The following is a 228,803-nucleotide window of genomic DNA, read 5'->3' as shown; positions in this document are numbered from 1 at the left end:
CGCCAAATGCTGTGCGCAATTGCCGGGAGCGCCGCACAGATGTGTTTCAACACCTAGAAGCCTGAGGGGACAAAAGTCACTCTGACCCCTTTTGGGGCCTTTTGAGACGGATAAAGAAAAACCGCCACTGGGGCGGTTGGTCTTTACGACGAGGAGTCGAGAAAAGTCACTCTGACCCCCTTTTAAGGGGATCAGCCTTCGACGGCGATGCGGCGGGCGCTGACCAGGCGGGCGCCCCAGTAGCCTTCGAGATTGGAGATGGTGACGTCGCGGCCGGTGCGGGGGGCGTGCAGGAACTTGCCTTCACCGACGTAGATGCCGACGTGGTCGATGACGCGACCCTTGGAGAAGAACACCAGATCGCCTTTGATCAGTTCGGAGCGGCTCACCGCTTTGCCTTCGTGGGCGATGTCGCGCGAGACGCGCGGCAGGTTGATGCCGAGTGCGTTGCGGAACACGTAACCGACGAGGCCGCTGCAATCGAAACCGTTGGTGGAGGTGCCGCCCCAGCGATAGGGGGTGCCGATCAGCGACATGGCGCCGGCGAGCAGTTTTTGGATGCGGCTGGAATCTTGTGTCTTGCCTGCAACCATGGCGTTTTGGCCGTTGGTCAGGTCGAGCAGTGCTTGGGCGTCCGAAAGCGCGGTGGCGCTGAATTCATCGGTGACGCTGGTACGTTGGTCCGGATTGGCATTGCTGTTTGCGATGGTTTCACGAGCGAAACCGGGAGCGGCAAACATCAGGCTGAAAAGGATTACGGAGGTCGTAGCGGCCTGCTTGGGCAGACGGCGGAGGCGGCTTTGGGTCGTCTCAGTCATCGTCACGATTTCTTCATTCGGCTAAACGTGAAGTGAGTTTGCCGGAGAAAGGGGTCAAAAGCGTTTAGATAACGTTAAAAAGACATTAAAAGTGTGACCTGAATGCACAAAACGAAGCATTGCCCTCACAGGGTCATCACACGTGTTTCACGGATGCATCACGTTGAAATGATGCGGCGGGCGCCAGTGTAGCGGCCGGTCCAATAGCTTTGGTCTATCTTTTCCAGCCGAACCACCGTCCCGGTGCGCGGGGCGTGGATGAAGCGGCGCTCGCCGATATAGATGCCGACATGGCTGACCACCCCATTGGCACCGAAGAACACCAGATCACCCGGTTTCAGATCGTCGAAGTCGATCCGCGGGCCTTGGGCGGCCGCCAATTCCCTGGAGGTCCGCGGCAGCTTCACATCCAGCATGTCTTTGAAGACGAAGTTGACGAGGCCGCTGCAGTCGAAACCGCTGCCCGGGGTAGATCCGCCCCATTGATAGGGTGTGCCGACCAAGCTGATGGCGCGAATCAAGACCGCGTTGACGGCATCACTGCCGCGAATGGTGGTGACATTCCAGCCGGTGGCGGGAGGCGCCGGTTCGGGCGATCCGTCGGGTGCGGGCGCCGCAAAGGCACTGCACGAGAGGCCCAAGCTCATTAAAATCAAGGTTTTCAGGCATGATTTCCGAATGTGCACTGGTTTCATCGCTTCGCTCCCCGGATAATGCAACTACGAAGTGGAACAACTTTGTAGATATCGGGTGAAGTCTGCACCCACCCGCAACCAAAAATCAACACCTTAGAAGAAGAATTTAATGAAAATTGCGAAAGACAGCGTTGTGCGCTTCCATTATTCGGTCGGTGAAGCGGGTCAGCCGGCCTCGGAAACCTCCAAGGACAGCCAGCCGCTGGCCATTCTGCACGGCCACGGCAACATCATTCCGGGCTTGGAAAAAGCCATGGAAGGTCGCGAAGCCGGCGACACCTTCACGGTGGACGTACCTTCGGCCGAAGCCTACGGCGAGCGCCGCGAAGGCTTGAACCAACGCATCCCCAAGAAGCATTTCGGCGACGCCAAGCTTGAGCCGGGCATGCAAGTGGTGATGCAAACGAACTTTGGTCCGCGCGCGGTCACCATTGAGAAGGTCGGTCTCACCACGGTCGACGTGGACTTGAACCACCCGATGGCCGGTAAAGATCTGCACTTCGACATCGAAGTGGTCGAAGTGCGTGACGCCACGCCGGAAGAGTTGGAGCACGGTCACGTCCACGGTGACGGCGGCCACCAGCACTAAGCCTTCGCCTCACCCGGACTCAAGAAAACGGTCGCCCTGTGCGGCCGTTTTTTTTGGTGCTATACAAACGGTTCTGCGAAAGGGGAGTCGTATGTCTGATTCGACGTTGACAGGGCCGGCGATGGGTCCGGTGGAGGGCCGTGAGCGCATCCACGTGATGGATGTATTGCGCGGTTTTGCCTTGCTCGGCATCTGTCTGATGAACATCGAGTTCTTCAACAGTCCGACCTATGAGTTCCAGCGTGGACTGCCGCCGGACCTGACCGGTATCGATCGCCTCGCCGGTTGGGCGGTGATGGTGTTTGTCACCGGCAAATTCTGGCTGCTGTTTTCGTTGCTGTTCGGTATGGGCTTCGCGCTCATGCTGAGTCGTGCGCGTGAACGCGGCGCGCCGTTTGTGAAAACCTATCTGCGTCGCACCTTTGCGCTGATGCTGATCGGCCTCGCGCACGCCATCCTTCTATGGAATGGCGACATTCTGTTCGGCTATTCGCTCACGGCGCTGATGTTGCTGCTGGCGCTGTTTGGCAAGCCTTGGCATTGGTTGGTGACGGCGCTGGTCGTCGCCGCGCTGTGCTTGGCCACCGGCAATATGGATTGGTCGGCGGCGGCGGTGCCGTTGATCATGGCGGCTCTGCTCGCGCCGTATTTGCGCGCGCCGGGCAAACCTTGGCGTTTGTGGCGCGCGGGGGCGGTGATCTATGCCTTGTTTGTGCTCATGCAACTCGCCGGCGGCATTGCGATGTCGCTGAATCCGGAAGCGCGCGCCAAGCAAACGGTGACACAGCAGGCCGAGGCGCAAAAACATTTGCAGAAGATCGAGCAATTTGAACGTGACGAATCGGCTGCCTTTCAATCGCCGTCTTTTCAAGTCGGCCTGGCGCAACGCGCGAAATCCTTCACCCAACACCACATGCCGAACTACACCGTGTTTTCGGTGATCGCGATCTCGATGTTCTTGATAGGCGCGTGGTTTGTTCAATCTGGCCGAATTGCGAACGCCGCTCAGTACACAAAGTTTTGGCGGGCTTGGCTCTGGGTGTTTCCATTGGCGCTCGCCATCACCGCAGCATCGATGTGGATCGGCGATTGGATGCCGCGCGGCATCGACGTACAGCCAGGGCGCGCGATGATCGGCGCGGCCCTGCGCATGGGTGCGGCGCCGCTCATGACCCTGGGTTACATCGCCATGATTGTCTTGTTGTTTCAACAGGCATCGGCGCGCAAGTATTTGGCGTGGATGGCGCCCGCCGGCCGCATGGCCCTCACCAATTACTTGATGCAGTCCTTGGTCTGCGCGTTCGTCTTCTACGGCTGGGGGCTGCAGCAATGGGGCATGCCGCGCCATCAACAAATCCTGTTTGTGGCCGTGTTGTGGCTGGCGCAGTTGGCCTTGAGCGCGCTCTGGCTGCAGCGATTCAAATACGGACCGATGGAATGGCTTTGGCGTTGGATGACCTACGGACAGGCACCCGCCATGCGCCAAGTGGCGTTGACCCCGTCGCACTGAGCGCACCCATTTAGAATGACGGGATGCCGACTGAGAAAACGGATGTCCTGATTGTGGGGGGCGGGGTGATTGGCCTCGCCACCGCTGTGGCTTTGCTGGAAGCGGGTCGAAGCGTTCGCGTGATCGAAGCCACGCACGTGGGTGCCGGTGCCTCCCATGGCAATTGCGGCACGCTCACGCCCAGCCACGCACCGCCGTTGGCAGCGCCCGGTGTGGTGATGGAAGCTTTGCGTTCGCTGCTGACGCCGGATGCGCCTTTGTATGTGTCACCGAAGTGGGACCCGCAACGCTGGCGCTGGTTGCTGGGTTTTGCGTTGCGCGCCAATGTGCGCGACTGGGAAAGCAGCGCGCGCGGCAAATACGCCCTATTGAACGACTCCCGACATCGCATTGAAGACTGGGTCGGCAAATACGCGATGGACTGCCAGTTCGTGAGCAGCGGCGAAGACTATGTGTTTCGCAGTGAGGCCGCGATGCAGCACGAGCTGAAAGAAATTCCTTTGCTGCAATCGTTGGGCGTGGTCCCGGAAATCATGGACGGCCGAAGCTACGAAGCCATTGAGCCCGCCTTGCGACCCGGCGTGGTGGGCGCGATTCGCTTCAACGGCGATGCCATGTTGCGACCCGACCAATGGCTGACGTGTTTGGCAGCACAAGTCCGGCGCTTAGGCGGCGAAATCCTAGAGCAGACGCCATTGCAATCGCTCACGCGCTCGGGAGCGCACTGGCTGGGGCATTCGACGCAGCGGCAATTCCTGGCCAAGGATGTCGTCATCGCGACCGGCGCGTGGTCGCCTTTGCTGGCGAAGACTTTGGGCGCGCCCTGGTTGCGCCGTGTCATTCAACCCGGCAAGGGCTATTCCATTACCTACGATCCGCCGGCGCTGGTGCCGAAGCGGCCCTTGGTCCTGCGTGATCGCTCGGTCTGCGTCACCGCGTGGGATGGCGGTTTTCGCTTGGGCAGCACCATGGAATTCAGCGGCTACGACACGCGCTTGAACGAAAAACGCCTCAATGCCTTGGTGCGCGGCGCACGTGAATTCCTGCATGTACCGGAAGGACCGCGCATTCAAGAAAAGTGGTTCGGTTGGCGGCCGATGTCGGTGGATGATATGCCGTTGCTGGGGCCCGTGCCGGGCCAATCGCAGCTGTGGCTCGCCACCGGTCACGGCATGATGGGGGTCAGCATGAGTGCGGGCACGGGGCAGTTGATGGCCGATTTGATGACCGGCACGACACCGGCCATTGATCCGGCGCCGTATTCGCCTGCGCGATTCGTTTAGATCTGAAGCATTAGACTGGCGCCATGGACATCTTCACCCTGCACCAAGGCACGCGACCGCTGCTGGTCAGCGTGCCCCACAACGGTACTTACGTGCCGTCCGATATTGCGCAACGACTCACGCCGGAAGCACGCGAAGTCCCCGATACCGATTGGGACATGGCGCGCATGTACGCATGGGTGATCGAAGCCGGCGGGTCGCTGATTGTGCCGACCCATTCGCGTTACGTCGTCGACCTCAATCGCAGTGAAGACGACGTTTCCCTGTATCCCGGGCAAAACACCACCGGCCTGTGTCCGATCGTGCGATTTTCCGGGGATCCGGTCTATGTAGAGGGTGGCGAGCCTGATGAAACCGAAGTGCGTGCGCGCGTCGAACGTTATTGGCGGCCATATCACGAGGCCTTGAAAAACGAATTGGCGCGCCTGCGCGACCTGCATGGTCGCGTGGTGCTATGGGAAGGCCATTCCATCAAAGCCGAGCTGCCGTTTTTGTTTGAAGGCCGATTGCCGGATTTGAATCTCGGTACGGCCAGCGGCAATAGCTGTGCGGAGCTGACGCAGGTGCGCGTCGAAGCCGTGCTCGCGGCGCAGGATCATTTCGATTTCGTGGTGAACGGTCGCTTCAAGGGCGGCTACATCACGCGCCATTATGGTGATCCGGACCGGGGCATTGATGCCCTGCAGCTGGAAATGAGCCAGCACACCTACATGGATGAAGCGCAGCGCGAATGGCATCCGGCGAAAGCCGCGCGCGTGCAAACGCAGATTCAAGCGATGGTGGAAGCCGCGCTCGCATAAAAAAGCCCTTCCGGAGACCGGAAGGGCTTTCGTTTTGCGGCATAGAAACGCCTTAAGGGGCGTCGTTGCGTTTGAGGAAATCCTCAACTTTCAAGTAAAGCGCTTCGCGATTCTTGGGATCGAAGAAGCCGTGACCTTCACCGGCTGCCACCATGGTTTCAACCTTGACGCCGTTCGCGCTCATGGCGTTCTTCATCGCGTTGAATTGATCCATCGGCACGCGGTTGTCGACGGCACCTTGTGCAAGGAAAACCGGCACTTTGATCTTGTCGACGTTGCGGGCGGGCGAGTTGGCGATCCAGACCGCTTTCTCGTCGCCGAGCACGCGCTTCAAATAACGGCGACCCGATTCGGTATCCGGGATATCGCCGGCTTTGTTCATCACGGTCAGGTCATACACGCCGACATAGCCGATGGCGCAGCGGTACAACTCCGGGAAGCGGATCGGCTGCATCAACGCCGCATAGCCGCCGTAGCTGGCGCCGAATGTGCAGACGCGCTTGGCATCCGCCCATTTATTGTCCACGGCAAACTTCACGGCATCCGCAAGATCGTCCTGCATCTTGCCGCCCCATTCGCGATAGCCCGATTCTTCGAACTTCTTGCCTTGACCACCCGAGCCGCGATAGTTGACTTGGATGACGGTGTAACCGCGCGTCGCAAAGAATTGTGCGTCCGGATCAAAACCCCAACGGTCGTACGGGCCATGCGGGCCACCGTGCGGCAACACGATCATCGGTTGTGCGCCACCGCCTTGGCGGGTCACGAACGCTTGCAGCGTCTCACCGTGACGCGACTTGAATTCCACCGGCATCATCGGCGCCAGTTGCTGCGGTTTGATCCACGGCATTGCTTCGGCCACGAGTTGCAGGCTGTTGTCGTCGCGGTTGACCACATACCAGGCGCCCGGATTGCGATCGGAATGGGTGTAGATCAACACTTTCTTGTTGTCACGCGTGAAGCTCAAAATTTCCACCAGCTGGCCCGGGAAGGCTTTCAGCATCCCGGCGTGCAACTTGGCGTATTCCGAGGTGGGGTCGAAGTATTTGATCGTCGGCTTGCCAGCGTCGGTCATCGAGCCGAACGGTTCACCGCCACGACCGGCACGCAAGATGCCCGACACGTCAAACCCTGCACGGCTCGGCAATTCTTCGCGTGTTTCGTTCGCCATGTCGATCTTGTAGAACGAGGTGGCTTCACCGCCGTTGGTCAAAACGGCATACATGGTTTTGCCGTCCTTCGAGAAAAACGCGCGTTCGATTTCACGGCCGGCGAGGGCGCGCGGCATTTCCGTCCACGGACCGTCAACGGTCTTACGCCATTCGATCTTGATCGGTTCGCTGTCGATGTTGTACAGCACGCGCGCACGCGACTTGCCGTCTTGGTCGAAGAAGATGGACGCAGTGCCTTTCACGCGTTCGACTTCATCACGATGACCGGTGCGCGTATCGACTTTGTACACCACGGTATCCGGCGTTTCGCCGCAATCCCAACAGGTGAATTGCACCAAGGCCATGCCCGGTTCTTTGTCGATCACTTGCGCAACCGAGGCGAAACCTTGGTCCTTGCGGCGACCGGTGGTTGAGCCGCTGTCACGGAAGTAGCCGAACAGGGTTTCCTGATCGCTGCCATCGAGATTGGTTGAAAACAATTGGCCGAGGCTGACCGGCAACGGGCGCAGCGGACGCGTGCGTGCGCGCGCCACGGTGATGCGGTCGTCTGCCGTCCACACAATGTCGCTCACGTGTTCCAGTCGACCGAAACGCAAGGTTTGCGTCTTGCCGCTGCCGTCTAGCGAAACGATTTGCAATTGGGTTTCTTTTTCGTCGGCGGTCGGTACGGTCATGGCAACGTACTTGCCATCCGGTGAGAGCGCGACTTGATTGATTTCGGCGTGGCGGGAGAGATCCATCGCCGACGGCGCTTGTGCAAATGCCGAGCTACAGGCAAGCACGCCCGCAGCCACGAGAGTACGTTTCAACATGTTTTCCCCAAAGGTGTCAGAAATGCAACCCGTCTACGCTATCGCGCATGCCGACGCGCGTCCAGTGTGTCGCGTTTCGCATCTTCGAAACAGTATAGGCGTAAGCTCTAGGTCTCTTCCTGCTCGGATCCCGTCACGATGAACACCCTACTTCAGCGCACTTTGGCCGTTGCAATCGTCGCCGTCGGTCTCGCTGCCGTTCCGGCAAACGCCGAATTGAAGGCCGGTGCCAGCGCACCGACTTTTAAAGCGCAAGCCTATTTGGGTGGCAAGGCGTTTACGTTCAATCTTGCCGACGCCCTTAAGCGCGGCCCGGTGGTTGTCTACTTTTTTCCTGCAGCCTACACCTCGGGCTGCAATGTGGAAGCGCACATGTTTTCCGAGGCGATTGATCAGTTCAAAACCTATAAGGCCACGGTCATCGGCGTGACGGCCGGCAATCTGGATCAGTTGGCCAAGTTTTCCGCCGACACGAAACTCTGCAGCGGCAAGTTTCCGGTGGCGGCCGATCCCGGCGCGAAAATCGCCAAGACCTACGACGCGTTGTTGGCCTTGAAGCCGGGCTGGTCCAGCCGAACCTCGTATGTCATTTCACCGAGCGGAAAAATTGTGCACGTGCATTCGGAAATGAGCCCGAACGGCCACGTCAAATCCACGCTGGATGCGCTCAAAGCCATGTGAGCTTTGCCGTCGATGACGGCGAGTGCATCAAGGTTTGACGGCTTCGAGTTCCCAGCGCAGCCAATGCTGGTCGACGAAAGATTCTTCGGGTTTGCCGCGCATGCGTCGCGACCAATGACGCCAGCTTTGCGCCAAACGCTTCGCGGGTGTGTCGTAACGCTTCACCTTTAAAGCGTTGGCATCGTTGTCGGCATCGGCATGTCGGGATTGTTCCGGATTGACCCAATCCTGCCGCAATTTTTTGAAGGTGCCTTGGAAGCCGTACATGCGGCCTAGCGGATTGTCGCCGACGAAATAGGCGAGGGTGTCTTCGGTGATGATGTTGACATGGGTCGGATCTGAAAACGCCTGAATGTTTGGCCAGGCCGGCGTGATCGCATAAAAACGTCCGCCCGGCTCGAGCACGCGCCACACCTCGTTCATCAACTCAATGAAGGGCGCGCGTGTTGAACGGCCGTCTGCGCTCGGAAGCATGCGCGGCACATGTTCAATGAAGTCGAATGCCGACACCGAGGCGAAATGCCCATCGTCAAACGGTATCGGTTCCAAGGTCAGATTGGCGGGACGATAGTCCACGCCCTCAATGGTCAAGGGCCGGATGTCGACGCCGCACAACGCGCTGCGATCATAGGGATTTCGCGGGAACTTACCGCAGCCAAGATCGAGATGGCGGTCGCCGGATGCCTGCACTCAAACCTCCAAAGTGGCCAAATCGCCTTTCTGCTCAAGCCAGGACTTGCGGTCGGCGGCGCGCTTTTTCGCCAACAACATGTCCATCAGGCTGCGTGTTTTCTCGTCATCGTCCACTGTCAATTGCACCAATCGACGGGTGTCAGGATGGATCGTAGATTCGCGCAATTGCGTCGGATTCATTTCGCCCAAACCTTTGAAGCGTGTGACGCTGACGGCGCCTTTCATTTTTTCAGTCTCGACGCGTTCCAACAGGATGCGTTTCTCTTCTTCGTCCAGCGCATAAAACATTTGCTTGCCGACATCCACGCGGAACAGCGGCGGCATCGCCACAAATACATGCCCGGCTTTGACCAAAGCGGGGAAGTGGCGGACGAACAACGCCGCGAGCAGCGTTGCGATGTGCAGGCCGTCGGAGTCGGCATCGGCGAGGATCACCACCTTCCCATAGCGCAGGCCGGAAATATCGTCTTTGCCGGGATCGCAGCCGATGGCGATAGCGAGGTTGTGCACTTCATCTGAGGCCAGCACTTGGCCCGAAGCGACTTCCCAAGTATTCAAGATCTTGCCGCGCAACGGCAGGATGGCCTGGAAGTCTTTGTCGCGTGCTTGACGTGCGCTACCGCCTGCTGAATCACCTTCCACCAGGAACAACTCGGTACGCGCCAAGTCCTGCGAAATGCAGTCGGCAAGTTTGCCGGGCAGGGCAGGACCTTGGGTGACTTTCTTGCGAACGATTTGCTTTTCGGTTTTCAAACGCGCCGAGGCACGCTCGATGGCCAGTTGTGCAATGCGCGTGGCCAGTTCGGTATGGGTGTTGAGCCACAGCGAGAACGCATCATGCGCAGCGCCTTCGATGAATCCGGCGGCTTGGCGGGAGCTCAAACGTTCTTTGGTTTGCCCGGAGAATTGCGGCTCCTGCATCTTCAACGACAGCACGAACGTGACCCGGTCCCAGACGTCTTCCGGTGCCAATTTCACGCCGCGCGGCAGCAGATTCTGAAATTCGCAGAACTCGCGCAAGGCCATGGTGAGGCCGGTGCGCAATCCGTTGACATGCGTGCCGTGCTGCGCAGTCGGAATCAAGTTGACATAGCTTTCCTGCACCAATTCGCCTTCGGGCAGCCAAGCCACGGCCCAGTCGACCACCTCGGTGTCTTTCTTCAGCTGACCGACGAACATTTCCGGCGGCAAGCGTTCGTTGTCACCGAGTTCGCCGTTCAAGTAATCGCGCAAACCGTCTTCGTAATACCAACGGTCTTTCTCGCCACTGGCCTCGTCGAACAGCGTGACGGTCAGGCCCGGACAGAGTACGGCTTTGGCGCGCAGCAAGTGTTTCAGCGCGCGCACGTAAAACTTCGGCGTGTCGAAATACTTCGCATCCGGCCAGAAGTGCACGCGGGTGCCGGTATTTTTCTTGCCGACTGCGCCAATCACTTCGAGTGGCGACGTCCGGTCGCCATCGGCAAAGGACATCTTGTATTCGTTGCCGTCGCGCTTGATAAACACATCCACGCGCGTCGACAAGGCATTGACCACCGAGACGCCGACGCCATGCAGGCCGCCGCTGAAGGTGTAGTTGCGATTGCTGAACTTTCCGCCTGCGTGCAAACGGGTGAGGATGAGTTCCACCCCGGGAATGCCTTCTTCGGGATGGATGTCGACGGGCATGCCGCGGCCGTCATCCGAGACTTCGCAACTGCCGTCGGCATGCAGGACGACGTCGATGCGCGAGGCATGACCGGCCAAGGCTTCGTCCACCGCGTTGTCGATGACTTCCTGCGCCAGATGGTTGGGACGCGTCGTGTCGGTATACATCCCGGGGCGGCGTTTGACCGGGTCCAGGCCGGAAAGGACTTCGATATCTGAGGCGTTGTAACGAGTATTCATGGAAAACCAGACAAGACGATAGGAACAGTGTACGGGCAGGTGCCGTTCAGCTGAAACCGGAGAAAATAATCCCGTTCCTGATGGAACAAAAGGAGTTCGAGATGAAAATGAAGTCACTTGTCCTGCTGTCGGGTCTCGCCGCGCTGGTTTTTGCCGGCGGCGCTTGGGCGCAGGCGAAGACGACCACGGCCAGCGCCGAGGCAGATGCCGCCAAGGCGCACGCCGATCACGCCAAGGCAGAGGCTGACAAAGCCAAGGCGGCCGCCGATCAAGCCAAGGCCAAGGCCGCCGCCAAGAAGGCTGAGAAAGCCTCCAAGACCGGCGATGCCGAGGAAGAAGAGGAAGAGCGTCGACGCTGAGCCCGTGATTCCGAATGGAAAGGCCGGCGAAATGCCGGCCTTTTTCTTGCGCGTTCAAAAATGCGAGCAGGTCGGGGCGCGAATCGGTAAAATACGGGTTTCCAGCGAGCCGACGCCCTTATGACATCCCCCGCTGCCGCCAAAACCCCGCTGATTTTCGTCACCGGTGGTGTGGTTTCCTCTCTTGGCAAAGGCATTACTGCCGCCTCTCTTGCCGCCATTCTGGAAGCGCGCGGTCTGCGCGTCACCATGATGAAGTTGGATCCGTATATCAACGTCGATCCCGGCACCATGAGCCCCTTCCAGCATGGTGAGGTCTATGTCACCGACGACGGTGCCGAGACCGATCTCGACCTCGGCCACTACGAACGTTTCGTGTCCACCCGCTTGTCGGGCAAGAACTCGATCACCACCGGCAAGATTTACGACGCCGTCATCCGCAAAGAGCGTAAGGGCGAATACCTCGGTGGCACGGTGCAGGTCATTCCGCACATCACCGATGAAATCAAGCAGCGCATCGATGCGGCCACGCAAGGTTTCGATGTGGCCTTGGTCGAAATCGGCGGCACGGTGGGCGATATTGAATCGCTGCCTTTCCTGGAAGCCATTCGCCAAATCCGTACCGAACGCGGCGCCGCCCATGCCATGTTCATGCACCTCACCCTGGTGCCCTATATCGCTGCGGCCGGTGAGCTGAAAACCAAACCCACGCAGCACTCGGTGAAAGAACTGCGCTCCATCGGCATCCAGCCGGACGTGTTGATCTGCCGCGCAGAACAACCCTTGCCCGAAGGTGAGAAGCGCAAAATCGCGCTGTTTACCAACGTGCCGGAGCGCGCGGTCATCACCGCCATCGACCTCGACAACATTTACAAGATTCCGGCCTGGTTGCACGAGCAAGGCCTGGATCAATTGGTGGTGGAGCAATTGCGTTTGGAAGGCGCGGCAAGTGCCGACGCTGATTTGTCCGAGTGGGCAGCAGTGGTCGATGCCTCGCAAAACCCGATCGACGAAGTCACCATCGCCATGGTCGGCAAATATGTCGATCACAAAGATGCTTATAAGTCGGTGGCCGAGGCCTTGAAGCACGGCGGCATTCGCCAGCGCACCCGCGTCAATATCAAATGGCTCGAATCGGAAGATGTGGAACGCCTCGGCGCCGAAGCGATGTTGTCCGATGTCCATGGCGTACTGGTGCCGGGCGGCTTCGGTGATCGCGGATTTGCGGGCAAGGTCTCCACGGCCGAATATGCGCGCAAGCACAATCTGCCGTATTTCGGCATTTGCTACGGCATGCAAGCGGCCATTGTGGACGCCGCGCGGAACTTGGCCGGTTTGGAAGGGGCCAACAGCACCGAGAACGACAAGCAAACGCCGTATCCGGTCATCGGTTTGATCACCGAATGGCGCACCTCTTCGGGTGACGTGGAGCGCCGTGACGACGCCAGCGATTTGGGTGGCACCATGCGTCTTGGCTTGCAGGATCAACGCATCAAAGCCGGGACCTTGGCGCATCGTCTTTACGGTGCGGACGTGGTGGGCGAGCGTCATCGCCACCGTTACGAGTTCAACAACCATTACCGCGCGCCGTTGGAAGCCACCGGTTTGGTGTTTTCCGCCAAATCGATGGACGATACCCTCGTCGAAATGATCGAGTGGCCGCAGCATCCGTGGTTTGTCGCCTGCCAAGCACATCCGGAATTTCTCTCCACGCCGCGCAAGGGCCATCCCTTGTTCGTCGGATTCATCCGCGCCGCGCGTGAAAACAAAGCGGGTGGACAATTGCTCAACGAAGCGGCGGCTTGAACGCCCATGCCAGCGAAAAGGACATTCGAATGAAATTGTGTGGATTTGAAGTCGGGCTGGACAAGCCGTTCTTCCTGATTGCCGGGCCCTGCGTCGTTGAGTCCGAGCAATTGCAAGTGGACACGGCGGGTACGCTGAAAGAGATCACCGACAGTCTCGGCATTCCTTTCATTTTCAAATCCAGCTTCGACAAAGCGAACCGGACGTCGGTCAACAGCTTCCGCGGGCCTGGCATGGAAGAAGGTCTGCGCGTGCTCGCTGAAGTCAAACGTCAGCTGGGTGTGCCGCTGTTGACCGACGTGCATGAATACACGCCGATGGATGAAGTGGCCTCGGTCGTCGACGTCCTTCAGACGCCGGCATTCCTGGTGCGCCAAACCGACTTCATCACCAAAGTGTGCGCCGCCGGCAAGCCGGTCAACATCAAGAAAGGGCAGTTCCTTTCGCCTTGGGACATGAAGCCGGTGGTAGAAAAAGCCAAGTCCACCGGCAACCAAGACATCATGGTCTGCGAACGCGGTGCGAGTTTCGGCTACAACAACCTGGTGAGCGACATGCGCTCCTTGGCCGTGATGCGCGACACCGGTTGTCCGGTCGTGTTCGACGCCACCCACTCGGTGCAACTGCCGGGCGGGCAGGGCAACAGCAGCGGCGGGCAGCGCGAGTTCGTGCCCGTGCTCTCACGCGCCGCCATGGCCGTCGGCATCGCCGGCATCTTCATGGAAACCCATCCGGATCCGTCCAAGGCCTTGTCTGACGGTCCCAATGCCTGGCCGCTGGGCGAGATGAAACGCTTGCTCGAAACCCTGATGGCGATTGATGAAGTCGTCAAGCGCGACGGTCGCGCACAATAATTCCGCAATCTTTGTTCAAGAATTGATATCACCCTCTGGAGTGCCCCAAGTGCAAATCGAAAAAATCCACGCCCGCGAAATTCTCGACTCTCGTGGCAACCCCACGCTGGAAGCGGAAGTGACCTTGGCCGATGGCAGCTTCGGCCGCGCAGCGGTGCCCTCCGGTGCCTCTACCGGCGCCAAAGAAGCCGTGGAATTGCGCGATGGCGACAAGACGCGTTACCTCGGCAAAGGCGTGCGCAAGGCGGTTGAAAACGTCAATGCCACGATTGCCAACGCCGTCAACGGCATGGACGCTTTCGATCAAAAAGGCGTGGACGCACGATTGATCGACTTGGACGGCACCGAGAACAAGGGTCGCTTGGGCGCGAATGCCTTGCTCGGCGTTTCCATGGCCGTGGCCCATGCGGCCGCCGCCTCACGCAAATTGCCGTTGTGGCAATACCTAGCCGATGGTCGCGCGCCGGTGTTGCCGGTGCCGATGATGAACATCATCAACGGTGGTGCGCACGCCGACAACAACGTGGACTTGCAAGAGTTCATGATCCTGCCGGTCGGCTTCGATAAGTTCTCCGACGCGCTGTGCGCCGGCACCGAAGTGTTCCATGAATTGAAATCGGTGTTGAAAGCACGCGGCCTCTCCACTGCCGTGGGTGACGAAGGCGGTTTCGCGCCGGATCTGCGCAGCAACGCCGAAGCGCTCGACACGATTCTTGAAGCCATCGGCAAAGCGGGTTACACCGCGGGCGAAGACATTCTTCTCGGCCTTGACGTCGCCTCCAGCGAATTCTTCGAAAGCGGCAAGTACAACCTGAGCGGCGAAGGCAAGCGCCTCACCAGCGAACAGTTCACCGAATTCTTGGCCGATTGGTGTGCGCAGTACCCGATCATCACCATCGAAGACGGCATGGCCGAAGACGATTGGGCCGGTTGGAAAATGTTGACCGAACGTCTCGGCAACAAGATCCAGTTGGTCGGCGACGATTTGTTCGTGACCAACCCGACCATCTTCAAGGAAGGCATTGACCAACACGTGGCCAACGCCATCCTGATCAAGGTCAACCAAATCGGCACCTTGTCGGAAACCTTGGAAGCCATCGCCATGGCCGACGCGGCGAACTATGCGGCCGTCGTCTCGCACCGTTCCGGTGAAACCGAAGACACCACGATTTCGGACATTGCCGTGGCGACCTCGGCAACCCAAATCAAGACCGGCTCGTTGTGCCGTAGCGATCGCGTTGCCAAGTACAACCAATTGCTGCGCATCGAAGAGCAACTGGGTGCGGCCGCGAAATATGCGGGTCGTGCCGCGTTTGTGTCGCTGAAGCGCTGATCCACCTGCATGAAGCCTGTTCGCATTGCATGCTTGCTGCTGGTATTGCTGTTTATCTTGCTGCAATACCGGTGGTGGATGGGCACGGGTGGGCGACGTGATGTGGCCGACTTGAAAGCAAAAGTCGAGGCACAGCAAAAAGACAACGAAGCACGTAAACAACGCAACGACGCCCTGGCCGCCGAAGTGAAGGATCTGACTGATCCCGCTTCCGGCGGTGCGGCCGTCGAAGAACGCGCACGTGACGAACTCGGCATGATCAAACCGGGTGAAACCTTCTATCGCGTGATCAACGACAAACCGTCCCCCAGCGCCGACGCGGACAAGTCTGCACAAGCCGGGACGGCGGACAGCGCGCCTTGATACCGCGGGCTTGGTGCGTGGTGCCGGCGGCGGGTAGCGGCCAGCGCTTCGGCGGCCCTGTTGCCAAACAGTTTGTTGAGGTCGAGGGCAAATCGGTGCTGTTGCACAGTCTCGAAGCCCTTGCCCGTCACGCATCAGTCGAAGGCTTGGTGGTGGCACTACCGCCCTCCGCCGACGTGGAATTGCCAACGCAAGTGTTGGGAAAGCCCGTGCTGCGTTGCGAGGGTGGGGCTTCACGTGCTGATTCCGTGCTGGCCGGTCTGCGCCGCATTCCTGCCAACGCCGGCACCGACATTTTGGTTATGGTGCACGATGCCGCACGCCCGAATGTGCAGTTGGATGATCTGACGGCGCTGTTGGCCGCTGCCGGTGCATCGCCTTCGGGCGCCTTGCTGGCGTTGCCGATGAACGACACCTTGAAACAGTCGAATGACGCTGCCGAAGTGGCCTGCACCGTGCCGCGCGGGCGTTATTGGCGCGCCATGACGCCGCAATGTTTTGCCAAAGACCGATTGATTCAGGCGCTTGAAGCAGCGCGCAACGCTGGCATTGAAGTCACTGATGAGTCAATGGCGATGGAACACGCGGGTGTGCATCCGAAACTGGTGGCGGGTCGTGCCGACAATCTGAAAATCACCACCCAACCGGATCTGGATTGGTTTCGCATCCAAGTCGCGATGAGGGCATCACAGTCATGAGTAACGACATTCGCATTGGCAGCGGTTTTGATGTGCACGCCTTCTGTGAGGGCGACCACGTGATGTTGGGCGGGGTGCGCATTGCGCACAGCGCAGGCGTCGATGCGCATAGTGACGGCGACGTGGTGTTGCACGCACTTTGCGATGCCTTGTTCGGTGCATTGGCACTGGGTGACATCGGTGTGCACTTTCCGCCGTCGGATATGCGCTGGAAAGATGCCGACAGCATGGATTTTTTGCGCCATGCACACCAGATGATCCAAGACCGCGGCTGGCGCTTGGGTAATTGCGACATCACCATCATTTGCGAACAGCCGAAGATTTCACCGCATCTTTCTGACATCCGTGCATCGATTGCAGCCGGCCTGCATACCGAGGTCGACAACGTCAGCGTCAAGGCGACGACCACCGAGAAACTCGGCTTTACCGGGCGCAAAGAAGGAATCGCGGCACAAGCGGTTTGCCTGTTGGTGCGTCGTGGCTGAAGACTTGCCCCGCGATGGCGCGGCCGTCATCGAACATGCAAGGCTTCGATCCAAGCCGGAGGATTTCCAAGTCGACGAACTGCCGGCGTTCGAAGCCAGCGGCGCCGGCGAACACCTGTTGCTGTCGCTGAAAAAACGCGGTCTCACCACCCATGAGTTGATCACGCAGGTAGCGACATGGGCGGGCGTGCCGACGTCTGCGATCGGTTACGCCGGCTTGAAGGACAAGCATGCTGTCACCACGCAGCGCCTCACGGTCTGGCTGCCCAAGCGCGTTTCACCGGATCCGGCAACATTGAATGGTGACGCCATTGCGCTCATTGACGCGCATTGGCATAACCGGAAACTACCGAGCGGTGCGTTGAAGGGCAATCGCTTTCGATTGGTGTTGCGTGAGCTGAAAGGCGATGTCGAACGAATCCGGCAACGCCTCGATGACATCGCCACGCACGGGGTGCCGAATTATTTTGGTGCGCAACGTTTTGGTCGTGCTGGTGACAATGTGGCGCAAGCCCGTCAGATGTTTGCCGGCACGCGGGTCGGGCGTGAAACGCGCAGTTTGTTGCTCTCGGCGGTGCGCTCCGAGATGTTCAACCAAGTGCTGGCTCGACGTGTTGTCGAGGGCAATTGGCGCACCGCGATCGCCGGGGATGTGTTCATGCGCGACGGAAGCCAGAGCATCTTCGGCCCCGTCGATGCCGATGCGGACATCCACGCACGTCTCGCTGCCGGTGCCATCCATCCCACCGGTCCGATGTGGGGCAGGGGTGAGCTGCGCACGCGCGATGCGGCGCAGGCGTTGGAAACGGCGGTGCTAATGAACGTTGCCAATACCGATCTGCGCGCCGGCTTGGAACAAGCGGGTTTGAAGCAGGAACGCCGTAGTCTGCGATTGGCGGTGCGCGAATTGCGTGCCGAGTTCGACGCAGACACGCTCACCCTGCAATTTGACTTGGATCCGGGAAGTTACGCGACGACGGTGATGCATGCGCTCGGCGCGGTGGTCGACGCATCGCGCGCCGCATAAGGCCCTAACGCCGCTTCAGTAGCACCACGACCGCACCGGTACCGCCTTGGTTCAAGGGCGCCGAGTGGAAGGCCAGCACGTCGCGTCGATGTCGTAGGTGTTGGTCCACGAAATTCTTGATCACCGGCACGCCGTCCGAGTTGCGGCCCTTGCCATGGATGATCCGCACGCAGCCGAGACCCTCTGCGGACACTTGGCGCAAGAACTCGCGCAGCAAGGCCTGCGCCGCTTCGAGCCGCAGTCCGTGCAGATCGAGCTCGTCCTGAACCGCGAACTCGCCGCGTTTCAATCGGGAGAACACGCGTGTGCTCACCTCATCGCGGCGGAACGACGACACGTCACCCGGATCCAAGATCGTTTGCGACATCACTTGCTTGAATTCGCTTAACGCCGCTTGCTCGTCGCGCTCACGCATGCCGGCGCCGGCGCGCGGTTTCGGCTTGGGCGGGGCCTCGGCAGGGGCATCCAGACGACGGACGTCGCCGATGGCCTGCAAAAAGAGCGCGTGTTCGTCTTCGTCGGACATTTCAGAAGATTAAAGGATGAGCCGGTCAAACGCTTTCGGTATCATGAGGGTTTAGGCGGAAATACGCAGCGAATGAAGATTTTGGTCAGCAACGACGATGGCGTGGATGCGCCGGGCATCAAGGTTTTGGCGAACGCACTGCGCGAAGCCGGCCATGATGTCTTTGTCGTCGCACCGGATCGTGATCGCAGCGGCGCCAGCAATTCTTTGACGCTCGATTTGCCCATCCGCGTGGTGCAAATGGATGAACGGCATTGGCGTGTGCACGGCACCCCCACCGATTGCGTGCATTTGGCACTCACCGGCATGTTCGCCGGCGACGCAGAGCCCGATATCGTGGTGTCCGGCATCAACAACGCCGCCAATCTGGGCGACGATGTCATCTATTCGGGTACGGTTTCGGCAGCGATGGAAGGCCGCTTTTTGGGCTTGCCCGCGGTGGCGGTGTCTTGCGTCAATCGCAACCATGCGCCGCAACACTTCGAAACGGCGGCGCGTGCGGCGGTAGAGATCGTCGCGCAGCTGGTGGCTGACCCCTTGCCGGCCGACACCATTCTCAATGTGAATGTGCCGGATCTGCCCTGGGACGAGATCACCGGATTTGAAGCGACACGCCTCGGCAATCGCCATCGCGCCGAAGGTTGTATTGCCGCGCCGGATCCGCGGGGTCGCCAGTTCTACTGGATCGGCCCGGCCGGTGCCGCGCAGGACTCAGGCCCGGGCACCGATTTTGATTGCGTCAATCGCGGCGCGGTATCCGTTAGTCCGATTCAAGTCGATCTCACCCGTTTTCATGCGCTTGAGCAGGTGGCCAACTGGGTGGTCGGTTTGGATCCCAAACGCAAGGCGCAGGCGTGATTGGTCGGCCATTGCAATCCAGTGGTGTGGGCTTCACCTCGCAGCGCGTCCGCGATCGACTCGTCGAACGATTGAAAGCGCAAGGCATTCGCAATCCGAATGTGTTGCGCGCGATCGGCAGCGTGCCACGACATTTGTTTGTGGATGAAGTGCTGGCCTCGCGCGCCTATGAAGATTCGGCCTTGCCCATCGGCTTCGGTCAAACCATCTCGCAACCGTGGGTGGTGGCACGCATGACCGAACTCATTTTGGATGCAGATGTTGCGCCCAAGCGCGTGCTGGAAATCGGCACCGGCTCCGGTTATCAAGCCGCGATTCTTGCTGCGCTCGGTATCGAAGTGCACACGGTGGAACGCATCGGCGATTTGTTGCGCACTGCGCGCAAGCGATTCCGTTCGTTGGGTATTGCCTTGCGCAGCAAGCACGATGACGGCCATATCGGCTGGGCGGAAGAGGGCCCCTTTGATGCCATCATGGTGACCGCAGGTGCGGAAGCCATCGTTGAAGGGCTGATTGATCAGCTCGCACCCGGCGGCACCTTGGTCGCGCCGGTCGGCGGTGGGGCAACGCAAGCGTTGGTGCGAATTCGCAAACAGATGGATGGTAGTTTGGATATCAAGGAAATGGAGCCGGTGCTGTTCGTGCCGTTGCTGCCGGGCGTAGTGGACCGATGAAAATATTCAAACCGATCTATGAAAAAGCCCTGCGTTGGGCACAGCACAAGAACGCCACCTGGATTCTGGCGGGACTGAGTTTCATTGAAGCCATCTTCTTCCCGGTGATGCCGGAAGTGATGCTCGCGCCGATGGCGTTGGCGCGCCCCAAACGCGCGTTCTTCTACGCATTTGTCAGCTTGGCCGGTTCGATGCTCGGTGCGGTCGTCGGTTATTGGCTCGGCCAACATGCTTGGGAATTGGTGAAGCCGCTGTTTGCCGCCATGCACATGCTCGACAAAATTGAAGGTGGCATTCAGACCATCCAAGCCAAAATGGTTGAGTCGCCTTGGGCGGTGTTCTGGTTCTTGGTGGCCGGCGGTTTCATGCCGATTCCCATGAAAGTGTTTACCTGGGCTTCCGGCATTGTCGGTGTGCCTTGGCTGCAATACCTTGCGGCCATGGCCGTGGGCCGCGCCAAACGCGTGTTGTTGCTGGCCTTGGCGATTCGATTGGGCGGTGAGCGCGCCGAGCGTTTGCTGCACAAATGGATCGAACCCGTCGGTTGGTTCGTGGTTGTTCTGGTCTTGATCGTGATCGGCTATCTGTTTTTGAGGAATTGATTCGAATGAAACTTGCCAGCTCCGTGTCTTCGAATATTTCGATGGTGGCCGTCGCGTCAATCGGCTTGTTGATCGGCGCCTGCACCAGCACTGAAGTCGTCCAACGCAGTGGCGGTGGTGCACCGGTCTCGTCGAATACGCCGAGCCGAACAAGTAACAGCGGCTACGTCCCCATGTCGGAACGCGTATCGCAGCCGAAGTACGGTGCGACGGTCATTGTCGAAAAAGGCAACACCGTCTATCACCTCTCAACGACCAACGGCATCACCCCGCTCGATCTGGCGCTGTGGAACAACATTCCGCCGCCGTACACGATTTATCCGGGCCAGCGGCTGAAGCTCTATCCGAGCACCGGCAAGGCCGCGCCCGCGCCGGCGGTGGCAACCACCAACGTGGTCTCACCGCCGGTAGTGACCTCGCCGACACGACCGGGCGGCACGACGACGCGCCCGACCACGACGGCAGCGCCGACAGCGTCCGTGGCCACTGTACCGACCGCGGGCAACGTCTCCTGGCGCTGGCCGACCGACGGCAATTTGCTGAGCACCTACAAAGCGGGCGAGCCGACACGCCAAGGTATTGATATCGCGGGCACCTCGGGTCAGCCGGTGCGTGCCGCATCGGACGGCACCGTGGTCTATTCAGGTGCGGGTCTCGTGGGCTATGGCGAACTGATCATCATCAAACACAACGGCGAATGGCTTTCCGCCTACGGCCACAATCGCAAGCGCTTGGTGTCGGAAGGTCAGAAGGTCAGTGCCGGCCAACAGATCGCCGAACTTGGCCGCACCGCAGCGTCGCGCGACATGTTGCACTTCGAAATTCGCTACGACGGCAAGCCGGTCGATCCCCAGCAATACCTGCCTAAACGCTGATCAGCGCGAAAGGATAAAGGCCGCAATGGCATTGCGGCCTTCGCTGGCGAGGACGTTGAACGTCCTGGCCGCCGCATCATTCACCATCGATTCCAAGCCTATTCCGCGGCTCAGGCAGGCAGCCATGATGCTGGGGTGCGGAAACGCTTGTGTATCGCCGCAGCCGAGAATGATGACTTCGGGCGCAAGCGCGATGAGCGGCGCAATGGCCGCCGCATCCAGTTCAGTCAAAGCATGAACGTCCCAGTCCTTGATCAGCTGGTCCGGCGTGACGATAAAGCTCTGGCGCAGGATTTCTTCATTCACCCGCGCTTCGCGACCATTCGCGCCGCGCATGACGAAACGGAAGTCGGGGGCTTCCTCGCGGATCAGGTCCATCAGGCGCGCGGCAGAACGATGTGACGTTTTTCCTTGGCTTCGCGGTAGAGCACGGCGGTGTGGCCGATGCGTTGCACCAAGGTGGCACGCAAGTCACGGGCCATGGCGTCAATGGTGGCATCACGGGCTTCCCGATCGTCGCCGGCCACTTTCACTTTGACCAATTCATGGTGTTCGAGCGCGGCGTCCAATTCGGCGGAGAATGCCGGGGTGAGCCCCTTGTTGCCGATTTGCATCAACGGTTTCAGATCGTGGGCCATACCGCGCAGGAAGCGGATTTGAGCGTTTGAGAGTGGGGTGGCCATGGTCATCACAAGCTTTGTTCAATGACGGCAAGGTATCATGAAGCCTGTCATTTGGCCGGAAAAATCCCGTGGCCTCGCGCAGCAAAAGCAGTCACCGTTGGCTTCAGGAACACTTTTCCGATCCTTTCGTGAAGAAGGCGAAGGCCGAGGGCCTGCGTTCCCGTGCCGCCTACAAACTCGAAGAATTGGTGGCGCGCGACAAGCTCCTGCGCCCCGGCATGGTGGTCGTCGATCTCGGCGCGGCACCGGGTGGCTGGTCACAGTGGGTGCGTCAGGCCATGGGGGACAGCGGACGCGTCATCGCCTCTGACATCCTAGAAATGCCGACCTTGGCCGGAGTCGAGTTCCTGCACGGCGATTTCCGTGAAGACGATGTCGCAGCCGCGCTTGAACAGATGCTGGGCAATGATCGGGTGGACCTTGTGCTTTCGGATATGGCCCCCAATATGAGTGGTGTGGATGCCGTAGACCAAGCCCGAGCCATGCACCTGTCCGAATTGGCCATGGAATTCGCCGACCAACATTTGAAGACGGGCGGTGACTTCCTGATCAAGCTCTTTCAAGGGGTTGGCTTCGATGCATACGTCAAAGAGTTACGCGGCCGATATAACAAAGTGTCGATTCGTAAACCCGAGGCATCACGCAAACGCTCGAATGAGGTGTATGCGTTGGCGCAAGGGAAAAAGGCAGTAAAGTGAATCAGCGCGCATTGGCGCGGAGAATGGAATGAACGATTTGGTCAAGAATTTGCTGATTTGGGTGGGCGTGGCGATCGTGCTGATGCTCGTGTTCCAAGGCCTTGGGCCGAAGACCGCGGGTGGTACCGGCAATGTGAGCTATGACCAATTCGTGCAGCAAGTGCAAGCCGACAAGGTCAGCAAGGTGGTGATCAGCGATGATCGCGGCACCATCACCGCGACCTTGAAAGACGGCTCCAAAACGGTCACCCAAAATCCGGGCGACAAAGATCTCATCAACGACCTGCTGAACCACAAAGTGGCGATCGAGCAACAAGCCGCATCGTCCGGTCGCAGCATTTTGTTGAGCCTGTTGTTCAATTTGCTGCCGATGGTGCTGTTTATCGGCATCTGGTTCTACCTGATGCGACAAATGCAGTCCGGTGGGACGAAGGGCGCGATGAGTTTCGGCCGTTCGAAGGCCAAGCTGTTGAGCGAAGACCAAACCAAGGTCACCTTTGCCGACGTCGCCGGTTGCGACGAAGCCAAGGAAGAAGTCGCGGAACTCGTTGAGTTCCTGCGCGATCCCTCACGCTTCCAAAAACTCGGCGGCAAGATTCCGCGCGGTGTGTTGATGGTCGGCCCGCCCGGTACCGGTAAAACCTTGCTGGCGAAAGCGATTGCCGGCGAAGCCAAGGTGCCGTTCTTCAGCATCTCGGGTTCCGACTTCGTTGAAATGTTCGTCGGCGTGGGCGCATCGCGCGTGCGCGACATGTTTGAACAAGCGAAGAAAAATTCGCCCTGCATCATCTTCATTGACGAAATCGATGCCGTCGGTCGTCATCGCGGTGCCGGCATGGGCGGCGGTAATGACGAGCGCGAACAAACCTTGAACCAAATGCTGGTCGAGATGGATGGTTTCGAAGGCGGCGAAGGCGTGATTGTCATCGCGGCCACCAACCGTCCCGACGTCTTGGACCGCGCCCTGCTGCGTCCGGGCCGCTTCGACCGTCAAGTCATGGTCGGGCTGCCCGATATCAAGGGGCGCGAACAAATCCTGCGCGTGCACATGCGCAAAGTTCCGCTGTCGGACGACGTGCGTCCGGATGTGTTGGCGCGGGGTACCCCTGGCTTCTCCGGTGCCGACCTTGCCAATCTGGTGAACGAAGCCGCCTTGTTTGCCGCGCGCCGCAACAAGAACAGTGTGGACATGCTGGATTTCGAAGACGCCAAGGACAAGATTTTCATGGGTCCCGAGCGTCGCAGCATGGTCATGCGCGAAGAGGAACGCCGCAACACGGCCTACCACGAGTCCGGCCATGCTGTTGTGGCGATGTCCTTGCCGAAGGCCGACCCGGTGCACAAGGTGACAATCATGCCGCGCGGTTGGGCCTTGGGTCTGACCTGGCAGTTGCCCGAGTTCGATCGGATCAGCGCCTACAAAGACAAGATGCTGGAAGAAATCGCCATCTTGTTCGGCGGCCGCATTGCCGAAGACTTGTTCATGGGTGAAATCTCCACCGGTGCATCGAACGACTTCGAACGCGCCACCGCCTTGGCACGCGACATGGTCGTGAAATACGGCATGTCCGAAGAAATGGGCATCATGGTCTACGCCGATTCGCAAGACGGCACATGGGGCATGTCGAGCAAGACGATCTCCGAAGCCACCCAGCAAAAAGTGGACGCGGAAATCCGTCGCATTCTCGATGCGCAATATGCGCGCGCGCAAAAGATCATGGAAGACAAGCGCGACATCGTCGAAGCCATGGCCAAAGCGCTGCTCGAATGGGAAACCATCGACGCCGAGCAGGTGAAGGACATCATGGCCGGTCGCACGCCGAAGCCGCCGGTGGGCTGGGTGAAGAAGGACGCGCCGCCGCCCTCCGAGCCGCCTCCGAGTGAAGGGCTGACCATCGGTGGCCCGCAAACGAGCATCGACAGCATCAACTGATCGGCACGCGCACGTGTTCGACACCGCACCGCGATTGAATTGCGGCGATCTCAGCGTCAAGCTGGATCGCACGCAAGTCATGGGCATCGTCAATGTGACACCGGATTCCTTCTCGGATGGCGGCCTTCACGACACCACCGATGCAGCAGTTAAGCACGCGTTGCAACTGGTGGACCAAGGCGCGGCGATCTTGGATATCGGCGGTGAGTCGACGCGGCCTGGCGCGGATCCTGTCGGGATCGACGAAGAGCTGGCGCGTGTGATTCCCGTGATCGACGCTTTGCGCGGCCGCATTGCGGTGCCAATCAGCATCGACACCTTCAAGCCGGAAGTGATGCGCGCCGCCGTGGCGGCAGGGGCATCACTCATAAACGACATCTATGCACTCCGGCAACCCGGCGCTTTGGATGCGGCGGTCGAATTGAATGTACCGGTCGTGATCATGCACATGATCGGCGAACCGCAAACCATGCAAGACGATCCGGTGTACGACGATGTCGTCGCCGAGGTGCATCGTTTTCTCGCCGAGCGAATCTTCGCGTGCGAAATGGCCGGCGTGGACAAGAAGAACATCGTGGTGGATCCGGGTTTTGGCTTTGGCAAAACGGCGCAGCACAACCTGCAATTGTTGGCGGGCCTGCGTAAATTCACCGAGCTCGGTGTGCCGGTGCTTGCGGGTCTGTCGCGCAAACGCACCATTGGCGACCTCACCGGCCGCGAGCGGCCTGCCGTTCGCGTACATGGCTCGGTGGCAGCGCACTTGATTGCCGCCAGCCATGGCGCGCGCATCGTACGTGTGCACGATGTGGCGGCAACCGTCGATGCATTGAAGGTGCTTGAGGCCGTGCAAGCGGTGCCGGTGCCACGCGATGGCAGGCGTCCTGCCGTCGAGATTGACTGGCCGCAAGACTAGCGCGTCAAGGCTTGCGCCGCGTACTCTCTTGGCTGGACGCCACGGAGCACCCGCATGACCGCCAACACCCCATTGCTCATCACCTTCAGCCTGTATCTGTTGGCGATGGTGCTCATCGGCTTCGTGGCATGGCGCCGTACGCGGAATTTCGATGACTACATTTTGGGTGGTCGTTCATTGGGCGGGTTTGTCACGGCGTTGTCGGCTGGCGCCTCCGATATGAGCGGCTGGTTGCTCATGGGTCTGCCGGGTGCACTGTTTCTCACCGGATTGTCGGAAAGTTGGATTGCGATCGGCCTGGTGATCGGTGCCTGGATCAACTGGCGATTTGTGGCCGCGCCGCTGCGGCTCTACACCGAGCGCACCCAAGACGCATTGACCTTGCCTGACTACTTCACCACCCGATTCGGCGAAGGCGGAAAATTGCTGCGCGTGCTCGCGGCGTTGGTGATTCTGGTGTTCTTCGCGATTTATGCCGCCAGCGGCATCGTCGCCGGTGCCCGTTTGTTCGAAAGCGTGTTTCATGTGCCTTATGCGCAGGCCTTGTGGCTCGGTGCGGCCGCAACCGTGTTGTACACCTTGGTGGGCGGATTTCTGGCGGTGAGCTGGACCGACACGGTGCAGGCCAGCTTGATGATTCTCGCCTTGGTGCTCACGCCGGTGATTGTGATCGTTAGCGTTGGCGGACCGTCGGCAAGTATCGAATTGATCAGCCAAGTCGCGCCGCAAAAGCTCGACTGGATCGGTGCGGGCGGCATGATCGCGGTGGTGTCATCACTTGCCTGGGGCTTGGGCTATTTTGGCCAGCCGCACATCCTGGCGCGCTTCATGGCCGCCGAAAGCGTCCACACCATTCCGAAGGCGCGCAGAATCGGCATGACCTGGATGATCCTGTGTCTGCTCGGCGCGGTGTTGGTCGGTTTCATCGCCAACGCCTACTTCGCCCAGCATCCGGATCAGGCAGGGCAGGTGACGGAAAATCACGAGCGTGTGTTCATCGCCCTAAGCCAGTTGTTATTCAATCCATGGATTGCCGGTGTGCTGTTGTCCGCCATCCTCGCGGCGATCATGAGTACCTTGTCCTGCCAATTGCTGGTGTGCTCGAGTGCACTGACCGAAGATTTTTACCGCGGATTCGTGCGCCCCAATGCCGGTCAGAAAGAGCTGGTGTGGTTTGGTCGGATGGCGGTGCTGGCGATTTCATTGCTGGCGATTTACTTGGCCCGCGATCCCGACCGCAAAGTGCTCGGGTTGGTGAGCTACGCCTGGGCCGGTTTCGGCGCGGCCTTCGGGCCCGTCGTGTTGTTGTCTCTCTACTGGCGCCGCATGACCTGGGTGGGCGCATTGGCCGGCATGTTGGTGGGTGCTGCCACCGTCATTGTGTGGAAAGAATTCTCCGGCAGCGCGCTGTATGAAATGGTGCCGGGTGTCATCGCAGCAACGCTTGCGGTTGTTGCCGGAAGTTTGCTGTCCGCGCCACCGTCGGCTTCGGTCGTGAAGACCCATGACGAAGTCAGCGCAGAACTTGCGCAAGTGAAGTAAGCCTGCATGCAAGCACCACGCGCCGTATTGGTGACAGGGCCGACTGCCGCAGGCAAGACAGCCATTGCATTGGCCTTGGCCGAAGCCTTTGATGGCGAAATCATCAGCGTCGATTCCGCGCTGGTCTATCGCGGTCTGGATATCGGTGCGGCCAAGCCGGATGCGCAAGAACAGGCACGCGTGCCGCATCACTTGATCGACATTCGTGATCCTTGGGAACGTTACTCGGCCGCCGAGTTCGTGCGTGATGCCTTGCAGGCGATGGACGACATTCGCGGCCGGGGCAGGTTGCCGATTTTGGCCGGCGGCACCACCTTGTACGCGCGTGCTTTGATCGAAGGTTTGGCGCCGATGCCGAGTGCAGATCCCGAGCTGCGCGCGCACATCGAGGCCGAGGCCGAACGCATCGGCTGGCCGGCTATGCATGCGCGATTGGCCATGGTCGATCCGGAAGCGGCCGCACGGATTCACGCCACCGATCCGCAACGCATTTCCCGCGCATTGGAAGTGCATGCACTCACCGGTCAGCCCATCAGCGCCTTGCAAAAAGCCACGGTCGCGCCGGCCGCGAATACCCGATTCCTGAAACTCGCTTCGATGCCGGCAAGCAAGGACGTGCTACGCGAACGCATCAGCCTGCGATTTGATCAAATTCTCGCGCAAGGGTTTCTGGCTGAAGTCGAGCGCTTACGCGCACTGCCGGAAATCATTGCGCACCCAGACCCTTTGGCGCTGCCCGCACTGCGTGCCGTCGGTTATCGGCAGGCGTGGGCGTATTTGGATGGCGAACTCGGATTCGAAGACTTCCGGATGGCGGCAATCTATGCCACCCGCAGCTTGGCCAAGCGCCAGCTCACCTGGTTGAAGCGCGAGCCTGATCTGCACAGCTTCGATCCGGCCAGCGCGGAAGCTGAGCTGCACGAAACCGTGCGTCACTTCATGGAAGCGGACTAGCGCCGCGAAGGCGCCGGAAAACTGGGCTACACTCTCTTGACCGCCACGTCAGCGGTCAAAAAGCAAGAACAATAACAACGGGGAAACTACATGACGAAGGCAGCACCGGGCGGCAAGCCCCAATCCTTGCAAGATCCTTTTTTGAATGCACTGCGTCGTGAACGCGTGCCGGTGTCGATCTTCTTGGTCAATGGCATCAAGTTGCAAGGCACCATCGAATCCTTTGACCAATTCGTCGTGCTGCTGCGCGGCGTGACCAATCAAATGGTCTACAAGCACGCGATTTCGACGGTGGTGCCGTCGCGCAACGTGCGTCTGTCCGATTTGCCGGCTGAAAACGACGACACGGACGCCGAAGCTGAAGGCGAGGCCGTCGACGCCGGCGTCTGAGCCCGGCGTTTCCGGCAAACGGGCTAAAATAGCCCTATTGAAATGCTGGAGCTGCATCGTTGTTTGAACGCTCGCGCGGTGGTGAACGCGCACTACTGATTCATCCGCAACGCGGTTCGGTATCGGACGATGCCGTCATGTTGGAATTCAACGAACTCGCGCGCTCTGCCGGCGCCACGGTCGTGGCCGAAGGCCGGGCGCGTATTGATCGCCCGAATCCGGCGGTCTTGATCGGCAGCGGCAAATTGGACGAATTCAAGGCCATGGCCGATGCCACGGATGCCGATCTCGTGCTCGTCAACCATGCACTCTCGCCCGTGCAAGAACGTAACCTCGAGCGCGAATTCAAACGCCGCGTCGTTGATCGCACCGGCCTCATTCTCGACATCTTTGCCCAGCGTGCACAGTCCCACGAGGGCAAGTTGCAGGTCGAGCTCGCGCAGCTGAAGCATATGTCTACGCGTCTTGTGCGCGGCTGGACCCACTTGGAGCGCCAACGCGGTGGTTCGATCGGATTGCGCGGGCCGGGTGAAACCCAGCTTGAAACCGATCGACGCTTGCTGCAAACCCGCCTTGAACAACTGCAACGCAAGCTCGACAAAGTCGAAGTCCAGCGCGGCCAATTGCGCCGTGCGCGCGTGCGCAGCGAGATGCCGAGAATCGCGTTGGTCGGCTATACCAACGCCGGCAAGTCCACCTTGTTCAATGCACTGACCGGCGCGCAGGCCTACGCGGCCGACCAATTGTTCGCCACCTTGGACCCCACGGTGCGGCGCGTCACCATTCCTTCGGGGCAGGTCATTCTGGCCGACACGGTCGGATTTGTTCGCGATTTGCCGCACGAGTTGGTGGCGGCATTCCGTTCGACCTTGTCGGAAGCGCGCGAGGCCGATTTGCTCTTGCACGTGATCGATGCGGCGGACGCGGAACGTGCCCTGCGTATCGAGCAAGTGGACGAAGTTTTGAAGGACATCGGCGCGGGCGACATCCCGCAGTTGCTTGTCTACAACAAGATCGATCAGATCGAAGGGGCGGAAGCGGGTGTGCAGATGTCCGATACCTCGCGCTCCAGCGTGTGGTTGTCGGCGCAATCGGGCGAAGGACTTGAGGGGCTGAAACGCGCCATCGGCGAGGTCCTGGGCGCCCGCCGGATCACCGGCGCCGTCACCCTCGCACCCCAAGACGGCAAGTTGTACGCGCGTCTCCACGCGCTGGATGCCATCCGCCACGAAGCCATGGACGAGCACGGCCACCGTGTCATCGACATCGACCTCGATGAGGTGGATGCGCGCAAGCTTGCAGCTGCCGGCGCTGAAATGCTGCGGCCGCTCTTGCCATTGGACGAAGAAGACCCCATTTAGTCGGGACATCCGTAAACTAGACCGGCAACAGGTGTTGCAAGTCTCAAAGAGGAATCGCCTGCATGGCATGGAATCTCCCGGGTAGGGATAGCAACAACGCGCGGCCCAAAGGCAACCGGGGTCCGAATTGGAACCCGCTGTCCGGGTTGCGCGATCGCTTTCAAGGCGGTGATCCGTCGGGCATTGGTCGCTGGATCGGCATTGCCGTGGTGCTCATGCTGCTGATGTCTTCGGTGGTGCTGATCACCGAACAGCAGCGCGGTGTGGTCGTGCGCTTCGGCAAATATGTCCGGACCATGCAGCCCGGCCCGAATCTGAAACTGCCCTGGCCGTTCGAGAAAGTCACCAAGGTCAATGCCACGGCGATCAACACCTATAGCGAATCGGTGCCCGTGCTGACCCGCGACGAAAATATCGTCACCGTTGAAATCAACGTGCAGTACCGCATCTCGAATCCGGAGCGTTATGTCTTCGGTACGCGCGACGCGGTGGACATGCTGAAACAGGCCGCCTTGAGCACCGTGCGTGAACAAGTCGGTCATTCCGACCTCGACACCGTGCTGGGTGCGCGCAATGCCTTGGCAGTGACCGCGCGCGCCAATTTGCAGAAGTCCTTGGACGCCTATCGCACCGGCCTCGTCGTCACCGAATTGAATTTGCCGAACGCGCGACCGCCCGAAGAAGTGAAGCCGGCGTTCGACGACGTCAACAGCGCACAGCAAGACAAAGATCGTCTCATCAGCGAAGCGCGTGCCTATGCCGCCAAGGTGGTGCCGGAAGCGCGCGGTGCGGCCGCACGTACACGCACCATCGCCGAAGGCTACAAGACCACGGAAATTGCGCGTGCCAGCGGTGACGCCGATCGTTTCAATGCCTTGGTTGAGCAATACAAGATCGCCCCCGATGCCACCCGCACGCGGATGTGGTTGGAAACCATGCAAGGCGTCTTGGCCAACAATCGCAAGATTGTCGGCGCCGACAGCAAGCAAATCTTGAACTTCAGTTTGCCGAGCGCGCCTGCGTCCACCGCTGCCGCAACTGCCCAAACCACAGCGCCCGCGTCTGCCGCCGTCGTCACCAATACGGTCGCCAGCGAGGCGGACATTCGACCCGGGCGCCAGGGTCGCACCCTTGACCGAGGAGACACCGGCCGATGAATTCCGTCCTGTCCACCCGCATCGCGGCGGTCGCTGCGTTCCTGTTGTTGCTGTTTTCCAGCGTGTATGTGGTCAACGAAGGTCAAACCGCCATCGTGCTGAACCTCGGCCGTTTGGCCCGTACCGATATCGGCCCGGGCCTGCATTTCAAAGTGCCGTTCGTCGAATCCGCACGCGTGTTCGATCGTCGTTTACATGTGCTCGATGCCGAACCCGAACGTTACCTGACCTCCGAGCGCAAAGACGTCAGCGTCGATTTCTTTGCCGTCGGCATGATTGAAGACGTGCGCGCGTTTTATCGTGCCACCGGTGGTCAGGAAAGCGTGGCCGTCGAACGCCTCGCACCGATCATCAAAGACGCGCTTCGCAATGAAATCAACAGCCGTACTTTGCAAGAAGTGGTGTCCGGTGATCGCACCCAAGTCACCGGCGAGCAGTTGAAGAACATCAACGCCGGTTCGCGCACGATGGGTGTGCGCATCGTCGACATTCGCATCAAGCAAATCGAACTGCCGACCGATAGCAAGGTCATCCAAGACGTCTACAGCCGGATGCGCGCACAGCGTCAGCAAGTAGCCAGCGCCTTGCGTGCGGAAGGTGAGGAGCAAGCGCAGACCATTCGCGCCGGTGCCGATCGCGACCGCGCGGTGATTTTGGCCGAAGCCGAACGGGATGCGCAGAAGATGCGCGGTGAAGGCGATGCCGAAGCCGCACGTCTCTATGGCAGCGCCGCGTCCAAGGACAACAGCTTCTTTGCCTTTGATCGCAGCCTGTCGGCCTACAAGGCGTCTTTTGCCGACGGTACGGCCTTGATTGTGCTCGACAAGGACGATCCGTTCCTCAAATACATGAAGTCTGAAAAGTAACTGGCAGTCACGCCGGAACTTGCGTAAAATGTCGAAAAGCCGGGGCTCACCTCGGCTTTTCTCACGTCTGGAGTTCGAAAATGGGTCAGTCGGTTGTAGTTCTGGGTGCGCAGTGGGGCGATGAAGGCAAGGGCAAGATCGTCGATTTGCTGACGCAGGACATCGGTGCCGTGGTCCGTTTTCAAGGCGGTCACAACGCCGGCCACACCTTGGTGATCGGCGGCAAGAAGACCGTTCTCCACTTGATCCCGTCGGGCGTGTTACGTGATGACGCGCTCTGCCTTATCGGCAACGGCGTGGTGCTCCATCCGGGCGCTTTGCAGAAAGAAATCGCCGAACTCGAAGCCAATGGCGTCGATGTGCGTTCGCGCCTGAAGATCAGCCCGGCCACGCCGCTGATCATGCCGTATCACATCGCCCTCGACCAAGCCCGTGAAAAGGCCGCCGGCGGCAAGGCCATCGGCACCACCGGTCGCGGCATCGGTCCGGCCTATGAAGACAAGGTTGCACGTCGCGGCATTCGCGTTGCCGATCTGCACTATCCGGACGAGTTGGCTGAGAAGCTGCGCGTTGCGCTCGACTATCACAACTTCGTGCTGACCCAATACTTGAAGGTCGACGCCATCGACTTCCAAAAGACGCTCGACGAGGCCCTGGCATTCGGCGAATACGTCGAACCGATGAAGGCCGACGTCGCCGGCATCTTGCATGACTTGCGCAAGCAAGGTCGCAAAGTCTTGTTTGAAGGCGCTCAAGGCTCGCTGCTGGATATCGACCACGGCACCTATCCGTACGTCACCTCGTCGAACACCACCGTCGGCGGTGCCTATGCCGGTACCGGTGTCGGTGCAGGCGACATCGACTACGTGCTCGGCATCGCCAAGGCCTACGCCACGCGCGTGGGTGGCGGCCCGTTCCCGACCGAACTGAACGACGACGTCGGGCAGGGCATCCGCGATCGCGGCCAGGAATATGGCGCCACCACGGGTCGTCCGCGCCGTTGCGGCTGGATGGACATCGTCGCCCTCAAGCGCGCCGTCGCCATCAACGGCATCAGCGGCCTGTGCATCACCAAGCTCGACATCCTCGACGGTATGGACACGCTGAAGATGTGCGTGGCCTACGAATACCGCGGCAAGCGCACCGAGTACGCCCCGTTGGATGCCGCCGGCTGGGAAAACATCACCCCGGTGTATTTGGAATTCCCGGGCTGGCAGGAATCGACCGCCGGCATCACCGAATGGGACAAGCTGCCGCCGGCCGCACGTGCCTATCTGCGTGCTCTGGAAGAACTGGCGGGCTGCCCGTTGGCGATCGTATCGACCGGCCCGGATCGCGATGCGAACATTATTTTGCAGGATCCGTTCGCCTAAGAGCGGCCTCATCCGGCGCTGCGCGCCACCTTCTCCATCAAAGATGGAGAAGGAAAAGCTCTTCCCTCTCCACGCAGTGGAGAGGGTGCCCCGAACGGGGCGGGTGAGGCGCTCTGCGCTTCCCCATGACTTTTGGGAGTAGGTCGATCCCCCCAACGCGCCGCATCATCTTGAACATCTGCCCAAAGGCACATGCTCAGGAGTTCCAATGCGTCTCACTCTCGCCACGGCGATCGCGCTTGCGCTCGTCACCGCCGCACCGCAAGCCCCGGCCCAAACGGCCGCTGCACAAGCGCAAGGTGTCACCACCCAATTGCCGCGCGGTGTCACGCCGACGCATTACGCGGTGGAAATCACCCCGCACGCGAAAGACATGAACTTCGATGGCAAAGTCGCCATCACGGTGGATGTCGCCCAACCGACCAACACCATCACCCTGCAAGCATTGCGACTGAAGATCGCAAAAGCCTCGCTGGTGCCGGCAAAGGGCAAAGCGATGCCCGCCAAGGTGTCGGTCGACGAAGCCAACCAAACCGCCAGCTTCGCTTTCGACAAAGCGCTCGCGCCGGGTAAATACACCCTCAACATCGAATACAGCGGCGTGATCAACACGCAAGCCAACGGCTTGTTCGCCCTCGATTACAGCACCAAGGAAGGCTCCAAGCGCGCCCTCTACACGCAGTTTGAAAACTCCGACGCACGCGCGTTCATCCCCTCGTGGGATGAGCCGAATTTCAAAGCCACCTTCGACCTCACCGCCATTGTTCCTGAAGCGGATTTGGTGGTCGGTAACATGCCAATTGCGAGCTCCAGCAATGTTGGCAACGGCTTGAAGAAGGTTGTCTTCCAACGTTCGCCGAAGATGTCCACCTATCTGTTGTTCTTTGCCGCGGGTGATTTCGAACGCGCCACCAAGATGTCGGGCAAGACCGAAATCGGTGTCGTGACGCAAAAGGGCATGGTGGATCAAGCCAAGTATGCGCTCGACGGTTCGGCTGAAATTGTGAAGCGTTACAACGATTACTTCGGCGTCGACTATCCGTTGCCGAAACTCGACAACGTGGCCGCACCGGGCCAAAGCCAATTCTTCAGCGCGATGGAAAACTGGGGCGGCATCTTCACCTTCGAATATTCGTTGTTGGTGAATCCGCAAGTGTCGACCGACAACGACAAACGTCGTATTTTCTCGACCGCCGCACACGAAATCGCCCACCAATGGTTCGGCAACCTGGTCACCATGCAATGGTGGGACGACCTCTGGTTGAACGAAGGCTTCGCCTCCTGGATGGAAAGCCGCGCCACCCGCGAAATGCATCCGGAATGGAACACCACGTTTGATGCCGTCGGTGCGCGTGAAGGCGCAATGGGTCGTGACTCGCTCTCGACCACCCACCCGGTGGTGCAACACATTGAAACGGTGGAACAAGCCAGCCAAGCGTTTGACGCCATCACCTACTCGAAGGGCGAAGCGGTCATCACCATGTTGGAAGCCTTCAAGGGTGAAAACGAATGGCGTGATGGCGTGCGCCGTTATATGAAGAAACACGCTTACGGCAACACTGCGTCGGCCGACCTTTGGGCGGCGATGGATGCCGATGGCAGCAATCCGATCACCGCGATTGCCCAAGACTTCACCACGCAACCGGGTGTGCCGACCATCACCGTGGCCAATGCCAAGTGTGATGCCGGCAAGACCACCGTGGATTTGATCCAAGGTGAGTACAGCCGCGATATGCCTGATAAAAAGGCGCTGACCTGGCGCGTGCCGGTGATGGCGCAAGTGCCGGGCAATGCCGTTGCACGCACCACCGTCACCGACGGCAAGGGCAGCATCACCGTTGAAGGTTGCGGTCCGGTCGTGGTCAACGCCGGTCAAACCGGCTACTTCCGCACGATGTATGCCCCGGCGCAATTTGCCGTGGTGAACAAGTCGTTCAAGTCGATCAAGCCGGTGGACCAATTCGGCATCCTGGCCGACGCATGGGCCTTCGGCGTCAACGGCAAGCAACCGGTGTCCGATTACCTCGACTTGGCCATGTCGATCGACAACACCGCCGATCCGACCATCCAATCGCAAGTGATCGGCGTGCTCGCCAGCCTCGACAACTACTTCACCGGTGACAAGGCCGCGCAGGCCAAGTACCGTGCGTTCGCCATCAAGCGCATCAAACCCACCTACAACAAGCTGGGCTTTGAAGATCGTGCCGGTGACAGCGATGCTGTGAAGGGTCTGCGTCGTACCGTGGTCGGTGCTTTGGCCGGCTTGGAAGACAAGGACATCATTGCTGAAGCGCGCGCACGTTACGCCGCACAAGACAGCAAGCCGTTGACCCCGGCTTTGCGTCGTACGGTGTACGGCATCGTTGCTTACAACGCCGACGCGGCCACGTGGGACAAGATGCATGCCATGGCCAAGGCCGAAACCAACCCGTTGGTGAAGAGCCAGCTCTACGGCATGCTCTCGGGTGCCAAGGATGAAGCGCTGGCCAAGAAGGCATTGGCCTTGGCACTGACCGACGAGCCGGGTGCGACGCTCAGCGCCGGCATGATTCGCGGCGTGGCCGGTGAACATCCGGACATGACCTTCGATTGGGCGGTGCAAAATCGCGAAGCGGTCACCAAGTTGGTGGACACCACTTCGGCGCCGCGCTACTTCCCGGGCATTGGCAGCGGTTCGAGCAAGCCGGAAATGGTCGCCAAGATCCGTGATTTCGCCAGCAAGTACATTGCGGAAGGTTCGCGTAAAGATGCTGAAAATGCCGTGACCAGCATCGAAACCCGCATCAAGGCGCGTCAACGCATGCGTCCGCAAATCGACAGCTGGTTGTCGAAGCAAAAGTAAGGCGAAGGGCGGGCGCCTCAGGCGCTTGCCCGGCTTTTTCGCAGCGCCCCGGCGGGTTCCTCGCCGGGGCGTTTTTGCGTTTGGCCTTCCTCACCAGAACGGCACTCACTAGGGGTATGCTCAAGGCATCTCAAGCACGGAAGTGTGATGAAACGCTCGGTCGCCAGACTCCTGATTTTGGATGACCAAGAAGATCTGGCGCGTAACTTGCGCTGGATCGCCGAAGACATCGGTTTCGAAGTGCAATGCGTTACCAGCGCCAAAGAATTTTTTGAGGTCGTTGAAGGCTTCGCCCCCACGCATGTGGCGCTCGATTTGGTCGTTCCGGATATGGATGGCGTGGAAATCATGCGCCGCCTTTCCATCACCGATTTCAATGCCGCGCTGATCCTGACCAGCGGCATGGGAAAACGCGTGCTCGAATCCGCCCGCACCACCGGGGCGGAACGGGGCTTGCAGATCTTGGGCATTTTGCCCAAACCCTTCAGTCCGATCGAGCTACGCAAGTTGTTGTCCGCGGCCGCGCCGGATCAGGTGGCGGACGATACACCGACGCGCGCACCGAGTGTCGATGAAGTTGCGCAGGCGATCGATGCCGAGGCCTTCACGATCGTCGCGCAACCCAAAGTCGATCTGCGATCGGGGCGCGTGGTGGGTGCGGAAATTCTGGGTCGGTGGCATTCCGACATGCTCGGATCGGTCTCACCTGAAGTCTTTGTGCGCATTGCTGAGCAGAACGGCATCATGTCGGGTTTGTGTACGTCCACCTTTACCCAAGCCTTGGACTGGTTTTCGCGCAGTCCGTTGAAGGCGGATGGCGGCCATCTCTCTTTGAATCTATCGACCACTTGCCTCTCTGATGTGACCTTGGCAGATCGCATTGAGGCTGCCTGCGTGGCAAGAGACGTGGCGACACAGTCGTTGGTGTTGGAGATCACCGAGTCGGTGGCCATGGACCGAACGGCAGATTCCTTCGATACCCTGACGCGTTTGCGTTTGAAAGGCTTCCGGCTCAGCGTCGACGATTTCGGAACCGGCTATTCATCGCTGATCCAGTTGGCAAGATTGCCGCTGACCGAACTCAAGATCGACCGCTCTTTCGTGATGGCCTTGAGCCACTCCACGGACGCGCACCGTATCGTGGATGCGACCATTCGCTTGGCACAGGGGATGGACTTGGTGAGCGTCGCCGAAGGGGTGGAAGACCCGCAGTCGCTGGCCGATCTCCGTGATATGGGCTGCGATCTCGCTCAAGGCTTTTACTTGGCGAAGCCGATGGTGCCAAGCGCGCTCGATGCGTGGTTCACGCAAAATCAAGGCATCAGCCACGACATTCAGGGCCTGCCAGGCCAAGGCGCGCCGGTTGACCGGACTTCGGGTGCTACCCTAAAATAGTCGGCTCGCCGGAATAGCTCAGTTGGTAGAGCGGCGCATTCGTAATGCGTAGGTCGTAGGTTCGATTCCTATTTCCGGCACCATTCTTCTCGCTCTCAGTCGCTACTGCCGATCTGATTGAGCGGAAACCGCAAGTACCGAACGCCGCTGGCGTCCGGCGGCGGCAATTCCCCTGCACGAATATTCACCTGTAGCGCGGCGTACAAGAGCTTGGGTACGGATAGCGTGGCGTCACGCGCGCTGCGCAGCGCAACATAGTCGTCTTCAACGGTGCCATTGGCGAGATGCACGTTTTGATTGCGCTGTGCGTCGACTGAAGTGATCGCATGCGCAGCGCGTTCCGGCGGCGGGTAGTCGTGACACAGATAGAGTCGCGTCGCGGGTGGGAGTTCGAGCAATCGCTGAATGGACTGATACAAGGTGCGCGCATCACCGCCGGGAAAATCCGCGCGTGCGGTCCCGGTCTCCGGGGCAAACACGGTGTCGCCGACAAACGCGGCGTCTCCGATCAAGTAGGTCAGGCTATCGTCGGTGTGGCCCGGCGTGGCCATCACCCGGACCGACAACGCGCCGATATTGAAGACATCGCCGTCATCGAACAACTGGTCAAACTGACTGCCATCGACCGGGAAATCCGCTTCAAGCCCAAAGACCGCCTTGAAGTGCGCTTGTACGCGACAGATGCCCCGGCCGATGGCTACCTTGGCGCCGGTGGCGGCTTTCAAGTACGCCGCGGCGGTCAGATGATCCGCATGCGCGTGAGTTTCCAAAATCCAGTCCACCGACAGTTGGTGATCACGAACGAAGGCGAGCAATCGATCCGCGCTGGCTGTAGTGGTGCGCGCGGCAACGGCATCGAAGTCAAGCACAGGGTCGATGATGGCGGCATGTCCGCCGTCCTGGTCGTACACGACATACGAAAACGTGAATGTGGCGGGATCGTGGAAACTCTGGACGCAGGGATTCATGGTGTGGGTCCGGATGCTGGTCGGCGGTGGCCGAGAATCAGGTAATCCTGACAGCTTTGGGCAGAGCGCGCGTTCAAAATCCGTGGATAGGCTCGTACGCAGAGGGCCTTCGCCAGCCACGGGAGAGAACGCATGACGCCGAAAATCCAATCGCTTTTCGAGGCCGCAGAGTCCGGGCCGAAAGGGTACAACGCCTATAACCGTGGCACCAAAACCGATGCGCAAGGCGTCCGCAACATCATTCCCGCGACCCGGGACATCGATTTTTCCGCGTTGACGCTGAAAGAGGTGATGGCACTACAAAAATTGCCGAAGTCGAACACGGATTCGGTTTTCGCCGTAGGTCTTTATCAGCTCACGCCGGACACCACGAAACACGCGGTTGAAGCGCTCAAGTTGAAGGACACAGAGAAGTTCACGCCGGAATTGCAAGACCGCATTTTCAGCGACTATCTCCTCCAGCAGAAGCGTCCGGCCATCGCCGCTTATATCCGGAACGAAGGCAAGAACTCGCTCAAGTCTGCGCAGCACGAGCTTTCCAAGGAATGGGCCGGGATGCCGGACCCTTACAAGGACGGCGCCTCACACTATGGCAAAGGCACGTCGAACAAGGCCCACGTCACACTCGACGTTTCCAAAAACTTTCTGGAAGATTTGCGCGCGGATTACGCCCAGCTGCGGAAAGAGGGCTTGAGCAAAACGGCCGCATGGTCAGGGCTGTTTGATGGTCGAACCATTGTGCACACCCCTGATGTCGTGGCCGCACCCACGCCGGAAACCGCGCCAACCAAAAAGCCCAATACGCCTTCGAAAAAACCCACGGAAGACCAGCCGGGTTTGCTGGATGATCTGAAAGACATTCCGCTATTCAAGTCCATGCAGGACGCGTTGGAAAAAATCACGGGCCCGGCGCTCGGTAAACGCTTGGATGAGGTGTTGGAAAACATCGACGAGCGCGCCATTCTCGGTGTGGTCGACAAATCCCTGAAGAACGCCGGTGATGCGGCGAGCGACTCCTTGAAGGCGCTCAACGAGAAGTTCAAACAAACCATGAGCGATCACATTCCCATCCAAATCACACCAAAGGCCATTGCCACGCCGGTCTATCCCGTACCCGTCAAACGCACCGATGTGCCGCTGCCGGCACAAACGCAGGTGCCCAAACAGGATGCAGTCGTCAAAGCAGCCGCAGTCACTGCTGTCGCCGAGCGCCCCGTTTGCGTGCGCCTGGACGACCACAGTCAACGGCTCTTGCATCAAGTGGAGGCGCAACTTGCCGGGGAGGCAGGGCAAAGGCTTGGCGCCATGAGCGAAGCGGACGCCACACGTTTGCTGCATGCCGTGGTTGCCGAAGCACGGGTCAGTGGCTTCAAGCATGTGGTGGAACTGCAGGTGACGAAAGACCGGAATGGCCTGATCGCGTTTGACGGCGCACCGGATTCACCGGCTAGCCGCCGTCTCTATGTCGATCGCGCACAAGCGGCCGCGCAATCGCTCGAGCGCAGCGCCGCCATCATCAATGTCGAAGCCGTGGCCATTGAACAACACTTCACCGACGCGCCCAAGCAAACGGCACAACTGTCACCGCGATGAAGCGCTGTGTTGGGTCAATCGCCCGAGGTCGTCAGTTTGAAGGCCAACGCCATACCGGCTGACGCGGCGAGCACGCCGAGGACGATACTGGACAGGGCATAGGCCAAAGCGGTTTTCCAATCGCCGCTCTGAAAGAGTTGGACGGTTTCCAAACCGAATGCCGAAAAGGTGGTAAAGCCGCCCATGAGTCCGATGATCAGGAAAGCGCGGGGCAGGGCCGGATCGGCAAAGAACTTTGCCACCAATACCACCAACAATCCGGCCACAAAACAACCGAGGACGTTCAGTGCCAAGGTGCCGAGGAAAGCGCGCTGCGGCCCGAGTGATGAGGCCGCAGCAAACGCGAAGCCGTAGCGCGCCAGAGCACCCATTGCGCCGCCGGAAGCGACGCACAGGGCCATTTTCAACGCGGAAGCTTCCATCAGCGACCGATTACTTTTTTGCCTTGACCAAACCGTGACGTTCAAGCAACGGACGGATGTCGGGTTCGCCGCCGTAGAAGTTCTTGAACAAGACCAAGGCATCTTCGCTGCCACCCTTCGAGAGCAGCATGTTGCGGAAGCGATCACCGTTCGCGCGCTTCAAGCCACCGTTCTTATGCATCCATTCCACGGTATCCGCGTCAAACACTTCGGACCAGGTGTACGCGTAGTAGCCCGCTGCGTAGCCTTCCATGATGTGCTTGAAATAGGGCGTGCGATAACGCGGCGGCACCGGCGTGTAGTCCAGGCCGACGTCTTTCAAGGCTTTGGCTTCAAAAGCCATGACCCCGGCGGCGGCCGGCAACTTGTCAGCAGAGACTTGGTGCCAGCGTTGATCGAGCAGCGTTGCGCCCATCACTTCGGTCATGCCGAAACCGGCGTTGAACTTGGAGGCCTTGGCGACTTTGTCCAGCAGTTCGCGCGGCATGACTTCGCCGGTCTTCCAATGCTTGGCGTAGTTCGCGATCACTGTCGGATCTTCCGCCCACATTTCGTTGACCTGCGACGGATATTCGACGAAATCGCGCGGCACGTCGGTGCCCGAGAAGTAGGGGTACTTCACGTCGGAGAAGATGCCGTGCAGCACGTGACCGAATTCGTGGAACGCAGTGGTGACGTCATCCCATGTCATCAGTCCGGGTTCGCCGGCGGCCGGCTTGGTCACGTTCAAGTGCAATGCCGCGACGGTGTGTTGGTTCAACAAATCGTTCTGGTCGACGTAGGTCGACATCCATGCGCCGCCTTGTTTTGACGGGCGTGCAAACGGATCCACGATGACAATGGCGAACTTGCTGCCATCGGCATTGAATGCGTCGTAGGTGCGAACGTCCGGATGATAGACAGGCAAATCCGTCCGGCGCTTCAGCGTGATGCCATACAACTCGTGTGCTGCGAAGAACACACCGTTTTCAAGCACATTGCTCCATTCCAGATAAGGCTTCAGCTGGCCTTCGTCGAATGCGTACTGTTCCTTGCGCAACTTCTCGCTGTAGAACATCCAGTCCCACGGCTCAAGCTTGAAGCTCGGCTGGCCTTTGGCCTTTTGTTCTTTGTCAATCAACGCCTGCAGCAACTTGCCTTCTTCGCGTGCCTTCGCCACGGCAGGGCCGGCGATCTTCTCGAGCATCGCATTCACCGCCGCCGGTGTTTTCGCGGTTTCCTTCGCCATCGAATAGGAAGCGTAGTTCGGATAGCCAAGCAACTTGGCCTTTTCGGCACGCAGTTTCACGAGCTCCGAGAACGGTCCGGTGTTGTCGAACTGGTTGCCGCGGCTGCCGCGCGCCAGCGAGGCTTTGAAAATGCGCTCACGCAAAGCGCGGTCTTCCAGATTCGTAAGGATCGGCTGCTGCGTCGTGTTGAGCAGGGCAATGCGGTATTTGCCTTCCGCGCCATTGGCCTTGGCATTCTCAGCCAACACCTTGATGGCGGCGTCGTCCAGGCCTTTCAGCGAATCGACGGAATCGACAATCACCGCCGAGGCATTCGCTTCAGCCAGCACGTTTTGCGGCAGCTTGGTTTGCAGTGCTGCCACTTGGCCGTTGATGGTCTTGATGCGCTCTTTTTGAGCCGGCGTCAGCTTGGCACCGGCGCGCACGAAGTCAAGGTCGTAACGCTCAATCAGGCGCACGCTTTGCGGATCCAGACCGAGGCTGTTGCGGCGCGTGTACAAGTCGTCAATGCGTTTGAACAGCGTGTCATTCAAGAACTTGCTGTCGTTGTGGGCTTCGAACTTCGGTGCGTATTCCGAATCCAATGCATTGATGGCATCGTTCGAATCCGCGCTGGTGAGGTTGCTGAAAACATAGCGAGCTCGCTTCAGCAGCTGTCCGGATTTTTCCATTTCCAGAATGGTGTTTTCGAAAGTGGGTGCATCCGCGTTGTTGGCGATCTTGTCCCATTCGGCTTTCTGGTCGGCCATGCCGCGATCGAACGCGGGGCCGAAATGTTCGACTTTGATCTTGTCGAACTGCGGGTATTCGTATTCGAGCGTGCTCGCTTCGAAGAACGGGTTGCTGGCGGTGGCTGGCATATCTATCGTCTGCCCTTGTTCGGCGGAAGTGTCTTTGATGACCGAGCTGCTGCTGCAACCCGCAAGTGTGACCCCCATGCCCACCGTGAGCGCCACGGCAAGCGGTGATTTCGCAAGCTTATTGATTCGCATTGTTGAGCCCCATGAACGAATCTTGAAGCCTAACCGATTCAAGGTGGATGCTGCGTCGACATTTCACGCAGGTACTACTGCGGCGGGTTCAGGCTTCGGGGTATCCCCCATCCAGAAGGACTTGAAGCATGAACGTAGAAGACGTGATGACCAAAAACCCGGCCAGCTGCAACGTCAACAGCTCGCTGAAAGATGTCGCGGCCTTGATGCAGCAAAACGACTGCGGTCAGATCCCGGTGGTGGACGATCAAAACAAGCCCGTTGGTGTGATCACCGATCGGGACATTGCCGTGCGCGCTGTCGCCAAGGGTGTGGATGTGTCCAATTCAACGGTCAAAGAATTCATGAGCTCGCCGGTCAACAGCATCTGCTTCAACATGCCGTTGAAAGATGCGGTCTGCCAAATGGAAGCCGAAAGTGTTCGTCGCATCCCGGTGGTCTGCGAACAAGGTACTCTCAAGGGCATGTTGTCGTTGGCGGATCTCGCCAAAGCCGACAAACATGAAGCCACTGCCGAGCTGGTCAAAAAGGTCAGCGAAGCGCCCGCGCAAAAATAACAGGATCGTTTGAATGGGCAGCCTCAAAGATTTTTCCGCCACGGATATTGCCGGCAATACCCAGTCGTTGTCGGCCTACGAAGGCAAGGTCGTATTGGTGGTGAACGTCGCCAGCAAGTGCGGGTTCACCCCGCAATACGAGGGGTTGCAGAAGCTGTGGGAAACCTATCGCGACCGCGGATTCGTGGTGCTGGGTTTCCCCTGCGACCAATTCGGACATCAGGAGCCCGGCACTGAAGCCGACATCGCCGCGTTCTGCAAGCTCGACTACGGTGTCGATTTCCCCATGTTTGCGAAAATCGACGTCAACGGCGCCAATACCCATCCGCTGTGGGCTTGGATGAAAAGCCAACAGAGTGGTTTCTTGGGTATTGCTGCGATCAAGTGGAACTTCAGCAAGTTCCTTATCGGTCGCGATGGGCAGGTGTTGAACCGGTATGCGCCGACGGATAAGCCGGAATCTTTGGCTGGGGATATTGAGAAGGCTTTGGGTTGAGGTTCTCTTAAGAGCGACTCATCCGCCCCCTTTGGGGGCACCCTCTCCATCAAACATGGAGAGGGAAGACCTGGCCCTTCTCCACAAAGTGGAGAAGGTGGCGCGCAGCGCCGGATGAGGCGATTTTCCCTTCTCCACAATGTGGAGAAGGTGGCGCGCAGCGCCGGATGAGGCCGCTCTTACTTCTCCACAAACGCCCGCTCAAACACATACTCCCCCGGCATCCCGATGCGCGGCGCTGCCGAGAACCCGCGAGCATCCAACAGCTCACGGAAATCCTGCAACATCGCCGGACTCCCGCAAATCATCGCGCGGTCGTATTTGGCATCCAGATCATCTAATCCCAGGAAGCGAGTCATGCGGCCATCCGCCAACATGTCTGTGATTCTGCCGTGATGGTCGTTACCCTTGAACTCGAACGCTTCGCGCGACACCGCTGGGAAGTAAAGCAGTTTGTCGCGAACAATGTCGCCGAGAAATTCGTGATTCGGCAAGGTCTGCTCGAAAAACTCGCGGTAGGCCAAATCTTCCGCACCACGCACGCCGTGGCAGACGATGACTTTCTCAAAGCGTTCGTAGGTTTCCGGATCCTGTGCGACCGACAACCACGGTGCCAGCCCCGTGCCCGTGCCGAGCAAGAACAAATTTCGCCCCGGGTGCAGATCGGAAATCAGCAGGGTGCCCGTGGGCTTGCGGCTGACAAGAATCGGATCACCCACCTTCAAATGCTGCAGCTTCGAAGTGAGCGGACCGTCCTGCACCTTGATGCTGAAGAAGTGCAGTCGCTCGTCCCAATTCGCACTGGCCACCGAATAGGCGCGCACGAGCGGTTTGCTGCGTCCGTCCGGCGTCTCAGTCATCAGTCCGATCATCACGAACTGGCCGTTCTCAAAACGCTGTCCCGAATCGCGTGTGGTGGTGAAACTGAAATAGGCATCGGTCCAGTGATGGACTTCGAGAACGGTTTCAGTGAAATACGGCGATTCAGACATTGAAATAGGGCACAGGACTAAACCCGCACATTTTACTTGGCAAGAAGGGGGTCAGAGTGAGTTTTCCCGAAAATGGGGTCAGATGAAATTTTGCCGTCGAGTGTTTTGCTTGCGCTTGGCAAAAGTCCGGCAAAATTTCATCTGACCCCATTTTTAGCTAGCGATAGCCTTGGGCTTGGAGTTCGAACAGCTCGGCATAGCGGCCACCTTGGGCCATCAGCTGCTCATGCGTGCCCGAGGCCTCGACCTTGCCGTGGGCGAGCACCAGAATCCGGTCTGCCATACGCACGCTTGAGAAACGGTGGCTGATCAAGACAGCCGTCTTCTCGTCGCTTAGCTCCTTGAATCGCTCGAAGACTTCAAACTCCGCCCGGGCATCCAATGCGGCGGTCGGCTCGTCGAGAATCATCACTTGGGCATCGCGCATGTAGGCGCGCGCAATGGCGATTTTCTGCCACTGTCCACCGGAGAGGTCCATGCCTTCCTTGAAACGACGGCCGATCACTTGCTCATAGCCTTTGGGCAAACCGGCGATCACCTCATCAGCCATCCCGCGTCGCGCCGCGTCTTCGATGCGTGCGCGATTGTTCATGTCTGAAATCTGGCCCACGCCGATGTTCTCGGCGGCGGTCATGTGATAGCGGACAAAGTCTTGGAAGATCACGCCGATGTTGGCGCGCAGTTCGTCCAAGTCGTAATCGCGCAAGTCGCGACCATCCAGCGTGATCCGTCCTTCATCGGGATCGTACAAACGCGCCAGCAACTTCACCAAGGTGGTTTTGCCTGCGCCGTTTTCGCCCACCAAGGCCAGCACTTCGCCGGCATGTAGTTCAAAGCTGAGGTGGCGCAGCGCCCAGTTCTCCGAGCCCTCATAGCGGAAGCCGACGTTGTCGAAGACGAAGCCGGTGCGAATCGGTTTCGGGACGGCAATCGCATCAGCTTTGGAAATGATTTCCGGTTGGATTTCAAAGAACGAATACAAGTCGTCCAGATACAGGGCCTGACTTGCCACTTGGGAGAAGCCGGTCAACAAGCTTTCAAGCAATTGCCGCAAACGGCGGAAACTGCCAGCAAGGAAGGTGAGGTCACCCACACTGAAATCACCGCGGACGGTGCGCCAGGCGATGTAGCCATACGCCACGTAGTAGCCCATGGTGCCGAGCGCGGAGAGCAAGGTGCCCCAGAACGCGCGCTTGCCGGCGAGTGCGCGATTGGCGTCATAAAACTTGTCTGACAGTTCGCGGAAGCGATCGATGAAAAAGTTGTGCAGGCCGAAGATTTTCACTTCCTTCGCCGTTTCCACGCTGGCGCTGGTCTGGCGCAAATATTCGAGCTGACGTCGCTCCGGCGTCCACTGGAAGTTCAAGGAATAGTTCATGGCGTTGAAGTGGGATTCGCCCACAAACGCCGGAATCAAGGCGATGGCCAGCAGCAGCATCAGCCACGGCGCATAAGCAATGAGGCCGGCCGCGAAACTCACCACCGTGATCATGTCCTGCGCTTGACCGAACAACTGCGACAGCAAGTTCATGCGTCCCATGGTCTGGCGACGTGCACGATCGAGCTTGTCTTGCAGATCCGCGTCCTCGAAATCTTCCAAGTCCAGCGTCGCCGCATGCTCCATCAAGCGGATCGACGTCGCATTGGTGAAGCGTTCGGAGAGCAGCGTGTCCACGTAAGACACCAGGCGCCCGAGCAAGTCGGAGACGATGGCGAGCCCGAACTCCAAACCCAGCAACAGCAACAAATGGTTGAGGTGACCCGCATGCCAAGCATCCATCAGGTCATGCGGCACACCGGCGGCGATGAGTCGAATGGCTTCATCAATGATCAGCTTGCCGATGTACAGCGTTGCAATCGGCAAGAAGGCCCGAATCAGCCGGATGCCGATACTGGCGATGGTGAGCGGTTTGCTGGTCGACCAGATCTCGCGCAAAAACGGCGGGATGTTGCGCATAGCGCCGACGCGTTGGCGGAAGTCGAGATTTTGCGGGGGGAGGGGTGGCGGCATCGGGGCAGTTTGCGCAATGCGGTGTTGAGGGGGTGTGGAGAAAAACGTTCGGAGGGGCTTGGCGCGGGTCTATTTGGACGCGTTGCGGCCAGCGGCTAAAATGGCGGTTTCCGTTCGAACCCACCCCAGACCCATGACCGCCATCCGCCAGGAAGACTTCATCCAATCCGTCGCCGACGCGCTGCAGTACATCTCGTACTACCACCCGGTGGACTACATCAAGAGCCTGGCCGCCGCCTATGAGCGCGAGGAATCGACCGCAGCGAAAGACGCGATGGCGCAGATCCTGATCAACTCGCGCATGTGCGCCGAAGGACATCGTCCGATTTGCCAAGACACCGGCATCGTCACTGTGTTCCTCGAAATCGGCATGAATGTCTCCTGGCCCGATGCCACGATGGGCGTCGAAGACATGGCCAACGAAGGCGTGCGTCGCGCCTACAACAACGAAGACAACAAACTGCGCGCTTCGGTGCTGGCCGATCCGGCGGGCAAGCGCAAGAACACCGGCGACAACACGCCGGCCGTCGTCAATATCAAAGTCGTGCCCGGCGACAAAGTCGACGTGATTGTGGCGGCCAAGGGTGGTGGCTCTGAGGCCAAGTCCAAGTTCGCGATGTTGAATCCTTCCGACTCCATCGTCGACTGGGTACTGAAAACCGTGCCGACCATGGGCGCGGGCTGGTGCCCTCCCGGCATGTTGGGCATCGGCATCGGCGGCACGGCGGAAAAAGCCATGCTGTTGGCCAAAGAGTCGTTGATGGAATCGATCGACATCAACGAACTCAAAGCGCGCGGTGCGTCAAATCGCGCCGAGGAGTTGCGTCTGGAGTTGTTCGACAAGGTCAATGCCCTGGGTATCGGCGCCCAAGGTCTTGGTGGCCTGACCACGGTGCTCGATATCAAGGTCAAGGATTATCCAACCCATGCCGCCAACTTGCCGGTGGCGATGATCCCGAACTGCGCGGCGACACGCCACGCGCATTTCACTTTGGACGGCAGCGGTCCGGTGATGTTGGATCCGCCGTCGTTGGAGGATTGGCCGGAACTCACCTACGACGCGTCCAAGGGCCGTCGCGTGAATTTGGATGAAGTGACCCGCGACGACGTGGCGTCGTGGAAGCCGGGCGAAGTGATTTTGCTTTCGGGCAAGTTGTTGACGGGTCGCGATGCCGCGCACAAGCGCATGACACAAATGCTGGATGCCGGTGAAACCTTGCCGGTCGATTTGAAGGGACGCTTCATCTACTACGTCGGTCCCGTGGATCCGGTGCGTGATGAGGTAGTGGGCCCTGCCGGTCCGACTACCGCGACGCGTATGGACAAGTTCACGCGCCAAATGCTCGAACAAACCGGTTTGCTTGGCATGGTTGGCAAGGCCGAGCGCGGTCCGGCGGCCATTGATGCCATTCGTGATAACAAATCGGTCTACCTAATGGCGGTGGGCGGTGCGGCGTATCTCGTCAGCAAAGCGATCAAGGGCGCGAAAGTGTTGGCGTTCCCGGATTTGGGGATGGAAGCCATCTACGAATTCGAGGTGCAGGATATGCCCGTCACGGTGGCTGTCGATTCGAACGGCACATCGGTGCATCAGACCGGGCCGAAGGAATGGCAGGCGAAGATTGGGAAGATTCCGGTGGTGGAGATTTAAGAGGCGCCCTCATCCGGCGCTGCGCGCCACCTTCTCCATCGAAGATGGAGAAGGGAAGGTAGGTTAGGGGCGGTCGTCTAGGAGATTGCCGCCTTCGGTTTGGTTGGCGTGCGCGACGGCTTCATCCAAGGTGCGGTCGACGGAGACGTCTCCAGCATGTTGGGCCTCGTTGGCGATATGCGTGGATTCTTCTTCGTTTGTAATTCGCGCGAGAACGACTTTTTGGGTTGCATCCGGCGGCGTGATGCCGGCCTCGCGTAGCTTGCGACGTACCAATCGCATCGCCTCACTGCGCGTTTTCGACAGGTCGCTCTTTTTTTGATCGATCCAGCCAAAGAAATGCAGTGTTGCGCCGTTGTCGGCCAGGTTTTGGATCAGCGCACTGGGCGCGGGATCACTCAGCACCCCGGGAATCTTGGCAATCGTTTCAACGCCAATGTTCATCGCCTGACTCCAGGAGGTGCCGACATCGATGTTGGTGCTGAAATCAAAGCGACGACGCGGGTTGCGCGTGTAGTTCAACATTACCGATTTGAAAACCGTCGCATTCGGCAGCAGCAGCTGATTGCCGTCTGGCGTCATCAGCAAGGTCGCGCGTGAAGTCAATGCCACGACGCGGCCTTCATGCGTATCGATGCGTACCGAGTCGCCGGGATAGAACGGTTGGCGGATGCTGAGCAAAATGCCGGACACGTAGTTTTCGGCAATGTCTTTGAAGGCAAAGCCGAGCACGAGTCCGACCACACCGGCCGAGCCCAGCACCGCGCCCACCAACGAGGTCGCGCCGAGCATGTCGAGCGCGATCAAGACACCGCCGAGCACAATCAGGAATTTGACGATATTGCGCAGCAAGCCGTCCATGTACGGGTTGTGGTTGGAAATCCGGCGCAGGATTTTCATGCGACGGCTGACCCAACTTCCGAACCACATGGCGAACGCGACAATCAGGACGGCCACCACCAGTAGCGGCAGATTCGCGATCAATTTGGCGAACTTTTCTTGCACCTCCGCGAACGAATTCTCCACGGACTGCAAAAAGGGCAGATGCTCGCGCACTGCGGGAATGTCCAACGCGATCATTGAATACAACCTCATGCGAACCACGCCAGCGCAAACAAGCCCAACATCAAAAACGCGATGCCGAGTTTCAACACAATGCCGAAGATCGCACCCAAGGTTGCGCCCACACCGATCTTGGTCGCGGCGCCCAGGTCGCCGCCGGCAAGACTGCGCCGATGGATGATTTCACCGATGGCCGCACCAATGAATGGCCCCACAAAGAGTCCGATCGGACCCAGGACAAACGTCGCAAGTGTGCCGATCGCCGCCCCCAACACGGCCAGCCGGCTGGCGCCCGTCCGTTCCGCACCTTTGGCCGACGCCCAGTAATCCACCACCAAGGAGATGACGGTCAGGAATGCCAAAACCACAAGCGTGATCGCGCCGACGCGTTCGAAATGGTTTGCCCAGGCGGCAAGCAAAAGTCCAATAAAAACAAGGGGTAAGCCGGGAATCGCGGGAAGGAGGGTGCCTGCGATACCGATCAGGATCAGTACGGCGGCTCCCGCGAAATACAGGTGTTGCATGTCCAAGTGAGGCTCCTTGGCGGGGTGGGTGACCGATCAGGCCTTGGGGTCAATTCTGAATAGTCTGCCGGTGCGATTGCAATTTCATCGTGAGGGGGTTACCGTGCGAGTGCTGAGTTTCAAGGGTCACAGTGAACCGTGGCCCGCCGGTGCGGCAACCGTTTTAGGTTTGTCACGCTTTTGCCCGCTTCCTCCTTGTAACCAGCACCATCGTTAAATCAAGTTTGTTACAAGGAGCAATACCAAATGTCGAATCGTGAAATCGGAACCGTGAAGTGGTTCAACGACGCGAAGGGCTTCGGCTTCATCAGCCGTGAAAACGGCGAAGACGTGTTCGTGCACTTCCGCGCGATCCAAATGCAAGGCTTCAAGAGCCTGAAAGAAGGCCAACGCGTCTCTTTCACCGTCGTGCAAGGTCAAAAAGGCCTGCAAGCGGATGCCGTTGAAGCTGCATAATTCTTCGCACGCGCTAGCCGCGTGACAACGAATTGGAAAAGGCCCGCTAACGCGGGCCTTTTTTATTTCCCTCTCCATCTCCGATGGAGAGGGTGGCGCGAAGCGCTGGGTGAGGCGCTCTTAGAAGAACTCTAAAGAGCGCCTCATCCGCCCCTGCGGGGCACCTTCTCCACAAAGTGGAGAAGGGGAGCTTTAGGCGATTAACGTGCCCAGGCGCGCCCGTTATAAACACGCACATACGAGCCTTCGCGAATACCGCTGATATCCGATTGCGAAGTCGTCACATAGCGGCCGTCATCCATGCGCACCGTCACGTTGTAGCTGTTCTGCGTGCGGTTTTGAATGGCGTTACCGGCAATCGCGCCGCCGACCGCACCCGCCACGGTTGCCGTGTTCTGGCGGCCCTTGCTGTCGGTTTGGTTCTTGGCGATTTCATGGGCGGCGACCGCGCCCACCACACCGCCGATGATCGCGCCGGTGGCATTGGGTGCTGTCGATTGCGAGGCCGTGTCGATACGCGTCACGGTGCCGCAGTCATAGCATTGACCGGAGACCGGTCCGGGTGCGCCACTGCCATAGCCGTAGCCGTTGGAGGTCGTGGCACAGGCGCCCAAGGTCATGGTGGCGGCCAGGGCGAGGGCAATCTTTGCGTGCTGCTTCATCGGGATGCTCCGTGTGGGGGTACGCCAACGACGCTAGTCCCACCGAACTGAATGCACCGGCAACCCGGCCAAAAAAAAGCGCCGGTGTTCATGCCGGCGCTCGGGAGATGAAGATGTCTTCACTTCCTCATTTGCGGAAATCCTGGTGGCAGGTCTTGCAGCCGTCACCGATTTGCGCCATGACCTTCTTCAAGCTTTCGCAGCTGGTCGGCGGTGCGCCGAGCGCGCCGTCCAAAGTGTTGCGCAAGTTGCTGGCATGTTGGCCGAATTTGGCATCCGACTCGGACAAAGCCTTGAAGCCCGGCTCGAGGTTATCGGCCATACGGCGAAGCGATTGCAGGTGCGGGATGGTGTCGGTGGCGGCGCATCGATTGGCTTCGACGTTTTGCTTCAATTGGTCCATATGCCAAGACATCACCGTCATGACAGCATCCGGAAAGTGGTCTTTACGGGCTTGATAGGCATTGGTGATCATCACCGTGGCGATGGCACCCAATACCAAGCCGAGCAACAACATGAAAAAATAGCGGCCGAAGGCATTGCCGCTTTGCGGCCTCGGGTTTTCTGTTGACATGGGGTCCTCCTCTGGTACAGCAGAAAGTAGCACGAAACAGAGGATTTTCCCCAGACCATGGATGCAACCACGGAACGATTCGGCGGCATAGACCGCCTGTATGGCAGAGGCACCTTATCGGTGCTTGGCGAGGCGCATGTCGCCGTCGTGGGCGTCGGCGGCGTCGGTTCGTGGGCGGTCGAAGCCCTCGCACGCAGCGGCGTCGGCAAGCTCACCTTGATCGATGCCGATGATATTTGTGTGTCGAACACCAATCGCCAGCTGCCGGCGCTGGAGGGCGCCTACGGGCGTCCAAAGATCACAGAGATGGCTGCACGCTGCCGGGCCATCAACCCGTCCATGCAAATCGTGGAAGTCCAATCCTTTCTGACGCAATCCAACATGGCGGAGTTGCTAAAGGACGGTTTTGATGTCGTGCTCGATGCCTGCGACAGCTTTCGGACCAAGGTCGAGTTGGCCGCCTATTGCAAGCGCAACAAACAAAAATTGGTGATGGTCGGATCCGCCGGCGGGCGCACCGATGTCACGCAAATCCGCGTGCGTGATGTCTCACGCACCGAACACGATGCCATGCTGTCCCTGATTCGCAAGAAGCTGCGTGCCGAATTCAATTTCCCGCGCAACAAGGACCGTTACTTCGGCATCTCGGCGGTGTACTCGCTGGAGAATGTGCAATATCCGCAAGCCGATGGCTCCGTCTGCGGGGTGCGGCCCGCATTAGGCAAAGACGAAATCCTCAGAATGGAATGCGGTGCGGGCTTGGGTGCGGCAACGCATGTAACCGGCGCCTTCGCGTTCGCCGCGGTGGGCAGGGTCTTGGAATTGCTTAAGAAGCGCGGCTAATCCCGAAGAGCTTGCAGGCGGTGTCCGTGGTGTAGCGCGCGATGTCTTCGGGGGCTTCGTCGCGAATGCGTGCCACGTGCGCGAGAACCGTGACAAGCCGGGCCGGCTCATTGCGCCGCCCCTGCCACGCCGAGTCCGGTTGATCCGGAGAATCGGTTTCCAGAACAAACCCATCGCGCGGAAGCGTCTTCAACACGCGGTGCATACGTTGCGCGCGCTCATACGTGACAGGCCCGCCGATGCCGAGAACAAACCCCATGTCGATGAGCTGACGGGCTTGCTGTTCACTGCCGGCGAAGCTGTGCACGATGCCGCCGGGCGGTTTGATCCGGCGCAGAGTTTGCAAGACGGCATCCACGGCGCGTCTTGCATGAAGAATCACGGGAAGATGGTGATCCCTTGCGATGCGCAGTTGCGTCTCGAAGTAATGCGTTTGTAGATCCACATCGAGATCGGGCAGAAAAAAGTCGAGTCCGATTTCACCGATGGCGTAGGTCGCGTGTCGTTCGATCCATTCGGGCAAAGCCTGCAAGTCGTCTTCGCGATGCGTCGGCAAATACACCGGATGCAAACCATAGGCGGGCAAGAGCCCTGGATAGGCGTCGCACACGTCGGCCAAGTGCTGCCATCCGGCTCGGTCGATGGCCGGCAGCAATTGCCATTCCACCCCCGCAGATTTCGCCCGCGCAAGCGCGGCGTCGCGATCGTCGTCGAATGCCGCAACGTCGAAATGACTGTGCGTATCGAACAGCAGCACGTCAGACACGCTCACGCATCAGCGTTTGTGGGCTTCACCATCAATGACATTCCCCGTGCTTGGGGCCGACGTCGACCTGCGCTTCAAATTGGCGAGGACCAAGGTGCCGAGACCCAAAAGAATTTCATCAATGAACGGGATCAAATCGGGCACCAGCAGATCGAAGAAAAACAATGCGCCGATGACGGCGAACAAGCGGGGGTGACTCAATCGACCCGCCCACTTCAACAATGGCCCTAGCAGCAGTGCGCGCATGAAAACACCCTCTCGAAATCTGACTAGCACGCTATCACGGTGTGGGTCAGCGCAGGTTTACACAATTGAACCGCTCGGGAACATTCAGCGCGGCGACAGCAAAACAGGCCAAAAAACAGGGGCGGGTTCAGGTGAGAAGGACTCCAATAGGCAGCAGGACATTCAAGGTCCGAAGGAGAACCCGTATGACGAGTGACAACAAGATTCTCGCCGCTTCGATCGCTGCCGCCTTGCTCGTAGGTGGCGGTGCCGTTGCAGCATTCAATGAAATGCGTGCCGCGGGGCATGCGGGCGCGGACGCACCTGTTGCGACGGCCGGTCAATCGTCCGCGACACAAACACTCTTGAACAGTGGCGCGGCGATGCCGGTGCAAACCGCCGCATTCGCCCCTGAAGCCGCGCCTGTCGCGATGGAGACGCGTGCCCCCATTCTTGCCGTCCAGCCGGTCAAGCAGGGCGGGACGGTCTCGGCACGCGTGCTGGATATCGAACCGGTCACCAAGACCATTGCACAAAACACCCCGCGCCAAGTCTGTCGTGATGTCGTGGTGCAAGAACGCTTGCCCGAACGCGACGGGAATATCGGCGGCACCGTGCTCGGCGCTGTGATCGGCGGACTGGCAGGCAACCAGGTGGGTGACGGTCGTGGACGCGACGCCGCGACGGTCGCCGGTGCGGCTGCCGGTGGCTATATCGGTAACCGCATCGACAAGCGTCACGTGGGTGGCCGTGTGGTCAACCGCACCGAGCAGCGTTGCGAGACCGTCACCGATCGCTCGAGCAGCGAAAAGACCATCGCCTACAACGTCACCTATCGCACGCCGGACGGCGACACGGGCATCAAGCGCATGACGCGCAAGCCTGGCACCAATATCCAAGTGGCCGGCGCATCGAGCAGCGCATACGACGTGACCTACCGTTTCGACGGACGTCAGCGCACGGTGCGTTTGGGTGACCGCCCGCGTAGTGACTATTTCCCTGTGGTGGACGGTCGCGTCGTGACGTCGATCTGATATCGAGAAAGCGCAAGCTAGGAAACGGGACCGGCAACGGTCCCGTTTTCCGTGATGGGGGCGGGTAGAATGGGCGTTTCACAACGATTCCGAAACTGCCATGGCTCTGCATCCCTATGATCTGTTCGACGTCCGCTCCCTGTTGACCGAAGAGGAGCGTGCCGTTCAAGACACGGTGGCCCGTTTTACCGACGAGCGCGTGTTGCCGATCATCGGCGAGTGTTTTGACAAGGGCGAGTTTCCCAAAGAATTGATCCCGGAAATGGCCGAGCTCGGCTTGCTGGGTTCGTCACTGCCCGAGGAATACGGCTGTGCCGGGTTGAATGGTGTGAGTTATGGCTTGATTTGCCAGGAATTGGAGCGCGGTGACTCGGGTATCCGCAGCTTCGCCAGCGTGCAAAGTTCCCTGTGCATGTATCCGATTTACGCCTACGGCACGGAAGAACAGAAGCGCCGTTGGTTGCCGGAAATGGCAGCCGGTAGGGCGATCGGCTGTTTTGGTTTGACCGAACCGCATGGCGGCTCCGACCCGGCCAACATGAAGACCCATGCCAAGCGCGATGGTGACGACTGGGTCATCAATGGCTCGAAGATGTGGATCACCAACGGCAACCTCGCCGATATCGCGATCGTATGGGCGCAAACCGAAGACGGTATCCAAGGCTTCTTGCTTGAAAAAGGCATGAAGGGATTCGACGCGCAGGTCATCAAACACAAAATGAGCTTGCGGGCATCGGTCACTTCAGCTTTGTTCTTCGACAACGTTCGCGTGCCCGAAGCCAATCGCTTGCCGAATGTGAAGGGCTTGAAGGGGCCGTTGGGTTGCCTCACGCAAGCGCGTTATGGCATCACCTGGGGTCCGATCGGTGCGGCCATCGCCTGCCTCGACGAAGCGCTCAAGTATTCGAAAGAACGCATCCTGTTCGACCGCCCGGTGGCGGCCACGCAAAGCGCGCAATTGAAGATGGCCGATTGGGCGCGTCGCATCACCGCCGCGCAATTGATCTCGCTGCAATTGGGCCGTTTGAAAGATGCAGGCACCATGCAACCGACCCAAGTGAGCTTGGCAAAGTGGAACAACGTCCGCATGGCCATTGATATCGCCCGCGAGGCACGCGACTTGCTGGGCGGTGCAGGCATCACGACCGAACATTGTCCGATCCGCCATGCATTGAATCTCGAATCCGTGATCACCTACGAAGGCACCGAAACGGTCCATCAGTTGGTGGTGGGTCGTGAGCTGACCGGCATCAACGCGTTCTGATTTCGGACGATGGACGCGGCATCGGCTCACGCCGGTTGGTTTGAAGGCCTGAGCGCCGGCGCACCGGTCATCGAGACGCCGCGTCTGATTCTGCGCGTGCCGGAGAAGGCGGATTTCCCGCGCTTCGCCGAAATGATGGCCGATCCCGCAACCCATTTCATTGGCGGTCCGCTCACGCGCGGGGATGCCTGGCGTCGTTTCCTGATGATGCCGGGTGCGTGGTTGACGCAAGGCTTCGGCATGTTTTCGTTTGTCGAAAAATCTACAGGCCTGTTCATGGGTCAGGCCGGCCCGTGGCAACCCGACGGCTGGCCGGGTACGGAAGTGGGCTATGCCTGCCATCCGGAAGGGCGCGGCCAAGGCTATGTGACCGAAGCATGCACCGCAGCGATCGACTGGGCATTCGATGTCTTGGATTGGCAAGACGTGATTCACAGCGTGGATCCCGACAATGCCGCCTCGGCCAATGTCGCCAAGCGACTCGGCTCGCAATTGTTGCGTACCGGTAAATTTCTTCCTGCGCCCTTGGATGTGAAAGACATCAACATCTGGGGCCAATCCCGTTCCGAGTGGCGCGCACGCCGCGCGCCTTCCACCGTTTGATTGGGTAATTTCATGTTTGCGTCTGTTCCCAACCCCATCCCCGCACGGATGAAAGACCTCAACCGCGCCAAGATTTGCGACGTCAATTTCGTCGAGTTCGTCAAAGCGTGGAACGGTCAAAAAGATGCCAGGCCGGCACCCGATGAACCGGTGCTTGAAGGCAGCGCATTGGATGCGCGCGGCTTCCGCGAGTTGTTCGAATCGCAAATGATTTCCCGCCACCTCGACTTGATGGCGCGAGTCTTGCGTGTGCAAAACAAGGTGTTTTACACCATCGGTTCGTCGGGTCACGAAGGCAATGCCATGGTGGCGCGCGCGACCCGTCATACCGATCCGGCGTTCTTGCATTACCGCAGCGGCGGCTTCATGGCCGAGCGTTTCCGCAAACTGCCTGGCATGGATCCGATCATGGATTCGGCGCTGAGCTTTGCCGCAAGCGCCGAAGACCCGGCCAGTGGCGGGCGGCATAAGGTTTGGGGCAGCAAACCCTTGTGGGTGTTGCCGCAAACGTCGACCATCGCCTCGCATCTGCCAAAAGCCTTGGGCACGGCCATCGCGATTGAAGCCGGCAAGCGTTTGCGCACCGGATTGCCGATTCCCGACGACAGCATTGCGATTTGTTCTTTCGGTGACGCTTCGGCAAATCATGCGACGGCGCAAACCGCGTTCAATGCCGCGTCGTGGACGGCGTATCAAAAATTGCCTGCACCGGTTTTGTTTGTCTGCGAAGACAACGGCATCGGGATTTCCGTGAAGACGCCGAACGACTGGATTTCCGCGTCGTTCCGCAATCGTCCCGACTTGGACTACTTCTACGCCGACGGCTTGGATCTTGCCAGCGGGTATGCGGATGTCGTGAAGGCGGTTGACCATTGCCGCAAGACACGCCGGCCGACTTTCCTGCATTTGCGCACCACCCGCATCATGGGCCACGCCGGCACCGATTTCGAAATCGAATGGCGTTCGTTCGAAGAGCTGTGCGCGGTCGAGGCCAATGATCCGTTGCTGCGCTCTGCCGCGATCGGTCTCGAATCCGGCTTGATGAGCAAGCTGGAAATCCTCGCGCTCTACGAGGAAACGCGGAAGAAATGTTTCGATGCCGCGGAAGATGCGGATCAAAGGCCGCGCATCGAAACGCTGGAACACGTCATGGCGCCGCTCGCCCCCTATACGCCGGACAAGGTCATGGCCGAGGCGAAGCGGGCGGATTATCAAGCCACGCGCGAACAGGTTTTCGGCGGTGAAGAGAAATTGCCGGAAGTACAGGCGCCCAAGCATCTGGCGATCCAGATCAACCAGGCCTTGCACGACTTGATGGCGAAGTATCCGGAAACCTTGTTGTTCGGCGAAGACGTCGCGCAAAAAGGCGGTGTGTATACGGTGACCAAGGGGTTGCACAAAGCCTTTGGCAACCGTCGTGTGTTTAACACCTTGTTGGACGAAACCATGATCCTGGGCATGGCCCAGGGTTTTGCCAACATGGGCATGTTGCCGATCCCTGAAATCCAATACCTCGCGTACCTGCACAACGCCATCGATCAAATTCGCGGTGAAGCGTGCAGCTTGCAGTTCTTCAGCAACAATCAGTTCGCCAATCCGATGCTGGTACGCATCGCGGGCCTCGGCTATCAGCGTGGCTTCGGCGGGCATTTCCACAATGACAATTCGATCACCGCTTTGCGCGACATTCCGGGTTTGGTCGTCGGCTGTCCGTCGCGCGGTGATGACGCGGCGATGATGCTGCGCACGTTGGCGGCACTGTCGAAGGTCGACGGACGCGTCAGCGTCTTCCTCGAGCCCATCGCGTTATACATGACCAAGGACTTGTACGAAACCGGCGATGGCGGGTGGCTGACCCAATACCCGGCGCCGGGCGAAGCACTCGTAATCGGCGAACCAAGGGTGTATGCACCTGAGGCGGAAGATTTGGTCATCTTCACCTACGGCAACGGCGTGCCGATGAGTCTGCGCGCCGCGCGTACGATCGAGCAGCAGAAGCAGTGCAAGGTGCGCGTGGTCGATCTGCGTTGGCTGGTGCCTTTGAATGCCGACGCGATCGTGGCGCAAGCCCGCGCCTGCAAACGCGTGGTGGTGGTGGATGAAGGTCGCCACAGCGCGGGAATCGGCGAGGGTGTGCTGACGGCGCTCAGTGAAGGCGGGCAGGGCGGTAAGCCCACAATTCGCGTGTCCGGTGCCGATACGTACACGCCGCTCGCCGGTGCGGCTTTCCTCGTGATTCCGAAGGACGAGGACATCGTGGCTGCCGCTTTGGGACTTTTCTGACGCGGCAAGCGGTTTTCTCCAATCGTTCATGGGCGCCGTGCGCCCTAGTTTGAATGGATCGCCTTGCGGCGATGCCAAATCACACTAGGATCCCGGGGAGGGAACATGGGCAGCACATCAGGACTGGATCGCACCACCGAACGCACACCCTCGGTTGAAGACAACTGGCAGTTGGCGAATGCCGTTGCCAGGATTGCCGACATGCGTGTGCCGAAATTGCACGGCAACAATCGCCACGAGCATCTGTACTACGCGATGTTCGATGGCAGCAACCAAACCCGTGACCAGCAAAGAAATGCGCAAGAAGGCAAGGTGCGCACGGCTGTCGGGTATTTTGCCGACACGATCGAATCACAAGGGCGCAAGCATGGTATCGCCGTGGGCTACCAAACCGGCGTCGGCACAGACGGTGACGTGCTGCAACGTGTGAGGGGCTTGGCCGAAGGCAAAGGTGCGATCGACAAAATCGAACGGCAATACGAAGACATGTGCGCTCAGATGGCCGCGTGGCGGAAACAGGATCCGCAGGCACAGTTGCGCGTCGTCGGTATGGGCTTCAGTCGCGGCGGTGACCAGGCAGCGGCCTTCCTACGCTTGGTCCATGAGCGCGGCGTGTTGCAGCCCGGTAGCAAAGACCATTATCTCGTGCCACCGGGAAAGGTACCGCAAGCCGCCATCCTGCTGGATCCGGTTGCTTCGGGCGAGCTCGAAAAAACCGACCGACGTCTGCCGTCTTCCACGATGTTCGCCGTCCAAGTGGTGTCGCGCGATGAGCGACGGCTTGGTTTCGAATCCAATCCGGTCCTGCCGGACGGCGCCAGCAGCGATGGTCGCTTCTTGTCAGTGACGGTCCCCGGCGGCCATGGCGATACCGCCCATGGTCATCCCAAAGACGCGGCGTCTGTCCGTGTGGAGAATGCATTGGTCGACGTGGTCAACGCTTTCTCAGGCAAGCACATTATCGACAAGGTCCCGCAGTCCAAAGATGCGTATCTGAAGTTGCACGACACACGCTGGAGCGTACCGACCTCGCTCAACGAACTGTTGGGCGATAACGATCCGGGCGCGCGTGCCGCGCGCAAATCGCTCGCGCCGGAAGCGAAATGCGCGAATGACGTGAACGCATGCTATCGCTCCGATGCGGTCGACAAATCCATGCAAAAGCAATTCCAGTACAAGCCCCAAGAGCATGCGCCGGTCGGCGAAACCAAAGGCCCGGGGCATGTCAGTGTCGATCCCGAGCAAAAAATTCCGGATGTTCCGGGCTTGAAACCGGCGATTCACTCGGCCATCGCGCTCATGGAGGCGCTGAAAACCCGGCATCCCGACTTGTCCCATCTGTCCGCGCCGCAGATGGCGGCGGGCGCTATGAATCATTGGAAAGCCACGGGAGCAGCCGGCATGTTTACCGAAGTGACCCTGGCGCGTGATCCCGGCGGGCGTTCAAATGTCGTGCTGAGCAATGTGGTCAGCGACGGGCCTGCCGCGCGTCGTGAAGCGACGTCGGTGGATGCCCTGACGCGCGTGGGCTTTGAGGAGGGGCTGGCGCAACTGGTGCAGGCGCAAAGCGAGGAACGCGTCGCCCGACTCAAGCAAGCCGAGCAACTTCACATCCCGCAACCCAAGCCGCAATTGATGATCTAGCGATCAAATCGGATCAAACGGGCGGACGCTGTAGGCGGCACCGCCGATTTGCGCCGGATGCTCGTTCGAATCAATCGGCAGGACACACAACGCGTCATGGTCGATGCGGCGAACCATCGCCGCATCGACCGATGGCACTTCTCCGGCGCTGAAATGCACCCAATGCAGCTGCCTTTTGCCTTTGCCCAGAAAGTGTGTGCGCGCCACAATTTCCTGTCCCGGATAACAGCCTTTTTTCACGCTGAAGGCGGGCCAGCGTTCCAGCGAGAGTTGTTGTGGTGTCCATTGCGGGTTGTCTGCGGCGCTGATCCACGGAATGCCGGCACGGAGATCCTGCAAGGCCCAAGCGTGTGCGAGGGCCTGATCGGTCGCGACGTTCGCGCCCGCCAAAACCACACGCAAGCTGCGGCCCTCACCGGGCCATCGCAATTGCATACCCGTGTCTGAAACTTGCACGCGCGTGCCTGGCGGCAAGTCGGCATGGGATCCTGCAACCACCGCATCGGTCATCGGCGTGAAGCTCACTTTGCTGCGGAAAACAAATCGTTTCAAACCCTCGAGCAATGCGGAGACACCGGTTGCGGGGGTCACCAGCACAAATTGTGTGTCGGACAACTTGACCAACGCGAACAGCGCAATCAATCGCCCTTGCGGGGTCAGCCAACCGTTCCAATGCCAATCCATGGCCGCCAACCCGGCGACGTCGTTCATGGTCTGTGCGTGAAGAAACCGGCTGGCATCAGCCCCCTCGATGGAGATGACGGCGAGTTCCGGCAAGGCAAATTCGGGTGAGTCGGACGGGTTCAGGTTGTGTGACATGGCGGCCGGAACGTAGAATCAGCAGGTGAGCGAGAAAGAAATCATAGGCGAAGGCGTGGAAAAGGCTGATAAGCCGACCCCGAAACCCGAGCCCGAGGCAGCCAACGAGAAAGTCCCTGAATTCGGCGGACGCGAGGGGCCTGAGCCCACGCGCTACGGAGATTGGGAAAAGAACGGTCGCTGCATAGACTTCTGATCACGCATAGACACGCATCGCATTTCATTTTTCGGAGACACCGCGCTCATGGCGAAATCCAACCGCCCGTTGTCACCGCACTTGCAGGTTTACCGCTGGCAAGTGCAGATGGTGACGTCCATCCTTCATCGCGCCACAGGAATCGTGCTCGCGGTGGGTGCCTTGATCGCGGTATACGGCGCCGTCCAGCTCGCCATGGGGCGTGAGGCTTGGCAAGCGTTCGCCACCTGCTTGGCGTCGCCGCTGGGTTTGGTCTTCCTGTTCGGCTGGGTGTGGGCTTTCAGCTATCACTTCTTGAACGGCATCCGGCACTTGTTCCAAGACGCCGGCATGGGCTATCCGATTCCCTCGTTCGTGCGCAACAGCTGGTTCACGATCGTCGGTAGCGTGATTCTGACCCTGATCATTTTCAGCATCGGCCTCATGCACAAGGGAGGTGTCTGATGACCCGTTTGCGTACACCGCTCAAAAATGCACGCGGTTTGGGTTCGGCCAAGGCCGGTACCGAGCATTTCATCCAGCAACGCATCACCGCGATCGCGCTGTTGTTCACGGGTATCTACATGATTGCGTTGCTGCTGTGCAATGTGCACGGGGGCTACGACGCCATGCAGGCCGCACTGGCGCATCCGGGCAATGCCGTGGTCGCCGTCGCCTTCCTGATCGCCATGTGCTGGCACGCTTGCCTGGGGATGCAAGTGGTCCTTGAAGACTACGTGCATACACCGGCCTGGTCGATCACCTTGATGTTGCTCAATCGTTTCGTCTTTGCCATCGCTGCCATCGCCGGCGTCTTGGCTGTACTCAAGATCTCGCTCGTTGCGATGGGGAACTGAGAATGTCCGCATACAAAATTCATCAACATGATTTCGACATGGTCGTGGTCGGCGCCGGCGGCGCCGGCTTGCGCGCCACCTTCGGTTTGGCCCAGAAAGGCCTAAAAACCGCCTGTATCACCAAAGTCTTTCCAACCCGTTCGCACACCGTTGCGGCGCAGGGCGGCGTGGCCGCCGCGCTTGCCAACATGGGTGAAGACGATTGGCGTTACCACTTCTTCGATACCGTCAAAGGGTCGGATTGGTTGGGTGACCAAGACGCAATTGAATACATGTGCCGCGAAGCCATTCCGGCCATCGTGGAACTCGAACATTACGGCGTGCCGTTCTCGCGCACCGAAGACGGCAAGATCTATCAGCGTCCGTTCGGCGGCATGACCACGCGTTACGGCGAAGGTCCGCCGGCGCAGCGTACGTGTGCTGCCGCTGACCGTACGGGTCACGCCATCTTGCACACCCTGTACCAGCAGTCGCTTGCCCACGACGCGCAATTCTTCATCGAATATTTCGCGATCGATCTGATCATGGATGCCAACGGCGAATGCCGTGGCGTGCTGGCGCTGGAAATGGAAACGGGCGAACTGCACTTGTTCCGTGCCCACGGCACCGTGCTTGCGACCGGCGGTTATGGCCGCGCCTATTTCTCGGCGACTTCCGCCCACACCTGTACCGGTGATGGCGGCGGCATGGCCCTGCGCGCCGGTCTTGCCATGCAAGACATGGAATTCGTGCAATTCCATCCGACCGGGATCTACGGTGCGGGCTGCTTGATTACCGAAGGTGTCCGCGGTGAAGGCGGCATCTTGCGCAACAGCAACGGCGAGCGCTTCATGGAGCGCTACGCACCGAGCGTGAAAGACCTTGCCCCGCGCGATATGGTCAGCCGCTCGATGACGCTTGAAATCCGTGAAGGTCGTGGCGTCGGCGAGCACAAGGATCACATCCTGCTCGACCTGACCCACTTGGGGCCGGAAGTGATTCACGAAAAACTGCCGGGGATCGCCGAAAGCGCGCGCATCTTCGCCGGCGTCGATGTTGAAAAAGAACCGATTCCGGTCATCCCGACGGTGCACTACAACATGGGCGGCATTCCGACCAACTATCACGGTGAAGTCGTGCAATTGCGCAACGGCGATCCGGATGCGGTCGTGCCGGGACTGTACTCGATCGGTGAAGCGGCCTGCGTGTCGGTGCATGGTGCGAACCGTTTGGGTTCGAATTCCTTGCTCGACCTGGTCGTGTTCGGTCGTGCGGTCGCGAACCGCGCGGCGGAAATCATCAAGCCGGATACCAAACACGGCAAGCTGGCCGATGACGCGACCGACAAGGCCTTGAGCCGTCTGGACAAACTGCGTAACGCCAAGGGCTCGACGCCGACCGCCGTCATCCGCGACCGCATGCAACGCACGATGCAGAAGGACGCCGCCGTGTTCCGTACCGGTGAGACCCTGGCAGAAGGTGTCAAAGCGATGCGCGAAATCCACGCTTCGTTTGAAGACGTCAAAGTCGCAGATCGTTCATTGATCTGGAACTCCGACCTCATCGAAACGATGGAGCTGGAAAACCTGCTGGATCAAGCGTTGGTCACGATTGTGTCGGCAGAGAACCGTACCGAGTCGCGCGGTGCGCACGCCCGCGAAGACTTCCCGAACCGCGATGACGCGCAATGGATGAAGCACACCATGTGTTCCGTCGATCGCAGTGGCACAACCCAAATCGACTATCGCCCGGTGCATGCCTATACGCTGTCGGATGAAGTCGGCTACATTCCGCCGAAAGAGCGCAAGTACTGAGGATTGGCACGAACATGGCAGAATTTTCGCTCCCCAAGAATTCGACGGTCCAAAAGGGCAAGCACTTTGCCGCGCCGGCGGAGGCAAAACGCAAGCGCACCTTCAAGGTCTATCGTTGGAATCCCGATGACAGCGCCAATCCGCGTACCGATACCTATGAGCTCGATATGGATCGCTGCGGTCCGATGGTGTTGGATGCGCTGATCAAGATCAAGAACGAAGTGGACCCCACGCTGACATTCCGCCGTTCGTGCCGCGAAGGCATTTGCGGCAGCTGTGCGATGAACATCGACGGCACGAATACCTTGGCATGCACCAAGGCGGTCGACGATTGCCGCAGCGGCGATGTGCCGATTTATCCGCTGCCGCACATGGAAGTTGTCAAGGATTTGGTGCCGGATCTGACGCATTTTTATGCGCAATACGCCTCCATTCGTCCTTGGTTGCGCACGCAAAGCCCGACACCGTCCGATCGCGAGCGTTTGCAATCGCCGGAAGATCGCAAGAAGCTCGACGGGCTCTACGAGTGCATTCTCTGCGCGTGTTGCAGCACCAGCTGCCCGAGCTATTGGTGGAATGGCGATCGCTATTTGGGCCCGGCCATTTTGTTGCAGGCCTATCGTTGGATCGTCGATTCGCGCGATGAAGACACCGGCGATCGTCTCGATAATCTCGAGGATCCGTTCCGCCTGTATCGCTGCCACACCATCATGAACTGCGCGCGCACCTGCCCGAAGGGATTGAACCCGGCGCAGGCGATCGCTGAAATCAAGAAGTTGATGCTTGCACGCCGCGTTTAATACGCGGCTGCATGCCTTGATCCCATGAGCGACGCCGAACTTTCGCGTGTCCGCTGGCGTTGTCGCCGCGGCATGCGCGAGCTGGACCAGCTGTTCGACCGCTATCTGAAGTACGCTTGGGCGCAACAATCCGACGCCGATCGCGTGGTTTTCCTACGGCTTTTGGAAACCGAGGACGATACGCTGTGGCGATGGGTAATGGGCTACGAGGCGTGTAATGACGAGGAACTTTCGGAACTCCTCGAGCGGATGCGTCAGCTGCCGTATTGAGTGGCAGCGCGGAAGCTTTTCGCGCGCATTTCCTTGGCTCGCCTTCTTGTTGGCGACGGTTTCGACGTTGCTCTCAGGCTTGGATTGGGCGTGGAAGGTATTCCTCGTCGTGCTGTGGTTGTTCGAGTCTTATCGGGCCCATCAGTCCATGCAGGGGTGGACGCAAGGCACGCTCCGCATCGATACCGACGGTACCGAACGTCAGGTGCGCATCCGCGGCGCAGTAGTGACGGATTTCCATCTCTCCCGGCGCAGTCGCTGGCTGGTGTTGCGCTGGCGCGACGGGGCGGGGCGCCGTAAGGCGCTGTGTTTGTGGCCCGGCGACGTGTCGGTCCCGGCGCTTCGTGAACTGCGCCAAGCCTTCGACGTCCATGTGGATGCAGCCCACACACCATTGCTGTCAACATAAGGACTGGTCTTCGGTCTTGCCACATGTTCAAACCCTTACCCGTCTCCATCGGTCTCCGGTATTTGCGCGCCAAGCGGCGCAACGGATTCATTTCCTTCATCTCATTGGCCTCCATCCTCGGTATTGCACTGGGCGTGTGCGTGCTCATCACCACGCTGTCCGTCATGGGTGGCTTTCAAAAAGAAATCCGCGATCGCCTCCTGCAGATGGCGGCGCACGTCACCGTCACGGGTGACGGACGTCCCATGGACAACTGGCAGCGCGCGATTGATCTCGCCAAGCAAGACAAACGCGTGGAGGCCGTGGCGCCGTATGTCGACACCCAAGGACTGATCGCGGGCAGCGAAAAACGTCCTGCGATCGTGCGCGGCATCGTGCCGGCACAAGAGGTCCACGTTTCGGTCATCGGCGAGAAAGTTGTTCGAGGTGATTTCAAGTCACTGCAGCCGGGGCAGTTCAATGTGCTGCTGGGCGGCGAACTGGCGCAGGCATTGGGTGTGGATGTCGGCGACTCCGTCGTGATTACCACCTCGGGCATCCAGGTGACGGGCATGGGCGCCATCTCCCAGCTCAAGCGATTCACCGTCAGCGGAATTTTCGAGGCGGGGCATCAGGAGTTTGATGCAGGACTTGCCATCGTTGACATGAGTGATTTGCAGCGCGTCCTACGAATGGACGACACCGTGACCGGTGTCCGTCTGAAGTTGTACGACATGAACTTGGCTTGGGATGTCGGTCGTGATTTGGCGCTTCGCCTCGGTGGCAGTTACTTGGTGTTGGATTGGATGCAGCAGAACGGCAACATTTTCCGTGCCATCAAAATGGAAAAAACCATGATGGGCATTTTGCTGTCGCTGATCATTGCGATGGGTGCTTTCAATCTGGTGTCGTCGCAAGTCATGTTGGTCACCGACAAACAGGCCGACATTGCCATTCAACGAACCTTAGGGATGTCGCCAAGACAAGTCATGGGCATCTTCATGGTGCAGGGCAGTCTGATCGGATTGATCGGTACGGTCGCAGGCGTCATCAGTGGCATTTTGCTGACGCTCAACCTGGAGTCCATCCTCAAACTGATCGAACGCATTTTCAAAGTCGATTTGCTGCCCGAAGACGTCTACTACATCACGGGCTTGCCGACCGACCTGCAAGCAAATTCCGTGATTCTGATCGCCTGCATCGCGTTGCTGATGGCCTTCCTTGCGACCTTGTACCCCGCGTGGCGCGCCGCGCGCACGCCCCCGGCTGAGGCATTGCGTTATGAGTGAAGTGATTCGTGCAGATGCGTTGAGCAAGACCTACAGCGAAGGCAAGCTCAACACGCGGGTATTTGAGGGCCTTGATTTCAAGGTCGAGGCAGGCGAGTCCGTGGCGATTGTCGGCGCGTCGGGTGCCGGTAAGAGCACCTTGCTCCATATCCTCGGCGGTCTCGATGTGCCGAGCGCCGGCGAAGTGTATGTGCAAGGGCAAAAGATGTCGGCACTCGCCGATGCGGCGCGTGGCGTTTTGCGCAACAAGGCACTCGGGTTCATCTATCAATTCCATCATTTGTTGCCGGAATTCACGGCACTTGAGAATGTGATGCTGCCGCAGATGTTGGGCGGTGTGGACAAACAGCGTGCGGCGGATGCCGCGAAAGTGTTGTTGGAACAGGTCGGACTCGGTGCGCGTCTGGAACACAAACCCGGAGAGCTATCGGGTGGCGAGCGGCAACGCGCCGCGGTCGCCAGAGCTTTGGTAAATTCACCTGCGTGCGTGCTCGGCGACGAGCCCACCGGTAACTTGGATGACCGCACGGCAGACACGGTGTTCAACCTGATGCTCGACTTGAATCGTGCGCAAAAAACCAGCTTGGTGTTGGTAACACACAACCGCAAACTCGCGAAGCGTTTGGGACGCGTGCTTGAGCTCACCAATGGGAAATTGAAGGAAGTCGCCTTAGACGAGGTGTAAATGGAAGCAGATTCGGCAAGGATGCCGATACTGGGCCCGCTAGCAACAGCGGGCCTTCTCGCAGGCGCGCTGATCTGCCTGTTCCTCGTCGGCGCGATGCCGACGGCACTGGCGGTTTGCATCGCGCTCTTCGGCGCATTGCTCTGGCTCATGCCGACACGCGCGTTCTGGCTAGGCGCGTGTTTTTTCGGCTTCGGTTACGCCGCGTTGCACGTGGCGAGCGTGCAGACGTCTTGGTTGCCGTCGGCGCTCGAAGGCAAACCGCTGCCGGTGCAAGGCCGGGTGCTCGATCTCCCCGTGCAAGAGGACGGACGGCGCAGCTTTTTGTTTCTTGTCGCTGAAGATGCCGAGACCCCCGGGCTGCGAGGGAAGGTCATTCGCTTGGGGTGGTACGGCAAGCCCGGCGAGTCGTTGCCGGATGTTCAAGCCGGGTCGCGCTGGTCATTCACGGTCAAACTCAAACGTCCGCACGGGCTGCGTAATCCGGGCAGCCTGGACGCCGAGCGCAATGCATTCGCGAATCGGGTGGTCGCGACCGGCGTGGTGGTCGGCAAACGCAAGCGCGAGCGCATTGACGCGGGCGCTGGCATTAACGCCATGCGGGATTCATTGGGATTGGCGATTGCCGACATCGACCATCCCGCCGCGAAATTCATTCGCGCATTGGCGGTGGGCGATACCCGTGCCATAGAAGACGCCGACTGGCGCATCCTTCGCGCCAACGGTTTGACCCATTTGATTGCCATTTCCGGTTCGCATGTGTCGATGGCGGCGTTTTTGGGATTGGCACTTGGCGGCTTGCTCTGGCGACTATGTCCTGCGCTTGGCCTCCTGATGCCGCGCAAAGTGGCCGCACCCTTGTGCGGCGCCCTGGTCGCAATCGGCTATACCTTGCTCGCAGGCGGCGAAGTGCCCACCGTTCGCACCTTGTTGATGATGTGGTGCGTCGTCGGCGCCTTGTTGTTGCGACGGCGCTTGGGCTTGGTGACCGCCTTGTCGGCGGCGGTGATCGCATTGGTGGTGGTGGATCCGCTCAATCTATTGCGTCCCGGCTTCTGGCTGAGTTTCATGGGGGTGGCCTGGCTGGCTTGGTGTTTGCAAGGCGTCAAACAAAACTTCGTCAAAGAAATGTTGTCGGCACAGGGCATTGCCACATTGGGTTTGCTACCGCTGTGCGTCCTCTTCTTCGGCCAAACGTCTTGGGTCGCTCCCTTGGCGAACATCATCGCCGTGCCGCTCTGGGGTTTGGTGATTGTTCCGCTTTCCATCGCCGGCGTGGCATTGAACGCGATCTCGCCGCCATTGGCCCATGCCTCGTGGTGGATGGCAGCGGGTTTGTTCGACATGGCGTGGCCGGTATTTGTGCGCATGGCGCAATGGCCAGGCGCCCAAATAGACATTGCCGAGGCGACGCCGTGGGCCGTTGCGCTGGCATCCATTGGCGCACTTTGGCTTTTGATGCCGCGCGGCGTGCCGCTTCGATTGCTGTCTTTCGGCCTTTGGATGCCGCTGATCGCGCCGGCAGTTCCGCGCGCAGAACCGGATGGACTCCTCGTCACGTTCATCGACGTGGGTCAAGGCTTGTCGGTGCTTGTGCAAACGCGCACGCACACGATGCTTTATGACGCCGGTCCGAAAGGGCAGGTGGCGTATGGCCGTGATGAGAAATCGACAGCGGGATTCGACGCCGGCGAAAAAGTTGTGGTGCCGGCGCTTCACGCGCTGGGCGTCAAATCGCTGAATCTCATGATGCTGAGCCACGGTGATGCGGATCATGCCGGTGGTGCCGCTGCAGTCGATGCAGCCTTCCATCCCAATGACATACAGGCGCCTCATGGCACACCGCTTCCGCACAGCGCCGAATGCCAACGCGGCAACCGATGGACTTGGGATCAGGTGCATTTCGAAGTGCTCGCACCGGTGCCGAACATGCCCTATGCCGGCAATGCCAGCAGTTGCGTGCTGAAAATCATTAGCAAATATGGCAGCGTCTTGCTCACCGGTGACGTGGAGGCCGCGGGCGAGGCAGGCATGATTGCGCACGACCGTGCCGCACTTCGCGCGGACGTCGTTTCCATGCCACACCATGGCAGCAACACCTCATCCACCTATCCGTTTGTTCGCGCCGTCGCTGCACGTTATGTGGTGGCGTCGTCGGGTTATCGCAATCTGTTCAAACATCCGCGCGAGCGTGTGTGGAGGCGTTGGATCGATGCCGGCACACAGCCCGTCAATACGCCCGCTTCGGGTGCTGTGGGCTTTGCGTTCACCCGCGAGGGCATCGAGATGCGTGATGAACGCAGCCGGCGCCGGCGTGTTTGGGATCCCATGGAAGGCGATGGGGTCAATGGCGGGTCTGGGCTATCCTATGGACAGCGTGGTTCACCCATTCCCCCGTACCCGAGGTAAACGTGCTTGAACTTGTAAAGGCCGGCGGTTGGCCGATGATTCCCTTGCTGCTGCTGTCGTTGGCAGCTTTGTCCATCGTCATTGAACGCTTCTGGGCCTTGCGCAAGTCCACTGTCATGCCTCCGGGCCTTGCCAACGAGGTCACCGCTTGGGCGGTTCAAGGCAAGGTGGAAGCCAGTCATTTGGAGGCGCTTGAGGCCAACTCGCCGTTGGGTGAACTGCTGGCAGCCGTCGTGGGAGTACGCGGCAAGCATCATTTGCAACGCAGCGAGCGCATTGAAGATGTCGGTCGCCATATCGTGCACCGTCTTGAGAAATTCTTGCCGGCCCTGGGCACGATTGCCTCTGTCGGACCGCTGCTCGGCTTGTTCGGCACCGTGGTCGGCATGATTCAAATGTTTCTCGGCATTCTCGATCACGGCATGGGCGACGTGAACCAATTGGCTGGCGGTATCGGCAAAGCCTTGGTCTGCACGGCCACCGGCATGATCGTCGCGATTCCCGCCCTTATCATGCACCGAACGTTGCGGGCGCGTATCGCAGGATTCATGATCGATATGGAGCACGACGCCATGGCGCTTGATGACGCGTTGAACAAGGACGCGCACTGAGCGGCCTATGAAATTCGGCAAAGTCCATTCCGACGACGAGCCCAATCTTGATTTGGTGCCGCTCATCGACGTGATCTTGTGTTTGATCATTTTTTTCGTGGTCACCACCACCTTCGATTCGCGCGCCGTATTGCGCTTGCAACTGCCGAAGGCGGACGGCGTGGCCGCACCCGACATGGCGAAACCGCTGACGTTGTTGGTGAGCCAAGACGGGCGGTTTTTCTTTGAAGATCGCGAGGTCCTCAAACGCGATCTCGATACACTGAAGCAAACCATCAATGACGTCGCGGGCACCGACCGTTCGCGCACCGTGTTGTTGCGCGCCGATGGCCGTGCCCCGCATCAGTCGGTCGTAACCGCGTATGAGGCGCTCGGCCAACTGGGCTTCACCAAAGTGATGATCGCCACCGCGCCGCCGGTGCCCGAAGCGGACGAGAAGGCGGGCAAACGCTAATGGCCGGCAACGAAAAGTCCTGGGACATTTACAAGCGATTGCTGGCGTTTGCCAAGCCGTATCGCGGTTGGATTGTGCTTGGCTTTTTCGGCATGGCGGTGGAAGCCGCGGCAGGCGCGGGGATTTTGCGTCTGACCAAACCCATGATCGACGAAATGCTGGTCAACCGGGTCTTCAGCTATTGGGTGCCGGCCTCGTTGGTGTTGTTTTTACTGATCCGCGGATTGGGCGGTTTGATCGGCGATTATTCAATCGTGCGCTCGGGACGCAATGTCGTCCGTGATCTGCGCATGCGCTTGATGCGCAAATATTTGAATCTGCCCGGCAAGGCCTTCGATCGCGAAAACGTGCCGACGATGATCACGCGCTTGAGCGGCGACACCGAAATGGTGGCGCAAGCGGCGGTCGACGCGCTGAAGGTCATCGTCAGCAACTTGTTGTCGATCATCGCCTACGTCGGCGTCATGTTTTGGACCAGTTGGCGCGTCTCATTGGTGTTGTTCGTCCTCGCCCCGGTAATGGGTTGGACCATGGGCAAGGTAGGCAAACGCTACCGATTGCTGAACACGCAAATCCAGGACTCCAATGCGGAATTGCTGCAGTCCGCCGATCAAGCGTTGCATGCGCATCAGGAAGTGAAGACCTACGGCGCTCAAGACTCGGAAATGAGCCGCTACGGATCGCAAACCAAGCGCAACGTCAATCTGGCGCTCAAGGTGCAAGTTACCAACGGCCTGTTGTCGATGTTCGTGCAAGTATTTGGTGCCGTTGGCGTGGCCGTGATGTTGATCATCGCCGGTCACGAAGCCTTGAAGGGCAGACTGACGGCGGGTGATTTTTTCGCGCTGCTGACCGCCATGGTCAGTATCGTGCCGTTGTTGCGCCAGCTCACCAACGTGCAAAGCATGTTAGAGCGTGGTATCGATTCGGCGTCACGCGTGTTCGGCGTGCTCGATTCCCCCGAGGAAACCGACACCGGTACGCGCAGCTTGGATCGCGCGAAAGGCTTGCTCGAATTCCGGAATGTCGGTGTGCGCTATGAAGGTCAGCATCGCGATGCCTTGCGGTCGATCAGCTTCACGGCGAAACCCGGCACGGTCACGGCCATTGTCGGGCGGTCGGGTAGCGGCAAGTCCACATTGGTGAAGCTCATTCCGCGTTTCTACGAAATCGATTCCGGTGAGATCCTGCTGGATGGGCACGCCATCACCGAATACCGTTTGAATGATTTGCGCCGTCAAATCGCCATGGTGAGCCAACAGGTCACGCTGTTTGACGGCAGCATTGCGCAGAACGTTGCCTACGGTGAAATGAGCGATGCGGTGGATACACGCATTGCGGAGGCCATCCGTGATGCCAATGCCGCGGAATTTGTCGATCGTTTGCCGAACGGTGCGGATACCGAGATTGGCGAACGCGGCGGCAAACTTTCCGGCGGCCAACGCCAGCGCATCGCGATTGCGCGCGCTATGTTGAAGGACGCCCCCATTCTGGTACTCGATGAAGCCACGGCGGCACTCGACAACGAGTCCGAACGTCTGGTGCAGGAGGCACTGGATCATTTGATGCCGGATCGCACCACCTTGGTCATTGCGCACCGTTTGTCCACGGTTGAACATGCCGATCAAGTCCTCGTGTTGGACGAGGGAGAAATTGTCGAACACGGCACGCATGCCGAACTGATCGCAAAAGGCGGCGTCTATGCGCATTTGCACGGCATGCAATTCCGGGAGGGCAAGTCACGTTGAGCGGGAAGAAACAGGCGCCGGCCTGGTGGTACAACCCCGACGTCTTGGTGCCGTTTTGGGCGCATGCCGGCGAGGCGGTGTTTCGATTGGCAAGTCGCACGCGTGCCAAGCTCTACGAGAAACAATGGAAGCGCGCCTTCCACCCCGGCGTACCGGTCATCGTGGTCGGCAACATTTCAGTGGGCGGAACCGGCAAGACACCGCTGGTGATGGCGCTTATCGCGCATCTGCAAGCGGCCGGATACACCCCGGGGCTGGCGACGCGTGGCTATGGCCGAGCCAACCCCAAGCAGGCGCTGTGGGTCGACGCCGATACGCCTGCGGCCATCGGCGGCGATGAGCCGGTCATGATCGCCAAAGCCACCGGCGTGCGCGTGCGGGCGGATGCGAAGCGGGCGCGGGCGGCGCGGGCATTGGTCGAGTCGGGGTGCGACGTCATTGTTTGCGACGACGGTCTGCAGCATTACGGCTTGGCAAGAGATATCGAGATTGAAGTCATTGATGCGCTGCGTGGTTACGGCAATGGCCGGCTGTTGCCAGGCGGGCCGCTGCGCGAATCCCCGGCGGGTGCCTCGCGATTCGATTTTCGTGTCGTGAATTTGGGGGCACTTCCAGACGAAGCGGCGACGCGAATCGATCCGGCATTCCAAGCGATGTTTGTCCGACCCACACGCGTCAAGGCCTTGAACAGCGCCCGGACAGCGACCTTGGCAGCGTTCAAGGGACAGCGAGTACACGCCGTGGCCGGGATCGGTCATCCACAGCGTTTTTTCGATATGTTGAAACAGCACGAGATCGCCGTGGTGCCGCATCCTTTTCCCGATCACCACGCGTTTTCGGAGGCCGATTTTGCCTTTTCCAGCGACTTGCCGGTGTTGATGACGAGTAAGGACGCTTCGAAGTGCACGGCATTCGCGCAAGATCACTGGTACGAGATTTCCGTCGATGCGGTGATGCCGGCCGGATTCTGGTCGGCATTGGACGTGAAGCTCAAAGCGCTCAAAGGTCATCCAAATGAGTGAACTCGACTTTGTCGTTGCGATTCCCGCGCGTTTGTCTGCCACCCGATTGCCCGGCAAACCGCTGCGTTTGATCGGCGGCATGCCGATGGTGGTGCATGTGGCCCATCAGGCCAGCTTGGCCGGTGCCCGCGAGGTGGTGGTGGCGGCCGACGATCCCGCGATTGTCAGTGCCGTCACCGAGGCAGGTTTCAAGGCAGTGATGACGCGCGCCGATCATGTCAGCGGCACCGACCGACTCGCGGAGTGCGCCTCCATCTCCGGTTGGCGCCCCGACAACATCGTGGTGAACGTGCAAGGGGACGAGCCGTTCGCGCCGCCTGAGGGCATTCGCGCGGTGGCAGCGCTACTGTCGCGCACCGGGTTCGAGATGGCGACCCTGGCGACGCCTATTGAAACCGCGGAAGACATTTTCAATCCGAATGTCGTCAAAGTCGTCGCCAATTCGGCGGATGCCGCGCTGTATTTCAGCCGGGCGCCGATTCCTTGGCAACGCGGTGCGTTTGATGCGCAGCGCGTCGATTTGCTTGATTCAGCGTGGCTCAGACACATCGGCATCTATGCCTATCGCGTGGACTTCCTCCAACGTTTCGCGCAGATGCCGCCGTCCAGCTTGGAAACACTCGAATCGCTTGAGCAACTTCGCGTGCTGCAGGCAGGCTTTGCCATCGCGGTGGCACGTACGCCGGTGGCATTTCCGCCGGGCGTCGATACCGCGGACGACTTGGTACGCGCTGAAGCGTATTTCCAGAAGATGCACCGGCTCTAACCGTGTCCACGTCCCAGCCCGAACCCTTCGACGGTAAGGCCTTCGTCAAACATTTGACCAATGCCCCCGGCGTCTATCGCATGTACGGTGCCGATGATCGTTTGCTGTACGTGGGCAAGGCCGCATCGCTCAAAAAGCGCGTGTCGAGCTATTTCTCCAAAGCCCACAATGGCCGTATCGCGCTGATGGTGTCGCAAATCCAGCGCATGGAAGTGACCGTCACCCGTTCCGCCAGCGAAGCGCTCTTGGTCGAAAACGAGTTGATCAAGGCGCACAAGCCGAGATACAACATCCTGCTGCGCGACGACAAAAGTTACCCCTACGTGTTGATCACGGCCGGGACTTGGCCGCGCATCAAATCACATCGCGGCACACGTGCGGGCAAAGGGCGTTTCTTCGGCCCGTATCCCAGTGTCCTCGCCGTGCGTGACACCTTGAACTTGATGCATCGCTTGTTCAAGCTTCGCAATTGCGAGGACAGCGTTTTCAAGAACCGCACGCGACCCTGTCTGCAATATCAAATCGGCCGCTGCACCGCACCCTGCGTCGGTCTGATTTCAGAGCAGGCCTACGCCGAAGATGTGCGACGTGCGGAGTTTTTCCTGTCGGGTCGCAGCGATGCGTTGACCGAGGATTTGACGGCGCAAATGCATGCTGCGAGCGACGCGCTGGAATTTGAACGTGCGATGCAATTGCGTGATTTGATCGGCGGAATTCGCAAACTGCAGGCACGCGAAAGCGTTGAGAATCCTGAAGGTGACTTGGACGTCCTGGCCTCCAGCATCGTCGCGGGAACGGCTTGCATCGTGCTGTTGTCGGTGCGCGATGGCCGCAATTTGGGCACGCGGACATTCTTCCCAAAACTCAACGGCCACTCCGATGTCGCCGAGGCCTTGAGCGCATTTCTTTCGCAATACTATTTCGAGCACACACCACCGCGGGAAATCGTGGTGGATAGGGATTTCGAAGATCGCGAAATGGTGCAATCGGCATTGACTGAAGCGGCAGGACGGAACATTCAAATCCGCACCCAAGTACGCGGCAGACGCGCCGTATTGCTCGACATGGCGCGGCGCAATGTGGCCAATGCCGTCAATACCGAGAATGCCAGCCAAGACGCACAAGCGGCGCGCGTCGCGTCGTTAGTGGAACTGCTGGGTTTGACCGCCGCGCCCAAACGCGTCGAGTGCTTCGATATCAGCCACACCATGGGTGAGGCCACCGTGGCGTCCTGCGTGGTCTTCGATGAAAAAGGCGCGGTGCGCGATCAATACCGCCGCTACAACATCACCGGCATCACACCGGGGGATGATTACGCCGCCATGCATCAGGCCCTGGCGCGGCGCTTCAGGCCGCGAGAGGCGTTGGCCGAAGACGAGGCGGAACGTGTCGCCGACGAAGAGGCGCGCCCCATGTTGCCGGATGTGCTGTTGATCGACGGTGGGGAAGGGCAGCTCAAACAAGCGCGCGATGTGTTGCGCGAGCTCGGCGTCGAAGGCGTCGTTTTGGTAGGTGTTGCTAAAGGCGAAGCGCGCAAGGCGGGACACGAAACGCTGATTCTCGACGATGGCCGCGAAGTGCAGCCCGGCGCGTTTTCCCCGGCATTGCAATATATCCAACAAGTGCGCGACGAAGCCCATCGATTCGCAATCACCGGACATCGTGGCAAACGACAAAAAGCCCGCACGTCCAGCACCCTGGAAGAGATCGAGGGCATCGGCCCGCGCAAGCGCGCGGCCCTGCTCAAATATTTCGGCGGATTGGGCGGTTTGAAGACCGCATCCGTGTTGGACATCGCAAAGGTGGACGGAATCAGTGAAGCCTTGGCCGAAAGGATTTATGCTGGTCTGCATGGCACCGAAGCCATGGAACCGGACGGTACGCAAGGATGAGAATCACCATTCCCACGATGTTGACGATGGCACGCATCGTCATGATTCCCGTATTGGTGGTGTGTTTTTATCTTCCCTACAAATGGGCCAACGTCGCCGCCGCAGGCTTGTTTGCACTGGCATCCATCACCGATTGGTTGGACGGCTGGATTGCCCGCCGCTACCACCAATATTCGGCGTTCGGCGCGTTTCTCGATCCGGTCGCAGACAAACTGATGGTCGCGGTGGTGCTCCTCATCATCGTGCAAAAGCACCCGACGCTTTGGATGGCGCTCTGGGCGGCAGTCATCATCGGTCGGGAAATCGCCGTGTCGGCGCTTCGGGAGTGGATGGCGGAACTCGGACAGCGCGCCAAGGTGAAAGTCGCCGCCATCGGCAAATTCAAGACCGTCGCGCAAATGGTGGCGTTGACCGGCTTGCTGTACGAGGACAATTTCTTCGGAATCCCCGTATTCAAGATCTCCGATTATTTGCTGGCAGTCGCCGCATTGTTGACGCTTTGGTCAGGTTTGGCCTACCTGATGGCCGCATGGCCAACGCTGACTGAAGGCGAAGGTCATCCAAACAGTTGACAAGTTCGTTTCAGTGGCTAGAATAGCCAACTCAACGCGGGAATAGCTCAGTTGGTAGAGCACGACCTTGCCAAGGTCGGGGTCGAGGGTTCGAGTCCCTTTTCCCGCTCCAAATTCGAAACCCCGGCATTGCCGGGGTTTCTTTTTCCAGTCACCGGCCGGGTGGCAGAGTGGTTATGCAGCGGATTGCAAATCCGTGTACGCCGGTTCGATTCCGACCTCGGCCTCCATCCAACGATGGATTTCAAAGCCCGGCATTGCCGGGTTTTTTAATGTCTGAAAGTAGGCGCAAGGTCTGTGCGAAAATCACGACAGGCTCGGATGGCGAAATTGGTAGACGCAACGGACTTAAAATCCGTCTCCCGCAAGGGAATGTGGGTTCGATTCCCACTCCGAGCACCAGATTCATCGAAAATGCCACAAGGCGCTGATAAAGTCTGTCCATGGTCCGATTGGTCTGCCACGGGTTGCTGATGCTGATGTTGGTGCTGAACGGCATCGGCAGTGCGGCGGCAGGGGTGCGCATGGCGGTGTCCGTTCCCGTCGACAACGTCACGACGCCTGCGCACGCAAAGTCGCACCACACCACGGCCGACAACACAGATGCGGCGGCATCACACGCGGATTGCACGAAGGATTGCTGTAAGACCCATCTTCCGTCGTGTGCGCAGAGCTGTGCCCAAGGCGCGCAAGCGGTGTTGTCCACGCCACTGTTGTTGATGCCGCATTGCTTCCACGCGGCGATTGATTCCGTGATCGCACAAGGGCATCCAAGACCCCCGCTGACTGAGAAACACCGCCCACCCATCGTCTGAGCTGCCGCTGCTGCGCCTTGCGCGCGGTGCTTGCTTTGCGTTCGTACTTGCCGTGCGACGCCTCCAATAAATGCCCAGAGTGTGGAGCTCACGATGTCCATTGATTATTCCGCGTTGCGCGGCGAGATCGCCTCGCTGTCGCGGCGACGATTTGTACAAGGCCTGGCGGTTGCGGGGGCGATAGCACCCTTGGGTGCCTGGTCCAAAACGCCGTGGGCGCTACGTGCGAACGGCCAACCCGAAATTTTGTCGGGCACTGATTTCAGCCTGAGCGTGAGCGAAACCTGGTTGAACTACACAGGACGCAGACGTCCTGCAGTCACCGTCAACGGCAGCCTGCCCGGACCCGTGCTTCGTTGGAAGGAGGGCAGTACGGTGTCGCTGTTGGTGCGCAACGATTTGCCGCGCGGCTCCATCCACGGTCCGGATACCTCGATACATTGGCACGGCATCTTGCTGCCGGCGAACATGGATGGCGTGCCCGGCATGAGTTTCGACGGCATCCGTCCCGGCGAAAGTTATCTGTACCGTTTCAAGGTGAACCAGTCCGGCACCTACTGGTACCACAGCCATTCGGGATTCCAGGAGCAGGGCGGTCAGTACGGGGCGCTCATCATCGACCCACTGGAACCCGAACCGTTTGATTACGACCGCGATTACGTCGTGTTCTTTTCCGACTGGACCGATATGGATCCGGCCAAGCTGTTTGCGCGCTTGAAAAAGATGTCGAGCCACGACAACCATCACCAGCGCACCGTGGCCGATTTTTTGCGTGATGTGGAAAAAAATGGCGCGAACGCAACGCTGGAAGACCGCAAGGCCTGGGGTCGCATGCGTATGACCCCGACCGACCTGTCGGACGTCAATGCCGAGACTTACACCTATCTGGTCAATGGCACGACCTCGCTAGGCAATTGGACGGCGCTGTTCAAGCCCGGCGAGAAAGTGCGTTTGCGATTGATCAACGGCTCGGCGATGACTTATTTCGACGTGCGCATCCCCGGGCTGAAAATGACCGTGGTGGCGGCAGACGGTCAATACGTACATCCGGTGACCGTCGAAGAAATTCGCCTTGCGGCTGCCGAGACATTCGATGTGATCGTCGAGCCTGCCGGACAGGACGCTTACACCCTGTTTGCGCAAGACAGTGCGCGAACCGGTTGGGTGTCCGCCACCTTGGCGGTTAGAGAAGGCCTGCGCGCGCCCGTGCCGCCGCTGGACCCGCGTCCCTTGCTCACCATGGCAGATATGGGCCACGACCATGGGATGGGCGGGCAGGACGCGATGGCAGGCCACGCAGGGCATGACATGTCGGGTCACGACATGTCGAGCATGTCCGGAATGGCGGGCATGGATCACGGCGCGATGTCGATGCAATCGCATCCGAAGACCGAGCACAACAACCCGCTGGTCGATATGCAAACGATGATGCCGATGCCGCGCTTGGATGATCCGGGCATCGGGTTGCGCGGCAACGGACGAAAAGTTGCCACGTACGCGGATCTCAAGAGCCGTTTCGACGATCCGGACGGGCGCGATCCGGGCCGCACCATCGAGCTGCACCTTACCGGACATATGGAAAAGTTTGCCTGGTCGTTTGATGGCGTGAAATTTGCCCAGTCCGAACCCTTGAAATTGAACTATGGCGAGCGTGTGCGGATCGTGCTTGTGAACGACACGATGATGAGCCACCCGATCCATCTCCACGGTATGTGGAGCGATCTCGAAGATGCGCACGGCAATTTCCATCTGCGCAAACACACGGTCGACATGCCGCCGGGCACAAAGCGCAGCTATCGCGTACGCGCCGATGCGTTGGGGCGTTGGGCATATCACTGCCACCTGTTCTTCCATATGGAGTCGGGTATGTTCCGCGAAGTAAAGGTGGAGGCGCAGTCATGATGTCGACAAAACGTTTGGTGGCCGCGCTGACCGTGTTCTTCTGTGTTGCACCTGCGTGGGCGCAACATCAAGGGCACGACATGCACATGGCGCCGGCAAAGAAGGCGCCAGCGAAGACGGCACCGGCAAAGAAGGCGTCGTCGATGGACCATTCGCAGATGGATCACTCGCAGATGGACTACTCGAAGATGGACTACTCGAAGATGGACCACTCGAAGATGGACCACTCGAAGATGGACGACGCGCCGGGAAATACTGCCGGTGCGCCGGTTCCTGTGCCAACCGAAGCAGATTTGGCTGCCGCGTTTCCACCCGTTCACGCCCATCATTTGCACGGCACAAGCATCCAGAGCTACACATTGATCGATCGCTTCGAAGTCCAACATGGCGACGGTGTCTCCCGACAAGCGTGGGAAGCTTCAGGCTGGATAGGCGGTGACGTGCAAAAACTGACCTGGCGCACGGAAGGCCATGCACACGACGGTAAAGTCGAGCGCGCAAGTGCGGAGCTCTTCTACAGCCGCGGTATCCGCCCCTGGTGGGATGTCGTTGCCGGCGTGCGTCACGACTTCGGCCAAGGGCCGTCTCGACAATGGGTAGGCGTCGGCATTCAAGGGCTGGCGCCCTACAAGTTCGAGGTCAACGCCACGCTGTACGTGGGTGATCAAAGCAGGACGGCGCTGCGTGCAGGAGTGGAATACGACACGCTGTTGACCAATCGCTGGATTCTGCAGTGGCACGCCGAAGCCAACGCCTATGGCAAAGATGATTTGTCTCTTGGCATTGGTTCCGGGCTGTCAAACATCGAAGCCGGCGCACGTTTGCGCTATGAGATTGACCGCAAATTTGCTCCCTACATCGGGGTGGATCACGATCATGCCTTCGGACGCACCGCGGACGTGCGAAAAGCCGCCGGCGGCAAAGTCGGCGACACACGGGTTGTGGCGGGCATTCGCGTTTGGTTCTGACCTTGATGCGGATTTTCCGGTAAACCTGCGACACTAGCGATGTCTCCCGGTTTCGCGCACTCATGTCCAGATATTCCGCGTATTTCATTGCCATTTTCGGATTGATTGCTTCCATTTGCGCCGGTCTGTTCTTGCATTCGAACGGCTGGTGGGTCTTAGTGGTGCTGTTTTCGGCGCTCACCTTGCTGGGCACTTGGGACATCCTGCAAACCAAGACCACTTTGCGCCGTCTCTATCCGATCCTTGCGCACTTCCGTTATGGCTTGGAGTCGATCGGTCCGGAAATCCGGCAGTACTTCATCCAACGCGATATTGAAGAAGTGCCGTATTCGCGAGACCAACGCGCCTTGGTCTATCAGCGCGCAAAAGGCGTCTCGGACGTCGTGCCGTTCGGCAGCGAACTTGACATGTACGGTGATCGGTACGAGTGGATCAATCACTCGATGGCGCCGACGCCGCACCACGAACACGATTACCGCATCGGCATCGGCGGCGATCGCGTCACGCAGCCGTATTCGGCGAGTGTGTTCAGTATTTCGGCGATGAGTTTCGGCGCGCTGTCCGCCAATGCCATTCGTGCGTTGAACAAAGGCGCAAAGCTCGGCAACTTCAGCCATGACACAGGCGAAGGTTCGATTTCGCCCTATCACCGTGAGAACGGCGGCGATCTGGTATGGGAAATCGGCTCGGGATATTTCGGCTGCCGCAATGCCGATGGCAGTTTCAATCCCGAGTTGTTCGCAAAGGCGGCGACCGATCCGCAAGTCAAAATGGTCGAGCTGAAGTTGTCGCAAGGCGCCAAGCCGGGCCACGGGGGCGTGCTGCCTGCAGCCAAAGTCACGCACGAAATATCGGTCACTCGCGGTGTGCCGATGGGCGAGGACTGCGTCTCGCCGGCACGTCATTCGGCATTTTCAACACCGATCGAGTTGCTGCAATTTGTTGCGGAAATGCGTCGTTTGTCCGGTGGCAAGCCGGCGGGTTTCAAGCTGGCAATCGGTCATCCCTGGGAATGGTTCGGCATCGTCAAGGCGATGTTGGAAACCGGATTGCTGCCGGACTTCATCGTCGTCGATGGTGCGGAAGGGGGTACAGGAGCGGCGCCGTCGGAATTCATCAATCATGTTGGACTGCCCATGCGCGAAGGATTGATGTTGGTGCAGCACACCTTGGTCGGCGCGGGGCTACGCGACAAAATCCATTTGGGCGCGGCAGGGCGCATCACCGGGGCCTTTGAAATCGCGCGCACCATGGCGCTGGGCGCGGACTGGTGCAATGCCGCGCGTGCTTTCATGTTTTCCTTGGGCTGCATCCAATCGCTGAGCTGCAACAACGATCACTGTCCGACGGGCATTGCTACACAAGACCCCAAACGTTGGACACGCCTCGATGTGGAGGACAAGGCGCAGCGCGTCGCCAATTTCCATGGAAACACGCTCAAGGCGCTACGCGACATGCTGTGTGCGGCCGGCTTGCAGCATCCGAGCCAACTCGGGCCCGAGCATATTCTTCGCCGCGTAACGCCGACAGAAATCCGTTCATTGGCGAGTTTGTACCCGACGGTCCATGCGGGCGAATTGCTGGGCGACAGTGTGCCGGATCATGCCGTCTTCCAGCACTTTTGGCGCGAGGCGCGGCCGGATACGTTCGTACCGCCGACCAAAGTCTCAGAACTCTGGGCGTCGCGCGCGAACTGAGTCGCGCGCATTGGCAAGGCGCTTACTTGGCGCCTTTTTCCTTGGCCAGTTCGGCGTACTGCGCCTTGGCGAAGCCGTTGCAGCTTTGGATCTGTGAGTTCATGAAGGTCTTATTGGGCTTCTTCGGCGAGCCCATTTTGTCCATCATTTCACCGGACCATTGGGTGAACTGCTTTTGCGACACGGCATTTTTCTGCATCGACCACGACATCAAGCCTTGAAGCTTCTTCAGGTCGTTGCGGTGCGCGGCATTGGCGGGCACTTGTTCGGCGATCTTGTACATCGCAAAGCACTGTGAGGCTTGCTTGCCGGTGTTGGCGCCTGCGGCGGATGCGAGCCCGGGCGCAGTCAAAGCAAGCACTGCAAGGCCGGTCAACAATCGGGATGTCATTCAATACTCTCCTGCGACGCATGAGACGTCTTTCGTTAGACAACATAGTGTCGGGACGATTTGAAGCGGAATGTGAATGGCTGAATCAGATCCGCCAATCGTTCAGCTGACCGTCTTCCGTGCGCGTTTCTTGGGTGGCTTGGGCTTGGCCGCAGGAAGCGCGCGTTCGGTTGCCAGCAGCAAGTTGCGCAGTGCGTCCGAGTCGTCAATCAACTCGTCTGCCACCGGATAATCTTTCGCGCCCGGATAGGGCGGGCGCATAGGCAAATCGGCTGTCAGATGACGTGTGGCTTCGGCCGCTTTGATGAAAAGACTGTTGTCGCAGACAAACGCGACCACTTTGCCATCGACGTACAGACCGTATTCGCCGAACATCCGCTTGAAAGTGAGCGCATCGCCCAGAGCCGCTTGTTCGACGATGTAGTCCAAGAACGCGCGGTCGGTGGCCACCTTACTTGCCGCCGTGCCGCTTCTTGGGATCGTCTTCGCTGCGGGAGGCAGGCGTCGTGCCGCCGCTTAGGAATTGCGCCTGCATGTCTTTCCACACTTCCATGTTGCGCTCGGCCAGTTGATTCATCATCGTCCACGGCGAGGGGCCCAGCATGCCGCCGAATTGTTGGCGGAACTGTGCTTGTTGATCCATGAAGAGTTGCATGCTGCGTTCCAGGTAATTACCCATGAAGCCTTGCATGCTGTCGCCATACAAACGAATGATCTGACTCAGCATCGGCGTGGTGAGCACGGGCTCGCCGGACTGTTCGTGTTCGGCAATGATCTGCAGCAACACCTGACGGGTGAGGTCGTCGCCCGTTTTTGCATCACGCACTTCGAAGTCGAGACCGTCCAGAATCAACTGGCGCACATCCTCAACGGTGATGTAGCTGGAAATTTCCGTGTCGTAAAGACGACGGTTCGGATATTTCTTGATGACTCGCAACTTGTTCATGCATTGACCTGGTGCAGGCGCCGTGGATGACGCGCTGCACCATTGTGCATGGTTTCAAGCGCTTTACCAACCCATGTGGTGTCCGCCGTTGATATCCAAGTTTGAACCGGTAATCCAACCGGCCTGGTCACCCGCCAGAAACGCGACACCGTAGGCGATTTCTTCCGGCGTGCCGAGACGGCCGGTGGGGATGTCGGCAATGATTTTGTTGCGGACTTCTTCCGGCACCGCCATCACCATGTCGGTCGCAATGTAGCCCGGTGAGATGGTGTTGACGGTGATGCCGTTGCGGGCATTTTCCCGGGCCAGGGAAATGGTGAAGCCGTGCATGCCCGCTTTGGCAGCGGCATAGTTGGCTTGACCGTATTGCCCCTTCAGCCCGTTGATCGAACTGATCTGAATGATGCGCCCCCATTTGCGTTCACGCATGCCTTCGATTACCGGGCGGGTGACGTTGAAACAGGAGTTCAGATTGGTGTTGATGACATCGCACCATTGATCCGAATTCATGCGGTGGAACGTGCTGTCACGGGTGATGCCCGCATTGTTCACCAACACTTCGATCGGGCCGAGCGCGGCTTCGACGTCTTTCACCATAGCTTCGGCATCTTCCGGAGATGTCACATCGCCTTTGACGATGTATACGTCGATGCCTTGCGCCTTCATCTCCGCCTGCCAGGCTTTGGCACGTTCCTCATTGCGATAGTTGGTCGCAACACGGTGGCCTTGCTGGGCGAGCTGCTTGACGATGGCGGTACCGATGCCGCCGGTTCCTCCGGTGACGAATGCGACGCGTGATGACATGGCAGCCCTCTCTTTGACATTGGAAATTCCCTTGCGATTGATTCTAGGCTTCCAATGTTGCGATTCGCGTTAGGACGGCTCAGGTACGGATTTGTGCCGTTGGGATGCGTCCGGCATCGAAGGCATCCAGCGCCCGCGACAGCCATGTTTCTGCGTCGAATTTCGTCCCTGTGCGCAGCGGCATTTGTCCCAACATCCGCCACGCTTGCGACAAAACATGTTCGGCATTGGCCGGCGTCACAGCCTCGGATTCAAGGGTTTTCGAGTACTTTCGGCCTTCTGCATCAAGCAGCAAAGGAAGGTGTGCATAAACGGGTCTGGGCAAGTCCAGACATTGCTGCAGAAAGATTTGACGCGCGGTTGAATCCAACAAATCCGATCCGCGAACGACTTCGCTGATCTGTTGCGCTGCGTCATCAATCACGACCGCCATCTGGTACGCCCAGAAACCATCTGCGCGTTTCAAAACGAAATCGCCCACGTCGAGGTCGACGCGATCTTGCTTGTGACCATGCAACAGGTCGTCGAAGGCAATCTCACAGTGATCAGGCACGCGCAGCCGCCATGCCGGATCGGGTCGTTTGCGATCTGGCACACAGTGACGGTGAACGCCGCCTTGTGCAGCCAGATCGGACCGGCTGCAATGACATTCGAACGCATGGCCCTGCGCCACGAGTCGATCAAGGGCGGTTTGGTACAGGGCGTTGCGGTCGGACTGGCGGACGATCTCGCCATCTGCATGCAGGCCTAACAGCGCCAACTGTGCCTGCTGTCGATCGGCAGCGCCCGGGACTTCCCGGATACCATCCACATCTTCGATGCGAACCCGCCAAGTCCCTTGGGCGGATTTTGCAAAAAGATAACTGCCAAGTGCCGCGATGATCGAGCCGGCGTGCAAATCACCGGTAGGTGAGGGTGCAAAGCGGCCGATGGGGTGCTTCACAGCTGCGCTCGATCAGAATTCGAAGTCCAGATTCGGTCCCGGTGGCGACAGGAAGTTGCCTTCCACGAACTCGACACTATTGGTAAACAGCGAGGTCATCGAGGCGGTGTCCGACACCTGCGGCGCAATGGTCGGAATGCCGGCCGCTTTCGCCGCCTCGGCCAACTGGCGCACCTTGGCTTGCTGATCGGGGGATTTGGCAAAGTCGGTCATGAAGCTGTTGTCGAGTTTCACGAACTTCGGCTTGAGGTGTTCCATCAACTGGATGGAGTTGAGGCCGGCACCGAATTGGCCGATGACGAGACCGCTGCCGACTCTATCCAGCGCCTTCTGCAATTCCGCCGCCTGCGCCAGTTGTGTTGATGCATTGGATTCGTGTGTCAACAAGAACAATTGGCCGGGTCGCAAGTTGTACTTGGCGATGACGGCACCGACTTCCTCGGCGAGGGCGGGGTCCGAGAGCGCGGATTTGCTGATTTGCGCGAGGATGCGCACCGGCGGATCGGAGGGATGCGCTGACAGGGTTTGCGCAGCACGTTCAATCACGATGCTGTCGATCTCGCGAATCATGTCGCGCTCTTCGGCAATGGCCAGGAACGCGCCGGGTGCGATGGTTTCACCTGACACATCCAGCAGACGCAAATAGGATTCGTAGAACGGCTGCGGGTCACCCAGCAGATTGGCGATCGGCTGGAAGTGCAGGGCCAATTGGTTCGAATCAATCGCTTGGCGAATGCGCTGCACCCAGGCTTCGATGCGGGCCTCTTCGGCACGGTCCACTTCACTGGGATCAAACATTTCTGCGCGGTTGCCGCCCAAGGCGACCGCGCTGTTGATGAGTTCTTCCGAACGGTGCAAAACGCGCGTGACCTGTGCATTACGTTCACCGATCTGTACCGCCGCCACGCTTGCCGTCGCAGTGATCGATTTTTCGTCGATCTTGAGCAGTTGGTCGCGAACGGCATCGACAATGCCTTGCGCCATTGCGCGCGTCTCGGTATGCGGTGAGTGTCGCAACAACACCGCCAAGGACGCTTCTCCCAGGCGTGCCAGTTCGGCGCGCTCGGTCATCAGGGGGCGAATGCGGTCGCCCAATGCCCGCATCAGTTTGTCGGCGGCGTCCATGCCCAGCTGGCCGAGCAATTGGCTGTAGTGGTCCAATTGGATTTGCAGGAGGCCATGACCTTCATTCTGGTTGGCCGCACCCGACACGGCGCTTTCCAGCGATTGCAGGAATGTGGGGCGGTTGAGCAGGCCGGTGCCGACGTCACGTCGTTTCAGATCATCGATTTCTTGGGCGAGATCGGCGGACAGCTCTTGGCGACGGAAGATGATCTGCAGGCACGCCTCACCTTCGTATTCGGCATGGGAGAACTCCATCACCGCAGGAAAGCTCTTGCCTTCGGCATCTCTGGCTTGCACTTCCTGACGCTCGTCCATGGGGATTTCGCCTTTGGAGAATCCTTTCAAGAGTTTTTTGAAGCGATCGGTGTCTGCTGGCGCGATCATGTCGAGAATGGACATGCCTTCGACGTCTTCGAAATCGTCGTAGCCGAACATTTCCAAGTAGGCCGGGTTGGCGCGGATGTGCATGCCTTCGTGCACATAGGCGATCGGATCCCGCGACGAATCAATCAAGGCATCACAGCGGCGTTCGCTTTCACGAAGGCTGGCTTCCAACCGGCGAAGGTCGCGGCGTCCGGTGAGTTGGCGGTATTCCCGTTTGACGATCTTCAAGACGTTGCCGGGGATCCATGACAATGCCAATCCATCCACGTCGAGACTGATGGCTTCGGAGACGCTTTCTTGCTCGAACTTCTCGAGCACCATGATGACTGGAAGGTCCTTGCCGGTGCGACGCACTTCGGCAACGAGCGTTTTAAGCGGGATCGTCTCGCTGTTTTGCTGTGAGATCACCAACTCGAATGATTGTTTCGCCAGGCAATCCGCCAGCTCGTCGGCGGACGCGGGGCGCGTGGCGCGAACCGGCAGGCCTTCATTGCGCATACCACTGACCAATGCTTCCGCATCTTCGGGACGGTCATCTACGACGAGGATTCGGATGGTCTGGTTTTCTTGCTTTGCCATTACGAAAGGGTCCCGGGGGTGGCCTTCAACATCTAATACACACTATATAGGCGAATTTTGAAACTGTTGTTGCCGGCAATCGCCTCAGGCCAGCAGGTCTTTGCTGTCATTGCCCTCGGTTTCCCGCGCCAGTCTGGGTACCAAGTACCCCGGCAGGCGTGCACGCAACAGGGATATCAACGTTTTCGCTTCGGATTCGATGACATCGAAATGGGCGGCGCCATGCACACGGTCGAGCAAATGCAGGTAATAGGGCAAAACCCCTTGTGCGTATGCGCGTTCACTCAAGTCGGCGAGGGCATCGACGCTGTCGTTCACACCGCGCAGCAGGACCGCCTGATTCAACAGCGTGACATGGGGCAGCCGAATGCGGGATAGCGCTGCCGCGACCGCATCGTCGAACTCGTTGGCGTGGTTTGCGTGCACCACCCAAGTCACGGGCATTGACACGGCGGACAACCAAGCGATCAATTCGTCGTCGACCCGTTCGGGCAAAACCACCGGCAAGCGCGAGTGGATGCGCAGGCGACGGACATGATCGATGCCCGCCAATTGATCGGTCAGCGCGGCGAGTTTGGCGGTGGAGAGCGACAGGGGGTCGCCACCGGAGAGGATGACCTCCGAAATCGATGCATCGGCCGCGATATGGCTGATGGCGGCATCCCAATCGTTGGGTGAGGCGGAAGCCTCCGCATAAGGAAAGTGCCGTCGGAAGCAATAGCGGCAGTGGATGGCACAGCTTCCGGTGGTGACCAGCAAGACCCGGCCCGCGTACTTATGCAAGAGGCCCTGGGCGGCCATCGCGCTGCCGTCACCCACGGCATCGAAGCTGTAGCCGGGAACCTTGTCGGTTTCCGCGTCCACCGGCAGCACTTGGCGAAGCAAGGGGTCGTTCATGTCACCCGGCACCATGCGCGCCACAAAGCTTTCAGGCACGCGCAATGGAAACTGCGCCATGGCGGCCTCGGAGAGCTCGGCCAGCCGATGCCCCAATCCGAGGCGCGCAAGCAGGTCGGCCGGGTCGGTGACAGCGTTGCGCCACGCGGCTTGCCAGCTGTGGGCGGTCTTTTGGATGGGAAGGGCTGCAGGTATCATTGACGGTCTGATTCCGGGCAGACGGCCCGGGTACACCATTTTATTCGGTTGCGGCACGTTGCTTCGACCCCCAGCTTCAGGAGATTCCGGCCATGGCCACTTTGGGTATGAACGACGTCAAGACCGGCCAAAAGATTTTGGTCAATAACGATCCTTGCGTCATCACTGAAACCGAGTACGTGAAGCCGGGTAAAGGCCAAGCCTTCACCCGCATGAAGTTCCGCAACATCAAGAACGGTCGCGTGCAAGAAATCACCATGAAAGCGACCGACAGCGTCGAAGTCGCGGACGTCATGGATACCGACATGCAGTTCCTCTACGCCGACGGCGAATACTGGCACTTCATGAACCCCGAAAGTTTCGAGCAGGTCCAAGCCGATAAAGCCGGCATGGGCGGCGCGGAAAAGTGGTTGAAGGGCGAAGAGGATTGCGTCGTCACCTTGTGGAACGGCACGCCGATTGCGGTTCAGCCGCCGAACTTCGTCGAACTCAAGATCACCGAAACCGATCCGGGTGTGCGCGGTGACACCTCCGGCGGTGGCGGCAAGCCGGCCGTACTGGAAACCGGTGCAGTGGTCCGCGTGCCTTTGTTCGTCGGTCAAGAAGAAATCATCAAGGTCGACACCCGTAGTGGCGAATATGTCAGCCGCGTGAAATAAGCAGGCGCCATACTGGCCCCCTGATGTCGAAGACCGATCCCAAACAAGATGTCTTCCCGCATGACCGCGTCGTGTTCTTCAGCGACGCGGTTTTTGCTATTGCGAATACAGCGCCGTTGTACTTTCGAGTAACCGAAACATGCACAGTGATTCCACACCCGAGGCCTGCGACCTCCTGATCGAACCCGGCTATGTGGTGCCCGTCGTGCCGCACGCCGTGGTACTGGAAGACCATGCCGTCGCCATTAATGGCGACAAAATTGTCGATATCCTGCCGACATCCGATGCACGCCGGAAATATGCCGCCGCGCGTACGGTATCGCGACCCAACGCGGCCTTGATTCCTGGATTCGTCAACGCGCACACCCATAATCCGATGAGTTTGATGCGCGGGGTCGCCGACGATTTGCCGTTGAAAGTCTGGTTGCAGCAGCACATTTGGCCGATTGAAGCGGCGGTCATCGGGCCTGACTTTGTTGAGGCAGGTTGTACGCATGCGGTCGCTGAAATGCTCCGCTGCGGCACCACAACTTGTAATGAAAACTATTTTTTCCCTGACATCCAAGCGCAAACCTACGAAAAGTTGGGCTTTCGCGTGCGTGTCGGTCTGCCGGTGATCGATTTTCCGACGGCCTGGGCCAAGGACGACGACGAATACTTCGCGCGCGCGGAGGCTGTGCATCAGGCCTTGGCCTCCAGCAAGTTGGTCAGCACCGCGATGGCACCGCACGCGCCGTATACGGTCGACGACGACAACTTCTCCCGTGTGCGTGACATGGCCGAGAAGCTGGGTATACCGGTGCATTTGCATTTGCATGAGACAGCGCAGGAAGTCGAGCAATCCATCGCCGATTACGGCGTGCGTCCGATTGAACGATTGCGTCGCTTGGGACTCATCAACCGCAATCTGATCGCGGTGCACATGACCCAACTGACGCGCGAGGAAATTCATCTGTGCTCGGAGCAGGGCGTCAGCGTTGTGCATTGCCCGGAGTCGAATCTGAAACTCGCTTCGGGTTTCTGTCCGGCTTGTGCACTGATGAAGGCCGGTGTGAATCTGGCCATCGGCACTGACGGCGTTGCCAGCAATAACGACCTCGACATGATCGGCGAAACCCGGACGGCAGCGATTTTGGCGAAGGCGGTGGCCGAAGACGCTTCGGCGTTGTCCGCGCCGGAAGCCTTGCGCGCAGCGACGTTGGGCGGCGCGAAAGCCATGCACTTAGATCACGACATCGGGTCGATTGAAGTGGGCAAACAAGCCGACCTGGCCTGCATTGATTTGTCGTCTGTCGAAACCCAACCGCTCTTCCATGTGATTTCGCAAATCATCTACGCGGCATCGCGCAACGATGTGAGTGATGTGTGGATCGCCGGAAAGCAAAAACTTGAGAAGCGCGTGTTGGTGGATATGGACGAAAGTGCCGTGTTGGCCAATGCGCACGTTTGGCGCGAAAAGATCGCCGCAGTGGGAGTTCAACGATGACAACGCATGTCAATGCACGCCAAGCCGAGCTCGATAAATTCGGCGCGCTGGCAAGCCGTTGGTGGGACGAAAACGGACCGCAAAAGGCGCTACATGCCTTGAATCCGGTGCGTCTTGGCTATATCGAGGCGCGCGTCGCGCTGGCCGGCCAGAAAGTTTTGGACGTGGGCTGCGGTGGCGGGTTGCTGAGCGAGGCGATGGCACGCAATGGCGCCACCGTGACCGGCATCGATTTGGCACCGGAGCTGGTTGAAGTGGCGAAGCTGCATGCGTTGGATCAAGGCGTGGAAGTGGAATATCTGCAGGTTCCCGTTGAGGCACTCGCCGCAGAGCGGCCCGGGCACTACGACGTGGTGACCTGCATGGAAATGCTTGAGCACGTGCCGGATCCGGGTGCCATTCTCGCGGCCTGTGCGAGCTTGTTGAAGCCGGGTGGGACGCTCTGCGTTTCCACACTCAATCGCACACCGGCGGCGTTTGCGTTGGCGATTGTCGGCGCTGAATACATTGCCCGGATTTTGCCGACCGGCACGCACCAATATCGGGATTTCATCAAGCCGGCGGAATTGGCCCAAGGGATTCGCGCGGCTGGACTCACGTTGGACGACGTTAGCGGCATTGAATATTTGCCCATCGGCAATCGTGCACGCCTCAGCACGCGGACCGATATCAATTATTTGGCGACGGCGCGGAAAGCAAGCTGAGATGTCTGCATTACCGAAAGTCGTGCTGTTCGATCTGGACGGCACCTTGCTCGACAGTGCGCCCGACATGTTGGCCACGATCAATCTGATGAAGGCGGCGCGCGGTGCCGCGCCTATGGCGCTGTCTCAGCTGCGCCCACACGTCTCCAAAGGGTCCAGAGCGATGATCAGCGCGGCATTTCCCGAGTGGGATGCGCAAACGCGTGACGCGCATGTGCCCGAATTCCTTGACATCTATGCACGTGAGTCTGGTCGCCATGGCCGTCCGTTTCCCGGTGTTGAAGACTTCTTGCAATGGCTTGAAGCGGCCGGCGTGCGCTGGGGCATTGTCACCAACAAGCCCGAGGGGTTGGCGCGCGACATCGTCCGGAAAGTCGGCTGGCTTGACCGCAGCGAAGTGTTGATTGGCGGTGACAGCTTGGCCGAACGCAAGCCGCATCCGTTACCGCTGTTGCATGCCGTTGCGACCATGGGCGTGTCGGTGGACGACTGTGTCTACGTCGGTGATGACGAACGCGATATTGAGGCCGCGCGCGCGGCCAACATGCGCTCCGCGGTGGCGTTGTGGGGCTATCGCTTGGAAGGCGATGCGCCGGAAACCTGGGGCGGTGATGTCATGTTGCAAGACATCGCCGACTTGAGAGCCGCGGACGCATGGCCTTGAGCACGGAAACCAATATCACCTTGCAAGCGGCACGCGAAAAATGGCTCAGCCGTTGGCCCGAGTGGGAGATCGCGGAGCTATTTCTGCCTGCAAACACGCGTCCGCTGGCTTGGGTCTGGTTCGCTTGGTTGGATGAGTTGGCCCTCGCGGCTTGGTCCGGCGCCGATGCGGCACCCGGCATGGCCAAGCTCGCCTGGTGGCAAGAGGAATTGAAAGGCTGGGCAAAGGGCGCACGTCGGCATCCGTTAGGGGCAACGCTACAACCGCTGCCGGTCGACTGGGCCGCGATTGCACAGCAAATGGGCGCCCTGAAAGAACGTGACCTGGGCACCACCGGCAACATCGCCGAGCTTGTACGCGCAGTGGAGGGGTTTGCAGCCCTCATTGCGCAGAGCGAACAAGCCCTATTCGGCGGCCGCAGCGCGCCGTCAAATGCGCGGGTGATCCGAACCCTGTTGATTTCGGTCGGCATCGTGCCGGACCAAGGCTTGGGGTCTGAGCCTTCTCTTGGCGCTGCCGCGCGCCGTGTGTTGGATGCGCTCGCCGACCTCCGTGCAAATTCCGCCGGTCGTGCGGTGGGGCGGTTCCAGGTGCTCTTGGCAAGCTGGCGTGCAGCCCGCAAGGGCTAAAATGACCGCATGAACGAGTCACATCAAACGAACACGGCATTGCCGGATGTCGCCGGTGATGCCGCCGATTTTGCGCGGCCCTTGGATTGGGTCGGCATGGCCGGCATGGCGATGCCGTTGGAAGTCGCCCCCGGCATGCGCGTGCCAGCCGAAGCGGACGTCGAAGTCAATCTCACCGATAGCGCGGCGCGTGGCATCCACATGTCGCGCCTTTACCTCACGCTTCAAGCCGATTTGGCCAATGGTCTGCTGACCACACAACGGATGGCCGAAGTGTTGGCGGATTGCATCGCGTCGCAAGGCGGCAATGCTGACGCTGCGCGCTTGCACCTGCGATTCCTGCAGTTGATCGATCGAAAAGCCTTGGTCAGTCAGTTTTCCGGCTGGAAACAGTATCCCGTTCAAGTCCGTGCGACGCGAACCCAGGACGTGACCCAATTTGAATTACGCGTGGACATCGACTACTCCAGCACCTGTCCGGCGTCCGCGGCCTTGTCACGACAAAAAAATGCCGAGGCCTTTGTTTCCGCATTCGGCAAGGGCGATGCGGATGCGCAAGCCGTTGCCGAATGGTTGCAGTCGAAACAAGGTATGGCGGCCACTCCGCATGCGCAGCGTAGCCGCGCCGAAGTTTCGATCACGTTGCACGAATCGCCGGCCGCGTTGCCGATTGAAACGGTCATCGACCTGGTCGAAGACGCGTTGGGCACGCCGGTACAAACAGCGGTGAAGCGCGAAGACGAACAGGCATTCGCCGTACGCAACGCCGAAAACCTCATGTTCTGTGAAGATGCGGCGAGGAGGGTTGCCGCCGCACTGTCGCATCAAACCGCGTTGGGTACGGAATTTTCCGTGCGCGTGGCGCACGTTGAAAGCTTGCATGCCCACGATGCGGTGGCATCGGTGCGCGGCAAAATTCTTGCCCGCTGAGGCGGCGCGGTTTTATTTCACCATCAACAGCGGATCCACCCGCGTTTCAAACCAACTCATGCCCCAGTGCAGGTGGGGTCCGGTTGCCCGGCCGGTGGAACCCACGGCACCGATGACCTGACCTTGCTTGACGACGTCGCCGACCTTCACGTCGATGCGCGACATGTGCAAGTAGTTCGTGCTGACGCCGAAGCCGTGATCCAGCACGACCGTGCCGCCGGTCAGATAGAGGTCTTTGTTGGCGAAACTGATCACGCCATCGGCGGGCGCCTTGATCGGCGTGCCGGCAGGGGCGGCAATGTCGGCACCCGAGTGGGCGGATCCCGGCTGGCCGTTATACACACGACGATTTCCGAATTGACCACTAATGCGACCTCGCACCGGCCAAATGAACGTCTGCAAGAAGTCTTCGCGGTCGTCGTCACGTTTGCGTGCTTCGACGACCAATGCTTGTTCACGCGCGATGCGTTCGGCGATCGCGGGCGGTGGATTCACCGTCGCTGGCGGCACACCGTTGACGCGCTGCTCCACCCATTGCTTGGGCAGGACTTTGACCTCTTGCGAAAATGCGATGCCGCTACGCGGTGCAAACGTCACGCGCACGCTGCCTTCCGCTTCTCGTGGCACCGCAAAAACAAAGCTGCCATCAGCGCCGACACGGATGTCTTTGCCGAAGACCGACACCTTCGTGCCGATCGGCGCACGTCCCATCACCAGACTGCCTTCCAGCGCCTCGGTCTGCATGGAAATCACCCGCTGCGGATCGATGCCTTGCGCGTTAGCTTGTGAGGCGAAAAGGAGGGCGCCCAACAACCACACGCGATAGCTCACCGTGCGAATTCCATGCGACGGCCGGCGGTTGCGTTGACCACGGATTTGCCATCCCAAGCCAATTCACCGTTGACCCAGGTCGACGCAATGCGGTGATGGAAACTTTGCCCTTCAAACGGCGACCAACCGCATTTGCTGAGGACGTCCTCGCGCTTCACAGTCATCGGCAGCGATTCGACCAACACAAGATCGGCATAGCCACCTTCTCGAATGAATCCGCGATCTTTGACATCGAACAATTGCGCGGGGGCGTGTGCGAATTTTTGAACAACTTGCGCACGGGTGAGGGCGCCTTCATGTGCACGCTCCAACGCCGAAACCAGCGCGTACTGCACCAACGGCAAGCCGCTAGGCGCCTTTGCATAGGGGGATTGTTTCTCTTCCAAGGTGTGCGGCGCATGATCGGTGGCCAACACATCCAGCACGTCGTCCGCCAAGGCGCGCAAAATCGCCAGGCGATCGGATTCATCCTTTATGGCCGGATTGCACTTGATGAAATTGCCAAGCGTCGCGTAATCAGCGCGATCGAAATGCAGGAAATGCACGCAGGTTTCCGCCGTGATGCGCTTGCGTGTGCCGTCGGCGCGAATCAGGGGGCCACGCTCGAACAGGGCCAATTCGTCGGCGGTGGAAATGTGCAGAACATGCAGGCGCGCATCGTGTCGTTTGGCCAGTTCAAGCGCCAGCAAAGTCGACTTCATACACGCTTCACGGCAACGGATATCCGGATGCTGCTCGGCACTCAAGGCATCGCCGAATTCGGCTTGGTACTTGGCCATCATTGCGTCGATCATGGGCGTGTCTTCGCAATGGGTGATGATCGGCACCGGCGCCGCGGCGAATATGCCGTCGAGCACTTCCGGATCATCCACCAACATGTTGCCCGTCGAGGCACCCATGAACACCTTCACACCGGGCGTGGCCAGCGGATCGATGACCTTGATGTGTTCCAGGTTGTCGTTACTCGCGCCCATGTAAAAGCCGTAATTGCCGGCACTACGACCCGCCGCATTGGCGTACTTGGCCTCCAGAACGTCCGCGTTCAGGGTGGGCGGTACCGTGTTGGGCATGTCCATGAAACTGGTGATGCCGCCCGCCACCGCAGCGCGTGACTCAGTGGCCAGATCGCCCTTGTGGGTCAGACCGGGATCACGGAAATGGACTTGGTCATCGACCATGCCGGGCATCAACCACGCACCTTGTGCATCGCGTACCGTTTCGCCCGGTTTGGCGGCGAGGGCGTCGCCGATGAGGGCGATGCGGTCGTTCTCGATGCGCAGATCGGCGACGAACTCACGCCCCTCGTTGACGATGCGTGCGTTGGTGATCAGTGTCGATGACATGGGCAGTCCTTATCGGGTTTATCGGGCACCGGATCCATGCCGCCCGGATTGAGCGGATGGCAGCGCGCGATGCGTTTCATTGTGAGCCAGCCACCGTGAAGCGCACCGAAGCGCTGGATGGCTTCGATGCCGTAGGTCGAACAACTCGGATAAAAACGGCATCGTTGACCCAGCAACGGACTCAGCAAACGCTTGTAGCAGCGGATGCAAAAAATGAGAATTCGGGAGATCACAATAATTCGACGCGGCTTGGCGCAGTATTTCCGGCTTGCGGGCGACAGGTACTTAGGCTATAACAGCCGACGTCCCGCGCTCAAGGGGACCCAAGCAAGGACGGATTCGTGGCAGTCAAGAAAACAGCAAAGAAAACGGTGAAAACCTCTGCAAAGAGCACCACCAAGGCCAAGGCGCCGGCCAAAAAGGCCGCACCTGCAAAGAAAGCCGTCGCGGCCAAAAAAGCCGTGAAACCGGTGGCGAAGGCTGCCAAAGCCGTCAAACCTGCTGCAAAGCCGGTGGCCAAGACCGCCAAGAAGGTCGTGAAAGCACCGGTAAAGGTCGCTAAGAAACCGGTGGTTGCGAAGGCAGCCGCCAAGAAAGTTGCCGCCGCGAAGCCCGCTGCGAAGGTCGCCAAGCCTGCTGCCAAGAAGGCGCCGGCCAAAAAGGCTGCACCGGTCGCGAAGAAAGCGGTTGCTGCGCCCGTAAAGAAGGCGGCGCCTGTGGTGAAGGCGGCTGCCAAGGCCGCGAAGCCGGCGACGAAGCAAGTTGCACCTGCCGCTGCGGTCAAACCGGTCAAGCCGGTTGCAGCGCCCGCGCCGGTCGAGGTGAAGGTTGCCGCACCGGCGCCCGCACCTGCACCTGCAGCTGCGAAGGCGGCCAAGAAACCGGGCCGCAAAACAACGCATGCGCCGCTGGATGTCGCGCCGCGTGCACCGGTGCCGATGCCGCCGCGCGTACGCCCGATCGGCAAGACATTGACGGCCAAAGCCCCGACCGAAAAGGTCGCGCCGAAGTCGTCCAAGGTCAAAGTCGTGAAATACGACACGGACAAGGAAACCAAGCGCCCGATTCTTCCGCCCGGCTACAAGCCGTCGGTGGACGAGGAATACATGAACCCGCTGCACATCGAGTACTTCCGTCAGAAGTTGCTCGATCGCCGCGCGGCATTGGTCGCCGAATCCAAGCAAACGATCGAAAGTCTCAAAGAAGAAGTGCGTGATGTCGGTGATGACGCCGAGCGCGCCAGTCGCGAAACCGAGAATGCGTTGGAGCTTCGCGAACGTGACCGTAACCGCAAGATGATCGGCAAGCTGGATTCGATCCTGCGTCGTATCGATAACGGTGACTACGGTTACTGCGTGGACACCGGTGAAGAAATCGGCTTGGAACGTTTGGAAGCGCGTCCGGAAGCCGAGCGTACGCTCGATGCCCAAGGTCGCCGCGAACACTTGCAACGTCAGTACAGCGATTGATGTGAACCCATCCTCCCGCCAAGCGGGAGGATGCCCCGAATGGGGCTTTTTTGCGCATTGCGACTAATGCAGCTCGCGCATATTCAATTTGCGTAGCCGCGGCGCCAGCGTCGCGGTCGCTGTCACAATGCCCATCGTGACAAATCCACCCAGAACGACTGCCGGCACCAAGCCCAGCAACTTGGCCATAGAGCCTGCATAAAAGGCGCCCAGCTCATTCGAGCTGCTGATGAAGACACTGTTGACCGAAGACACCCGTCCGCGCATGTCGTCAGGCGTGGCGAGCTGCAAGACCGTCGACCGCAAGATCACCGACACGCCGTCGAACATGCCGGAAATCAGCAAGAACAACACGGAAAGCCACAGCACTTTGCTGAGTCCGAAGCCGACCATGCAGGCGCCGAAGCCAGCGACGGCAAACAGCATGATCTTGCCCGCGTTCTTGTCCAAGGGGTGACGTGACAGCCAGAGCGCGACACATACCGATCCCAAGGCCGGCGCGCCACGCAGTACACCGAGGGCTTCCGGGCCTGCGTGCAATACGTCCTTGATGAATGCCGGTGCCAACGAAATGGCACCACCGAACAACACAGCGAACATGTCGAGTGCGAGTGCGGCGAGCAAGATCTGGTGTCCGAACACGAACTTCAGGCCCTCACCGATGCTTTGGAACACCGGGCCGCGCTGCTGCGTTTGCACCGGTTCCGTCACCTTCATCACCGAGAGCGCGAAGATCGCCAAGGCCACGAAGACAGTTGACGTGGCATAGGCGGTGGCCTTGCCGAAATGGCCGACAATCAAGCCGCCGGTGGCAGGACCCAACACCAGGCCGAGTTGGAAGATGACACTGCCTAGGCTCGCGCCTTTGGGAAATTGCGGCCGGGTCAATACGCGGCCGAACAACGCGTTGTAGATGGGCCCTAAGAACGCGCGTCCGATGCCGCCGACCATGACCGCGGCGTAGATGGGCCACGTGCCCTTGTGCGTGATATGTCCGCTGGCGATGAGCGTCAAAATAATGGCGTTGATGCCGAGCAAGACGCAGGCCGCCATGCCGAGTTTCCGGCGCGGCAGGGTATCCACCAGATGCCCGGCGAAGGGGGCGACGCAAAAAAACGGCACGACTTCGGCCAAGCCGATCAGGCCGAGCTGCCAAGGATCGCGGGTGAGGCTGTAAATATGCCAACCCACGGTGACCGCCACGATTTGATACGACAGCATCGTCGCAATGCGATACACCATCAACCAACGGAAACCGGTGACGGTGAACGGCGAGGGCGCGGCCGCCACTTGCGCCGAAATGTCTTCACTCATCGTGCAGCGCCCGCGCGATCTTGAATGAACTGCAACAGCGCCGCGTGTCCGTTCGAACGCGTCGGCGACAAATGGCGTTCCAAGCCGATGCCCCGCACGTAATCCGGCGTCGTCGACAGAATCGCTTCCGGGGTTCGTCCGGAGTACACGCGCAAGGCGAGAAAGATGAGGCCCGAGACAATGGTTGAATCACTGGCGGCCTCGAAGTGCATCAGGCCGTCTTCAAAACGGTCCGTGATCCAGACATTGGATTGGCATCCGTGCAGGCGATATTGATCGGTCTTGAACGCATCATCCAGCGGCGGCAGTTTTTTGCCGAGGTCAATCAAGTATTGATAGCGTTCCGACCAATCACTGAACAGTGAAAACTCATCCGCAATCGCCGCTTGTGCTTCCGTGGTTGTGGCTTCCATGGGGAATTGCGACATCAGGCTTTTCTCGTCCAACGCACACCTTGCGGCGTGTCTTCCAACACTATGCCTTGGGCATCCAAATCCTTGCGGATGGCATCCGCGCGGGCGAAATCACGATCTTGTTTTGCCTGCGTGCGCGCATCCACCAAGGCCTGGATGGCAGCATCGTCGGCACTGTCGGCGCCGCGCGCGAACCACGTTTCAGGGGACTGCTGCAGCAGGCCAAGGGCAAGACCCGCGCCGAGGAGCTCGGATTTAAGGCGCGATTTTTCTTCGGCTGTCTCGGCTTTGCGCGCTTCACCGGCAATGCGCGCGATGTCGGCCAAGGCCGCGGGCGTATTCAAGTCATCGTCCAGTGCCGCTTCGATGCTGGCCGGGATGTTCGCGGTTGCGTCGACGTCCTGAAGCTCGCGCAAGGTCCCGTACAAGCGATCCAAAGTTCGCACGGACTGATCCACCAATCGCCCCGACCAATCCAAGGGTTGCCGGTAATGCGCCGAGAGCAGTGCGAAGCGCAAGGCTTCAGGCGGGTGTTGTTGAATCAGATCATGGACCCGTTCGATGTTGCCGACCGATTTGCTCATCTTGGCGCCGTCGAAATTCAACATGCCGTTGTGGAGCCACCAGCGGGCAAACACTTTGCCGCCGTGCGCGCATTCGCTTTGGGCGATTTCGTTTTCGTGATGCGGGAATTGCAAATCCACGCCGCCGGCATGGATATCGATGGTTTCGCCCAAGTGCTTGGCGGCCATGGCCGAGCACTCGATGTGCCAACCGGGGCGGCCACGGCCCCAGGGTGAATCCCAGCCGGGCAGATCGTCGCTGGAAGGTTTCCAGAGGACAAAGTCGCCGGGGTCGCGTTTGTAGGGGGCGACTTCCACGCGCGCGCCAGCGCGCATATCGTCGATATCGCGACGCGACAGCTTGCCATAGCCGGGAAACGCATTCACCGAAAACAGGACGTGCCCCTCGGCCGCATAAGCATGGCCGCTCGCAATCAGCGATTCGATCATGGCGATCATCTCGGCGATGTGGGCGGTGGCCTCAGGCGCAATATCAGGCGGTTGCACGCCCAATGCAGCCATGTCTTCGGCATACGCCTTGGCGAATTTGTCGGTGATGACATTGATCGGGACGCCGGCTTCTTTGGCGGCGGCATTGATCTTGTCGTCCACGTCAGTGATGTTGCGGGCAAACTTCAGGCCGCCGAAGCGACGGCGGAGCAGGGCGGCCAAGACGTCGAAGACGACCGGGCCCCTTGCGTTGCCGATGTGGACGTAGTTATAGACGGTCGGACCGCACAGATACAGCGTCGGGGCGTCAGGATTCGCGGGTACGAAGCGTTCCGCAGTGCGGCTCAGACTGTTGTATAGATGCAGGCTCATGTTCGGCTCGTTCAATATGCCGATATTTTAGCGGTTGCGCATTGGCTTCGCTGGCGCCGCCCGGCCCGCGCCGGAAGTTGACCGGGACCGCCGACATGGGTACCGCATGCTCGTTCATGTGCAACATGCAGACCTTGTGGCCGGCTAAGGTGGTGGCGATGTCGGCGTTGCCGCCGAGATCATTGACGATCGCCGAATGCGCGAGCACCGGGGTTTCGGCACGTCTGTCGCCCCCGCTGAAGCGATTCCGGTTATATTCGGCCCAAATCACCAAAGTCATGGCGGCGAGGACCGCGATGACCGGCAGCACGACCAACAAATAGGGATCGAAACTGTGCGTGCGGAGGTACAGCTCGAGGCGCGCTTGTCGCACGCCGAGATACCACATCAGTAACGTGATGAGAGGGAGCCAAAGATAGACGTAGGTGAGCCAGAAAACCGCGGTCAGCACGCCCCAAAACGTTCGCCGCATCACCGGCAAGTTGCGTTCGTTTTGAATCAGACGATCTTCTTCAATGCGTGTCATCGGAAACCTCGATCAGGCGACACCCAGACAGCGCGCGTGCGGCTGCCTAGCAAAACTTTCGGAACGGCGATCACGGTCGTGAGCATGCTGAGCACCCAATACGCCATCGGGTACCAGACCATCCAGTAGTACGTCCGGCCGATCTTCGCTTCGTATCGGCGGTCAATCAAAATGCTGACGCCGAACTGGAACAGGCAGACGATCGCCAAGATCATGCCGTGCCAACCGGGGAGCAGGGAATTGACGTACAGGCTTTGCGGCACATCAATTAAATGGCGCAGCCCGTAAAGAATGAAGATGAAGCACATGGTGAATGCCCATGCCACGCTGCAGAGGTATTCGATGAAGACACCCCACATGCGACGTTGTCGCCATGCATTCAATTGCTTGGCATAACGGGTGATGACCTCCACGCCGCCCTTCGCCCAACGCAGACGTTGCCGCCAAAGCCCTTTCAAGGTTTCCGGCATCAAAATCAGCGCGATCGCATTCGGTTCATAGCGGATATCCCAGTGGTCCATCTGCAGGCGCCAGGAGATATCAATGTCTTCGGTGACCATGTCTTCGGACCAGTAGCCGACGCGGTGCAGAGCGGTACGGCGGAACGCTGCAATCACGCCCGAAACGGTGAAGATCCGTCCGTAGACGCGCTGGGCGCGTTTGATCATCCCGATGATTGAAGAGAACTCGCCGACTTGAAGTTTGCCGAGCATGGTTGAACGGTTTCGGATGCGCGGATTGCCGGTCACCGCACCCACGCGCGGGCCTTCAAGGAAATGGTGGACGAGCCAGTAGGTTGCGTACTCATCGAGCAGCGCGTCGCCATCAATGCAAACCAGAAATTCCGACTGCGCCGACATGGCGCCCATCCGGAGCGCATTGGCTTTGCCCAGATTGCGATCCAAATGAATCACGCGAAGTTGCGGATGAAGGGCGGCGAGTGCGTTCAACACTTCGGCGGTGTTATCGGTACTACCGTCGTTGATCGCAATGACCTCCAAGTTCGGCCAATGTTGCGCGAGTGCGGCACCGATGGTTTCTTGCGCGTTGAGGGCTTCGTTGTGGCAGGGAATCAGGATGCTGACCGACGGATACTCCGCCAGCGGTGGAGGTTCGGTCCGGGCCGGCTCATGACGTTCGCGTCTGAAGTAGTAGTACACCGCGCCCGAAATCCAGAAAAAGGACATCGTGATCGGGTAAAAGAACGCGAACTTGAAGAGCAGTTCCAGCCACATGATCAGGGCTTCTTATAGGGATACGTACGCGCCGACATGGCCTCGGTCGCATAGCGAAGCGACGGGGTGTCGCCCACGAAATCATCGGGATACCAAGCAATGTGATTTGCACCGGCGGCCACGAGCATCCGGACCTGTGCAGTCAGCGTTTTTCCTGACACCGGCTTGCCGGTGCGCCAATCCACCGTTTGCAGTTCGAAGACGGTACGGCTGAGCGTCGGGTCTTCCTTGCGCGCAGCCTCGATCAAATGCGCAAGCCAAACAGACGGTCGCGCGGCTTGCTCCATATAGGGCATCGCCATAATCGCCGTGTAGTCGTAGGCAGCGTTGAAGCGCTTGAGATCCTGCGCGTACCAAGCCTCGGCATTCGGATTGAGTACCGGTTGCGCAAACAGATTCCGTATCGTCTTGAGTTTGGGCCGCCAGACTTCCGCCGCGGCTTTCAGCTCCAGCGTAAAGTCGATCAACGCTTGCGAACGGTTTTTCAACGCCGGCAGTTCGTCGTCGCGCAGGTAGGCGTCATCATGGAAGAGAAGTCCGGCGATGTATGACTGGCGGGCGAGATCTTCGTACATATCCCGTGCCCAACGCCGTGCTTCGAGATCGGTGAAATCAATCCGGAAGTTTTCTTTGCCGCTGGCTTTGATGCCGTGGCGCAGTCGCCACTGTGCATCGCCGAATTCGAATCCGAGCACTGGGAGCCAGGCAAACACCGCCACACCGGCGCGCGTTCTCAGCTGCCATGCCACGCGTGAGAAAAGGTCTGCACGCATCGGTAGGTGACGATTGGGGAAGTAGACGGCATCGGCGGTGTTGTTGCCATCAGGGTCGGCAAAGGCCTGTAAATAGACGTGACTTGGGGCAATGCGGGCCACGCGCTCAATCAATGCATCGAGATTTTTGCCTTGTTGGATCGGATCGGGATCGTAGACCTGATCCAGATCGATCTGCAGTGCGCGTGTGGTTTGCGCTTGGTCGCCGACCTCCCAGGCATTGCTCGCAAACGCGGCGGCGTCGGGATTGCCCATCAAAAGCGAGCGTCCCAGGCCATGCAGGTTGACAATCTTGTTCGGGTTTCGGTCTTCCAAGTCAAACGTGGCTTGGAAACCGGCATCGTCTGCCACCGCGTTGGCAACGGCGTTATAGGCCGCATAGGGCCAAACCAGAACGGTTGGTTTGGCGCCGAGGTGACGCTCGATGAGGGTCGAACTCAAGTCGAGATCGCGTTTGAGTCGCGCTTTGTATTCGGTATCGCTTTCATAGCGACCGGTTTTCGCGTCGTAAAGATGCGTGATCACCGCGGGCGTTTCGTTGCCCTGCGGGTTGGCCAGCACGCCCATGTGCATGTCATGCGTATGCGATGCGACTTCAATGAGGCCGGAAGCCTTCATCTCTTTGAGCTGGTCCCAAGTCAGGAAGTCGTCGCGGCCGAAGAAGCGCGGCCCGTAGTCGAACGTTTTTCCTTCGGGCAGATCCAGCCAGGAAGTGACGACCGCGACCACGGCCGGGTAGTTATACGCACGCAGCAACGGAAACGCTTTGGTGTAGGCGCTACGCAAACCATCGTCGAAAGTCAGCAGAACGGGACGGTCAGGTAAGGGCCTGCCATGCTTGACGTTGTCGACCAGCTGCGCCATTGAAATCGGGTGGTAGCCGTTGGCTGCCAACCAGTCGAACTGTAGCGCCAAGTTGCGCGTGCTGACCGCATAGACGTCGGGATCCCCGCGCTTGGCCACATCGTCGCGGATGTCGTGATAGCTGATGACCAGCAAATTTTGACGATCGCGGAGTTTACTTTCCGCCGCCAAGGATTGCGCATGCGCAAACAGCGGACTGCATGCCAACGCCATCATCACGCACCATTGACCCAATCGCGACCACATACTCACCAAGCTCCTACAAAAACCGAGGCGTCAAAGGCGAGTCGCTGCTCGCGATGCCCGTCGTAAATGGGACGCGACCACGAGACGCCGTAATCAAAGCCCCAGCCCTTTCCGAAGCGCCATTGATGCGAGTAGCGCGCCGACGGCACAACGCCCGAGGCAAAGTTTTTTTGCCAATAGCGACCGGCATCCACATCCAACACTTGTCGGAAGGAATCGGAATAGCGACGCCAAGTCAGATGGTCGAAGCGCAAGCCGAGGCCGAACGAACCATCCGATTCCGGATTGAAATACGGCACGTTGCTTGCCCCGCGATTGCGTGACATATACGCGGCAGCGCGCCCATCGATCAGGAAATGCGTGCGGGTCAGCAGTCGGTGCGTGTAGCGAGTGTTAGCCTGCGTGCGCACATTGCCGTCACTGAAACGCGTGCGACTGCCTTCCAACACCCAATTGGACAATTCATTGGGTGCGAACTCGCTACCCAGCAACGCACTGTCGGCGCGAATGCCGTTCATGCGTGCCTGGATGGGCGTGTCGCGATCATTTTTTGCGAGCGCGGTGTACAAGGCCCACCCGTCAGTGATCCTGTAATTCAGGTCCAGATCGATGGCGGTATCACGCGCAAACGTGCTGGGACGGCTGACGGAAACCGACGCGACAACGCGATCGAATGCATAACGCAAGCCCACGCCGGACCAACGGTCATGCACATTCATGCCGTCCAATTCATTCGACGAGGTGTCGTGGAAGCCGAAAACGCGCCAGCGGTCGTTCAACAGGGGCGATGCCACTTCCAACCCCCAGTTCTGGTCCCGGGTGCCGTAGGGCGTGACCACGCCTTGGGTGTGACCCTTGCTCTTGCCCGAAACCGCCCATGCACGCATTTGCCAACCGGTATTGCGGTGCCATTCCTGACTGAGTTGCGTGACGTGTTGAACGCCGGCTTGACGTTGGGCGAGGTCCTCATAGATCGGGCGTGCCAAGTCGTAGCGGTTCAACGTCATCAATGCGTTCACCTGCCCGATGCGCGCACCGACGAAATTGGCGTCGAGGGTCTCGGCCATTTCGAAGCGTTGCAGCGCCCGGGTTGGCCAGCCGCGGCGTAGATAGACCGAACCCACGGCTTCCTGCAGCTGCGGATTGACCGGCGCGATGGCCGCCATGCCTTCATAACCGTCTTGCGCACCTTTCAGATCGTTGCCGAACGAGCGCACCATGTAATAGGCGACCTCGGCTTCCATGTGGGTCTCACTTTGGGCAGGGGTTTTGGCGCCGGGCAAGGTCACCCAGGGCGGGTTGTGTTCGCGGATGCGCCAGAGATAGTCGACGGCCTCGGCAATCCTTTCCGCTTCCGACAGTGCGTAGGCGCGCTCGATTTCAATCGTCGGATCATTCGGATAGGCCTTGAGCGCTTCGTCGTACACAGCTACCGCTTTGTCTGGCTGGCGAACACCGCGATACGCTTCGCCCACGGCCGGCAACGCGTAGGGCGCGACTTTTTGTCCTGCCGCCAACATGCTTTCGTATTGGGCGGTCACGGCCTTGTAATCGCGCAATCTGGTGGACAACAACAAGCGATCTGAGCGCAGCGTTGAGAGGTCGTCCGTAGAGAGTGCGGGTTGCGTGGCCAACCAGGTCTCGTAATCCTGATCGGCTTGGTGTGCCAGATCCAGATCATGTTTTTCATCGGGGAACTGGAATTTCGCCCACGCTGTCGCGCGTGCCATGGCGCCTAGCTTGATGCGTCGTGATTCCTCGACGCTATAGAGCTCGGGATGCTTTTGCAGTTCGATCCACGCTTGGTGGAAACTGCCGAGGTCCGCGAGCGTCAAGGTTCTCAAGCGTGAGAGCTCAGGCGACGCGGGGATTTTGGCCATTTCCCGTTCGATCACCTGAAGCGCTTCGAGCCATGATTTGTTCGCGCGCAAATTCGCGATGGCCTGCGTATCCGAAGCACTCGGCTCCGCGGCACCAAGCGAAGTTGAAATGGCCAGCGCCAATGCGCAAGGTAATAGCCCGCGCATGCATCGTGCACCCATGTTGCGTCCCTGATTGTCTTGGGACGTCGTGCGCGAACGCGGCCGGCATCCCCCCTGTTGCGGCTATTTTACCGGAGAAATGTGACGGATGTCTTTAAATAAGTCTGACGAATTCAGCACTTTCAGAAAAATTCTGAAGTCGCGGATGCAAAAGTGAAACGTCGACACGAGCTATGGCGGGATAACAACGGACAACAAAAAACCGGCTTTCGCCGGTTGTTTGGTACCAAATTGAATTGGTCGGGGAGACAGGATTCGAACCTACGACCTCTACGTCCCGAACGTAGCGCTCTACCAGACTGAGCTACACCCCGTGGTGAGCCGATCATTCTAGATTGGGTTCTGAGTTCGCGCAAGCGGCATTTACAATGTTCGTTTTGCAGCCGGGATTCGAAATGATCAAACCGCGTACGGCCTCGGGCACATTGGAGTTGTTGCCGAGGGAACAAGTCGTCTTCCAACGCTTGCTGGACATCGTGCGCGACACCTATGCGTCGTTTGGCTTCATGCCGCTGGAAACGCCGGTCTTCGAGTTGTCCGAGGTCCTGCTGACCAAAACCGGCGGCGAAACCGAGCGCCAGGTGTATTTCGTCCAATCCAGCGGCGCGCTGGAAAAGAACGAGCCGGGCCTGCCGGAACTCGCTTTGCGCTTTGATCTCACGGTGCCGTTGGCACGCTACGTCGCCGAGCATGAGCACGATCTGGCCTTTCCCTTCCGCCGCTATCAAATCCAGCGGGTGTATCGCGGCGAACGGGCGCAAAAAGGCCGCTTCCGCGAGTTTTACCAATGCGACATCGATGTGATCGGCAAAGACAGCCTGAGCACCCGCTACGACGCTGAAATCCCCGCGGTGATCAATGCGGTATTTGAACGTATGCAGATCGGTGAATTCACCATCCAATTCAACCACCGCAAGTTGCTGCGCGGCTTTTTCGAAACCTTGGGCATTGAAGGCACGCAACAGGATGCTGTCTTGCGTGAGCTCGACAAGCTCGACAAGCGCGGTGAGGCCGCGGTGCGAGACACTTTGGTCGGCGAGGGTTTCGGGCTTTCCGCCGACACCGCCGAGCGCCTGCTGGCATTCTCCCGTGTTCGCTCCGTTTCTCATGAAGATGCGCTTGCCAAGCTCGCGGCGTTGGGCGAGGGCACGGCCATGTTCAAGGAAGGCCGCGATGCGCTGCGTAACACGCTCGAGCAATTGAAATCCTTGGGCGTGCCCGAATCGCGCTATGCGTTGAATCTTTCGATCGCGCGCGGACTCGACTACTACACCGGCATCGTTTACGAGACCACCTTGGATGCACATCCGGGCATCGGTTCGATTTGCTCGGGGGGTCGTTACGACAATCTGGCAAGCAGTTACACGAAATCAAAATTGCCAGGCGTGGGTATTTCCATCGGCTTGTCGCGTCTGTATTGGCAATTGCGCGAGGCCGGCATCATCGAAGCGGGCGCTTCCAGCGTCGATGTGTTGGTCGCGTTGATGGACGAGGCCGATCTTGAAGACGCGCTCTCGCTTTCTCAATCATTGCGCGCACAAGGATTGAATGTTGAAACGCAGTTGGAGGCGCGCAAACTCGCGAAGCAATTCCAGTATGCGGATAAACTCGGTATTCCCTACGTCGCCATGCGCGGTGGCAGCGAGCGCGAGGCGGGGCAAGTAACCATCAAGAATCTGAAAACCGGTGCGCAAACGGCTATGCCGTATAACGGCGCGCAAGATGCCGCGGCCGTCGCTCGCTATCTCAAAGGTGACGCATGACGTTGAAAATTGTGCTCGACGGAACGTCGCTGGATCGTTCCGCATTGTTGAAAATCGCCGAAGGCGCGCAGGTTGAATTGGCACCGCCGGCAGTGGCACGTGTGCAGAAAGCCGCTGAATTCCTCGACACCCAAGTGGTACGCGGCGAACCGATCTACGGCATCTCGACCGGCTTCGGCAGCAACGCCGATAAACTGCTCGGTGCACATTCTGTCCGTGCTTCGCGCGCAGATGTGCAGCCCATGATCGAGCTGCAAGAGAATTTGATCGTGACCCACGCGGTGTGCGTTGGCGAACCGTTTGAAACGGATGTCGTGCGCGCCATGCTGGCCATCCGTATCAATACCTTGTTGCGTGGTCATTCCGGTATTCGGTTGCAAACCGTCGAGGCCTTGACCCGAATGTTGAACGCCGGCGTCGTGCCTGTTGTGCCGAAACTGGGCTCGGTGGGCGCATCGGGCGATCTGGCACCGCTGTCGCACCTTGCCATCGTGTTATTGGGGCAGGGCGAAGCTTTTTATGAAGGCGAACGACTGTCCGGCGCAGAGGCGCTGAAGCGTGCCGGACTCGCGCCGGTGCAATTGCAACACAAAGAAGGTTTGGCCCTCAACAACGGTACTGCGCAAATGCTGGCCACCGGTGTGCTGGCGATCGCGAAACTCGAGCGTTTGCTTGACGTGGCCGATATCGCGGCTGCGATGACTATCGAGGGGTTTGCGGGACGGACCGGAGCCTTTGCGGAAGAAGTGCACGCGCTTCGACCGCATCCGGGTCAAGTGCACGTGGCCCGGCAGCTCCGAACGCTATTGCACGGCTCGGGACTGGCAGATATTCCATACCACCTCGTGCCCAAGTTCAAAACCTGGAAGCCCGGCCGCTGGCCTACTGAAGCGCTGGATGCGCATACCTTTGATATCCAGTGGGATTGGGTGCCAACCAGTGAACGCCACGGGCGCGAGAAGTTCTACACGCGCTTCATGCCCTTCCGCGGCGGTAAGAAGCATCAACCGCAAGACAGCTATTCCCTGCGTTGTGTGCCGCAGGTGCACGGTGCGGTGCGCGATGCGGTGGCCCATGCCGCACGTGTGTTCGAAATTGAGTTGAACGCAGTGACCGACAACCCGTTGGTCTTCCCGGACTCCACTGCGGAGAACGTGGATGAGCAAGTGATCTCAGCGGGGCATTTCCACGGCATGCCCTTGGCGTTGGCCATGAGTGCCGTGAAAGCCGCCATTCCGGTGCTGGCTTCCATCAGCGAGCGTCGATTGAACAAATTGGTGGACCCGGCAACCAATGACGGTTTGCCGGCGTTCTTGATCGGCAATGAAGATGGCACCGAGTCCGGCATGATGATCGTGCAGTACACGGCGGCGGCGATCGTCAACGATTTGGCTTCGCGCGCAATGCCGGCCAGCGTCTATTCGATTCCCACCAGCGCCAATGCCGAAGACCACGTCTCGATGGGTGCGAATGAAGCCCGCCATGTGTTGGATATGACTTCGGACCTCGCGAAAGTGCTGGGTCTTGAAATGTTGGTTGCGGCACAAGCCGTGGATTTGCGTGTTGAGATGCTGGAGGCCGCGCGTGCTTTGGCGGCTGAAGTAGATGCAAACGCATTTGCGAAACATGCCTTGCAGGGGGGTGCAGCCACTGACGACGTCTTCCTCTCAGAGGTTGACGGGTTGCGCAAGGCATTGGCCGCGCACGCGCCGTTCGCGCCATCGCCCGCGCTCGCAAGGGTGCTGGCGGACTTCCGCGCCGAGGTGCCGTATCTGCGTCGAGACAGAGCGCTCGATAAAGTGGTTGCCACCGCTGTCCGATGGGCGGAGAAGGGCTTGCCGGCGGTTTGAGCCGGCCCTCTGGCTGATTCCAACGTAAAAAGCGGTCAGGGATGACCGCTTGACAGGTCTTTTGTCTAATGCGTTAATGTACTAACACGTTAATACATTAGATATTTGACATGAAGCAGCGCACTGTTCAAGACCCGGCACAAGTCGCCAACGTTTCCATCAAGGGGCTGGCACGCGCGTTTGCAGCGCTCGGCACAGAGGCAGCGGCGGAAGCCTTTCTTCGCGACCTATGCACGCCCGCTGAGCTGGAAGCCATGGCGGACCGCTGGGCCGTGATCCCGTACCTGCTCTCAGGTGTTCCTTATCGCGACATTCACGACCGCACCGGTGTGAGCGTCACCACCATCGGCCGTGTGGCGAGAACCTATGAAACAGGCACCGGCGGTTATGCCGGGGCAGTGGAAAAGCTGGGACTGTCGACCTTGCGCACGGGACGTTCTTCATGAGCCCCCCGGTCGTACAGCCGCCGGTGCGCGACCGTTTGCGTATCGCGATTCAAAAAAACGGACGCCTGAGCGAACCTGCGCGGGCCTTGCTCAGCTCTTGCGGGCTGTCGTGGCGGGAAAGCCCGGACCGCTTGTTTTGTTATGGCGAGACCGCGCCGGTGGATCTGCTGCTGGTGCGTGACGATGACATCCCGGGCTTGATCACCAGCGGCGTGTGCGATCTCGGCATCGTAGGTCGCAATGTTCTGCTCGAAGAAGTGTCGCTCGCCGATTTGGAAGGGCAGCCATACAACGCGAAAGAATTGCGCGCCTTGGGCTTCGGAGGTTGTCGCTTGGCCATTGCCGTGCCGCAAGCGTGGACGTGGACGGGTATCGAAGACTTGCGCGGGCGCCGGATTGCCACCAGCTATCCGGGCATTCTCCAACGCTGGTTGGATGACGCGGGCATTGATGCCACCACGGTGCAATTGTCAGGATCGGTGGAAATCGCGCCGCGTCTCGGGCAAGCCGATGTGGTCTGCGATTTGGTATCGAGCGGCGCGACGCTTGCGGCCAATCAGCTGACACCGGTGATGGATTTGATGACCAGTGAAGCCGTGCTTGTGGGTACAACGCAGCCACTCGACCCGGCGCGCGCGGCCTTGCTTGATATGCTCCTGCGCCGGTTGGATGGCGTATTGAAAATCCGCGACAGCAAGCTCCTCATGTTCCGCGCAGCGCGCACAGCCTTGCCCGAACTGATGTCTCTGTTGCCGGATGCGGAATCGCCGACGGTGTTGGGTGTTATCGAAGATGACGATGCGGTTTCGTTGCAGACCCTCTGCCACGGTGTGGTGACCTGGCAAAGATTGGAGGCCCTGCAACGCGCAGGCGCGCGCGGTTTGATGGTGTTGCCTGTTGAAAGGATGTTGGCATGAGGCGGGTGGTTTGGTCGGAACTCGATAAGACGCAACGCGAACTGTTGTTGCAAAGACCCACGCGCAATTTGTCGGCCGAGGTGCGCGGTAATGTGCAGGCCATCATGGAAGACGTGGCCTTGCGCGGCGACGCTGCTTTGCGTGCATTGACGCAGCATTTCGACGGCGTGGCGTTGGACGATTTGGCCGTGAGCGCGGCTGAAATGGCGGAAGCCTCAGAAAGCCTCTCACTGGAATTGCGTGACGCTATCGAAGCGGCCGGATCGCGCATCGAAGCCTTCCACAATGCGACCCGACCGCGCTCTGTCATCGTGGAAACTGCACCAGGGGTGACCTGCGAACGTATTTCGAGACCCATCAATCCGGTAGGTTTGTATGTGCCCGCGGGCAGTGCGCCACTGCCCTCCACCGCGCTGATGCTAACCATTCCGGCGGCCTTGGCCGGCTGTTCCAATATTGTTTTGTGCACACCGCCACGCAAGGACGGCAGTGTGGATCCGATTGTTTTGGCAGTGGCTGCGCGCATTCCCGGAATTCGCGTTTTCAAGTTGGGTGGGGCGCAGGCCATTGCGGCTATGACCTTCGGTACCGCGAGCGTGCCCCGTTGTAACAAACTGTTCGGCCCGGGCAATAGCTTCGTGGATGAAGCGAAGCGGCAAGCCGCGCAACGCAGCGACGGACCGGCCATCGACATGCCGGCCGGGCCTTCGGAAGTCTTGGTGATTGCCGACGCCGGCGCCAATGCAGAGTTCATTGCTTCCGACTTGCTCTCGCAAGCCGAACACGGCGCAGACTCCCAAGTGTTTTTGTTGTCGGAGAGCGCTGAATTGTTGGATGCGGTTTCGGCCGCGGTCGACCGGCAGCTGGAGACGTTGCCGCGACGCGAGATTGCATCCAAAGCCTTGGAAGTTTCGCGCTTGGTGCAGGTACGCGATCTTCAAGAAGCCATTGACATCAGCAACGACTACGCGCCGGAACATCTCATCCTTGCGTTACGCGCACCGCGTGAGTGGGTGGATCGGATCCAATCAGCCGGCACGGTGTTCATGGGGGATTGGACGCCGGAATCACTCGGCGACTATTGCAGTGGCAGCAATCACGTCTTGCCCACCGGTGGTGCAGCACGGGCATGGAGCGGGCTTTCGGTGGCAAGCTTCATGACTTCGCTTACGCTGCAAACGGCAACTTCTACGGGCATTGCCAACATCGGGCCCTGTGCCGTGACCTTGGCGGAAGCGGAAGGCTTGGAAGCACACGCACGCGCAGCACGTCTGCGATTGGCGGCATTGCCATGAGCACAGCGCAAACACTCCGTCGCGCCGACCTTGCCGGTTTCAGCGGCTACAAATCGGCGCGAAGCGATACCTTGCAAGCAGACATCGTGCTCAATGCCAATGAGTTTCCCTGGTCGAATCCGGCCGATGCGACGGGTGCGTGCAGACGTTATCCCGATCCGCAGCCCGGTGCCTTGCTGTCGGCCATGGCCGGGCTCTATGGCGTGGCGCCCGAGCAAATTTTATTGGGCCGCGGCAGTGACGAAGGGATCGAGCTCTTGTTGCGCACGTTTTGCGCACCCGGTAGGGGCACGGTGTTGATTGCGCCGCCTGTCTTCGGCATGTACGCCGTGTGCGCGCGTTTACACGGCGCCCAGGTGGTGGAAGTGCCTTTGCTGGACACCCGTCAAGGCTTCAAGCCCGATCTGGATGAAATGGCCGCGCTTGCCTTGCGAACCGGCGCCACGGTGTTGTTTTTGTGCACGCCCGGCAACCCCACCGGTGAGGCCATTTCACTGGAAGACATTTCGCGTGTCGCCAGACAACTCCACCAACACTGTCTTGTGGTGGTGGACGAAGCTTACGGAGAGTTTTGCGAAACGGGCTCTTCGGTGAGCATGCTGCCCGCGCATGACAACATTGTGGTGTTGAAAACGCTCTCAAAAGCGTATGCATTGGCCGGAGCGCGTGTGGGTGCCGTCATTGCGCACCCCACCACCATCGAAGCCATGCGGGCAAGCCAGGCGCCGTACCCGATTCCCGAGCCTGTCGTGTCTCTGGCTATGGCAGCCATCAGTAACGCCGCGGTGGCAGAGACGCGCACACGCGTCGAACAGGTCAAGCGGCTGCGTGACGCGTTGTCGCAAAAATTGGCGGTTATGCCGGGTGTGCGCCGCGTGTATCCCTCGCAAGCCAATTTTGTCTTGGTGCGCTTGGTGGCCGCAGAACAGGTGCTTTCCGCTTTGCGAGCGGCCGGTATTTTGGTACGTGACATGCGTGCCATGCCGGGCTTGGGCGATGCGATACGCATCACGGTGGGAGATGAATCGGAAAATGCACGCGTGCTTGAAGTGATGAAGGAAAGCATGCCTTTGCAGAGGGAGTTGGCATGACGTCGGGGCCGATTCTTTTTCTCGATCGCGATGGCACCTTGATTGCCGAGCCCGACGATTTCCAAGTCGATTCAATTGAAAAAGTGCGATTGGTGGATGGCGTGATTCCGGCGCTACTGCGCTTGCGCGATGCAGGCTACGCCTTTGTCATGGTGACCAACCAAGACGGGCTGGGCACCGATGTGTTTCCCGAAGCAGACTTCGAGCGGGCGCAAAATTTCATGTTGGCCCTGTTCGAGAGCCAAGGCATCCGCTTCCGCGACATCTTGGTCGACAGAAGTTTTGCCTCCGCGCCGCTGCCCACGCGCAAGCCCGGTATCGGCATGGTGTCGCACTACCTGAAAGACCGAAACATTGATTGGGCACGCAGCGCGATGGTGGGCGACCGAGACACCGACATGGCATTTGCCGAAAACTTGGGCATTCGCGGCTTCAAACTGGCGAGCCCGGCCTTCGGCGGCGGTATCACGTGGGAAGCGGTGGCACACGCTTTGGTGGATGCGCCGCGCACGGCCACGCTTGAGCGCACAACGCGCGAAACACGCATTCGCGTGGACGTCGATCTTGACCGTGCCGCCCCGCCGGTGATTCGAACCGGTTTGGGGTTCTTCGACCACATGTTGCAGCAACTGGGCGCACACGGTGGTTTTGCCTTGCAGGTCGATTGCGAGGGCGACCTGTATGTAGACGAACACCACACCGTGGAAGATTGCGCATTGGCCATCGGTGCTGCGTTGCGGGAAGCCTTGGGCGACAAGCGTGGCATCACCCGTTATGGCTTTCTGTTGCCGATGGATGAGAGTTTGGCCACAGTGGCGATTGATTTGTCCGGCCGCTCCGTTTTTGAATTCAGCGGGGCATTTGACCGCCCCGTCGTAGGGGATTTGCCGACCGAATTGGTGCCGCATTTCTTCCGTTCCTTGTGCGACGGGCTGGGCATGACACTCAATTTGAAAATTGAGGGGCGCAACGACCACCACAAGGTCGAGGCCTGCTTCAAAGGCGTGGCGCGTGCATTAGGCACGGCGGTGCGGCGCGAAGGGCGCGATTTGCCCAGCACGAAGGGTGTGTTGTGAGCGTCCCGGCATGAAGGTGGCATTGATTGATGCAGGCGGTTCGAATCTGGGCTCGGTGCAAAGCGCGCTGGCGCGCTTGGGCGCAGTGGTTCGGGTAGCGCGGGATGCGGATGAGTTGACAGGTGCCGATCGCATCATTTTGCCCGGTGTCGGGGCGGCGAAGCCTGCGATGGACTTGTTGCACCAACGGGGGTTTGCTACGCGCCTGCAAAACCCGCCGGCGCCTTTGCTTGGCATTTGCCTTGGTATGCAATTGCTCTATACCCGTTCCGCCGAGGGTGACGTGGCCTGCTTGGGGCTGCTACCCGGAAAGGTCGAAGCCATGCGCAAGGCCGAGGGCATTCGCCTGCCGCACATGGGTTGGAATACTTTGAAGCAAGTCCGGCGGTCGGCTTTGACTGCTGGTCTGAATGAAGGCGCGCAAGCGTATTTTGTCCATGGTTACGCCGTCGACGACCCGAACAACACCGTGCTTGCCAGTACACACGGCGCAAAGTTCTCCGCCTTGGTACAACATGGGCACGTCGCCGGTATGCAATTCCATCCGGAGCGCTCGTCTGCTGTTGGCCGGCAACTGTTGATCAACTTTCTGGAGTGGTCGCCATGACTTTTACCGTCTATCCCGCCATTGATCTGCGCCACGGCGCGGTGGTGCGTCTACACCAAGGTGATTACGCGCAATCCAAGCAATACGATATGACGCCGGAAGATTTGGCGCGCGGCTACCGCGCACAAGGCGCGGAGTGGCTGCATCTGGTCGATTTGGAGGGCGCGCGCTCCGGCACAACTTCGTTGCATTCGCACGTGCGCGCGATCTCGGACGCAACCGGCTTGAAAGTGCAAGTGGGCGGTGGCGTGCGTGAGGCCAACGACGTGGAGAGGCTGCTTGGTGCAGGTGCGAAGCGCGTGGTGATCGGATCACTCGCTGTGGTATCGCCTGAGCGCGTGATCGAGTGGCTGCACGACTACGGTGCCGACGCACTTACCATTGCGCTAGACACACGCCGGGATGAACGCGGTGATTGGCGTTTGCCGATTCACGGTTGGACAAAGAACTCGACCGAATCGCTCTTCACCCTGGCCCATGCCTACGCCCAAGCCGGCCTCAAACACTTGCTGTGCACCGATATCAGCCGCGACGGCACACTGTCCGGTCCGGCCATTGCTTTGTATGCGGCACTCCACGAACGCTTTCCGACGCTTTCCGTGCAAGCAAGTGGCGGCATTCGCGATGCAGAGGACGTGCGCAGCGTGCTAACCAGCGGGTGCGCCGGCGTGGTCATCGGAAAAAGCTTGCTGGAAGGGTCCATGAGGCTCTCTGAGGCATTGCTATGCTGAGTCGTCGCGTTATTCCGTGCTTGGATGTGCGTGACGGTCAGGTGGTGAAAGGCGTGCAGTTTCGCGACCACGTGGTGGTAGGCGATATCGTCGACCTTGCCCGTCGCTATCGTGATGAAGGGGCGGACGAACTGGTGTTCTACGACATCACCGCGAGCCCCGATGCACGCGCCGTAGATCGCACTTGGGTGGAGCGGGTGAGCCGGGAGATCGATATCCCCTTTTGCGTAGCCGGTGGCATCCGTTCGGTGGAAACGGCCCGTGCCGTATTGCACGCAGGCGCCGACAAAATTTCGATCAACACTCCGGCGCTTGAGCGCCCGGCGCTCATCCGTGAATTGGCCGATGCCTTCGGTGTGCAATGCGTTGTGGTGGGTGTGGATTCCACTTTGGAAGCCGATGGTGTGTGGCGCGTGCGCAGCCACACCGGCGCGGCAGATGCGATGCGTGCACCGGGCCGCGATACCTTGGATTGGATTGCCGAGGTCCAAGCATTGGGTGCAGGCGAGATTGTGCTGAATTGCATGGGGCGTGACGGTTTGAAAACCGGTTTTGATATCGCGCAATTGCGTGCTGCGCGTACCGTGTGCGAAGTTCCGCTGGTGTCTTCCGGCGGAGCGGGCAGTATTGACGACTTTGTCGATGTTTTTTCAAGCGCGGATGTGGACGGTGCGCTGGCCGCGAGCGTCTTCCATTCGGGCAGTGTTCCTATTCCGGAATTGAAAAAAGCGCTGGCCACAGCCGGTATCCCGGTGAGAATCGCATGATCAATATCGAAAGTTTGGATTGGACAAAGCAAGACGGATTGATTCCGGCGGTGGTGCAGGACGCTGACACATTGCGGGTCTTGATGCTCGGCTACATGTCAAAGGAATCATTGACGCAAACCCTGCAGTGCGGCGAGGCCGTTTTTTACAGCCGTAGTCGCGCGCAGCTATGGCGCAAAGGCGCGACTTCAGGCAACGTCTTGAAGCTCGTCTCACTCACCGCCGATTGCGATAACGACACGCTGCTCCTGCTGGCACGGCCCGCCGGCCCCACCTGCCACCTTGACCGTGCCAGTTGCTTTCCCGATGCACCGGCCAACTTTTTAGCGGAATTGGCTCAATTGATTGAGACGCGCGCGACCACCCCGTTGGCGGGAAGCTATACCCAAAAATTGTTCGAGTCAGGCATTCGGCGCATTGCCCAAAAGGTCGGAGAGGAGGGCGTTGAAGTCGCGCTGGCAGGGGTGGTTCAAGACGAAGATGCGCTGCTTGGCGAAGCGGCAGACCTGAGCTATCACTTGCTGGTTCTGCTGCGTGCCCGGGGGCTGGGTTTGAGAGACCTGCTTGCGTGTTTGGAAGCGCGTCACTGACTGACACACGTGCGCGGCGCCAAGGTGATAATGGCGGTATGACGCTCACGACCAACCGCATTTTGAAGTCTGCGCTATTCGCCTTGTCATTGCTCAGCGCGAATGCGCTTGCTGTGCAAATTCAAGGAACGGTGTTTCTCGATCTCAACAAGAACGGCGTCCAAGATGCCGGCGAGCGCGGCATGGCGAATGTGGCGGTTTCGAACGGCCGCACTGTAGTCACAACCTCGGCGGGAGGCACATATCGCCTGGACGTTGCAGCCGGAGAGATTGTCTTCGTGATCAAACCCGCCGGTTTCGCAGTACCTGCGCGGCGCGACGGCTTGCCGGCGTTCTGGCACGCGTACCAGCCGACGCCGGGCCCGGTATTGCGCTATGGCGGCTTGCTGACGGGTTCCGTTTCGGATTTCGATTTCCCGCTGCGTACAGAGACCCCGCAAAAACTTCCCGGCACACGCCTGTTGATTTTCGCCGACCCGCAACCCAAGCAAACCACTGACGTGGGCTACTACCGCGATGACGTGGTCAAAGACGTTCAAGGCTTCTTGGCCAAACACCCGGGCGACTACACGTTGGGCACCAGCTTGGGCGACATCGTCAACGATGATTTGTCTTTGTACCCGGCGATGAATAGCGTCACTACCGGCCTGGGTGTGCCGTGGCTGCATATTCCGGGCAATCACGATATCGATATGGACGCCGAAGACGATCAACACGCCCTGGACACGTATCGAAATACTTTCGGCCCCGACACATTTGCGTGGAACGAACGTGATTTCACCTTTATCGGGTTGGACGATGTGATTTGGCGTGGCGCCACTACGGGCGGCTATATCGGAGGGTTCCGCGCGGGCCAGTTGAGTTTCCTTCGCCAGTACCTAGCGAGCGTGCCCGCAGAGCGCATGGTGGTTGTGGGTCTGCATGTGCCGTTGTTCGAGCCGGAAGGCAAAGACACATTTCGTGATGAAGACCGAGCAGCACTTTTTGCGCTATTGGAACGCTTCAAGCACGTGTTGGTGCTGAGTGCCCACAATCACACGCAGCAGCACTTCTTCCACGACAGCAAAGACGGTTGGCACGGGCAATCGCCTTTGCACGAATACAACGTCGGTGCGGTGTGCGGTGCGTTTTGGTCAGGTGTGAAAGATGCCCAAGGCATTCCTGTATCGACAATGGCAGACGGCACACCCAATGGCTGGGCCACGCTCGAGACGGATGCACAAGGGCACTATGCGTTGAACTGGCATGTGGCGCGCGACCCTTCCAACCCGGCGATGCATTTGAGTGGGCCGGCCACTTTGCGCAAGGGTGCCTATCCGGCATGGGGTCTGTATGCCAATGCGTATATGGCCGCTGCCGATACGCGCTTGGAATTCAAAGTGGACAACGGGCCATGGAAAACGATGCAACGCGTCACGCGACCGGACCCGGCGCTGGTGGCTGAAAACATGCGCGATGACGCGGCACAAACGCTACGCGGCTACGACCGCTCGCCGGAAGCACAAGACGTGACGCATTTATGGCGCGGTGCCTTGCCCACCGATTTGACCGTAGGCGCACATGTTGTGACAGTTCGCTTTACCGATAGCAACGGTCACGCGCAAACCGCTACGCGCACCTACATCTTGCAAGAAGCCGCGCCCTGATCAGCCGAGCGCGATTTCAGCAAAGGAAGTCACGCGCGTATGCCCATGGCAGGCGTCCGCGCTACGCGGCTGCGGGTAGTCTTCCAATCGGTCCAGCAACACCGTTTGCATCCCGGCTTCGCGCGCGGCATCTAATTCCTCCACCACATCCGAGAGGAAGTAGACGCTTTCCGGTGCCCGATCGAGCTTGTCGGCGATCAAGCGGTAGCTGTCGCCGACGCGTTTGTGTCCGACCTCGGTATCGAAGTAATGGCAGAAAAGGGGAGTGAGGTCACCCACCTGCGTGTGCGAGAAAAGCAGCTTTTGCGCCGGCACCGAACCCGAGGAATACACGGCCAACGGAATGCCCGCGGCGTGCCATTCGCGCAGCGCCGGCGCGACATCCGGATAAATGTCGGCCTTGAAGTCGCCGTCACGGTAGCCAGCGGCCCAGATCATGCCTTGGAGTGCCTTCAGCGCCGTGTGCTTGCGATCTTCGTCAATCCAGCCCTGCAGCGTTTCCGCAATCATTGCGTCTTGGCAAATGCCGCCACACTCGGCAGCTACCTGATCGAGCAGGGGACGCACGTGGGGGTCATGGCCGTTGCGCGCGATGAAGTCCGGGAGCGCTTGGCGCGCATACGGAAAGAGCACGTCCTTGACGAATGAGATCGATGAGGTGGTGCCCTCGATATCGGTGAGTACCAGCGGTTTCATGACAATTCCAAAGGGGTATCGTAACGGGGGAACCGGCGCGCGATATCCGTCCCCGTGAAGTGGCCGACCCAGCCGTCAGGAGCGGTAAAAAAGCGGATGGCAACGAATCGCGGTGCCGGCCCCATGTCGAACCAATGGGTGACGCCATCGGGCACGGAAATTAAATCGCCCTTGCAGCACACGACTTCATACACCTTGTCGTCAACATGCAAAACAAATTGCCCGGAACCATCGACGAAGAAGCGCACTTCGTCTTCTTTGTGCGCATGCTCATCGAGAAACTTGGCGCGCATGGCGTCGCGATCGGGATGGTCGGGGGCGATACTGACCACATCAATGCTTTTGAAACCGCGCGATTGGACCAAACGGTCGATGTCCGCGCGATAGGCGTCCATCACCGCCTCCGGGGTATCGCCTGCGGCAACCGGTTTGTTGGCCGACCATTGCTCGAAGTCGACCTGGATAGCAGCGAGCTTGGTGGCGATTTCCGCTGAGTCAGTACTTTCAAAAAGCACGACGCCCGGATCTGCATCGGAATAGATTCGCAATCTGCTCATCGGCGCACTTCCCGCATTTTCAACTCGCAAGCCAGCAAGAATTCGAAGGCTTCCAAATGGCGACGCGCTTCGGCCATGTCTCGACCCCATGCATACAGACCATGTCCGTCGATTAGATAGCCCCACAAAGATTGTTTGTCCAAGCTGGATTCCACTTGTGCCGCCAGTTCCGTCATGTCTTGCGTATTCGGATAGACCGGCACTTCCATCACGTCGTCGTGCGTCGTGTTGCCGTGAAACGCCTTTTGCAATTCGTAACCTTCGAAACGCACCTTGCCATCGGCAGCAAACAGTCGTGAGGCCACGGTTTGATTGATGGAGTGGGTGTGCAGCACACAACCGATTTCCGGAAAGCGCTTGTACAACTGTGTGTGCAGCAGGGTTTCCGCTGACGGACGCAAGTCGTTGCCGACCGGCACGCCATTGAAGTCCACCGCCATGATGTCGGCTTCGGTCAACTTCGTTTTGTTTCGCCCGGACACGGTGATGGCCGCGTGTTTGTCGTCCAAGCGCATGGAGAAATTGCTGCTGGTGGCAGGCGTCCAGCCGGCATGGCCGAGCTCGCGGATGTTGGTGATCAACTCGCCGGCCAGGTGGCGGAGCTGTTGGGAGTCATAAGGGAGGGTGTCGTTCATCGCTCTAGTTTAAACATGCGCATGTGACTGCAGTTAGAGTGCCATCGTCCGCTTCAGGCAAAAGAAAAGCCCGGTTGCCCGGGCTTCTCTTCAAAACGGTATGGCTGTCGCAATCAGGCTTGCGGGCCTTCATGGAACGGCGGTTCCGGATCAATCTTTGCGCCGCCTTCCGGGCCGGCCTTGCCGCGTCCCATATCGCTATTGCGGTATCCGTAGAGGGCATAGACGATCAAACCGATCACTGCCCAGCCGACGAACATGGCGATGGTGTAGAACGACAGATTGACGAACAGCAGCAAGCAACCGGCGATCGCGAGCGGGCAAACCACCCAAGCCATCGGCGTGCGGAACGGACGGCGACGGCCCGGATCGCGCTTACGCAGCACCAGCACGCCAACGGCCACGGCCATGAACGCAAACAAGGTGCCGGAGTTCGAAATGTCGGCCAAGATGCCGACCGGGAACATCGCGGCGAAGAGTGCGACAAAAATGCCGGTCAAGATGGTCACGACGTGCGGCGTGTGGAACTTCGGATGCACCTTCGAGAGGAACTCCGGCAGCAAACCGTCGCGCGACATGGTGAAGAAAATACGGGTTTGACCGTAAATCATCATCAAAATGACCGAAGGCAAGGCAAGCGCCGCAGCCAAACCGATCAGGTTGCCCATCTTGGCGAAGCCCATCACTTTCATGACGTGGGCCAAAGGCTCTTTGCTACAAACCAAGGCGTTCGGATCGCCAGCGGCACACGCCGCGGCCATTTCCGGCGTGCCTGGATGAATGGCGACACCTGCCGCGTCGAACATCGGTTGTGCGCCGATGGCGCCGACCGCACCGTAGCCGACCAACATGTAGAAGATGGTGCAGACCAGCAGCGAGCCGATCAAACCGATCGGGATATTACGATTCGGATTGGTGGTTTCTTCTGCAGCCGTCGAGACGGCATCAAAGCCGACGTAGGCGAAGAAGATCGATGCCGCCGCGCCCAACACGCCGACGCCGCCCATCGGGCTACCCCAGCCAGTCGGGAAGAATGGTTGGAAGTTCACATCTTTTGCCGCCGGTACCGCGATAAAAATGAAGGCGGTCAGGGCGATGACTTTGATGAGCACCAGAATGGCATTCACCTTGGCCGACTTCGATGTGCCAATTACCAACAAGAACGTCACAACCAAGGCGATCAAGAAGGCGAGGATGTTGAACGCGCCGCCATCCATCGGTCCGGTCTTCAGCGCTGCCGGAAGTTCCATGCCGGCACTGGTCAGCAGCCCGTTCATGTATCCCGACCAACCCACGGCCACGGCACCCGCGGCCACGGCGTATTCAAGTACCAACGCCCAGCCGACGATCCAAGCGAGCATTTCGCCCATCACGGCATAGGTGTAGGTGTAAGCGGAACCTGCAACCGGCACCATGGATGCCAATTCGGAGTAGGCCAACGCAGCGAGCGCGCAAACGACGGCGGCAATCACGAACGCAACCATCATGGCCGGACCGGCCTTCTGACCGGCTTCAGCGGTCAACACGAAGATACCGGTGCCGATGATGGCGCCGATGCCGAGCATGGTGAGCTGGAATGCGCCAAGCTGGCGCTTCAGTGACTTCTTCTCGGCCGTTTCGAGGATTTTGTCGAGCGGCTTGATTCGTTGAAACAACATTCGGTTCCCCAGAGAGACACGGTGGACATTCACCGAAACATAACCTTTTATTTGCCGCCGACACAAGGGTTTTCTGTTCGCCGCCTTGCAAAAAGAATTGACGCGGCGCAGCATTGAGGGATGACGAAGCTCTCGACACAAGCGCTGCTCAACGCGTTCCCATTCTTGGAAAGCACCACGGTGCGCGAGTGGCAGTCCGCATTCATCACGCTGGCGGAAGAAGGCGCGCATGCCTACACACGCGAGCGCACGGAAGGTCACTTCACCGGCTCGTCCTGGTTGGTCAGCGCCGACGGCGAACGCGTCTTGTTAACGCATCACAAGAAATTGGATCGATGGTTGCAGCTTGGCGGTCACGCCGATGGCGACATGGATTTGGCGGCCGTTGCGCTGAAAGAAGCCGAAGAAGAATCCGGTTTGACCGGCCTGGTTGTCTCGCCAGATATTTTCGATATCGATTTGCATTTCATTCCGGCGCACAAAGGTGTTCCCGGGCATTGGCACTATGATGCGCGTTTTGTGGTCACCGCCACCGACAATGAAGCCTTCGCCATCAGTGATGAATCGAATGCGTTGGCTTGGCGAAACATCGCGGAATTGGCCGCAGATGAAACCATGGATGCCTCCATGCGCCGCATGGCGCAACGCTGGCTCACGCGCAAACTCTGAACCGCCTCAGCGCGCCAGTTTTTTTTCCAAGTCGGCTTTGATTTCGGGCCATTCGTCGGACACGATTGAATAGGACCAGGTATCGCGCAGCGAGCCGTCCTTGTGACGTTTGTGGTGACGAATCACGCCATCCATCTTTGCACCGAGCCGGGCGATCGCCGCGCGCGATGCGAGATTCAAATGGCTGGTATGGAAATACACTGCAGCACAATTCAAGGTATCGAACGCATGACCGAGCAGTAGGCGTTTGCAGGCGGTATTGACGTGGGTGCGTTGCACACTGGCAGCGTACCAGGTGTAGCCGATCGCGAGATTGGGTACGTCGGTGTCGATGTCGTAGAAACGCGTCGTGCCGACAATGCGTTGCGCGTCGGTGACGACCACAAACGGCAGCATCGTGCCTTGGCTTTGCCCTTGAAGGGCGTGCTCAATGTAAGCCGTGACTGACGGCGCACCCGGGGCGGGCGCACTGGTCACATTCAATCGCCATATGTCGCCGTCTGCGGTCGCTTCAACAAGACCGTCCACATGCGCAAGCGAAAGCGGCTGGAGCGAAACGCCCCAGCCGCTGAGTACCACGGGTTGGATGGCGCTCACTCGGCGCGGCCACCAAATTCGCCGGTGGTGGTGTTCACCCAAACTTTTTCACCGTTGACGATGTATTCCGGAACTTGGATTTCAAGACCGGTGGACAAGCGCGCCGGCTTCGGGCGTTTGGTGGCGGTACCGCCTTTCAACTCCGGCGGCGTCTCCACCACTTCAAGCACCACCGAGGTCGGCAATTGCAAACCGACCGGCATCTCGTCAATGACTTGCACATAGCAGCCGGTCAGGCCGTCGGTGATGTAGCCCGCGTCGTCGCCGACGACTTCGGCATCGAGTGTGTAGGGCGTGTAGTCCTCGTCGTCCAAGAACACGAAGGCTTCTCCGTCCTTGTACGAATAGGTGGACTGACGGCGGGCGAGATCGACCTCGCGCAACTCGTCATCACCACCGACGCTGAGATCGAGCTTGTTGCCGCCCGGAACGCTATACATGGTGAAGCGGAACTTGACGTTGCCGCCGCGACCTTGCGGTGAGCTGCGCTCGATGTCGCGGATCTGGTAAACGGCGCCGTTGTGTTCAACCACATTGCCTTTCTTGATGTCGTAAGCCTTCATGCGCTTCTCACTTGGGTGCCAGGCGCGTGGCGCCGTCGAGGCGAATGGTTTCGCCGTTGATGTAGGTGTTGGTCAGGATATAGGCGGCGAGATCCGCGTATTCTTCCGGTCGGCCGAGGCGCGACGGATAAGGAATGGTCGCGGCCAAAGATTTCTGCACGTCTTCCGGCATGCCGTCCACCATCGGGGTCCAAAACACGCCCGGTGCAATGGTGACCACTCGAATGCCGAAGCGCGCCAATTCGCGTGCCATCGGCAGGGTCATGCCGACCACGCCGCCCTTGGAGGCGGAGTACGCCGCTTGGCCGATTTGACCTTCATAGGCGGCCACCGACGCGGTGTTGATGATCACACCGCGCTCGTTATCGTCGCCGGCGGTGTTGTGTTGCATCAAGTCGGCACAGGCTTTGGCGACATTGAAACTGCCGACCAAATTCACCATCACCGTGGTTTGGAATTGCGACAGGGCCATCGGCCCGGTTTTGCCCAAGACGCGGCCGGCGCCCAAAATGCCGGCACAGTTCACGCAGGCATTCAAGCCGCCGAGGAAATCCTTGGCAGCGGCGACATTGGATACGACTTCCGCCTCATGACTCACATCGGTCTTGAAGAACTTGGCATTGGCGTCGCCAAGTTCTGCGACCGCCGCAAGGCCTTTTTCTTCGTTGACGTCAAACAACGCGACTTTGCCGCCCTGTGCGACCAAATGTTTGGCCACGGCAAAGCCGAGGCCGGAGACGCCGCCGGTCACGATGGCGCGTGCTGATTCAAGTTTCATGCCGATTCCGCAGAAGGGGATGCGACCATTTTAGTGCAAGTCCGGCGTCCGGCTGCCTCAGCGAACGGTCGGATGGGCGCGCAAATAGGTCACGAATCGCTTCGGCGTGAGGGCGGGGGAGAAAAAGAAGCCTTGGCCGACGGGCACGCCCAGTTTCACCAGATACCGGCGTTGGATATCGGTTTCGACGCCTTCAGCGATCATCGTCATGCGCAGGCCGCGCGCGATCCCGGCCACGGCTTCGCAGACCGCGACATCGGAGGCATTCCCCGGAACCCCTTTGATAAACAACTGCGAGAGCTTGAGGACGTGGATGGGCAAGCGGCGCAAATAATTCAGCCCGCTATAGCCTTCACCGAAATCGTCAATGGCGAGTGACACGCCCAGTTCGTCGAGTTCGGCAAAGATACGTGTCGTTTCCGGCTCATCTTCAATCAGCACACGTTCCGTGAATTCCAATTCCAGACAACGCGGCGGAATTTTGTAGTGCTCGAGTGCCTTGACCACGGTGCCGACCAAATCGTCGGCGATGAACTGGCGGTAAGAGACATTCACCGCTACGCGAATTTGCGGAAGACCGGCGTCCAACCATTCACGCACCTGTCTGCAAGTTTCGTTGAGGGCCCATGCCCCCAGCCGGACAATTTCCCCGGTGCTTTCGGCGCGCCCGATGAAAACATCCGGACGCATCGCGCCCAGCAACGGGTTGTTCCAACGCATCAGGGCTTCGGCGCCGATCACCCGACCGGTGTGCAGGTCGAGTTGCGGTTGGTAGACGAGATGCAGCTCCTGATTCGTCAATGCACCGCGCATCAATTGGTCGAGTTGCAATTTCTCTCGATGACTGCGCGCCAAGTCTTCGCTGTAGTGTTGCCATCCGTTGTTATTGCGACGCTTGCTTTCGTACATCGCCGCGTCGGCTTGTTGCACGAGTTCAACGGCGTCGCTGCTGTCGTTGGGCGATTCGGCGATGCCGATGCTCGCACTGATCGAGAACTCCTCTTCGTCGATTTGAAACGACTTCGACAGTTCCACCAGGATTCGCTCGGCCAATGCTAGATGCTGGTCTTGAAGCGTTTTGCAGATCACCAAAAATTCGTCGCCGCCCAACCGCGCGCACTCACCGTTGCCGGCGACCACGCTTTGCAGGCGGTGCGCGACCTGGACAAGCAGTTTGTCGCCGACGCCGTGGCCCAAGGCATCGTTGATGACCTTGAAACGGTCCAGATCGATATAGAGCACCGCCAGTTCCGGGTTGCTGCCGGACAGATAGGCGTTCAATTCATCGTGAATCGCATCGCGATTGAGTAGACCGGTCAGCGCGTCCGTGCGTGCTTGTGCACGAAGGGACTGCTCGATGTTCTTGTGCTCGGTGATGTCTTCGAAGGTGCCGGTGAGACGATGTGGAGAGGGTTCGCGCGCATCGGTTTCGCCTTGCATGCGTACCCAGACTTCACTGCCGTCCACGCGCCAGCCGTGGAGTTCCAGCGTGAATGTGATGTCGTCCACCGGCGGTGCGCTCAGCGCCATCGCCAATCGCGTGGCATCAACCGGCTGCAGGCGTGCATAGAAGCTCGCGATGTTATCGATGGGCGAGGGGAAGCCGAAGATGCGCATGGCACCGCGGCTCAGATGCAAGTGTTCGGTCGCACGATTCCACTCCCAACTGCCGACATTGCTCAGCTGTTGGACGCGATCGAACATCGCGCTGTCGCGCTTCAAATTGGTGATGTCGGAGAAAATGGAAATGACTTGGTTGGGTCGATCCGCCAATGTCGTGAAGTGTGGGATGGCGGTGACACGGAGCCATCGAAAACGGTTGTCGGACAGCCGGTACAAGCCCATGATCTGACTGCGCACCGGCTCCTCGGTATGCAGGGCGATCGATGCGGGTAGACGATCGCGCGGCAGCACGTTGCCGTTTTCATCCACGATGATCCAATACTCGGAAGAGAACGTGGCGTCCGGTGAGTTGCCGGGTTCCAAGTCGAGGATGTTCATGCCCGCGCCGTTGACGCTGATGACGGTCCCGTCGGCGTCGGTGACGACAATGCCTTGATCCACCGATTCGACCAAGGTGTCATAGCGGTGTTCGGCTTCAAAGCGTGCGCTGAGATCGCGCGCAACGGCAAGAATGCAGGTGCGACCTTGCAATTCGACGCGCGCAGAATGGACTTCCACCGGAAAGCGCGTGCCATCCGCCTTTCGGTTGGTGACTTGCACGACATAGGTTTCGCCGCGATCGATTACATCCAGCACCGGCTTGAGATGGTCCGGTGGCACTTCGGGATTCAAGATCGCGATGTCCTTCCCGACCACTTCCTTCAAGCTGCGGCCGTACAAACGTTGTCCGGAAGCATTGAAGTCCAACACGGTGCCGTCGAAGGCGATTAGGCTGATCGGGTCAGGAATGGCATCGAACAGGATCCGGTACTCGCGTTGCGCGACCGTGCTCGCCATGTGCGCCTTCAGAATTTGGTGCTGTGCGCGGGCAAACAAATAGCGCGAGCCGTTGTCGAGTTTGGGGTCTTCCGATGCGCGCGCAAGTGACGCCAAAAGGACGGCAAGGCCGTCCTCGGATTTCGCATCACCGCCATTCTGATGCCCGCTCATGCCCCGTCCCCGGTTGTGCTGGACCCGCGTTTCCCCCCGCGTCCGGTCACATTACGTCAAGTACATGGGCAAATAAAAGGGGTCAACTCTCCGGCGTGAGGGCCTGACCGACTTTGCTGGCCGTGGCGCGGCCGAGCAGGGCGGACAACCAGCGTCCGGTGTCACTGAGGGCCGCGATGTCGACGCCGGTTTCAAAGCCCAAGCCGTGCAGCATGTAGACCACGTCTTCCGAGGACACATTGCCACTCGCGCCTTTGGCATACGGGCAGCCGCCGGTGCCGCCCACGGCGCTATCGACCACCCGCACGCCTTCCTCGAGGCAGGACAGGATATTGGCCAAGGCCTGACCGTAAGTGTCATGAAAATGGACGGCCAATTGCGGCATTGGCACCGCATCGGCGACCGCTTTCAACATGGCGCGTGCCTTCGCCGGAGTGCCGACCCCGATGGTGTCGCCCAGAGAAATCTCGTAGCAACCGAGCGCGTGCAGGCGCTCGGCCACATGCACCACGGCCGACACCGGCACTTCACCTTGATAAGGACAGCCAAGCACGGTGGAGACGTAGCCGCGCACTTTGACACCGTCAGATTGGGCGCGCGCCATGACCGGCTCGAAGCGGGCAAGTGACTCGTCGATGCCGGCGTTGATGTTTTTCAGGTTGAAGGCTTCGGACGCCGCCGTGAAGACCGCGATTTCTTTCACGCCGACCGCCATGGCGCGTTCATAGCCCTGCAAATTGGGTACCAACACGGGATAGTGGACCCCGGGCTTCTGCGTGATGCCGGCGAATACCTCCGCGGCGTCCGCCAACTGCGGCACCCATTTCGGGCTCACGAAACTCGTGGCCTCGATACTTCCCAAGCCGCAGTCCGACAAGCGATTGATCAACGCGATTTTGTCGGTGGTCGACACCAGCGTTTTCTCGTTTTGCAGACCGTCGCGCGCGCCGACTTCGACGATGCGAACGTGTTCTTTGGCGGCGCTCATTCGGCATCCTTCAAACTGAGGAGGACAGTATCGGCTTCGACGAAGGCACCGGCTTCCGCGCGGACCTCGGCGACCGTGCCGTCCTTCGCGGCTTTGAGCGAAAGCTCCATCTTCATGGCTTCCATCACCATCAAGACATCGCCTGCATTCACCACATCACCGACCGCCGCATTGACGACCACGATCCGACCCGGCATCGGCGCCACAATGACATTACCGCTTGCGGCGGACGATGCGTCGGCGACCTCGTGCAAGGGGTGTTGCTCGAACACGTGGCGACGACCTGCCGCAAACAAAGTCATTACTTTGCCCCGCCGCTGAAAGCGCAGGTTTTCCGTTTTTCCATCGCGTGAAAAGGAGACGACACCGTCGCCTGCGCTCAGGTGATCGAAACGGCAGAGCGGGGCGCCATCGTTGCTGACTGTCACTGCGTCGCCTTCGCGTACCACTTGCAACATGCGCGCTTCCGCACCCTGCGCCATGCGTACCGGTTGCGACGCACGACCTTCGATGCGCCAAGCATCGTTTCGCGCCCACGGTGAGGATGGGTCAGTGTCCGGCGTTTGCGTGAAAAGCGCAGCGGCAATGCCCTGCAGTAGTGCATCGTCCGTTTCCGCGTTTGCGCCGACGAACTCATCAAGATGTGCGTCCAGATAGCCGGTATCGATACGACCTTCGCGCACGGCGGGATGTCTGATCAAGCGTTCCAGAAAGGCGATATTCGATTTCGGTCCTTCGACGTGACAATCGGCCAAGGCTTCTTCCATTCGCTTCAGCGCACGCTCGCGCGTGACATCCCAAACAATGAGTTTTGCGATCATCGGATCGTAAAAAATGGTCACGGTATCGCCTTGCACCACACCCGAATCGATCCGCACGTTGCGTGAGGCTGCGGGCAGATGGAGATGCTTCAGCGTGCCGGAACCGGGCAAGAAACCGGCGTCAGGGTCTTCCGCATAAAGGCGCACTTCGATGGCATGGCCGTACTGCAGCACCTCTTCTTGGCTGGCGGGCAGCGCTTCACCGGCGGCCACGCGCAATTGCCATTCCACCAGGTCGTAGCCGGTGACGAGTTCGGTCACGGGATGTTCAACCTGCAAACGCGTGTTGATTTCCATGAAATAGAAACCGCCGTCAGGCGCCACGATGAATTCCACCGTGCCCGCGTTTTGGTAATCAATCGCCTCACCGGCCAACACCGCGGCACGCCCCATCGCCTCGCGCATCTCGGCAGTCAGGAAGGTGGAAGGGGCCTCTTCAAGCACCTTTTGATAGCGGCGCTGTGCGGAACATTCGCGCTCGTTCAAATGGATGACTTTGCCGGTGGCGTCACCGAAGATTTGTATTTCAATGTGGCGGGGCGTTTCGATATAGCGTTCGAGCAGCACACGGTCACGACCGAAGGCATTTTTTGCTTCGCGCTGGCAACTTTCCAGATTCGCGGCAAATTCGTCGGCGTGGCGCACGATGCGCATGCCCTTGCCACCGCCGCCATGGGCAGCCTTGATCATCAAGGGATAGCCGATGCGATTCGCTTCCTGCTGCAGCAGGGTCGCCGATTGATCTTCGCCGGTGTAGCCGGGGACGACCGGTACGCCTGCGGCATCCATCAATTCTTTTGCGCCCGCTTTGCTGCCCATCTTGCGCATCGACGCCGCGCGCGGACCGATGAAGACCAATCCCGCGGCTTCCACCGCATCGGCAAAATCGGCGTTTTCGCTCAAGAAGCCATAGCCCGGGTGAATCGCTTGTGCGCCGGATTTACGCGCAGCTTCAAGAACGGCATCCGCCTGCAAATAGCTCTCTTGGGGGGGCGATCCACCGATGTGGAAGGCTTCATCCGCCTGCAGCACGTGTTGTGCGCGAGCGTCCGCATCCGAATACACGGCGACGGTCTTGATGCCGAGCTTCTTGCAAGTGCGGATGACCCGGCAGGCAATTTCGCCGCGGTTCGCAATCAGGATTTTTTCAAACATCAGTTTTTGATCCAATTCGGTGTGCGTTTTTCCAAGAATGCGGCCAATCCTTCCTGGCCTTCGGGCGAGACACGCAGGGCTGCAATGAGTGCAGCATTTCGCGCATCCTGCATCAGTGCATTCTCGTCTGCCAAGACGTCGCGCACCAATGCCTTGGCGCGGCCCGCAGCGATTGGCGCGGCTTTCAATAATGTGCGGACGATGCGATCCACCGTCTCATCCAATGCATCGGGTGCTACGACGTCGTGAAGCAGACCGATACGCTGCGCATCGGCGGCGTTGAAAATTTCGCCTGTGGCGAAGTAGCGGCGCGCCTGGCGCGGACCGATCGCATTCACCACGTAAGGGGAAATCACCGCCGGAAGCAAGCCAAGCTTGCTTTCCGTCAATCCGAAATTCGCGTCGGCACTGCCGATAGCGATATCGCAACAAGCAATCAAGCCGACGCCGCCGCCAAAGGCCGAGCCTTGCACGCGGGCGACCACGGGTTTGGAAAGCTCGTCCAAGCTGCGCATCAGCCGGGCCAGCGCCAACGAATCGATGCGATTTTCCTCTTCCGACATCGCTGCCATGCCGCGCATCCAATTGAGGTCGGCGCCCGCGCTGAACGAGGCACCTTCCGCCTCCAAAACCACCACCCGTAGGGTCGGATCCGCGTTCAGGGTCTCAAAAGTCTCGGTGAGCTCGGCGATCAGCCGGGCGTCGAACGCGTTATGGACGTCGCCACGCTGCATACGGACACGCGCCACAGCGTCTTGACGGTTCAGATTCAATGGAGCTTGCATGCCGGTCCTGAGTCGAGATTCCCATGAATGATAGCGTTTGCGCCCATTCGGCTTTGTCGTTGCGGGCGGGGAAGCTGTTAGAATGAGAATGATTATTGTTTGGAAATCGCCGTGACACTCACCGATCTGCGCCCATTCACGCCCGCCACCGTCGAAGACATCGAGCATCGTTCAGCGAATGATCCGATCGCACGCCGGCTGGTAGAGCTGGGTTTTGTGCCCGGAGAAGCCATCGATGTGGTGGCCGTGGCGCCGATCTCCAAGGATCCCATCGTCGCGCGCATCGGGACGGCCCGATTTGCCCTGCGTCGTGACGAGGCGAACCGAATCCGCGTGCGCACCGAAGGTGGTCGGCAGTGACCCCTGAATCGATGCGTATTGCGCTGATCGGCAACCCCAATTCAGGCAAAACGGCACTCTTCAACCTTCTGACCGGTAGCCGGCAAAAAGTCGCCAATTACACGGGCGTGACCGTTGAACGTAAAGAAGGGCGGATGCGTTTGCCCAACGGACAGGACATCGCTGTTTTGGATTTGCCTGGCGCGTACAGCTTGCATCCGACGAGTTTGGACGAGGCGATCGCGCGCGATGTGTGCCGCGGTTTCTATCCCGGCGAAGGCAAGCCCGATGTCTTGGTCTGCGTGGTCGATGCCACCAATTTGCAGTTGCATCTGCGCTTCGCACTGGAGCTGAAGCAGCTCGGCACCCCGATCGTGGTGGCGTTGAACCAAATGGATGCCGCAGAGAAAGCCGGTATCAAAATCGACATCGACACATTGCAATCCGCATTGGGATTACCGGTCGTACCGACCGTCGCGGTGCGTTCAAATGGCGCGGCTGCTTTGGCCAAAGCACTCGAACGCGTTGAGCTGTCGCACATTCCCGACGTCCCTGCTTCTTTGGAACCTATCGATTTGCATCGCGAAGCGCGTGCGGTGCTCGCCAAAGCCGTGGTGATGCCCCAGCAGTCGACCAAAGTGGACGACGCGCTGGATCGTTGGCTGCTGCATCCGGTGTTCGGATTGCTGATTCTTGCGTCGATCTTGTTCGTTATGTTCCAGGCGGTTTACGCCTGGGCGACGCCGATGATGGACGGTATCGAATGGATCATGGGTTGGATCGGTGGCCAAGTGTCGTCTTGGTTGCCGGCCGGTCCGCTCCGTGGCTTGATCGTGGAAGGCATCATCGCCGGCACCGGCAGCGTGCTCGTGTTCTTGCCACAAATCTTGATCTTGTTTTTGTTCATCCTGGCATTGGAAGAAAGCGGCTATTTGCCGCGCGCAGCCTTCTTGATGGATCGCCTGATGTTCAAAGCGGGCCTCTCCGGCCGTAGTTTCATCCCGTTGTTGTCGAGCTTTGCTTGCGCGGTGCCGGGCATTATGGCGACGCGTTCCATTCAAGACCCGCGTGACCGTTTGGCGACGATCATGGTGGCGCCGTTGATGACCTGCTCGGCGCGACTGCCAGTCTATGCACTGTTGATCGGCGCGTTCATTCCGCAGCAAAAGGTGCTGGGCGTTTTGAACTTGCAGGGCTTGGTTTTGTTCGGCTTGTATTTCGCCGGCATTTTGAGCGCGCTTCTGGTGTCTTGGGTGATGAAGCGGTGGCGCCGAGACAGAGGTGAGCACATGCTGATGCTGGAGCTGCCGTCATACCGCGTGCCGACGCTGCGCGACGTGCTGATCGGCCTGCAAGAGCGCGCGATGATTTTTTTGAAGCGGGTTGGCGGGATCATTCTCGCGCTCACAGTGTTGCTGTGGTTCTTGCTTAATTTCCCCGCGGCACCGGCGGATTTTGCCGGTCCCGCCATCGATTACAGTTACGCCGGACGCATCGGTCATTTTCTGACCGGCGTGTTCGCACCGGTGGGATTCAACTGGCAGATTTGTATTGCCTTGATTCCGGGCATGGCGGCGCGTGAAGTCGTGGTGGCGTCGTTGGGTACGGTCTACGCGGTTCAAGCGGCCAACGACGATGCAACCGCGCAGGCGTTGAGTCAGATTGTGGCGAACCAGTGGTCATTGGCCACGGCCCTGTCTTTGCTGGTGTGGTTCATCTATGCGCCGCAATGCATTTCAACGTTGGCGACCATCCGCCGTGAAACGCGATCCTGGAAGCAAACCGCGATTGCGTTGATTTATTTGTTCGCGTTGGCCTACGGTGCGTCACTGTTGACCTACCAAATCGCCTCGTTCTTGGGCGCGGGCTGAATCATGTCGCTCACCGTCCAATACATTCTGCTCGCGCTGATTGGACTGTGTTGCCTGCTGTTCGTCGTGCGTTCGCAGTTGCCCGGCGTTTGGCGGCGTCTCGTGGGTGCGATCGCCTTATGGGCAGCGAAAGAACAACATCCGACGTGGTTGCAGTCGGTCGGCCGACGCATAGCGCCACCTGCCCGTGCAGGCAATGCCTGCGCAGGCTGCAGCAATGACGACGGCTGTCACTGATTCTTTGCGCGCATCCGCGTGCTGGCGACGACGTCGACGCTCAAGCTGAAAGTACGCGTCTCGTTGGCCTTCATCGCACCGACGCCGATCACTTTGCGTTCGACTTCTTCGCCGCGTTCGTTCTTGATGACGGCAACCATGCAGTATTCCCATGCGCCGGCATCGGCCGGGTGGGTGATGCTGCCTTCGATCTTGAGCGCCTGATCCAGCGTCTGGCGATCAGGCGGCTGGTCGAAACGCAGGTGTCCACGACATGCGGGGCATGTCGTGGCACTTTCCAAAATCATGGCCTTGCAATGCGGGCATTGGCGCGTTGCGCCAATCGGTTTCTCCGCAGGGGCGCGACCGAGCATGATCAACCGTCGTTGGCAGAGCTACCGATGCGCTTGGTTTCCGCAGCTGCGCTGTCGCCCCAACCGCATTCGACGTGACCCTTGACGCGTGAACCCGCGGCGATGGTCAACGTATTGGCTTTGATGTCGCCGTTCAACGTGCAGGACTTAAGCAAGTCCACATGCTGCGCCGATTCGATATTGCCATCGAGTTCGCCGGCCAGGCTGACCTTGTCCGCCCGAACGCTGCCATTCAATTTGGCGCCTTCTTCGACGGTCAAATTGCCTTTGACGTTGACGTCGCCCTTAAATTTGCCCGCAATCCGCACATGGCCCGAACCTTCGATTTTGCCTTCGATGGAGAGGTCCGGCGAGATGATGGATTCTTTCATTGCCGGTGTTGAAGGCGTGATTTGCGCAACCGGTGCGGGGGCTGACGCGATCGGTGTCGTGACCGGCGGTGCGGAGACCGCATTGTCGGGAAATGCGGCAACATCCGCGCGGCCAACCTCTTTTTCTTTTTCTTTCCAACCAATTGCCATTGCGATTCAACCCTTGGGGGAGGCAGCGTTGCTGCGGGTTCCATACCGTAGCACGCAAAATTCATCGCCTCGCCATTCAGCAAACGCGAAGCGTGCATTTTGTAATCGTGCGCTCAGTTGTTGCTCAGGCGGAAACGCTTGAAGTGAATCGTGCTCAGGCGAATGACGGCAAAAATCGCCCAAACCACCGCCCAAACGAGCATGTTGCCGATGATCACGCGCCAAAACATTGCAGACGTCAGTGTGGAAACGCTGGCGTTTTTGAACGCGGGAAACGAGGCCAAGGGCACCCAAAACACAATGCGCATGGCCACGACTACGAGACGCTGCCACGCGAGGCGGCTGTGCGCGTTAGCGGCGCGCCAGAAGGCAACGGACTTGGCATTGAGCAGGTTGTGCGCCGCCGAGGGGTCAATGTTTTCAATGCGTGTGCACAGTTCCGACAGACGCTGCGGCATGCCGAACGTGAGCATGCAGAAGCCTCTTCGCCCCGGATGAAAGGGGCTGCAGAGTTCTCGGTAAAGCAAACGATCAAAGTATTTGGTGCCCGGATCGTTGTAATGCTGCTTAAGTGACTGAAGGGCCCGCGCGTTGTCGAACTCGCCTTCGATCGCGGTCAAGCGTTCAATCAACCAAGGCGCACGAAAATCCCATTGGTCGAGCCCGAAGAACTGTTTGACGACATCCAACATTTCTTCCGAGACCGGCGGGTAGACGCCTTCAATCGCGTCCAAGATGTCCCAGCGCATCGCGTCCTTGCGCGTGATGGAGACCATCGCCGGGTGGGCGTTGAGCCATTGCAACATTGCCATTGGCTGATCGTGAATGAAGCGATCGGTGAAGTCTTCGAGAAACGCTTGGTCGTTTTGCTCGGTGTCGTCGAACCCGTCCAACTCGTCTGCATTGGGAACGAACACGGCTTCACGCGTGTCGTCAGCGTCATGATGGGGCGCGACATCGTCCATCGGCGCCGCGTCATCCTGCTCGTTCCGATGCTGTGCCCATTCCAGACAGTGCGCGTAGGCTTCCTGCAAAGTTTGGAAGGCGACGGGGTCGTCATCAGGCCGTGTGGTTTTCAGCTTCTTCGCATATGCGCGTTTGACTTCAATGACGCTGGCGTCGGCGTTGATGCCGAGCAACTGATGCGGCGTCATGCGAAGGGGGATGAATCGATTTCGGCCAGCGCGCCGTCCAGTTCGCTGCGAATGCGTTCGATGGCTTGCGTATCCTGCGTCTCCAGATGTGCCATGAAGGTCGAAAGCCACTCATCGAGCATGGGGCGCAAATCCAAGCGCTCCTCGTACACCCGTTCGAGCTTTGCGATGGTTGCCTTATTGGCTTGCACCTCGCGCGGGTGGACTTTGATGCCCTCGAGCGCCTTCAAACGCTCACGGACTTCCTGTTCGTCGAGCACACCGGGATTGTTTTGGAGGATCAACTCTTCGACCTTGCCCGTTGCAAGCAACTTCGCCTCCACCTGAAGTACGCCGTTGACGTCATAGGTGAAGCGAACGTCGACCACTGAATCCGCGACCTTGGTGCGCGGCGGCAACTTGACGCTCAAGGCCCCGAGCAACACGTTGTTGGCCACACGCGGACTCTCTCCTTGATAGACCTCCAGCACGATTTCCCGTTGGTTGTCTTCGACGGCGTTGAATGTCGAAGAACGGCTGACCGGCACGGTGCTGTTGCGTTCGAGGATGGGCGAGAAGTGGCCTTCCGTGCGCCGTCCATTGCCGTGATCCCGCGACACGCCGACGCCCAAGGTGTACGGGCAAACGTCGGTCATGACCGTTTCTTCAAGCGCTTGGTTGCGCGCTTTCATGCCCGCGGCCACGCACGCCCCGAGCGCAATGGCTTCATCGGGATTCACATGGCGCAAGGGCAAGCGTCCCAACATGCGCGCGATGAGGCGGGTGAAAATCGGCATGCGTGATGCGCCACCGACCAAGACCACTTCGCTCAAATCCGCCGGCGTCAGCTTGGCGTCGCGAATGGCGCGCTCGATCGGCGCGCGAATCCGTTGAAGCAGCGGCTCCGATTCCAGTTGGAAGCGGTTCTCGGTGATCTCCCAATGGTAAGTCTCACCTTGCAAAGCCACCTCGACATCGACACGGTCTTGAGTGCTCAAGGCGCGTTTCGCTTGATCGATCTTCGCGTGCAAGCGCGCCATTTCAGGGCGGCTGATCGCGCGCAAATCGAGTTTCATTTCGGTGGCAAACAAGCCCACCAAAGCTTCGAGGAAATCTTCACCACCCAAGCGGTTGTCGCCCGCCGAGGCATGCACCTGCATAACGCCATCAAAAATCTCGAGGATGGACACGTCGAAAGTGCCGCCACCTAGATCCAACACGATGAAGGTGGCCCCGTCGACACGCTCTTGAAGCCCGTAGGCGAGGGCAGCGGCGGTCGGCTCGTTGATCAAACGCTCGACTTTGATCCCGGCCAATTCGCCGGCAATGCGTGTGGCTTTGCGCTGGGCGTCGCCGAAATAGGCGGGCACTGAAATCACCGCCTCAGTGACTTTTTCACCCGTTGCGGCTTCCGCATCCGCAATCAGAGATTTCAAGATGAGTGCCGACAAGTCTTCCGGGCGGAATTGATGTTTGCCCAAGCGCGTTTCGCGCGCCGTGCCCATCCAACGTTTGAACGTGGCAATGCTGGATTGCGGATGGGTGATGAGACGATCGCGGGCAGCGGCGCCCACCAGGACGTTGCCGTCGTCGTCCAACGACACGACGGAGGGCGTCAATAGTGCGCCGAGCGCGTTCGGAAAAAGCTCAGGCCCGTGCGCGCCGTATCGTCCGACCAGAGAATGCGTCGTACCGAGATCTATCCCGACAATCATCGTCTGCGGATCACATCCGGAACACGCCGAACTTCGCCGGTTCAATCGGCGCGTTCAAGGACGCATGAAGCGCAAGCCCGAGCACACGACGCGTATCGGCGGGATCGATGATGCCGTCGTCCCACAGGCGTGCCGTGGAATGATAGGGATTGCCCTGATCTTCGTATTGCACGCGAATGGGTTCCTTGAAGACTTCCTCTTCGTCCGTCGTCCACTCGCCGCCGCGGGATTCGATGCTGTCGCGTTTGACCGTGGCCAAAACACTGGCCGCTTGTTCGCCACCCATCACGCTGATGCGTGCGTTCGGCCACATCCAGAGGAAACGTCCGCCGTATGCCCGGCCGCACATCGCATAGTTGCCGGCGCCGAAACTGCCACCGATGACCACGGTGAATTTCGGCACACTGGAACAGGCGACGGCTGTCACCATCTTGGCGCCGTCACGGGCAATGCCCGCGTTTTCATATTTCTTGCCGACCATGAAGCCGGTGATGTTTTGCAGGAACACCAACGGGATCTTGCGCTGATTGCAAAGTTCGATGAAGTGCGCGCCTTTCAACGCGGACTCCGAGAACAAGATGCCGTTGTTGGCGACAATGCCCACGGGGCAACCGTGAATATGCGCAAAGCCGCAGACCAAGGTCGCGCCATAACGCGCTTTGAATTCCTGGAACTCGCTGCCGTCGACAATGCGGGCAATCACTTCGCGGATATCGAAGGGAATGCGCGACTCTTGCGGGACGATGCCGTACAACTCTTGCGGCGGGTATTTCGGTTCAACCGGCGCGCGCAACTCAACCACGTCGGGTTTGTGGCGATTGAAGGTGCCGACGATATCGCGCGCAATGGACAGGGCGTGATGATCGTCTTCGGCAAGATGGTCTGCGACGCCTGAAATGCGCGTATGCACATCGGCACCGCCGAGCTCTTCCGCATCCACGACTTCACCCGTTGCCGCTTTCACCAAGGGTGGTCCGCCGAGAAAAATCGTGCCTTGATTTTTCACGATGATGCTTTCGTCGCACATGGCCGGCACGTATGCGCCACCGGCTGTGCAACTGCCCATCACGACAGCGATTTGCGGAATCGCTTCGCCGCTCATGCGCGCTTGATTGTAGAAAATGCGGCCGAAATGTTCCTTGTCCGGGAAGACTTCGTCCTGCAACGGCAAGAACGCGCCGCCCGAGTCCACCAAGTAAATGCACGGCAAGCGATTTTCGAGTGCGACTTCCTGTGCGCGCAGGTGCTTCTTCACCGTCATCGGGAAATACGTGCCGCCCTTGACCGTTGCATCGTTGGCGACGATGACGCATTCCTGACCCATGACGCGACCGATGCCGGTGACGATGCCCGCGGCGGGCGCCGCATCGTCGTACATGCCTTCAGCAGCCAAAGCATTCAATTCAAGAAACGGCGAACCCGGATCGAGCAGGGCGGTGACACGATCGCGCGCTAGCAGTTTTCCGCGGCCGACGTGTTTGTCGCGAGCGGATTCGCCGCCGCCGAGTGCCGCACGTGCGAGCCGCGTTTTCAGCGCAGCGAGCAAACCCTCATGGTAGGTGGCGTTGGCCTTGAACTCGGATGATCCGGTGTCTATCCGTGACTTCAATTCGGGCATGAAACATTCACTTGTCTTCGCAATCCACAAGGATACCAAGCTTGCGCGGCGACAAAAAAGAAAGGCCCGCTTGCGCGGGCCTTTCCGAAGTGTTCGATCCCTTGCGGGAAACGAAATTACTTCTTGGCGTCAGCCTTGACGGCTTCAGCGTTTGCTTGGGTAGCAGCAGCAGCGTCCTTGACTGCGTCGGCAGCCTTGGCGGTTGCGCCGGCAGCAGCAGCGGTTGCGTCCGCAGCAGCAGCCTTGGTGGCGTCAGCAGCTTGGGCGCCAGCGGCGGTAGCAGCGGCACCGGCAGCAGCAGCCGAAGCGGCAGCAGCGTCACCAGCAGCAGCGGCAGCGTCGCCGGCAGCGTTGGTTGCGGTAGCAGCAGCGTCGCCAGCGGCGGCACCAGCGGCTTGAGCAGCGTCGCCAGCAGCAGCGGCGGCGTCGCCAGCAGCGGCTTGAGCTTGGTCGGCCGAAGCAGCGGCTTCGTCAGCCTTTTGTTCGGTGGTGGCGCTGTTGCAAGCGGCGAGAGCGATGGCCGAAGCGGCGATCAGAGCAGCAAATTTGATCTTCATGAGAAAACTCCAGAAAGGTAAGTGGGTAATCGTCTTGATCCGGATTCAAGTCCGGATTCAGAAAACGGCCACCGGAAACCCGGTGACCGCTTTATCAGTTCAATCGTCCTTGACGGACAATTGATTACTTCTTGGCTTCGCCAGCGTCTTTCGCGTCTTCTGCCGACTTGGCAGCAGCGTCAGCGGCTTCAGCGTGCTGTTCAGCAGCGTCAGCGTGTGCGTCGGCAGCAGCAGCGGTCGGAGCAGCGGCAGCAGCAGCGGCTTCCTTGTTAGCAGCTTCAGCGTTGGCAGCAGCGGCGTCGGCGCCGGCAGCAGCAGCAGCTTGTTCCGGGGTGCCAGCGGCTTCAGCGGTCGAAGCTTGTGCTTCAGCAGCCGATTGGTTGGCTTGAGCAGCCGAGTCAGCGGCTTGGTCGGCGTTCGAGCAAGCGGTCAGGGCGAGGCCCATGGCGAGTGCCAACAGTGCTTTGTTCAAGGTCATGATCATTTCCTTAAGGTTGAAAAGGTTGCAACGCGCTATTGCACGTTGCGTACATTAAATGACCAATCTTTAAGCCGTGTCAATAGACTTGTCCGGATTTTTTGCAAACTACGTTGGTCCGGAGTTATTCGCTCTTCAGCCCCGTCTTCACGCCATCTGAATGGCGACGGCCGTGGCTTCACCCCCGCCGATACAGAGCGAAGCGACCCCACGCTTCAAACCGCGCGCCTGCAGGGCGTGGATCAGGGTCACCAAAAGACGTGCACCACTGCAGCCGATCGGGTGGCCCAAGGCGACGGCGCCACCGTTCACATTGATCTTCTCACGCGGAATGTTCATTTCCTGCATGGGAAGCATCGCCACTACCGAGAAGGCTTCGTTGATTTCGAACAAATCGACGTCTTCCGCCTTCCAGCCGGCCTTTTCCAAGACCTGCTGAATCGCGCCAACCGGTGCGACGGTGAATTGGTCGGGTGCCAGCGAGTTCGTGGCATGCGCGACCACGGTGGCCAGCACCTGGGCACCGACTTTTTCAGCGGCTTCGCGCGAGGCGACGACCAAGGCAGCGGCACCGTCAGAGATTTTCGACGAAGCGGCGGCGGTCAGGATGCCGTCCTTGCCGAAGGCGGCACGCAGGCCCGGGATCTTGCTGACGTCGATCTTGCCCGGCTCTTCATCGGTGTCGACAATCACTTCGCCTTTGCGCGTGGTGACGGTGACCGGGGCGATTTCCGCCTTGAAGGCACCGGACGCAATGGCTTCTTGCGCACGCTTCACGCTCTCGGTGGAAAAAACATCCAAGGCTTCGCGATCTACGTTGTATTTGAGGCAGGTGGCGTCACCGAACACGCCCATCGCCTTGCCGTCATACGGGTTGGTGAGACCGTCCCAGGCCATGTGGTCGAGGAACTCAGCGCTGCCATAGCGAATGCCGGTGCGCGAGCCGTTCAAGAGATGCGGTGCGTTGGTCATCGATTCCATGCCGCCCGCAACCACCATGTTCGCGCTGCCGGCCTTGATCAGGTCATGCGCAAACATCACGGCTTTCATGCCCGAACCGCACACTTTATTGATCGTGGTGCAACCGGCTTTGTTCGGGATGCCGGCGCCGAGAGATGCCTGCCGGGCGGGTGCTTGGCCGAGGCCGGCCGGCAACACGCAACCCATGATGACTTCGTCAACCGCATCCGTCGGGACGCCTGCGTGCGCCAGTGCCGCGGTGATCGCGGTTGCGCCGAGGTGGGGCGTCGGAACCCCCGTGAATTGACCAAGCATTGAACCGATGGCTGTGCGCTTGGCACCGACAATGACGACATCACCCATAACTAAAGGACTTCCAAAAACAGGGAATCCCCGATTATGAAGCTTTGAATGTTGCAATGCGATGCCTTGACAACCACACCGGGCTGAATAGGGGAATCCGGTTGCAGTTTCGGAAAAATTCGCAGACGATCAACTTTGGGTTGAGTTCATCTATCGGGGAGAGCGGTGATTAGATTTTCTAGAAATGTGTTGGCAGTAGCGGTTGCGTCATCTTTGGCCCTCGGCATGACGGCTTGCGGTGGGGGCGGCGGTACCAAGTCGAGTGGGGGAAGCGGGACGCCGGTCGGGGGTGGCAGCACAACACCGGCCGCCGGCACCGTGCAACAAGACCTGAGTTTGAAAACCCTCGCAACGCCGCCGACCGTTGTGGCACTGACGACGTCGAGCGCAACGCTGCCGACATACAGCGAACATCTGAAGCTCATCAATGCCGATCAAAGCTACGCCAATGAACTAAAAGGTTCCGGTGTCACCATCGGCATTCTCGATTCCGGTGTGAACAGCAATCATCCGACCTTGAAAGGACGCGTCACCTATTCGCTGTTTGCGTTGGATCCTGCGACCAACAATGCCAATGTCGATTACGTCAAACCGCATGGCACCATCGTTGCGGAACTCGCAGCGGGTACGACAGTCGGCAATTACGGCGGTGGCGTCGCGCCCATGGCCAATATCGCGGCGGTGCGGATGATTCAAGACGCCGATCCGGTCGACGATGGCACCGGGCAGGGTAACGAGATCACGGTCGCTGACGGCGTCGGGATGGGGAACTTCCTCAAGGAAGTTCACACGATGATTGCCGATCAAGGCGCGAAGATTTCCAACAACTCCTGGGGCGGTTTGTATTGGACCAATCCGGATGTCACGCCAGGCATCGTCAACGGATTCGCCGATTTCATTCAAAACCGCGGCGGCATCGTGGTGTTCGCGAATGGCAACTCCGGCGACTTCCCGGCGGTCAAACCGAATCCGTCGGATATGGCTTCTTTGCCGAGCATGTCGGCAGATGCCGCAAAACTCGAAAAAGGTTGGTTGACCGTCGCCGCCTTGGATCCGGCCGCGCCTACCACGCTGACCTCTTGGTCGCAGCAATGCGGTCGCGCAATGAATTATTGTTTGGCCGCACCCGGCGTGGTCACCTATATCGATGCCGCCGCACAGTATTACGAACGGGGAGGTGGCACGTCCTACGCCGCGCCGCTGGTGTCCGGTGCCTTGGCGGTGGTGTGGTCGGCATTCCCGTATTTCAACAATGATCTCGTCCGTCAAACGGTGCTGGGCACCGCGAAAGACTTGGGCGCGCCCGGCGTGGATCCGGTATTCGGTTATGGCTTGCTGGACGTCGGCAAGGCGATCAAAGGTCCGGGACAGTTCAATTGGGGCAATGTCACGGTGGCGCCCAGCAGCAATTCTGTTTGGCGCAATAACATCAGCGGCGCGGGCGGTCTCATCAAGAACGGCACCGGCACCCTGACGTTGACGGAGGCGCAATCCTATACCGGTGGCACCACGGTCAATGCAGGCGCCTTGGACGTGCGCAACGGCCTCGCGTCGAAATTGACCGTGGCTTCGGGCGGCCAAGTATTCGCCAGCGGACGTTTCAATGGCGGTGTGGACAACGCAGGCAAGTTTTTTGCCGATCAAAACAACGTGGTCACCATTGCCGGCAATTACACGCAAACCGCCAATGGCAATCTCGGTTACTGGGTGGGCAACAACCTGAGCGTGACCGGTTCCGCCGCCATTGCGGGGCAGCTCAGCATTCTCGGTCAAAAGTCGGGCTATACCTCCAAGAGCCGTGAGGTCGTGATCAATGCGCTGGGCGGATTGAGCGGGACCTTCGCTTCGGTGAAAACGTCTTCAAACGTTTTTCTCGACGCGACCATGAGCTACGACGCCAACAACGCGTATTTGAATGTCACCCGTCTGCAAGTGACGTCGTTGGCGGTCAACAATCAAATGACGACGTCGGCAGTGAACAGCGCCGATCGTGTCGAAACGGCGATGTCCGCGATTGATTCGGGCGGCGTGAGCAATACCAATTTCGTCCTCAGCGCCGCAGCATTGCAGAATTCACGCGATATGGGCGTAGCGGAACGGAGCTTGCAAAGTTTGGGGGGCGAAATCCATGCGGCCTCTGCCGCGATGACCTTCGAATCTTTGGATGCCGGCCGCCGTACCTTGTCTGCGCGGCTGGACGACGTGATGCAAGGCAAAGGTGGCGGCAACGCCTGGCAACAGGACCTGCAAAGTAACGGCAGTCTGGTTACCGCCGGATTCAGCGGCATGGGTTTCAATGTCGGCGGCCAAATGGCGGGCTTCGATATGAAATGGGGTCGCAACGCCGTCGTGGGCATGGCGTATAGCAACACCGAAACCTCAGGTTGGTTGTCAGATCTCGGCGATCGCAGCCGGGGTCGTCAAGGCGAGGCGCAGATTTATGCGGCGTGGTTCGATCGCAATGCCTATCTGCAAGCCAGCGCAGGCCTCGGGCGTTTCGATCGACAAATCGAACGGAATTTGCAACTCGGCGGCTTGGGCGAATCGGTCATGAGCAACGTACGCGGTGACTATGCGTTCGCCGGCTTGGAGGGCGGATACACGTACCGGTTCGCGGGAACGGCGTTTACGCCGTATGTCGGCACGCAATACGCCAGCGCCTACAACCGCGGTTTCGACGAGGGCGGTTTGACCGGATTCGCACTGCGTGGACAGGCTTGGCATGCCGACCGATGGCAGGCTTACGCCGGGCTGCGCGCCGCGCGTGATTGGACGCTCGACAACGGTTGGACCATGGGCATGACCTTGCAAGCCGAATGGCAACGACTGTTGTCGGCGCGCAATGACTTGAACGCCAGTTTCACTGCGTTGAACACGTGGATGCCGGTGCAAGGCCTGGGATTTGCCAAGCAGGGTGCGCTTTACAGCTTGGGATTCAATACGCGTTTCGGAAATAACAGTCTGCTACGACTGGATCTCGGTCAACGCAACACCAGCTTGGGCAGATTCAAGACAGCAATGCTGCAGTATCAGTACCAGTACTGATTTTGGACGTGCGACACCTCACCCGCGCGAGCGCGGGTGAGGTGGATGTTCAGCTGTTACCTGCGAACAATTCGCGACCGATCAGCATCCGGCGAATCTCGTTGGTACCCGCGCCGATGGCGTACAACTTGGCGTCACGCAAGAATCGTCCGGTCGGGAATTCGTTGATATAGCCGTTGCCACCCAAAGCTTGAATCGCTTCCAGGGTCACTTCGACAGACGCCTCGGAGGCGTGCATCAAACACGCGGCGGCATCCACGCGGCTCTTGAAGCCCGCGTCGTAGTCACGCGCGGTTTGATACGCGAATGCGCGGCTCGACTGCAATTTGGTGTACATGTCGGCCACTTTGCCTTGCATCAACTGGAACGTGCCGATGGCTTGGTCAAATTGCTTGCGCTCACGAACGTAGGGCAGGGTGATGTCCAGCGCCGCTTGCATCAGACCCAGCGGACCCCCGGTCAACACCAAGCGCTCGGTGTTCAAGCCGCTCATCAAGACTTTGACGCCTTGGTTGACCTCGCCGAGCACGTTTTCCTGCGGAATTTCGCAGTTCTCAAACACCAGTTCGCAGGTGTTGGAGCCGCGCATCCCGAACTTGTCGAGCTTCTGCGCCGTGCTGAAACCTTTCATGCCGCGCTCGACAATGAATGCCGTCATGCCGCGGCTGCCGGCTTCTTTGCCGGCCGTGCGCATGTAAACCACGAGCGCGTCCGCTTCCGGGCCGTTGGTGATCCACATCTTGTTGCCGTTCGCGACCCAGACGCCATCCTTCAACTCGGCGCGACAGCTCATAGAGCCGACAACGTCGGAACCTGCGCCCGGCTCACTCATGGCCAACGCGCCTTTCCATTCGCCGCTGCACAACTTCGGCAAATACTTTTCGCGTTGGGCTTGGTTGCCGTTCGCATACAGATTGTTGACGCACAGATTCGAGTGGGCGCCGTAAGACAGGCCGACCGAGCCAGAGGCACGCGAGATCTCTTCCATCGCCACCATGTGTGCGAGGTAACCCATTTCGCTTCCGCCGAATTCCGCCGGAATGGTGATGCCCAGCAAGCCCATCTCGCCGAGCTTCGGCCAAAGGTCTTGCGGAAAGAGATTTTCCTCGTCAATGGCCGCGGCGCGCGGGGCAATTTCATTTTCGGCGAAGCGGCGGACCGCGTCGCGCAACGCGTCGAGCTCTTCACCCAGACTTGGAATTCGCATCACTCACTCCTTGAAACAATGCTGTTTGTTCAAAACTGTCTTTGAAAACGACAAACCCTCTTTGCAGAGGGTTTGTCTGTTCTACTGCCTGTGCCGATCAATGACCGCGAATGCGGCCCTTGAAGCGGGCGGCGCCACGTCCCATCGGGAGCTTGAGCTTGCCCATGGCGGCGATGCGTTCTTCGGCCAAACGGTCGGCCGCTTGGTAGGTCGGGATGTTGTCGCGTTCCGAGATTTCATAGATGCGCGACAGGTTGTGATAGATGGTGCGCATCATGCGCATCGCACGCTCACGGTTGTAACCGTCGATTTCCAGCGAGACGTTCATCACGCCGCCGGCATTGACCGCGTAATCCGGCGCATACAAGATGCCGCGCTTGGCCACTTCGTCACCGATGGCGTTGTTGGCCAATTGGTTGTTGGCGGCGCCACAAATCACTTTGGCCTTCAAACGCGGCAGGGTGTTTTCGTTGACGGTGCCACCCAAAGCGCACGGCGAATACACATCTGCCGGGACGTCATAGATTTCGTCAAGGCCGACGGCTTCCGCACCGTACTCGCTCACGGCTTTGTCGACCAATTCCTTGTTGATGTCGGTGACGAACACTTTCGCGCCGCGTTCGTTCAACAACTTCACGTATTCCATGCCGACGTGGCCGAGGCCTTGCACGGCATAAGTGTACTTGCCGACTTCTTCATCGCCGAACTTCTTCGACAGCGTGGCCATCAGGCCTTGCAGCGCGCCGTAGGCGGTGAACGGCGAGGGGTCGCCCGAACCGCCATGCACTTGGTGAACGCCGGTGACGTATTCGGTTTCGCGATAGACATATTCCATGTCGTTGACGTCGATGCCGACGTCTTCAGCGGTGATGTAACGGCCGCCCAGCGACTCGACACACTGGCCGAAGGCGCGGAACAGCGCTTCCGATTTGTCAGTGGCCGGGTTGCCGATGATTACAGCCTTGCCGCCACCCAAGTTCAAGCCGGCGACCGCATTCTTGTAGGTCATGCCGCGCGACAAGCGCAGCACGTCATTCAAGGCTTCGTCCTCGCTACGGTAGGGCCACATGCGCGTACCGCCCAACGCCGGGCCAAGCACCGTGCTGTGGACGGCGATGATGGCTTTCAAGCCCGCGTCCTTGTTATGGCAGAAAACGACCTGTTCGTGGCCCGTGGTATCGAGGGTTTCAAAAATCATTTGGATGCTCCAGCGCGTTGTCCGACGGATGGTCCGCCCGATGGCGCTTTGCGTAGGTGATTAAGGGGTGCGCCCGGCCGGTGAGTGACCGGTAACGAGCCGCGATATTTTAGTCCAAATAGGAAATCGGGGCATTTCCGGAACCAGTTCTCGAAATCCGCCTACCTGAATACGCTGGCGCATCGGTGGCCAGGGATGGCAGAGCTACAATTGAAGGTTGAGAAATTGAAGGGATTAGAGATGAACGCATCGGTCGAAACGCTCTCCGCGGGCAATCCGGAATCGTCGCCACTTCGCTTTGTGACGGCCGCCAGCCTGTTCGACGGACACGACGCGGCGATCAACATCATGCGCCGTCTGATTCAAGGGCAGGGCGCCGAAGTGGTGCATCTGGGCCACAACCGGTCGGTGGAAGACGTGGTGCGCGCGGCCCTTCAGGAGGATGCCGACGGCATCGCCTTGTCGTCCTATCAAGGCGGCCATGTCGAATACTTCAAATACATGGTCGACATGTTGCGCGAACGCGGCGCACCGCATATCCGCGTGTTCGGCGGCGGTGGCGGCACCATCACGCCTGAAGAGATTCGCGAGCTCGAAGTCTATGGTGTCGAGCGCATCTATCACCCGAACGATGGCATGCACATGGGACTCGTCGCCATGATCGAAGACGTGGTGAAGCGTGCCGAGAGCGGACGCTTGCCCGTCGACATGCCGCACCAAGTCGAATTCGACAATGAAATCGAAATCGGCCGGATGCTTTCGGCGATTGAAGACGGCTTGGTGAGCGAAGGCGACCTGACCCGTTTGCGTAAGGAATGGCAATTGGCCGGCGGCAAGACCCCCGTCGTCGGCATTACCGGTACCGGCGGCGCCGGCAAATCTTCGGTCACCGACGAATTGTTGAATCGCTTCCTGGCGAGCTTCCCGCAAATGCGCATCGCCGTGATTTCTGTCGATCCGACCCGTCGCCGCACCGGGGGCGCGTTGTTGGGCGACCGCATCCGCATGAACTCTTTGCGTTCAAAGCGCGTGTTCATGCGCTCGATGGCGACGCGCCGCCAACACGCGGCCACCAACGTGGTGCTTCACGACTCGATCTCGTTCTTGAAGTCGCTGGGTTACGACCTGGTGATCGTGGAAACGGCCGGCATCGGCCAGAGCGATTCCGAGATTGTCGATCTCGTCGATTTCTCTATGTATGTGATGACCAGCGACTACGGCGCGGCATCGCAGCTGGAAAAAATCGACATGCTCGATTTCGCCGATTTGATCGTGTTGAACAAGTTCGACAAGCGTGGTGCGGAAGACGCACTGCGTGACGTGCGTAAGCAGTGGAAGCGCAATCGTGTGCAATTCCAACTGGTAGACGAAGAAGTGCCGGTGTATCCGACGATTGCGTCGCAGTTCAATGATCCCGGCGTGTCGTGGATGTTTGCCAATTTGACGCGTTTGCTTCGCGAGAAGCTGTCCTTGCCTGAGTCGCAATGGACACCGGACATCAACACGGAATTGAAGGAACCCCGCGCCACGGTCCTGATACCCGGTGCCCGCGTCCGTTACCTCGCCGAAATCGCCGAGCAAGGTCGCGCCATCAACCGCCGCATCGAGACGCAAGCAGAAACCGCCGATCGCGCCCAAAGCCTCTGGCAAGCCCTAAAAGAACTAGACGACCCCGATCTCCCCACCCAACTCACCCTCTACCGCACAAACTCCCTTCTCCACTCCGTGGAGAAGGTGGCCGCAACGCGGGCGGATGAGGCGCCCCTAGACCGCAGCCTCCTAACCCTACGCCAACGCTACAACGACGCCGTCCAATCCCTGGATTCCGAGGCCATCAAACTCCTCCGCGAATGGCCCGAACGTCTCAAATCCATCACCGACGAAGTCAACGAATACCAAGTCCGCGACAAAACCATTCGCGTGGAAAACTACCGTGAATCGTTGTCGCACCAACAGGTTCCGAAGATCGCTGCGCCCACCTATAAGAGCTGGGGCGAGCTGCTGACTTTCCTGCAAAAAGAAAATCTGCCCGGGGCCTATCCGTATACCGGGGGCGTCTATCCCTATCGCCGCACCGGCGAAGACCCGATCCGCATGTTCGCAGGCGAGGGCACACCGGAGCGCACCAACCGTCGCTTCCATTACCTGAGCGTCGGGCAGCCGGCGGCGCGTTTGTCGACCGCATTCGACAGCGTCACCTTGTATGGCGAAGACCCGGCGCCGCGTCCGGACATCTACGGCAAGATCGGCAATTCGGGTGTCAACATCGCCACGCTGGACGACATGAAGAAGCTGTATTCCGGCTTCGACCTCTGTGCACCGACCACCTCTGTCTCAATGACCATCAACGGCCCGGCGCCGATCATCCTGTCCATGTTCATGAATACCGCCATCGACCAACAAGTCGAAAAGTATTTGAAGGAAGACAGCGCACGTTGGGCTGAAGCACAGAAGACCATCGACGCATTGTTCGACGGACGTCAGCGTCCCGAATACAGTGGCGAGTTGCCTGAAACCAATAACGGTTTGGGGCTTGGCTTGCTCGGTGTGACCGGCGACCAAGTGGTGGATGCGGAAACCTACGCGCGCATCAAGGCGGAGACGCTGAAGACCGTGCGCGGTACCGTGCAGGCCGATATCTTGAAGGAAGATCAGGCGCAGAACACCTGTATTTTCAGTACGGAATTCGCGCTGCGCATGATGGGCGACATCCAGCAGTACTTCGTCGACAACGGCGTGCGCAATTTCTATTCGGTGTCGATTTCGGGCTATCACATCGCAGAAGCGGGTGCGAATCCGATTTCGCAATTGGCCTTCACCCTGTCGAACGGTTTCACCATCGTCGAGTACTACTTGGCACGCGGAATGAAGATCGATGACTTCGCACCGAACCTGTCGTTCTTCTTCTCCAACGGCATGGATCCGGAATACACCGTGATCGGCCGCGTTGCACGACGCATTTGGGCGCGCGCGATGCGTGAACGCTACGGTGCATCGCCGCGCAGCCAGATGATGAAGTACCACATCCAAACCAGCGGCCGTTCCTTGCACGCGCAGGAAATCCAGTTCAACGACATCCGTACGACGCTGCAAGCGCTGTACGCCCTGTTCGACAACTGCAACAGCTTGCACACCAATGCCTACGACGAAGCGATCACCACGCCGACCGAAGAGAGCGTGCGCCGTGCAGTGGCGATTCAAATGATCATCAACAAAGAGCTCGGCCTCAATTTCTGTGAAAACCCTTGGCAGGGCAGTTTCGTGGTCGATTACTTGACCGACATGGTCGAAGAGGCGGTGTACAAGGAGTTCGAAGCGATCAGCGAGCGCGGCGGCGTCTTGGGTGCAATGGACACCATGTACCAACGCGGCAAGATCCAGGAAGAAAGTCTGTACTACGAGCACAAGAAGCACGATGGCAGTTTGCCCTTGGTGGGCGTCAACACCTTCTTGGGCAAAGACGGTCACTCCGATGTCGCGACCGAGATCGAATTGATCCGTTCGACACCGGAAGAGAAAGGTCAGCAAATCACCAACGTCGCCAATTTCCAAGCCGCCCGAAACGCCGTGCGTCTCCCCTCTCCACACCTTGGAGAGGGTGCCCCGAACGGGGCGGGTGAGGCGCCTTTGCTCCACCTCCAACAAACCGCAAGGCAACGCCAAAACGTCTTCGAAGCGCTGATCGAAGCCGTCAAGACCCACAGTCTTGGCCAGATCAGCCACGCCTTGTATGACGTGGGTGGGGAGTACCGGAGGAATATGTAGTAGCGACCTTCGTTCCCGCCGCCTAATTTGAAGACTGCTTGGATACGCTGGCGTACCTGCATCCAAAGTCTTTCGCCCTCCGTAAAGAGTGAGCTGATCGCCTACTTCTGGGCACACACGCACGCCAACGGAGATTCAACATGAAAACCGCACTTCTTGCATTTAGCTTGACCATCGCTGTCACCGGCTTGTCTGCTTGTTCGATGAATTCAATGAATACCCAAGACGACATGAGCGCCGGCACCATGTCTGCTTCTGACAACCCCATGGTCGGTGGTGCAGCCATGCTGCCAAGCCGCGACATCATCGAAAACGCGATGAATTCGGCGGACCACACCACCCTGGTCGCTGCGGTTAAGGCTGCAGGTCTTGTAGACACACTGAAAGGCCCGGGCCCGTTCACTGTGTTCGCGCCGACCAATGCGGCCTTCGACAAGCTTCCCGCGGGCACGGTTGATTCGCTGCTGAAGCCGGAAATGAAAGGCATGCTGACCTCGGTGTTGACCTATCACGTTGTCGCTGGCCGCATGGACGGCGCGGCAATTGCCGCGAAGATCAAGGCGGGTGGCGGTAAGGCCATGCTCAAGACCGTGCAGGGCGAAACCTTGACAGCAAGCATGATGGGCGACGTCATCATGCTCGTCGACAGCAAAGGTGGCATGGCCCATGTCACCACTGCAAATGTCTATCAAAGCAACGGCGTGATCCACGTTATCGACTCGGTGTTGATGCCCTGATTGATTTGTTCGCCCGGAAGCGGGTGAAGTGGTTTCAAAGGAGGAGCGGCAACGGCTGCTCCTCCCGTAACCGCTGTGGTTCTCGGTCAATTTCTTTATACGGGGCGAATGCCAGATACCATGGTTCTTTCCCATGAATTGGAACCTGCCTCATGTCGCTCTCCATGCACACTGCATCCGTCCCAGTCTTCCAGCAGATGCTGAATGCACTGGCTGGCGTCCTCACCAAAGCTGAGGCGCACGCCAACGAACGTAGGATCGACCACGCTGCATTACTGCAAGCACGCCTGTACCCCGATATGTTCCCACTGGTTCGTCAAGTGCAGATTGCTTGTGATTTTGCGAAGAGCGTGTCGGCAAGATTGGCTGGCGCCGACGTACCGTCTTACGACGACAGCGAATCGTCATATGCCGAGCTTCAACAGCGCATTGCCACAACACTGAATTTCATTGGTGGTTTGGATGCAGCGCAATTTGAAGGTAGCGATCAACGCGAGATCGTATTGCGTCCAGGTACACCGAAAGAACGCCGCATTGGTGGCCAAGCCTACTTGTTGGCCTACGGTCTACCGCAGTTCTTTTTCCATGTCACGACCGCTTACGACTTGTTGCGCCACAACGGGGTTGAAGTGGGCAAGAAGGATTTCATGGGCGTTTACTGACGCTCGGAAATTGTTTGCCAAATGGCGTATAATGTACGCCATATGGCAAACGAGGGTTTGTGATGAGCGAAGCGATTGAAACGGTGCTGGCTTACCTCGGTGAGAAGTCAGCCCCTAAGTCCCGTACCGCCAAACGGGCCCATCTGCGTGTTGTAGGTGAAGGGCATTCCGTTGCCGGCAAAAAGCCGAAGAAGGTGGTCCCGCTGCGCGCCCCGGAAATCTCCGTCGGCGCGGTCGGGCGTTTGGCCGAGCGCTTGAACGTCCTCGATCTTGTGATCTTGGAGGTTTCGGATATTTCCGAACGCACGTTCCAGCGGCGAAAAGTCGATCACAAGCCGCTGAGTGCCAGCGAGTCTGACCGTGTGCTGCGCATCGCCCGCGTCGCGGAACGTGCGGAAAAAGTCTTCGAAGATCCGGACAAGGCGCGTCGCTGGCTTTCATCACCGCACAGCCTGCTCGGGCGCGCGCCATTGGAATTGCTGAGTACCGATGCCGGTGCACGCGCCGTCGAAGACGAACTGGTCCGAATCGATTTTGGTGACTTCGCCTGATGCGGGTCTACCGTATTTGCAAGGCCATCTATGTGCCGGTGGCTTTGCAAGGGCAGGGTGCCGCCATGGTGCCCGGCAGGTGGAACTCTGCAGGCGTCCGAATGGCGTACACCGCGGCATCTGTCTCACTGGCGATGCTGGAAATGCTCGTCCATATGAACCGGGATGTGGTGCCGGACGGACTCCGATTGCTGACCTTCGAATTGCCGCCTGACTCTGTGAAAGAGTTGGTCAAAAAGGACTGGCCAAAAGGATGGGATCGGCTTCCTTACGCGGATGCAGTGAGAGCTGCGGGGGATCGGTTTATTGCTGATGGCAACGACCTCGCATTGCGCGTGCCAAGTGCGATTGCGAAGTATGAATCCAACATTTTGATCAACCCTGCGCACGAAAAAATTGGGAAGATCAAGTTGATCTTGGATGAAGCGTTGCCGTTGGATAGGCGATTGTTTGACTGAATCGGCGCGTTATTGCACTCAGCTCCGAAAAGTCGGCTATCGACTCATAGCAGTTATCGCCATTCGACTGTGGTGTGATCTTGAGGCATGCGTCTAAGGTGGCGGATTGGATTTACTCGCCGGGATGGGACGGGCACTATCATTACCTCTGGGAGGATGCACTTCTTCGCCCGGACGACCGTAGTGCGCCAGCAAGGATGGCGACGGCGGTAATGGGTTCGACCGGTAGTGACCTCAGGCTTCTGCGGCAATGAGGATCCGGACTGCGCTGACGATTGACACATTTCCCAACGCAATTTCGAATCGTGAACGTGGCTAGGGGCGAGACAATGGGCGTTTTGGCAAAGCTGAAATCATGGTGGAACCACCCGACTTTCCCGGCGCAAACCAAGCTAACAATGGAAGCTGCACCGGCGCCGGTCCCAGCCTCGGAAACGCCACCCGACTGGGCAGATGCACCCGTCGTTAGTTACTCCACTGACTTGCCGATTCAATCCAGCGCTCAGGATCGGTTTTCGCGGGCGCTATTCGCGCACCGCATCGCCGACACCATCGCCTCCCGCAAGGACACGGCCGGGCTAGTACTAGGCCTCTACGGCCCTTGGGGAGATGGCAAGACCTCGTTGCTCCATATGATCGAAGAGCATCTGAAAGGGCGCCCAGACGTCGTCGTCACGCGCTTTAATCCGTGGCATTTCACGTCAGAAGACCAGCTGCTGCGCGGTTTTTTCGGCACCTTGGCGTCGGCTATTGGTGCGCGCCTGACGTCCAAGAGCGAGGAGATCGGCGAGGCGTTGAAAAAATACGGAAGCCTGTTGTCCGTAGTGAATGGTGGGGACGCGGCCACCGGCTTGGGCGAAGCTTTGTCCACTACGACTCTGGACGAGCTCAAGGCGCGGGTCGAAGGTTTTCTTGCTGACGGACATTTGCAGGTTGTGGTATTGATCGACGACATCGATCGGCTAGACCGGGGCGAAACGCACCTGATATTCAAGTTGGTCAAGCTGTCGGCCGGGTTTTCGCGCACGACGTACTTGCTTGCCTTCGACGACGCGGTGGTCGCCGCTGCCTTGGGTGAGCGCTACGGCGCCGGCGGCGATGCTGCCGGGCGCGCCTTCTTAGAAAAGATCATCCAGGTGCCTCTGCACTTGCCTCCAGCTGAGCCCACTGCGTTGCGCAAGCTTGTCTTCGAGGGCGTCAATCAGGCCCTAGCTCAAGCCGGTATTGAATTGACGCGACGTCAGGTGGACGCGTTCGTCCTGCATTTCGGGAACTTGGAAGAGAGCCTGACCACACCGCGCCAGGCACATTTGTATACAAACGCGCTGCTGTTTGCCTTGCCGCTGGTCAAAGGTGAAGTGAACATTTCCGAGTTCATGCTGATCGAAGGGTTGAGGTTGCTCCATCCAGAGCTGCACCGAGTCTTGCGCGACAACGCCTCACTTCTGCTGACCGCACGCGACAACGAGCGTGAGCAGCGCCAGCAGCAGATCAGGCGTCTGATGGAAGATGCTACGCGCGAGCTGACCCCGGAACGGCGTGAGCGCCTGTTCTCGGGCTTGCTTAGTGCCTTGTTCCCACGGATGGGTCAGATGGGTTACGGGACGGAATGGGAGTCAGAGTGGGCGCGTGAACAGCGAGTGTGCTCGAGTTCGTACTTCCAAAAATTTTTCGCCTATGGAGTGTCCGCCAACCAGCTGTCCGATCGCCGGTTTCAAGAGTTCCTGGACGCGCTTCCGACACAAAGTCCGCCCCAACAAGATGCGGCCTTGCGTGAGCTGGCCACACCGGAAGTGGTAGCCTCGCTCGTCCAGCGCCTTCGCCAGCGCGAGGAGCATCTGACGCTACCGATCGCCACAGCACTAGCTCCGCTGCTGGCCCGCAATGGAGAGTTGTTTCCGTACGAGCGCGGTGCCTTGTCCACCGGAGGGCCCTTTACACAGGCTGCGATCGTGATGTATTTCCTGATCAAAAGCGTGGTGGACGGGGAGACTCGATTGAACCTGGCGCGGGAAGTCCTGCGTGTGGCGATGCCATTGCCGTTCGCGAGTGAGTGCCTGCGATGGATGTTTCCAAGTCCACGCCGCGTGCCCGACGAGTGGGTTTTCGATCAGGCTAACTTCGACCAATTGCGAATGCAGTTTGTGACGGAGCGTATCCTGCCTTCGGATGCCGACGAGTCGTTGTACCGACAGTTCGGTTCCCATGCGCTCGCAATGTATGTCTGGTGGCATGAGGTCGACGCGACGGGGCTCGCTAGCCGTTTGAAAGCCTGTCTCGAGGCGGGCGCTGAAGAGGTCGACACCTTTCTGGACACGTTCGTCGGCGAGGCGTGGGATCTGGGCACCGGTATGCCTCATCGGTCCGACCTAGACCGGCGTGCATATAACAACATTGCTGGCTTTATCGCGCCCGAAGAGATTGCCCAGCTATTGCGGGCCCGCTACGGGGCGCTGTTGGACGAATCTCAGTTTCATCATGGGAGCGAAGTCGAGCCGCCCCTTCGCTTCGCGCATCAGTTCATGTACGTGCACGCGAGAGTACTGGCTGAGGCGGATGGGCAAGGTCGGGTGCAAGCAGTGCTTGACGGAGCAGGATAGGTTGCGAATATCAAACGCGGCGCGAGCTACTTCAAAGGCAATCGGCCGCGACGAGGGCGTCTTCAAAGACCAGAAATGAGCTCTTGAGCCAATGGAGGCATAGAGCGAAAGCAGGTAGCAACGACCACTTCTGGCCGATTGGCGACATGTCATTAAGTTTGATTTGCGAAATGCTGGTGTTGCGTCGCCCTACGCGCTAGAAGCAAACCTTCAGGAGCAATTCGATGCTGGATGAATCGTTGCGGTTGGATTCCCGTCTTTTCAACGGATGATCGATAATGGGTCTACGTGAAGACTGATTTCCGGGGGAATCAAGTTGAAATACGGACTCAAACGCGTCAAAAACAGGCACCAAGATTTACTGACCCAAATACCTTGGGATCGACTGGAATCATTGCTCGCGGTTTACTACGCCGTGCATGGTTTCAAAGTGGAACATAGTGGCACCGGTAAATCCGGCGGCCGCTTTGACGGCGGCATCGACCTCAAGCTCAGAAAAGATGGCGAATACATTCTTGTGCAGGTCAAGCATTGGAATGCGTACAAGGTGCCGCACAACGATGTGAACCAGCTGATGGGCCTTCGCTGGAACGAAGGAGCCACCGGGGCAATCTTGATTACAAGCGGGGAGTTCACACACGCCGCCATCGAGGCGGCCAAGCGTCATGGTCATGTCGAATTGATTGATGGCATCAAGCTTCGGGAAATGATCGCGCCGTTCGTTGAATTTTCAGATGCGGCGCCTGTTCCGGCCGCGCAACCGATTTCGGTGCCAGACGCCTTGTTCAAACAAGCAGGGGGTAGGGAAGAGCCGATTCCCTTGAGCGTCCGAATGCTTATTGCGGTGGCTGGCGTTGTGATTCTTCTCTTGGTTATGCGATCGGTCATTGGAAAGCTGACAGATACATTCAATGCCATGGGTCAACAAACGATTGAACGCGCACAGGAAAGTGCTGCGCGGGCAAAGCGCAACGCCGAGAATAAAGTCGCCCGGTCGTCATCGAATGGTGACTTCTCGCCAACTCCTGCCCCGTTGCAAGCGCGACCTCCGGCGACACCTCAATACCAGACTTGGGAAACCACGCCTGCTTCGTCCGTTCCAAATCCGTCAGAGAGTGCACCTAAACCAGAAACGGCGGCCGACCGGAACGCGCGGGAAGCATTCTTGAAATCGGTTCCGGAAGTGTGAGTTGAGAGCGCGCGTTCGAAGCTATTTGATGGCTGCTCCCGAATTACTACCTTCAAGACGCGCCTCATCATCCAACCAGTTCTCGCCCTTGTTCTTCAGGAAAAACACATACACCAGCAGCGATACCGCAATGACTCCTGTGACATACGCGGTGAAAGTTTCCACCTGGCCCTGACGCAAGCTTGCTTGGTACAGGAGGGGCGCAGTGCCGCCGAACAGTGAATTGGCCAAGGCATACCCCAGACCGACACCCAGTGCACGAATGTGTGTCGGAAAGAGCTCCGATTTCACCACGGCATTGATAGAGGTGTAGCCCGTCAGGATGACAAACCCGAACGCCAAGATCGCAAATGCAACGGCACGGTCGGTTTGCTGAGGCAACCAGAGCAGTAGAACCCACGTGTACAACACGCCCCCCACACCGAAGAACACCAGCAACGATTTGCGACCGATGATGTCTGAGATCCAGCCGCCGAGTGGCTGAAGCAGCATTAGCAGCGTGAGTGCGGCCAGGTTGATGTAAGTCGCGTACAAAGGATTGTCACTGACAAACATGCTTTGGACGATCTTCGGGCCATTGATCGAATAGGTGTAAAACGCGACCGTTCCGCCGGCGGTGATCAGGAAGCACAAAAGTAGCGGGCGCCACTGGTGGAAAAACAGTTCATGCAGGGATCCGGAGGCTTTGGCGCCGCCTTTGCGTGCGTCTTCAATCGCTTCAGCTGATAGCGATTCATCCATCGTCTTGCGCAGCCACCAAACACCGATGGCCGCCAGGCCGCCTATACCGAAAGCAACGCGCCAGCCCCAATCTGAAATCTGCGTGGCATCAAACGATGTCAGCATGAAGAGCAAGAGCAGTTGCGCCAAGACATGGCCGCCAACCAGCGTGACGTAATGAAACGAGGAGAGGAAGCCGCGATGCCCGCGGATCGCCGACTCGGACATGTACGTGGCACTGGTGCCATATTCGCCGCCTGTGGCGAAACCTTGCACAAGACGGGCCACGACCAAGATCACTGCGGCTGCCGCACCGATGCGGTCTACCGACGGTGTCACGGCGATAGCGAAAGAGCAGGCGGCCATCAGGGTGATGGACACCGCCAAGGCTTGGCGGCGACCATGGCGGTCAGCAAAACGACCGAAATACCACGCGCCGATCGGCCGCATCAGAAACGTGACGGCGAAGATCGCCCAGATGAACAATGTGGCGTTTTTGTCGTCCGGCCGGAAAAACTTCGATTCGAAGTAGGTGGCGAAGACCGAATACACGTAGACGTCGTACCACTCCACCAGATTGCCGGCGGAGCCTTTCAGTGTGTTCGAGACCGAGCGCGAAAGGGAGGAGGGGGAGCGCGTGGGTTCAAACGTTTTTTGCACGGATTCGAGTCCTAGGAATTGTTTTCAAATACCGCCAATTGCGCCGCAAACGCGCGCTGATACGCTGGCCTGGCCTCGCCACGCTTCACATAGTCGGCCAAGTTGGCGTGTGCTTCGACTATACCGTGACCATCCAGTCGTCGAAGCACGGTCACCATCAACAGGTCGCCGGCAGAGAACTCGCCATCCAACCATTCCGCCTCGCCGAGTCTTGAAGACAGTTGTGAGAGTCGATTTCGAACCCGCTCTTCCAACATGGGCTGGCGTTACTCGAACCACGGCTTATCGCGTTCAAACAATTTGGCCATGCCGAATTCGATAATCGGGGGTTCCATCGTGTTCAGTGCCGCAAACATCCAGGTGATCGCACGCGAACGCGCATCAGCATCGACGGGCAGCAGTCCTTCATGCGTTTCCGCAATGCGCAGAATGATGCCGCCGGACTCGAACAAGGTCAGCGCGCCTTCTTCATAGGTCGGGATTTGGCCGAAGGGATGTAGCGCCATGTGCTCGGGTGCTTTCATTTCCGGAAAGCTCACCAAACGCACGTTCACCGCTTGACTCACTTCTTCAAGCGCCCAGCGAACGCGCATATCCCTCGCCAGACCGCGACCGCGGTCCGGCGACTGTTTGAATGCCGTGATCGTCGGAATCACGCTTTGAGCTCGTACACCGGTTGAAAACCACCGTAAATCAAACGCATGCCGTCAAACGGCATGGGATTCGATTGCGGATCCATGCGCGGATCTTTCGTGTCCATCATCTTTTTCATGCCCGCATCACGTGTCGCTTTGTCAGGCCATTCAATCCATGAAAACACCACGGACTCTTCGTCGGTGGCTTTGACGGCGCCGAAAAAGTCCGTGACCTTGCCGCGTTGGACATCATCTCCCCAACATTCCACCACCCGTGTCGCGCCGAACTCGATGAAGATCGAATCGCCTTTCTCGCAATGGGCAATGAATTTTTCCTTGTTGGCGGTCGGCACCGCGATAATGAATCCATCGATATAAGCCATGCGGTTTTCTCCGGCGGGGAGGCTCGATTCTATGCGGCGTTGCGTGACAGCCAAACTGAATGCGACCGGGGGATTTTGACAGTGGCGTCGTGTGAAACGGCGCGGGACAGCCGTTTGCGATCATTTGGTCAATGGCACAAATTTCTGAAAGCCGGCCCATTGTGGTCGTGATCAACAAGCAAGCTCTGACCGCTCAGCATTTGGATTCCGATGAAGTCCTCAGGGCTTTCGTTTCGCGTGGTTGCGATGCGCGCGTCCACAGAGTCGAGGGGTCCGAAATTGCTGGCATCGTGCAAAGTGCATTGGACAGCGGCATCCGCAGTTTTGCCGCAGCCGGTGGCGATGGCACAGTCAATGCGGTAGCGACGGCACTGATCGAAACGGAAGACGCAGCATTGGCGCTCATCCCCACTGGCACACTCAACCACTTTGCGCGCGACCTCGGCGTACCGACCGATCTCGACCAAGCCATCGAGGTCATCGCGGCTGATCACAGACGCCGTATCGACGTGGCCGAAGTCAACGGACACCTGTTCTTGAACAACTCGAGCATCGGTCTGTATCCGCAAATGGTCGCGAGCCGGGAAACTTTGCAAAAGCACCGCAAGCTCGGCAAATGGACTGCGATGATGCGCGCGGGTTGGTCCGTGCTGCGCCATCCCCAAACTTTTCATCTGACGCTCTGCGTCAATGGTCAAAACATCCAGCGGCGAACGCCATTTGTTTTTGTCGGAAACAATGACTATCAAATTGAAGGCTTGCAATCCGGAGGGCGCAATCGGCTCGATGAAGGCGTGCTGGCGATCTATGTGGTTCGCCAGCGTGATCCTTGGGGTTTGGTGCTGCTCGTCGTCCGCGCGATGCTTGGCAAGATTGTTCACGGTCGCGACTTGGATCGAATTATTGCCACGTCTTTATCGGTTGAATCACGCCATCCTTCCGCGCTTGTCGCGCGCGACGGCGAGGTCGACACACTCACCATTCCGTTGCGGTATCGGATCCGTCCCCGGTCACTGACTGTGATCGTGCCGTTGACCTCGGAGAGTCACTGATGCGTACGATCGTGCATGTCTCGGATCTACATTTCGGTGCGGTGGATCCAACACTGCTTTCGCCACTGCGTGAAGCCATCTTGGGCATCCGTCCGGATGTTTTGGTGGTGTCCGGCGACCTCACCCAGCGCGCACGGAAGTCACAGTTCGAAGCCGCGCGCGCGTATCTGGCCACCTTAGATCTGCCGCAAATCGTGGTGCCGGGAAATCACGACATTCCGCTCTATGATCTGGTGCGGCGATTCTTTTCACCGTTGACAAGGTTTCGCAAGTTCATTTCGAACGAAGCGCTCCCCGTTTTTTTTGACGACGAAATCGCCATCGTCGGTGTCAATACCGCGAGATCTCTGACGTTCAAAGGCGGTCGCATCAATGTGGCGCAGGTGCGCGCGGTTGCAGATCGCTTCGAAGGATTGCCTGAGGCGGTGACCCGCATCGTCGTGACCCATCATCCGTTCGAGGTTCCGCCGGGTGGCGACGAATCAGACGTTCTCGGACGTGCGCCGATGGCGATGGCCGAATTCGCGCGCGCTGAAGTCGATGTGTTCCTGTCCGGCCACCTCCACCTCAGCAATACTGTCACCACGGCCCAGCGCTATCGCATCGAAGGCTTCGCGGCGATCGTGGTCCAGGCGGGTACGGCCACATCGACGCGCGAGCGCGGTGAACAGAATGCCTTCAACGTTCTGCGTATCGGCCGAAATGATCTGCACATTCAAACACTGGCGTGGGCGCCTTCGCAGGGCGCCTATTTGCCTAGTGCGGAAAAGTGCTTCACTTACCTGCGCGGGACCGGCTGGCATGCATCCAATGCGTGATGGATCAGCACGACGCATTGGGAGGCAAACAGCATCTTCGGTCCGAGCGAAATGGTCTTTGCACCCATTCGGGTCAAGCTGGGTATGACCTTTTTCGGCATCGGGATGTGGTCGGTCAACAAGAAGCACGGGTTGTCCGTAAGCGTCTGCTCACTGATGGGTGCACCTTTGGGATCCATCATGAACAGCTGGTGGTCGGCGGACAATTCCTGCACCAGGCGCTCGAAACTCACAGTTCGCACTTCGACCCCGGACTCCACCGGTCGGCTGGTTTCTTTGCCCATTCCGCGGGAAACGTCCAACGCCTTGGCGATTTTGCCCAGCAGGGCGCGCTCGTCGAAGCCGCCGATGTCGTGCATCTCATTGACATCAAAGCGAAGCGTGCGTGAATAGTCAGCGGTGCTTTCAAGCACCAGATAGACCACCACATCGGGGCGATGGGATTGCGCGACGAAGATGGCATTCATCAATGTATGGGCGAGGACCTCGGGATGTGCCTCCTGACCCACGGAAGCCAAAAGGCGTGTGCTGTCTGTGGGTGCCGCGCGTGCGCGGAGGACGAAAGTTCTCATGCGGGAATCGTCTCATTTCGAGACCTGGCACACAAATGTGACAATGGCACCAGACGTTCGAATCAACTTCCGATTCGGAGGGCTAAGATCAAATCACTCTTTTCTTGCGCGATGACGTTCATGCTGGTGTGTAGAAGAACAGCGGTGCTGATTTTTTTACTTTGCCTGCCGGCGATGGCTGCGGCGCAAGCACAGTCTGTGGCGGACATCATCGCGCAGACGCGTATGCACGGCTACGACGCGCCATCGACGCGGATTGCCGCTTTGGAGGCCGCCAAAGATCGTCCGGGCGAAAACGCCTCCGCGGAAGCAAAGCGCCAATATTTTGTCGCCCTCGGACAATTGGCTGCCGCCGCCGACAACGCCACGGCTTTCACGCAAGCGATTGATGGACTCGAGCAAGCCGGCCAATCCCAAGCTTGCAAGCCGTGTAAAGCGCAGGCCATGGTCCTACGTGCAAGCTGGGACCTGACCCGAAAAGGGGCCGCCACGACCTTGACCTTATTGACGCGTGCAGAGCAGGCGATGGGCAGCGACGCGCCACCCGATGCTTGGGCGCATTTGTACGCCGCACGTGCCCGCAACTACAGACTCGCCGGACACTACGCCAAATCCATCCAAGATGCGCTGAAGGCCCTGCGGATCGCCGATCAGCAAAAGAACGCCGCGCTACAAGTCGAGATGACGATCCTTCTCGCGTTGGATAATGCAAGCCTCGGCGACTTCCCTCGGGCAGACGCCTATATCAAGGAGGCCATCAGCCAGGCCACGCGCATCGGATTTGGTTTTCAGCTGGCCTACGGCTACCTCAATCTCGGCCATATCTACGCGCTTCGCAACAACCGCGAAGGCCAATACGAAGCATTGACCAACGCGCTACAACGCGCGTCCGCCGTGCCGGATTTGGCGGAGGTGCGGATGATTGCGCTGTCCAACATTGCCGACTACCACCTGCAACGCAATGAGTTCGAGACGGCCTTGGACTATGCCGTTCAAGCCGGCACTTTGGCGCGCTCGCTGGATGAACAGCGCAGCCTGGCCATCGCACTGACCAACGAAGGCATCGCGCTGTCGCATTTGGGTCAGTTGGACAAAGGCATTGAGCGCGTGCAGCAGGCCATCGCCATTGCCACGAAGATGCAGAACAGCGAGCACGTCATTGGCATGACGAAAGAGTTGATCGGCATTTACGAGCGGAGTGGTCGCTATAAAGAGGCGGTCGACGCCTTGCACCGGGTCGCGGAGATGGAAAAAACGCTCACCGCCCAGGAGCGCCAGCGCGACGTGCTGGCGCTGCAGGAAGAGTTTGCGGTTGAGCGAAAGCAACAAGAGATTGATCGCTTGTCTGCGATTAATGCGCAACAAAAGGCGTTGGCGGAAGCCAGAAATGCTCAACGCTGGATGTGGCTGGTCGTTGCCGTTGCCTTGGCCATCGCCGCGTTTTATTTGGTGCGGCGATTGCGTGGCGTCCGATCGGCCAATCGCCGATTGAGTCGCGCCAACGAAGTGTTGGAAGAACAGACGGCGCGTGATCCGCTGACCGGCACCTACAATCGCCGTCACTTTCAGAATTTGTTGCAGCAAGCGGCCGCAGGGCTGCCCAAGCACGAGCTGAGAACACCTCAGCCGTTTTTGAGCCTCGTTGTTCTCGACCTCGATCATTTCAAACAGATCAATGACTCCTTTGGTCACGACGCGGGGGATGCCGTGTTGATTGAGGTCTCCCGCCGGATGCGCGACTTGGTCCGTACCGAAGATTCGGTGGTGCGTTGGGGTGGCGAGGAATTTGTTTTGGTCTTGCCCGGCACCGGCGCGGATGGTGCTTGCACCGTCGTCTCGAAGGTCTTGGCGGCGATCGGCTCAACCCCGGTGCGCTACAAGTCGGGATCCATTCCGGTCACGGTCTCTGCCGGCGCCACCACCATCCCGGAGACCGGCGTCCGCGCTTGGCGATTTGCCTTGCAGATCGCCGATTTGGCCTTGTATCGCGCCAAGGGCGGGGGGCGCAATCACGCTGTGTGCGTTTCACTAATAGATGAACGGGCGCTGGCGGAGACTGAAGAGGAAATCGATCTGGATCAGGCGCAGGCGCAGGGTCATTTGCGCCTTCGCGATGTGGCAGGTCCGGGTGTGGGGACGTCGTGAGCCCGTGATGCGACGGGTGTAGGATGGAAAAAATTTTCCGGAGCGTTCCAATGAACAGAGCGACGTCGGCGACGACGGCAGTGCTGACCAGTGATATACCGCCTGCCGACGCGCATGTTCAGGATGTCATTGAGAACGCCGGCGTGTACAAGACACTGCTTGAATCCACCAACGCCATTCCGTGGAAAATCAATTGGGCAACCATGGAGTTTGCCTACATCGGTCCACAGATCGAGTCCTTGCTCGGTTGGACGCCTGACTCGTGGAAGACCGTGGATGATTGGGTCAACCGGATGCATGTGGAAGACCGCGAGTACGTTGTGAACTTTTGCGTGTCGCAATCGAAGGCGGGCGTCGACCATGAGGCCGATTACCGGGCGCTGAAACCGGACGGAAGCTACGTATGGATACGGGATGTGGTCCACGTGGTTCGCAACGAGATGGGTGAGGTCGAGAGCCTCATCGGCTTCATGTTTGATATCAGCGAACGCAAGGCGATTGAAAACGAGATGCAGCGACTCAATCAGGAGTTGGAGCATCTGTCCTTCACAGACGGCCTGACGGGTATTTCAAACCGTCGATTGTTCGACACGCGCCTTGAGTCCGAATGGGCGCATGCCTGTACCAGCGGTTTGCCGGTGTCATTGATCGTTCTCGACATCGATCATTTCAAGAACTTCAATGATATTCACGGGCACATCGCGGGCGATGATTGTTTGAAGCGTGTTGCCGGTGCATTGCTTTCTGTCGCACGGCGTTCAAGTGATGTGGTCGCGCGTTTCGGTGGCGAAGAGTTCATTGTGCTGTTGCCGGACACCAACCAGGAAACCGCGTACGCGCTCGCGCAAAGTTGCGCTGCGCAAATCGCGAAGCTGGAAATTCTGCACGGCGGTTCCGATGTGAGTGAATTCGTCACGGCGAGTTTCGGTGTGGGCACGGCGCGCGCCTGCGAACGTCTGTCGCCTGAAATGTTCGTCAAAGATGTGGACCGCGTGCTCTATCGCGCCAAGACATCCGGCCGGAACACCATCGCTTTGCGTGACGCGGAGGTCATGCCATGAACAAGAACACTGTCTGCCTGTGGTACGTAAGCGACGCGGAAGAAGCGGCGCGTTTCTATACCGGTCTCTTCCCTGACAGCAGCATGGGCAAGGTCCATTACGCGCCCTCCGACTATCCGGGAGGCAAGCAGGGCGCTGCGCTGACGGTGGATTTCACCGTGGCTGGGATTCCGTGCATCGGCTTGAACGGCGGCGATGTGTTCAAACACAACGAGGCCTTTTCGTTCCAGATTTCAACCGAAGATCAGGCCGAAACGGATCTGTATTGGAACGCCATCGTCGGCAATGGCGGCGAAGAAAGTCAGTGCGGCTGGTGCCGCGATAAATGGGGCATCAGCTGGCAGATCACCCCGCGCGCGCTGACCGAAGCCATGATGCAAGGTGGCGACGTTGCCAAACGTGCGTTTGAAGCCATGATGCCGATGAAGAAAATCGACGTGGCGGCAATCGAGGCCGCCGTGCGCGGCTGATCCGAAAGCCCTTAGTGGTAACCGCTTCCCCCTTCAATCTTCCCGCGGAACACACGGTAGGACCATGCCGTGTATCCCAGGATGACGGGTAGCAAAATCACCAACCCGACGAACACGAAGCCTTGCGACGAGGGTGGTGATGAAGCCTCCCACAAACTCAAGGAAGGCGGGACGATGTTCGGCCACAGCCCGATGAGGAGCCCAATGAAGCCGAGTGCAAACAGGGCATAGCTCAGTAAGAACGGCCTGGCATCGTGGCTGCGCATGGCAGCGGCCCGCCATAGCATGACGGCACAAACCAACACGGCGATCGGCATCGGCGATAACCACAAGAAGCGGTTGCCCTCGAACCAACGGGCCATGATGCGCGAGTCCAAGAAGGGCAACCAAGAGCTCACCAAACCAATGAACGCCAACATGGCGACAATCAACGGTCGAATCCATTCGCGCGCACGGCGGCGCAGATTGCCTTCGGTTTTCAAGATCAACCACGAGGCGCCGAGCAACGCGTAGCCGAACACCAAGGCGACGCCGGTTGTCATGGCAAACGGACTGAACCACGCAAAGGTCGTGCGCGCCTGTTGCGGATCTGCCGGCAATCCCTGCACGATGGCACCCAGCATCAAGCCTTGGGCGAACGCGGCCAAGATCGAGCCCGCCGCAAATGCAAATCCCCAATGGCGTTTGCTGCGCACCGCTTTGAAGCGAAACTCAAACGCCACGCCGCGGAACACCAGTGCAATTAACATCAGCAGCACAGGCAAGTACAGGTTCGACAGAATGATGGCGTAGGCACGCGGGAACGCCGCCATCAAGCCCGCACCGCCCAAAACCAACCAGGTTTCGTTGCCGTCCCAGATGGGTGCGGCCGTGTTCATCATGTCGTCGAGTTGCGCTTCGTCCCGCGCAAACGCCGCCAAGATGCCGAGACCCAACACAAAACCGTCCAGCAGCACGTACATCATGACGCCGAATGCAATGACGCCGAACCATGCGACAGGCAGCCACTCGCTCATTTCAGATCTCCTGCTGCGCCATCCAGTTTTTCATCCGGCAATGACATGGGGCGCGCCGGGGTTTTTTCGCCATCCCCGGTGTGTTTCGGGGGTTGCGGCACCGGGCCAACCAAAAGCAATTTGCGCAAATACCACATGCCTGAACCGAAAACCACGGTGTACGCGAGCGCATACACAATGAGTGAGCTCATGACGGCGGCACGCGTGATTTGCGGGCTGAGTGCTTCGCTGGTGCGCAGCAGTCCGTAGACGACATAGGGCTGTCTTCCGATTTCAACGACGTACCAACCCGCCAAGAGCGCAATGAAGCCGGTTGGGCTCATCCAACGCCACGCGGAAAGAACCCATTTGGATTGCATCAAAGTGCCGCGCTTCCATGCCCATAGCGAGGCAATGACAAGCAGCAACATCAAGCTGCCCAAACCGACCATCACCCGGAAAGCAAAAAAGACCGGTGCCACCGGTGGCCGTTCGCTCGGCGGTACCGCAGTCAGGGGCTGAATGGTGCCATTCCAGTCGTGCGCAAGAATCAATCCGCCGAGGCGCGGTACGGCGATCTCGGCACGATTGCGCTCGGCTTTTTCATCCGGCAAGGCGAACAACACCAACGGCGTCCCTTCGCCCGGCTGGCTTTCATGCCAATGCGCTTCGATCGCAGCCAGCTTGACCGGCTGGTGCTCGCGCACATTCAAGCCGTGCAGGTCACCCACGAATATTTGCAAAGGCACGGCAATGGCGGCAAATACCACGGCGTGTCTGAGCATTTTCTTCGCCGGTTCCTGGTGCACGCCGCGCATCAAGTACCAAGCGGAGGTCCCACCGATCACGAGGCAAGTGGTGATGAAGGCAGCCAAAATCATGTGGGCGAGGCGATACGGCAGCGACGGATTGAAGATGACCTGCCACCAGTTGGCTACTTCAAACACGCCCTGCGCATTGATGAAATGACCCTGGGGTGTTTGCATCCAACTGTTGGCGGAGGTGATCCAGAAGGTGGAGATCAGCGTGCCGAGCGCCACCATGCAGGTCGCAAAGAAATGCACGTTGTCCGACACGCGCTTCCAGCCGAACAGCATGACCCCGAGGAATCCAGCTTCCAGGAAGAACGCGGAAAGCACTTCATAGTTGAGTAACGGGCCCAAGACGTTGCCGGCCTTGTCGGACAAGATTGCCCAGTTCGTGCCGAACTGGAAGCTCATGACAATACCTGTGACCACACCCATGCCGAACGACACGGCAAAAATCTTGAGCCAGAAGAAATAAATGTCGCGCCAGAAGGAATCTTTGGTTTTCAGCCATCGCCATTCGACGAATGCCAGCCAATGTGCGAGCCCGATGGTGAAAGCGGGGAACAAGATGTGGAAACTGATGACGAATCCGAATTGGATCCGGGAAAGCAAGAGAACGTCCAACGTAGGACTCCATGCGCCAAGTTCACCCCGCTATTTTCACAGAGTCAGTACGTGAATTGGGCGATCTTTGCACTTTCGGCACGAATTTTATTGGAAATCACGCCGTCTGCCACAGAGACGGCAACTGCGAGGGTGAATCCATGCGAACGCAACCGGCGTTGAAACAGCTCTTTACCAGTGCGGCGCTGCCGCTGTTCTTGGGTGCGGCCTTGTCCGACTGTGCGTATAAATCTTCCTACGAAATTCAATGGATGAATTTTTCGTCTTGGCTGATTATCGGCGCGTTGGTGTTTGCGACGTTGGCCATTATTGCGACGCTCGCGGACGGTGGTCAGCTTCGCGCTGCGGGCAGTCGTCGCTGGATATCGCTGATCGTTCTGCTGGTTGTTTGGATTCTTGGCGTCATCAATGCGTTTGTTCACGCGCGTGATGCGTGGGCCATGATGCCGACGGGATGGGTCTTGTCGCTGGTGTGCGCTGTTCTGGCCTGCATCGCAACGTGGTCCGTTTATTGCAACGATCGTTCAGGGGGTGCGGCATGAATCGTCTGAAGTTGGTTTTGTCGATTGCATCGGTCAGCGCGATTTCCGCCTGCGGCGGGCAAGCACCCGATGCGGCGCAATATGGCGCGAATCCGGTCTTGCCGAAAACCGAACGCGGGCTGCTGCCGAGCATGGAAATCGCCCAACCTGCCGGTTGGGACGGGAAGAAGCCGGTGGTGCCACAAGGCTACGAAATTTCTGCGATTGCGACCGGCTTGGGCATTCCCCGCCAAACTCTGATTTTGCCTAACGGCGATATTTTGGTGGCCGAAGGCAAAGGTGGCCACGCACCCGTTCTGAAACCCAAAGACCTTATCGCGGGAAAGATCAAGGCCAAGGGCACGACTTCTGAGAAATCCGGCAATCGGCTCACGCTGTTGCGCGACGCGGACGGTGATGGCAAATACGAGCTCCGCACGGTATTTGCTGAGGGATTGGATGCGCCTTACGGTCTCGCCTTTGCCAATGGAAAAATTTACGTGGCGGAGCAAGGCGCGCTGCGAAGCTTCGACTATGTCGACGGTCAAACGCGTGCTGCCGGCGCCCCGCGCTTGTTGACGGTGCTGCCGTCTCGAATCAATCACCATTGGACCAAATCTTTGACGGTCCGTCCTGACGGTCGATTCTTGTACGTCGGCATCGGTTCGAACAGCAATGTGGGTGAGCGCGGACTGGATGTTGAAGTCGATCGCGCTGAGGTTTGGGAGGTCGATGCACAAACCGGCGCACATCGTCCCTATGTGACCGGAATTCGCAACCCCACGGCGCTCACGATCCAGCCCGGAACTGATACGGTGTGGGCGGTGGTCAATGAACGCGACGAATTGGGGCCGAACTTGGTGCCGGACTACTTGACCGCCTTGAAAGACGGCGCTTTTTACGGATGGCCCTACAGTTATTGGGGAAAGAACGTCGACGTGCGTGTCATGCCGCGCAATCCCGACAAAGTGGCGACAGCAATTGCGCCCGACTACAGCTTGGGTTCGCATCGTGCGGCCCTGGGGGTTGCGTTCTCGAATGCCGCCATGGGCGCAAAGTTTTCTGAGGGTGCGTTTGTGGGCGAGCACGGCAGTTGGAACCGGAATCCGCCGGTGGGTTACAAGGTCGTCTTTGTGCCGTTCTCAAATGGCAAACCGGCAGGTGAGCCCGTGGATTTTGTGACCGGTTTTCGCGGTGATGACGGCAAGACGCGTGGTCGCCCGGTGGGTGTGACCGTGGATCCGAAGGGCGCCCTCATCGTGGCGGATGACTTGTCGAACACAGTGTGGCGTGTGACGCCTGCGCGATAACGCTTAACTCGCAGAAGTCGAAGTGTCGGGTGTCACGGGAATCAGTTCGGACACCTCGACCACACGGTCGCGCCCCGATTCTTTGGCGCTATAGAGCGCCGCATCGACCTGATGCAACAAGGTTTCAATGGATTGCGAAGCCTGTTCGTCCACAACGACCCCCACACTCGTGGTCAATTGCGCCGTTTGTTTGTCGGGCAGGAGGATCGGCGTGTCGGAGAGCACATTGCGAATGCGCTCGGCGAACTCCACGGCTTTCTCCTTGTTCATGCCGCACATGAGAATGAGAAATTCCTCGCCGCCCCAGCGGCCAACAAAATCCGCGTTGCGAGCGGCGCGCTTGAATCGTTGCGCCGCTTCAATCAACACGGCGTCGCCCGCTTCATGACCATGGATGTCATTGACCGCTTTGAAGTGGTCGAGATCCGCCATGATCAATGCAACGGGCAAACCGAGCTTTTGACAGTGCTCGATTTTCGGCTTCGCGACGGTCAAGAATCCGCGACGATTGAACAGACCGGTGAGCGGGTCGCTTTGCGCCAAGCGCATAGTCAAGACATGATCGATGCGGTCTCGCCGCAGTCGCAAACCCAACGCCATTGCCCAGATTGTCGCTTCGATGAGCACACCGATTTCCACGGCGTGAAAGGTGTAGGCATTGAAGGGAAGATGACCGACAACGGCTTGGCTGGTGATCGCAAGACCGGTCAGGCGGGCAAGCGACGCGGTGAGGAATGTCCCAGCTAGATCGCGTGATTTGCGTACCGCGAAGACGCCAAGCGAGACCTCGAGCAAGGTGAAAACCAAGAGGAACGGCAACGACAACAACAGGGCGACGCGATCAAAGTCCAACGCGATGACAATGCCCATGAAGGTGAGCACGATGCGTGTGGCCCACTTCAAAAACGTGTCGAATCTTGGTGCCCAAGCGCGTGAGGAGAGGAACTCGCGTGCGAACCACAGACCGCTACTTGCAAACAAAGCCATCCCCGAAAGGATCATGAAACGCGCAAGACGTGGCGTGTCGGGCCACAAGGTGGTGGAGCCGACGCCCGAATATCCCATGTGCATGAACAGGTAGGTCGCGACATAGAACACATAGCGCCCTTGCGCCGCATCTTTCAGTGCAAACCAGAGCAAGGCATAGGTCAAAATGAGCGCCATCAAGAAACCATGGATGACGCCGTTCCATCCGCCGGCGCGTGACTCCAGCTTTGCAGTGAGCGGCATGGGAACCACGCGCATCTCCATCGCCGCCGAGGCGTTGCTCTTGATGCGCACGAACAGTTCGCTGGTGCCGTTTGGTAGCGTCGCGTCAAATCCGTAACCAAGTCCGGGTCGCAAATCCTTGGCGGGTGAAACTCTCAATCCGCCGGCCCATTGCTGCATGCGCCCGTCGGGGCTTCGCAACCACGCGTCCAAACGGCCGGTCCAACCTTGCGCCAAGTAAATTCGGTAGTTACCGGCCGGCCCGGCATTTTGAATGCGCATGTGCATCCAAGTCGGCGGCGCCAAATGACCGAAGTTGGGAACTTCGTCTGTCGACGGTTTGAATTTGCCCGCTGCGTAGGCCTGCGACGCTTCTTCCAGCGTTAGCGGCGTGCCGCGCGACTCGGGGAGAAATTGAACGGATCGGCCGAGCCTGTCGAATGCCCGATCGTCGTTCCGGACTTCAACTCGCGTCTGGGCGAGGGCGCCGACACTCATCAGCAGCATCAGCACCAACAGACATGACTGGAGCTTGCGGCATGCATGCGTCGCACGAACCCGACTCATCGCGACCCCCTGTCTCGGTAGAACCGTTTCCCAGAATGGCACGTTTCAGTAGTTCCAGAATCAGAATTGTTCTCTGTTCGCAGCCGGTTCGCTAGACTGACAGGACAAGCAAACGGATGGATAACGTGGACACGATGATCGGTCAGCCGGGGCAACCTTGGGGCGACGCTGAAAAAAGCGCATGGCGCGCATCGCGCCGTCAGCAACGCAGCTATGCCGAGGCGGTTGTGCCCCGAATTGAAGCGTTGCGCGCACAATTCGTCGTGGATCAATACGGCATGCTTGACTACGGTGGGGACGGCCGGTTTCCGCTCTATGTGCTGAAGTCGAAAGACTGGCGCAAGGAGCTCCCGTACGCACTGGTGACCGGCGGCGTCCATGGCTATGAGACCAGTGGCGTCGAGGGTGCATTGCAGTTTGCGCAACGGCACGCCTCGGATTTCGACGGCCGTTTGAATCTCGTCATTGCCCCCTGCGTCAGTCCGTGGGCCTACGAGCGCATCCAGCGTTGGAATGCACTGGCGTTGGACCCCAACCGGAACTTCATCGACAACAGCCCAGCCCCGGAGTCCGCCGCGTTGATGCGCTTGGTGGCGGGTCTTGAAGGCGAATGCGCCGTGCATATCGATCTTCACGAAACCACCGACACGGACGAAACCGAGTTCAGGCCCGCGTTGGCTGCGCGCGACGGCAAACCCTTCGAACCCGGCACCATTCCGGATGGCTTTTACGTGGTCGGCGATACGCCGAACCCGCAATTGGCATTTCAATCCGCGGTGATTGAGGCCGTGCGGCCGGTCACCCATATCGCGCCCGCGGATCCCGACGGCACCATCATCGGCTCGGAAGTCGTGGCAGAAGGCGTGATCTTGTACGACTTCAAAGCGCTCGGACTGTGTGCGGGTGTGACCGATGCACGGCTCACCACCACGACGGAAGTCTATCCGGACAGCCCGCGCGCGACGCCCGAGCAGTGCAATGACGCACAAGTCGCCGCCGTCATCGCCGCGCTGGAATTCGCGTTGAAGTAAGCAGGTCACTACAATGCACGTCTGTTTTCAGGCGTGTAGTGCATGGCCACCGATCTCGTAACCGTCCAGGATGTGGTCGTCAGCATTGGCGATCTGCATCTCCTCGACCACATCAATTTCCAGATCCAATCGGGCGAGCGCATTGCGTTGATCGGCCGCAACGGCGCCGGCAAGTCCACATTGATGAAGCTCCTGTCGGGGGAGCAACGTGCAGACGAAGGCGAAATCCGCAAAGGGCAGGGCGTGCGTGTGGCGCACATGCGGCAGGAAGTGCCACATGGCACCGATGGCGATGTGTGGGAAGTCGTCACCCAAGGCTTGGGACAACTGGGCGAATGGTTGGCTGAATTCCACCATCTGAGCCACGCGGAAGAGTTCGACATGGACGCCTTTGCCGAAGTGCAGGCGAAAATCGAAAATGCCAACGGCTGGGCGCTCGACCAACGCGTGACCGAAGTGCTGCAAAAACTCGAGCTGGACGGCGATGTGCCGTTCAATGCCTTGTCGGGTGGCTTGAAGCGACGCGCACTACTGGCGCAAGCATTGGTCTCGCAACCCGATGTATTGCTGCTCGACGAGCCCACCAACCATCTGGATATCGAATCCATCGATTGGCTGGAAGGCTTCCTGCGCTCGTGGCAGGGGGCATTGGTGTTCATCACGCACGATCGTCGCTTTCTGCGCTCGCTTGCCACGCGCATTCTTGAGCTTGATCGTGGTCAGCTCACGAGTTGGCCGGGCGATTGGGCCAACTATGTGCGACGTCGTGAAGAGCGCGCCAACGCTGAGGCGCAAGCGAATGCGCGCTTCGACAAATTGCTTGCGCAAGAAGAAGTCTGGATCCGTCAAGGTATCAAGGCACGTCGCACGCGTGATGAAGGCCGCGTGCGACGCCTGAAGGCCCTGCGCGAAGAGCGTGCGCAACGGCGGAACGTGCAAGGCAACGTCAAACTCGAGACATCCAACGCGCAAGCGTCCGGCAAGAAGGTGATCGAGGCGAAAGCGCTGCATTTTGCCTATGGCGACCGGGTTCTGATCGACAATTTCTCCACCGTCATCATGCGCGGTGATCGTATCGGTTTGATCGGTGCGAACGGCAGCGGCAAATCGACGATGCTCAAATTGCTTTTAGGTGAGTTGCAGCCGACGCGCGGTGAAGTCTTGGCGGGCACCCAACTGCAATTGGCCTACTTCGACCAGCATCGTGCGACCTTGCGCGAAGACTGGACGGCATTGGAAAACGTCGCCGAAGGCAGAGAAAGCGTCGAAATCAACGGCCGGCAAAAACACGCTATCGGCTATCTGCAGGATTTTCTCTTTACGCCCGACCGTGCGCGCGCGCCGATTTCAAAATTATCGGGTGGTGAACGCAACCGTTTGTTGCTGGCAAAACTTTTTGCACAACCGTCCAACGTGTTGGTTATGGACGAACCGACCAACGATCTCGACGCCGAAACCTTGGAGCTTCTCGAAAGCTTGTTGATGGACTATCCGGGCACCCTGATCGTGGTCAGCCATGACCGCGACTTCCTGGACAACGTGGTGACCTCCACGGTGGTGATGGAAGGCGAGGGGCGTGTGAATGAATACGTCGGCGGCTACAGTGATTGGGAACGTCACCGCGATTCCCTGACTGCGGCCAAGCCGGTCCCGGCAAACACCAAGGCCGCCGAAGTGCCTGCGGTTCCGGTGTCGGCGGCGCCGGTCGCCACGAAGCGCAAGCTCACTTTCAAGGAGGCGCGCGAGCTCGAGGAATTGCCCAAGCGCATCGAAGCGCTGGAAGAATCGATCGCGCGCATGTCCGAGGCCATGAACGATCCCACGTATTTCCAGCGGGACAGCCAAGACATTCAAGCCGACCAAACGGCTCTCGCAAATGCACAAGCCGAGCTAGAAGCCGCCTATGCGCGCTGGGAAGCCTTGGATAGTTGACTACAATGGAATGGTTTCCCGCCGGGCTGTTGAATGAAGCGTTTAGAGAGTTATGTCGATGAAGTCATCGCGCTGATCAATCAGCGCGCCTACGATGCCGCCGCAGAAATGGCGCGACAGTTGGTCGAAGCAGAGCCGAATGTTGCGATGAATTTGCATGTCTATGGCTTGGCATTGCTTTCGCAAGGACATCCCGAGCAAGCGGTTGAGGCGTTCAACCGTGCGGTCGCCATCGATGCGACGAATCCGGCCACATTCCTCAAGCGCGGTGACGCGTTGATGGCCTGTCAGCGGCATGTGCGTGCGCTCAAGAGTTACGAGCAAGCGATTCAACTGTCGCCGAAGTTTGCGGTCGCCTTTCAGGGCATGGGTGACGCAACCATGGCATTGGGAGATCTTGCCCGGGCCGAGAAGAACTACGAATCAGCGCTTTCGTTGAATGAAGGACTCCATGACGCGATGCTCGGACTCAGTGCCGTGCAATTGCAAAAAGGCGATGCCGACGCGGCAGTGCGCACCCTCGAAAGTCTCTTGGGGAAGAACCCCAAACATGCCCTGGCATGGGGAAGCCTCGGCAGTATCGCGTATCAGCTCGGTCGTTTCGAGGATGCCATCGAGAGCTATCAGCGCGCGATCGAGCTGAAGCCGGATTTCGCACCGATGTACGACAATCTCGGTATGGCCTTTATGGCCTTGGGGCGTCCGGAAGACGCCATCGCGCAACACAGCAAAGCCATCGAGCTTTCGCCGGACTTTGCTATCGCTTGGTCGCGACGTGCGATGGCCAAGCGCAGCATGGCGAACTATGCGGCGGCACTGGAAGACGCCGATGTCGGCGTGCAGAAGGACCCCGGCAATGCCATGGCGTTGAACATCCGCGGGATCATCCACGGTGACTTGGGGCGGTTTGTCGAAGCGCAGCAAGATCTACGCGCTGCCATCCAGGCGGCACCGGATGTGCCTGAATTCTGGAACAACATCGGTAGTGTGTTGATTGATCGCGGTCATTACGAACGCGCTGTGGAGCGTTTGGATCGCGCGATCGAACTGCGATGGAATTACGCGGAAGCGCATAGCAATCGCGGTTTGGCAATGCAAAATCTGCGCAAGTTTGATTTTGCCGAGAATGCATTTGATCAAGCGATCAAACACGCGCCACGCTTCCCGGAAGCCTATAAACGCCGTGCGAATCTGAAGCTCTTGCAAGGCGACTTCCAACAAGGTTGGCACGACTACCAAAACAGCTTGAACATGTATCGCCCCAAAGAGGGCGCGCAACACGCCATTCCGCGTTGGGAAGGGCAATCGTTGCTCGGCAAGTCGATTTTGCTCTCCGAGCCAAACGGATTCGGCGATCTATTCCAGTTTTGGCGCTATGTGCCGACCTTGATTGCCATGGGTGCCGATGTTTTCTTTCTCGGCGCGCCGCGCATTTTCCGATTGCTGCAGTCGAGCCAATACAACGTCCGGTACTTGGAACAATTCCCGGAAGGAAAGCAATTCGACTATCGAGCGGAGCTTTGGACGCTGCCGATGGCGCTTGGCACAGACGCGGGCAGCATTCCGGACGGCGTGCCGTACCTGCACGCGGAAAAGGACCGCTTGGAAACCTGGCAACGGATTCTGCCGCTCAGTACGCGCAACGTCGGCATTTTCTGGCAGGGAAGTACCAAGCGATGGATGGATCAATCGCGGTTTCTGCAGCTCGCGGATTTGTTGCCCTTGGCGGAAGTCCCAGGTGTGCGGTTGGTGTCGTTGCAACAGGGCGCCGGGGTTGAGCAAATCGACGCGGCCAAAGCCGATATGCGCCTGATTGTGCCGGACGAAAGCCGTGATGCCGACTATGCGTTCCTGGACACGGCAGCTTTGATTCAACGTCTGGACTTGGTGGTGACCGTGGATTCGGCCATCGCGCATTTGGCCGGCGCCATGGGTCGCCCGACCTGGGTTGCCTTGAAGAACGTGCCGGATTGGCGCTGGGGCTTGGAGGGCGACGCCAGCCCTTGGTATCCGCAAACCCGTTTGTTCCGCCAGCCGCGCCTCGGCGATTGGACGACGGTGATTGCGGATATGCGGGATGCCTTGCTGACCCGTCGCTCAGCGCGCTGAGAATTGACGCATTCGCAGGATGGCGTCTTGCATCTCTGCCAATCGGCTTTCCAAGGTTTCCGTACTGGCGGTGGCAGCATGGGATTGAAGCCAAAGGCGCCTGTTTAGCAAATCACGCATCGCGGTGTCCAGCGCGTCTTCCGCGTCCGTCGTGCCGAAGTCGGCCGATTGCAAGGCGGTGCGCGCCGCCCGAATCTCTGATTCAAGCGCGTCAGCGGCGTCCAGTGTCGCTCGTAGAGTGGACTGGCGGTGGTTGCTGCGGCGGTTTCTCAAGGCCATTGAGCCGGCAAAAAGCGCCATAATTGCAAGTAGCAGCCAGATTATTTTCTGCATCACGATCCCCAAGCGTCAAAACGCAGTGTCAACGTTCGCCGGAGCAGTTGCAATCCATTGAGATTGCAAGGGTTTGGATTTGACAGCAGCGCATTCAACCCCTACCATTTTGCGGCTTATGTCCCCGAATTTACCTGATCAGTTGGACCCGTGGCGCATGGTGAACCAGCGTCGGGCGTTCGAGGGCGTGGTGCCGTTGTCGAAAATGACCCGCTTGGCGAGTCTATTGACCGACACCGAAGGAGAGGTTCGTTACACGTTGGCGTTCGACACGGATTCGTTGCGAGTGCCGCATGCAGCCATTTCGATGACTGCGGAGCTGCCGCTGGAATGCCAGCGCACCTTGCAACGTTTTCTCTTGCCGGTCCACGTGGAGCAGCGCATTGCGCTGATTCGCGATGAAGCGGAGGAAGATGCATTGCCCGCCGGCTATGAAGCCCAGCTGGTGGAGCGTGATGCATTGGATCCGTTGGCCCTGCTCGAGGACGAATTGATTCTGGCCGTACCTGCCGTTCCGGTGAAACCCGGCACGGAAGAAATGTCCGCAGATTGGTTGCCGGAAGAAGAAGTGGTCGAGGCCATGAACCCTTTCGCCGCCTTGAAAGCACTCAAGAAAGAGACTTGATTCAAGTAGTAATGGTGTCGACGTGAATCGACATTCCGATTAACCAGGAGTTGTACCCATGGCAGTTCAAAAGTCCCGTGTTTCCCCGTCCAAGCGTGGCATGCGTCGCGCACACGATTCGTTGTCGGCGAAGCAACTTTCCACCGACCCGACCAGTGGTGAAACCCACCTGCGTCACCACGTGACCGCAGACGGTTACTACCGTGGCAAGAAGGTCATCCAAGTCAAATCCAAGATCGTCAGCGAAGATTGATCCGGTTTCCGTCGTCACCGACTGTGAAAACTGATCGCATCTATTCGCGCATCGCCGGTACCGGCAGCTGCCTTCCCAAGCGCGTCGTCACGAATGACGAATTGTCGAAGACGGTCGATACCAGCGATGAGTGGATTGCAACGCGCACCGGCATCCGCCAGCGTCATGTGGCGGGTGAGGGTGAAACCACCGTCAGTCTCTCCAAAGAGGCTGCGCTGCGCGCGATGAGCGCGGCAGGTGTGTCGCCCGACGACATCGACTTGATCGTTCTCGGCACCACCACGCCGAATTTGATCTTTCCGTCTTCCGCTTGCTTGCTGCAGGCGGAGCTAGGCATTGCCGGCTGTCCCGCGTTCGATGTGAACGCCGCATGCTCCGGCTTCATCTACGCGATGACCGTGGCAGACAATTTCATCCGCAGCGGTTCGGTGAAAACGGCACTCGTTGTCGGCGCTGAAACATTGACGCGCATGATTGATTGGACCGACCGCGGCACTTGCGTGTTGTTCGGTGACGGTGCCGGCGCGGTAGTGCTGAAGGCCGATAACGAGACCGGCATCCTGAGCACCCATTTGCATGCCGATGGCAGCAAGAAGGAACTGCTCTGGAATCCTGTCGGTGTGTCCGAAGGCTTCAAACCGGAAGAAGAGAACGCCGGCGTGCGCGTCTTGATGACGGGCAACGAAGTGTTCAAACATGCCGTCAAGGCGTTGGATTCGGTGGTTGAAGAGGCGCTCGAGGCCAATGGTCTCGATCGTCACGAAATCGATTGGCTGATTCCGCATCAAGCAAACCTGCGCATCATCGAAGCCACTGCAAAGCGTCTCGATATGCCGATGGATCGCGTCATCGTGACCGTCGACAAGCACGGCAACACCTCTTCGGGCTCTGTGCCCTTGGCATTGGACGAAGCTGTCCAATCCGGCAAGGTGCAACGCGGCCAATTGCTCTTGCTCGAAGCCTTTGGTGGCGGTTTCACCTGGGGCTCGGTGCTTCTGCGCTACTGATTTCCCCAGTCGGCGCGCATACCGACTCGTACAGACGCTGATTGCAAACGCCCATTATCATGGGCGTTTCGCATATTGGATGGTTTGAATGTCGCAGACTGATATCGCATTGGTCTTTCCCGGACAGGGCTCGCAGTCCGTCGGCATGTTGGCAGGTTTGTCCGATGCCTTCCCGTCGGTCAAGCAGACCTTTGAGGAGGCTTCCGACGGCGCAGGTGTGGACCTTTGGGCGCTGTCGCAACAAGGTCCCGACACACAACTCAACCGCACTGAATACACACAACCGGCTTTGCTCGCAGCGAGTATTGCCGTCTGGCGTGTTTGGCAAGCGCAAGGCGGTGCAACGCCCGCCTATCTCTCCGGACACAGCTTGGGGGAATACTCCGCGCTGGTGGCCGCGGGCGCGCTGTCGCTCAAGGACGGTGCGCACTTGGTGCGCATTCGCGGTCAATTGATGCAGGCAGCAGCACCCGAAGGGACGGGCGCCATGGCGGCGGTGCTCGGCGCTGATGACAGCGTGGTTGAAGAGGCCTGCAAGCAAGCTTCGGGCACGCATGTGGCGGTGCCGGCAAACTTCAATTCTCCCGGTCAAATCGTGATTGGCGGCGACGCGTCTGCGGTCGACAATGCCATTGCGTGGCTCAATGCCAATGGTGTCCGGAAAACCATCAAGCTACCCGTCAGCGTGCCCTCACACACACCGCTGATGCGCGAAGCAGCCAATCAGTTGGCCGAGACGCTCGCCGGTTTGTCCTGGCAGTCACCGGCGATTCCGGTGGTGCGCAACGTCGACGCCACGGTGGACGCGAATGTCGCTGCCATCCAGGACGCCTTGGTCCGTCAACTCTACCTGCCGGTGCAATGGACACGCTGCGTGGAAGCCTTGTCGGGCTTCGGCGTCACCCGCTTTGCCGAATGTGGGCCGGGCAAGGTGTTGACCGGTCTCATCAAACGCATCAAAAAAGAGGCCGATGCACGCGCCATCGGTAGCCCGGACGAATTGCAAACCGCCATCGAGGAATGGAACGCATGAACATGAAACCCCTTGAAGGTGAAGTCGCACTGGTCACCGGTGCAACCCGCGGCATTGGTGCCGCGATTGCCGATGAGCTTGCCGCACGTGGTGCGATGGTCATTGGTACAGCCACAAGTGAGTCGGGCGCGGCCGCGATCAGCGAGCGCCTGAAAGCCGCCGGCGGTGCAGGGCGGGTGTTGAACGTCACAGAAGCCGGCGCCATCGAAGCCCTCATTGACGCCGTGCAGGCCGAACATGGCGGTTTGAGCATTCTGGTGAACAACGCCGGCATTACCCGCGACAACCTGCTGATGCGAATGAAGGACGAAGATTGGCAGGCCATTTTGGATACCAACCTGACGTCCGTGTATCGCAGCAGCAAGGCGGTAATGCGCGGCATGATGAAGGCGCGCAAGGGCCGAATCATCAATATCGCGTCGGTCATCGGTGTGACCGGCAATGCCGGCCAAGCCAACTATGCCGCAGCCAAGGCCGGCATCATCGCGTTCAGCAAATCGTTGGCCAAGGAAATCGGTTCGCGCGGGATCACGGTGAATGTCGTGGCCCCGGGTTTCATCGAGACCGATATGACCCGGGATTTGCCGGACGAGGCCAAAGCCGCCATGGCCGAACAAATTGCTTTGGGTCGATTGGGCGCACCTGCTGATATCGCGCGCGCGGTGGCCTTTTTGGCCGGTCCGGATGCCAGCTACATCACCGGCGAAACCCTACATGTGAATGGCGGCATGTACATGCCGTGACCGCGCGCACGAGCCGCTCGGAAGTCGCGTTACCATTCGCCTGCGAATCGCGTGGTGTGGTTGTTTTGGACTACACTTCCCCTTTCTCACATTTATTTCTCCTCGGAGTAGCAACACATGAGCAACATTGAAGAGCGCGTCAAGAAGATCGTTGTCGAACAACTTGGCGTGAAGGCCGAAGACGTCAACACCAATTCCTCGTTCGTCGACGACTTGGGCGCTGACTCGTTGGACACGGTCGAACTCGTGATGGCACTCGAAGAAGAATTCGAATGCGAGATCCCGGACGAAGAAGCTGAAAAGATCACCACGGTTCAACAAGCCGTCGATTACGTCAAGGGCCACGTCAAGGCCTGAGTGTCGTAATGGATTGACCGCTTGGGGCCGCTTTGTGCGGCCTCACGCGTATCTGGACCTTTTTGGTCCATGTGAACGAATACAAGATTGATTGAAGGAAGGGTTTATGGCAAAGCGCCGCGTTGTTGTGACTGGCATGGGAATTCTTTCGCCCGTCGGTCTTGATTTGAAGACCAATTGGGATGCCATCAGCAATGGGCGATCGGGCATCGCAGAAATCACGCATTTCGATGCCTCGCTGTTTCCCACCCGGATCGCCGGTGAGGTGAAAGGCTTTGATCCTTCGCTGTGGATTCCGGCCAAAGACGTCAAAAAGATGGATCCCTTCGTGCATTACGGCGTGGCCGCTTCGCTGATGGCGATTCAGGACTCCGGCATCGTGATCGAAGGCGAAGCCGCCGAACGCATCGGCGTCGCGGTCGGCGCGGGCATCGGTGGTTTGCACGGGATTGAAGAAACCACACTGAAATTTGCTGCCGGCGGACCGCGCAAAGTGTCGCCGTTTTACGTTCCGAGCACCATCATCAACATGGTCTCTGGTCAGGTGTCGATCCTCACCGGAGCCAAGGGACCGAATATCGCGGCTGTGACGGCCTGCACCACGGCGACCCACAACATCGGTTTGGCCGCACGCATGATTCAGTACGGCGATGCCGACGCGATGATTTGCGGTGGCGCGGAATACGCCATCACGAATACCGCCGTGGCAGGCTTTTGTGCGATGAAAGCGCTGTCGACCCGTAACGATGATCCCACCGCTGCGTCGCGCCCGTGGGACGAGGGCCGCGACGGCTTCGTCATCGGTGATGGTGCCGGTGTGTTGGTCATCGAAGAATACGAGCGCGCCAAGGCGCGTGGTGCACGCATCTATTGCGAAATCACCGGTTTCGGCATGAGTGGCGATGCCTATCACATGACCGCACCCAGTGAGAACGGTGATGGCCCGGCGCGTTGCATGCTCGCGGCCATGAAGGACGCGGGCGTGAACGCTTCGGACATCGGCTATATCAACGCACACGGCACATCCACGCCGGCGGGTGATCTGGGCGAAACCTTGGCGATCAAGTCCGCCATGGGAGATTCGGCAAAGTCGGTGTTGGTGTCTTCCACCAAATCCATGACCGGTCACTTGTTGGGCGCGGCCGGGGGTGTCGAAGCCATCTACTCGGCCTTGGCGCTGCATACCGGCGTGATTCCGCCGACCATCAATCTCGACAACCCGTCGGAAGGTTGTGACCTCGACTACGTGCCGCACAGTGCCCGCGAAAAGCAAGTCGATATCGCCATGTCGAACTCGTTCGGCTTTGGTGGCACCAACGGCACCTTGGTATTGAAGCGCATCTAAGCATGTCGGTCGTGCCGCTCAGACGGCGGTTGCCCGGACGCATGGATCTGTTGCGGCTGCATTCAATGCAGCCGCAACGCTATCCGGTGTTGCTCGAGTCGTCTGCTGATGCCTTGGATGTCTCGGCGCGCTCGAATGCGCGTTGGGATTTTTTGTTTCTATGCGAAGGTGAGGGCATCGAAACCTCGCACGATGGCAGCACTTGTGATTTGTCGGGCCGGCCATTGCCCGGCGGTTTTTTGAACGCATTTGATTCGGCGTTCAAAAGCTGTCAGGTCGACCGCGTAGATGACACGGAAGATGGGCCGCCGTTCAAGGGTGGCTGGTGTGTATTCCTCGGCTATGAATTGACGCAAGAGATTGAGCCGGCCGTCAACATGCCGGCGTCGCCGACGGCGGGCGTGCGGGCCACGGCGCTGCGTGCGCGTGCAGCGATTGCTTACGACCACGAACGCGATGTCAGCTGGTTGGTGGCCGAGGCGGGCGGCGAGCCATTGCTCGACCTCATGCAGGCGGATTTGAACGCGTTGGAAAACGCTGATTCGCCGGTCGCGCAACTGCCTGCCTGCAGTGTCAGTGAAACCCCACCCGAGGCATTTACGGCCGGTGTTCGCCGTGTGCTGGACTATCTGGCCGCCGGCGACGTCTTCCAAGTCAATTTGTCACGCGCATGGGATGCGGTGTTCGACCAGCCATTGGCGCCGGCGGCACTGCATGCCGTTCTGCGCCAAGCCAATCCCGCGCCGTTCTCAGCGATCTTTGCGCGCGACTCCTGGGCGGTCGTCAGCGCTTCGCCGGAGCGATTGGTTTCGGTGCACGGCGATCGCGTTGAAGCGCGCCCGATTGCGGGGACACGACCGCGTACGAAAGACGACCCCGACGCCGCGCGTGTCCGCGAATTGGTGGGTCACCCGAAGGAACGCGCCGAGCACGTGATGTTGGTGGATTTGATTCGCAACGACATCGGACGGGTCAGCACGGGCGGCAGCGTCGAAGTCAACGAACTGATGACGGTTGAGTCGTTCGCGCATGTTCACCACATCGTCAGCAATGTCCGCGGAACGCGTATTCCGAAAACATCGCCGGCGGATGTGATCCGGGCGGTTTTCCCCGGCGGCACCATCACCGGTTGTCCGAAAGTTCGCTGCATGCAAATCATCGCCGAGCTCGAAGGGGAGGGGCGCGGTGCCTATACCGGCAGCATCGGTTGGATCAATCGCGACGGCGATCTCGACCTGAATATCTTGATTCGAAGTGCGGAACTGGATCTCCGCCGATCCAGCCTCAGATTTCGCACCGGGGCCGGAATTGTGATGGATTCAGATGCGGACAAGGAATTGGACGAAACCCGCGCCAAAGCCCGCGGCATGTTGAAGGCACTTGGCCAAGGTTGACGGTATCCTTGAACCATCCTGAGGACGATTCAAGCATGGTCAAAAACGCAACTGCCGCCCGCACGAAGGGCTTCAAAGGTCTCCTGTTCGTCACGCTGCTCGTGGCCCTTGTCGCGTTCGCCTTTGTCTGGCAGCACTACGCGTCGTTCTCGCGTACACCAATGAATAGTCCGACGTCGGCGCAGCGTGTCGTGGTCGAACGTGGCAACGGCATGCCGCAATTGCTGCGCAGCCTGCGCGCGCTCGGTATCACCTCCGGTTTCGATGTGGAATGGCAACTGCTGGCACGTCAGGTGGGGGCCGCGGGCAAATTGCAGGCCGGCGAATATGCCCTGAAGCCGGGCATGTCACCGTCGCAATTGTTGGTCGACATCCGTGATGGCAAAGTGGTGAGCTATCGCTTCACCATCATCGAGGGTTGGAATATCCGCGACTTGCGCGCGGCCTTGGCCAAGGCCCGTCCCTTGGTGTCCACCATTCAAGACATGGATGACGCGGCCTTGATGAAGGCCTTGGGTCATGCGGGGCAATTTGCTGAAGGCCGGTTCCTGCCGGAAACCTATCGCTACAACACAGGCGACACGGATTTGGCGGTGTTGAAGCAAGCCTATAAAGCCATGGATGCGGCACTGACCGAAGCGTGGAAGACCCGCATCCAAGGACTGCCATTCCAGAATCGCGACGAGGCGCTGACACTGGCCTCGATTGTGGAAAAAGAAACCGGATTGGCTTCTGAGCGCCCGATGATTGCTGGCGTCTTTGTCCGCCGTTTGCAAAAAGGCATGCGCTTGGAAACCGATCCCACCGTGATTTACGGCATGGGCAGTGAATACAAGGGCAACATCCGCAAAATGGATTTGCAGAAAGACACGCCGTACAACACCTACACGCGCACCGGTCTGCCGCCGACGCCCATCGCGATGCCCGGTAAGGATGCATTGAAAGCCGTCACCCGGCCTGCCGCCGGCGAGTCTGTTTTCTTCGTCGCGGCCGGCGACGGCACTGGGCGGAGTCTCTTTGCATCGACCTACGCCGAGCATCAAGCCAATGTGCGGGAATACTTGGCACGTTATCGCGCCGGCAATGCCAAAGGGCCGATGACCGGCACTGCCACCACCACCCCGGAATCGGGCGCCCAACCCGCTGCCACGCCAGCCACGGCGCCTGCGAGCACACCTGCGAAATGAGCTTGCACACCATCGTGTCGGCATCACGATTCGTTAGCCTTGAAGGGGGCGAGGGCGCGGGAAAGTCGACGGTCTTGAATGCACTCGCCGCCGCATTGCAGGAAACCGGCGAACAAGTGGTTTGCACGCGCGAACCCGGGGGCTCACCCTTGGCCGAACGCATCCGTGAGCTGTTGTTGACGCAAACCGATGACTCGCCTACTGCCGAAGCCGAACTGCTGCTGATGTTCGCTTCGCGCGCGCAGCATGTACAGCGTGTCATCGCACCCGCCTTGGCCTCGGGTGCGTGGGTACTGAGCGATCGCTTCACCGATGCCAGCTACGCGTATCAAGGCGCGGCGCGCGGCATTGATGTGTCGACCATTACGCATCTTGAAAAACGTTTTGTCGGTGTCCAACCCGGACTGACCTTGCTTTTGGATGTGCCCGTCGACGTGGGTCGCGCGCGTGCAAGCGGTCGCGGAACGCCGGACCGCATCGAGCGCGAGAAAGATGGTTTTTTCCAAGTGGTGCGCGATGCGTATGTCGCGCGCGCGCATGCGGAGCCGCAGCGGTTTCGCGTGGTGGATGCGACGCTTTCGCCAGTCGAGGTTGCAGGCGCGGCGGTGGCCCACTTACAGGCCTACATGGGCGATATTGCGTGATGGCCGCCTTAACTGATTGGCAATCGGAAACCTACACCGCCCTGCGCGATGCGCATGAGCGGGGTCAATTGGGCCACGCCACCTTGCTGACGGGTCCTGCGCAAATCGGCAAACGACTTGTTGCAGACACATTGGCTGCCTACATTCTTTGCCATCAACCGCAATCAGGGTTTGCTTGCGGGCAGTGTCGCGCATGCCAGTTGCGTCTGGCCGGCACCCATCCGGATCTGCGTGTTGTCACCTTCGAGTTGAACAAAGAAGGGACAAAGCTGCGCACGGAAATCGTGATTGACCAACTGCGCGCGGTGAGCGCATCACTTGCACTCACGCCGCAAATGGGCGGGGCACAGATTGTGATCGTGGATCCGGCTGATGCCATCAATCACGCCGCGGCGAACGCGTTGTTGAAAACGCTCGAGGAACCGATGCCGAATCGCTACCTCTGGTTGTTGGCGGCCAACCCCGGCAATCTTCCGCAGACCATTCGCAGTCGCTGTCAAAAAATCGAGATGCCGGTACCGAAGCGCGAGAGCGCGATGGCATGGCTAAAGTCCTCAGGACAATCCGCCGAAGCGGCCGCCGCAGCGCTGACGGCTGCCAGGGGACATCCGGTGCTTGCACGCGATTGGTTGGCCAACGGCGGTATGGCGTTGCGTGCCCGCATCGACAACGACTTGGACCTGCTCGCACAGTCGAAGCGCCTGCCGTCAGAAGTCGCCGAGGCATGGATGCAGGAAGATCCTGACCTCTGCGTGCGCTTTGCGGCCGAGTTGGCCGTGGATCGCGCCGCGGCGCTGCCGCCCTCAAACGCGGGACGGGCATTGGCGACATGGTTCGACGAAGCCAACCGCGCACGCGCGTTATTGCGTACGCCGGTGCGTCCGAATCTCATCCTGACTGAATTGTTGGTAGATTGGTGCCGGAAGATGGTGCCATTGAACAAGGAGCGACGCCCATGAATATGCCCGGAGCCGGTGGCGCACGCCAGGCGATCCAGACGCTGGCACTGACGACCATTGACGAGGTCTATGCGGCTTATATGCCCTTTGTGAAGCACGGCGGATTGTTCTTGAAGACAACCAAACGCTATTCACTGGGGGATCCGGTCTTTTTGGTTGTGACCCTGCCGAGTTCCACAGAGCGGCACGCCGTCGCCTGCCACGTCTGCTGGTACACCCCTGCGCGCGCGCAAGAAAGTCGGGTAGAAGGCATCGGTTTGCAATTTGACGATACCAACGAGGCGGCCATGCTTCGTGGCCAAATAGAAACCCTGTTGGCAGGCCGCGAAACCGAATCCGCGACCTGCACCATGTGATGCCTTAGGCGGCGTCGGAACGGATCTTCAAAATCGGATTGTCCCATCCCGGACGTGGCGCGAAACGATCGCCATGCGTTTGTTGCAGTGATTTCAACTTGGCGAGCAAGACGTCCACACCGGTTTCCCGTGCGTAGTTGATCGGACCGCCTCGGAAGGGTGCAAAACCGGTCCCGAAAATGATCCCTGCATCCAACAGGTCGGGATCGGCGACAACCCCGTCATGGAGGCAGGCCACGGCCTCATTGACGAACGGCAAGATCAAGCGATCTTCCAAATCTTCGGGTGCCTTGTAGTCCTTCGCGACTTCCGCACGTTCGGGCTTCCCGTCTTTCCACGTATAGATGCCTTGCCCGTCCTTCTTGCCGCGCTTGCCGGCTTCCGGCGGTGACGAAAATTGCTCGGGAATGTCCAAGCCGAGGAAAGGTGCCAGTTCCGCGGCGACGCCGGCGGCGACATCCAGACCGACGGTGTCGATCAACTCGATCGGGCCCATCGGCATGCCGAACTTCTTGGCTGCTTTGTCAATGACCGGACCCGGGATGCCTTCCGCATAAGCGCGCATGGCTTCAAGCATGTACGGGAACAAGACGCGGTTGACCAAAAACCCCGGCGTGCCCGCGACCGGCACCGGGAATTTGTCGAGCTTGCGACAAAACGCAGCGAGGCGCGCCTGCGTTTCGGGCGACATGCTGTCGTGCTGCACGATTTCGACCAACGGCATCTGCGCGACCGGATTGAAATAGTGCAGGCCCGCGAACTGTGCCGGGTGATCGATATGTTCACGCAATTCCACCAAGGGGATTGACGAGGTGTTCGTCGTCAAAATCGCGGTGTCTTTCAAGCGTGGCTCGACGGTTTCATACAGCGCACGCTTCGCCTCCGGATTCTCGATGATCGCTTCAATCACCAAATCGGCTTGTGCAATCGCTTGGCCGTCGAGATCACCCTTCAATCGTCCGGCAACGGCGGGTCGCTTCGCCGGATCTTTCACTTTCTTCTCGAAGAAAGTGGCGGCGCGTCCCATGGCCGCATCAATGAAGCGCTGCTCCCGATCTTGCAAGCTAACGTTGAAGCCCTTGTAGGCAGCCAGCGACGCGATATCACCACCCATGACACCGGCACCCACGACGTGCACATTTTGGATGCCGCTGTCGCCGCTGCCCAAAGATTTCATGCGCTCCTGCAAGAAGTAGACGCGAATCAAATTGCGCGCGGTGGGCGTGGCGGCCAGTTTGACGACACCGCGGCGTTCGGCATCGAGCGCCTTTGCAATGCTGCCGCCTGCGGAAGTGCGCCAAGTTCGGATCAGCGCGTAGGGCGCCGGGTAATGTGCCTTCGGTGCTTTACGTGCCACTTGTTTTTCCAGCACCGGTGCAAGGACTTGCCGCACCGGCCACAGGTTGGTTGCACGTGCCATGAACCGTTGTTTGAAGGGGCGGTCGACGCCGCGCGACACCAGCGCGATTGCCTCGTCTTCCAGCACCGCAGGGTCGACAACCTTGTCGACCAGACCCATGGCCAACGCCGCTTTGCCGGTGACAGCGCGCCCGGTCAACATCAAGTCAAAAGCTGCAGGCGCGCCGATCAATCGCGGCAAACGCGCGCTGCCACCCCAGCCTGGGAAAATGCCCAGCAAAACTTCCGGCAAGCCGATACGTGTGGACGGCGCGTTGGTCGCCACGCGACGGGTACATGCGAGCGCAAGTTCGGTGCCGCCGCCCATGCAAAAACCGTGGATGGCCGCAACCGTCGTGCAAGGCAATGTGGCGACCTTTTGAAACACCGTCTGACCGCGACGGATCGCGGCATCGACGGTGCCTTTGGCATCGAACGATTGGAATTCATGAAGGTCGGCGCCGGCAATGAATCCGTTGCTCTTGCCGGATAGGAAAACCACACCTTTCGGCGGATCGATTTTCATTCGTTCGACTAAGGCGTCGAGCTCCACCAAGCTGGCTTGGGAAAAAGCATTGACGGAAGCATCGGCGCGATCAAAACGCACCCGGACGATATCGTCGGCGCGCGTTTCCGTCTTCCAATGGGCGAGTTTCAAACCATCAAAACGTGAGTTATGCGTCATTCTGTGAAACCTTGGATTCAGCTGTTTATCATCTTAACTGGACGACGGTGATGTCAGATGCACGCAGGTGGCATTTGTCGACACCTGTTGGGAACTTTCCCGAAAACAGCGGGTCACAAGCCTCGGACATCAGAGGCTGAGACAGGAGATCGGCTTCGATGCCTGATTTGGAACAACCCGCTTCGGCGGTTCAGGCAGACGATGCGCTGCTGGTCAAACGCGTACAGGCGGGCGACATGCAGGCATTCGATGCGCTGGTGCTCAAGCACCAATCGCGTGTGGTGTCGCTGATCGGGCGATTCATTCGCGACTGGAGCGAGTGTCAGGATGTCGCACAGGACGCTTTCATGCGTGCCTATCGTGCGCTGCCTGGATTCCGGGGCGATGCCCAGTTCTCCACATGGCTTTATCGAATCGCTGTGAATACCGCAAAAAACCATCTGGCATTTCATCATCGTCGGGTGCCGCTTGAAGGCATCGAATTCAGTGATGCCGAGCAATTTGAGTCGGCGTACCAGCTACGTGACGTCGAAACGCCTGAGCGTTTGGCGATCCAGTCGGAAATGCAACGTGCGGTTCTGAAGGCAATCGAATCCCTTCCGCCGGAATTGCGTGAGGCGATCACCCTGCGTGAGGTTGAGGGTCTCAGTTACGACGACATCGCCAAACGGATGAATTGTCCGGTGGGTACGGTGCGCTCACGAATTTTTCGCGCGCGCGATGCCATGGACGCCGCGTTGGCGCCGTGGGCATCCGCGGCAAAAGGAGCACAGTGATGCAGGAATCCACAGATCTTCGCGAATCCCTCTCAGCGTTGCTGGACGGAGAGGAAAGCGGTGATGCGGCCAAATTTTTGGCCCGTCGGCTGGAACGCGATCCGGCGCTTGCTGAGCAACTCGGGCGTTGGCAGTTTGCCGGCGACGTCCTGCGTGCCGCGTCGTCGCGTCAGCCGGAAGTCGATCTGCGCGCGTCGATCCAGCAGGCCTTGGTGCAAGAAGCGCAAGCCGCTAGCGCCAAGCCGGCCTATTTCAATGGCATGAAGAAGTGGTTGGGCGGTGTCGCGATGGCGGCCGCTTTGGGCGTGATCGCCGTCGCGGTGAAGCCGGGATTGGACAAGGCGGAGATGCCTGCCGATGTGGTGGCGGAAGTCACCACGAGCCCGAACGCCATGTTGCCGGTTGCCCCGCCCGCAACGTCTTCTTCGACAGCCTCGATGACGGCATCGCTGCCTGTCCGATCCGACGCGCCGGTGGCAAGTGGCGATGCGGTCGTTGACGCGCCGACGGTTCGGCCTTGGCGCGTCCCCGCGGATACGGACGCATTGATTGCCCGCGCCAACACGCCGAAAGCAGAACCCGTTGAGCGGCCGCCTCAGGTGTCGCGCCAAGGCACAGCCATTGCCGCGGTACCCAAATCCATCCAACGTGCAGGCGATGTGGAGCGTGTCCTTCGTGGCAAGTCCGAGGAGGGCGTGCTGGGTGTGGACCCCGCAGCGCATCCGGGTTGGCCGCGATCGGTTATCCCCGGTGTGGACGGCGCCTTCAATGCCAGCTTCAACACCGGGCGAGCGTCGCCATTTGGAACGCAGCCAGCGTCCGACAACACACAACCTTGAATCCATCCATTTGATCTGATGTGCGGATCTCGCATTCGCAGGGAGAAGACTTGATGTCAATTCGCAAACACGTATTGGCCGTTGCCGTGGTTTCCGCAATGCTCGGGGCGTCACCGATGTTCTTCGAGCAGGCGCGCGCACAGCAGCCCACGCAGAACCTCGTTTCCGGTCTCCCTGATTTCACGCGATTGGTCGAACAAGTCGGTCCTGCCGTCGTGAACATCGAAGCCACGATCAAGCCCAAGGCCAGCCCCCAAGGCATGGGTGATATTCCGGAGGAATTCCGTCGCTTTTTCGGCCCGGGCATGATGCCGTTCCCGGGTATGCCACAGCAACGTAGCGGTACTGCGATCGGCACCGGATTCGTGATTTCGTCTAATGGCGACGTGCTGACCAACCACCATGTGGTTGAAGGTGCCACGCAAGTGCGCGTCAAATTCTCGGATGGCCGCGTCTTGAACGCCAAAGTGGTCGGAAGCGATGCGCAATCCGATGTCGCCTTGCTGAAGGTGGAGGGCACCAATTTGCCGACAATTCCCTTGGGCGAATCGAGTCAGGTGAAGCCCGGGCAGTGGGCGTTCGCGATGGGCTCGCCGTTCGGATTGGACCACTCAGTGACTGCCGGCATTGTCAGTGCCGTTGGGCGAACCGATCGTGGTACCGGCCAAAGCTACGTGCCGTTCATCCAAACGGACGTGGCAATCAACCGAGGCAACTCCGGTGGCCCGCTGATGAATGCCCGCGGTGAAGTCATCGGCATCAACTCCCAGATTTTCTCGAATTCCGGCGGCTATCAAGGGGTCAGCTTCGCGATCCCGATTGACACGGCCATGGCGGCGGTCAAGCAATTGAAAACCACTGGCAAAGTTCAGCGCGGCAAACTCGGCTTGCGTCTGCAGGAAGTTGGCCCGGACAGTGCCCGTGCGTTGGGATTGCCGGACACCCGCGGCGCTTTGGTGGCGGATGTCGAGCCGGGTGGTGCATCGGCGAAAGCGGGCGTGCAATCCATGGACGTGGTGCGCAGCATTGATGGCACCGCGATCAACGGCGCGGGCGATTTGGCACCCATCGTCGGCAGCAAGCAACCGGGCACGGTCGTGCAGCTTTCCATTTGGCGCAACGGCAAGAATGTGCAATTGCCGGTCAAGTTGGACGCACTCACTGAAGTGGCGGAAACCGGCAGCCGTTTTGACCGCGATGCAGCCCCCAACAAGCCAGCCATTGCGCCGAAGGAAGCGCGGCTTGGCCTCGAACTCGCTGCTTTGGACGCCGACGATCGCAAGCAGTTGGGTTTGAAGGCGGGCGAGGGTGTCGGTGTCCTATCGGCGCGTGGTCCGGCCGGCGAGGCGGGCATGCGTCGCGGTGACATCATCTTGGCCGTAGGACGCACGGCGGTCGGTACGCCGCAGGCTTTGCAGGCGGCCGTGGCCGCCGCCGGGAAGGACGCACCGATCATGTTGCGGGTCAGCCGCGGTGGAAACCCCGCATTTGTGACCATCCAGCCGGAAAACCTGCAGTAATCGGGGCGGTTGGGCAGGATGCCCGTGCGATAATGTGCGGCTTATTGTCTGAAAAGCCTCCACGGCCACACACGCATCCTCATGTCGTCCGAAGTCCCAGCTGCAATGCGGAACATCCGCAACTTTTCCATCATCGCCCACGTGGACCATGGCAAGTCCACGTTGGCCGATCGCATCATCCAATTGTGCGGCGGCTTGGAGGCGCGCGAAATGGAGGCGCAGGTGCTCGACTCGAATCCGATCGAGCGTGAGCGCGGCATTACCATCAAGGCCCAGTCGGTGTCGCTACCTTATACGGCGCGCGACGGCCAGGTGTACCAATTGAACTTCATTGATACGCCGGGGCACGTCGATTTCAGTTATGAAGTCAGCCGCTCTCTGGCCGCCTGTGAAGGTGCCTTGCTGGTGGTCGATGCCGCACAAGGCGTTGAAGCGCAATCCGTCGCCAACTGCTACACCGCGGTCGAGCAAGGACTCGAAGTCGTGCCGGTGTTGAACAAGATCGACTTGCCGACGGCCGACATCGAGCGCGTCAAGAAGGAAATCGAGGCGGTAATCGGCATCGATGCCGAAGATGCTGTTTCGATCTCCGCGAAGACCGGGCTCAATGTCCAAGACGTGCTCGAAGCCATCGTGCAACGGATTCCGCCGCCGGTGCCGCGCGACACCGACAAACTGCAGGCCCTGATCATCGATTCGTGGTTCGACAACTATTTGGGCGTCGTCTCCTTGGTGCGCGTCATGCAGGGCGAGATCAAGCCCGGTGACAAGCTGTTGGTGATGAGCACAGGTCGCACCCATCAAGTCGACAACGTCGGCGTGTTCACGCCCAAGCGCAAAGTGCTGAAGAAGTTGTCGGCCGGCGAAGTGGGTTGGGTCACGGCGTCGATCAAGGATGTGCACGGTGCGCCGGTCGGCGACACGCTCACCATGGCGAATGACGCTGCGGCAGATCCCTTGCCCGGATTCCAGGAAATGCAGCCGCGCGTGTTCGCAGGCTTGTTTCCCGTCGATTCCGAGGACTATCCGGACTTGCGCGAAGCGCTGGAAAAACTTCGCCTGAACGACGCTGCGCTCCGGTTCGAGCCCGAATCCTCGGAAGCCATGGGTTTTGGTTTCCGCTGCGGCTTCCTTGGCATGCTGCACATGGAAATCGTGCAGGAGCGTCTTGAGCGCGAATACAACCTCAATCTGATCTCCACGGCCCCAACGGTTGTGTATGAAGTCCTGAAGACCGATGGCACTGTCATGCCGCTGGACAATCCGGCGAAACTGCCGCCGGTGAACACCGTCGACGAAATCCGTGAGCCGATCATTCGCGCCAACATTTTGACGCCGCCGGACTATGTCGGCGCCGTGATCAAGTTGTGCGAAGAAAAGCGCGGCTCGCAGATCGGCATGAACTATATGGGTGGCCAAGTCCAGATCGCCTATGAATTGCCGATGGCGGAAGTAGTGTTGGATTTCTTCGACAAGCTCAAATCGGTCAGCCGCGGATACGCGTCGCTCGAATACCACTTCGTGCGTTTCGAGGCGGGCCCGTTCGTGCGGGTGGATACCTTGATCAACGGCGACAAAGTCGATGCCTTGTCCATCATCGTGCACCGGCAGTATGCGGATCGCCGCGGCCGCGAATTGACGGAAAAAATGAAAGACCTGATTCCGCGGCAGATGTTTGATGTCGCAATTCAGGCCGCCATCGGTTCGCAGGTCATTGCGCGAACGACGGTGAAAGCACTACGCAAGAACGTCTTGGCGAAATGCTACGGCGGTGACGCCTCGCGCAAAAAGAAATTGTTGGAAAAGCAGAAAGAAGGCAAGAAGCGCATGAAGCAGGTCGGTCGCGTGGAGATTCCACAAGAAGCCTTCCTGGCGGTTCTTCAGGTCGACAACAAATAATTCAATACGGAAAATCGCATGCGCTGGTTTGAAACCATTCTGGTCGTACTGACTCTCGCCACCGGCATCGTCTGGGCGCTCGACAAATTCGTTTGGCGTAAACGTCGTCACGGTCGCGACGATTTGCTGGCCGACGAGAAAGAGCCGTGGGTGGTCGAAACTGCACGCAGTTTTTTCCCGGTGCTGGCCATTGTCTTGTTGCTGCGGACCTTCGTGGCGGAGCCTTTCCGGATTCCTTCCGGGTCCATGATTCCGTCGCTGCAAATCGGCGATTTCATCTTGGTCAACAAGTTCTCGTACGGTCTGCGCCTGCCGATCACCAATACCAAGATTGTGCCGCTCGGCGAACCCAAGCGCGGCGATGTCGCCGTGTTCAAATTTCCGGGTCGTGACGAAACCGATCCGGAAAAGGGTGTGGATTACGTCAAGCGTGTCATCGGCCTGCCCGGTGACAAGATCAGCTATCACATGGGCGTTCTGCAAGTGAACGGCGTGCCGGTCGAGTACACCACGAAGCAGGTGCTGGACGCAGACCAAGGCGGGATCTCGATTCCGTCGGAACTCCGCATCGAAGCCTTGCCGGGTCATGCGCCGCACCCGATCCTGATCTCGCGCGATTCCTTGCTGAATGGCGCCATGGGCGATACGGACGTGATCGTGCCGGACGGCCATTATTTCGTCATGGGTGACAATCGTGACAACAGCCTGGACGGCCGATTCTGGGGCATGCTGCCGGAAGCCAACCTGCGCGGACGGGCCATGTTCGTCTGGATGAACTTCGGTAATTTCAAACGTATCGGAACCCGTGTACCTTAATACGAGGTCGCACCATCCAATTCCGTAGAGGGGAGCTGCACATGCGTCGTTCACAACAAGGTCTGTCGTTGACCGGATTTCTGATTTTCCTGATGTTCTTCGGCTTCGTTGCCTGGATGGTCATGAAACTGCTTCCGGCGTATCTGGAATACGGCAAGATCAAGCAATCCATGAAGTCGGTGGCCCAGGACAGCAGTGTCGGCACCGATGCGCCGAGCATTCGTGAGGCGTTGCAAAAGCGCTTGGATGTCAATGACATCGACCAAGTCAAAGCCAAAGACATCACTCTGCGTCCGGAAAGCGGCGAACGCGCCATGGAATACAGCTACGAACGCCGTATTCCGCTGGTGGCGAACATCGACTTGGTCACCAGTTTCGAGATCAAGGAGCCGGCGCGCTGAATCCACGCGCCGTAGTGGGCTGAATGGCTTTGTCGGAATTGTTGGGTCATCCATTCAAAGACGCGGACTTGTTGACGCGTGCTTTGACCCATCGAAGTGCGGGATCGCAACATAACGAACGCTTGGAGTTCCTGGGCGACGCCATCGTCAATTTTCTGGTGGCGGAGAAGTTGTTTGCCACATGGCCGTCTGCCGATGAAGGCGCATTGACGCGAATGCGCGCGGAGTTGGTACGAGAGTCTTCATTGGCCGGCATCGCTCGCGGCTTGTCCTTGGGTGATCGGCTGCTGATGGGGCCGGGAGAAGTTCGCAGCGGCGGCTTCCGTCGTGAGTCGATACTGTCTGATGCCTTGGAAGCCCTGATCGGTGCGATCTATCTGGATGCCGGCATGTACACCTGTCGCCAGGTGGTGATGCCGCTTTTCGAACCGTTGATTGCCCGCTTGGATCCCAAAGGCGATATCGGCAAAGATGCCAAGACACGATTGCAAGAATGGTTACAGGCGCGCCAGCGCAGTTTGCCGGTCTATACGCTGATCTCCGAATCCGGTGAAGAGCATGCACGCACGTTCCATGTGACTTGCCGATTGGACGATGGCGTTGCCGCTGACGGCAGCGGAAAGTCTCGGCGACAAGCGGAAACACGTGCCGCCGAAGCGGTTTTGGCCCAATTGCGCACCTGATGACACGCGTGCGCCCCGCATCGGCGACAATGGGCGCATGACATCGAATCCTTATCGCGCTGGCCACGTGGCCGTCATCGGTCGCCCGAATGTGGGCAAGTCCACCTTGATCAATGCCCTGGTGGGCGCCAAAGTCTCCATCACTTCCGATCGTCCGCAAACCACCCGTCATCGTATGCTCGGCATTGCCACTTTCGATGCCGGGCAACTGGTGTTGGTGGATACGCCCGGCCTGCACGCAGCGCAAAACCGCGCCATGAGCCGGGTCCTCAATCGCGCGGCGCGCGGCGCGTTGGAAGGCGTCGACGCTGCGATGTTGGTCGTTGAGTCGGGCAAGTGGGACAGCGAAGACACCTTGGCCTACGACGCACTGAAAAGTGCCGGCATCCCCGTGGTATTGGTGGTCAACAAGACCGATCGTGCGCGAGACAAAGCCGACATCTTGCCGTTTTTGGCTGAGGCATCGGAAGGTCGCACGTTCCACAGCGTGCATCCGATTTCCGCCTTGAAACGCAAAGGTTTGGACGCATTGGTGGAGACTTTGCTGTCACTGGTGCCCGAACAGGAAGCGCTTTACAGCGAGGACGACATCACTGACCGCAGCATGCGTTTCATGGCCGCGGAATTCGTCCGTGAACAATTGATGCGCCAGCTTGGCGCCGAGCTGCCTTATGCCACCGCGGTCGAGATCGAGCAATTCGAAGAAGATGGTGCGATGTTCCGCATTGGCGCGGTGATCCTGGTCGAGCGCGACAGTCAAAAAGCCATCGTGATCGGCAATGGCGGGCAGCGCATTCGCGAAATCGGCACCAAAGCACGAATCCAGATGGAGCGCACTTTCGATCGCAAGGTTTTCCTTCAGACCTTCGTTCGCGTGCGCGCCGGATGGTCCGATGATGAGGCGGCACTGCGCGCCCTCGGCTATCAGGACTGAGTGTGCGCTACAGCGGTGAGCTCGCCTACGTATTGCACGCGCGAGCTTATCGCGAGACCAGCGTATTGGTCGAGGTGCTGACGCCGAATCATGGACGTCTGGGCTTGCTGGCGCGTGGCGTTCGCGGCGCCAAAAAACACGCGTTGAAAGCGGCGCTGACACCCGGTCAATACATCCGTTTTGACGCCGAGCAACGCGGCGAGCTGGCCAGGTTGATTCAAGCTGAGGCATTGGACAGCGGTGTCGCATTGGAAGGTGACCGACTGCTCGCTACGTTCTATCAGAACGAGTTGACGCTCCGGCTTGCCCCGCGTTTCGATGCGCAACCTGAGCTGTTTGTGAGTTTCGGACGCACACGTGCATTACTGACGGCGGGCGCGCCGGTGGCATGGACGCTCAGGCGATTTGAGCGGGATTTGTTGGATGCCTTGGGGCTGGCCCCCGATTGGGCGCATGACGCACAGGGCGATTTGATCCAGATGGGTATGCACTACCGTTTTGACTTCGAGCGCGGATTTGTCCTGCGTGCTTTGGAGAAGGTCGCCGCTGATGACGGCTTGGTGATCTCAGGCGATGCACTTCACGCACTCGCCATGGATGCGCAACCCGATACGCGCACGTCGAATGAGATTCGACGTTTCATGCGCGCTCTGCTGATGCATCAGTTGGGTGGAAAGGGATTGAAGTCCTGGGACATGCTCGCAGAGCTCAGGCAGATCCGGTCGTCCTGAAAGTCGATAACGTGACCTCAAATGCATCGTCCAACGCCGCATAAGCCGCGGGGCAGGTACGGTCAGCCGACAAGGTACGTACGGATTCGAGCAGGCGCCTTGCACCGACCAACGCGCAGCTGGCTTTCAAGCGATGCAAGACATCGCGCAAGGCAGTGTCATCGCCCGCACTAACGGCCGCGCGTGCCTTTTGCTGCATGTCGGGTAGTTCACTGACAAACAACGTTCTGAGCTTGTCCACGTTGGCAAAATCGCCCAAAGCCCGAATGGCATGGTCGTCATCCCATTCTTCGAGTTCTTCCAGACTATTGGCTTGGCGTCCGAGTCCACGTCGCAATGCCCCCAACCAGCCCGCCGGTGTCACCGGCTTCCGAACGACCTCTTTGAAGCCACAGGCGCATAGCTTGTCCAAATACCCCATGTCGATTTCAGCGGTGTGGGCAATGGCCACCGGCGCATTGGCCCCGATCTCCGGATCGGCCAACAGTTGTTGATAAAGACCCGCACCGCTGCCGTCCGGGAGATTGGCATCAAACAACCACAGGTCGTATCGGCGTTTTCGCGCCATGCGTGCCGCTTGCGCACAGTTGGAAGCGACATCGACGATGGCCGGCAGGGTGGCTGCGATCTCGCGCAAATAGACGCGGGTGGGCGGATCGTCTTCGACAAGTAGAAAGCGCGGCTTCATCCCGAGTTCCATCGGCATCAGTAATCTCCCCTAGATGTTGCGCATTTTAGCGACCCTTGCCGGTGTGATCTTGTCGGGTTTTTCTGCAAATCCGGCTTCTGCGCGCGTGGCAAACATCAAAGTCGAGAAAATTGAATCGGCCGTCGTCAGCCTGGACGGCGTGCGGATGCGTGTGGCTTGGCCTGAAGGTGCCGCGTACGGCACGCTGGATATGCATGTCGATCGCGTGCAAGCCCCATCCATTGCCGGTGACTACAAGACGGTCCACTGGCGATGTCGATTGGCGCGCGTCGGGTGGAAAACCTGGCGATGCGCAGGTCCGATAGCATTGCCCGGCAGCGCATCGGCGGATTTTTCGGTGGACTTCCGGCCGGCCGGCCTGGATGTCGGCCTCCGTCACGGGCGAACCGAGATCAGCCTCCAACGACGTGCCCGTGCGCCCGAGCTCACCTTGATCGAACTTCAAGCCCTGCCGCTCGCTTGGGCCAAAGCCTTTATCGCGCGGAGTTGGTCGAATGGTCGCTTTGACAAGGGCGAGCTTAGCGGTCGTCTGTCTCTGCACACCAATGGCACCGGCGTCCGGGTTGATGGCCCACTCGCGCTTTCGGGTGCCGCGCTGCGCATGAATGATGATTCCCTGATTGCCGAAAACCTGGCCATTGCGGGAACGCTCGATTACGCCAACACGCGCGGCGCAACATCCGTCTCGTTGGAGGGTACGGTCCTCGGCGACATGCTCGCTGGCACGACTTTTGTCTCACTTCAAGGCACGCCCGCGCGATTCGAGTTGGATGCGAATGCAAACAACGGGGGCTGGCGATTCAGTCGTCTTCGCTGGACGGATGGCGCGACTTTGGTAGCGACGGGAAGTTTGGATTGGACGTCGAACGGTGTGCGGAATGTGGCTATTCAGTTTGAAAGTCGCGACGCAAGACAGTTGAAAGACCGCTACTTGTCCGGTTGGCTCGCGCCGCTTGGACTCTCATCAGTCGAACTGACGGGTGGTTTGAACGGTCGCGTTGAAAGCCACGGCCAAGAAGCCTTGTCGTATGTCATCAATCCGCAAGGGCTCAATCTCAATCGTCCTGACGGTCAATTCAACTTCGCCGGATTGAACGGCGGAATCGCCATTTCGCAAGGAAAGGCAGTCGAGAGCCGTCTTAGCTGGCGGCAAGCAACCTTGTATGGCTTGAATTTCGGTGCCGGTGATTTGCCGTTCGTCAGCCAGGGCGGTGAAATCGCATTGCGTGAGCCGGCGTCTATCCCGGTATTCAACGGCAAGCTCAGATTCGACACGCTGCGAATTCGCCCGCCGCAGGGCGATCGTGGTCTTGGGCTGCAATTCGCGCTAGGCGTCGAACATGTGGATTTCGGTGCTATGTCCCAAGCGGTGGGTCTTCCTGCATTTCGCGGCGAATTGAACGGCGCGATTCCTACTGCCGTATATGAAAACGACCTGTTGCGATTGGATGGCGGTTTGAACCTCGATGTTTTTGAAGGGCGCGTCACATTCTCGTCTTTGTCAATCGAACGTCCATTCGGAACGGCGCCCACATTGGTGGCGAACCTGGACTTGGATCGCCTCGATCTGCTGCGACTGACCGAAGTTTTCGGTTTTGGCAGCATCACCGGCAAGTTGAGCGGCAGCATCCACGATTTGCGTTTGATCGAATGGTCGCCGGTGCGCTTCGACGCCGAGCTGCACACGGTCAAGACGCCGGGCGTCAAACAACGCATCAGTCAGCGCGCTGTCAAAAACATTTCGAGCGTCGGTGGGTCGAGCCCGACCAGCGGGCTGCAAGCCAAAGCGTTGGAGCTATTCAAAGATTTCGGATACAGCCGCATCGGTTTGAGTTGCAAGCTGGTGAACAGTGTTTGCATGATGTCCGGACTGGCGCCAGATTCCACGTCCGGTTCAGGTTCCAACAGTTTTACTATTTTGCAAGGCGCGGGGATTCCTAGGCTGACAGTGGTCGGACACAACCGACTGGTGGATTGGCCGGTGTTGGTGGAACGCGTAAAGGCAGTGGCCGAGGGTGATGTCAAACCCGTGATCGAACATTGAAGGAGCTGGATACATGAAAAGCAAATGGTTTTTGGGTACCGCGCCGGCGATCGTTCTGACCGCATGTGTGACCATCAATGTGTATTTTCCCGCGGCAGAGGCAAAAGAGGCCGCCAAGGAATTCGTTGAAGGCGTGATTGGCAGTGATGGCAAACCGGTGGATCAGCCTGCGAGCAAGCCGGGCGGCATGTCGGCGTTTTTGCAAATGCAAAAGCGTGTCGACTTGTGGTCTGTTGTGGGCATCGGCAGCGCCTATGCGCAGTCCAAGCCCGATATCACCATCCGCACGCCCGCGATTCAATCCATCCAAAGCCGGATGGCTTCGCGATTCGATTCGAGCTTGCGTGCCGCGTTTGACGCCGGCGCATTGGGCTTTGGCGCGGACGGCATGATTGTCGTGCGCGACGCCGACAAGCTGGCGTTGAAAGATCGCGTGGCCGTGAACGCCGCCGTGGCAGATGACAACCGTGACCGCAAAGCGCTGTATCGGGAAGTCGCCGTCGCGAATGACCATCCGGAGTGGGAAACGCAAATCCGCCAAGTCTTCGCGCGCCAATGGATCGACAGTGCCCGCAGTGGCTGGTGGTATCAGTCGGGCGGTAGCTGGAAGCAAAAATAAGCCTTTCGGTGCAAGGAAAAGGCCCGTCTGAGACAATGGCACTTTGAATTAAAGTGCTTGAAACGTGGCCCGCAACCGAATCGATAAAACGCCTTTTCCGATCCACATCACGGGCATGAGTCATGACGGGCGCGGTGTCGCCCGCCGAGAAGACGGCGCACACGCCGGTAAAGCCATGTTTGTGTCCGGCGCGCTGCCCGGCGAGACGGTGATGGTCGAACAGACCAAACGCTCGCGGCAGTTCGACGAAGGGCGCACCGTGGAGGTGTTGACCGCCTCGGCAGATCGCGTCGAGCCGCGTTGCCCGCATTTCGGTGTGTGCAGCGGTTGCGTTCTTCAACATTTGGATGCGGGGAAGCAAATCGGTTTGAAGCAGCAAGAGCTGCTCGACAATTTGCAACGCATCGGACACGTCACACCCAAGGAAGTCTTGGCGCCACTGGGAGACGCCAGCTGGGGCTATCGCCGAAAGGGGCGTTTCTCGGTGCGGCATGTGCTGAAGAAGGGCAAGACCCTGGTCGGCTTTCGCGAGCTCGATCCGCGATTCGTCGCCGACATTCGCGAATGTCATACCGTCATTCCCGAAATCGGCATGAAAGTCGGCCTGCTCGCCGAGCTGATCGATCAACTGGATGCCCGCAACGATATTCCGCAGGTTGAATTCATTGCCGGTGACGACACGGTGGCGCTGGTATTCCGGCACTTGAATGCATTGAGCGAAAGCGATCTCGAGAAGTTGAAGGCGTTCGGTGAACGGGAGGGCTTTGCCATCCATCTTCAACCGGGTGGTGTCTCAACGGTGCACGCGCTCTGGCCTGAGTCGTCCAAACTGGCCTATAAGCTGACGCCGTGGAACGTCGAGCTGAAATTCAAGCCGCTCGATTTCATCCAGGTCAATCGCGGTTTGAATGAAAAAATGATTGCCAACGCGCTCGATCTGCTTGAACCCGAACCCGGCGAGCGCATTTTGGATCTGTTCTGCGGTTTGGGGAATTTCACCTTGCCGTTGGCGCGCGTTGCCAGTGAAGTTGTCGGCGTCGAAGGTGACGCGGGTTTGGTCCAACGGGCCAAGGAAAACGCTGCGCGCAACGCCTTGGACAATGTGCAGTTCTACACGGCCGACTTGGCCACCCCGCTGCAAGGGCAGGGATGGATCAAGCAGAAATTCGATCGATTGTTATTGGATCCCGCACGTACCGGCGCCGACGGCGTGTTGAAGCAATTGCCGCTCGACGGTCTGAAGCGCATTGTCTATGTCAGCTGCCATCCGGGTTCGTTGGCGCGGGATGCCGGTTGGCTGGTCAACGAAGCGGGCTGGACCTTGATGAAAGCCGGCGTGATGGACATGTTCCCGCATACCGCGCATGTCGAATCCATCGCCGTCTTCGAGAAGTTGAAGTAATGGGCATCGAAATCGAACGCAAATTTTTGCTGACGTCCGACGCTTGGCGTGCTCAGGTGGTGTCGAGCAAGCGCATGGCGCAAGGCTATCTGAACGATGCCGCTGCCGTCACGCTTGGCACGCAGAATGTTTCGGTACGTGTTCGCATCGAGGGCGATGTGGCCAAGCTCAATATCAAGTCACGCGAGGCGGGTCCGCAACGGCAGGAGTTCGAATACGACTTGCCGATGGCGGACGCCGAAGCCTTGTTGGCTTTGTGTGTCGGCCACCGTGTGGAAAAGGTCCGGCATTACATCCCGCAGGCGGAGTTGTGCTGGGAGATTGATGAATTCTCCGGCACCAACGCAGGACTCGTCGTAGCGGAGCTCGAGTTGCCGCGCTTGGATGCGCACTTCGACAAACCCGAATGGCTTGGTCTTGAAGTCACCGATGCACCGCGCTACTACAATTTGATGCTGGCAGAGCGGCCGTATTCCGAATGGACTGCACAAGAGCAGGCCAACCCCTAATTCCAAAGGAAGTTTGATGCTCGTCATTGGTGTTGCCGGAAAAGAACTGACTGCGCAAGAACGCGACTGGCTTCAGCACCCGGCATGTGCCGGCGTGATTTTGTTTACGCGCAATTTCGCCTCGAAGGCGCAGATTGCCGAGCTGTCCTTGGCGATTCGTGAGTCCGCTTCGCGCCCGCAGTTGATTTGCGTTGACCAAGAAGGCGGGCGGGTTCAACGCTTTCGTGAGGGCTATAGCGCGCTTCCGCCGCTGGAGGGCTTTGATGCCCTCTATGCGAAGAATCGCAGCGCGGCGCTCGCGCTAGCTAAAGAACATGCTTGGCTGATGGCCAGCGAGATTCTGGCCTCACAAATCGATCTGAGCTTTGCGCCGGTGGTGGATCTCGGCAAGGGCAATCGGGCGATTGGCAATCGTGCGTTTTCCGCGGCGCCGGCGGTGGTGGCGGATTTCACGCGGGCGTATATCGAAGGTATGCACGCCGCTGGCATGGCTGCCACGTTGAAGCACTTCCCCGGTCACGGATCCATCCTTGAAGACACGCACTTCGAGCATGCCGTTGATGATCGTCCGTTCGCAGAGATTGAAAACGGTGATCTGATTCCGTTTGTGGCCGGTATCGATGCGGGCGCGGACGCCGTGATGATGGCGCACGTGGTTTATCCGCAAGTTGCTCCGGAACCGGCCGGCTATTCGCCGCATTGGATCAACGAGATTTTGCGCAAGCAAATGGGTTTTCGCGGCGTGGTGTTTTCCGACGACATCGGCATGGCCGGTGCGCACGGTGTCGGCGGGGTGAAAGCGCGCGTCGAAGCACATTTGGATGCGGGCTGTGACGTCGTGTTGGTTTGCCATCCGGAACTGGTGGAAGAGGCGCTAGTAGCAGTGGAGGGCAGGGCTCTCAACACGATGGCGATTTCCGGCCTTTTGGGTCGCGGCGCACACGCGTGGGAAGGTCTGCTGTCCGATACGCGTTATGGCAACGCGCAGCAGGCGCTGCGTTCGAATTTGGGAGATGTGGCATGAGCTATCCCCGTCCGGCGCTCAATGAAGCCCTTGAACGTTCCGATGTCGTGCACGATGCAAACACGATTGCCGACGCAGTCAAGGAAATGGCGGCGCACATCGCTGACGAATATCGCGACGATGTCCAGGCGCCCTTGTTCATCACGGTAATGAATGGCGGCATGCCGTTCGCGGCCGACTTGGCCATGGCCCTGGGTGACGAGGGCGTGGATGTCGAGTTCGAATATCTGCACGCAACACGCTATCGGGGCGAAACATCCGGCGGTGCGCGGTTGGCTTGGCTACATCGTCCGCAAACCGCCCTGCGTGATCGTCGCGTGTTGTTGGTGGATGACATTTTGGATGAAGGCCACACCATGCTGGCGGTCAAGCGCTGGTGCGAAGATCAAGGCGCGGCCGATGTCAGGATTGCGGTAGCTGCCGTCAAATTGCATGACCGCTGTGCTGAAGGCATTGAAGCTGACTTCGTCGGTTTGGAAGTCCCTGACGCCTATGTGTTCGGTTACGGCATGGATTATCACGAACAAGGCCGCAACCTCCGCGCGATCTACGCGCTCCGCAATTGAGTCCGGGAGCATCGCCATGAACGATTTGTTTGATATTGCCATCATCGGCGGTACCGGTGTTTATGCATTGGCGGATCTGGCCAATGCGGAGGCGCATCAGCCCGTCACGCCCTATGGCAAGCCTTCCGGGCCCGTTCGAGTCGGCGAAATGGCCGGAAAACGCGTGGGCTTTTTGGCACGTCATGGCGAAGGGCATTCGATACCGCCACATAAAATCAACTACCGCGCCAACCTGACCGCACTGAAAGCCTTGGGTGCGAAGCAAGTCATTGCGTTGAACACGGTGGGCGGGATTACCGAGGCATTCGGTCCGCGCGTGTTGGCCTGTGCCGACCAAGTGATCGACTACACCTGGGGGCGCATTTCCACCTTGAGCGAAGAGCCCGGCAGCGACGTCCTGCATGTGGATTTCGGCGATCCGTATACGCCTTCATTGCGGCAGTCCTTGTTGGCGGCGGCCAGTCGCGCCGGAATTCCGTTGGTGGACCACGGCTGCTACGGGGCGACCCAGGGTCCACGCTTGGAGACGCGTGCGGAAATTGCACGGATGCGGCGCGATGGTTGTGACCTGGTCGGCATGACCGGCATGCCGGAAGCGGGGCTGGCGCGTGAGTTGGGCTTGGATTATGCCTGTTTGGCCATCGTGGCGAATTGGGCGGCAGGTTGCGGCCCAACGCCGGACGAAGTGATCACCATGGAAGACGTGCTCGCAAACGTGCACGCGGCCACGGCGCATGTCACGCCACTGCTGAATACTTGGTTGGCATCCGCCTGATCCGGCCAAATCCGGCCAATCAACTGAAAACAAAAAACCCAGCGTTTGCGCTGGGTTTTTTATGGATTCGTTTCGATGGTACCGGCGATAGGACTCGAACCTACACGACATCTCTGCCAGTGGATTTTGAGTCCACCGCGTCTACCATTCCGCCACACCGGCATCGAAACAGCCCTGAGATCAGGGAACGGAAATATTACACGATCTCTTTCAGAAACGCACCTATCAATGCACCGAATCTTTCATGATCGACCAAAAATGCGTCGTGGCCTTGTTCCGAGGGCACGGCATGGAAGCGCACATCGGCGCCGGACGCCGCCAACCCCGCAGCGATCTCCTCCTGCTGCGGAATCGGGAACAGGATGTCGGTGATCGCCCCCAAGACCAAGGCTTTGCCGACACGGGTTCGCGACAGCGCAGCGACTACGTTTGCTTCACAGTGCACTTGCGGATGCGGATCAATGGCGTGCTCGCCGATATCGAACCAATCCATGGCACGACCCAAATACAAGTAGCAATTCGGGTCGAAGAAGTGCGCGAAGCGATCGGCATGACCGTCCAAATAGGACTCGACGACGAATTCTGCCGAAAACGGTGTGTCGGTATCCACTTCGTCCATGCGGACGCGGCCGAAACGGCCGTTCCATTCCAAGGAGGAGCGGTAGGTGATGACGCCGAGTTTTCGGGCCAAACGCATCCCGGTGTCCGGGTAATTCGCATCGTCATACTGCCCTTCCTGCCAATGGGGATCCAAGCGGATGGCCTCCCGTTGCAATGATCGGACGGCAATGGAAAACGGCAGGGCACGCGCCGCGCCACAAGCGTTGATATGACTTCTGCTGAAGTCCGGATGTTGGACGAGCAAAGCAAGGGCAGCCATGGCGCCCATCGAACAGCCCACCAAGCAGGCGAGTTGGGAAACGCCCAGCCCTTGCATCAGGGCATACGCCGCTTCACCCATGTCTTCGACAGACAAGTCGGGGAAGGTCAACCGGTAGGCGGCTCCTGTCTCAGGGTCGATCGACGCGGCGCCGGTCGAACCCTTGCAAGAGCCCAAATGATTGACGCAGACGACAAACCAACGATCCGTGTCGATGGCTTTGCCGGGCCCGATGATCGGCTCCCACCAACCGGGTTGTGGATCATCAGCCGACGATGCTGCATGGGCGCTGGGTGACAGACCGGTCAAGATCAGGATGGCATTCGACGCATCTGCGTTGAGCTGCCCCCATGTTTCGTAGGCGACGCGCGCTTGCTGCAAGACGCCGCCGCGGTGCATGGGAAAGGGCGAGGGCAGTGCGAAATAACGCGTCGCCGGTGGCGCGAATTCAGTCATGGTCAGCGCGCGTCTTGTTCTGCCCGCGACAGCGCAGGCAACAATTCGTCACGAATCAAAGTGTCGTTCAACGAACCGACGTGTTTCCAACGGACAAAGCCTTGTGCATCGATCAAATAGGTTTCGGGTGCGCCATAAACGCCCAAATCGATCGCGGTCTTGCCCTCGACGTCCGACAGCACCAGGAAGAACGGATTGCCCAACTGTTCCAGCCAACGTTTGGCATCGGCTGGCTCATCTTTCCAGTTGTAGCCGACAACGCGGACCCGCTTGGTCTCTGCGAAGGCGGACAAGGCCGGATGTTCCTCACGGCATGCAACACACCAGCTACCCCAAACATTGAGCACAAACGGTGCGCCTTTCAAGTCTTTCAAGGTCACCGTTTGTTCGGGGTTGAACAAGTTTTTCAGGGCGAAGTCGGGCGCCTTCTTGCCGATCAGCGGCGAGGGCAGGGCGTCGCGATCGGCGCGTTTGCTCATCCAGACACCGGCAGCCAGCAGTGCGCCGAGCGCCAGGAAAACGGCGAATGGCAACCAGCCCTTCACATTCATTGCAGGGGATCTCCTGAAGGCGACGCCGCGGCTTTGACGTCATGTTTCTTGTGTGCGGCACCCATTTTGTCGGCGACTTCTTTGGGCATATAGGTTTCGTCGTGTTTCGCCAAAACTTCATCGGCAACGAACACGCCGTTTTTCATACTGCCGGTCGCCACGACGGCCTGCTTTTCGCGGAAAAGGTCCGGCAGGATGCCGGTGTACACAACGGGCATCCGGGCATCGCCATCATCCACGACGAAATGTGCTTCAAGCGTCCCGGCAGTGCGTTTGACCGAACCTGCCGCGACCATGCCACCCAATCGGAAACGTGCATGCTCGCCGGCGGCGCCCTTCAATACTTCACTGGGCGTGTACAGATAGGAAACATTGCGTTGCAATGCGAACGCGGCAAGCGCCGCAACGATGCCGGCGGCAATCAAAACAAGCAAGACAACAGCGAGACGTCGACGTCGTAAGGGATTCATGGTTTTCCGGCGGGTTGTTTGCGCGAAGATTCGCGTTTGATTCTGAGGCGCGCGGCGCGAATGGCCTTTCTCGCACGGATGAGCGGTGCAAGCAGATCCCATGCAAGGAACGCAAAGAAAACGGCGTAAGCGGCGACGATGTATTCGAGGTACTTCATTCGGCACCGCCGGCCGATTTGGCCACCCACGACTTGCCGCTTTCGCGTTCAAGATTGTCTGCGCGCGCACGCAACAGCAGGGAACCGCCGAACCATATATGAATCCCGATCACGACCCACCACAACGGCGCGGCCATGCTGTCATCGAGTTTGGATTGCCCGAAAACGCTGACCGTTTGTCCTTGGTGAAGCGAATCCCACCAGTTCACCGAATAGCGGATGATCGGAAGCAGAACAACGCCGACCATGGCAAGAAAGCCGGCGGTTCGGGCCGCTTGGCGACGGTCTTCAATCGCGGCGTACAAGCCCATCACACCGAAATACATGAACAGCAAAATCAATTCGGTGGTGAGCCGGGGATCCCAGCTCCACCACGTCCCCCACATCGGTTTGCCCCAGATCGATCCCGTCACCAAAGTGACGATGGTGTAGCCGGCGCCGATCGGCGCGCAGGCCATGGCCAGCACCTCACACAGTTTGATGCGCCAAATTTGTGCGATGGCGGCATAAATGGCCATGCCGAGATAGACGCCGATGCTCATCCATGCCGCCGGGACATGGATATACAAAATTCGGGCGCTATCGCTTTGCTGATAGTCGGCCGGCACCACAAACAGGCCTTGGTAGACGCCGACCGCCATCAGGACGAAGCCGAGCAGGTGGCACCAAGGCGCCCAGCGCTTTGCGAACGCATCGAAATAGGGCGGAGAACCGAGTTTGTGGAACCAAAGAACGATGGGATTCATTTGAACCTGCGGCAACGGACGCGTGAGCGCTGCGGGTCTCGCGCGTGAATGAGCATTTTACCAGCCCTTACGCCGCCGGTTGGACCAGATTGATTTGACCTCTCATGCCGTGCGCGTGGCCCGGGAAACTGCAGAAGTAACCGAATCCGCCGCCCGCCGCGCGCAACTTGGCGACGTCGATCTTGAGCTCGACCGTTTTGCCGCCGCCAATGACTTTGCTGCGGGTAATGACGCGCTTGTCGCTGGGCTCGACATATTGGCGATACGGGCCGGCGCCCAAGCTGTTCTTCGCGACGGCATCAATGTCAGCCATCTTGGTGATCACGAGATTGTGGCCCATCACGGTGACCGGATAGCTGCCCGTGTGATGCAGGGTGAGGGTGAATGAATCGCAACCCGTCGGGATGTCGATGGACGATTTGTCGAAGGCCAGTGTGTCGCCCGCACTGATGTCCGTTTCGCAGCGCGCCGGGTCCACTGCGGGTCCGGCGGCGATCGGCGCGGCCTCCACCGCGGCGGACTCCCCGGCTTCCGGCGCGACGTCATCCGGCGGGTTTTCCGGCGGCATGTTGACGTTGGCGCTGGCGTTGCTCGAACCGCCGCCGCTGGTTTCAGCCGCATGCGCACCGGCATCGACCACGCGATTTTCGCGCTGACATCCCACGACAAGAGCGGCACAAAGAACTGCCGCCACGATTACACCTGTTTCTTTCTTTGCCACATCGTTTCCCAAGAAAAAGTTACCGAATGCCCAACCGAATTGCGGAAGCCGCTGCCCACGGCGCGAGGATGCAACTGGCAATCAAACCCGCCGCTAACCACAGCCACGCGCCAACCGGGTCAAATCCCTGGGCGGCCGCGGAAACGCTGCCCGCGCCAAAGACCAAAACCGGGATGTATAGCGGAAGGGCCAACACAGACAGCAGGATACCGGCGCGCCGTAGACCCACGGTGAGTGCAGCAACGACGGCGCCAAGCAAGCTCAACAGCGGCGTTCCCAACAAAAGTGAAATCATCAGGGGGCCCAACGATTCCCGCGGAAGATGCAGCAATTCACCCAAGAACGGCGCGGCGACAATGACCGGCAGAGCCGTGGTCAGCCAGTGACTGAGCACCCGGGCGGCCACCAGAAATGACAGCGGTGTGGGCGAAAGTACCCACTGTTCCAACGAGCCGTCTTCGGCATCGGCGCGGAACAAGGTGTCGAGCGCAAGCAAACCAGAGAGGAGGGCGGCCACCCATACGACTGCAGCGGCAATGGCGGCCTGACGTTGCGGGTTGTTGTCGGATGCCAGTGCAAACAACACCACCACCAACAGGGCAAACAACACCGGTTGAAACGCGTCGCCCCGTCTACGCCAGACCAAGCGCAGGTCACGCAGTAGCAGTGCCCGAATTGCATGCAGGGTCATGACGCGCGCACCAAATGCAGGGTGCGGGTACGCACCGGCGGTGCCGCATAGGCGCCATGGGTCGTGACGAGCGCCGCACCGCCTTCGCCAACGTGTTCGGAAATCAAATCGTTGACCAACGCGATGCCTTCCAAGTCCAAATTGGCATACGGTTCGTCGAGCAGCCATAGCGCGGCGGGTGCAGACCAGACACGTGCCAGCATCAGTCGCTTGCGTTGACCCGCAGACAAGCTTCGCGCGAGTTGGTCGTCATAGCCGGCCAAACCGACACGGGCGAGCGCAGCCTCGACATCATGACCGTCGCGCTTGCCAAGCAGACCCGCGGCCAGATCGAGATTCTCTGCGGCCGTTAGATCCGCTTTGAGTGCCGGGAGGTGACCAAGGTAGGCGATGTCGGCGTGACCGCGACTCGGACGCATCAATTCGCCCTTCAATCTGACTTCGCCTTGCTCCGGCGCGAGGAGTCCGGCGAGTACGCGCAACAGGGTGGTTTTACCAGCACCGTTTTCGCCTTGAACCAGCAAGGCTTCCGCGTGATCGACCTCGAATGCGAGCTGGTCGAATATTGGCGACGCATCGCGGACGAATGTCAGATCGACAGCTTGCAGGAGCGGGGGAGACGGTGGGGACACGAATTGCGCAACGTTGCCTTCAAGGCGTTACGTCATTCTATCCAGTCGATGAAGACGTTGTCGCTATGCGCGATTTTCGGATGGTAAACCCGTAGCTTCACGGCATGCCCGCGCTGCCACCACAGGGTGCCCAATTGGCCGAACCGGCGCGCCCATTGGTCGAGCGTGACGCGCGAAACATCACTGACCAGCCAGCCCGCTTCGAACCAGACACCGTCAGGAGAAACGGCATGCATCGGGAAGCGTTCAACCCGATGGCTGTCAATCACATGGACCAAGTCGCGGTCGGCCGCGTTGTTCTCCTCGTCACTAAGACGCTCTGCACCCGGGTTCCATGCCGTGATAAAGCCGAGACACTTGCCGGCGACGCGCGCTTCAAGTTGGGCGGCGAGGTGGCCGATGGCAATCTCTACTTGGCCGTCGTCACACTCGGCGATATAGGCGGTCTCGAGAAATGCGTCGACCAGCGCCCTCGTGCTTTCGGGTGGTTCGATGATATCCATGGGCACTTGCACGGGATTCATGTGACCCACGATAGCAAACTTTGTACCCTAGACTGGTTTCAATACCTTCTGGAATCCGATCCATGCAACCGGTTACAAAACTGCCGAAAGTGGGCACCACGATCTTCACGACAATGTCGGCGCTTGCGGCAAAGCACCAGGCGGTGAATCTAGGCCAGGGGTTTCCTGATTTTGACGTGCCGGCATTGCTGGTGGACGCCTTGGCGCGGGCCATGCGCGCGGGCCAAAACCAGTACGCGATGATGACCGGCGCACCGGCGCTTCGTGCTGCGATTGCCCAAAAGACTGAGGATTGCTACGGCTATCGCCCGGATCCTGATACGGAGATCACCGTCACCAGCGGGGCAAGCGAGGCGATTTTGAACGCCGTCCTCGCGGTGGTTCGTGCCGGTGAAGAGGTGATCGTCCTTGATCCCTGTTACGACTGTTACGAACCTGCCATCGACATGGCCGGTGCGAAAGCCGTTCACGTGCCCTTGGACGCATCCAGCTTCGCCCCGGATTGGGAACGGGTTCGCGCGGCAATCACGCCCAAGACCCGCTTGTTGATGATCAACTCGCCGCACAATCCGTCCGGTGCGATGTTGAGTGCCGACGACATGAACGAGGTCGCGGCAATCGTGCAAGAACACGGCCTCTATTTGTTGAGTGATGAGGTGTACGAGCACATCGTGTTCGACGGCGCGCGCCACGAATCCGCGCTGCGCTATCCGGCGCTGCGTGATCGCACGTTTGTCATTTCCAGTTTCGGCAAAACCTATCACTGCACGGGATGGAAGGTTGGCTATTGCGTGGCGCCGCCTGCCTTGAGCGTCGAGTTCCGGAAAGTCCATCAATACAACACGTTTTGTACTTTCCATCCCGCCCAACTCGCTTTCGCCGAGATGATCGAAAAGGCGCCGGAGCACCACCGTGAGTTGGGGCATTTCTACCAAGAGAAGCGCGACGCATTCCAGGCTCAGTTGGCGGAAACACGGCTAAAGGCACTGCCGGTACCGGGCGGCTATTTTCAATTGGTCGACTATTCCGATGTCAGCGATTTGGACGACCGAGCGTTCAGCGAGTGGCTCACGATCGAGAAGGGTGTGACGGGGATACCTTTGTCGCCGTTCTACGAGACGCCGCCCGTTGGCCAGCGCCTGCTCCGACTGTGTTTCGCCAAAAATCCCGAAACCGTCGCGGCGGCCATGGCGCGCCTGAAAACGCTCTAAGCACTCAACCTGCGCTCAGCTTTGAAGGCGTAGGATAGAGGGATGAAAAGTCCCTTCAAAACCGAAGCTGTTTGGCCCGTGATGGTCGCCCTTGTGGTGACCGGATTGGTGGCGCTGTTTTTCTTGCGTGCACCGCGAATCGAAGTGATGGACGCACAGGCGGCTACGGTGCCTGCAAGCAGCGAATCGATTTATTTCGGTATGGGGTGTTTTTGGGGCGCGGAAAAACGCATGGGCGAAGTGCCCGGGGTCGTCAATGTGGAGGTCGGTTACGCGGGTGGCGATGCGCCCCAGGTCGGTTATCAGGATGTTTTGGATGCCGAAGCGGCGATTCGCGCCGGCCGGTCAAAGGCGCGCAATCATGCCGAAGTGGTCAAGGTGACCTACGACCCGAAGCGGACCGATCTTGCCCAAATTTTGGCGGCCTTTTGGGAAAACCATGACCCCACGCAAGTGGGTGGACAAGGGAATGATCTCGGCAGCAATTACCGCAGCGCGATCTATTACGTCAACGACGCCCAGCGCGCGATGGCCGAGCAAACCAAAAACACCTATCAAATCGCGCTGCGTAAAGAGGGTTATGGCGACATCACCACGGAAATTCTGCCGGTGAAAAATTACAATCGCGCCGAGGCGATGCATCAGGACTATCTGAAAAAGAACCCGGATGGCTATTGCGGCTTGGGTGGCACCGGCGTCAAATTCGGCTTGGCCAATGCCGGAAAGCCACGCGATCCGCAATATCTGGTGCCGGCCGGTGAAGCCTTGAAAGCCGACGGCCAACTAGTCATCTATGAAGCCGAAACCTGCGATTTCTGCAAGGCGTTCAACAAAGAAGTGTTGTCGAGTTGGAAATCGGAGGTGCCGTTTGTAAAGACTTGGGGGACCGATGCACCGGCCGGATGGTCTTTGGCCAAACCGTTGTTCGCGACACCGACCATCGTTTACTTCAAAAACGGTAAAGAAGTGTCGCGATACACCGGATATTCGGGCGGTCCGCAGAAGTTCTGGCAATGGCTGGGCTACCAATTGCTGAGTCCGGAACAGAAACGCATCGCGTTTGAAAAAGGCACGGAAATACCGAATTCGGGTTCCGATTTGGACGAAACACGTCCGGGTACCTACGTCGATCCGATCACGGGCGCCGCATTGTTCCGCAGCGACACCAAATTCCACAGTGGCACGGGTTGGCCGAGCTTTTTCAATCCTGTCCCCGGCGCCTTGGTCCTTCGCAAGGACACCAGTGATGGCATGGTGCGCACCGAAGTCACCAGTGCCAGTTCAGGCATTCACTTGGGACATGTGTTCGATGACGGGCCGCCGCCGACCGGAAAGCGTTACTGCATCAACGGGAATGTGTTGAAATTCATTCCTGATCCTCCCGCCCAGGCCGCCCGATGACCGACGCCAGCGATTTGCGTATCCACCTTGTTCAAGGCAATACACGATGGCATGACCCGGATGGGAATCGGCACTACTACCAAGGCATGATCGAACCGCTGAAGGGCAAGTCCGATCTCGTTGTTTTGCCGGAAACTTTCACCTCCGGATTTTCCAACGACGCGGTGCGGAATGCGGAAGACATGCACGGCAAAACCGTGGCATGGATGCGTGCGCAAGCCGCCGAATTGGATGCCGCGGTGTGTGGCAGCGTCCAAATGTCGGAGGCGGGTAAAGTCTTCAATCGGATGTTGTTCGTGACGCCGGATGGGGGAGTTCAGACCTACGACAAGCGTCATTTGTTTACCTTCGCACGTGAGCATGAGCGCTACAGCGCGGGTGTCGAGCGCTTGATCGTGAAATGGCGCGGCTGGCGAATCTGTCCTCTGGTCTGTTATGACCTGCGTTTCCCGGTGTTTTCACGCAATGGTTTGGATGCCGGCGACGAGGCGCATTACGACTTGTTGCTCTACGTTGCCAACTGGCCGTCAGTTCGTGATTACCCCTGGCGGACGCTGCTTCGGGCTAGGGCGATTGAGAATCTGAGTTATGTGGCCGGCGTGAATCGTGTCGGTGACGATGGCAACGGTCTGCACTACTCAGGCGATAGTGCCGTCATTGATTTCCTGGGGCAGCCGATGATTGAACTACGCGATGCGGAAGGCGTCATTGACGCAGTCTTGGACCCATCCGAGCTGCGTGCGCATCGCACACGTTTTCCTGCGCTCAATGATGCGGACGGTTACAGTCTGGTTTGAACTGCAACGAATAAACCGCGGATTTTTGCCCGTTTCGGGTGGCGACAATCGGCGTCTGTTCCGGCCCGGACCAAACACTTTCGGGCCACCATCGGGGCGAACTGTCGAACGCCGGTTCGAACGGCAAGCCCGGCTTGGGTGTCGCCACTGCCACGTTTGCACAATGGGCTGCGGCAAGCACGCGTTCTGCGGGTTCGGTCCATCCGTGTCTTGCCAATTTGAACAAACCCCAATGCACCGGAATCATGAGTTTGCCGCGCGCCCAGAGATTTGCCTGCACCGCTTGTTCGGGGCCGATGTGCCAGTCCGGCCAACGTGCGTCGTATTGACCGCTTTCGATCAACGTGACATCGAACGGTCCGAAGCGCTCGCCGACAGCTTCGAATTGTGCGGTCAAGCCGGTGTCACCGGAGTACCAGACGCGGTGCTGAGGCCCGACCATTGCGTAGCCGCCCCACAGCGTGCGGTTGCGTTGGGGATTGACCCGGCCAGACGCATGACGCGCCGGCGTCAATGTCAGCGCGACGTCACCGACCTTTGCCGTTTCCCACCAATCCAATTCGGTGATTCGATCAGGTGCGACACCCCAGCGGGCCAAATGCGCGCCCACGCCGAGCGGTAAAACAAAGCGTGTCTTGCCTGCCGCCAGCGTCTTGATCGAGCCCATATCCAGATGGTCGTAATGGTCGTGGGAGATGACAACCACGTCGACATCCAGAAGCGCAGACAACGGGATGGGCGGCGGAAACCAACGCTCGGGCCCGACAAATTGAAAAGGCGAGGCGCGCAAGCTTTCAATCGGGTCGATCAATACCCGGATGCCGTCGATTTCGACGAGCGTCCATGAATGTCCGAACCAAGTGATGCGAAGTCCGGAACGGGGTGCGATGGCCAGCCGGCGCGCCGTGTCGTGCGCATAGGGCACTGGCGCCACGGGCGCACTGGCGGGCACAGCTTTCAACATGCCAAGAATGGTGAGTGCGCTGGTGTCACTCCACATCCGGTCCGGATTTTGGAAATGGTCTCCGTGCCACTGAGGCGATTGTTCAATGCGCGCCTGTCGTTCCGCTGCCGGACGGGCGCCGAACGCCGGGGACAAATTAACAACAAGCCATCCACAAAAGAAGACGGCTGCAAGTGTGATCAATACCGAGCGAGCGACTCGCCAAAGGCGGCTTGTCCGCCGCCCTTCTTCCAGACGCATATCGACTGAATCGGCTTGTTAGAAGCCACCACCACGCGGGCCGCGGTTGCCGCCTCCGGGGCGACCACCGCCACCCGGGCGGCCCGCACCAGGGCGAGAACCGCCGGGACGTCCACCTGGTTTGCTAGGGCGCGCGCCGGCAGGACGCGGACCCGCCGGACGGTTGTTGCGCGGGCGCTCGCCGTACGGATTGAAGCTACCGGGATTGGCGTGATCTGAGGGGAAGCTGGGCGCATTGCCCGGGTGCCCAAACGGATACTTCGGACGCGACGGTGCGGCATCGCCGGAAGCACCGCGTGCGCCGTAGGGGCTACGCGCACCGGTAGCGGCGCCGCGTCCGCCAGCGCCGGCGCCTGAAGGACCACCACGTCGCGGACCTTGGCCCGGCGCCGCAGGACGCAAACCGCCCGGACGGGCGCCCGCCGGGCGCTTGGGTTTGAAGCCATCGGCATTGCGGTGACCGCTCGGACCGGTTTCAACACCGTCCGGCACATACCAGGTGCGCATTGCGGCAGGGTTGTCGCCGCGATTTTCGCCCGGGCGCATGCGTTGTCCCGGTTGGCGGTCGCCACCTTTGATTTTGAATCTGCCTTGGCTTTGCTTGGCGGCCGCGTCACCGCTGACCGTCAAACCGCCGCGCGGTTTTGCGCCGCCGCGGCCACCGCGACGGTCTTCACGCATATTGTCGAAGCGACGCAATTCACGTCCTTCATCTGCTGCGTTATGGCCGCCGACGTAGCCGTTGGACTTGCGTTCGAAGGTATGGATCGTCTTTGCCGCACGGCGTTGGCCGATCACGGGCTGCAACGTCAGTGCGGACGGCGCGCCGGGCTCCAAACCGAGTTCGTTGCGCAGCGTGTTGACTTGGCCTTCGGGCAGCTCTTGCGACTGTCCGCGTAGCAAGGGTTGCGGCAAGGTCACCTTGCCATAACGGATGCGCTTCAAACGCGACACCATGCAACCTTGGGATTCCCACAGGCGGCGCACTTCGCGATTGCGTCCTTCCTTCAACAACACGCGGAACCAGTCGTGAGAATCGGTTCCGCCGATACGTTCGATGTCGTCGAACTTGGCCGGACCGTCATCCAAAGCCACGCCGCGACGCAGACGGTCGACGACCTTGTCCGACACTTCTTCTTCGCCTTCCGGCGGGCGGACGCGGCACACATACTCGCGATCCACTTCGTGCGAGGGATGCATCATCGCGTTGGCGAGCTCGCCATCGGTGGTCAGCAACAGCAAACCGGTGGTGTTGATATCGAGGCGGCCGATCGCGATCCAGCGTGCGCCTTTCAGGGCGGGAAGGGCTTCAAAGATGGTCGGGCGACCTTCGGGATCTTCGCGCGTGGTGACTTCGCCTTCCGGCTTGTTGTAGATAAGAACGCGTGCCGGCTCAGTCAGGGCCGATGCCACAAAGCTACGGCCGTCGAGTTCGATTTTGTCCCCGCCCTTGACGCTCATGCCCAGCGTTGCTGGCTCACCATTGACGGTGACGGCGCCGGACGAAATGCGCTGTTCGAGCGCGCGGCGCGAGCCGAGCCCGGCCTGCGCCAACACTTTATGCAGGCGCTCCTCAAGCTTGGGGGCGGCCTCGGCGGAGGCAGATTTCAGGGACAGTTTGTTTCGTTCGTTCATGGTTCACTCCGGGTGCTGTCGCCGTCGTCGGCGAGGGCTTCTGTTTCTTGTGGTGTTGTTTCAGGCGCTTCGTAATGGTCGCCTGTGTTGGGTTCCGACTCGGCGTCGACGGAATCGAGATGCGTGGTGATCGGTGCGTGTTCGGGATCGAATTGCAGTTGTGGCTCGAGCTCTGCGAAATCTTTCAACTCGGAAAGCGGCGGGAGATCGTCCAACTTCTTGAGACCGAAGTAGTCCAAAAATGCGCGGGTTGTCCCCAAGAGTTCGGGTTTGCCCGGCACATCGCGATGTCCGACAACACGAATCCATTCCCGTTCTTCCAGCGCCTTGATGATGTTGCTATTGGTGGCAACTCCTCGAATCTGCTCGATCTCGCCCCGGGTAATGGGCTGCCGATAAGCAATCAAGGCAAGCGTTTCAAGCGTGGCGCGGGTGTATTTGGTTTGCCGTTCGGTCCAAAGGCGCGCGACCCAAGCATGGACATCGGATTTGACTTGAAAACGCCAGCCCGATGCCACTTCAACCAATTCGACACCCCTTTCAGCACAGTCTGACTGCAAAGAAACCAATGCCGCCTGAACGCTGCCTTCGGGTGCCGGCTCGTCGAGCGGGAACAAGGCGTTGAGTTGGACAATCGTCAGCGGTTGACTGGCGGCCAGCAGTGCCGCTTCGACGATGCGTTTTACCAAGTTTTCCTGCATGGATCAGTTCCTGTCCGTCTTGCTGGTGTCTTCTTCGACGTCGAATTCGCTCATGGGAATCTCTGCCGGTGCGTCCGCGGATGCGAGGGATTTGACGTAAATCGGGGCGAGGTGCGGCGCATCTTCGCCCGGCGGGTTGGGTGCGTCTTGCATGATTTCGATGAGTTGCTCTTTGGCGAGCGTAAGCAGGCTCAAAAAGGTGACGACAACGCCCAGTCGGCCTTCTTCCACATTGAACAGCGATTCAAAGCGATGAAACACGCCGTCCGACAGCGCTTCGAGCAGTTCGCCCATCTTCTGTCGGACGCTCAGCGCATCGCGTTTGATCGCGTGGTGCGTATAGAGGTCGGCGCGTTTAAGCACATCATGCAGCGCCAACAGCATTTCCCGCATGTCGACCGGGGGCGGCAGGCGCACTTCCGCACGTTCGGGCATGTGCGCAGAGGCTAACGCGGTATCGCGCTCCTGGCGGGGCAGGGCATCGATGTCTTCGGCTGCCTGCTTGTACCGTTCGTACTCTTGCAAACGACGTACCAAGTCCGCACGCGGGTCATCTTCCAGACCTTCCTCGTTCGGCGGGCGCGGCAACAACATGCGCGATTTGATCTCGGCAAGAATGGCCGCCATGACCAGGTATTCCGCCGCGAGTTCGAAGCGCATCTCGTGCATGGCTTGGATGTAATCGACGTATTGGCGCGTGATTTCAGCGACCGGAATATCGAGAATGTCCAGGTTTTGCCGGCGGATCAGGTAGAGCAGCAGGTCGAGCGGACCCTCGAATGCTTCGAGAATGACCTCCAACGCGTCCGGCGGAATGTACAAATCTTGCGGGATTTGCAGTACCGGCTGCCCAAGCACATGCGCCAACGGCATTTCCTGCTGCTGGGGTGACGGGTGTTGCGGCTTCGGGTCGGCACCCGCCTCGGGCGAAGGTGCGTCGGTTTGTTCGGTCATGTTTCGGCAACAGGCCATGACGTCTGCATGCCGAGATGGCATGAGTACGTGTATCAATCAAGGGAAGGCAATTGCGGCGCTGGGCTTGACGCTCGTCTGTGGCGCAGGCACCCGCTTGGGTTTAGGGTAAACGTACGGCCGTGGAATGTCTAGGCACGGGCTGTTTTAGACTGACAGCCTTGCAATCAAGAGAACTGCCATGTGGTACATCCTCGAAGGATTCGACGCCCCCGACGGACTTTCCAAGCGTCCCGCTCTTCGGGAGGCGCATTTGCTCAGGGCGCGACAATTATTAGCCGAAGGGCGTTTGTTGGTGATCGGCCCAATGCCCGCCATCGACTCACCTGACCCGGGACCGGCGGGCTTTAGCGGAAGTCTCTTGATTGCGGAGTTCGATGCCATCGAGGCGGCCCGTGATTGGCTGGCCCAAGACCCTTACACCACCGGGGGCGTGTTTGAACGTACCGAAGTGCGTCCGTTCAACAAGGTTTTGCCATGAGTGACGTGGAAACGCGCGTCGCACGCATTCGCGCAGCCCTTGAGACGGCATTTTCGCCCGTGATATTGGACATCCGCGATGACAGCCATCGTCACGCGGGTCATGAGGGCGCGCGTGACGGGCGAGGGCACTTCAAAGTACGCGTTGTCAGCCGAGCGTTCGACGGCATGACCGCCCTTCAAAAGCACCGCGCCGTGTATGCGGCGATGGGCTCGCTGATGGAGACCGATATCCACGCATTGCAAATCGACGCCCGGACGCCCGATCAACCTTGAGCGTGTACGCGCTCGAACTCGACAATCAGCAGAAATCGCGGTGTACCGTTTTCAGCGTTGAATTCGCAACTTGCACCGATCGCATGCGCCCGGTCACGGATTCCCTGTAATCCGTAGCCGGTGCTGTTCCGGAAATCAATCTCGCCTTCGTCGTCGTGTATCCGCAACGTCAGCCGCGCGTGCAAGTCGTCAACCGACTCTTGCACCAGGGCCACGCTTAGCCAACGGTGTCGACCGTGTTTGATGGCATTGGTGATCGCTTCCTGGCAAATACGGTAAAAGGAAATTTCGATCTTTTCGGGCAAGTGGCGATCCACCCCTTGGGCATGGAAGTCGTACTCGAAACCCTGTTCGGTCAGCAGCTCGATCACCGGGCCGCTTTCCAATGCGCGCACAAGCCCGAAGCGACTTAGCGCGATCGGGTGAAGCTTGTCGTTGATCGCGCGAAGGTGCCAATGGGCGTCTTCCACGAGCGAGGACACCGTTTTCAGATATTGCAAAGTCCCCAGATCGTCCGTGCGCTTGCTGGCGATCTGAACATAGGTGGCGATGGCGGTGAGATCTTGGCCGAGTTGGTCGTGCAAATCTTGGGCGATGCGCTGCCGTTCTTTCTCTTCTTGATGCGTGAGGCGCAGCGCAACGTCGCTCATGCGCGACGAGCGTTCCGTCTCCGCGACCGCTGTATGCGCCAATGCTTCGTGCTGATGCCGCATCAAATCGGAGGCGCCGCCGATGATGGTTGCGCCGAAGCCGACCAATACCAAAAAGGTCTCGACGCGACCGTATTGCCAGATTTCCGGCAACGCGGCGTGCTGGAAGAGCACACAGGCGGCGACACCGCAAAAGGCGAAAATCGCTGCCCGAAATCCCAGCTGGTGCGACACCAACAAGAGCGGCAAGATGGCAATCACCACCGCGTCGACATGGGCATTGACGGGGTCGATTTGCATCAGGGATGCCAGGATGCAGGCAGGCAGCAAGGCGATGCCGATCGTGCGCAGATCGAAGTCACGGCCTGCAAGAAACTTTCGTTGCGCGATGGTCAAAATCAACAGACCGAGGGTCATGACGCCGAGCCATGCGCCGACACGGTTCTCTAAAAGGGCGAATGCGAATTGCTGGGGATCCCGTCCATCCAGCAAATGGCGCGCGTTGATAAATGCGAACGATGACAATGCGACAGCCACAACCGCGGCGAAAAGCCGCGTGACGAGCGCCCGAAGCGAACCGATACCGGCAGTCGGACGAACAAAGAAAAATACGATGGCGTGGGCAATTGCAAAGCAGATGAAGGGGCCGAATACGTCCACCAGATCAACCGGTGTTATCGATGCGTCGGACAGCGCAAACCGGAATAGGGCCAAGACCAGCCATTCAAGGACGGCAATCATCCACCATTGCCGCATCGGCACCAACCAGAGCGCGGCACAGCGCACGCCGGCCTGCAGGTTCCAAAATGGCGCGGAAGCGAGGGTCGCCAGTGCAAACAGCCACGGGTAAAGGGCGATCAGCAGCCACTTCGTGTCACGTTGCAGCCATTTCCACTTCGATTCCATGTAAGGTTTACCTGATTGTCGGTGACATTATGCTCAGAATATTTTTGGTCGATGACCACCAAGTGGTGCGGGCGGGTTTCAAACAACTGCTCGAAATGGAGCCCGGCTGGGAAGTCGTCGGTGAGGCAGGCAGTGTTGCCGAACTCGCCGACTCGATGCTGCGGGTGCAATTTGACGTCATGGTGTTGGACCTCTCGCTACCCGACGGCGACGGTTTGGTCCTTCTCCGTCAGGTGCTCGGCAAACGACCGGATCTGCCTGTCGTTGTCATGAGCATGCATGAAGGCGCGTTATACGTTCAGGATGCGATGAGCTCAGGTGCCCGTGCCTATGTCACCAAACGTTCGGGCTTTGAAGAATTGGTCGAAGCGCTGAAACGGGTTCAAAACGGTGAAACGTATGTGAGCTTGGATGTGCGCATGGTGAGCCAAGGCGGTAACCGCCGCGAATCGAACGGCCTGCCCGAGCTGACATCCAAGGAAGCGAACGTATTCCTGCTGCTGGCGCGCGGACATTCCGTATCCCGCGTTGCCGCCACGTTGAATGTGAGCAACAAGACCGTCTATTCACACCGTAACAATATTTGGAACAAGCTCGGCCTGACCTCGGACTTCGAACTCAGAAAGTTGGCACAGCAACGCGGCCTGGTCACCGAATAAGGCGATTTTTTCAGGACGAGGAAGCTTCGCCTTTTCGCTGGGCCTTTTCGTCGTACATGTGGCCGTCGGCAATTTTGAGGAGTTCCTCCAACGTTGCACCGTTCGGGGGATAGATGGCGACACCGATTGACGCGCCGACTTGCACATTGTGCTCGCCGAGCAACAGAGGCTCTTCGACCACCTCGTGCAGCCGATCCACAAAGGCGTCCAAATCTTCGGGCTTGATGCCCTCGACCAAGGCCACGAATTCATCGCCGCCCCACCGGACGACAATATCGTCTGCGCGGGTGATGCGCCGCATGCGATTGGCGATGGCTTGCAGCACCGTGTCACCGGAGCGATGCCCGTGGTGGTCGTTGACTTCTTTGAAGTCGTCAAGGTCGACGAACAACAGCGCGCAGGGGAACAGATTTCCGCGTTTTAACCGTGCGTTGACGAGCGCATGCCGCTCTTCGAGGAAGCGTCGGTTCGGCAAGCCGGTTAGCGCGTCATAGCGCACCAGTCGTGCCAGTTCACCGCGGTGCCTCAACAGCAAATACAGGATTCCGGATACCAACACCCCGAGCACGACGCTGATGAGTCGCGTCATGCGCTCGAACAAGGTCGCGCCGGGCGACTGCCGTTCGACCGCAAGCTGCCATTCGCCGCCGGGGATGTCCAAATCGAGAATCACCGCTTCGGGATGGGTGAATAGGGTGTTGTCACCAGTGATCGGTTTTGATTCGAGACCCATCACCGACCGGCTGCGAATGGCGAACTTGAAATGATCGATTCGGGCGGTTTCGGTGACGCCGTTGAAGAGGCTTTCCATGTCGATCACGGCGGAGATCAAACCCCAGTAGCGATCACCCACATTAAGCGGTGCGCGATAGATCAGGCCACTCCCCCCTTGGACCAGGTGGACCGGGCCCACCAAGGCCGGCGAGCCCGTGGCAACGATTTGTTGAATGACCGGCCATTGCTCCGGTTGGGTGCGATAGTCCAAGCCCAAGGCCTGCTCGTTGCCCGCCATCGGATACATGTAACGCATCACGTAACCTTCCGCGATGCCGATATTGCGGATATGGGGCGCCGATTTTTTCAGAACGCCGAGAAGGTCTTCGATCTCTTTGCCATCCAGCTCGGCGTGACGGACCGCGAGATAGCCCGCCAATCCGTTTTGCACCGAAGTGATGGAGTTGAGCTCGCGCTCAATCAAAGCCCGGGCCGAGGAGGCATTGGCCATGGTGTCAAGCTCGCGCTTCGATTCGCCGGCCCCGTGCATCGCTGCCGCCATTAGCTGACCTAGCCCGAAGACCAGAAAAAACGTAAGCACGGTCACGCACAGGACGAAGAGCTTGCTCCCCATGAGTTGGCTGGCCCGTGCTGAGAGACGTTTTGGCAAGGCTGATCTGTCGATACCGGATATCGGCAAAGTATGCAGCAGATTTGAAACGTTGGAGCTCAGAAAAAACCCCAGCCCGATCGGGCTGGGGTTTGTCATTGGTGGAGGTGGGCGGAATCGAACCGCCGTCCGAAGGCACTCCACGCCCGGCACTACATGCTTAGCTGATTGATTGATCTCGGACGGCGGCAACTCAACCAGCAAGGCGCGCCGCAATCCACACCCGCTTTATTCAAGCCCAGGTTGGCGGGTCGCCGCCTGGGCCGGTCCTGTGATAATGACCCTACATCCACGAGCACAGGCACAAGTGGGTTCAGGGCTTACGCCTTAAGCGGCGAGAGCGTAGTTGTCGTCGTTGGCAACTATAAGTTTGCAGCTGGTTTAGCGAGGAAAGCTACCCCCTCGGCATGCGCCAAGCGATTTCGCAACCCCCGTCGAAGCCAATGCACCCCCGGGAAAACGATTCGTCTGACCCCCTGACTATATAGGTGGTTCGGACGAATACCAAATTTCGCCGGCGAGCCGACCTGCCGCGCATGCATTCCATTCAGCTTCGCTCGTGGCACGATAAGCAGATGGCACAGCGACACAAAACTCTTTTGGACTCCGCACTGAACACCGCCCTTCAGCGTCCACGCAAACGCATCGCGTTCCTGTTGTTTGTCCTCGTCTTACTGGTGTGCCTCACACTCACCGGCATCCTTTGGCGTGAAGCACACCGCCAAGCCAATGCCACCCGAAGTGCCGCGGCAGTCAAGGAAGCGGATGCGATAGCACTTTTGATCAGCGGACAGCTCGCCGCTTACGAATTGATCCTGCACGGCAATGCGGCTTTGCGTGCGTCGATTGTGCAGATCCAGCGAGAGCAGTGGAGTGCGTATGTGCGAGCACTGGACATCGGTCAGCGCTATCCCGGCGCCGTCGGCATCGGATTGGCATTGTATTTCGACCAATCACATTTGATCCGGATGCAAGAACAAGTGCGACGCGAGTCCGGTCAACTGTTTACCGTCTGGCCATCGGGCGTTCGGGCGGAGTATGGGCCGATTGTGTTTCTGGCCCCCGAGGAGCAGAAGAATGCGCGCGCCTACGGCTACGACATGTACTCTGAGCCCCTCCGCCATGAGGCAATGCAACGGGCGATGGAGTCGGGGAAAACCTGGTTGACGGCGCCGCTCCAATTGAAGCAAGACGGCACAACGCCGGTGACGTCTGCGATTTTGTATTTACCCATTTACAGGAACAACGCGCAGCCGCAAACACTCAGTGCGCGCCGGTCCGAGATGCTCGGTTGGTCGTACATTCCATTTCACACCGAAACGATGATCCAACAGGCGCTCAAACCGCTCAGCCGGAACTTCCTATTGGTGGTTGAGGCAGTGAGCGCCGAGACACCACGCGTTTTGTTCAAGGATGCGGGAACGCCTGCGGTGACAACGCCGGTTTGGTCATCGGAAGACAATGTTTTCGGTCAGACTTGGCGGACCTCGTTGTATGCCAAATCCGGCGACGCGGACGTCTTTTCCAAAGACCTGTTGGTACTGTTGATCGGCATCCCTTTGTCGTTGTCGCTCGCTTCAATGGTTCTGATGCTTGCGTTGACGCGATCCCGGGCTTACGGCATCGCGCAGGAAATGAATGCCGCGCATCGACGAAGCGAAACGCTGCTGAGAACTGCGTTGACACACTCCGCGATCGGCAAGAGCCTTTTGGATTCGCGTGGTCGGATTCTGCAGGTGAATCCCGCTTTTTGCCAGATCATGATGGGCGAGGAATCCGACTTTATCGAACGTGTGCTGGATACCTTGTTTGATCGCGGCGCGGTGCGACTCAAGTCGGATCACGAGGAGCCGGGGGTGTGGAGCGAAGTGCGGCGCTTGGTGCGCAAGAGCGGAGAAATCCGACATATATCGCTCACGTTCGCGACGATTCCTCGCGAGGAGAATGTCGAGGTGGCGCAAATCGTCCAAGTGCAGGACATCACCGACCGAATCACCAACGAAGCGCGAATCCAATCCCTGAACCGGACCTTGGAATCACGCGTGGAATCCCGCACACGCGCACTCACGGAAGCCAACGAGGAATTGAAGAGTTTTGCCTATACCGTCTCGCATGACTTGCGCGCGCCGTTGCGGGCCATCGAGGGGTTCAGCCAAATCCTTTCGGACAAGCACGCTGCGCAACTGGATGACACGGGGAAAGGCTATCTGCAGCGCGTGCGCACGGCGGCGATGCGCATGAGCGACCTGATTGACGGCCTGTTGAAAGTGTCGCGCTTGTCCCAATCCAAACTTCAGCGCAGCGACATCAATATCAGCGATATTGCCAACGAAGTGCGGGCGGGTCTGGAAGAAAGCGATCCGACGCGGCGGGTGACTTTTGAAATCGAGCCTGACATGCACGCGAACGGGGATCCTGCGTTGATCTCCAACCTTTTGCAGAACTTGATCGGCAATGCGTGGAAGTTCACGCGTGAAAAACCTGATGCACTGATTCGGTTCGGCCGCACTTTGGAGTTGCCGCACGGGTTTTTCGTGGAAGACAACGGTGCAGGCTTTTCAGAGTCGTATGCCCACAACTTGTTCCGCCCGTTCCAGCGCTTGCACACCGACAGTGAATTCGAGGGGCATGGCATCGGCCTGACCTCGGTCAAACGGGTCGTGGAGCGGCATGGCGGGGAAATTCGTGCACGCGGAGAAGTCGGCAAAGGTGCGCGTTTCGTCTTCAACCTGCCGCCGGGAGAGGCGGTTTAAGCGTTTGAATCAGGCGTCTTTGTTATGCCGGCGCATGACGCGCTGCTTTTCGCGGTTCCAATCGCGTTCTTTTTCCGCGTCACGCTTGTCGTGATTCTGCTTGCCTTTGGCCAGAGCCACTTCCGCTTTGACTTTGTTGCCTTTCCAATACAAGGCGGTGGGGACGATGGTGTATCCGTCCCGTTGCACTTTGCCGACCAGCTGGTCGATTTCCTGGCGGTGCAGCAGCAACTTACGGTTGCGCCGGTCGTCGGCGATGACGTGCGTTGACGCAGACAGCAACGGTGTGATCTGTGCGCCGAACAGGAATATCTCACCGTTCCGGACAATGGCGTAGCTTTCGCCGATGTTGGCGCGCCCCGCCCGGATGGACTTCAGCTCCCAGCCTTGGAGGGCGACCCCGGCTTCGAACTTCTGTTCCAAGTGATATTCATGGCGCGCACGCTTGTTCAACGCGATCGTGCCGCCGTTTCCTTTATTCTTGTCTTTTGCATTCGCCTTTGCCATCGGTACATTGTCGCCCAAACGACCTGTACGGCGCAGCTTTCCATGACAACCAAAATTGAACGCAGTGCTTTGGTTTCGCATTCCGCGGAACAAATGTTTGATCTGATCGACGCGATCGAGGACTACCCGGGCCGGTTCGGCTGGTGCAAAGGGGCCCAAGTGATCGAGCGTGCGCAGGATCGCGTCGTGGCGCGGCTGGATGTCGGCATTTCAGCGTTCAAGACTTGGTTCAAGACCGAAAATACGCTGGATAGGCCGCATCAAATCTCGATGCACTTGCTCGAAGGGCCGTTCAAGGCCTTGGAGGGCGTTTGGCGGTTCAAGGCACTCTCCGAGACGGCCTGCAAAGTGACCCTGGAGCTGCAGTTCGAGCCCATGTCGTCCTTGATGGAAGGGGTGTTGAAATTGGGACTGCAGGCGATGGCCGATCAAATGGTCAACGACTTCGTGCGCGTCGCTAACACCGAATCGGCAGCTTGACCGGATGGATCACGTCACCGTGACCGTGGTTGAAGCGTGGCCGGGCCGATTCGAGACGGTGGCTTTGACATTGCCAAAAGGCACCACGGCGGCGCAAGCGCGCGAGGCAAGCGGTCTTGGCACGATGGCGACCGGCATGGCCGTGTTCGGCGTGCGCGTGGACGAGGGTTCAGTGCTGAATGACGGCGACCGCCTGGAACTCTTGCGTGCGCTCACGATTGATCCGAAGGACGCACGCAGAAAGCGCGCCGAAGCGCGCTCTGTCAAACATAAAAAGTGGTGAAAAGGCGCGCGGGTTATTCGCCGCCGCGCTTCTCTTTGTCGCTCTTGCGCAGGTTCGGGCCGAACTCTTTGTTGGCGCGTTTCGCCAGCGCATCATCTTGTTCCGGGAAATAATCGCCTTCCCATTTGGTCACGGCATTGTTTTCGAAATAGACGACGAAATTCTTGATTTCAGTCTTGCCGCCGCGACCCACGCGTTGGGTTGCGGTGTAATCCCAGCGGTCCTTGTGGAAAGGATCAGCGATTGACGGCGAACCCATCATCGACATGACCTGTTCTTTGCTCATGCCCACGGCGAGTTGTTTGACGGCCGCTTCTTCGACCAAGTTGCCTTGGTAAACCGGCTGACGATACAAACAACCTGAGAGCGAGACGACGGCAGCAGCGGTCAAGAGCAATGTACGCATGGGGGGTTTGACATAAACAGGACTTAGACTAGGCGATGATACACGCTCGCGGCGCGGCCCTGAAACAGGGCAGGGCTCGCGTTCAGGCAGAAAACACGAGGTAGCGGCAATGGAATCAAACGACTTGCGCAACGCCGGATTGAAGGCCACCCAACCGCGGATGCGCATTCTTGAACTCCTGGAAAATGCCAGTCCGAGACACATGACGGCGGAAGACATTTATCGGCGCCTGACCGATGCCGGCGAAGAAATCGGCTTGGCGACGGTGTATCGGGTTCTGACGCAATTCGAGTCGGCCGGCTTGGTCTTGAAACACAACTTCGAAGGTGGGCAGGCCGTTTACGAGCTCGATCGCGGCGATCATCACGACCACATGGTCGATCTGGATTCCGGCAAGGTGATTGAGTTCGAATCAGAAGAAATCGAACGTATCCAACATGAAATCGCCGCCAAACACGGCTACAAAATCGAAGGACACGCGTTGGTCCTTTACGTCCGCAAGCAAGCTTGAGTCACGCGTTCATTGCTTCCCGGCGCAGCGCCATTGCCGCTGCGTGCACGGCAGCCGTCCGCTTGCTGCCACCCAGCATACGTGCCAGTTCTTCGACACGCGCCTCTTCGTCAAGGACTTCCAAGGCACTTTGCGTCAAGCCCTCGGCTTTGGATTTGTCGACGCGATAGTGATGCGTGCCGTGCGCCGCGACCTGTGGCAGATGCGTCACGCACATGACCTGACATCGTGATGACAGCTTGCGCAACAGCGCGCCGACGACATCGGCGACCGCGCCGCCAATGCCGCTATCCACTTCATCGAATACCAAGGTCGGTGCGATGTCGCCGCGCATGGCTGCCACTTGGATGGCCAGCGCGATTCTCGACAATTCACCGCCTGAAGCCACCTTTCGCAAGGCGCGCGGAGGTTGTCCCGGATTTGCCGACACGAGGAATTCGACCCGTTCGGTGCCTACGGGGTCTGGCTGGGTACTCGATGCGGGTTCGACCAACACATCGAACGACCCGCCTTCCATCCCCAGCGTGCCCATGAGCGCGGTGACGGCGCTCGCCAGACCTTTGGCCGTCTTCACGCGTGCTTTGCCAAGCGCGGCAGCCGCCGTCGCCCAAGCGGCTTGGTGTTCTTCCAGCGCGGTCTCAAGTGCAC

The 228,803-nt window shown here is 59.2% G+C and carries 224 protein-coding genes, 6 tRNA genes, 1 other RNA gene and 2 pseudogenes (1 of these 233 only partly in view); 144 read left to right on the top strand and 89 right to left on the bottom strand.

All coding sequences use genetic code 11. The features are described from left to right. Window positions 1-191: 191 nt before the first annotated feature. Both H8L67_RS07160 and H8L67_RS07155 read right to left on the bottom strand, forming a co-directional pair. Complete coding sequence (locus tag H8L67_RS07160; protein ID WP_220379165.1) at window positions 192-818, bottom strand: C40 family peptidase; 627 nt, start codon at window positions 816-818, stop codon at window positions 192-194. A gap of 158 nt (window positions 819-976) precedes the next feature. After that, window positions 977-1,513, bottom strand: a complete 537-nt coding sequence (locus tag H8L67_RS07155; protein ID WP_220379164.1) for a C40 family peptidase — start codon at window positions 1,511-1,513, stop codon at window positions 977-979. Between the two features lie 109 nt (window positions 1,514-1,622). Between H8L67_RS07155 and H8L67_RS07150 the strand changes: the two genes are divergently transcribed. From H8L67_RS07150 to hutG, 4 genes are all read left to right on the top strand, one after another. Continuing rightward, window positions 1,623-2,102, top strand: a complete 480-nt coding sequence (locus H8L67_RS07150; protein WP_220379163.1) for an FKBP-type peptidyl-prolyl cis-trans isomerase — start codon at window positions 1,623-1,625, stop codon at window positions 2,100-2,102. A 91-nt stretch (window positions 2,103-2,193) separates the two neighbouring features. Then, window positions 2,194-3,612, top strand: coding sequence for a DUF418 domain-containing protein (locus H8L67_RS07145; RefSeq protein ID WP_220379162.1), 1,419 nt, complete (start codon window positions 2,194-2,196; stop codon window positions 3,610-3,612). 23 nt (window positions 3,613-3,635) lie between these two features. Next, a complete protein-coding gene (locus tag H8L67_RS07140) occupies window positions 3,636-4,895 on the top strand; it encodes an NAD(P)/FAD-dependent oxidoreductase (RefSeq protein WP_220379161.1) in 1,260 nt (419 codons plus the stop codon). A 23-nt stretch (window positions 4,896-4,918) separates the two neighbouring features. Continuing rightward, the gene (gene hutG / locus H8L67_RS07135) at window positions 4,919-5,695 is read left to right on the top strand and encodes an N-formylglutamate deformylase (RefSeq protein WP_220379160.1); all 777 of its coding nucleotides are present in this window, start codon (window positions 4,919-4,921) and stop codon (window positions 5,693-5,695) included. 52 nt (window positions 5,696-5,747) lie between these two features. On the opposite strand, the gene H8L67_RS07130 is transcribed toward hutG, so the two are convergent. Continuing rightward, on the bottom strand, window positions 5,748-7,679 hold the full coding sequence (locus H8L67_RS07130) for an alpha/beta hydrolase family protein (RefSeq protein ID WP_220379159.1): 1,932 nt from the start codon (window positions 7,677-7,679) through the stop codon (window positions 5,748-5,750). A 138-nt stretch (window positions 7,680-7,817) separates the two neighbouring features. On the opposite strand from H8L67_RS07130, the gene H8L67_RS07125 reads away from it, so the two are divergent. Beyond that, window positions 7,818-8,360, top strand: a complete 543-nt coding sequence (locus tag H8L67_RS07125) for a peroxiredoxin (RefSeq protein ID WP_220379158.1) — start codon at window positions 7,818-7,820, stop codon at window positions 8,358-8,360. A gap of 27 nt (window positions 8,361-8,387) precedes the next feature. Here the strand turns inward: H8L67_RS07125 and H8L67_RS07120 are convergent, their stop codons facing one another. Both H8L67_RS07120 and parE read right to left on the bottom strand, forming a co-directional pair. Continuing rightward, the gene (locus H8L67_RS07120; protein WP_220379157.1) at window positions 8,388-9,050 is read right to left on the bottom strand and encodes a methyltransferase domain-containing protein; all 663 of its coding nucleotides are present in this window, start codon (window positions 9,048-9,050) and stop codon (window positions 8,388-8,390) included. After that, complete coding sequence (gene parE, locus H8L67_RS07115) at window positions 9,051-10,940, bottom strand: DNA topoisomerase IV subunit B (RefSeq protein ID WP_220379156.1); 1,890 nt, start codon at window positions 10,938-10,940, stop codon at window positions 9,051-9,053. A 107-nt stretch (window positions 10,941-11,047) separates the two neighbouring features. Between parE and H8L67_RS07110 the strand changes: the two genes are divergently transcribed. From H8L67_RS07110 to truD, 8 genes are all read left to right on the top strand, one after another. Continuing rightward, window positions 11,048-11,299 carry a hypothetical protein gene (locus H8L67_RS07110; RefSeq protein ID WP_220379155.1) on the top strand — a complete coding sequence of 84 codons (252 nt, stop codon included), beginning with the start codon at window positions 11,048-11,050 and terminating at the stop codon, window positions 11,297-11,299. 120 nt (window positions 11,300-11,419) lie between these two features. After that, on the top strand, window positions 11,420-13,105 hold the full coding sequence (gene pyrG / locus H8L67_RS07105) for a CTP synthase (RefSeq protein WP_220379154.1): 1,686 nt from the start codon (window positions 11,420-11,422) through the stop codon (window positions 13,103-13,105). A 29-nt stretch (window positions 13,106-13,134) separates the two neighbouring features. Further along, window positions 13,135-13,959 (top strand): 3-deoxy-8-phosphooctulonate synthase, encoded by an 825-nt coding sequence (gene kdsA / locus H8L67_RS07100; protein ID WP_220379153.1) that lies wholly within the window; start codon window positions 13,135-13,137, stop codon window positions 13,957-13,959. 49 nt (window positions 13,960-14,008) lie between these two features. Continuing rightward, on the top strand, window positions 14,009-15,292 hold the full coding sequence (gene eno / locus H8L67_RS07095; protein ID WP_255555911.1) for a phosphopyruvate hydratase: 1,284 nt from the start codon (window positions 14,009-14,011) through the stop codon (window positions 15,290-15,292). A 9-nt stretch (window positions 15,293-15,301) separates the two neighbouring features. Beyond that, window positions 15,302-15,655 (top strand): cell division protein FtsB, encoded by a 354-nt coding sequence (gene ftsB, locus H8L67_RS07090; protein WP_220379151.1) that lies wholly within the window; start codon window positions 15,302-15,304, stop codon window positions 15,653-15,655. Then, window positions 15,652-16,353, top strand: coding sequence for a 2-C-methyl-D-erythritol 4-phosphate cytidylyltransferase (gene ispD, locus H8L67_RS07085; protein ID WP_255555910.1), 702 nt, complete (start codon window positions 15,652-15,654; stop codon window positions 16,351-16,353). The genes ftsB and ispD overlap by 4 nt, the downstream gene beginning before the upstream one ends. Continuing rightward, window positions 16,350-16,838, top strand: coding sequence for a 2-C-methyl-D-erythritol 2,4-cyclodiphosphate synthase (ispF, locus tag H8L67_RS07080; RefSeq protein ID WP_220379150.1), 489 nt, complete (start codon window positions 16,350-16,352; stop codon window positions 16,836-16,838). Before ispD ends, ispF begins: the two co-directional genes overlap by 4 nt. Continuing rightward, entirely contained in the window at window positions 16,831-17,865 is a 1,035-nt protein-coding gene (truD, locus tag H8L67_RS07075) for a tRNA pseudouridine(13) synthase TruD (RefSeq protein WP_255555909.1), read from the top strand. The genes ispF and truD overlap by 8 nt, the downstream gene beginning before the upstream one ends. Window positions 17,866-17,869: 4 nt before the next feature. Here truD and H8L67_RS07070 read toward each other — a convergent pair whose 3' ends face one another. Further along, a complete protein-coding gene (locus H8L67_RS07070; RefSeq protein WP_220379149.1) occupies window positions 17,870-18,391 on the bottom strand; it encodes a Smr/MutS family protein in 522 nt (173 codons plus the stop codon). A gap of 72 nt (window positions 18,392-18,463) precedes the next feature. On the opposite strand from H8L67_RS07070, the gene surE reads away from it, so the two are divergent. From surE to H8L67_RS07050, 4 genes are read left to right on the top strand one after another with little or no spacing between them, the layout of a single operon-like run. Then, a complete protein-coding gene (surE, locus tag H8L67_RS07065; RefSeq protein ID WP_220379148.1) occupies window positions 18,464-19,249 on the top strand; it encodes a 5'/3'-nucleotidase SurE in 786 nt (261 codons plus the stop codon). Then, on the top strand, window positions 19,246-19,923 hold the full coding sequence (locus H8L67_RS07060; protein WP_220379147.1) for a protein-L-isoaspartate(D-aspartate) O-methyltransferase: 678 nt from the start codon (window positions 19,246-19,248) through the stop codon (window positions 19,921-19,923). The genes surE and H8L67_RS07060 overlap by 4 nt, the downstream gene beginning before the upstream one ends. Next, window positions 19,920-20,525: a YqaA family protein gene (locus tag H8L67_RS07055; protein ID WP_220379146.1), complete on the top strand. Its 606-nt coding sequence runs from the start codon at window positions 19,920-19,922 to the stop codon at window positions 20,523-20,525. Before H8L67_RS07060 ends, H8L67_RS07055 begins: the two co-directional genes overlap by 4 nt. A 5-nt stretch (window positions 20,526-20,530) precedes the next feature. Next, complete coding sequence (locus H8L67_RS07050; protein WP_255555908.1) at window positions 20,531-21,400, top strand: peptidoglycan DD-metalloendopeptidase family protein; 870 nt, start codon at window positions 20,531-20,533, stop codon at window positions 21,398-21,400. Here the strand turns inward: H8L67_RS07050 and H8L67_RS07045 are convergent, their stop codons facing one another. Next, the gene (locus H8L67_RS07045) at window positions 21,401-21,778 is read right to left on the bottom strand and encodes an Mth938-like domain-containing protein (protein WP_220379145.1); all 378 of its coding nucleotides are present in this window, start codon (window positions 21,776-21,778) and stop codon (window positions 21,401-21,403) included. Further along, a complete protein-coding gene (gene yhbY / locus H8L67_RS07040; protein WP_220379144.1) occupies window positions 21,778-22,083 on the bottom strand; it encodes a ribosome assembly RNA-binding protein YhbY in 306 nt (101 codons plus the stop codon). The genes H8L67_RS07045 and yhbY overlap by 1 nt, the downstream gene beginning before the upstream one ends. Before the next feature lie 68 nt (window positions 22,084-22,151). Here yhbY and rlmE point away from each other — a divergent pair, with 68 nt between their 5' ends. From rlmE to H8L67_RS06975, 13 genes are all read left to right on the top strand, one after another. Beyond that, window positions 22,152-22,781, top strand: coding sequence for a 23S rRNA (uridine(2552)-2'-O)-methyltransferase RlmE (gene rlmE / locus H8L67_RS07035; RefSeq protein WP_220379143.1), 630 nt, complete (start codon window positions 22,152-22,154; stop codon window positions 22,779-22,781). A gap of 28 nt (window positions 22,782-22,809) precedes the next feature. After that, window positions 22,810-24,714, top strand: a complete 1,905-nt coding sequence (ftsH, locus tag H8L67_RS07030; RefSeq protein ID WP_220379142.1) for an ATP-dependent zinc metalloprotease FtsH — start codon at window positions 22,810-22,812, stop codon at window positions 24,712-24,714. 13 nt (window positions 24,715-24,727) lie between these two features. After that, window positions 24,728-25,627, top strand: a complete 900-nt coding sequence (gene folP / locus H8L67_RS07025) for a dihydropteroate synthase (protein ID WP_220379141.1) — start codon at window positions 24,728-24,730, stop codon at window positions 25,625-25,627. A 54-nt stretch (window positions 25,628-25,681) separates the two neighbouring features. Beyond that, window positions 25,682-27,169, top strand: a complete 1,488-nt coding sequence (putP, locus tag H8L67_RS07020) for a sodium/proline symporter PutP (RefSeq protein ID WP_220379140.1) — start codon at window positions 25,682-25,684, stop codon at window positions 27,167-27,169. 6 nt (window positions 27,170-27,175) lie between these two features. After that, window positions 27,176-28,123, top strand: coding sequence for a tRNA (adenosine(37)-N6)-dimethylallyltransferase MiaA (miaA, locus tag H8L67_RS07015; RefSeq protein WP_220379139.1), 948 nt, complete (start codon window positions 27,176-27,178; stop codon window positions 28,121-28,123). 90 nt (window positions 28,124-28,213) lie between these two features. After that, on the top strand, window positions 28,214-28,513 hold the full coding sequence (gene hfq / locus H8L67_RS07010; RefSeq protein ID WP_220379138.1) for an RNA chaperone Hfq: 300 nt from the start codon (window positions 28,214-28,216) through the stop codon (window positions 28,511-28,513). 59 nt (window positions 28,514-28,572) lie between these two features. Beyond that, window positions 28,573-29,874: a ribosome rescue GTPase HflX gene (gene hflX, locus H8L67_RS07005; protein ID WP_220379137.1), complete on the top strand. Its 1,302-nt coding sequence runs from the start codon at window positions 28,573-28,575 to the stop codon at window positions 29,872-29,874. 62 nt (window positions 29,875-29,936) lie between these two features. Continuing rightward, window positions 29,937-31,031, top strand: a complete 1,095-nt coding sequence (gene hflK, locus H8L67_RS07000) for an FtsH protease activity modulator HflK (RefSeq protein WP_220379136.1) — start codon at window positions 29,937-29,939, stop codon at window positions 31,029-31,031. Continuing rightward, the gene (gene hflC, locus H8L67_RS06995) at window positions 31,028-31,897 is read left to right on the top strand and encodes a protease modulator HflC (protein WP_220379135.1); all 870 of its coding nucleotides are present in this window, start codon (window positions 31,028-31,030) and stop codon (window positions 31,895-31,897) included. Before hflK ends, hflC begins: the two co-directional genes overlap by 4 nt. An 80-nt stretch (window positions 31,898-31,977) precedes the next feature. Beyond that, window positions 31,978-33,270 carry an adenylosuccinate synthase gene (locus H8L67_RS06990; RefSeq protein ID WP_220379134.1) on the top strand — a complete coding sequence of 431 codons (1,293 nt, stop codon included), beginning with the start codon at window positions 31,978-31,980 and terminating at the stop codon, window positions 33,268-33,270. A gap of 208 nt (window positions 33,271-33,478) precedes the next feature. Further along, window positions 33,479-36,112 carry a M1 family metallopeptidase gene (locus H8L67_RS06985; protein ID WP_220379133.1) on the top strand — a complete coding sequence of 878 codons (2,634 nt, stop codon included), beginning with the start codon at window positions 33,479-33,481 and terminating at the stop codon, window positions 36,110-36,112. A gap of 147 nt (window positions 36,113-36,259) precedes the next feature. Then, window positions 36,260-37,507 carry an EAL domain-containing response regulator gene (locus tag H8L67_RS06980; RefSeq protein ID WP_220379132.1) on the top strand — a complete coding sequence of 416 codons (1,248 nt, stop codon included), beginning with the start codon at window positions 36,260-36,262 and terminating at the stop codon, window positions 37,505-37,507. A 7-nt stretch (window positions 37,508-37,514) separates the two neighbouring features. Then, window positions 37,515-37,590 (top strand) — tRNA-Thr (locus H8L67_RS06975). Between the two features lie 12 nt (window positions 37,591-37,602). Here H8L67_RS06975 and H8L67_RS06970 read toward each other — a convergent pair. Continuing rightward, window positions 37,603-38,475, bottom strand: coding sequence for an MBL fold metallo-hydrolase (locus tag H8L67_RS06970; protein WP_220379131.1), 873 nt, complete (start codon window positions 38,473-38,475; stop codon window positions 37,603-37,605). A gap of 132 nt (window positions 38,476-38,607) precedes the next feature. Here H8L67_RS06970 and H8L67_RS06965 point away from each other — a divergent pair, with 132 nt between their 5' ends. Continuing rightward, window positions 38,608-40,068, top strand: coding sequence for an XVIPCD domain-containing protein (locus H8L67_RS06965; protein ID WP_220379130.1), 1,461 nt, complete (start codon window positions 38,608-38,610; stop codon window positions 40,066-40,068). 14 nt (window positions 40,069-40,082) lie between these two features. On the opposite strand, the gene H8L67_RS06960 is transcribed toward H8L67_RS06965, so the two are convergent. Both H8L67_RS06960 and H8L67_RS06955 read right to left on the bottom strand, forming a co-directional pair. Then, entirely contained in the window at window positions 40,083-40,490 is a 408-nt protein-coding gene (locus H8L67_RS06960; RefSeq protein WP_220379129.1) for a fluoride efflux transporter FluC, read from the bottom strand. A gap of 10 nt (window positions 40,491-40,500) precedes the next feature. Beyond that, window positions 40,501-42,711 (bottom strand): M3 family metallopeptidase, encoded by a 2,211-nt coding sequence (locus H8L67_RS06955; protein WP_255555907.1) that lies wholly within the window; start codon window positions 42,709-42,711, stop codon window positions 40,501-40,503. Window positions 42,712-42,839: 128 nt separating this feature from the next. On the opposite strand from H8L67_RS06955, the gene H8L67_RS06950 reads away from it, so the two are divergent. Both H8L67_RS06950 and H8L67_RS06945 read left to right on the top strand, forming a co-directional pair. Then, window positions 42,840-43,268: a CBS domain-containing protein gene (locus H8L67_RS06950; protein ID WP_220379128.1), complete on the top strand. Its 429-nt coding sequence runs from the start codon at window positions 42,840-42,842 to the stop codon at window positions 43,266-43,268. 13 nt (window positions 43,269-43,281) lie between these two features. Then, entirely contained in the window at window positions 43,282-43,764 is a 483-nt protein-coding gene (locus H8L67_RS06945; RefSeq protein WP_220379127.1) for a glutathione peroxidase, read from the top strand. Window positions 43,765-43,943: 179 nt separating this feature from the next. Here H8L67_RS06945 and H8L67_RS06940 read toward each other — a convergent pair whose 3' ends face one another. Beyond that, window positions 43,944-44,756, bottom strand: coding sequence for a ferredoxin--NADP reductase (locus tag H8L67_RS06940; protein ID WP_220379126.1), 813 nt, complete (start codon window positions 44,754-44,756; stop codon window positions 43,944-43,946). Window positions 44,757-44,913: 157 nt separating this feature from the next. Next, complete coding sequence (locus tag H8L67_RS06935) at window positions 44,914-46,767, bottom strand: ABC transporter ATP-binding protein (protein WP_255555906.1); 1,854 nt, start codon at window positions 46,765-46,767, stop codon at window positions 44,914-44,916. A 133-nt stretch (window positions 46,768-46,900) separates the two neighbouring features. Here H8L67_RS06935 and H8L67_RS06930 point away from each other — a divergent pair, with 133 nt between their 5' ends. Beyond that, window positions 46,901-48,418 carry a fumarate hydratase gene (locus H8L67_RS06930; protein ID WP_220379125.1) on the top strand — a complete coding sequence of 506 codons (1,518 nt, stop codon included), beginning with the start codon at window positions 46,901-46,903 and terminating at the stop codon, window positions 48,416-48,418. Window positions 48,419-48,481: 63 nt separating this feature from the next. Here the strand turns inward: H8L67_RS06930 and H8L67_RS06925 are convergent, their stop codons facing one another. After that, window positions 48,482-49,513 (bottom strand): mechanosensitive ion channel family protein, encoded by a 1,032-nt coding sequence (locus tag H8L67_RS06925; protein ID WP_220379124.1) that lies wholly within the window; start codon window positions 49,511-49,513, stop codon window positions 48,482-48,484. After that, on the bottom strand, window positions 49,510-50,010 hold the full coding sequence (locus H8L67_RS06920) for a DUF456 domain-containing protein (protein ID WP_220379123.1): 501 nt from the start codon (window positions 50,008-50,010) through the stop codon (window positions 49,510-49,512). Before H8L67_RS06920 ends, H8L67_RS06925 begins: the two co-directional genes overlap by 4 nt. Before the next feature lie 240 nt (window positions 50,011-50,250). On the opposite strand from H8L67_RS06920, the gene H8L67_RS06915 reads away from it, so the two are divergent. Continuing rightward, window positions 50,251-50,460 carry a cold-shock protein gene (locus tag H8L67_RS06915; protein ID WP_166297147.1) on the top strand — a complete coding sequence of 70 codons (210 nt, stop codon included), beginning with the start codon at window positions 50,251-50,253 and terminating at the stop codon, window positions 50,458-50,460. A gap of 200 nt (window positions 50,461-50,660) precedes the next feature. Here H8L67_RS06915 and H8L67_RS06910 read toward each other — a convergent pair whose 3' ends face one another. Both H8L67_RS06910 and H8L67_RS06905 read right to left on the bottom strand, forming a co-directional pair. Then, window positions 50,661-51,122: a glycine zipper 2TM domain-containing protein gene (locus H8L67_RS06910; RefSeq protein WP_220379122.1), complete on the bottom strand. Its 462-nt coding sequence runs from the start codon at window positions 51,120-51,122 to the stop codon at window positions 50,661-50,663. A 127-nt stretch (window positions 51,123-51,249) separates the two neighbouring features. Continuing rightward, complete coding sequence (locus tag H8L67_RS06905; RefSeq protein ID WP_220379121.1) at window positions 51,250-51,696, bottom strand: cytochrome c; 447 nt, start codon at window positions 51,694-51,696, stop codon at window positions 51,250-51,252. A gap of 57 nt (window positions 51,697-51,753) precedes the next feature. Between H8L67_RS06905 and H8L67_RS06900 the strand changes: the two genes are divergently transcribed. Next, complete coding sequence (locus H8L67_RS06900; protein ID WP_220379120.1) at window positions 51,754-52,539, top strand: tRNA threonylcarbamoyladenosine dehydratase; 786 nt, start codon at window positions 51,754-51,756, stop codon at window positions 52,537-52,539. Here the strand turns inward: H8L67_RS06900 and H8L67_RS06895 are convergent. Further along, window positions 52,523-53,311 (bottom strand): TatD family hydrolase, encoded by a 789-nt coding sequence (locus H8L67_RS06895; protein ID WP_255555905.1) that lies wholly within the window; start codon window positions 53,309-53,311, stop codon window positions 52,523-52,525. The two genes, H8L67_RS06900 and H8L67_RS06895, sit on opposite strands and share 17 nt — an antisense overlap. A gap of 3 nt (window positions 53,312-53,314) precedes the next feature. After that, window positions 53,315-53,551: a DUF6116 family protein gene (locus H8L67_RS06890; protein WP_220379119.1), complete on the bottom strand. Its 237-nt coding sequence runs from the start codon at window positions 53,549-53,551 to the stop codon at window positions 53,315-53,317. Window positions 53,552-53,736: 185 nt separating this feature from the next. Here H8L67_RS06890 and H8L67_RS06885 point away from each other — a divergent pair, with 185 nt between their 5' ends. The 5 genes from H8L67_RS06885 (at window position 53,737) to H8L67_RS06865 (ending at window position 60,358) form a co-directional block, all read left to right on the top strand. Then, window positions 53,737-54,564 carry a glycine zipper 2TM domain-containing protein gene (locus H8L67_RS06885; protein WP_220379118.1) on the top strand — a complete coding sequence of 276 codons (828 nt, stop codon included), beginning with the start codon at window positions 53,737-53,739 and terminating at the stop codon, window positions 54,562-54,564. A 100-nt stretch (window positions 54,565-54,664) separates the two neighbouring features. Then, entirely contained in the window at window positions 54,665-55,828 is a 1,164-nt protein-coding gene (locus H8L67_RS06880) for an acyl-CoA dehydrogenase family protein (protein WP_220379117.1), read from the top strand. A 9-nt stretch (window positions 55,829-55,837) separates the two neighbouring features. Then, the gene (locus H8L67_RS06875) at window positions 55,838-56,431 is read left to right on the top strand and encodes a GNAT family N-acetyltransferase (protein WP_220379116.1); all 594 of its coding nucleotides are present in this window, start codon (window positions 55,838-55,840) and stop codon (window positions 56,429-56,431) included. A gap of 12 nt (window positions 56,432-56,443) precedes the next feature. Next, window positions 56,444-58,714 carry a thiamine pyrophosphate-dependent enzyme gene (locus tag H8L67_RS06870; protein WP_220379115.1) on the top strand — a complete coding sequence of 757 codons (2,271 nt, stop codon included), beginning with the start codon at window positions 56,444-56,446 and terminating at the stop codon, window positions 58,712-58,714. A 105-nt stretch (window positions 58,715-58,819) separates the two neighbouring features. Further along, entirely contained in the window at window positions 58,820-60,358 is a 1,539-nt protein-coding gene (locus H8L67_RS06865) for a phospholipase effector Tle1 domain-containing protein (protein WP_220379114.1), read from the top strand. Window positions 60,359-60,361: 3 nt separating this feature from the next. On the opposite strand, the gene ygfZ is transcribed toward H8L67_RS06865, so the two are convergent. Continuing rightward, window positions 60,362-61,177 carry a CAF17-like 4Fe-4S cluster assembly/insertion protein YgfZ gene (gene ygfZ / locus H8L67_RS06860; RefSeq protein ID WP_220379113.1) on the bottom strand — a complete coding sequence of 272 codons (816 nt, stop codon included), beginning with the start codon at window positions 61,175-61,177 and terminating at the stop codon, window positions 60,362-60,364. Window positions 61,178-61,202: 25 nt separating this feature from the next. Here ygfZ and H8L67_RS06855 point away from each other — a divergent pair, with 25 nt between their 5' ends. The 24 genes from H8L67_RS06855 (at window position 61,203) to H8L67_RS06740 (ending at window position 82,290) form a co-directional block, all read left to right on the top strand. After that, entirely contained in the window at window positions 61,203-61,373 is a 171-nt protein-coding gene (locus tag H8L67_RS06855) for a DUF1674 domain-containing protein (protein ID WP_255555904.1), read from the top strand. 48 nt (window positions 61,374-61,421) lie between these two features. Continuing rightward, window positions 61,422-61,817, top strand: a complete 396-nt coding sequence (gene sdhC / locus H8L67_RS06850) for a succinate dehydrogenase, cytochrome b556 subunit (RefSeq protein WP_220379112.1) — start codon at window positions 61,422-61,424, stop codon at window positions 61,815-61,817. After that, complete coding sequence (gene sdhD / locus H8L67_RS06845; protein ID WP_220379111.1) at window positions 61,817-62,209, top strand: succinate dehydrogenase, hydrophobic membrane anchor protein; 393 nt, start codon at window positions 61,817-61,819, stop codon at window positions 62,207-62,209. The genes sdhC and sdhD overlap by 1 nt, the downstream gene beginning before the upstream one ends. 2 nt (window positions 62,210-62,211) lie before the next feature. Then, a complete protein-coding gene (gene sdhA, locus H8L67_RS06840) occupies window positions 62,212-64,002 on the top strand; it encodes a succinate dehydrogenase flavoprotein subunit (protein WP_220379110.1) in 1,791 nt (596 codons plus the stop codon). 14 nt (window positions 64,003-64,016) lie between these two features. After that, window positions 64,017-64,802: a succinate dehydrogenase iron-sulfur subunit gene (locus H8L67_RS06835; RefSeq protein ID WP_220379109.1), complete on the top strand. Its 786-nt coding sequence runs from the start codon at window positions 64,017-64,019 to the stop codon at window positions 64,800-64,802. A gap of 24 nt (window positions 64,803-64,826) precedes the next feature. Then, the gene (locus tag H8L67_RS06830) at window positions 64,827-65,072 is read left to right on the top strand and encodes an FAD assembly factor SdhE (protein ID WP_220379108.1); all 246 of its coding nucleotides are present in this window, start codon (window positions 64,827-64,829) and stop codon (window positions 65,070-65,072) included. 49 nt (window positions 65,073-65,121) lie between these two features. Further along, window positions 65,122-65,481: a hypothetical protein gene (locus tag H8L67_RS06825; protein WP_220379107.1), complete on the top strand. Its 360-nt coding sequence runs from the start codon at window positions 65,122-65,124 to the stop codon at window positions 65,479-65,481. A 23-nt stretch (window positions 65,482-65,504) separates the two neighbouring features. Continuing rightward, window positions 65,505-66,749: a lipoprotein-releasing ABC transporter permease subunit gene (locus H8L67_RS06820; RefSeq protein ID WP_220379106.1), complete on the top strand. Its 1,245-nt coding sequence runs from the start codon at window positions 65,505-65,507 to the stop codon at window positions 66,747-66,749. Next, window positions 66,742-67,434: a lipoprotein-releasing ABC transporter ATP-binding protein LolD gene (lolD, locus tag H8L67_RS06815; RefSeq protein ID WP_220379105.1), complete on the top strand. Its 693-nt coding sequence runs from the start codon at window positions 66,742-66,744 to the stop codon at window positions 67,432-67,434. Before H8L67_RS06820 ends, lolD begins: the two co-directional genes overlap by 8 nt. A gap of 21 nt (window positions 67,435-67,455) precedes the next feature. Next, window positions 67,456-69,843, top strand: a complete 2,388-nt coding sequence (locus H8L67_RS06810) for a DNA internalization-related competence protein ComEC/Rec2 (protein ID WP_220379104.1) — start codon at window positions 67,456-67,458, stop codon at window positions 69,841-69,843. A gap of 2 nt (window positions 69,844-69,845) precedes the next feature. Further along, window positions 69,846-70,454, top strand: coding sequence for a MotA/TolQ/ExbB proton channel family protein (locus H8L67_RS06805; protein ID WP_220379103.1), 609 nt, complete (start codon window positions 69,846-69,848; stop codon window positions 70,452-70,454). A 7-nt stretch (window positions 70,455-70,461) separates the two neighbouring features. Further along, window positions 70,462-70,908 carry an ExbD/TolR family protein gene (locus tag H8L67_RS06800; RefSeq protein WP_220379102.1) on the top strand — a complete coding sequence of 149 codons (447 nt, stop codon included), beginning with the start codon at window positions 70,462-70,464 and terminating at the stop codon, window positions 70,906-70,908. After that, entirely contained in the window at window positions 70,908-72,656 is a 1,749-nt protein-coding gene (msbA, locus tag H8L67_RS06795; RefSeq protein WP_220379101.1) for a lipid A export permease/ATP-binding protein MsbA, read from the top strand. Before H8L67_RS06800 ends, msbA begins: the two co-directional genes overlap by 1 nt. Then, window positions 72,653-73,678 (top strand): tetraacyldisaccharide 4'-kinase, encoded by a 1,026-nt coding sequence (gene lpxK / locus H8L67_RS06790; RefSeq protein WP_220379100.1) that lies wholly within the window; start codon window positions 72,653-72,655, stop codon window positions 73,676-73,678. The genes msbA and lpxK overlap by 4 nt, the downstream gene beginning before the upstream one ends. Beyond that, on the top strand, window positions 73,671-74,444 hold the full coding sequence (gene kdsB / locus H8L67_RS06785; RefSeq protein ID WP_220379099.1) for a 3-deoxy-manno-octulosonate cytidylyltransferase: 774 nt from the start codon (window positions 73,671-73,673) through the stop codon (window positions 74,442-74,444). Before lpxK ends, kdsB begins: the two co-directional genes overlap by 8 nt. A gap of 2 nt (window positions 74,445-74,446) precedes the next feature. Continuing rightward, window positions 74,447-76,336 (top strand): excinuclease ABC subunit UvrC, encoded by a 1,890-nt coding sequence (gene uvrC, locus H8L67_RS06780; protein ID WP_220379098.1) that lies wholly within the window; start codon window positions 74,447-74,449, stop codon window positions 76,334-76,336. Further along, window positions 76,333-76,908, top strand: a complete 576-nt coding sequence (pgsA, locus tag H8L67_RS06775; RefSeq protein WP_220379097.1) for a CDP-diacylglycerol--glycerol-3-phosphate 3-phosphatidyltransferase — start codon at window positions 76,333-76,335, stop codon at window positions 76,906-76,908. Before uvrC ends, pgsA begins: the two co-directional genes overlap by 4 nt. Window positions 76,909-76,944: 36 nt before the next feature. Further along, window positions 76,945-77,020 (top strand) — tRNA-Gly (locus tag H8L67_RS06770). Window positions 77,021-77,064: 44 nt separating this feature from the next. Further along, window positions 77,065-77,138: transfer RNA gene (locus H8L67_RS06765), tRNA-Cys, on the top strand. Window positions 77,139-77,223: 85 nt separating this feature from the next. Next, a tRNA-Leu gene (locus H8L67_RS06760) sits at window positions 77,224-77,310 on the top strand. Between the two features lie 41 nt (window positions 77,311-77,351). Then, window positions 77,352-77,723 carry a CopL family metal-binding regulatory protein gene (locus tag H8L67_RS06755; protein WP_220379096.1) on the top strand — a complete coding sequence of 124 codons (372 nt, stop codon included), beginning with the start codon at window positions 77,352-77,354 and terminating at the stop codon, window positions 77,721-77,723. A gap of 93 nt (window positions 77,724-77,816) precedes the next feature. Next, window positions 77,817-79,625: a copper resistance system multicopper oxidase gene (locus tag H8L67_RS06750; protein WP_220379095.1), complete on the top strand. Its 1,809-nt coding sequence runs from the start codon at window positions 77,817-77,819 to the stop codon at window positions 79,623-79,625. Next, window positions 79,625-80,593 (top strand): copper resistance protein B, encoded by a 969-nt coding sequence (locus H8L67_RS06745; protein ID WP_220380769.1) that lies wholly within the window; start codon window positions 79,625-79,627, stop codon window positions 80,591-80,593. The genes H8L67_RS06750 and H8L67_RS06745 overlap by 1 nt, the downstream gene beginning before the upstream one ends. A gap of 62 nt (window positions 80,594-80,655) precedes the next feature. Then, window positions 80,656-82,290 (top strand): FMN-binding glutamate synthase family protein, encoded by a 1,635-nt coding sequence (locus tag H8L67_RS06740; RefSeq protein WP_220379094.1) that lies wholly within the window; start codon window positions 80,656-80,658, stop codon window positions 82,288-82,290. A gap of 22 nt (window positions 82,291-82,312) precedes the next feature. On the opposite strand, the gene H8L67_RS06735 is transcribed toward H8L67_RS06740, so the two are convergent. The 7 genes from H8L67_RS06735 to epmB form a co-directional block, all read right to left on the bottom strand. Further along, complete coding sequence (locus tag H8L67_RS06735) at window positions 82,313-82,681, bottom strand: hypothetical protein (RefSeq protein ID WP_220379093.1); 369 nt, start codon at window positions 82,679-82,681, stop codon at window positions 82,313-82,315. 102 nt (window positions 82,682-82,783) lie between these two features. Next, window positions 82,784-83,131 carry a TfoX/Sxy family protein gene (locus H8L67_RS06730; RefSeq protein WP_220379092.1) on the bottom strand — a complete coding sequence of 116 codons (348 nt, stop codon included), beginning with the start codon at window positions 83,129-83,131 and terminating at the stop codon, window positions 82,784-82,786. Window position 83,132: 1 nt separating this feature from the next. After that, window positions 83,133-83,627, bottom strand: a complete 495-nt coding sequence (gene phaR, locus H8L67_RS06725) for a polyhydroxyalkanoate synthesis repressor PhaR (protein WP_220379091.1) — start codon at window positions 83,625-83,627, stop codon at window positions 83,133-83,135. Window positions 83,628-83,690: 63 nt separating this feature from the next. Continuing rightward, entirely contained in the window at window positions 83,691-84,431 is a 741-nt protein-coding gene (locus H8L67_RS06720; RefSeq protein WP_220379090.1) for a beta-ketoacyl-ACP reductase, read from the bottom strand. A gap of 79 nt (window positions 84,432-84,510) precedes the next feature. After that, complete coding sequence (gene gluQRS, locus H8L67_RS06715) at window positions 84,511-85,374, bottom strand: tRNA glutamyl-Q(34) synthetase GluQRS (protein WP_220379089.1); 864 nt, start codon at window positions 85,372-85,374, stop codon at window positions 84,511-84,513. 12 nt (window positions 85,375-85,386) lie between these two features. Beyond that, the gene (locus tag H8L67_RS06710; RefSeq protein WP_220379088.1) at window positions 85,387-87,462 is read right to left on the bottom strand and encodes a GGDEF/EAL domain-containing response regulator; all 2,076 of its coding nucleotides are present in this window, start codon (window positions 87,460-87,462) and stop codon (window positions 85,387-85,389) included. Window positions 87,463-87,546: 84 nt separating this feature from the next. Next, window positions 87,547-88,557: an EF-P beta-lysylation protein EpmB gene (epmB, locus tag H8L67_RS06705; protein WP_220379087.1), complete on the bottom strand. Its 1,011-nt coding sequence runs from the start codon at window positions 88,555-88,557 to the stop codon at window positions 87,547-87,549. Window positions 88,558-88,649: 92 nt separating this feature from the next. Here epmB and efp point away from each other — a divergent pair, with 92 nt between their 5' ends. The 6 genes from efp (at window position 88,650) to folE2 (ending at window position 93,629) form a co-directional block, all read left to right on the top strand. Next, window positions 88,650-89,216 carry an elongation factor P gene (gene efp, locus H8L67_RS06700; protein WP_220379086.1) on the top strand — a complete coding sequence of 189 codons (567 nt, stop codon included), beginning with the start codon at window positions 88,650-88,652 and terminating at the stop codon, window positions 89,214-89,216. A gap of 139 nt (window positions 89,217-89,355) precedes the next feature. Continuing rightward, entirely contained in the window at window positions 89,356-90,702 is a 1,347-nt protein-coding gene (locus tag H8L67_RS06695) for a TRZ/ATZ family hydrolase (protein ID WP_220379085.1), read from the top strand. After that, a complete protein-coding gene (ubiG, locus tag H8L67_RS06690; RefSeq protein WP_220379084.1) occupies window positions 90,699-91,406 on the top strand; it encodes a bifunctional 2-polyprenyl-6-hydroxyphenol methylase/3-demethylubiquinol 3-O-methyltransferase UbiG in 708 nt (235 codons plus the stop codon). The genes H8L67_RS06695 and ubiG overlap by 4 nt, the downstream gene beginning before the upstream one ends. A 1-nt stretch (window position 91,407) precedes the next feature. Beyond that, window positions 91,408-92,070 (top strand): phosphoglycolate phosphatase, encoded by a 663-nt coding sequence (gene gph / locus H8L67_RS06685; RefSeq protein ID WP_220379083.1) that lies wholly within the window; start codon window positions 91,408-91,410, stop codon window positions 92,068-92,070. Continuing rightward, the gene (locus H8L67_RS06680) at window positions 92,061-92,699 is read left to right on the top strand and encodes an isoprenoid biosynthesis enzyme family protein (protein WP_220379082.1); all 639 of its coding nucleotides are present in this window, start codon (window positions 92,061-92,063) and stop codon (window positions 92,697-92,699) included. Before gph ends, H8L67_RS06680 begins: the two co-directional genes overlap by 10 nt. 9 nt (window positions 92,700-92,708) lie before the next feature. Then, complete coding sequence (gene folE2, locus H8L67_RS06675; RefSeq protein WP_220379081.1) at window positions 92,709-93,629, top strand: GTP cyclohydrolase FolE2; 921 nt, start codon at window positions 92,709-92,711, stop codon at window positions 93,627-93,629. A gap of 12 nt (window positions 93,630-93,641) precedes the next feature. Here the strand turns inward: folE2 and H8L67_RS06670 are convergent, their stop codons facing one another. Genes H8L67_RS06670 through yidD form a run of 3 tightly spaced genes read right to left on the bottom strand, consistent with a single transcriptional unit; the run spans window position 93,642 to window position 96,036 of the window. Then, window positions 93,642-94,469: a M23 family metallopeptidase gene (locus H8L67_RS06670; RefSeq protein WP_305068570.1), complete on the bottom strand. Its 828-nt coding sequence runs from the start codon at window positions 94,467-94,469 to the stop codon at window positions 93,642-93,644. Continuing rightward, window positions 94,457-95,803, bottom strand: coding sequence for a dihydroorotase (locus H8L67_RS06665; RefSeq protein ID WP_220379080.1), 1,347 nt, complete (start codon window positions 95,801-95,803; stop codon window positions 94,457-94,459). Before H8L67_RS06665 ends, H8L67_RS06670 begins: the two co-directional genes overlap by 13 nt. Further along, window positions 95,788-96,036, bottom strand: a complete 249-nt coding sequence (yidD, locus tag H8L67_RS06660; RefSeq protein WP_220379079.1) for a membrane protein insertion efficiency factor YidD — start codon at window positions 96,034-96,036, stop codon at window positions 95,788-95,790. The genes H8L67_RS06665 and yidD overlap by 16 nt, the downstream gene beginning before the upstream one ends. Window positions 96,037-96,144: 108 nt before the next feature. Here yidD and dksA point away from each other — a divergent pair, with 108 nt between their 5' ends. Further along, window positions 96,145-97,272, top strand: a complete 1,128-nt coding sequence (gene dksA, locus H8L67_RS06655; protein ID WP_220379078.1) for an RNA polymerase-binding protein DksA — start codon at window positions 96,145-96,147, stop codon at window positions 97,270-97,272. Between the two features lie 63 nt (window positions 97,273-97,335). Here dksA and H8L67_RS06650 read toward each other — a convergent pair whose 3' ends face one another. The 8 genes from H8L67_RS06650 to H8L67_RS06615 all read right to left on the bottom strand — a co-directional run bounded on the left by H8L67_RS06650 (window position 97,336) and on the right by H8L67_RS06615 (window position 106,384). After that, a complete protein-coding gene (locus tag H8L67_RS06650) occupies window positions 97,336-98,586 on the bottom strand; it encodes an MFS transporter (protein WP_220379077.1) in 1,251 nt (416 codons plus the stop codon). After that, on the bottom strand, window positions 98,583-99,014 hold the full coding sequence (locus tag H8L67_RS06645; RefSeq protein WP_220379076.1) for a SufE family protein: 432 nt from the start codon (window positions 99,012-99,014) through the stop codon (window positions 98,583-98,585). Before H8L67_RS06645 ends, H8L67_RS06650 begins: the two co-directional genes overlap by 4 nt. Further along, complete coding sequence (gene cysS / locus H8L67_RS06640; RefSeq protein WP_220379075.1) at window positions 99,014-100,384, bottom strand: cysteine--tRNA ligase; 1,371 nt, start codon at window positions 100,382-100,384, stop codon at window positions 99,014-99,016. The genes H8L67_RS06645 and cysS overlap by 1 nt, the downstream gene beginning before the upstream one ends. After that, on the bottom strand, window positions 100,320-100,910 hold the full coding sequence (gene pgaD, locus H8L67_RS06635; RefSeq protein WP_220379074.1) for a poly-beta-1,6-N-acetyl-D-glucosamine biosynthesis protein PgaD: 591 nt from the start codon (window positions 100,908-100,910) through the stop codon (window positions 100,320-100,322). The genes cysS and pgaD overlap by 65 nt, the downstream gene beginning before the upstream one ends. Beyond that, window positions 100,907-102,145 carry a poly-beta-1,6-N-acetyl-D-glucosamine synthase gene (gene pgaC / locus H8L67_RS06630; protein WP_220379073.1) on the bottom strand — a complete coding sequence of 413 codons (1,239 nt, stop codon included), beginning with the start codon at window positions 102,143-102,145 and terminating at the stop codon, window positions 100,907-100,909. The genes pgaD and pgaC overlap by 4 nt, the downstream gene beginning before the upstream one ends. Window positions 102,146-102,147: 2 nt before the next feature. Then, entirely contained in the window at window positions 102,148-104,028 is a 1,881-nt protein-coding gene (gene pgaB / locus H8L67_RS06625; RefSeq protein WP_255556072.1) for a poly-beta-1,6-N-acetyl-D-glucosamine N-deacetylase PgaB, read from the bottom strand. 2 nt (window positions 104,029-104,030) lie between these two features. Next, window positions 104,031-106,055, bottom strand: a complete 2,025-nt coding sequence (pgaA, locus tag H8L67_RS06620) for a poly-beta-1,6 N-acetyl-D-glucosamine export porin PgaA (protein WP_220379072.1) — start codon at window positions 106,053-106,055, stop codon at window positions 104,031-104,033. Window positions 106,056-106,307: 252 nt separating this feature from the next. After that, window positions 106,308-106,384 (bottom strand) — tRNA-Pro (locus H8L67_RS06615). Window positions 106,385-106,465: 81 nt separating this feature from the next. Between H8L67_RS06615 and hisS the strand changes: the two genes are divergently transcribed. From hisS to H8L67_RS06555, 12 genes are all read left to right on the top strand, one after another. Beyond that, on the top strand, window positions 106,466-107,833 hold the full coding sequence (gene hisS, locus H8L67_RS06610; RefSeq protein ID WP_220380766.1) for a histidine--tRNA ligase: 1,368 nt from the start codon (window positions 106,466-106,468) through the stop codon (window positions 107,831-107,833). Next, window positions 107,830-109,683, top strand: coding sequence for an HAL/PAL/TAL family ammonia-lyase (locus H8L67_RS06605; protein WP_220379071.1), 1,854 nt, complete (start codon window positions 107,830-107,832; stop codon window positions 109,681-109,683). Before hisS ends, H8L67_RS06605 begins: the two co-directional genes overlap by 4 nt. A gap of 110 nt (window positions 109,684-109,793) precedes the next feature. Next, window positions 109,794-110,129, top strand: a complete 336-nt coding sequence (locus tag H8L67_RS06600; protein ID WP_220379070.1) for a Trp family transcriptional regulator — start codon at window positions 109,794-109,796, stop codon at window positions 110,127-110,129. Beyond that, window positions 110,126-111,046 carry an ATP phosphoribosyltransferase gene (gene hisG / locus H8L67_RS06595; RefSeq protein ID WP_220379069.1) on the top strand — a complete coding sequence of 307 codons (921 nt, stop codon included), beginning with the start codon at window positions 110,126-110,128 and terminating at the stop codon, window positions 111,044-111,046. The genes H8L67_RS06600 and hisG overlap by 4 nt, the downstream gene beginning before the upstream one ends. Then, window positions 111,043-112,341: a histidinol dehydrogenase gene (gene hisD / locus H8L67_RS06590; RefSeq protein ID WP_220379068.1), complete on the top strand. Its 1,299-nt coding sequence runs from the start codon at window positions 111,043-111,045 to the stop codon at window positions 112,339-112,341. The genes hisG and hisD overlap by 4 nt, the downstream gene beginning before the upstream one ends. Next, window positions 112,332-113,432 carry a histidinol-phosphate transaminase gene (gene hisC / locus H8L67_RS06585; protein WP_220380765.1) on the top strand — a complete coding sequence of 367 codons (1,101 nt, stop codon included), beginning with the start codon at window positions 112,332-112,334 and terminating at the stop codon, window positions 113,430-113,432. Before hisD ends, hisC begins: the two co-directional genes overlap by 10 nt. Continuing rightward, the gene (hisB, locus tag H8L67_RS06580; protein WP_220379067.1) at window positions 113,429-114,508 is read left to right on the top strand and encodes a bifunctional histidinol-phosphatase/imidazoleglycerol-phosphate dehydratase HisB; all 1,080 of its coding nucleotides are present in this window, start codon (window positions 113,429-113,431) and stop codon (window positions 114,506-114,508) included. The genes hisC and hisB overlap by 4 nt, the downstream gene beginning before the upstream one ends. Window positions 114,509-114,518: 10 nt before the next feature. Continuing rightward, window positions 114,519-115,115: an imidazole glycerol phosphate synthase subunit HisH gene (gene hisH, locus H8L67_RS06575; RefSeq protein ID WP_220379066.1), complete on the top strand. Its 597-nt coding sequence runs from the start codon at window positions 114,519-114,521 to the stop codon at window positions 115,113-115,115. Beyond that, window positions 115,112-115,846, top strand: a complete 735-nt coding sequence (hisA, locus tag H8L67_RS06570) for a 1-(5-phosphoribosyl)-5-[(5-phosphoribosylamino)methylideneamino]imidazole-4-carboxamide isomerase (protein ID WP_220379065.1) — start codon at window positions 115,112-115,114, stop codon at window positions 115,844-115,846. The genes hisH and hisA overlap by 4 nt, the downstream gene beginning before the upstream one ends. Continuing rightward, window positions 115,840-116,613 (top strand): imidazole glycerol phosphate synthase subunit HisF, encoded by a 774-nt coding sequence (gene hisF, locus H8L67_RS06565; RefSeq protein WP_220379064.1) that lies wholly within the window; start codon window positions 115,840-115,842, stop codon window positions 116,611-116,613. The genes hisA and hisF overlap by 7 nt, the downstream gene beginning before the upstream one ends. Further along, window positions 116,610-117,203 (top strand): bifunctional phosphoribosyl-AMP cyclohydrolase/phosphoribosyl-ATP diphosphatase HisIE, encoded by a 594-nt coding sequence (hisIE, locus tag H8L67_RS06560; protein WP_220379063.1) that lies wholly within the window; start codon window positions 116,610-116,612, stop codon window positions 117,201-117,203. Before hisF ends, hisIE begins: the two co-directional genes overlap by 4 nt. Window positions 117,204-117,241: 38 nt before the next feature. Further along, complete coding sequence (locus tag H8L67_RS06555; RefSeq protein WP_220379062.1) at window positions 117,242-118,849, top strand: calcineurin-like phosphoesterase family protein; 1,608 nt, start codon at window positions 117,242-117,244, stop codon at window positions 118,847-118,849. On the opposite strand, the gene mtnC is transcribed toward H8L67_RS06555, so the two are convergent. From mtnC to H8L67_RS06535, 4 genes are all read right to left on the bottom strand, one after another. Then, on the bottom strand, window positions 118,850-119,545 hold the full coding sequence (gene mtnC / locus H8L67_RS06550) for an acireductone synthase (RefSeq protein WP_220379061.1): 696 nt from the start codon (window positions 119,543-119,545) through the stop codon (window positions 118,850-118,852). Next, window positions 119,542-120,102: a 1,2-dihydroxy-3-keto-5-methylthiopentene dioxygenase gene (locus H8L67_RS06545; protein ID WP_220379060.1), complete on the bottom strand. Its 561-nt coding sequence runs from the start codon at window positions 120,100-120,102 to the stop codon at window positions 119,542-119,544. The genes mtnC and H8L67_RS06545 overlap by 4 nt, the downstream gene beginning before the upstream one ends. Beyond that, the gene (locus tag H8L67_RS06540; protein WP_220379059.1) at window positions 120,099-120,737 is read right to left on the bottom strand and encodes a methylthioribulose 1-phosphate dehydratase; all 639 of its coding nucleotides are present in this window, start codon (window positions 120,735-120,737) and stop codon (window positions 120,099-120,101) included. Before H8L67_RS06540 ends, H8L67_RS06545 begins: the two co-directional genes overlap by 4 nt. A 113-nt stretch (window positions 120,738-120,850) precedes the next feature. Further along, on the bottom strand, window positions 120,851-122,395 hold the full coding sequence (locus tag H8L67_RS06535) for an amino acid permease (protein ID WP_220379058.1): 1,545 nt from the start codon (window positions 122,393-122,395) through the stop codon (window positions 120,851-120,853). Between the two features lie 120 nt (window positions 122,396-122,515). On the opposite strand from H8L67_RS06535, the gene H8L67_RS06530 reads away from it, so the two are divergent. Next, on the top strand, window positions 122,516-123,064 hold the full coding sequence (locus H8L67_RS06530; protein ID WP_220379057.1) for an NUDIX hydrolase: 549 nt from the start codon (window positions 122,516-122,518) through the stop codon (window positions 123,062-123,064). Between the two features lie 6 nt (window positions 123,065-123,070). Here H8L67_RS06530 and H8L67_RS06525 read toward each other — a convergent pair whose 3' ends face one another. The 7 genes from H8L67_RS06525 to H8L67_RS06495 all read right to left on the bottom strand — a co-directional run bounded on the left by H8L67_RS06525 (window position 123,071) and on the right by H8L67_RS06495 (window position 131,364). Further along, window positions 123,071-123,661 carry a GNAT family N-acetyltransferase gene (locus H8L67_RS06525; protein WP_220379056.1) on the bottom strand — a complete coding sequence of 197 codons (591 nt, stop codon included), beginning with the start codon at window positions 123,659-123,661 and terminating at the stop codon, window positions 123,071-123,073. Further along, entirely contained in the window at window positions 123,658-124,224 is a 567-nt protein-coding gene (gene efpL / locus H8L67_RS06520) for an elongation factor P-like protein EfpL (protein ID WP_220379055.1), read from the bottom strand. Before efpL ends, H8L67_RS06525 begins: the two co-directional genes overlap by 4 nt. A 7-nt stretch (window positions 124,225-124,231) precedes the next feature. Beyond that, window positions 124,232-125,002: an SDR family NAD(P)-dependent oxidoreductase gene (locus tag H8L67_RS06515; protein WP_220379054.1), complete on the bottom strand. Its 771-nt coding sequence runs from the start codon at window positions 125,000-125,002 to the stop codon at window positions 124,232-124,234. A gap of 57 nt (window positions 125,003-125,059) precedes the next feature. Continuing rightward, entirely contained in the window at window positions 125,060-127,615 is a 2,556-nt protein-coding gene (locus H8L67_RS06510; RefSeq protein WP_220379053.1) for a sensor domain-containing protein, read from the bottom strand. 82 nt (window positions 127,616-127,697) lie between these two features. Continuing rightward, the gene (locus H8L67_RS06505) at window positions 127,698-128,603 is read right to left on the bottom strand and encodes a hydroxymethylglutaryl-CoA lyase (RefSeq protein WP_220379052.1); all 906 of its coding nucleotides are present in this window, start codon (window positions 128,601-128,603) and stop codon (window positions 127,698-127,700) included. Beyond that, entirely contained in the window at window positions 128,600-130,579 is a 1,980-nt protein-coding gene (locus H8L67_RS06500) for an acetyl/propionyl/methylcrotonyl-CoA carboxylase subunit alpha (protein ID WP_220379051.1), read from the bottom strand. Before H8L67_RS06500 ends, H8L67_RS06505 begins: the two co-directional genes overlap by 4 nt. Continuing rightward, a complete protein-coding gene (locus H8L67_RS06495) occupies window positions 130,579-131,364 on the bottom strand; it encodes an enoyl-CoA hydratase-related protein (RefSeq protein WP_220379050.1) in 786 nt (261 codons plus the stop codon). Before H8L67_RS06495 ends, H8L67_RS06500 begins: the two co-directional genes overlap by 1 nt. Before the next feature lie 111 nt (window positions 131,365-131,475). Here H8L67_RS06495 and H8L67_RS06490 point away from each other — a divergent pair, with 111 nt between their 5' ends. From H8L67_RS06490 to H8L67_RS06480, 3 genes are read left to right on the top strand one after another with little or no spacing between them, the layout of a single operon-like run. Further along, window positions 131,476-131,724, top strand: coding sequence for a FeoA family protein (locus H8L67_RS06490; RefSeq protein WP_220379049.1), 249 nt, complete (start codon window positions 131,476-131,478; stop codon window positions 131,722-131,724). 11 nt (window positions 131,725-131,735) lie between these two features. Further along, complete coding sequence (gene feoB, locus H8L67_RS06485) at window positions 131,736-133,574, top strand: ferrous iron transporter B (protein WP_220380764.1); 1,839 nt, start codon at window positions 131,736-131,738, stop codon at window positions 133,572-133,574. Window positions 133,575-133,577: 3 nt separating this feature from the next. Next, entirely contained in the window at window positions 133,578-133,811 is a 234-nt protein-coding gene (locus H8L67_RS06480) for a DUF6587 family protein (RefSeq protein ID WP_220379048.1), read from the top strand. On the opposite strand, the gene H8L67_RS06475 is transcribed toward H8L67_RS06480, so the two are convergent. The 8 genes from H8L67_RS06475 to H8L67_RS06440 all read right to left on the bottom strand — a co-directional run bounded on the left by H8L67_RS06475 (window position 133,805) and on the right by H8L67_RS06440 (window position 141,509). Continuing rightward, window positions 133,805-134,164: a hypothetical protein gene (locus H8L67_RS06475; RefSeq protein WP_220379047.1), complete on the bottom strand. Its 360-nt coding sequence runs from the start codon at window positions 134,162-134,164 to the stop codon at window positions 133,805-133,807. The two genes, H8L67_RS06480 and H8L67_RS06475, sit on opposite strands and share 7 nt — an antisense overlap. A 2-nt stretch (window positions 134,165-134,166) precedes the next feature. Next, window positions 134,167-134,685 carry a bactofilin family protein gene (locus tag H8L67_RS06470; protein WP_220379046.1) on the bottom strand — a complete coding sequence of 173 codons (519 nt, stop codon included), beginning with the start codon at window positions 134,683-134,685 and terminating at the stop codon, window positions 134,167-134,169. Window positions 134,686-134,798: 113 nt separating this feature from the next. Further along, window positions 134,799-135,839: a J domain-containing protein gene (locus H8L67_RS06465; protein ID WP_220379045.1), complete on the bottom strand. Its 1,041-nt coding sequence runs from the start codon at window positions 135,837-135,839 to the stop codon at window positions 134,799-134,801. Continuing rightward, window positions 135,836-137,533: a molecular chaperone HscC gene (locus H8L67_RS06460; RefSeq protein ID WP_220379044.1), complete on the bottom strand. Its 1,698-nt coding sequence runs from the start codon at window positions 137,531-137,533 to the stop codon at window positions 135,836-135,838. Before H8L67_RS06460 ends, H8L67_RS06465 begins: the two co-directional genes overlap by 4 nt. 10 nt (window positions 137,534-137,543) lie before the next feature. Continuing rightward, complete coding sequence (locus H8L67_RS06455; protein ID WP_220379043.1) at window positions 137,544-139,151, bottom strand: carboxyl transferase domain-containing protein; 1,608 nt, start codon at window positions 139,149-139,151, stop codon at window positions 137,544-137,546. 116 nt (window positions 139,152-139,267) lie between these two features. Next, window positions 139,268-139,708: a hypothetical protein gene (locus H8L67_RS06450; protein WP_220379042.1), complete on the bottom strand. Its 441-nt coding sequence runs from the start codon at window positions 139,706-139,708 to the stop codon at window positions 139,268-139,270. A gap of 124 nt (window positions 139,709-139,832) precedes the next feature. Beyond that, window positions 139,833-140,186 (bottom strand): hypothetical protein, encoded by a 354-nt coding sequence (locus tag H8L67_RS06445; RefSeq protein WP_220379041.1) that lies wholly within the window; start codon window positions 140,184-140,186, stop codon window positions 139,833-139,835. Window positions 140,187-140,333: 147 nt separating this feature from the next. Continuing rightward, window positions 140,334-141,509 carry a thiolase family protein gene (locus H8L67_RS06440; protein WP_220379040.1) on the bottom strand — a complete coding sequence of 392 codons (1,176 nt, stop codon included), beginning with the start codon at window positions 141,507-141,509 and terminating at the stop codon, window positions 140,334-140,336. Between the two features lie 189 nt (window positions 141,510-141,698). Between H8L67_RS06440 and H8L67_RS06435 the strand changes: the two genes are divergently transcribed. Further along, window positions 141,699-144,554: an autotransporter serine protease gene (locus H8L67_RS06435; RefSeq protein WP_220379039.1), complete on the top strand. Its 2,856-nt coding sequence runs from the start codon at window positions 141,699-141,701 to the stop codon at window positions 144,552-144,554. Window positions 144,555-144,603: 49 nt separating this feature from the next. Here H8L67_RS06435 and H8L67_RS06430 read toward each other — a convergent pair whose 3' ends face one another. Further along, window positions 144,604-145,761, bottom strand: coding sequence for an isovaleryl-CoA dehydrogenase (locus tag H8L67_RS06430; protein WP_220379038.1), 1,158 nt, complete (start codon window positions 145,759-145,761; stop codon window positions 144,604-144,606). 97 nt (window positions 145,762-145,858) lie between these two features. Continuing rightward, the gene (locus H8L67_RS06425) at window positions 145,859-146,959 is read right to left on the bottom strand and encodes a Glu/Leu/Phe/Val dehydrogenase dimerization domain-containing protein (protein WP_220379037.1); all 1,101 of its coding nucleotides are present in this window, start codon (window positions 146,957-146,959) and stop codon (window positions 145,859-145,861) included. A 240-nt stretch (window positions 146,960-147,199) separates the two neighbouring features. On the opposite strand from H8L67_RS06425, the gene H8L67_RS06420 reads away from it, so the two are divergent. From H8L67_RS06420 to H8L67_RS06390, 7 genes are all read left to right on the top strand, one after another. After that, window positions 147,200-150,724 (top strand): methylmalonyl-CoA mutase family protein, encoded by a 3,525-nt coding sequence (locus H8L67_RS06420; protein ID WP_220380763.1) that lies wholly within the window; start codon window positions 147,200-147,202, stop codon window positions 150,722-150,724. 203 nt (window positions 150,725-150,927) lie between these two features. Beyond that, on the top strand, window positions 150,928-151,461 hold the full coding sequence (locus tag H8L67_RS06415; protein WP_343222353.1) for a fasciclin domain-containing protein: 534 nt from the start codon (window positions 150,928-150,930) through the stop codon (window positions 151,459-151,461). Window positions 151,462-151,613: 152 nt separating this feature from the next. Beyond that, a complete protein-coding gene (locus H8L67_RS06410; protein WP_220379036.1) occupies window positions 151,614-152,123 on the top strand; it encodes a DUF1993 domain-containing protein in 510 nt (169 codons plus the stop codon). Window positions 152,124-152,185: 62 nt separating this feature from the next. After that, a complete protein-coding gene (locus tag H8L67_RS06405; protein ID WP_220379035.1) occupies window positions 152,186-152,674 on the top strand; it encodes an Xre family toxin-antitoxin system antitoxin in 489 nt (162 codons plus the stop codon). Then, the gene (locus H8L67_RS06400) at window positions 152,674-153,132 is read left to right on the top strand and encodes an RES family NAD+ phosphorylase (protein WP_220379034.1); all 459 of its coding nucleotides are present in this window, start codon (window positions 152,674-152,676) and stop codon (window positions 153,130-153,132) included. The genes H8L67_RS06405 and H8L67_RS06400 overlap by 1 nt, the downstream gene beginning before the upstream one ends. Before the next feature lie 329 nt (window positions 153,133-153,461). Next, window positions 153,462-155,732, top strand: coding sequence for a KAP family P-loop NTPase fold protein (locus H8L67_RS06395; RefSeq protein ID WP_220379033.1), 2,271 nt, complete (start codon window positions 153,462-153,464; stop codon window positions 155,730-155,732). Between the two features lie 316 nt (window positions 155,733-156,048). Then, window positions 156,049-156,921, top strand: a complete 873-nt coding sequence (locus H8L67_RS06390) for a restriction endonuclease (RefSeq protein ID WP_220379032.1) — start codon at window positions 156,049-156,051, stop codon at window positions 156,919-156,921. 21 nt (window positions 156,922-156,942) lie between these two features. Here the strand turns inward: H8L67_RS06390 and H8L67_RS06385 are convergent, their stop codons facing one another. The 3 genes and pseudogenes from H8L67_RS06385 to H8L67_RS06375 all read right to left on the bottom strand — a co-directional run bounded on the left by H8L67_RS06385 (window position 156,943) and on the right by H8L67_RS06375 (window position 159,319). Beyond that, on the bottom strand, window positions 156,943-158,301 hold the full coding sequence (locus H8L67_RS06385; RefSeq protein ID WP_220379031.1) for an MFS transporter: 1,359 nt from the start codon (window positions 158,299-158,301) through the stop codon (window positions 156,943-156,945). Between the two features lie 11 nt (window positions 158,302-158,312). Beyond that, a pseudogene (locus H8L67_RS06380) lies at window positions 158,313-158,957 on the bottom strand (glutathione S-transferase family protein). Next, window positions 158,954-159,319, bottom strand: coding sequence for a DUF1428 domain-containing protein (locus H8L67_RS06375; RefSeq protein WP_220379030.1), 366 nt, complete (start codon window positions 159,317-159,319; stop codon window positions 158,954-158,956). The pseudogene H8L67_RS06380 and the gene H8L67_RS06375 overlap by 4 nt, the downstream one beginning before the upstream one ends. A 131-nt stretch (window positions 159,320-159,450) precedes the next feature. Here H8L67_RS06375 and H8L67_RS06370 point away from each other — a divergent pair, with 131 nt between their 5' ends. Then, window positions 159,451-160,371, top strand: coding sequence for a diacylglycerol/lipid kinase family protein (locus tag H8L67_RS06370; protein WP_220379029.1), 921 nt, complete (start codon window positions 159,451-159,453; stop codon window positions 160,369-160,371). Continuing rightward, entirely contained in the window at window positions 160,371-161,189 is an 819-nt protein-coding gene (locus H8L67_RS06365; RefSeq protein ID WP_220379028.1) for a metallophosphoesterase family protein, read from the top strand. The genes H8L67_RS06370 and H8L67_RS06365 overlap by 1 nt, the downstream gene beginning before the upstream one ends. Here H8L67_RS06365 and trmY read toward each other — a convergent pair. Further along, on the bottom strand, window positions 161,150-161,761 hold the full coding sequence (gene trmY / locus H8L67_RS06360) for a tRNA (pseudouridine(54)-N(1))-methyltransferase TrmY (RefSeq protein ID WP_220379027.1): 612 nt from the start codon (window positions 161,759-161,761) through the stop codon (window positions 161,150-161,152). The two genes, H8L67_RS06365 and trmY, sit on opposite strands and share 40 nt — an antisense overlap. Window positions 161,762-161,905: 144 nt before the next feature. On the opposite strand from trmY, the gene H8L67_RS06355 reads away from it, so the two are divergent. Genes H8L67_RS06355 through H8L67_RS06345 form a run of 3 tightly spaced genes read left to right on the top strand, consistent with a single transcriptional unit; the run spans window position 161,906 to window position 165,437 of the window. Beyond that, the gene (locus H8L67_RS06355) at window positions 161,906-163,906 is read left to right on the top strand and encodes a tetratricopeptide repeat-containing diguanylate cyclase (RefSeq protein ID WP_220379026.1); all 2,001 of its coding nucleotides are present in this window, start codon (window positions 161,906-161,908) and stop codon (window positions 163,904-163,906) included. Between the two features lie 50 nt (window positions 163,907-163,956). Then, on the top strand, window positions 163,957-164,967 hold the full coding sequence (locus tag H8L67_RS06350; protein WP_220379025.1) for a sensor domain-containing diguanylate cyclase: 1,011 nt from the start codon (window positions 163,957-163,959) through the stop codon (window positions 164,965-164,967). After that, entirely contained in the window at window positions 164,964-165,437 is a 474-nt protein-coding gene (locus H8L67_RS06345; RefSeq protein ID WP_220379024.1) for a VOC family protein, read from the top strand. The genes H8L67_RS06350 and H8L67_RS06345 overlap by 4 nt, the downstream gene beginning before the upstream one ends. An 11-nt stretch (window positions 165,438-165,448) precedes the next feature. On the opposite strand, the gene cydB is transcribed toward H8L67_RS06345, so the two are convergent. Together cydB and H8L67_RS06335 are read right to left on the bottom strand one after the other, a co-directional pair. Continuing rightward, complete coding sequence (cydB, locus tag H8L67_RS06340; RefSeq protein ID WP_220379023.1) at window positions 165,449-166,453, bottom strand: cytochrome d ubiquinol oxidase subunit II; 1,005 nt, start codon at window positions 166,451-166,453, stop codon at window positions 165,449-165,451. Then, on the bottom strand, window positions 166,450-167,865 hold the full coding sequence (locus H8L67_RS06335; protein ID WP_220379022.1) for a cytochrome ubiquinol oxidase subunit I: 1,416 nt from the start codon (window positions 167,863-167,865) through the stop codon (window positions 166,450-166,452). Before H8L67_RS06335 ends, cydB begins: the two co-directional genes overlap by 4 nt. Before the next feature lie 140 nt (window positions 167,866-168,005). Between H8L67_RS06335 and H8L67_RS06330 the strand changes: the two genes are divergently transcribed. Beyond that, window positions 168,006-168,407 carry a DUF2231 domain-containing protein gene (locus tag H8L67_RS06330; RefSeq protein ID WP_220379021.1) on the top strand — a complete coding sequence of 134 codons (402 nt, stop codon included), beginning with the start codon at window positions 168,006-168,008 and terminating at the stop codon, window positions 168,405-168,407. Then, window positions 168,404-169,696, top strand: a complete 1,293-nt coding sequence (locus tag H8L67_RS06325; RefSeq protein WP_220379020.1) for a PQQ-dependent sugar dehydrogenase — start codon at window positions 168,404-168,406, stop codon at window positions 169,694-169,696. The genes H8L67_RS06330 and H8L67_RS06325 overlap by 4 nt, the downstream gene beginning before the upstream one ends. 3 nt (window positions 169,697-169,699) lie before the next feature. Here H8L67_RS06325 and H8L67_RS06320 read toward each other — a convergent pair whose 3' ends face one another. Continuing rightward, the gene (locus H8L67_RS06320) at window positions 169,700-171,472 is read right to left on the bottom strand and encodes a diguanylate cyclase (protein WP_220379019.1); all 1,773 of its coding nucleotides are present in this window, start codon (window positions 171,470-171,472) and stop codon (window positions 169,700-169,702) included. Between the two features lie 116 nt (window positions 171,473-171,588). Between H8L67_RS06320 and H8L67_RS06315 the strand changes: the two genes are divergently transcribed. From H8L67_RS06315 to H8L67_RS06305, 3 genes are read left to right on the top strand one after another with little or no spacing between them, the layout of a single operon-like run. Beyond that, the gene (locus H8L67_RS06315; protein WP_220379018.1) at window positions 171,589-172,503 is read left to right on the top strand and encodes a M14 family metallopeptidase; all 915 of its coding nucleotides are present in this window, start codon (window positions 171,589-171,591) and stop codon (window positions 172,501-172,503) included. Window positions 172,504-172,545: 42 nt separating this feature from the next. Continuing rightward, window positions 172,546-174,435, top strand: coding sequence for an ATP-binding cassette domain-containing protein (locus H8L67_RS06310; RefSeq protein WP_220379017.1), 1,890 nt, complete (start codon window positions 172,546-172,548; stop codon window positions 174,433-174,435). A 33-nt stretch (window positions 174,436-174,468) separates the two neighbouring features. Continuing rightward, entirely contained in the window at window positions 174,469-176,544 is a 2,076-nt protein-coding gene (locus H8L67_RS06305) for a tetratricopeptide repeat protein (protein ID WP_220379016.1), read from the top strand. Here H8L67_RS06305 and H8L67_RS06300 read toward each other — a convergent pair. Further along, complete coding sequence (locus H8L67_RS06300; RefSeq protein WP_220379015.1) at window positions 176,533-176,817, bottom strand: hypothetical protein; 285 nt, start codon at window positions 176,815-176,817, stop codon at window positions 176,533-176,535. The genes H8L67_RS06305 and H8L67_RS06300 overlap by 12 nt on opposite strands. Window positions 176,818-176,995: 178 nt before the next feature. Here H8L67_RS06300 and H8L67_RS06295 point away from each other — a divergent pair, with 178 nt between their 5' ends. The 12 genes from H8L67_RS06295 to H8L67_RS06240 all read left to right on the top strand — a co-directional run bounded on the left by H8L67_RS06295 (window position 176,996) and on the right by H8L67_RS06240 (window position 186,780). Further along, entirely contained in the window at window positions 176,996-177,502 is a 507-nt protein-coding gene (locus tag H8L67_RS06295; RefSeq protein ID WP_220379014.1) for a YceD family protein, read from the top strand. A gap of 58 nt (window positions 177,503-177,560) precedes the next feature. Then, entirely contained in the window at window positions 177,561-177,755 is a 195-nt protein-coding gene (rpmF, locus tag H8L67_RS06290) for a 50S ribosomal protein L32 (protein ID WP_220379013.1), read from the top strand. A 23-nt stretch (window positions 177,756-177,778) separates the two neighbouring features. Continuing rightward, window positions 177,779-178,762 carry a beta-ketoacyl-ACP synthase III gene (locus H8L67_RS06285; RefSeq protein WP_305068558.1) on the top strand — a complete coding sequence of 328 codons (984 nt, stop codon included), beginning with the start codon at window positions 177,779-177,781 and terminating at the stop codon, window positions 178,760-178,762. 88 nt (window positions 178,763-178,850) lie between these two features. Next, window positions 178,851-179,795 carry an ACP S-malonyltransferase gene (fabD, locus tag H8L67_RS06280; RefSeq protein WP_220379012.1) on the top strand — a complete coding sequence of 315 codons (945 nt, stop codon included), beginning with the start codon at window positions 178,851-178,853 and terminating at the stop codon, window positions 179,793-179,795. Then, a complete protein-coding gene (fabG, locus tag H8L67_RS06275; protein WP_220379011.1) occupies window positions 179,792-180,538 on the top strand; it encodes a 3-oxoacyl-ACP reductase FabG in 747 nt (248 codons plus the stop codon). Before fabD ends, fabG begins: the two co-directional genes overlap by 4 nt. Window positions 180,539-180,655: 117 nt before the next feature. After that, complete coding sequence (acpP, locus tag H8L67_RS06270) at window positions 180,656-180,895, top strand: acyl carrier protein (RefSeq protein WP_220379010.1); 240 nt, start codon at window positions 180,656-180,658, stop codon at window positions 180,893-180,895. A 106-nt stretch (window positions 180,896-181,001) separates the two neighbouring features. Continuing rightward, window positions 181,002-182,240, top strand: a complete 1,239-nt coding sequence (gene fabF / locus H8L67_RS06265; protein ID WP_220379009.1) for a beta-ketoacyl-ACP synthase II — start codon at window positions 181,002-181,004, stop codon at window positions 182,238-182,240. A gap of 11 nt (window positions 182,241-182,251) precedes the next feature. Further along, on the top strand, window positions 182,252-183,634 hold the full coding sequence (locus H8L67_RS06260; protein ID WP_434063432.1) for an aminodeoxychorismate synthase component I: 1,383 nt from the start codon (window positions 182,252-182,254) through the stop codon (window positions 183,632-183,634). Between the two features lie 35 nt (window positions 183,635-183,669). After that, window positions 183,670-184,821 carry an endolytic transglycosylase MltG gene (gene mltG, locus H8L67_RS06255; RefSeq protein WP_220379007.1) on the top strand — a complete coding sequence of 384 codons (1,152 nt, stop codon included), beginning with the start codon at window positions 183,670-183,672 and terminating at the stop codon, window positions 184,819-184,821. Continuing rightward, window positions 184,818-185,465: a dTMP kinase gene (gene tmk, locus H8L67_RS06250; RefSeq protein WP_220379006.1), complete on the top strand. Its 648-nt coding sequence runs from the start codon at window positions 184,818-184,820 to the stop codon at window positions 185,463-185,465. The genes mltG and tmk overlap by 4 nt, the downstream gene beginning before the upstream one ends. Further along, on the top strand, window positions 185,462-186,424 hold the full coding sequence (holB, locus tag H8L67_RS06245) for a DNA polymerase III subunit delta' (RefSeq protein ID WP_434063396.1): 963 nt from the start codon (window positions 185,462-185,464) through the stop codon (window positions 186,422-186,424). The genes tmk and holB overlap by 4 nt, the downstream gene beginning before the upstream one ends. Continuing rightward, window positions 186,421-186,780: a PilZ domain-containing protein gene (locus H8L67_RS06240; protein ID WP_434063395.1), complete on the top strand. Its 360-nt coding sequence runs from the start codon at window positions 186,421-186,423 to the stop codon at window positions 186,778-186,780. Before holB ends, H8L67_RS06240 begins: the two co-directional genes overlap by 4 nt. A 4-nt stretch (window positions 186,781-186,784) precedes the next feature. Here H8L67_RS06240 and H8L67_RS06235 read toward each other — a convergent pair whose 3' ends face one another. Then, a complete protein-coding gene (locus H8L67_RS06235; RefSeq protein WP_220379004.1) occupies window positions 186,785-188,863 on the bottom strand; it encodes a 3-hydroxyacyl-CoA dehydrogenase NAD-binding domain-containing protein in 2,079 nt (692 codons plus the stop codon). 158 nt (window positions 188,864-189,021) lie between these two features. Here H8L67_RS06235 and rpoE point away from each other — a divergent pair, with 158 nt between their 5' ends. From rpoE to recO, 9 genes are all read left to right on the top strand, one after another. Continuing rightward, a complete protein-coding gene (gene rpoE, locus H8L67_RS06230) occupies window positions 189,022-189,639 on the top strand; it encodes an RNA polymerase sigma factor RpoE (RefSeq protein WP_220379003.1) in 618 nt (205 codons plus the stop codon). Next, window positions 189,639-190,478 (top strand): sigma-E factor negative regulatory protein, encoded by an 840-nt coding sequence (locus H8L67_RS06225; RefSeq protein WP_220379002.1) that lies wholly within the window; start codon window positions 189,639-189,641, stop codon window positions 190,476-190,478. Before rpoE ends, H8L67_RS06225 begins: the two co-directional genes overlap by 1 nt. Before the next feature lie 53 nt (window positions 190,479-190,531). Beyond that, window positions 190,532-191,998, top strand: coding sequence for a Do family serine endopeptidase (locus H8L67_RS06220; RefSeq protein ID WP_220379001.1), 1,467 nt, complete (start codon window positions 190,532-190,534; stop codon window positions 191,996-191,998). A 105-nt stretch (window positions 191,999-192,103) separates the two neighbouring features. Further along, the gene (gene lepA, locus H8L67_RS06215; RefSeq protein ID WP_434063431.1) at window positions 192,104-193,897 is read left to right on the top strand and encodes a translation elongation factor 4; all 1,794 of its coding nucleotides are present in this window, start codon (window positions 192,104-192,106) and stop codon (window positions 193,895-193,897) included. Window positions 193,898-193,915: 18 nt separating this feature from the next. After that, window positions 193,916-194,713: a signal peptidase I gene (gene lepB / locus H8L67_RS06210; protein ID WP_220378999.1), complete on the top strand. Its 798-nt coding sequence runs from the start codon at window positions 193,916-193,918 to the stop codon at window positions 194,711-194,713. 41 nt (window positions 194,714-194,754) lie between these two features. Further along, a complete protein-coding gene (locus H8L67_RS06205; RefSeq protein ID WP_220378998.1) occupies window positions 194,755-195,114 on the top strand; it encodes a DUF4845 domain-containing protein in 360 nt (119 codons plus the stop codon). Between the two features lie 23 nt (window positions 195,115-195,137). Next, window positions 195,138-195,797 (top strand): ribonuclease III, encoded by a 660-nt coding sequence (gene rnc, locus H8L67_RS06200; RefSeq protein WP_220378997.1) that lies wholly within the window; start codon window positions 195,138-195,140, stop codon window positions 195,795-195,797. A gap of 37 nt (window positions 195,798-195,834) precedes the next feature. Next, window positions 195,835-196,731, top strand: coding sequence for a GTPase Era (era, locus tag H8L67_RS06195; RefSeq protein WP_220378996.1), 897 nt, complete (start codon window positions 195,835-195,837; stop codon window positions 196,729-196,731). Window positions 196,732-196,733: 2 nt separating this feature from the next. Then, window positions 196,734-197,462, top strand: a complete 729-nt coding sequence (recO, locus tag H8L67_RS06190) for a DNA repair protein RecO (RefSeq protein WP_220378995.1) — start codon at window positions 196,734-196,736, stop codon at window positions 197,460-197,462. Here recO and H8L67_RS06185 read toward each other — a convergent pair. Further along, window positions 197,440-198,168 (bottom strand): Hpt domain-containing response regulator, encoded by a 729-nt coding sequence (locus tag H8L67_RS06185; RefSeq protein ID WP_220378994.1) that lies wholly within the window; start codon window positions 198,166-198,168, stop codon window positions 197,440-197,442. The two genes, recO and H8L67_RS06185, sit on opposite strands and share 23 nt — an antisense overlap. Window positions 198,169-198,184: 16 nt before the next feature. On the opposite strand from H8L67_RS06185, the gene H8L67_RS06180 reads away from it, so the two are divergent. From H8L67_RS06180 to H8L67_RS06150, 7 genes are all read left to right on the top strand, one after another. Continuing rightward, complete coding sequence (locus H8L67_RS06180) at window positions 198,185-200,215, top strand: translocation/assembly module TamB domain-containing protein (RefSeq protein ID WP_220378993.1); 2,031 nt, start codon at window positions 198,185-198,187, stop codon at window positions 200,213-200,215. Window positions 200,216-200,228: 13 nt separating this feature from the next. Beyond that, complete coding sequence (locus tag H8L67_RS06175; RefSeq protein WP_220378992.1) at window positions 200,229-200,834, top strand: YdbL family probable chaperone protein; 606 nt, start codon at window positions 200,229-200,231, stop codon at window positions 200,832-200,834. A gap of 64 nt (window positions 200,835-200,898) precedes the next feature. Continuing rightward, window positions 200,899-202,236 (top strand): 23S rRNA (uracil(1939)-C(5))-methyltransferase RlmD, encoded by a 1,338-nt coding sequence (gene rlmD, locus H8L67_RS06170; RefSeq protein ID WP_220378991.1) that lies wholly within the window; start codon window positions 200,899-200,901, stop codon window positions 202,234-202,236. Next, window positions 202,236-202,745 (top strand): CYTH domain-containing protein, encoded by a 510-nt coding sequence (locus H8L67_RS06165; RefSeq protein WP_220378990.1) that lies wholly within the window; start codon window positions 202,236-202,238, stop codon window positions 202,743-202,745. The genes rlmD and H8L67_RS06165 overlap by 1 nt, the downstream gene beginning before the upstream one ends. 16 nt (window positions 202,746-202,761) lie before the next feature. Then, on the top strand, window positions 202,762-203,769 hold the full coding sequence (nagZ, locus tag H8L67_RS06160; protein WP_220378989.1) for a beta-N-acetylhexosaminidase: 1,008 nt from the start codon (window positions 202,762-202,764) through the stop codon (window positions 203,767-203,769). Further along, window positions 203,766-204,335, top strand: a complete 570-nt coding sequence (locus H8L67_RS06155; protein WP_220378988.1) for a hypoxanthine-guanine phosphoribosyltransferase — start codon at window positions 203,766-203,768, stop codon at window positions 204,333-204,335. Before nagZ ends, H8L67_RS06155 begins: the two co-directional genes overlap by 4 nt. A 16-nt stretch (window positions 204,336-204,351) precedes the next feature. Further along, the gene (locus H8L67_RS06150) at window positions 204,352-205,110 is read left to right on the top strand and encodes an S-methyl-5'-thioinosine phosphorylase (RefSeq protein ID WP_220378987.1); all 759 of its coding nucleotides are present in this window, start codon (window positions 204,352-204,354) and stop codon (window positions 205,108-205,110) included. Window positions 205,111-205,186: 76 nt separating this feature from the next. On the opposite strand, the gene H8L67_RS06145 is transcribed toward H8L67_RS06150, so the two are convergent. The 10 genes from H8L67_RS06145 to H8L67_RS06100 form a co-directional block, all read right to left on the bottom strand. Next, window positions 205,187-205,272: transfer RNA gene (locus H8L67_RS06145), tRNA-Leu, on the bottom strand. Between the two features lie 34 nt (window positions 205,273-205,306). Continuing rightward, window positions 205,307-206,446: a homoserine O-acetyltransferase MetX gene (gene metX, locus H8L67_RS06140; protein ID WP_220378986.1), complete on the bottom strand. Its 1,140-nt coding sequence runs from the start codon at window positions 206,444-206,446 to the stop codon at window positions 205,307-205,309. A gap of 2 nt (window positions 206,447-206,448) precedes the next feature. After that, window positions 206,449-206,997, bottom strand: coding sequence for a DsbE family thiol:disulfide interchange protein (locus H8L67_RS06135; RefSeq protein WP_220378985.1), 549 nt, complete (start codon window positions 206,995-206,997; stop codon window positions 206,449-206,451). After that, window positions 206,994-207,467, bottom strand: coding sequence for a cytochrome c maturation protein CcmE (gene ccmE / locus H8L67_RS06130; RefSeq protein WP_220378984.1), 474 nt, complete (start codon window positions 207,465-207,467; stop codon window positions 206,994-206,996). The genes H8L67_RS06135 and ccmE overlap by 4 nt, the downstream gene beginning before the upstream one ends. Continuing rightward, on the bottom strand, window positions 207,464-207,625 hold the full coding sequence (gene ccmD, locus H8L67_RS06125) for a heme exporter protein CcmD (protein WP_220378983.1): 162 nt from the start codon (window positions 207,623-207,625) through the stop codon (window positions 207,464-207,466). The genes ccmE and ccmD overlap by 4 nt, the downstream gene beginning before the upstream one ends. After that, window positions 207,622-208,371: a heme ABC transporter permease gene (locus H8L67_RS06120; protein WP_220378982.1), complete on the bottom strand. Its 750-nt coding sequence runs from the start codon at window positions 208,369-208,371 to the stop codon at window positions 207,622-207,624. The genes ccmD and H8L67_RS06120 overlap by 4 nt, the downstream gene beginning before the upstream one ends. Window positions 208,372-208,438: 67 nt before the next feature. Then, the gene (gene azu, locus H8L67_RS06115; RefSeq protein ID WP_220378981.1) at window positions 208,439-209,065 is read right to left on the bottom strand and encodes an azurin; all 627 of its coding nucleotides are present in this window, start codon (window positions 209,063-209,065) and stop codon (window positions 208,439-208,441) included. Between the two features lie 46 nt (window positions 209,066-209,111). After that, window positions 209,112-209,783 carry a heme exporter protein CcmB gene (ccmB, locus tag H8L67_RS06110; protein WP_220378980.1) on the bottom strand — a complete coding sequence of 224 codons (672 nt, stop codon included), beginning with the start codon at window positions 209,781-209,783 and terminating at the stop codon, window positions 209,112-209,114. After that, entirely contained in the window at window positions 209,780-210,415 is a 636-nt protein-coding gene (ccmA, locus tag H8L67_RS06105; protein WP_220378979.1) for a heme ABC exporter ATP-binding protein CcmA, read from the bottom strand. The genes ccmB and ccmA overlap by 4 nt, the downstream gene beginning before the upstream one ends. 32 nt (window positions 210,416-210,447) lie before the next feature. Next, a complete protein-coding gene (locus H8L67_RS06100; RefSeq protein WP_220378978.1) occupies window positions 210,448-210,918 on the bottom strand; it encodes a DUF3293 domain-containing protein in 471 nt (156 codons plus the stop codon). Between the two features lie 83 nt (window positions 210,919-211,001). Between H8L67_RS06100 and H8L67_RS06095 the strand changes: the two genes are divergently transcribed. From H8L67_RS06095 to H8L67_RS06085, 3 genes are read left to right on the top strand one after another with little or no spacing between them, the layout of a single operon-like run. Continuing rightward, window positions 211,002-212,150: a pyridoxal phosphate-dependent aminotransferase gene (locus H8L67_RS06095; protein WP_220378977.1), complete on the top strand. Its 1,149-nt coding sequence runs from the start codon at window positions 211,002-211,004 to the stop codon at window positions 212,148-212,150. 42 nt (window positions 212,151-212,192) lie between these two features. Beyond that, on the top strand, window positions 212,193-213,551 hold the full coding sequence (gene msrA / locus H8L67_RS10355; protein WP_255555860.1) for a peptide-methionine (S)-S-oxide reductase MsrA: 1,359 nt from the start codon (window positions 212,193-212,195) through the stop codon (window positions 213,549-213,551). Beyond that, entirely contained in the window at window positions 213,548-214,348 is an 801-nt protein-coding gene (locus H8L67_RS06085; RefSeq protein ID WP_220378976.1) for an amidohydrolase, read from the top strand. Before msrA ends, H8L67_RS06085 begins: the two co-directional genes overlap by 4 nt. On the opposite strand, the gene H8L67_RS06080 is transcribed toward H8L67_RS06085, so the two are convergent. The 4 genes and pseudogenes from H8L67_RS06080 to H8L67_RS06065 all read right to left on the bottom strand — a co-directional run bounded on the left by H8L67_RS06080 (window position 214,317) and on the right by H8L67_RS06065 (window position 218,842). Then, on the bottom strand, window positions 214,317-215,348 hold the full coding sequence (locus tag H8L67_RS06080) for an MBL fold metallo-hydrolase (RefSeq protein ID WP_220378975.1): 1,032 nt from the start codon (window positions 215,346-215,348) through the stop codon (window positions 214,317-214,319). The genes H8L67_RS06085 and H8L67_RS06080 overlap by 32 nt on opposite strands. A gap of 222 nt (window positions 215,349-215,570) precedes the next feature. Beyond that, window positions 215,571-217,187 (bottom strand): pseudouridine synthase, encoded by a 1,617-nt coding sequence (locus tag H8L67_RS06075; protein WP_220378974.1) that lies wholly within the window; start codon window positions 217,185-217,187, stop codon window positions 215,571-215,573. A gap of 2 nt (window positions 217,188-217,189) precedes the next feature. Continuing rightward, window positions 217,190-217,888: pseudogene (gene scpB, locus H8L67_RS06070) on the bottom strand (SMC-Scp complex subunit ScpB); the annotation flags it as partial. 3 nt (window positions 217,889-217,891) lie between these two features. Beyond that, window positions 217,892-218,842, bottom strand: a complete 951-nt coding sequence (locus H8L67_RS06065) for a segregation and condensation protein A (RefSeq protein ID WP_220378972.1) — start codon at window positions 218,840-218,842, stop codon at window positions 217,892-217,894. 199 nt (window positions 218,843-219,041) lie between these two features. On the opposite strand from H8L67_RS06065, the gene H8L67_RS06060 reads away from it, so the two are divergent. Both H8L67_RS06060 and H8L67_RS06055 read left to right on the top strand, forming a co-directional pair. Further along, a complete protein-coding gene (locus tag H8L67_RS06060; RefSeq protein WP_220378971.1) occupies window positions 219,042-219,341 on the top strand; it encodes a YciI family protein in 300 nt (99 codons plus the stop codon). Then, window positions 219,338-219,616, top strand: coding sequence for a BolA family protein (locus tag H8L67_RS06055; protein ID WP_220378970.1), 279 nt, complete (start codon window positions 219,338-219,340; stop codon window positions 219,614-219,616). The genes H8L67_RS06060 and H8L67_RS06055 overlap by 4 nt, the downstream gene beginning before the upstream one ends. Here H8L67_RS06055 and H8L67_RS06050 read toward each other — a convergent pair. Further along, on the bottom strand, window positions 219,607-221,172 hold the full coding sequence (locus H8L67_RS06050; RefSeq protein WP_220378969.1) for a histidine kinase: 1,566 nt from the start codon (window positions 221,170-221,172) through the stop codon (window positions 219,607-219,609). The genes H8L67_RS06055 and H8L67_RS06050 overlap by 10 nt on opposite strands. Before the next feature lie 29 nt (window positions 221,173-221,201). On the opposite strand from H8L67_RS06050, the gene H8L67_RS06045 reads away from it, so the two are divergent. Beyond that, the gene (locus tag H8L67_RS06045) at window positions 221,202-221,831 is read left to right on the top strand and encodes a response regulator transcription factor (protein WP_220378968.1); all 630 of its coding nucleotides are present in this window, start codon (window positions 221,202-221,204) and stop codon (window positions 221,829-221,831) included. Between the two features lie 10 nt (window positions 221,832-221,841). On the opposite strand, the gene H8L67_RS06040 is transcribed toward H8L67_RS06045, so the two are convergent. Together H8L67_RS06040 and ssrA are read right to left on the bottom strand one after the other, a co-directional pair. Next, on the bottom strand, window positions 221,842-223,179 hold the full coding sequence (locus tag H8L67_RS06040; RefSeq protein WP_220378967.1) for a diguanylate cyclase domain-containing protein: 1,338 nt from the start codon (window positions 223,177-223,179) through the stop codon (window positions 221,842-221,844). A gap of 135 nt (window positions 223,180-223,314) precedes the next feature. Beyond that, window positions 223,315-223,668: a transfer-messenger RNA gene (gene ssrA / locus H8L67_RS06035) on the bottom strand. Window positions 223,669-223,814: 146 nt separating this feature from the next. Between ssrA and H8L67_RS06030 the strand changes: the two genes are divergently transcribed. Beyond that, window positions 223,815-225,968 (top strand): CHASE domain-containing protein, encoded by a 2,154-nt coding sequence (locus tag H8L67_RS06030; RefSeq protein WP_220378966.1) that lies wholly within the window; start codon window positions 223,815-223,817, stop codon window positions 225,966-225,968. 9 nt (window positions 225,969-225,977) lie between these two features. Here H8L67_RS06030 and smpB read toward each other — a convergent pair whose 3' ends face one another. After that, a complete protein-coding gene (gene smpB, locus H8L67_RS06025; protein WP_220378965.1) occupies window positions 225,978-226,475 on the bottom strand; it encodes an SsrA-binding protein SmpB in 498 nt (165 codons plus the stop codon). Window positions 226,476-226,517: 42 nt separating this feature from the next. Between smpB and H8L67_RS06020 the strand changes: the two genes are divergently transcribed. Together H8L67_RS06020 and H8L67_RS06015 are read left to right on the top strand one after the other, a co-directional pair. Further along, on the top strand, window positions 226,518-226,955 hold the full coding sequence (locus tag H8L67_RS06020) for a type II toxin-antitoxin system RatA family toxin (protein WP_220378964.1): 438 nt from the start codon (window positions 226,518-226,520) through the stop codon (window positions 226,953-226,955). A 4-nt stretch (window positions 226,956-226,959) separates the two neighbouring features. Beyond that, window positions 226,960-227,238, top strand: coding sequence for an RnfH family protein (locus H8L67_RS06015; protein ID WP_220378963.1), 279 nt, complete (start codon window positions 226,960-226,962; stop codon window positions 227,236-227,238). A gap of 13 nt (window positions 227,239-227,251) precedes the next feature. Here the strand turns inward: H8L67_RS06015 and H8L67_RS06010 are convergent, their stop codons facing one another. Then, entirely contained in the window at window positions 227,252-227,644 is a 393-nt protein-coding gene (locus H8L67_RS06010; RefSeq protein ID WP_220378962.1) for an outer membrane protein assembly factor BamE, read from the bottom strand. Window positions 227,645-227,753: 109 nt separating this feature from the next. Between H8L67_RS06010 and fur the strand changes: the two genes are divergently transcribed. Then, a complete protein-coding gene (gene fur / locus H8L67_RS06005; RefSeq protein ID WP_220378961.1) occupies window positions 227,754-228,155 on the top strand; it encodes a ferric iron uptake transcriptional regulator in 402 nt (133 codons plus the stop codon). A gap of 1 nt (window position 228,156) precedes the next feature. On the opposite strand, the gene recN is transcribed toward fur, so the two are convergent. Then, window positions 228,157-228,803 carry the final stretch of a DNA repair protein RecN gene (gene recN, locus H8L67_RS06000; protein ID WP_220378960.1) on the bottom strand. It continues 1,030 nt past the right edge of the window, so the window shows 647 of its 1,677 coding nt (coding positions 1,031-1,677); its start codon lies off the right edge, out of view; the stop codon is at window positions 228,157-228,159.

It is taken from the genome of Lysobacter soyae, from assembly GCF_019551435.1.
In the GTDB taxonomy this organism is placed as follows: Bacteria; Pseudomonadota; Gammaproteobacteria; order Xanthomonadales; family Xanthomonadaceae; genus Solilutibacter; species Solilutibacter soyae.
Note: the sequence above shows the minus strand (reverse complement) of the source record. Positions and strands in the feature narration are given on the sequence as shown.

Coding starts and splice junctions, on each gene's coding strand:
- H8L67_RS06820 (WP_220379106.1), top strand. CDS start 65,505: ATGTTCAAACCCTTACCCGTCTCCATCGGTCTCCGGTATTTGCGCGCC.
- epmB (WP_220379087.1), bottom strand. CDS start 88,557: ATGATACCTGCAGCCCTTCCCATCCAAAAGACCGCCCACAGCTGGCAA.
- H8L67_RS06205 (WP_220378998.1), top strand. CDS start 194,755: ATGCGTCGTTCACAACAAGGTCTGTCGTTGACCGGATTTCTGATTTTC.
- lolD (WP_220379105.1), top strand. CDS start 66,742: ATGAGTGAAGTGATTCGTGCAGATGCGTTGAGCAAGACCTACAGCGAA.
- H8L67_RS06925 (WP_220379124.1), bottom strand. CDS start 49,513: ATGAGGTTGTATTCAATGATCGCGTTGGACATTCCCGCAGTGCGCGAG.
- H8L67_RS06400 (WP_220379034.1), top strand. CDS start 152,674: ATGCGGGTCTACCGTATTTGCAAGGCCATCTATGTGCCGGTGGCTTTG.
- efp (WP_220379086.1), top strand. CDS start 88,650: ATGGCCACTTTGGGTATGAACGACGTCAAGACCGGCCAAAAGATTTTG.
- H8L67_RS06365 (WP_220379028.1), top strand. CDS start 160,371: ATGCGTACGATCGTGCATGTCTCGGATCTACATTTCGGTGCGGTGGAT.
- hisS (WP_220380766.1), top strand. CDS start 106,466: ATGATCAAACCGCGTACGGCCTCGGGCACATTGGAGTTGTTGCCGAGG.
- H8L67_RS06430 (WP_220379038.1), bottom strand. CDS start 145,761: ATGCGAATTCCAAGTCTGGGTGAAGAGCTCGACGCGTTGCGCGACGCG.
- feoB (WP_220380764.1), top strand. CDS start 131,736: ATGCGTATTGCGCTGATCGGCAACCCCAATTCAGGCAAAACGGCACTC.
- hfq (WP_220379138.1), top strand. CDS start 28,214: ATGACGAAGGCAGCACCGGGCGGCAAGCCCCAATCCTTGCAAGATCCT.
- cysS (WP_220379075.1), bottom strand. CDS start 100,384: ATGAGCCTGCATCTATACAACAGTCTGAGCCGCACTGCGGAACGCTTC.
- fur (WP_220378961.1), top strand. CDS start 227,754: ATGGAATCAAACGACTTGCGCAACGCCGGATTGAAGGCCACCCAACCG.
- H8L67_RS06605 (WP_220379071.1), top strand. CDS start 107,830: ATGACGTTGAAAATTGTGCTCGACGGAACGTCGCTGGATCGTTCCGCA.
- H8L67_RS06100 (WP_220378978.1), bottom strand. CDS start 210,918: ATGGATATCATCGAACCACCCGAAAGCACGAGGGCGCTGGTCGACGCA.
- hisG (WP_220379069.1), top strand. CDS start 110,126: ATGAGCCCCCCGGTCGTACAGCCGCCGGTGCGCGACCGTTTGCGTATC.
- H8L67_RS06345 (WP_220379024.1), top strand. CDS start 164,964: ATGAACAAGAACACTGTCTGCCTGTGGTACGTAAGCGACGCGGAAGAA.
- kdsB (WP_220379099.1), top strand. CDS start 73,671: ATGAGTGAACTCGACTTTGTCGTTGCGATTCCCGCGCGTTTGTCTGCC.
- msbA (WP_220379101.1), top strand. CDS start 70,908: ATGGCCGGCAACGAAAAGTCCTGGGACATTTACAAGCGATTGCTGGCG.
- ubiG (WP_220379084.1), top strand. CDS start 90,699: ATGACAACGCATGTCAATGCACGCCAAGCCGAGCTCGATAAATTCGGC.
- cydB (WP_220379023.1), bottom strand. CDS start 166,453: ATGAGCGAGTGGCTGCCTGTCGCATGGTTCGGCGTCATTGCATTCGGC.
- H8L67_RS06065 (WP_220378972.1), bottom strand. CDS start 218,842: ATGACCGAACAAACCGACGCACCTTCGCCCGAGGCGGGTGCCGACCCG.
- H8L67_RS06325 (WP_220379020.1), top strand. CDS start 168,404: ATGAATCGTCTGAAGTTGGTTTTGTCGATTGCATCGGTCAGCGCGATT.
- H8L67_RS06695 (WP_220379085.1), top strand. CDS start 89,356: ATGCACAGTGATTCCACACCCGAGGCCTGCGACCTCCTGATCGAACCC.
- H8L67_RS06440 (WP_220379040.1), bottom strand. CDS start 141,509: ATGGGTGATGTCGTCATTGTCGGTGCCAAGCGCACAGCCATCGGTTCA.
- H8L67_RS07150 (WP_220379163.1), top strand. CDS start 1,623: ATGAAAATTGCGAAAGACAGCGTTGTGCGCTTCCATTATTCGGTCGGT.
- H8L67_RS06905 (WP_220379121.1), bottom strand. CDS start 51,696: ATGTCAACAGAAAACCCGAGGCCGCAAAGCGGCAATGCCTTCGGCCGC.
- H8L67_RS06320 (WP_220379019.1), bottom strand. CDS start 171,472: ATGAGTCGGGTTCGTGCGACGCATGCATGCCGCAAGCTCCAGTCATGT.
- folE2 (WP_220379081.1), top strand. CDS start 92,709: ATGAACGAGTCACATCAAACGAACACGGCATTGCCGGATGTCGCCGGT.
- lepB (WP_220378999.1), top strand. CDS start 193,916: ATGCGCTGGTTTGAAACCATTCTGGTCGTACTGACTCTCGCCACCGGC.
- H8L67_RS06875 (WP_220379116.1), top strand. CDS start 55,838: ATGGACGCGGCATCGGCTCACGCCGGTTGGTTTGAAGGCCTGAGCGCC.
- H8L67_RS07160 (WP_220379165.1), bottom strand. CDS start 818: ATGACTGAGACGACCCAAAGCCGCCTCCGCCGTCTGCCCAAGCAGGCC.
- H8L67_RS06800 (WP_220379102.1), top strand. CDS start 70,462: ATGAAATTCGGCAAAGTCCATTCCGACGACGAGCCCAATCTTGATTTG.
- H8L67_RS06450 (WP_220379042.1), bottom strand. CDS start 139,708: ATGAAGATCAAATTTGCTGCTCTGATCGCCGCTTCGGCCATCGCTCTC.
- sdhA (WP_220379110.1), top strand. CDS start 62,212: ATGTCCGCATACAAAATTCATCAACATGATTTCGACATGGTCGTGGTC.
- lepA (WP_434063431.1), top strand. CDS start 192,104: ATGCGGAACATCCGCAACTTTTCCATCATCGCCCACGTGGACCATGGC.
- H8L67_RS06045 (WP_220378968.1), top strand. CDS start 221,202: ATGCTCAGAATATTTTTGGTCGATGACCACCAAGTGGTGCGGGCGGGT.
- H8L67_RS06750 (WP_220379095.1), top strand. CDS start 77,817: ATGTCCATTGATTATTCCGCGTTGCGCGGCGAGATCGCCTCGCTGTCG.
- ispF (WP_220379150.1), top strand. CDS start 16,350: ATGAGTAACGACATTCGCATTGGCAGCGGTTTTGATGTGCACGCCTTC.
- hutG (WP_220379160.1), top strand. CDS start 4,919: ATGGACATCTTCACCCTGCACCAAGGCACGCGACCGCTGCTGGTCAGC.
- ftsB (WP_220379151.1), top strand. CDS start 15,302: ATGAAGCCTGTTCGCATTGCATGCTTGCTGCTGGTATTGCTGTTTATC.
- H8L67_RS06555 (WP_220379062.1), top strand. CDS start 117,242: ATGACGCTCACGACCAACCGCATTTTGAAGTCTGCGCTATTCGCCTTG.
- H8L67_RS06935 (WP_255555906.1), bottom strand. CDS start 46,767: ATGCCGCCACCCCTCCCCCCGCAAAATCTCGACTTCCGCCAACGCGTC.
- ccmB (WP_220378980.1), bottom strand. CDS start 209,783: ATGACCCTGCATGCAATTCGGGCACTGCTACTGCGTGACCTGCGCTTG.
- H8L67_RS06955 (WP_255555907.1), bottom strand. CDS start 42,711: ATGCGAATCAATAAGCTTGCGAAATCACCGCTTGCCGTGGCGCTCACG.
- H8L67_RS06055 (WP_220378970.1), top strand. CDS start 219,338: ATGAGTGACGTGGAAACGCGCGTCGCACGCATTCGCGCAGCCCTTGAG.
- fabD (WP_220379012.1), top strand. CDS start 178,851: ATGTCGCAGACTGATATCGCATTGGTCTTTCCCGGACAGGGCTCGCAG.
- H8L67_RS06930 (WP_220379125.1), top strand. CDS start 46,901: ATGACCGCCATCCGCCAGGAAGACTTCATCCAATCCGTCGCCGACGCG.
- efpL (WP_220379055.1), bottom strand. CDS start 124,224: ATGAAGGCTTACGACATCAAGAAAGGCAATGTGGTTGAACACAACGGC.
- hflC (WP_220379135.1), top strand. CDS start 31,028: ATGAATTCCGTCCTGTCCACCCGCATCGCGGCGGTCGCTGCGTTCCTG.
- hisA (WP_220379065.1), top strand. CDS start 115,112: ATGACTTTTACCGTCTATCCCGCCATTGATCTGCGCCACGGCGCGGTG.
- H8L67_RS06680 (WP_220379082.1), top strand. CDS start 92,061: ATGGCCTTGAGCACGGAAACCAATATCACCTTGCAAGCGGCACGCGAA.
- H8L67_RS06095 (WP_220378977.1), top strand. CDS start 211,002: ATGCAACCGGTTACAAAACTGCCGAAAGTGGGCACCACGATCTTCACG.
- H8L67_RS06710 (WP_220379088.1), bottom strand. CDS start 87,462: ATGGCAAAGCAAGAAAACCAGACCATCCGAATCCTCGTCGTAGATGAC.
- H8L67_RS06890 (WP_220379119.1), bottom strand. CDS start 53,551: ATGCGCGCACTGCTGCTAGGGCCATTGTTGAAGTGGGCGGGTCGATTG.
- H8L67_RS06650 (WP_220379077.1), bottom strand. CDS start 98,586: ATGAGTGAAGACATTTCGGCGCAAGTGGCGGCCGCGCCCTCGCCGTTC.
- H8L67_RS06465 (WP_220379045.1), bottom strand. CDS start 135,839: ATGACGCCGCATCAGTTGCTCGGCATCAACGCCGACGCCAGCGTCATT.
- era (WP_220378996.1), top strand. CDS start 195,835: ATGACATCGAATCCTTATCGCGCTGGCCACGTGGCCGTCATCGGTCGC.
- H8L67_RS06395 (WP_220379033.1), top strand. CDS start 153,462: ATGGGCGTTTTGGCAAAGCTGAAATCATGGTGGAACCACCCGACTTTC.
- H8L67_RS06600 (WP_220379070.1), top strand. CDS start 109,794: ATGAAGCAGCGCACTGTTCAAGACCCGGCACAAGTCGCCAACGTTTCC.
- H8L67_RS06740 (WP_220379094.1), top strand. CDS start 80,656: ATGTCCAGATATTCCGCGTATTTCATTGCCATTTTCGGATTGATTGCT.
- putP (WP_220379140.1), top strand. CDS start 25,682: ATGACCGCCAACACCCCATTGCTCATCACCTTCAGCCTGTATCTGTTG.
- H8L67_RS06910 (WP_220379122.1), bottom strand. CDS start 51,122: ATGAAGCAGCACGCAAAGATTGCCCTCGCCCTGGCCGCCACCATGACC.
- H8L67_RS07050 (WP_255555908.1), top strand. CDS start 20,531: ATGAAACTTGCCAGCTCCGTGTCTTCGAATATTTCGATGGTGGCCGTC.
- H8L67_RS06405 (WP_220379035.1), top strand. CDS start 152,186: ATGAGCGAAGCGATTGAAACGGTGCTGGCTTACCTCGGTGAGAAGTCA.
- H8L67_RS06475 (WP_220379047.1), bottom strand. CDS start 134,164: ATGCTCGGTCGCGCCCCTGCGGAGAAACCGATTGGCGCAACGCGCCAA.
- H8L67_RS06165 (WP_220378990.1), top strand. CDS start 202,236: ATGGGCATCGAAATCGAACGCAAATTTTTGCTGACGTCCGACGCTTGG.
- H8L67_RS06050 (WP_220378969.1), bottom strand. CDS start 221,172: ATGGAATCGAAGTGGAAATGGCTGCAACGTGACACGAAGTGGCTGCTG.
- H8L67_RS06880 (WP_220379117.1), top strand. CDS start 54,665: ATGGCTCTGCATCCCTATGATCTGTTCGACGTCCGCTCCCTGTTGACC.
- H8L67_RS06460 (WP_220379044.1), bottom strand. CDS start 137,533: ATGATTGTCGGGATAGATCTCGGTACGACGCATTCTCTGGTCGGACGA.
- hisD (WP_220379068.1), top strand. CDS start 111,043: ATGAGGCGGGTGGTTTGGTCGGAACTCGATAAGACGCAACGCGAACTG.
- H8L67_RS06295 (WP_220379014.1), top strand. CDS start 176,996: ATGTCCCCGAATTTACCTGATCAGTTGGACCCGTGGCGCATGGTGAAC.
- H8L67_RS06120 (WP_220378982.1), bottom strand. CDS start 208,371: ATGAATCCCATCGTTCTTTGGTTCCACAAACTCGGTTCTCCGCCCTAT.
- tmk (WP_220379006.1), top strand. CDS start 184,818: ATGAGCTTGCACACCATCGTGTCGGCATCACGATTCGTTAGCCTTGAA.
- rpoE (WP_220379003.1), top strand. CDS start 189,022: ATGCCTGATTTGGAACAACCCGCTTCGGCGGTTCAGGCAGACGATGCG.
- parE (WP_220379156.1), bottom strand. CDS start 10,940: ATGAATACTCGTTACAACGCCTCAGATATCGAAGTCCTTTCCGGCCTG.
- H8L67_RS06185 (WP_220378994.1), bottom strand. CDS start 198,168: ATGCCGATGGAACTCGGGATGAAGCCGCGCTTTCTACTTGTCGAAGAC.
- H8L67_RS06960 (WP_220379129.1), bottom strand. CDS start 40,490: ATGGAAGCTTCCGCGTTGAAAATGGCCCTGTGCGTCGCTTCCGGCGGC.
- hisIE (WP_220379063.1), top strand. CDS start 116,610: ATGATCAATATCGAAAGTTTGGATTGGACAAAGCAAGACGGATTGATT.
- H8L67_RS06480 (WP_220379048.1), top strand. CDS start 133,578: ATGTCGCTCACCGTCCAATACATTCTGCTCGCGCTGATTGGACTGTGT.
- H8L67_RS06445 (WP_220379041.1), bottom strand. CDS start 140,186: ATGACCTTGAACAAAGCACTGTTGGCACTCGCCATGGGCCTCGCCCTG.
- H8L67_RS06530 (WP_220379057.1), top strand. CDS start 122,516: ATGACGAAGCTCTCGACACAAGCGCTGCTCAACGCGTTCCCATTCTTG.
- H8L67_RS06420 (WP_220380763.1), top strand. CDS start 147,200: ATGAACGCATCGGTCGAAACGCTCTCCGCGGGCAATCCGGAATCGTCG.
- H8L67_RS06150 (WP_220378987.1), top strand. CDS start 204,352: ATGAACGATTTGTTTGATATTGCCATCATCGGCGGTACCGGTGTTTAT.
- gph (WP_220379083.1), top strand. CDS start 91,408: ATGTCTGCATTACCGAAAGTCGTGCTGTTCGATCTGGACGGCACCTTG.
- H8L67_RS06835 (WP_220379109.1), top strand. CDS start 64,017: ATGGCAGAATTTTCGCTCCCCAAGAATTCGACGGTCCAAAAGGGCAAG.
- trmY (WP_220379027.1), bottom strand. CDS start 161,761: ATGAGAACTTTCGTCCTCCGCGCACGCGCGGCACCCACAGACAGCACA.
- H8L67_RS06410 (WP_220379036.1), top strand. CDS start 151,614: ATGTCGCTCTCCATGCACACTGCATCCGTCCCAGTCTTCCAGCAGATG.
- H8L67_RS06305 (WP_220379016.1), top strand. CDS start 174,469: ATGAAGCGTTTAGAGAGTTATGTCGATGAAGTCATCGCGCTGATCAAT.
- H8L67_RS06505 (WP_220379052.1), bottom strand. CDS start 128,603: ATGAGCGCCGCCAAAGAACACGTTCGCATCGTCGAAGTCGGCGCGCGC.
- H8L67_RS06370 (WP_220379029.1), top strand. CDS start 159,451: ATGGCACAAATTTCTGAAAGCCGGCCCATTGTGGTCGTGATCAACAAG.
- pgsA (WP_220379097.1), top strand. CDS start 76,333: ATGAGAATCACCATTCCCACGATGTTGACGATGGCACGCATCGTCATG.
- miaA (WP_220379139.1), top strand. CDS start 27,176: ATGCAAGCACCACGCGCCGTATTGGTGACAGGGCCGACTGCCGCAGGC.
- H8L67_RS06950 (WP_220379128.1), top strand. CDS start 42,840: ATGAACGTAGAAGACGTGATGACCAAAAACCCGGCCAGCTGCAACGTC.
- H8L67_RS06375 (WP_220379030.1), bottom strand. CDS start 159,319: ATGGCTTATATCGATGGATTCATTATCGCGGTGCCGACCGCCAACAAG.
- H8L67_RS06735 (WP_220379093.1), bottom strand. CDS start 82,681: ATGACATCCCGATTGTTGACCGGCCTTGCAGTGCTTGCTTTGACTGCG.
- pyrG (WP_220379154.1), top strand. CDS start 11,420: ATGACATCCCCCGCTGCCGCCAAAACCCCGCTGATTTTCGTCACCGGT.
- H8L67_RS06810 (WP_220379104.1), top strand. CDS start 67,456: ATGCCGATACTGGGCCCGCTAGCAACAGCGGGCCTTCTCGCAGGCGCG.
- H8L67_RS06945 (WP_220379127.1), top strand. CDS start 43,282: ATGGGCAGCCTCAAAGATTTTTCCGCCACGGATATTGCCGGCAATACC.
- H8L67_RS07130 (WP_220379159.1), bottom strand. CDS start 7,679: ATGTTGAAACGTACTCTCGTGGCTGCGGGCGTGCTTGCCTGTAGCTCG.
- acpP (WP_220379010.1), top strand. CDS start 180,656: ATGAGCAACATTGAAGAGCGCGTCAAGAAGATCGTTGTCGAACAACTT.
- H8L67_RS06225 (WP_220379002.1), top strand. CDS start 189,639: ATGCAGGAATCCACAGATCTTCGCGAATCCCTCTCAGCGTTGCTGGAC.
- H8L67_RS06915 (WP_166297147.1), top strand. CDS start 50,251: ATGTCGAATCGTGAAATCGGAACCGTGAAGTGGTTCAACGACGCGAAG.
- H8L67_RS06900 (WP_220379120.1), top strand. CDS start 51,754: ATGGATGCAACCACGGAACGATTCGGCGGCATAGACCGCCTGTATGGC.
- pgaC (WP_220379073.1), bottom strand. CDS start 102,145: ATGTGGCTGGAACTGCTCTTCAAGTTCGCGTTCTTTTACCCGATCACG.
- hisH (WP_220379066.1), top strand. CDS start 114,519: ATGAAGGTGGCATTGATTGATGCAGGCGGTTCGAATCTGGGCTCGGTG.
- metX (WP_220378986.1), bottom strand. CDS start 206,446: ATGACTGAATTCGCGCCACCGGCGACGCGTTATTTCGCACTGCCCTCG.
- H8L67_RS07145 (WP_220379162.1), top strand. CDS start 2,194: ATGTCTGATTCGACGTTGACAGGGCCGGCGATGGGTCCGGTGGAGGGC.
- H8L67_RS06060 (WP_220378971.1), top strand. CDS start 219,042: ATGTGGTACATCCTCGAAGGATTCGACGCCCCCGACGGACTTTCCAAG.
- H8L67_RS06535 (WP_220379058.1), bottom strand. CDS start 122,395: ATGTTGTTTCAACGAATCAAGCCGCTCGACAAAATCCTCGAAACGGCC.
- smpB (WP_220378965.1), bottom strand. CDS start 226,475: ATGGCAAAGGCGAATGCAAAAGACAAGAATAAAGGAAACGGCGGCACG.
- rpmF (WP_220379013.1), top strand. CDS start 177,561: ATGGCAGTTCAAAAGTCCCGTGTTTCCCCGTCCAAGCGTGGCATGCGT.
- ftsH (WP_220379142.1), top strand. CDS start 22,810: ATGAACGATTTGGTCAAGAATTTGCTGATTTGGGTGGGCGTGGCGATC.
- H8L67_RS06315 (WP_220379018.1), top strand. CDS start 171,589: ATGGATAACGTGGACACGATGATCGGTCAGCCGGGGCAACCTTGGGGC.
- H8L67_RS06940 (WP_220379126.1), bottom strand. CDS start 44,756: ATGTCTGAATCGCCGTATTTCACTGAAACCGTTCTCGAAGTCCATCAC.
- H8L67_RS07070 (WP_220379149.1), bottom strand. CDS start 18,391: ATGTCCGACGAAGACGAACACGCGCTCTTTTTGCAGGCCATCGGCGAC.
- H8L67_RS06180 (WP_220378993.1), top strand. CDS start 198,185: ATGTTGCGCATTTTAGCGACCCTTGCCGGTGTGATCTTGTCGGGTTTT.
- sdhD (WP_220379111.1), top strand. CDS start 61,817: ATGACCCGTTTGCGTACACCGCTCAAAAATGCACGCGGTTTGGGTTCG.
- H8L67_RS06500 (WP_220379051.1), bottom strand. CDS start 130,579: ATGTTTGAAAAAATCCTGATTGCGAACCGCGGCGAAATTGCCTGCCGG.
- H8L67_RS06175 (WP_220378992.1), top strand. CDS start 200,229: ATGAAAAGCAAATGGTTTTTGGGTACCGCGCCGGCGATCGTTCTGACC.
- ygfZ (WP_220379113.1), bottom strand. CDS start 61,177: ATGTCACACAACCTGAACCCGTCCGACTCACCCGAATTTGCCTTGCCG.
- H8L67_RS06240 (WP_434063395.1), top strand. CDS start 186,421: ATGAATATGCCCGGAGCCGGTGGCGCACGCCAGGCGATCCAGACGCTG.
- H8L67_RS07110 (WP_220379155.1), top strand. CDS start 11,048: ATGAAGTCACTTGTCCTGCTGTCGGGTCTCGCCGCGCTGGTTTTTGCC.
- H8L67_RS06980 (WP_220379132.1), top strand. CDS start 36,260: ATGAAACGCTCGGTCGCCAGACTCCTGATTTTGGATGACCAAGAAGAT.
- H8L67_RS06665 (WP_220379080.1), bottom strand. CDS start 95,803: ATGTCATCGACACTGATCACCAACGCACGCATCGTCAACGAGGGGCGT.
- hflK (WP_220379136.1), top strand. CDS start 29,937: ATGGCATGGAATCTCCCGGGTAGGGATAGCAACAACGCGCGGCCCAAA.
- surE (WP_220379148.1), top strand. CDS start 18,464: ATGAAGATTTTGGTCAGCAACGACGATGGCGTGGATGCGCCGGGCATC.
- kdsA (WP_220379153.1), top strand. CDS start 13,135: ATGAAATTGTGTGGATTTGAAGTCGGGCTGGACAAGCCGTTCTTCCTG.
- H8L67_RS06510 (WP_220379053.1), bottom strand. CDS start 127,615: ATGAGCGGGCATCAGAATGGCGGTGATGCGAAATCCGAGGACGGCCTT.
- H8L67_RS06330 (WP_220379021.1), top strand. CDS start 168,006: ATGCGAACGCAACCGGCGTTGAAACAGCTCTTTACCAGTGCGGCGCTG.
- H8L67_RS06015 (WP_220378963.1), top strand. CDS start 226,960: ATGGATCACGTCACCGTGACCGTGGTTGAAGCGTGGCCGGGCCGATTC.
- H8L67_RS06495 (WP_220379050.1), bottom strand. CDS start 131,364: ATGCAAGCTCCATTGAATCTGAACCGTCAAGACGCTGTGGCGCGTGTC.
- H8L67_RS06235 (WP_220379004.1), bottom strand. CDS start 188,863: ATGACGCATAACTCACGTTTTGATGGTTTGAAACTCGCCCATTGGAAG.
- H8L67_RS07055 (WP_220379146.1), top strand. CDS start 19,920: ATGAAAATATTCAAACCGATCTATGAAAAAGCCCTGCGTTGGGCACAG.
- H8L67_RS06470 (WP_220379046.1), bottom strand. CDS start 134,685: ATGGCAATTGGTTGGAAAGAAAAAGAAAAAGAGGTTGGCCGCGCGGAT.
- H8L67_RS06745 (WP_220380769.1), top strand. CDS start 79,625: ATGTCGACAAAACGTTTGGTGGCCGCGCTGACCGTGTTCTTCTGTGTT.
- phaR (WP_220379091.1), bottom strand. CDS start 83,627: ATGAACAAGTTGCGAGTCATCAAGAAATATCCGAACCGTCGTCTTTAC.
- H8L67_RS06040 (WP_220378967.1), bottom strand. CDS start 223,179: ATGGGGAGCAAGCTCTTCGTCCTGTGCGTGACCGTGCTTACGTTTTTT.
- H8L67_RS06645 (WP_220379076.1), bottom strand. CDS start 99,014: ATGTCGCAATTCCCCATGGAAGCCACAACCACGGAAGCACAAGCGGCG.
- hisB (WP_220379067.1), top strand. CDS start 113,429: ATGACGTCGGGGCCGATTCTTTTTCTCGATCGCGATGGCACCTTGATT.
- H8L67_RS06155 (WP_220378988.1), top strand. CDS start 203,766: ATGAGCTATCCCCGTCCGGCGCTCAATGAAGCCCTTGAACGTTCCGAT.
- H8L67_RS06350 (WP_220379025.1), top strand. CDS start 163,957: ATGAACAGAGCGACGTCGGCGACGACGGCAGTGCTGACCAGTGATATA.
- H8L67_RS06220 (WP_220379001.1), top strand. CDS start 190,532: ATGTCAATTCGCAAACACGTATTGGCCGTTGCCGTGGTTTCCGCAATG.
- H8L67_RS06885 (WP_220379118.1), top strand. CDS start 53,737: ATGACGAGTGACAACAAGATTCTCGCCGCTTCGATCGCTGCCGCCTTG.
- H8L67_RS06010 (WP_220378962.1), bottom strand. CDS start 227,644: ATGCGTACATTGCTCTTGACCGCTGCTGCCGTCGTCTCGCTCTCAGGT.
- H8L67_RS06830 (WP_220379108.1), top strand. CDS start 64,827: ATGAGCGACGCCGAACTTTCGCGTGTCCGCTGGCGTTGTCGCCGCGGC.
- H8L67_RS06425 (WP_220379037.1), bottom strand. CDS start 146,959: ATGATTTTTGAAACCCTCGATACCACGGGCCACGAACAGGTCGTTTTC.
- H8L67_RS06540 (WP_220379059.1), bottom strand. CDS start 120,737: ATGAACGACACCCTCCCTTATGACTCCCAACAGCTCCGCCACCTGGCC.
- H8L67_RS06755 (WP_220379096.1), top strand. CDS start 77,352: ATGGTCCGATTGGTCTGCCACGGGTTGCTGATGCTGATGTTGGTGCTG.
- H8L67_RS06965 (WP_220379130.1), top strand. CDS start 38,608: ATGACGCCGAAAATCCAATCGCTTTTCGAGGCCGCAGAGTCCGGGCCG.
- H8L67_RS06455 (WP_220379043.1), bottom strand. CDS start 139,151: ATGCCCGAATTGAAGTCACGGATAGACACCGGATCATCCGAGTTCAAG.
- H8L67_RS06865 (WP_220379114.1), top strand. CDS start 58,820: ATGGGCAGCACATCAGGACTGGATCGCACCACCGAACGCACACCCTCG.
- msrA (WP_255555860.1), top strand. CDS start 212,193: ATGAAAAGTCCCTTCAAAACCGAAGCTGTTTGGCCCGTGATGGTCGCC.
- nagZ (WP_220378989.1), top strand. CDS start 202,762: ATGCTCGTCATTGGTGTTGCCGGAAAAGAACTGACTGCGCAAGAACGC.
- pgaA (WP_220379072.1), bottom strand. CDS start 106,055: ATGCGCGGGCTATTACCTTGCGCATTGGCGCTGGCCATTTCAACTTCG.
- H8L67_RS06020 (WP_220378964.1), top strand. CDS start 226,518: ATGACAACCAAAATTGAACGCAGTGCTTTGGTTTCGCATTCCGCGGAA.
- yhbY (WP_220379144.1), bottom strand. CDS start 22,083: ATGGCCACCCCACTCTCAAACGCTCAAATCCGCTTCCTGCGCGGTATG.
- H8L67_RS06310 (WP_220379017.1), top strand. CDS start 172,546: ATGGCCACCGATCTCGTAACCGTCCAGGATGTGGTCGTCAGCATTGGC.
- H8L67_RS06970 (WP_220379131.1), bottom strand. CDS start 38,475: ATGAATCCCTGCGTCCAGAGTTTCCACGATCCCGCCACATTCACGTTT.
- rnc (WP_220378997.1), top strand. CDS start 195,138: ATGGCTTTGTCGGAATTGTTGGGTCATCCATTCAAAGACGCGGACTTG.
- H8L67_RS07140 (WP_220379161.1), top strand. CDS start 3,636: ATGCCGACTGAGAAAACGGATGTCCTGATTGTGGGGGGCGGGGTGATT.
- mtnC (WP_220379061.1), bottom strand. CDS start 119,545: ATGAAACCGCTGGTACTCACCGATATCGAGGGCACCACCTCATCGATC.
- pgaB (WP_255556072.1), bottom strand. CDS start 104,028: ATGTGGTCGCGATTGGGTCAATGGTGCGTGATGATGGCGTTGGCATGC.
- H8L67_RS06080 (WP_220378975.1), bottom strand. CDS start 215,348: ATGTGGAGTGACACCAGCGCACTCACCATTCTTGGCATGTTGAAAGCT.
- H8L67_RS06545 (WP_220379060.1), bottom strand. CDS start 120,102: ATGAGCAGATTGCGAATCTATTCCGATGCAGATCCGGGCGTCGTGCTT.
- pgaD (WP_220379074.1), bottom strand. CDS start 100,910: ATGACACGCATTGAAGAAGATCGTCTGATTCAAAACGAACGCAACTTG.
- H8L67_RS06085 (WP_220378976.1), top strand. CDS start 213,548: ATGACCGACGCCAGCGATTTGCGTATCCACCTTGTTCAAGGCAATACA.
- H8L67_RS06990 (WP_220379134.1), top strand. CDS start 31,978: ATGGGTCAGTCGGTTGTAGTTCTGGGTGCGCAGTGGGGCGATGAAGGC.
- H8L67_RS07155 (WP_220379164.1), bottom strand. CDS start 1,513: ATGAAACCAGTGCACATTCGGAAATCATGCCTGAAAACCTTGATTTTA.
- H8L67_RS06075 (WP_220378974.1), bottom strand. CDS start 217,187: ATGAACGAACGAAACAAACTGTCCCTGAAATCTGCCTCCGCCGAGGCC.
- H8L67_RS07045 (WP_220379145.1), bottom strand. CDS start 21,778: ATGGACCTGATCCGCGAGGAAGCCCCCGACTTCCGTTTCGTCATGCGC.
- H8L67_RS06415 (WP_343222353.1), top strand. CDS start 150,928: ATGAATTCAATGAATACCCAAGACGACATGAGCGCCGGCACCATGTCT.
- H8L67_RS06870 (WP_220379115.1), top strand. CDS start 56,444: ATGTTTGCGTCTGTTCCCAACCCCATCCCCGCACGGATGAAAGACCTC.
- H8L67_RS07125 (WP_220379158.1), top strand. CDS start 7,818: ATGAACACCCTACTTCAGCGCACTTTGGCCGTTGCAATCGTCGCCGTC.
- fabG (WP_220379011.1), top strand. CDS start 179,792: ATGAACATGAAACCCCTTGAAGGTGAAGTCGCACTGGTCACCGGTGCA.
- fabF (WP_220379009.1), top strand. CDS start 181,002: ATGGCAAAGCGCCGCGTTGTTGTGACTGGCATGGGAATTCTTTCGCCC.
- H8L67_RS06720 (WP_220379090.1), bottom strand. CDS start 84,431: ATGTCATCACGCGTCGCATTCGTCACCGGAGGAACCGGCGGCATCGGT.
- sdhC (WP_220379112.1), top strand. CDS start 61,422: ATGGCGAAATCCAACCGCCCGTTGTCACCGCACTTGCAGGTTTACCGC.
- H8L67_RS06515 (WP_220379054.1), bottom strand. CDS start 125,002: ATGAAACTTGAATCAGCACGCGCCATCGTGACCGGCGGCGTCTCCGGC.
- H8L67_RS06985 (WP_220379133.1), top strand. CDS start 33,479: ATGCGTCTCACTCTCGCCACGGCGATCGCGCTTGCGCTCGTCACCGCC.
- hisF (WP_220379064.1), top strand. CDS start 115,840: ATGCTGAGTCGTCGCGTTATTCCGTGCTTGGATGTGCGTGACGGTCAG.
- mltG (WP_220379007.1), top strand. CDS start 183,670: ATGGTCAAAAACGCAACTGCCGCCCGCACGAAGGGCTTCAAAGGTCTC.
- ccmD (WP_220378983.1), bottom strand. CDS start 207,625: ATGAAGTACCTCGAATACATCGTCGCCGCTTACGCCGTTTTCTTTGCG.
- ccmE (WP_220378984.1), bottom strand. CDS start 207,467: ATGAATCCCTTACGACGTCGACGTCTCGCTGTTGTCTTGCTTGTTTTG.
- H8L67_RS06135 (WP_220378985.1), bottom strand. CDS start 206,997: ATGAATGTGAAGGGCTGGTTGCCATTCGCCGTTTTCCTGGCGCTCGGC.